241 protein-coding genes and 4 pseudogenes (2 of these 245 running past the window's edge) are annotated in these 217551 nt (G+C 66.2%); 117 read left to right on the forward strand and 128 right to left on the reverse strand.

The window, feature by feature from the left end:
• Positions 1–453, reverse strand: the start of a protein-coding gene (locus Hhyl2_RS11120) for a dihydroorotase (RefSeq protein WP_483550841.1). Its footprint begins 846 nt before the window's first position; 453 of the gene's 1299 nt are visible here — the first part of the coding sequence; the start codon lies at positions 451–453; its stop codon lies off the left edge, out of view.
• Between the two features lie 91 nt (positions 454–544).
• On the opposite strand from Hhyl2_RS11120, the gene Hhyl2_RS11125 reads away from it, so the two are divergent.
• Complete coding sequence (locus Hhyl2_RS11125; RefSeq protein ID WP_483550842.1) at positions 545–1726, forward strand: MFS transporter; 1182 nt, start codon at positions 545–547, stop codon at positions 1724–1726.
• 1 nt (position 1727) lies between these two features.
• Here Hhyl2_RS11125 and Hhyl2_RS11130 read toward each other — a convergent pair whose 3' ends face one another.
• The gene (locus tag Hhyl2_RS11130; protein WP_483550843.1) at positions 1728–2300 is read right to left on the reverse strand and encodes a cysteine hydrolase family protein; all 573 of its coding nucleotides are present in this window, start codon (positions 2298–2300) and stop codon (positions 1728–1730) included.
• Positions 2301–2385: 85 nt separating this feature from the next.
• Here Hhyl2_RS11130 and Hhyl2_RS11135 point away from each other — a divergent pair, with 85 nt between their 5' ends.
• The 6 genes from Hhyl2_RS11135 (at position 2386) to Hhyl2_RS11160 (ending at position 8910) form a co-directional block, all read left to right on the forward strand.
• A complete protein-coding gene (locus Hhyl2_RS11135) occupies positions 2386–3876 on the forward strand; it encodes an Hvo_1808 family surface protein (protein ID WP_483550844.1) in 1491 nt (496 codons plus the stop codon).
• On the forward strand, positions 3869–5218 hold the full coding sequence (locus tag Hhyl2_RS11140; RefSeq protein ID WP_483550845.1) for an Hvo_1808 family surface protein: 1350 nt from the start codon (positions 3869–3871) through the stop codon (positions 5216–5218). Before Hhyl2_RS11135 ends, Hhyl2_RS11140 begins: the two co-directional genes overlap by 8 nt.
• A gap of 118 nt (positions 5219–5336) precedes the next feature.
• Positions 5337–6839, forward strand: a complete 1503-nt coding sequence (locus Hhyl2_RS11145; protein WP_483550846.1) for a sensor histidine kinase — start codon at positions 5337–5339, stop codon at positions 6837–6839.
• A gap of 184 nt (positions 6840–7023) precedes the next feature.
• Positions 7024–8178, forward strand: coding sequence for a nicotinate phosphoribosyltransferase (locus tag Hhyl2_RS11150; protein ID WP_483550847.1), 1155 nt, complete (start codon positions 7024–7026; stop codon positions 8176–8178).
• Positions 8179–8248: 70 nt separating this feature from the next.
• Complete coding sequence (locus Hhyl2_RS11155; RefSeq protein WP_483550848.1) at positions 8249–8533, forward strand: DUF6360 family protein; 285 nt, start codon at positions 8249–8251, stop codon at positions 8531–8533.
• Between the two features lie 77 nt (positions 8534–8610).
• On the forward strand, positions 8611–8910 hold the full coding sequence (locus Hhyl2_RS11160) for a CPCC family cysteine-rich protein (protein WP_483550849.1): 300 nt from the start codon (positions 8611–8613) through the stop codon (positions 8908–8910).
• Between the two features lie 16 nt (positions 8911–8926).
• On the opposite strand, the gene Hhyl2_RS11165 is transcribed toward Hhyl2_RS11160, so the two are convergent.
• Complete coding sequence (locus tag Hhyl2_RS11165) at positions 8927–9781, reverse strand: ZIP family metal transporter (RefSeq protein ID WP_483550850.1); 855 nt, start codon at positions 9779–9781, stop codon at positions 8927–8929.
• A gap of 88 nt (positions 9782–9869) precedes the next feature.
• Between Hhyl2_RS11165 and Hhyl2_RS11170 the strand changes: the two genes are divergently transcribed.
• The 3 genes from Hhyl2_RS11170 to Hhyl2_RS11180 are packed head-to-tail and all read left to right on the forward strand — an operon-like array spanning position 9870 to position 13554.
• The gene (locus Hhyl2_RS11170; protein WP_483550851.1) at positions 9870–11189 is read left to right on the forward strand and encodes an aryl-sulfate sulfotransferase; all 1320 of its coding nucleotides are present in this window, start codon (positions 9870–9872) and stop codon (positions 11187–11189) included.
• A 57-nt stretch (positions 11190–11246) separates the two neighbouring features.
• Positions 11247–12638 carry an aryl-sulfate sulfotransferase gene (locus Hhyl2_RS11175; RefSeq protein WP_483550852.1) on the forward strand — a complete coding sequence of 464 codons (1392 nt, stop codon included), beginning with the start codon at positions 11247–11249 and terminating at the stop codon, positions 12636–12638.
• A 43-nt stretch (positions 12639–12681) separates the two neighbouring features.
• Complete coding sequence (locus Hhyl2_RS11180; RefSeq protein WP_483550853.1) at positions 12682–13554, forward strand: mechanosensitive ion channel family protein; 873 nt, start codon at positions 12682–12684, stop codon at positions 13552–13554.
• A gap of 5 nt (positions 13555–13559) precedes the next feature.
• Here Hhyl2_RS11180 and Hhyl2_RS11185 read toward each other — a convergent pair whose 3' ends face one another.
• Positions 13560–14696, reverse strand: a complete 1137-nt coding sequence (locus tag Hhyl2_RS11185) for a site-2 protease family protein (RefSeq protein WP_483550854.1) — start codon at positions 14694–14696, stop codon at positions 13560–13562.
• A gap of 75 nt (positions 14697–14771) precedes the next feature.
• Between Hhyl2_RS11185 and Hhyl2_RS11190 the strand changes: the two genes are divergently transcribed.
• Positions 14772–16190, forward strand: a complete 1419-nt coding sequence (locus Hhyl2_RS11190) for an APC family permease (RefSeq protein WP_483550855.1) — start codon at positions 14772–14774, stop codon at positions 16188–16190.
• A gap of 1 nt (position 16191) precedes the next feature.
• Positions 16192–16893, forward strand: a complete 702-nt coding sequence (locus tag Hhyl2_RS11195) for a universal stress protein (RefSeq protein WP_483550856.1) — start codon at positions 16192–16194, stop codon at positions 16891–16893.
• Between the two features lie 2 nt (positions 16894–16895).
• Here Hhyl2_RS11195 and Hhyl2_RS11200 read toward each other — a convergent pair whose 3' ends face one another.
• Positions 16896–17249: a hypothetical protein gene (locus tag Hhyl2_RS11200; protein ID WP_483550857.1), complete on the reverse strand. Its 354-nt coding sequence runs from the start codon at positions 17247–17249 to the stop codon at positions 16896–16898.
• A gap of 82 nt (positions 17250–17331) precedes the next feature.
• Here Hhyl2_RS11200 and thiE point away from each other — a divergent pair, with 82 nt between their 5' ends.
• Positions 17332–17976, forward strand: a complete 645-nt coding sequence (thiE, locus tag Hhyl2_RS11205; RefSeq protein WP_483550858.1) for a thiamine phosphate synthase — start codon at positions 17332–17334, stop codon at positions 17974–17976.
• A gap of 61 nt (positions 17977–18037) precedes the next feature.
• On the opposite strand, the gene Hhyl2_RS11210 is transcribed toward thiE, so the two are convergent.
• Positions 18038–18301 (reverse strand): hypothetical protein, encoded by a 264-nt coding sequence (locus Hhyl2_RS11210; RefSeq protein ID WP_483550859.1) that lies wholly within the window; start codon positions 18299–18301, stop codon positions 18038–18040.
• 255 nt (positions 18302–18556) lie between these two features.
• On the opposite strand from Hhyl2_RS11210, the gene Hhyl2_RS11215 reads away from it, so the two are divergent.
• On the forward strand, positions 18557–19048 hold the full coding sequence (locus Hhyl2_RS11215; protein ID WP_483550860.1) for a hypothetical protein: 492 nt from the start codon (positions 18557–18559) through the stop codon (positions 19046–19048).
• Positions 19049–19054: 6 nt separating this feature from the next.
• Here the strand turns inward: Hhyl2_RS11215 and Hhyl2_RS11220 are convergent, their stop codons facing one another.
• Positions 19055–19300, reverse strand: a complete 246-nt coding sequence (locus Hhyl2_RS11220) for a glutaredoxin family protein (protein ID WP_483550861.1) — start codon at positions 19298–19300, stop codon at positions 19055–19057.
• 74 nt (positions 19301–19374) lie between these two features.
• On the opposite strand from Hhyl2_RS11220, the gene Hhyl2_RS11225 reads away from it, so the two are divergent.
• Complete coding sequence (locus tag Hhyl2_RS11225) at positions 19375–20313, forward strand: oxidoreductase (RefSeq protein WP_483550862.1); 939 nt, start codon at positions 19375–19377, stop codon at positions 20311–20313.
• A gap of 69 nt (positions 20314–20382) precedes the next feature.
• Positions 20383–21465 (forward strand): hemolysin family protein, encoded by a 1083-nt coding sequence (locus Hhyl2_RS11230; RefSeq protein WP_483552023.1) that lies wholly within the window; start codon positions 20383–20385, stop codon positions 21463–21465.
• 31 nt (positions 21466–21496) lie between these two features.
• Here Hhyl2_RS11230 and Hhyl2_RS11235 read toward each other — a convergent pair whose 3' ends face one another.
• Positions 21497–22732 (reverse strand): DUF2238 domain-containing protein, encoded by a 1236-nt coding sequence (locus tag Hhyl2_RS11235; protein WP_483550863.1) that lies wholly within the window; start codon positions 22730–22732, stop codon positions 21497–21499.
• 64 nt (positions 22733–22796) lie between these two features.
• Positions 22797–23099: a cupin domain-containing protein gene (locus Hhyl2_RS11240; protein WP_483550864.1), complete on the reverse strand. Its 303-nt coding sequence runs from the start codon at positions 23097–23099 to the stop codon at positions 22797–22799.
• Positions 23100–23181: 82 nt separating this feature from the next.
• Between Hhyl2_RS11240 and Hhyl2_RS11245 the strand changes: the two genes are divergently transcribed.
• Positions 23182–23712, forward strand: coding sequence for a hypothetical protein (locus Hhyl2_RS11245; protein ID WP_483550865.1), 531 nt, complete (start codon positions 23182–23184; stop codon positions 23710–23712).
• Between the two features lie 70 nt (positions 23713–23782).
• Positions 23783–23941, forward strand: coding sequence for a ribbon-helix-helix protein, CopG family (locus tag Hhyl2_RS11250; protein WP_483550866.1), 159 nt, complete (start codon positions 23783–23785; stop codon positions 23939–23941).
• On the opposite strand, the gene Hhyl2_RS11255 is transcribed toward Hhyl2_RS11250, so the two are convergent.
• Both Hhyl2_RS11255 and Hhyl2_RS11260 read right to left on the reverse strand, forming a co-directional pair.
• Entirely contained in the window at positions 23938–24084 is a 147-nt protein-coding gene (locus Hhyl2_RS11255; RefSeq protein ID WP_483552045.1) for a hypothetical protein, read from the reverse strand. The two genes, Hhyl2_RS11250 and Hhyl2_RS11255, sit on opposite strands and share 4 nt — an antisense overlap.
• Before the next feature lie 104 nt (positions 24085–24188).
• A complete protein-coding gene (locus Hhyl2_RS11260; protein ID WP_483550867.1) occupies positions 24189–25064 on the reverse strand; it encodes a lysostaphin resistance A-like protein in 876 nt (291 codons plus the stop codon).
• Between the two features lie 396 nt (positions 25065–25460).
• On the opposite strand from Hhyl2_RS11260, the gene Hhyl2_RS11265 reads away from it, so the two are divergent.
• Positions 25461–25682: a hypothetical protein gene (locus Hhyl2_RS11265; RefSeq protein WP_483550868.1), complete on the forward strand. Its 222-nt coding sequence runs from the start codon at positions 25461–25463 to the stop codon at positions 25680–25682.
• A 40-nt stretch (positions 25683–25722) separates the two neighbouring features.
• On the opposite strand, the gene Hhyl2_RS11270 is transcribed toward Hhyl2_RS11265, so the two are convergent.
• The 6 genes from Hhyl2_RS11270 to Hhyl2_RS11295 form a co-directional block, all read right to left on the reverse strand.
• A complete protein-coding gene (locus Hhyl2_RS11270; protein WP_483550869.1) occupies positions 25723–25887 on the reverse strand; it encodes a hypothetical protein in 165 nt (54 codons plus the stop codon).
• A 271-nt stretch (positions 25888–26158) separates the two neighbouring features.
• A complete protein-coding gene (locus Hhyl2_RS11275; protein WP_483550870.1) occupies positions 26159–27391 on the reverse strand; it encodes an MBL fold metallo-hydrolase in 1233 nt (410 codons plus the stop codon).
• A gap of 43 nt (positions 27392–27434) precedes the next feature.
• The gene (locus Hhyl2_RS11280; protein ID WP_483550871.1) at positions 27435–29384 is read right to left on the reverse strand and encodes a PAS domain S-box protein; all 1950 of its coding nucleotides are present in this window, start codon (positions 29382–29384) and stop codon (positions 27435–27437) included.
• Positions 29385–29482: 98 nt separating this feature from the next.
• Positions 29483–30145, reverse strand: coding sequence for an SOUL family heme-binding protein (locus Hhyl2_RS11285; protein WP_483550872.1), 663 nt, complete (start codon positions 30143–30145; stop codon positions 29483–29485).
• A 477-nt stretch (positions 30146–30622) separates the two neighbouring features.
• Positions 30623–30907: a WNWW family protein gene (locus Hhyl2_RS11290; RefSeq protein WP_483550873.1), complete on the reverse strand. Its 285-nt coding sequence runs from the start codon at positions 30905–30907 to the stop codon at positions 30623–30625.
• A gap of 105 nt (positions 30908–31012) precedes the next feature.
• On the reverse strand, positions 31013–31870 hold the full coding sequence (locus Hhyl2_RS11295; protein WP_483550874.1) for a sulfurtransferase: 858 nt from the start codon (positions 31868–31870) through the stop codon (positions 31013–31015).
• 273 nt (positions 31871–32143) lie between these two features.
• On the opposite strand from Hhyl2_RS11295, the gene Hhyl2_RS11300 reads away from it, so the two are divergent.
• Positions 32144–32932: a sulfurtransferase gene (locus Hhyl2_RS11300; protein ID WP_483550875.1), complete on the forward strand. Its 789-nt coding sequence runs from the start codon at positions 32144–32146 to the stop codon at positions 32930–32932.
• Here the strand turns inward: Hhyl2_RS11300 and Hhyl2_RS11305 are convergent, their stop codons facing one another.
• Positions 32933–33937: an AI-2E family transporter gene (locus tag Hhyl2_RS11305; protein ID WP_483550876.1), complete on the reverse strand. Its 1005-nt coding sequence runs from the start codon at positions 33935–33937 to the stop codon at positions 32933–32935. It abuts the gene before it with no gap.
• A gap of 40 nt (positions 33938–33977) precedes the next feature.
• Positions 33978–34655: a class I SAM-dependent methyltransferase gene (locus Hhyl2_RS11310; protein WP_483550877.1), complete on the reverse strand. Its 678-nt coding sequence runs from the start codon at positions 34653–34655 to the stop codon at positions 33978–33980.
• A gap of 115 nt (positions 34656–34770) precedes the next feature.
• Here Hhyl2_RS11310 and Hhyl2_RS11315 point away from each other — a divergent pair, with 115 nt between their 5' ends.
• The 3 genes from Hhyl2_RS11315 (at position 34771) to Hhyl2_RS11325 (ending at position 36068) form a co-directional block, all read left to right on the forward strand.
• Positions 34771–35211 (forward strand): DUF2391 family protein, encoded by a 441-nt coding sequence (locus tag Hhyl2_RS11315; RefSeq protein ID WP_483550878.1) that lies wholly within the window; start codon positions 34771–34773, stop codon positions 35209–35211.
• Positions 35212–35262: 51 nt separating this feature from the next.
• Entirely contained in the window at positions 35263–35841 is a 579-nt protein-coding gene (locus Hhyl2_RS11320; protein WP_483550879.1) for a DUF7090 family protein, read from the forward strand.
• Positions 35842–35909: 68 nt separating this feature from the next.
• Positions 35910–36068 carry a DUF7563 family protein gene (locus Hhyl2_RS11325; RefSeq protein WP_419181080.1) on the forward strand — a complete coding sequence of 53 codons (159 nt, stop codon included), beginning with the start codon at positions 35910–35912 and terminating at the stop codon, positions 36066–36068.
• A 59-nt stretch (positions 36069–36127) separates the two neighbouring features.
• Here Hhyl2_RS11325 and Hhyl2_RS11330 read toward each other — a convergent pair whose 3' ends face one another.
• Positions 36128–36310: a hypothetical protein gene (locus Hhyl2_RS11330; RefSeq protein ID WP_483550880.1), complete on the reverse strand. Its 183-nt coding sequence runs from the start codon at positions 36308–36310 to the stop codon at positions 36128–36130.
• A 58-nt stretch (positions 36311–36368) separates the two neighbouring features.
• Between Hhyl2_RS11330 and rpiA the strand changes: the two genes are divergently transcribed.
• Positions 36369–37049: a ribose-5-phosphate isomerase RpiA gene (rpiA, locus tag Hhyl2_RS11335; RefSeq protein WP_483550881.1), complete on the forward strand. Its 681-nt coding sequence runs from the start codon at positions 36369–36371 to the stop codon at positions 37047–37049.
• 44 nt (positions 37050–37093) lie between these two features.
• On the opposite strand, the gene Hhyl2_RS11340 is transcribed toward rpiA, so the two are convergent.
• Positions 37094–37261 (reverse strand): DUF1931 family protein, encoded by a 168-nt coding sequence (locus Hhyl2_RS11340; RefSeq protein WP_276179058.1) that lies wholly within the window; start codon positions 37259–37261, stop codon positions 37094–37096.
• A gap of 280 nt (positions 37262–37541) precedes the next feature.
• Between Hhyl2_RS11340 and larB the strand changes: the two genes are divergently transcribed.
• The 3 genes from larB to Hhyl2_RS11355 all read left to right on the forward strand — a co-directional run bounded on the left by larB (position 37542) and on the right by Hhyl2_RS11355 (position 38840).
• Positions 37542–38303 (forward strand): nickel pincer cofactor biosynthesis protein LarB, encoded by a 762-nt coding sequence (larB, locus tag Hhyl2_RS11345; RefSeq protein ID WP_483550882.1) that lies wholly within the window; start codon positions 37542–37544, stop codon positions 38301–38303.
• Between the two features lie 102 nt (positions 38304–38405).
• Positions 38406–38555, forward strand: coding sequence for a DUF7563 family protein (locus tag Hhyl2_RS11350; protein ID WP_324760068.1), 150 nt, complete (start codon positions 38406–38408; stop codon positions 38553–38555).
• A gap of 27 nt (positions 38556–38582) precedes the next feature.
• A complete protein-coding gene (locus tag Hhyl2_RS11355) occupies positions 38583–38840 on the forward strand; it encodes a GIY-YIG nuclease family protein (RefSeq protein WP_483550883.1) in 258 nt (85 codons plus the stop codon).
• Here Hhyl2_RS11355 and Hhyl2_RS11360 read toward each other — a convergent pair.
• Both Hhyl2_RS11360 and treF read right to left on the reverse strand, forming a co-directional pair.
• Positions 38837–39583: a TrmB family transcriptional regulator sugar-binding domain-containing protein gene (locus Hhyl2_RS11360; protein ID WP_483550884.1), complete on the reverse strand. Its 747-nt coding sequence runs from the start codon at positions 39581–39583 to the stop codon at positions 38837–38839. The genes Hhyl2_RS11355 and Hhyl2_RS11360 overlap by 4 nt on opposite strands.
• A 90-nt stretch (positions 39584–39673) precedes the next feature.
• Positions 39674–41206, reverse strand: coding sequence for an alpha,alpha-trehalase TreF (gene treF / locus Hhyl2_RS11365; protein ID WP_483550885.1), 1533 nt, complete (start codon positions 41204–41206; stop codon positions 39674–39676).
• 195 nt (positions 41207–41401) lie between these two features.
• Between treF and Hhyl2_RS11370 the strand changes: the two genes are divergently transcribed.
• The 3 genes from Hhyl2_RS11370 to Hhyl2_RS11380 are packed head-to-tail and all read left to right on the forward strand — an operon-like array spanning position 41402 to position 44798.
• Positions 41402–42859, forward strand: a complete 1458-nt coding sequence (locus tag Hhyl2_RS11370; protein ID WP_483550886.1) for a methyl-accepting chemotaxis protein — start codon at positions 41402–41404, stop codon at positions 42857–42859.
• Between the two features lie 40 nt (positions 42860–42899).
• Complete coding sequence (locus Hhyl2_RS11375) at positions 42900–44300, forward strand: phosphohexomutase domain-containing protein (protein ID WP_483550887.1); 1401 nt, start codon at positions 42900–42902, stop codon at positions 44298–44300.
• 45 nt (positions 44301–44345) lie between these two features.
• Positions 44346–44798, forward strand: coding sequence for a pyridoxamine 5'-phosphate oxidase family protein (locus Hhyl2_RS11380; protein ID WP_483550888.1), 453 nt, complete (start codon positions 44346–44348; stop codon positions 44796–44798).
• A 20-nt stretch (positions 44799–44818) separates the two neighbouring features.
• Here the strand turns inward: Hhyl2_RS11380 and Hhyl2_RS11385 are convergent, their stop codons facing one another.
• Positions 44819–45190 carry a GNAT family N-acetyltransferase gene (locus Hhyl2_RS11385; RefSeq protein WP_483550889.1) on the reverse strand — a complete coding sequence of 124 codons (372 nt, stop codon included), beginning with the start codon at positions 45188–45190 and terminating at the stop codon, positions 44819–44821.
• Positions 45191–45193: 3 nt separating this feature from the next.
• A complete protein-coding gene (locus Hhyl2_RS11390) occupies positions 45194–45697 on the reverse strand; it encodes a peroxiredoxin family protein (RefSeq protein WP_483550890.1) in 504 nt (167 codons plus the stop codon).
• A gap of 149 nt (positions 45698–45846) precedes the next feature.
• Here Hhyl2_RS11390 and Hhyl2_RS11395 point away from each other — a divergent pair, with 149 nt between their 5' ends.
• On the forward strand, positions 45847–46065 hold the full coding sequence (locus Hhyl2_RS11395) for a hypothetical protein (RefSeq protein ID WP_483550891.1): 219 nt from the start codon (positions 45847–45849) through the stop codon (positions 46063–46065).
• A 125-nt stretch (positions 46066–46190) separates the two neighbouring features.
• Here Hhyl2_RS11395 and Hhyl2_RS11400 read toward each other — a convergent pair whose 3' ends face one another.
• The 4 genes from Hhyl2_RS11400 to Hhyl2_RS11415 all read right to left on the reverse strand — a co-directional run bounded on the left by Hhyl2_RS11400 (position 46191) and on the right by Hhyl2_RS11415 (position 47756).
• The gene (locus Hhyl2_RS11400; protein ID WP_483550892.1) at positions 46191–46553 is read right to left on the reverse strand and encodes a HalOD1 output domain-containing protein; all 363 of its coding nucleotides are present in this window, start codon (positions 46551–46553) and stop codon (positions 46191–46193) included.
• On the reverse strand, positions 46543–46989 hold the full coding sequence (locus tag Hhyl2_RS11405; protein ID WP_483550893.1) for a DUF7344 domain-containing protein: 447 nt from the start codon (positions 46987–46989) through the stop codon (positions 46543–46545). The genes Hhyl2_RS11400 and Hhyl2_RS11405 overlap by 11 nt, the downstream gene beginning before the upstream one ends.
• Positions 46990–47252: 263 nt before the next feature.
• A complete protein-coding gene (samp2, locus tag Hhyl2_RS11410) occupies positions 47253–47453 on the reverse strand; it encodes a ubiquitin-like small modifier protein SAMP2 (RefSeq protein ID WP_483550894.1) in 201 nt (66 codons plus the stop codon).
• A gap of 45 nt (positions 47454–47498) precedes the next feature.
• Positions 47499–47756, reverse strand: a complete 258-nt coding sequence (locus tag Hhyl2_RS11415) for a hypothetical protein (RefSeq protein WP_483550895.1) — start codon at positions 47754–47756, stop codon at positions 47499–47501.
• A 95-nt stretch (positions 47757–47851) separates the two neighbouring features.
• On the opposite strand from Hhyl2_RS11415, the gene Hhyl2_RS11420 reads away from it, so the two are divergent.
• From Hhyl2_RS11420 to Hhyl2_RS11455, 8 genes are all read left to right on the forward strand, one after another.
• Complete coding sequence (locus tag Hhyl2_RS11420; protein ID WP_483550896.1) at positions 47852–48829, forward strand: replication factor C small subunit; 978 nt, start codon at positions 47852–47854, stop codon at positions 48827–48829.
• A 210-nt stretch (positions 48830–49039) separates the two neighbouring features.
• Positions 49040–49660 carry an archaellin/type IV pilin N-terminal domain-containing protein gene (locus tag Hhyl2_RS11425; protein WP_483550897.1) on the forward strand — a complete coding sequence of 207 codons (621 nt, stop codon included), beginning with the start codon at positions 49040–49042 and terminating at the stop codon, positions 49658–49660.
• Between the two features lie 46 nt (positions 49661–49706).
• Positions 49707–52490 carry an alanine--tRNA ligase gene (gene alaS / locus Hhyl2_RS11430; RefSeq protein WP_483550898.1) on the forward strand — a complete coding sequence of 928 codons (2784 nt, stop codon included), beginning with the start codon at positions 49707–49709 and terminating at the stop codon, positions 52488–52490.
• Positions 52491–52565: 75 nt separating this feature from the next.
• Positions 52566–53435, forward strand: a complete 870-nt coding sequence (locus tag Hhyl2_RS11435; protein ID WP_483550899.1) for a DUF4013 domain-containing protein — start codon at positions 52566–52568, stop codon at positions 53433–53435.
• Between the two features lie 43 nt (positions 53436–53478).
• Entirely contained in the window at positions 53479–54255 is a 777-nt protein-coding gene (locus tag Hhyl2_RS11440; protein ID WP_483550900.1) for an alpha/beta fold hydrolase, read from the forward strand.
• Between the two features lie 26 nt (positions 54256–54281).
• Positions 54282–54935 (forward strand): zinc-ribbon domain and TM2 domain-containing protein, encoded by a 654-nt coding sequence (locus Hhyl2_RS11445; protein WP_483550901.1) that lies wholly within the window; start codon positions 54282–54284, stop codon positions 54933–54935.
• Positions 54919–55365: a DUF2085 domain-containing protein gene (locus Hhyl2_RS11450; protein ID WP_483550902.1), complete on the forward strand. Its 447-nt coding sequence runs from the start codon at positions 54919–54921 to the stop codon at positions 55363–55365. Before Hhyl2_RS11445 ends, Hhyl2_RS11450 begins: the two co-directional genes overlap by 17 nt.
• Positions 55366–55425: 60 nt before the next feature.
• Complete coding sequence (locus Hhyl2_RS11455) at positions 55426–56151, forward strand: type 1 glutamine amidotransferase (protein ID WP_483550903.1); 726 nt, start codon at positions 55426–55428, stop codon at positions 56149–56151.
• Here Hhyl2_RS11455 and Hhyl2_RS11460 read toward each other — a convergent pair.
• A complete protein-coding gene (locus tag Hhyl2_RS11460) occupies positions 56121–56648 on the reverse strand; it encodes an HPP family protein (RefSeq protein ID WP_483550904.1) in 528 nt (175 codons plus the stop codon). The genes Hhyl2_RS11455 and Hhyl2_RS11460 overlap by 31 nt on opposite strands.
• 81 nt (positions 56649–56729) lie before the next feature.
• Here Hhyl2_RS11460 and Hhyl2_RS11465 point away from each other — a divergent pair, with 81 nt between their 5' ends.
• Positions 56730–57239, forward strand: a complete 510-nt coding sequence (locus Hhyl2_RS11465; protein WP_483550905.1) for a hypothetical protein — start codon at positions 56730–56732, stop codon at positions 57237–57239.
• A 57-nt stretch (positions 57240–57296) separates the two neighbouring features.
• Here the strand turns inward: Hhyl2_RS11465 and Hhyl2_RS11470 are convergent, their stop codons facing one another.
• Genes Hhyl2_RS11470 through Hhyl2_RS11480 form a run of 3 tightly spaced genes read right to left on the reverse strand, consistent with a single transcriptional unit; the run spans position 57297 to position 58806 of the window.
• On the reverse strand, positions 57297–57764 hold the full coding sequence (locus tag Hhyl2_RS11470; protein WP_483550906.1) for a cupin domain-containing protein: 468 nt from the start codon (positions 57762–57764) through the stop codon (positions 57297–57299).
• Between the two features lie 46 nt (positions 57765–57810).
• A complete protein-coding gene (locus Hhyl2_RS11475) occupies positions 57811–57975 on the reverse strand; it encodes a DUF6757 family protein (protein WP_276179021.1) in 165 nt (54 codons plus the stop codon).
• Between the two features lie 54 nt (positions 57976–58029).
• The gene (locus Hhyl2_RS11480) at positions 58030–58806 is read right to left on the reverse strand and encodes a PHP domain-containing protein (RefSeq protein ID WP_483550907.1); all 777 of its coding nucleotides are present in this window, start codon (positions 58804–58806) and stop codon (positions 58030–58032) included.
• A gap of 145 nt (positions 58807–58951) precedes the next feature.
• Here Hhyl2_RS11480 and Hhyl2_RS11485 point away from each other — a divergent pair, with 145 nt between their 5' ends.
• Positions 58952–59239 (forward strand): DUF5789 family protein, encoded by a 288-nt coding sequence (locus Hhyl2_RS11485; RefSeq protein WP_483550908.1) that lies wholly within the window; start codon positions 58952–58954, stop codon positions 59237–59239.
• Positions 59240–59307: 68 nt separating this feature from the next.
• Here the strand turns inward: Hhyl2_RS11485 and Hhyl2_RS11490 are convergent, their stop codons facing one another.
• Positions 59308–59544, reverse strand: coding sequence for a DUF7120 family protein (locus tag Hhyl2_RS11490; RefSeq protein ID WP_483550909.1), 237 nt, complete (start codon positions 59542–59544; stop codon positions 59308–59310).
• A gap of 113 nt (positions 59545–59657) precedes the next feature.
• On the opposite strand from Hhyl2_RS11490, the gene Hhyl2_RS11495 reads away from it, so the two are divergent.
• On the forward strand, positions 59658–60185 hold the full coding sequence (locus Hhyl2_RS11495; protein ID WP_483550910.1) for a TrmB family transcriptional regulator: 528 nt from the start codon (positions 59658–59660) through the stop codon (positions 60183–60185).
• A 3-nt stretch (positions 60186–60188) separates the two neighbouring features.
• Here the strand turns inward: Hhyl2_RS11495 and Hhyl2_RS11500 are convergent, their stop codons facing one another.
• From Hhyl2_RS11500 to Hhyl2_RS11520, 5 genes are all read right to left on the reverse strand, one after another.
• Complete coding sequence (locus tag Hhyl2_RS11500; RefSeq protein WP_483550911.1) at positions 60189–60599, reverse strand: DUF8057 family protein; 411 nt, start codon at positions 60597–60599, stop codon at positions 60189–60191.
• Positions 60596–61282 (reverse strand): RAD55 family ATPase, encoded by a 687-nt coding sequence (locus tag Hhyl2_RS11505; protein ID WP_483550912.1) that lies wholly within the window; start codon positions 61280–61282, stop codon positions 60596–60598. The genes Hhyl2_RS11500 and Hhyl2_RS11505 overlap by 4 nt, the downstream gene beginning before the upstream one ends.
• Before the next feature lie 60 nt (positions 61283–61342).
• Positions 61343–62062 (reverse strand): Nmad3 family putative nucleotide modification protein, encoded by a 720-nt coding sequence (locus tag Hhyl2_RS11510; protein ID WP_483550913.1) that lies wholly within the window; start codon positions 62060–62062, stop codon positions 61343–61345.
• A gap of 30 nt (positions 62063–62092) precedes the next feature.
• Positions 62093–62350, reverse strand: coding sequence for a DUF7577 domain-containing protein (locus tag Hhyl2_RS11515; RefSeq protein ID WP_483550914.1), 258 nt, complete (start codon positions 62348–62350; stop codon positions 62093–62095).
• 81 nt (positions 62351–62431) lie between these two features.
• A complete protein-coding gene (locus Hhyl2_RS11520) occupies positions 62432–63331 on the reverse strand; it encodes an acyltransferase (protein ID WP_483550915.1) in 900 nt (299 codons plus the stop codon).
• A 148-nt stretch (positions 63332–63479) separates the two neighbouring features.
• Here Hhyl2_RS11520 and Hhyl2_RS11525 point away from each other — a divergent pair, with 148 nt between their 5' ends.
• Both Hhyl2_RS11525 and Hhyl2_RS11530 read left to right on the forward strand, forming a co-directional pair.
• Positions 63480–64496: a lysostaphin resistance A-like protein gene (locus tag Hhyl2_RS11525; RefSeq protein WP_483550916.1), complete on the forward strand. Its 1017-nt coding sequence runs from the start codon at positions 63480–63482 to the stop codon at positions 64494–64496.
• A gap of 25 nt (positions 64497–64521) precedes the next feature.
• Positions 64522–65574 carry an aldo/keto reductase gene (locus Hhyl2_RS11530; protein WP_483550917.1) on the forward strand — a complete coding sequence of 351 codons (1053 nt, stop codon included), beginning with the start codon at positions 64522–64524 and terminating at the stop codon, positions 65572–65574.
• A gap of 109 nt (positions 65575–65683) precedes the next feature.
• Here Hhyl2_RS11530 and Hhyl2_RS11535 read toward each other — a convergent pair whose 3' ends face one another.
• The 7 genes from Hhyl2_RS11535 to htpX form a co-directional block, all read right to left on the reverse strand.
• Positions 65684–66205 (reverse strand): hypothetical protein, encoded by a 522-nt coding sequence (locus tag Hhyl2_RS11535; protein ID WP_483550918.1) that lies wholly within the window; start codon positions 66203–66205, stop codon positions 65684–65686.
• A gap of 308 nt (positions 66206–66513) precedes the next feature.
• Positions 66514–67548: a sensor histidine kinase gene (locus Hhyl2_RS11540; RefSeq protein ID WP_483550919.1), complete on the reverse strand. Its 1035-nt coding sequence runs from the start codon at positions 67546–67548 to the stop codon at positions 66514–66516.
• A gap of 44 nt (positions 67549–67592) precedes the next feature.
• A complete protein-coding gene (gene radA, locus Hhyl2_RS11545) occupies positions 67593–68639 on the reverse strand; it encodes a DNA repair and recombination protein RadA (protein WP_483550920.1) in 1047 nt (348 codons plus the stop codon).
• Positions 68640–68758: 119 nt separating this feature from the next.
• Positions 68759–69196 carry a hypothetical protein gene (locus Hhyl2_RS11550; RefSeq protein WP_483550921.1) on the reverse strand — a complete coding sequence of 146 codons (438 nt, stop codon included), beginning with the start codon at positions 69194–69196 and terminating at the stop codon, positions 68759–68761.
• A 7-nt stretch (positions 69197–69203) separates the two neighbouring features.
• Positions 69204–69821, reverse strand: a complete 618-nt coding sequence (pspAB, locus tag Hhyl2_RS11555) for a PspA-associated protein PspAB (protein ID WP_483550922.1) — start codon at positions 69819–69821, stop codon at positions 69204–69206.
• A gap of 252 nt (positions 69822–70073) precedes the next feature.
• The gene (locus Hhyl2_RS11560; RefSeq protein WP_483550923.1) at positions 70074–71093 is read right to left on the reverse strand and encodes an alpha/beta fold hydrolase; all 1020 of its coding nucleotides are present in this window, start codon (positions 71091–71093) and stop codon (positions 70074–70076) included.
• 203 nt (positions 71094–71296) lie between these two features.
• Positions 71297–72178, reverse strand: a complete 882-nt coding sequence (gene htpX / locus Hhyl2_RS11565) for a zinc metalloprotease HtpX (protein ID WP_483550924.1) — start codon at positions 72176–72178, stop codon at positions 71297–71299.
• Positions 72179–72280: 102 nt separating this feature from the next.
• Between htpX and Hhyl2_RS11570 the strand changes: the two genes are divergently transcribed.
• Complete coding sequence (locus Hhyl2_RS11570; protein ID WP_483550925.1) at positions 72281–73168, forward strand: NAD-dependent epimerase/dehydratase family protein; 888 nt, start codon at positions 72281–72283, stop codon at positions 73166–73168.
• Positions 73169–73202: 34 nt separating this feature from the next.
• Here the strand turns inward: Hhyl2_RS11570 and Hhyl2_RS11575 are convergent, their stop codons facing one another.
• Together Hhyl2_RS11575 and Hhyl2_RS11580 are read right to left on the reverse strand one after the other, a co-directional pair.
• The gene (locus Hhyl2_RS11575) at positions 73203–75359 is read right to left on the reverse strand and encodes a thiol-activated cytolysin family protein (protein WP_483550926.1); all 2157 of its coding nucleotides are present in this window, start codon (positions 75357–75359) and stop codon (positions 73203–73205) included.
• 117 nt (positions 75360–75476) lie between these two features.
• Complete coding sequence (locus tag Hhyl2_RS11580) at positions 75477–77699, reverse strand: histidine kinase N-terminal 7TM domain-containing protein (RefSeq protein WP_483550927.1); 2223 nt, start codon at positions 77697–77699, stop codon at positions 75477–75479.
• A 204-nt stretch (positions 77700–77903) separates the two neighbouring features.
• On the opposite strand from Hhyl2_RS11580, the gene Hhyl2_RS11585 reads away from it, so the two are divergent.
• From Hhyl2_RS11585 to Hhyl2_RS11595, 3 genes are read left to right on the forward strand one after another with little or no spacing between them, the layout of a single operon-like run.
• Positions 77904–79022: a 60S ribosomal export protein NMD3 gene (locus Hhyl2_RS11585; RefSeq protein WP_483550928.1), complete on the forward strand. Its 1119-nt coding sequence runs from the start codon at positions 77904–77906 to the stop codon at positions 79020–79022.
• Positions 79023–79080: 58 nt separating this feature from the next.
• Positions 79081–79509, forward strand: a complete 429-nt coding sequence (locus Hhyl2_RS11590; RefSeq protein WP_483550929.1) for an SHOCT domain-containing protein — start codon at positions 79081–79083, stop codon at positions 79507–79509.
• Positions 79510–79550: 41 nt separating this feature from the next.
• Positions 79551–80660, forward strand: a complete 1110-nt coding sequence (locus Hhyl2_RS11595) for a class I SAM-dependent methyltransferase (RefSeq protein WP_483550930.1) — start codon at positions 79551–79553, stop codon at positions 80658–80660.
• 146 nt (positions 80661–80806) lie between these two features.
• Here the strand turns inward: Hhyl2_RS11595 and Hhyl2_RS11600 are convergent, their stop codons facing one another.
• On the reverse strand, positions 80807–82534 hold the full coding sequence (locus Hhyl2_RS11600) for a helicase C-terminal domain-containing protein (protein ID WP_483550931.1): 1728 nt from the start codon (positions 82532–82534) through the stop codon (positions 80807–80809).
• A gap of 278 nt (positions 82535–82812) precedes the next feature.
• Here Hhyl2_RS11600 and Hhyl2_RS11605 point away from each other — a divergent pair, with 278 nt between their 5' ends.
• The gene (locus Hhyl2_RS11605) at positions 82813–83007 is read left to right on the forward strand and encodes a cold-shock protein (protein WP_483550932.1); all 195 of its coding nucleotides are present in this window, start codon (positions 82813–82815) and stop codon (positions 83005–83007) included.
• A gap of 115 nt (positions 83008–83122) precedes the next feature.
• On the opposite strand, the gene Hhyl2_RS11610 is transcribed toward Hhyl2_RS11605, so the two are convergent.
• Positions 83123–83332, reverse strand: coding sequence for a DUF7561 family protein (locus tag Hhyl2_RS11610; RefSeq protein ID WP_483550933.1), 210 nt, complete (start codon positions 83330–83332; stop codon positions 83123–83125).
• 86 nt (positions 83333–83418) lie between these two features.
• On the opposite strand from Hhyl2_RS11610, the gene Hhyl2_RS11615 reads away from it, so the two are divergent.
• The 3 genes from Hhyl2_RS11615 (at position 83419) to Hhyl2_RS11625 (ending at position 85762) form a co-directional block, all read left to right on the forward strand.
• Entirely contained in the window at positions 83419–84024 is a 606-nt protein-coding gene (locus Hhyl2_RS11615) for a class I SAM-dependent methyltransferase (RefSeq protein ID WP_483550934.1), read from the forward strand.
• 71 nt (positions 84025–84095) lie between these two features.
• Positions 84096–85031, forward strand: coding sequence for an NAD(P)H-binding protein (locus Hhyl2_RS11620; protein WP_483550935.1), 936 nt, complete (start codon positions 84096–84098; stop codon positions 85029–85031).
• Positions 85028–85762, forward strand: coding sequence for a DUF7530 family protein (locus tag Hhyl2_RS11625; protein ID WP_483550936.1), 735 nt, complete (start codon positions 85028–85030; stop codon positions 85760–85762). Before Hhyl2_RS11620 ends, Hhyl2_RS11625 begins: the two co-directional genes overlap by 4 nt.
• Here the strand turns inward: Hhyl2_RS11625 and Hhyl2_RS11630 are convergent.
• Entirely contained in the window at positions 85749–85922 is a 174-nt protein-coding gene (locus tag Hhyl2_RS11630) for a DUF5786 family protein (protein ID WP_284010962.1), read from the reverse strand. The genes Hhyl2_RS11625 and Hhyl2_RS11630 overlap by 14 nt on opposite strands.
• 153 nt (positions 85923–86075) lie before the next feature.
• Between Hhyl2_RS11630 and Hhyl2_RS11635 the strand changes: the two genes are divergently transcribed.
• Together Hhyl2_RS11635 and Hhyl2_RS11640 are read left to right on the forward strand one after the other, a co-directional pair.
• A complete protein-coding gene (locus Hhyl2_RS11635) occupies positions 86076–87050 on the forward strand; it encodes a DUF5784 family protein (RefSeq protein WP_483550937.1) in 975 nt (324 codons plus the stop codon).
• Between the two features lie 37 nt (positions 87051–87087).
• Complete coding sequence (locus tag Hhyl2_RS11640) at positions 87088–88143, forward strand: enolase-like domain-containing protein (RefSeq protein ID WP_483550938.1); 1056 nt, start codon at positions 87088–87090, stop codon at positions 88141–88143.
• Positions 88144–88167: 24 nt separating this feature from the next.
• Here the strand turns inward: Hhyl2_RS11640 and Hhyl2_RS11645 are convergent, their stop codons facing one another.
• Positions 88168–88683, reverse strand: coding sequence for a DUF367 family protein (locus Hhyl2_RS11645; RefSeq protein WP_483550939.1), 516 nt, complete (start codon positions 88681–88683; stop codon positions 88168–88170).
• A 128-nt stretch (positions 88684–88811) separates the two neighbouring features.
• Between Hhyl2_RS11645 and Hhyl2_RS11650 the strand changes: the two genes are divergently transcribed.
• On the forward strand, positions 88812–90629 hold the full coding sequence (locus Hhyl2_RS11650) for a redoxin domain-containing protein (protein WP_483550940.1): 1818 nt from the start codon (positions 88812–88814) through the stop codon (positions 90627–90629).
• A gap of 3 nt (positions 90630–90632) precedes the next feature.
• Positions 90633–90965 carry a nuclear transport factor 2 family protein gene (locus tag Hhyl2_RS11655; protein WP_483550941.1) on the forward strand — a complete coding sequence of 111 codons (333 nt, stop codon included), beginning with the start codon at positions 90633–90635 and terminating at the stop codon, positions 90963–90965.
• Here the strand turns inward: Hhyl2_RS11655 and Hhyl2_RS11660 are convergent.
• A complete protein-coding gene (locus tag Hhyl2_RS11660; RefSeq protein ID WP_483550942.1) occupies positions 90953–91708 on the reverse strand; it encodes a class I SAM-dependent methyltransferase in 756 nt (251 codons plus the stop codon). The genes Hhyl2_RS11655 and Hhyl2_RS11660 overlap by 13 nt on opposite strands.
• A gap of 161 nt (positions 91709–91869) precedes the next feature.
• On the opposite strand from Hhyl2_RS11660, the gene Hhyl2_RS11665 reads away from it, so the two are divergent.
• Complete coding sequence (locus Hhyl2_RS11665) at positions 91870–92325, forward strand: NUDIX hydrolase (RefSeq protein ID WP_483550943.1); 456 nt, start codon at positions 91870–91872, stop codon at positions 92323–92325.
• Positions 92326–92331: 6 nt separating this feature from the next.
• On the opposite strand, the gene serS is transcribed toward Hhyl2_RS11665, so the two are convergent.
• The gene (gene serS, locus Hhyl2_RS11670; protein ID WP_483550944.1) at positions 92332–93714 is read right to left on the reverse strand and encodes a serine--tRNA ligase; all 1383 of its coding nucleotides are present in this window, start codon (positions 93712–93714) and stop codon (positions 92332–92334) included.
• Positions 93715–93840: 126 nt separating this feature from the next.
• Here serS and Hhyl2_RS11675 point away from each other — a divergent pair, with 126 nt between their 5' ends.
• Entirely contained in the window at positions 93841–94047 is a 207-nt protein-coding gene (locus Hhyl2_RS11675; protein ID WP_483550945.1) for a heavy-metal-associated domain-containing protein, read from the forward strand.
• Here Hhyl2_RS11675 and Hhyl2_RS11680 read toward each other — a convergent pair.
• A complete protein-coding gene (locus Hhyl2_RS11680) occupies positions 94044–94484 on the reverse strand; it encodes a GIY-YIG nuclease family protein (protein WP_483550946.1) in 441 nt (146 codons plus the stop codon). The genes Hhyl2_RS11675 and Hhyl2_RS11680 overlap by 4 nt on opposite strands.
• 203 nt (positions 94485–94687) lie before the next feature.
• Here Hhyl2_RS11680 and Hhyl2_RS11685 point away from each other — a divergent pair, with 203 nt between their 5' ends.
• Entirely contained in the window at positions 94688–95317 is a 630-nt protein-coding gene (locus tag Hhyl2_RS11685) for a rhomboid family intramembrane serine protease (RefSeq protein ID WP_483550947.1), read from the forward strand.
• Here Hhyl2_RS11685 and Hhyl2_RS11690 read toward each other — a convergent pair.
• A complete protein-coding gene (locus Hhyl2_RS11690; protein ID WP_483550948.1) occupies positions 95314–96051 on the reverse strand; it encodes a ribonuclease H-like domain-containing protein in 738 nt (245 codons plus the stop codon). The two genes, Hhyl2_RS11685 and Hhyl2_RS11690, sit on opposite strands and share 4 nt — an antisense overlap.
• A gap of 82 nt (positions 96052–96133) precedes the next feature.
• On the opposite strand from Hhyl2_RS11690, the gene Hhyl2_RS11695 reads away from it, so the two are divergent.
• Entirely contained in the window at positions 96134–96511 is a 378-nt protein-coding gene (locus Hhyl2_RS11695; RefSeq protein ID WP_483550949.1) for a universal stress protein, read from the forward strand.
• Here the strand turns inward: Hhyl2_RS11695 and Hhyl2_RS11700 are convergent.
• The 3 genes and pseudogenes from Hhyl2_RS11700 to Hhyl2_RS11710 form a co-directional block, all read right to left on the reverse strand.
• The gene (locus tag Hhyl2_RS11700) at positions 96508–97230 is read right to left on the reverse strand and encodes a ParA family protein (protein ID WP_483550951.1); all 723 of its coding nucleotides are present in this window, start codon (positions 97228–97230) and stop codon (positions 96508–96510) included. The genes Hhyl2_RS11695 and Hhyl2_RS11700 overlap by 4 nt on opposite strands.
• Positions 97231–97312: 82 nt before the next feature.
• Complete coding sequence (locus Hhyl2_RS11705; RefSeq protein ID WP_483550952.1) at positions 97313–97735, reverse strand: HIT family protein; 423 nt, start codon at positions 97733–97735, stop codon at positions 97313–97315.
• Between the two features lie 45 nt (positions 97736–97780).
• A pseudogene (locus tag Hhyl2_RS11710) lies at positions 97781–98125 on the reverse strand (uracil-DNA glycosylase family protein); the annotation flags it as partial.
• Positions 98126–98185: 60 nt separating this feature from the next.
• Between Hhyl2_RS11710 and Hhyl2_RS11715 the strand changes: the two are divergent.
• The 3 genes and pseudogenes from Hhyl2_RS11715 to Hhyl2_RS11725 all read left to right on the forward strand — a co-directional run bounded on the left by Hhyl2_RS11715 (position 98186) and on the right by Hhyl2_RS11725 (position 99679).
• Positions 98186–98722 carry a hypothetical protein gene (locus tag Hhyl2_RS11715; protein WP_483550953.1) on the forward strand — a complete coding sequence of 179 codons (537 nt, stop codon included), beginning with the start codon at positions 98186–98188 and terminating at the stop codon, positions 98720–98722.
• A pseudogene (locus tag Hhyl2_RS11720) lies at positions 98723–98956 on the forward strand (site-specific integrase); the annotation flags it as partial.
• Positions 98957–98983: 27 nt separating this feature from the next.
• Positions 98984–99679, forward strand: a complete 696-nt coding sequence (locus tag Hhyl2_RS11725; protein WP_483552024.1) for a tyrosine-type recombinase/integrase — start codon at positions 98984–98986, stop codon at positions 99677–99679.
• A 166-nt stretch (positions 99680–99845) separates the two neighbouring features.
• Here the strand turns inward: Hhyl2_RS11725 and Hhyl2_RS11730 are convergent, their stop codons facing one another.
• The 3 genes from Hhyl2_RS11730 to Hhyl2_RS11740 all read right to left on the reverse strand — a co-directional run bounded on the left by Hhyl2_RS11730 (position 99846) and on the right by Hhyl2_RS11740 (position 105738).
• Positions 99846–102875, reverse strand: coding sequence for an Eco57I restriction-modification methylase domain-containing protein (locus tag Hhyl2_RS11730; protein ID WP_483550954.1), 3030 nt, complete (start codon positions 102873–102875; stop codon positions 99846–99848).
• A gap of 178 nt (positions 102876–103053) precedes the next feature.
• The gene (locus Hhyl2_RS11735; RefSeq protein ID WP_483550955.1) at positions 103054–104064 is read right to left on the reverse strand and encodes a Kiwa anti-phage protein KwaB-like domain-containing protein; all 1011 of its coding nucleotides are present in this window, start codon (positions 104062–104064) and stop codon (positions 103054–103056) included.
• 1296 nt (positions 104065–105360) lie between these two features.
• Complete coding sequence (locus Hhyl2_RS11740; RefSeq protein ID WP_483550956.1) at positions 105361–105738, reverse strand: hypothetical protein; 378 nt, start codon at positions 105736–105738, stop codon at positions 105361–105363.
• A gap of 2329 nt (positions 105739–108067) precedes the next feature.
• Here Hhyl2_RS11740 and Hhyl2_RS11745 point away from each other — a divergent pair.
• A complete protein-coding gene (locus Hhyl2_RS11745; RefSeq protein ID WP_483550957.1) occupies positions 108068–108871 on the forward strand; it encodes a hypothetical protein in 804 nt (267 codons plus the stop codon).
• A 48-nt stretch (positions 108872–108919) separates the two neighbouring features.
• Here the strand turns inward: Hhyl2_RS11745 and Hhyl2_RS11750 are convergent.
• The 4 genes and pseudogenes from Hhyl2_RS11750 to proC all read right to left on the reverse strand — a co-directional run.
• A pseudogene (locus Hhyl2_RS11750) lies at positions 108920–109210 on the reverse strand (uracil-DNA glycosylase family protein); the annotation flags it as partial.
• Between the two features lie 9 nt (positions 109211–109219).
• The gene (locus Hhyl2_RS11755; RefSeq protein WP_483550958.1) at positions 109220–110548 is read right to left on the reverse strand and encodes a glutamate-5-semialdehyde dehydrogenase; all 1329 of its coding nucleotides are present in this window, start codon (positions 110546–110548) and stop codon (positions 109220–109222) included.
• The gene (proB, locus tag Hhyl2_RS11760) at positions 110541–111374 is read right to left on the reverse strand and encodes a glutamate 5-kinase (protein WP_483550959.1); all 834 of its coding nucleotides are present in this window, start codon (positions 111372–111374) and stop codon (positions 110541–110543) included. Before proB ends, Hhyl2_RS11755 begins: the two co-directional genes overlap by 8 nt.
• On the reverse strand, positions 111367–112140 hold the full coding sequence (gene proC / locus Hhyl2_RS11765) for a pyrroline-5-carboxylate reductase (RefSeq protein ID WP_483550960.1): 774 nt from the start codon (positions 112138–112140) through the stop codon (positions 111367–111369). Before proC ends, proB begins: the two co-directional genes overlap by 8 nt.
• 241 nt (positions 112141–112381) lie before the next feature.
• On the opposite strand from proC, the gene Hhyl2_RS11770 reads away from it, so the two are divergent.
• Entirely contained in the window at positions 112382–112552 is a 171-nt protein-coding gene (locus Hhyl2_RS11770; RefSeq protein WP_483550961.1) for a DUF4177 domain-containing protein, read from the forward strand.
• Positions 112553–112598: 46 nt separating this feature from the next.
• On the opposite strand, the gene Hhyl2_RS11775 is transcribed toward Hhyl2_RS11770, so the two are convergent.
• Both Hhyl2_RS11775 and Hhyl2_RS11780 read right to left on the reverse strand, forming a co-directional pair.
• Positions 112599–112961 carry a DUF7344 domain-containing protein gene (locus Hhyl2_RS11775; protein ID WP_483550962.1) on the reverse strand — a complete coding sequence of 121 codons (363 nt, stop codon included), beginning with the start codon at positions 112959–112961 and terminating at the stop codon, positions 112599–112601.
• 92 nt (positions 112962–113053) lie between these two features.
• Positions 113054–115696 (reverse strand): PAS domain S-box protein, encoded by a 2643-nt coding sequence (locus Hhyl2_RS11780; protein WP_483550963.1) that lies wholly within the window; start codon positions 115694–115696, stop codon positions 113054–113056.
• 118 nt (positions 115697–115814) lie between these two features.
• Between Hhyl2_RS11780 and ileS the strand changes: the two genes are divergently transcribed.
• From ileS to Hhyl2_RS11795, 3 genes are all read left to right on the forward strand, one after another.
• Positions 115815–119018 carry an isoleucine--tRNA ligase gene (gene ileS, locus Hhyl2_RS11785; protein ID WP_483550964.1) on the forward strand — a complete coding sequence of 1068 codons (3204 nt, stop codon included), beginning with the start codon at positions 115815–115817 and terminating at the stop codon, positions 119016–119018.
• 329 nt (positions 119019–119347) lie between these two features.
• The gene (locus Hhyl2_RS11790) at positions 119348–119782 is read left to right on the forward strand and encodes an ester cyclase (RefSeq protein ID WP_483550965.1); all 435 of its coding nucleotides are present in this window, start codon (positions 119348–119350) and stop codon (positions 119780–119782) included.
• Positions 119783–119878: 96 nt separating this feature from the next.
• Positions 119879–121132, forward strand: a complete 1254-nt coding sequence (locus Hhyl2_RS11795; RefSeq protein ID WP_483550966.1) for an MFS transporter — start codon at positions 119879–119881, stop codon at positions 121130–121132.
• Position 121133: 1 nt separating this feature from the next.
• On the opposite strand, the gene Hhyl2_RS11800 is transcribed toward Hhyl2_RS11795, so the two are convergent.
• Both Hhyl2_RS11800 and Hhyl2_RS11805 read right to left on the reverse strand, forming a co-directional pair.
• Positions 121134–123149, reverse strand: coding sequence for a helix-hairpin-helix domain-containing protein (locus Hhyl2_RS11800; protein WP_483550967.1), 2016 nt, complete (start codon positions 123147–123149; stop codon positions 121134–121136).
• Between the two features lie 43 nt (positions 123150–123192).
• Entirely contained in the window at positions 123193–123945 is a 753-nt protein-coding gene (locus Hhyl2_RS11805; protein WP_483550968.1) for a MinD/ParA family ATP-binding protein, read from the reverse strand.
• A 115-nt stretch (positions 123946–124060) separates the two neighbouring features.
• Here Hhyl2_RS11805 and larE point away from each other — a divergent pair, with 115 nt between their 5' ends.
• Entirely contained in the window at positions 124061–124933 is an 873-nt protein-coding gene (larE, locus tag Hhyl2_RS11810; protein ID WP_483550969.1) for an ATP-dependent sacrificial sulfur transferase LarE, read from the forward strand.
• Here the strand turns inward: larE and Hhyl2_RS11815 are convergent, their stop codons facing one another.
• From Hhyl2_RS11815 to tatC, 3 genes are read right to left on the reverse strand one after another with little or no spacing between them, the layout of a single operon-like run.
• Entirely contained in the window at positions 124934–125110 is a 177-nt protein-coding gene (locus Hhyl2_RS11815; RefSeq protein ID WP_483550970.1) for a hypothetical protein, read from the reverse strand.
• 37 nt (positions 125111–125147) lie between these two features.
• Positions 125148–125777, reverse strand: coding sequence for a histidine phosphatase family protein (locus tag Hhyl2_RS11820; protein WP_483550971.1), 630 nt, complete (start codon positions 125775–125777; stop codon positions 125148–125150).
• Positions 125770–127452 carry a twin-arginine translocase subunit TatC gene (gene tatC / locus Hhyl2_RS11825; RefSeq protein ID WP_483550972.1) on the reverse strand — a complete coding sequence of 561 codons (1683 nt, stop codon included), beginning with the start codon at positions 127450–127452 and terminating at the stop codon, positions 125770–125772. The genes Hhyl2_RS11820 and tatC overlap by 8 nt, the downstream gene beginning before the upstream one ends.
• Before the next feature lie 140 nt (positions 127453–127592).
• On the opposite strand from tatC, the gene Hhyl2_RS11830 reads away from it, so the two are divergent.
• Positions 127593–129785: a twin-arginine translocase subunit TatC gene (locus Hhyl2_RS11830; protein WP_483550973.1), complete on the forward strand. Its 2193-nt coding sequence runs from the start codon at positions 127593–127595 to the stop codon at positions 129783–129785.
• A gap of 2 nt (positions 129786–129787) precedes the next feature.
• Here the strand turns inward: Hhyl2_RS11830 and Hhyl2_RS11835 are convergent, their stop codons facing one another.
• Both Hhyl2_RS11835 and Hhyl2_RS11840 read right to left on the reverse strand, forming a co-directional pair.
• The gene (locus tag Hhyl2_RS11835; RefSeq protein ID WP_483550974.1) at positions 129788–130435 is read right to left on the reverse strand and encodes a helix-turn-helix domain-containing protein; all 648 of its coding nucleotides are present in this window, start codon (positions 130433–130435) and stop codon (positions 129788–129790) included.
• 38 nt (positions 130436–130473) lie between these two features.
• Entirely contained in the window at positions 130474–131382 is a 909-nt protein-coding gene (locus tag Hhyl2_RS11840; RefSeq protein WP_483550975.1) for a hypothetical protein, read from the reverse strand.
• Positions 131383–131572: 190 nt separating this feature from the next.
• Here Hhyl2_RS11840 and Hhyl2_RS11845 point away from each other — a divergent pair, with 190 nt between their 5' ends.
• The 4 genes from Hhyl2_RS11845 (at position 131573) to Hhyl2_RS11860 (ending at position 133340) form a co-directional block, all read left to right on the forward strand.
• Positions 131573–131938, forward strand: a complete 366-nt coding sequence (locus Hhyl2_RS11845; protein ID WP_483550976.1) for a hypothetical protein — start codon at positions 131573–131575, stop codon at positions 131936–131938.
• A gap of 6 nt (positions 131939–131944) precedes the next feature.
• Positions 131945–132406, forward strand: coding sequence for a hypothetical protein (locus Hhyl2_RS11850; RefSeq protein WP_483550977.1), 462 nt, complete (start codon positions 131945–131947; stop codon positions 132404–132406).
• Between the two features lie 69 nt (positions 132407–132475).
• A complete protein-coding gene (locus Hhyl2_RS11855) occupies positions 132476–132655 on the forward strand; it encodes a ribbon-helix-helix domain-containing protein (RefSeq protein ID WP_483550978.1) in 180 nt (59 codons plus the stop codon).
• On the forward strand, positions 132645–133340 hold the full coding sequence (locus tag Hhyl2_RS11860; RefSeq protein WP_483550979.1) for a queuosine precursor transporter: 696 nt from the start codon (positions 132645–132647) through the stop codon (positions 133338–133340). The genes Hhyl2_RS11855 and Hhyl2_RS11860 overlap by 11 nt, the downstream gene beginning before the upstream one ends.
• Here the strand turns inward: Hhyl2_RS11860 and Hhyl2_RS11865 are convergent, their stop codons facing one another.
• The 6 genes from Hhyl2_RS11865 to Hhyl2_RS11890 all read right to left on the reverse strand — a co-directional run bounded on the left by Hhyl2_RS11865 (position 133341) and on the right by Hhyl2_RS11890 (position 139251).
• Positions 133341–134132 carry a 23S rRNA (uridine(2552)-2'-O)-methyltransferase gene (locus Hhyl2_RS11865; RefSeq protein ID WP_483550980.1) on the reverse strand — a complete coding sequence of 264 codons (792 nt, stop codon included), beginning with the start codon at positions 134130–134132 and terminating at the stop codon, positions 133341–133343.
• A gap of 142 nt (positions 134133–134274) precedes the next feature.
• Positions 134275–134985, reverse strand: coding sequence for an ABC transporter ATP-binding protein (locus Hhyl2_RS11870; RefSeq protein WP_483550981.1), 711 nt, complete (start codon positions 134983–134985; stop codon positions 134275–134277).
• Complete coding sequence (locus Hhyl2_RS11875; protein ID WP_483550982.1) at positions 134982–135788, reverse strand: ABC transporter ATP-binding protein; 807 nt, start codon at positions 135786–135788, stop codon at positions 134982–134984. The genes Hhyl2_RS11870 and Hhyl2_RS11875 overlap by 4 nt, the downstream gene beginning before the upstream one ends.
• The gene (locus Hhyl2_RS11880) at positions 135781–136959 is read right to left on the reverse strand and encodes a branched-chain amino acid ABC transporter permease (protein ID WP_483550983.1); all 1179 of its coding nucleotides are present in this window, start codon (positions 136957–136959) and stop codon (positions 135781–135783) included. The genes Hhyl2_RS11875 and Hhyl2_RS11880 overlap by 8 nt, the downstream gene beginning before the upstream one ends.
• Positions 136959–137903 (reverse strand): branched-chain amino acid ABC transporter permease, encoded by a 945-nt coding sequence (locus Hhyl2_RS11885; RefSeq protein ID WP_483550984.1) that lies wholly within the window; start codon positions 137901–137903, stop codon positions 136959–136961. Before Hhyl2_RS11885 ends, Hhyl2_RS11880 begins: the two co-directional genes overlap by 1 nt.
• A gap of 7 nt (positions 137904–137910) precedes the next feature.
• Positions 137911–139251: an ABC transporter substrate-binding protein gene (locus tag Hhyl2_RS11890; protein WP_483550985.1), complete on the reverse strand. Its 1341-nt coding sequence runs from the start codon at positions 139249–139251 to the stop codon at positions 137911–137913.
• 173 nt (positions 139252–139424) lie between these two features.
• On the opposite strand from Hhyl2_RS11890, the gene Hhyl2_RS11895 reads away from it, so the two are divergent.
• On the forward strand, positions 139425–140252 hold the full coding sequence (locus tag Hhyl2_RS11895; RefSeq protein WP_483550986.1) for a proline dehydrogenase family protein: 828 nt from the start codon (positions 139425–139427) through the stop codon (positions 140250–140252).
• 6 nt (positions 140253–140258) lie between these two features.
• Here the strand turns inward: Hhyl2_RS11895 and Hhyl2_RS11900 are convergent, their stop codons facing one another.
• The gene (locus tag Hhyl2_RS11900; RefSeq protein WP_483550987.1) at positions 140259–140987 is read right to left on the reverse strand and encodes a helix-turn-helix domain-containing protein; all 729 of its coding nucleotides are present in this window, start codon (positions 140985–140987) and stop codon (positions 140259–140261) included.
• Positions 140988–141131: 144 nt separating this feature from the next.
• Here Hhyl2_RS11900 and Hhyl2_RS11905 point away from each other — a divergent pair, with 144 nt between their 5' ends.
• Complete coding sequence (locus Hhyl2_RS11905) at positions 141132–142655, forward strand: aldehyde dehydrogenase family protein (protein ID WP_483550988.1); 1524 nt, start codon at positions 141132–141134, stop codon at positions 142653–142655.
• A 147-nt stretch (positions 142656–142802) separates the two neighbouring features.
• Here the strand turns inward: Hhyl2_RS11905 and Hhyl2_RS11910 are convergent, their stop codons facing one another.
• Positions 142803–143087, reverse strand: coding sequence for a DUF7967 family protein (locus tag Hhyl2_RS11910; protein WP_483550989.1), 285 nt, complete (start codon positions 143085–143087; stop codon positions 142803–142805).
• 182 nt (positions 143088–143269) lie between these two features.
• Here Hhyl2_RS11910 and nirK point away from each other — a divergent pair, with 182 nt between their 5' ends.
• From nirK to hjc, 5 genes are all read left to right on the forward strand, one after another.
• A complete protein-coding gene (gene nirK / locus Hhyl2_RS11915) occupies positions 143270–144355 on the forward strand; it encodes a copper-containing nitrite reductase (RefSeq protein WP_483550990.1) in 1086 nt (361 codons plus the stop codon).
• 99 nt (positions 144356–144454) lie between these two features.
• Positions 144455–145198, forward strand: coding sequence for a DNA polymerase sliding clamp (locus Hhyl2_RS11920; protein ID WP_483550991.1), 744 nt, complete (start codon positions 144455–144457; stop codon positions 145196–145198).
• 61 nt (positions 145199–145259) lie between these two features.
• Entirely contained in the window at positions 145260–145892 is a 633-nt protein-coding gene (locus tag Hhyl2_RS11925) for a cell division protein CdpA domain-containing protein (protein ID WP_483550992.1), read from the forward strand.
• A gap of 57 nt (positions 145893–145949) precedes the next feature.
• The gene (locus Hhyl2_RS11930; RefSeq protein ID WP_483550993.1) at positions 145950–146873 is read left to right on the forward strand and encodes an aminoglycoside phosphotransferase family protein; all 924 of its coding nucleotides are present in this window, start codon (positions 145950–145952) and stop codon (positions 146871–146873) included.
• Positions 146874–146913: 40 nt separating this feature from the next.
• The gene (gene hjc, locus Hhyl2_RS11935; RefSeq protein ID WP_483550994.1) at positions 146914–147432 is read left to right on the forward strand and encodes a Holliday junction resolvase Hjc; all 519 of its coding nucleotides are present in this window, start codon (positions 146914–146916) and stop codon (positions 147430–147432) included.
• 219 nt (positions 147433–147651) lie between these two features.
• Here hjc and Hhyl2_RS11940 read toward each other — a convergent pair whose 3' ends face one another.
• A complete protein-coding gene (locus Hhyl2_RS11940) occupies positions 147652–147816 on the reverse strand; it encodes a DUF7987 family protein (protein ID WP_483550995.1) in 165 nt (54 codons plus the stop codon).
• A gap of 145 nt (positions 147817–147961) precedes the next feature.
• Between Hhyl2_RS11940 and Hhyl2_RS11945 the strand changes: the two genes are divergently transcribed.
• Positions 147962–148414: a DUF5518 domain-containing protein gene (locus Hhyl2_RS11945; protein WP_483550996.1), complete on the forward strand. Its 453-nt coding sequence runs from the start codon at positions 147962–147964 to the stop codon at positions 148412–148414.
• Between the two features lie 296 nt (positions 148415–148710).
• On the opposite strand, the gene Hhyl2_RS11950 is transcribed toward Hhyl2_RS11945, so the two are convergent.
• The gene (locus tag Hhyl2_RS11950; protein WP_483550997.1) at positions 148711–148800 is read right to left on the reverse strand and encodes a twin-arginine translocation signal domain-containing protein; all 90 of its coding nucleotides are present in this window, start codon (positions 148798–148800) and stop codon (positions 148711–148713) included.
• A gap of 22 nt (positions 148801–148822) precedes the next feature.
• Positions 148823–149764: a lysostaphin resistance A-like protein gene (locus tag Hhyl2_RS11955; RefSeq protein WP_483550998.1), complete on the reverse strand. Its 942-nt coding sequence runs from the start codon at positions 149762–149764 to the stop codon at positions 148823–148825.
• 100 nt (positions 149765–149864) lie between these two features.
• Between Hhyl2_RS11955 and Hhyl2_RS11960 the strand changes: the two genes are divergently transcribed.
• The 3 genes and pseudogenes from Hhyl2_RS11960 to Hhyl2_RS11970 form a co-directional block, all read left to right on the forward strand.
• Complete coding sequence (locus tag Hhyl2_RS11960) at positions 149865–150206, forward strand: ArsR/SmtB family transcription factor (RefSeq protein ID WP_483550999.1); 342 nt, start codon at positions 149865–149867, stop codon at positions 150204–150206.
• 329 nt (positions 150207–150535) lie between these two features.
• Complete coding sequence (locus Hhyl2_RS11965; protein WP_483551000.1) at positions 150536–150832, forward strand: DUF7521 family protein; 297 nt, start codon at positions 150536–150538, stop codon at positions 150830–150832.
• Positions 150833–151123: 291 nt separating this feature from the next.
• A pseudogene (locus tag Hhyl2_RS11970) lies at positions 151124–151252 on the forward strand (hypothetical protein); the annotation flags it as partial.
• A 51-nt stretch (positions 151253–151303) separates the two neighbouring features.
• Here the strand turns inward: Hhyl2_RS11970 and Hhyl2_RS11975 are convergent.
• Positions 151304–151954: an SWIM zinc finger family protein gene (locus tag Hhyl2_RS11975; protein WP_483551001.1), complete on the reverse strand. Its 651-nt coding sequence runs from the start codon at positions 151952–151954 to the stop codon at positions 151304–151306.
• Between the two features lie 125 nt (positions 151955–152079).
• On the opposite strand from Hhyl2_RS11975, the gene Hhyl2_RS11980 reads away from it, so the two are divergent.
• Entirely contained in the window at positions 152080–152289 is a 210-nt protein-coding gene (locus Hhyl2_RS11980; protein ID WP_483551002.1) for a DUF7472 family protein, read from the forward strand.
• On the opposite strand, the gene priL is transcribed toward Hhyl2_RS11980, so the two are convergent.
• Positions 152286–153365 carry a DNA primase regulatory subunit PriL gene (gene priL / locus Hhyl2_RS11985; RefSeq protein ID WP_483551003.1) on the reverse strand — a complete coding sequence of 360 codons (1080 nt, stop codon included), beginning with the start codon at positions 153363–153365 and terminating at the stop codon, positions 152286–152288. The genes Hhyl2_RS11980 and priL overlap by 4 nt on opposite strands.
• A gap of 102 nt (positions 153366–153467) precedes the next feature.
• Between priL and Hhyl2_RS11990 the strand changes: the two genes are divergently transcribed.
• Positions 153468–154958 carry an MATE family efflux transporter gene (locus tag Hhyl2_RS11990; protein WP_483551004.1) on the forward strand — a complete coding sequence of 497 codons (1491 nt, stop codon included), beginning with the start codon at positions 153468–153470 and terminating at the stop codon, positions 154956–154958.
• Positions 154959–155060: 102 nt separating this feature from the next.
• Positions 155061–156557 carry an MATE family efflux transporter gene (locus tag Hhyl2_RS11995; RefSeq protein ID WP_483551005.1) on the forward strand — a complete coding sequence of 499 codons (1497 nt, stop codon included), beginning with the start codon at positions 155061–155063 and terminating at the stop codon, positions 156555–156557.
• Between the two features lie 250 nt (positions 156558–156807).
• Here Hhyl2_RS11995 and Hhyl2_RS12000 read toward each other — a convergent pair whose 3' ends face one another.
• The 3 genes from Hhyl2_RS12000 to Hhyl2_RS12010 form a co-directional block, all read right to left on the reverse strand.
• Positions 156808–158085: an adenosylhomocysteinase gene (locus Hhyl2_RS12000; RefSeq protein ID WP_483551006.1), complete on the reverse strand. Its 1278-nt coding sequence runs from the start codon at positions 158083–158085 to the stop codon at positions 156808–156810.
• A gap of 137 nt (positions 158086–158222) precedes the next feature.
• Positions 158223–159380 carry a hypothetical protein gene (locus tag Hhyl2_RS12005; protein WP_483551007.1) on the reverse strand — a complete coding sequence of 386 codons (1158 nt, stop codon included), beginning with the start codon at positions 159378–159380 and terminating at the stop codon, positions 158223–158225.
• A gap of 126 nt (positions 159381–159506) precedes the next feature.
• Positions 159507–160814 (reverse strand): amidohydrolase, encoded by a 1308-nt coding sequence (locus Hhyl2_RS12010; RefSeq protein ID WP_483551008.1) that lies wholly within the window; start codon positions 160812–160814, stop codon positions 159507–159509.
• 88 nt (positions 160815–160902) lie between these two features.
• On the opposite strand from Hhyl2_RS12010, the gene hisG reads away from it, so the two are divergent.
• Positions 160903–161751, forward strand: coding sequence for an ATP phosphoribosyltransferase (gene hisG, locus Hhyl2_RS12015; protein WP_483551009.1), 849 nt, complete (start codon positions 160903–160905; stop codon positions 161749–161751).
• A gap of 229 nt (positions 161752–161980) precedes the next feature.
• Here the strand turns inward: hisG and Hhyl2_RS12020 are convergent, their stop codons facing one another.
• The 5 genes from Hhyl2_RS12020 to Hhyl2_RS12040 all read right to left on the reverse strand — a co-directional run bounded on the left by Hhyl2_RS12020 (position 161981) and on the right by Hhyl2_RS12040 (position 166576).
• Positions 161981–163603: a gamma-glutamyltransferase family protein gene (locus Hhyl2_RS12020; RefSeq protein ID WP_483551010.1), complete on the reverse strand. Its 1623-nt coding sequence runs from the start codon at positions 163601–163603 to the stop codon at positions 161981–161983.
• Between the two features lie 37 nt (positions 163604–163640).
• Positions 163641–164066, reverse strand: a complete 426-nt coding sequence (locus Hhyl2_RS12025) for a DUF7979 domain-containing protein (RefSeq protein ID WP_483551011.1) — start codon at positions 164064–164066, stop codon at positions 163641–163643.
• Positions 164067–164129: 63 nt separating this feature from the next.
• The gene (locus Hhyl2_RS12030; RefSeq protein WP_483551012.1) at positions 164130–165446 is read right to left on the reverse strand and encodes an MFS transporter; all 1317 of its coding nucleotides are present in this window, start codon (positions 165444–165446) and stop codon (positions 164130–164132) included.
• Between the two features lie 50 nt (positions 165447–165496).
• Positions 165497–165886: a DUF7473 family protein gene (locus Hhyl2_RS12035; RefSeq protein ID WP_483552025.1), complete on the reverse strand. Its 390-nt coding sequence runs from the start codon at positions 165884–165886 to the stop codon at positions 165497–165499.
• 126 nt (positions 165887–166012) lie between these two features.
• On the reverse strand, positions 166013–166576 hold the full coding sequence (locus Hhyl2_RS12040; RefSeq protein ID WP_483551013.1) for a TATA-box-binding protein: 564 nt from the start codon (positions 166574–166576) through the stop codon (positions 166013–166015).
• Between the two features lie 140 nt (positions 166577–166716).
• On the opposite strand from Hhyl2_RS12040, the gene Hhyl2_RS12045 reads away from it, so the two are divergent.
• Together Hhyl2_RS12045 and Hhyl2_RS12050 are read left to right on the forward strand one after the other, a co-directional pair.
• Positions 166717–167766 (forward strand): methyltransferase domain-containing protein, encoded by a 1050-nt coding sequence (locus Hhyl2_RS12045; RefSeq protein WP_483551014.1) that lies wholly within the window; start codon positions 166717–166719, stop codon positions 167764–167766.
• Positions 167767–167819: 53 nt separating this feature from the next.
• Positions 167820–167975, forward strand: a complete 156-nt coding sequence (locus tag Hhyl2_RS12050; RefSeq protein WP_483551015.1) for a rubrerythrin-like domain-containing protein — start codon at positions 167820–167822, stop codon at positions 167973–167975.
• Positions 167976–167978: 3 nt separating this feature from the next.
• Here Hhyl2_RS12050 and Hhyl2_RS12055 read toward each other — a convergent pair whose 3' ends face one another.
• The 7 genes from Hhyl2_RS12055 to Hhyl2_RS12085 form a co-directional block, all read right to left on the reverse strand.
• A complete protein-coding gene (locus tag Hhyl2_RS12055; RefSeq protein ID WP_483551016.1) occupies positions 167979–168521 on the reverse strand; it encodes a GTP-dependent dephospho-CoA kinase family protein in 543 nt (180 codons plus the stop codon).
• A 1-nt stretch (position 168522) separates the two neighbouring features.
• Positions 168523–168720 (reverse strand): transcription elongation factor subunit Spt4, encoded by a 198-nt coding sequence (spt4, locus tag Hhyl2_RS12060; protein ID WP_483551017.1) that lies wholly within the window; start codon positions 168718–168720, stop codon positions 168523–168525.
• Positions 168720–169298, reverse strand: a complete 579-nt coding sequence (locus tag Hhyl2_RS12065) for a DNA-directed RNA polymerase (protein ID WP_483551018.1) — start codon at positions 169296–169298, stop codon at positions 168720–168722. Before Hhyl2_RS12065 ends, spt4 begins: the two co-directional genes overlap by 1 nt.
• Before the next feature lie 3 nt (positions 169299–169301).
• Positions 169302–169676: a twitching motility protein PilT gene (locus tag Hhyl2_RS12070; RefSeq protein WP_483551019.1), complete on the reverse strand. Its 375-nt coding sequence runs from the start codon at positions 169674–169676 to the stop codon at positions 169302–169304.
• The gene (locus Hhyl2_RS12075) at positions 169673–170905 is read right to left on the reverse strand and encodes a translation initiation factor IF-2 subunit gamma (RefSeq protein ID WP_483551020.1); all 1233 of its coding nucleotides are present in this window, start codon (positions 170903–170905) and stop codon (positions 169673–169675) included. The genes Hhyl2_RS12070 and Hhyl2_RS12075 overlap by 4 nt, the downstream gene beginning before the upstream one ends.
• A gap of 97 nt (positions 170906–171002) precedes the next feature.
• Positions 171003–171332: a hypothetical protein gene (locus Hhyl2_RS12080; protein ID WP_483551021.1), complete on the reverse strand. Its 330-nt coding sequence runs from the start codon at positions 171330–171332 to the stop codon at positions 171003–171005.
• A 56-nt stretch (positions 171333–171388) separates the two neighbouring features.
• Complete coding sequence (locus Hhyl2_RS12085; protein WP_483551022.1) at positions 171389–171790, reverse strand: response regulator; 402 nt, start codon at positions 171788–171790, stop codon at positions 171389–171391.
• 151 nt (positions 171791–171941) lie between these two features.
• Between Hhyl2_RS12085 and Hhyl2_RS12090 the strand changes: the two genes are divergently transcribed.
• The gene (locus tag Hhyl2_RS12090) at positions 171942–172832 is read left to right on the forward strand and encodes a DUF7351 domain-containing protein (protein ID WP_483551023.1); all 891 of its coding nucleotides are present in this window, start codon (positions 171942–171944) and stop codon (positions 172830–172832) included.
• A gap of 126 nt (positions 172833–172958) precedes the next feature.
• Positions 172959–173909, forward strand: coding sequence for a DUF5787 family protein (locus Hhyl2_RS12095; RefSeq protein WP_483551024.1), 951 nt, complete (start codon positions 172959–172961; stop codon positions 173907–173909).
• Here the strand turns inward: Hhyl2_RS12095 and Hhyl2_RS12100 are convergent.
• Complete coding sequence (locus Hhyl2_RS12100; RefSeq protein ID WP_483551025.1) at positions 173906–174211, reverse strand: hypothetical protein; 306 nt, start codon at positions 174209–174211, stop codon at positions 173906–173908. The two genes, Hhyl2_RS12095 and Hhyl2_RS12100, sit on opposite strands and share 4 nt — an antisense overlap.
• 49 nt (positions 174212–174260) lie before the next feature.
• Positions 174261–175133 (reverse strand): MBL fold metallo-hydrolase, encoded by an 873-nt coding sequence (locus Hhyl2_RS12105; protein WP_483551026.1) that lies wholly within the window; start codon positions 175131–175133, stop codon positions 174261–174263.
• Between the two features lie 90 nt (positions 175134–175223).
• Between Hhyl2_RS12105 and Hhyl2_RS12110 the strand changes: the two genes are divergently transcribed.
• Positions 175224–175664: a universal stress protein gene (locus Hhyl2_RS12110; protein WP_483551027.1), complete on the forward strand. Its 441-nt coding sequence runs from the start codon at positions 175224–175226 to the stop codon at positions 175662–175664.
• Positions 175665–175667: 3 nt separating this feature from the next.
• Here the strand turns inward: Hhyl2_RS12110 and Hhyl2_RS12115 are convergent, their stop codons facing one another.
• Together Hhyl2_RS12115 and Hhyl2_RS12120 are read right to left on the reverse strand one after the other, a co-directional pair.
• Entirely contained in the window at positions 175668–175943 is a 276-nt protein-coding gene (locus Hhyl2_RS12115) for a hypothetical protein (RefSeq protein ID WP_483551028.1), read from the reverse strand.
• A 42-nt stretch (positions 175944–175985) separates the two neighbouring features.
• The gene (locus Hhyl2_RS12120; RefSeq protein WP_483551029.1) at positions 175986–177329 is read right to left on the reverse strand and encodes an ATP-binding protein; all 1344 of its coding nucleotides are present in this window, start codon (positions 177327–177329) and stop codon (positions 175986–175988) included.
• Positions 177330–177680: 351 nt separating this feature from the next.
• On the opposite strand from Hhyl2_RS12120, the gene Hhyl2_RS12125 reads away from it, so the two are divergent.
• The 3 genes from Hhyl2_RS12125 (at position 177681) to Hhyl2_RS12135 (ending at position 181077) form a co-directional block, all read left to right on the forward strand.
• On the forward strand, positions 177681–179324 hold the full coding sequence (locus Hhyl2_RS12125; RefSeq protein WP_483551030.1) for a DUF1508 domain-containing protein: 1644 nt from the start codon (positions 177681–177683) through the stop codon (positions 179322–179324).
• Positions 179325–179406: 82 nt separating this feature from the next.
• Positions 179407–179871, forward strand: coding sequence for a pyridoxamine 5'-phosphate oxidase family protein (locus Hhyl2_RS12130; protein WP_483551031.1), 465 nt, complete (start codon positions 179407–179409; stop codon positions 179869–179871).
• Between the two features lie 72 nt (positions 179872–179943).
• Positions 179944–181077: a thiolase family protein gene (locus Hhyl2_RS12135; RefSeq protein WP_483551032.1), complete on the forward strand. Its 1134-nt coding sequence runs from the start codon at positions 179944–179946 to the stop codon at positions 181075–181077.
• A 193-nt stretch (positions 181078–181270) separates the two neighbouring features.
• On the opposite strand, the gene Hhyl2_RS12140 is transcribed toward Hhyl2_RS12135, so the two are convergent.
• Positions 181271–182317 (reverse strand): TrmB family transcriptional regulator, encoded by a 1047-nt coding sequence (locus Hhyl2_RS12140; RefSeq protein WP_483551033.1) that lies wholly within the window; start codon positions 182315–182317, stop codon positions 181271–181273.
• Between the two features lie 136 nt (positions 182318–182453).
• Between Hhyl2_RS12140 and Hhyl2_RS12145 the strand changes: the two genes are divergently transcribed.
• Entirely contained in the window at positions 182454–182879 is a 426-nt protein-coding gene (locus Hhyl2_RS12145) for a PaaI family thioesterase (RefSeq protein ID WP_483551034.1), read from the forward strand.
• Here Hhyl2_RS12145 and Hhyl2_RS12150 read toward each other — a convergent pair.
• Both Hhyl2_RS12150 and Hhyl2_RS12155 read right to left on the reverse strand, forming a co-directional pair.
• Entirely contained in the window at positions 182876–184780 is a 1905-nt protein-coding gene (locus tag Hhyl2_RS12150; RefSeq protein ID WP_483551035.1) for a cation:proton antiporter domain-containing protein, read from the reverse strand. The two genes, Hhyl2_RS12145 and Hhyl2_RS12150, sit on opposite strands and share 4 nt — an antisense overlap.
• A gap of 81 nt (positions 184781–184861) precedes the next feature.
• On the reverse strand, positions 184862–185767 hold the full coding sequence (locus Hhyl2_RS12155) for an MBL fold metallo-hydrolase (RefSeq protein WP_483551036.1): 906 nt from the start codon (positions 185765–185767) through the stop codon (positions 184862–184864).
• Positions 185768–185846: 79 nt separating this feature from the next.
• Here Hhyl2_RS12155 and Hhyl2_RS12160 point away from each other — a divergent pair, with 79 nt between their 5' ends.
• Entirely contained in the window at positions 185847–186497 is a 651-nt protein-coding gene (locus Hhyl2_RS12160; protein WP_483551037.1) for a DUF502 domain-containing protein, read from the forward strand.
• Positions 186498–186620: 123 nt separating this feature from the next.
• Here Hhyl2_RS12160 and Hhyl2_RS12165 read toward each other — a convergent pair whose 3' ends face one another.
• The 3 genes from Hhyl2_RS12165 to Hhyl2_RS12175 all read right to left on the reverse strand — a co-directional run bounded on the left by Hhyl2_RS12165 (position 186621) and on the right by Hhyl2_RS12175 (position 189383).
• Positions 186621–187973, reverse strand: a complete 1353-nt coding sequence (locus Hhyl2_RS12165; protein WP_483551038.1) for an RNA-guided endonuclease InsQ/TnpB family protein — start codon at positions 187971–187973, stop codon at positions 186621–186623.
• A gap of 356 nt (positions 187974–188329) precedes the next feature.
• Positions 188330–188656 (reverse strand): transposase, encoded by a 327-nt coding sequence (locus tag Hhyl2_RS12170; protein ID WP_483552026.1) that lies wholly within the window; start codon positions 188654–188656, stop codon positions 188330–188332.
• On the reverse strand, positions 188619–189383 hold the full coding sequence (locus Hhyl2_RS12175; RefSeq protein WP_483551039.1) for an IS630 family transposase: 765 nt from the start codon (positions 189381–189383) through the stop codon (positions 188619–188621). The genes Hhyl2_RS12170 and Hhyl2_RS12175 overlap by 38 nt, the downstream gene beginning before the upstream one ends.
• Positions 189384–189485: 102 nt before the next feature.
• Between Hhyl2_RS12175 and hisA the strand changes: the two genes are divergently transcribed.
• Together hisA and Hhyl2_RS12185 are read left to right on the forward strand one after the other, a co-directional pair.
• The gene (hisA, locus tag Hhyl2_RS12180) at positions 189486–190220 is read left to right on the forward strand and encodes a 1-(5-phosphoribosyl)-5-[(5-phosphoribosylamino)methylideneamino]imidazole-4-carboxamide isomerase (protein WP_483551040.1); all 735 of its coding nucleotides are present in this window, start codon (positions 189486–189488) and stop codon (positions 190218–190220) included.
• A 57-nt stretch (positions 190221–190277) separates the two neighbouring features.
• Positions 190278–190940 carry a HalOD1 output domain-containing protein gene (locus Hhyl2_RS12185; protein WP_483551041.1) on the forward strand — a complete coding sequence of 221 codons (663 nt, stop codon included), beginning with the start codon at positions 190278–190280 and terminating at the stop codon, positions 190938–190940.
• An 11-nt stretch (positions 190941–190951) separates the two neighbouring features.
• Here the strand turns inward: Hhyl2_RS12185 and Hhyl2_RS12190 are convergent, their stop codons facing one another.
• Positions 190952–192016 carry a TrmB family transcriptional regulator sugar-binding domain-containing protein gene (locus Hhyl2_RS12190; RefSeq protein WP_483551042.1) on the reverse strand — a complete coding sequence of 355 codons (1065 nt, stop codon included), beginning with the start codon at positions 192014–192016 and terminating at the stop codon, positions 190952–190954.
• Between the two features lie 60 nt (positions 192017–192076).
• On the opposite strand from Hhyl2_RS12190, the gene Hhyl2_RS12195 reads away from it, so the two are divergent.
• The 3 genes from Hhyl2_RS12195 to trpY all read left to right on the forward strand — a co-directional run bounded on the left by Hhyl2_RS12195 (position 192077) and on the right by trpY (position 194820).
• The gene (locus Hhyl2_RS12195) at positions 192077–193270 is read left to right on the forward strand and encodes an MFS transporter (RefSeq protein WP_483551043.1); all 1194 of its coding nucleotides are present in this window, start codon (positions 192077–192079) and stop codon (positions 193268–193270) included.
• Positions 193271–193663: 393 nt separating this feature from the next.
• Positions 193664–194251 (forward strand): imidazoleglycerol-phosphate dehydratase HisB, encoded by a 588-nt coding sequence (gene hisB / locus Hhyl2_RS12200; RefSeq protein ID WP_483551044.1) that lies wholly within the window; start codon positions 193664–193666, stop codon positions 194249–194251.
• 65 nt (positions 194252–194316) lie between these two features.
• Positions 194317–194820 (forward strand): TrpY family transcription regulator, encoded by a 504-nt coding sequence (gene trpY, locus Hhyl2_RS12205; RefSeq protein ID WP_483551045.1) that lies wholly within the window; start codon positions 194317–194319, stop codon positions 194818–194820.
• Here trpY and Hhyl2_RS12210 read toward each other — a convergent pair.
• Complete coding sequence (locus tag Hhyl2_RS12210) at positions 194817–195269, reverse strand: hypothetical protein (protein ID WP_483551046.1); 453 nt, start codon at positions 195267–195269, stop codon at positions 194817–194819. The genes trpY and Hhyl2_RS12210 overlap by 4 nt on opposite strands.
• Before the next feature lie 76 nt (positions 195270–195345).
• Here Hhyl2_RS12210 and Hhyl2_RS12215 point away from each other — a divergent pair, with 76 nt between their 5' ends.
• Together Hhyl2_RS12215 and Hhyl2_RS12220 are read left to right on the forward strand one after the other, a co-directional pair.
• Positions 195346–195702 (forward strand): 2Fe-2S iron-sulfur cluster-binding protein, encoded by a 357-nt coding sequence (locus Hhyl2_RS12215; protein ID WP_483551047.1) that lies wholly within the window; start codon positions 195346–195348, stop codon positions 195700–195702.
• Positions 195703–195734: 32 nt separating this feature from the next.
• Positions 195735–196337 carry an IMPACT family protein gene (locus Hhyl2_RS12220; protein ID WP_483551048.1) on the forward strand — a complete coding sequence of 201 codons (603 nt, stop codon included), beginning with the start codon at positions 195735–195737 and terminating at the stop codon, positions 196335–196337.
• Between the two features lie 309 nt (positions 196338–196646).
• Here Hhyl2_RS12220 and upp read toward each other — a convergent pair whose 3' ends face one another.
• The 5 genes from upp to Hhyl2_RS12245 form a co-directional block, all read right to left on the reverse strand.
• Positions 196647–197324, reverse strand: a complete 678-nt coding sequence (upp, locus tag Hhyl2_RS12225; protein WP_483551049.1) for a uracil phosphoribosyltransferase — start codon at positions 197322–197324, stop codon at positions 196647–196649.
• Positions 197325–197364: 40 nt separating this feature from the next.
• On the reverse strand, positions 197365–200064 hold the full coding sequence (locus Hhyl2_RS12230) for a TRAP transporter permease (RefSeq protein WP_483551050.1): 2700 nt from the start codon (positions 200062–200064) through the stop codon (positions 197365–197367).
• Positions 200057–200548, reverse strand: coding sequence for a DUF1850 domain-containing protein (locus Hhyl2_RS12235; protein WP_483551051.1), 492 nt, complete (start codon positions 200546–200548; stop codon positions 200057–200059). The genes Hhyl2_RS12230 and Hhyl2_RS12235 overlap by 8 nt, the downstream gene beginning before the upstream one ends.
• A 48-nt stretch (positions 200549–200596) precedes the next feature.
• Entirely contained in the window at positions 200597–201610 is a 1014-nt protein-coding gene (locus Hhyl2_RS12240) for a TAXI family TRAP transporter solute-binding subunit (RefSeq protein ID WP_483551052.1), read from the reverse strand.
• Between the two features lie 138 nt (positions 201611–201748).
• Positions 201749–202441 carry a type 1 glutamine amidotransferase domain-containing protein gene (locus tag Hhyl2_RS12245; protein WP_483551053.1) on the reverse strand — a complete coding sequence of 231 codons (693 nt, stop codon included), beginning with the start codon at positions 202439–202441 and terminating at the stop codon, positions 201749–201751.
• Positions 202442–202586: 145 nt separating this feature from the next.
• Here Hhyl2_RS12245 and Hhyl2_RS12250 point away from each other — a divergent pair, with 145 nt between their 5' ends.
• Entirely contained in the window at positions 202587–203297 is a 711-nt protein-coding gene (locus Hhyl2_RS12250) for a DUF5828 family protein (protein WP_483551054.1), read from the forward strand.
• A 142-nt stretch (positions 203298–203439) separates the two neighbouring features.
• On the opposite strand, the gene Hhyl2_RS12255 is transcribed toward Hhyl2_RS12250, so the two are convergent.
• Both Hhyl2_RS12255 and Hhyl2_RS12260 read right to left on the reverse strand, forming a co-directional pair.
• Positions 203440–204363, reverse strand: a complete 924-nt coding sequence (locus Hhyl2_RS12255) for a GNAT family N-acetyltransferase (protein ID WP_483551055.1) — start codon at positions 204361–204363, stop codon at positions 203440–203442.
• A 52-nt stretch (positions 204364–204415) separates the two neighbouring features.
• A complete protein-coding gene (locus Hhyl2_RS12260) occupies positions 204416–206314 on the reverse strand; it encodes a BGTF surface domain-containing protein (protein WP_483551056.1) in 1899 nt (632 codons plus the stop codon).
• Positions 206315–206414: 100 nt separating this feature from the next.
• On the opposite strand from Hhyl2_RS12260, the gene Hhyl2_RS12265 reads away from it, so the two are divergent.
• Both Hhyl2_RS12265 and Hhyl2_RS12270 read left to right on the forward strand, forming a co-directional pair.
• The gene (locus Hhyl2_RS12265; protein WP_483552046.1) at positions 206415–206555 is read left to right on the forward strand and encodes an NAD(P)-binding protein; all 141 of its coding nucleotides are present in this window, start codon (positions 206415–206417) and stop codon (positions 206553–206555) included.
• Positions 206556–206652: 97 nt separating this feature from the next.
• Positions 206653–207849, forward strand: a complete 1197-nt coding sequence (locus Hhyl2_RS12270; RefSeq protein ID WP_483551057.1) for an anion permease — start codon at positions 206653–206655, stop codon at positions 207847–207849.
• On the opposite strand, the gene Hhyl2_RS12275 is transcribed toward Hhyl2_RS12270, so the two are convergent.
• Together Hhyl2_RS12275 and Hhyl2_RS12280 are read right to left on the reverse strand one after the other, a co-directional pair.
• The gene (locus Hhyl2_RS12275) at positions 207850–208713 is read right to left on the reverse strand and encodes an SDR family oxidoreductase (protein WP_483551058.1); all 864 of its coding nucleotides are present in this window, start codon (positions 208711–208713) and stop codon (positions 207850–207852) included.
• Between the two features lie 77 nt (positions 208714–208790).
• Positions 208791–210179 (reverse strand): hemolysin family protein, encoded by a 1389-nt coding sequence (locus tag Hhyl2_RS12280; protein WP_483551059.1) that lies wholly within the window; start codon positions 210177–210179, stop codon positions 208791–208793.
• A gap of 93 nt (positions 210180–210272) precedes the next feature.
• Here Hhyl2_RS12280 and Hhyl2_RS12285 point away from each other — a divergent pair, with 93 nt between their 5' ends.
• The 3 genes from Hhyl2_RS12285 to Hhyl2_RS12295 are packed head-to-tail and all read left to right on the forward strand — an operon-like array spanning position 210273 to position 211649.
• Entirely contained in the window at positions 210273–210557 is a 285-nt protein-coding gene (locus tag Hhyl2_RS12285; RefSeq protein ID WP_483551060.1) for a glutathione S-transferase N-terminal domain-containing protein, read from the forward strand.
• The gene (locus Hhyl2_RS12290; protein ID WP_483551061.1) at positions 210557–211069 is read left to right on the forward strand and encodes a redoxin domain-containing protein; all 513 of its coding nucleotides are present in this window, start codon (positions 210557–210559) and stop codon (positions 211067–211069) included. Before Hhyl2_RS12285 ends, Hhyl2_RS12290 begins: the two co-directional genes overlap by 1 nt.
• Before the next feature lies 1 nt (position 211070).
• Positions 211071–211649, forward strand: coding sequence for an L-threonylcarbamoyladenylate synthase (locus tag Hhyl2_RS12295; RefSeq protein ID WP_483551062.1), 579 nt, complete (start codon positions 211071–211073; stop codon positions 211647–211649).
• Here Hhyl2_RS12295 and Hhyl2_RS12300 read toward each other — a convergent pair.
• Both Hhyl2_RS12300 and Hhyl2_RS12305 read right to left on the reverse strand, forming a co-directional pair.
• A complete protein-coding gene (locus Hhyl2_RS12300) occupies positions 211646–212305 on the reverse strand; it encodes a CRISPR-associated protein Cas4 (RefSeq protein WP_483551063.1) in 660 nt (219 codons plus the stop codon). The two genes, Hhyl2_RS12295 and Hhyl2_RS12300, sit on opposite strands and share 4 nt — an antisense overlap.
• Positions 212306–212342: 37 nt before the next feature.
• Entirely contained in the window at positions 212343–212963 is a 621-nt protein-coding gene (locus tag Hhyl2_RS12305; RefSeq protein ID WP_483551064.1) for a conditioned medium-induced protein 4, read from the reverse strand.
• A 93-nt stretch (positions 212964–213056) separates the two neighbouring features.
• On the opposite strand from Hhyl2_RS12305, the gene Hhyl2_RS12310 reads away from it, so the two are divergent.
• Positions 213057–213791, forward strand: a complete 735-nt coding sequence (locus tag Hhyl2_RS12310) for a competence/damage-inducible protein A (protein WP_483551065.1) — start codon at positions 213057–213059, stop codon at positions 213789–213791.
• Between the two features lie 3 nt (positions 213792–213794).
• On the opposite strand, the gene Hhyl2_RS12315 is transcribed toward Hhyl2_RS12310, so the two are convergent.
• Both Hhyl2_RS12315 and Hhyl2_RS12320 read right to left on the reverse strand, forming a co-directional pair.
• Complete coding sequence (locus tag Hhyl2_RS12315) at positions 213795–214049, reverse strand: hypothetical protein (RefSeq protein WP_483551066.1); 255 nt, start codon at positions 214047–214049, stop codon at positions 213795–213797.
• Between the two features lie 46 nt (positions 214050–214095).
• Positions 214096–214722 (reverse strand): DedA family protein, encoded by a 627-nt coding sequence (locus Hhyl2_RS12320; RefSeq protein WP_483551067.1) that lies wholly within the window; start codon positions 214720–214722, stop codon positions 214096–214098.
• Positions 214723–214836: 114 nt separating this feature from the next.
• On the opposite strand from Hhyl2_RS12320, the gene hemB reads away from it, so the two are divergent.
• The 4 genes in view from hemB to Hhyl2_RS12340 are tightly spaced (at most 51 nt apart) and all read left to right on the forward strand, a layout consistent with a single transcriptional unit that may run on beyond the window.
• On the forward strand, positions 214837–215817 hold the full coding sequence (hemB, locus tag Hhyl2_RS12325) for a porphobilinogen synthase (RefSeq protein ID WP_483551068.1): 981 nt from the start codon (positions 214837–214839) through the stop codon (positions 215815–215817).
• A gap of 51 nt (positions 215818–215868) precedes the next feature.
• Entirely contained in the window at positions 215869–216516 is a 648-nt protein-coding gene (locus Hhyl2_RS12330; protein ID WP_483551069.1) for a DUF4129 domain-containing protein, read from the forward strand.
• The gene (locus Hhyl2_RS12335; RefSeq protein ID WP_483551070.1) at positions 216513–217049 is read left to right on the forward strand and encodes a DUF7269 family protein; all 537 of its coding nucleotides are present in this window, start codon (positions 216513–216515) and stop codon (positions 217047–217049) included. The genes Hhyl2_RS12330 and Hhyl2_RS12335 overlap by 4 nt, the downstream gene beginning before the upstream one ends.
• On the forward strand, positions 217046–217551 hold the 5' portion of the coding sequence (locus Hhyl2_RS12340; protein ID WP_483551071.1) for a DUF58 domain-containing protein. Its footprint extends 754 nt past the window's final position; the window shows 506 of its 1260 coding nt (coding positions 1–506); the start codon lies at positions 217046–217048; the stop codon falls past the right edge of the window. Before Hhyl2_RS12335 ends, Hhyl2_RS12340 begins: the two co-directional genes overlap by 4 nt.

Raw genomic sequence — 217551 nt, forward strand, 5'->3', positions numbered from 1 at the left:
CGTGTCGATACCCATATCGCCCGTCGAGTCCGCGAGGAAGACCTCGCCCAGAGCGAACAGGCGCCGCGAGAGGAGACTATCGGGGTCCCAGTCGGCGGTGACCCCGCCGTTGATCCCCCAGTCGATCAGCGAGTCGGCAGCGAACTCGGTCTTCTGATCGAAGGCGGCGCCGTCGACCGTCGGCGGGTCGGTGTTGGGCTGGTCGACGACGGTGGTGACGCCGCCGGCCGCGGCCGCTCGGGAGCCGCTGGCCCAGGTCTCTTTGTGGGGGTAACCCGGCTGACGGAAGTGGACGTGGACGTCGATAGCGCCGGGAAAGAGGCGCTTGCCCGACACGTCGACGACGCGTTCGTCGTCGGGTTCGAGGTCCCGGCCCACCTCGGCGATCGACTCGCCGCGGACTCGGACGTCGCGCTGACTGCCCTCGGGGAGCGTGGCGTTGCGGATGAGCATACGCCACAGTCGGCCGGGTGTCCCCGTAAGTCTCCCGTTCCGTCCGACGGCGAGACGTGGGAGCTATACCCGCACAGTCGAAGAGGCCGCTGTGGCCACACGACCCGGTCGGATCCCGTGGGACGCAGCGGTGTTGCGGCTGGCGCTGGCGAGTACGCTGACGGCCGTCCTCGGGGTGACGCTAGTGAGCCCGCTCCTGCCGGCCATCGGCCAGGAGTTCGGCGTCCCCGACAGCCAGGCGAGTCTGGTCATCACGGTCTACACGCTGCCTGGCATCGTCCTGGCGCCGGTCGCCGGGGCGCTGGCAGACCGCTACGGCCGGCGACCGATCCTGGCCGGCAGTCTCGTCCTCACCGCCGTCTGTGGCGTGGCCGTCGTCCGTGCAGAGAGTCTGCTCGCGGTACTGCTGGTCCGGGCCGTCCAGGGCGTCGCTGCCAGTGGTATCCTCAGCGTCGCCGTCACGCTGCTGGGCGACGCCTTCGAGGGCGCACAGCGCAACGCCGCGCTGGGCATCAACGCCGCCGCTATCTCGGTGGGTGCGGCTGTCTATCCTCTCGTCGGCGGCGTCCTGGGCAGCAGCGCCTGGCGCCGCCCGTTCTGGCTGTACGCGGTGGGCGTGCCCGTCGCGCTCTGGGCCTGGATCACACTCGGCGATCCGCCGTCGCCGGACAACCGCGAGGGGGGCCTGACGTACCTCCGGCACGCGCTCGGGACGTTGCCGGGCGAGGCTGTGGTGCTGTTTGCCGCCTCCTTCGCCGGCTACGCGCTGCTGTTCGGCGGGCTGTTGACGGCGGTCCCGTTCCTGCTGACAGCGTCGTTCGGCCTCGCGTCGGCGCGTATCGGGGCAATCCTCAGCGCCGGTGCGCTCTCGACAGCGGCCGTCGCCGCGGCGAACGGCCGGCTGGTGCAGGCGGCCTCACCCCAGCGGCTCGTCGTCGTCGGGTTTGCCTGCTACGGCGTCGGGCTGGTCGGGACGTACCTGGCGCCGACACCGGTACTCGTCGCACTCGCCGCCCTGGTCGTCGGCGCCGGCCAGGGGTTGACCCTTCCATCCATCGACGGCCTCGTGGGGACACTGGCTCCCGCGCGCTACCGTGCCGGCGTCTTCGGCGTCAGGACGAGCGTCATCTCGCTGGGCGCGACGGTCGGGCCGGTCGCGTTCGCGGTCGCCGGGGGTCGCGTGGGCTATCGACCGACGCTGCTCGTCGGGGGCCTGCTCGCACTCGTCTGTGCGACCGTCGGCGTGGCCCTCGGCGTCAGGAACCGCAGATGATTCACTCGAAGGTAACGTCAGCGCGATCGGTCACCTCGCCGAACAGCCAGTCGGCGTGGTCCAGCGCGTACTCACGGTGGTCGGGTTCGATGAAGCCGACGGCGTCCTCGACGAGCACCGGTCGATAGTCCCGCAGGCCAGCGCTGGAGGCCGTGTGCAGCACACAGACGTTCGCGAGCGTGCCACAGATGACCAGATCGTCGATGCCGCGTGCGTCGAGCCACCCCTCCAGCTGGGTCTGGTAGAAGGCGTCGTAGGTGTGTTTCTCGACGACCAGATCTGCATGGGCCGGGTCGAGCTCCTCGATCAGGTCGGCCTCCCAGGAGCCCTCGACGACGTGTTCCCCCCAGCGCTCGAACTCGTCGTAGTAGTGGGCGTCCTCGAACTGTTCTGGTGGGTGGACGTCGCGGGTGAACACGACCGACGCGCCCGCCTCACGAGCGCGTCCGACCAGATCCGTGACGGGGTCGATGGCCGCCTCGCTGTCGGGTGCGTAGAGGCTACCCTCGGGATGACAGAACCCGTTCTGCATGTCGACCACGACCAGTGCGGTGTCGGCTGGGTCGAAGTACATATCTGGGGCTAGGGGCGGGTCGACTACCAAGGTTTGTGCTCGGCTAGCGTGTCACTTTTCACTGCCCTCCCCCTTGGACGGGTAGATGCGACCCCTCGCCGTCCTCGCCCTCTGTGCGGTTCTCGTGCTGTCGGGCTGTCAGGCGCCCGGTGCGACCGGAGGCCACGAGTCGCTCGGTGCGAGCGACAGCGATGGCGACACGGCAACGGCGGCCGAGGAGAGTGCGGATGCGGCGGACTCGTCGACGACCACCAGTGACACGGCGAGCGTGCCCGACGACCCGGCCACCGACCGGCTTGGCTGGGAGAACGGCTACTGGCACAACGAATCGGTACCCGTGACCGGCGAGGACGGCCTCAACGAGAGCGAGCGCGAGGCCGTCGTGGCCCGGACGATGGCCCGCGTCGAGTACGTCCGCGGCCTGGAGTTCGAGCGGACGGTCCCGGTCGGCCTGGTTTCACGGGCCGAATACCGCAACCGCTCGGGTGGGGCGACCGGCGACAGCCTGCGGCGGTTCGACAACGCGAAGTTCGAGGCGCTGTTGCTCATCGGCGAGTCGCCGGACTCCATCGCCGTCCAGGACAGCACGCTGGGCGAGAGCGTCCTGGGGTTCTACAGCGGCGGTCGCGAGGAGATCGTTCTGGTCACCGACTCCGAGACGCCGACGATCGACGAGTCGACGCTGGCCCACGAACTCGTCCACGCGCTTCAGGACCAGCACTTCGGCCTGGGCCACGATGCCCGGACGCGTGACGGTGTCCAGGGCCGGAACGGCCTCGTCGAGGGTGACGCCACCGCCACCCAGCAGGCCTACGACGACCGCTGTGGCGAGCAGTGGGAGTGCCTGGCCGGTGCTGCCGGCGGTGGTGGCGGTGGTGGCGACCGCCACTTCGGTCTCAACTTCCTGCTGTACTTCCCGTACAGCGACGGTGCCGGCCTCGTGGACCACCTCCGCGAGCAGGGTGGCTGGGCCGCCGTCGACGACGCCTACGACGAGTACCCCGACGGCGCCCGCGAGGTCATCTACCCTGACCAGTACCCCGACTGGGAGCGCCAGCAGGTTTCGCTGGCCGACCGGACGAGCGACGACTGGGAACGGGTCAGACCCTCGACCGACCGCAACCGGCCGGACTACGCGGTGGTCGGCCCCTCCGCCATCGCCGCCTCGCTCGCGTACACGCTGACCGACGACTACAACGAGTCCAGCGTCGTCGCCGGGACGGACGTCGTCAACTTCGACGACGGCGGGAACCTCGATTCGTCTGACCCCTACAACTACGACCTCCCGGCCACTGAGGGATGGACCGGCGGGCGGATGCACGTCTACACCGACGGCACGGAGACAGCCTACGTCTGGAAGACCGCCTGGGACAGCGAGCAGGACGCCCGCGAGTTCGCCCGGACCTGGGAGGCCGCGCTGGTCCACTGGGGCGGGACCGAAGGGACCGACGGCGTCTGGGTCGTCGCCGAGGACAGTCCCTTCACGGACGCTATCTCGGTCCGCGTCGACGGCCGGACGGTGACCGTCGTCAATGCGCCGACGACCGCGGAACTCGACGAGGTCCACGATGCGTAGGGAACTCCTCGTCGCCGTCGTCGTCGTGCTGGCGGGCTGTAGCGCACCGGCGCTCCCGGCACCCATCGGCGGGCCCTCCCACCCCGAGACACCGAGCGGCCAGGACGCCATCGGCTGGGAGAACGGCTACTGGTACGACGACCCGGTCTCGGTGACGACCGAGGACGGCCTCAACGAGAGCGAACTGGAGGCCGTCACCGCCCGGACGATGGCCCGCGTCGAGCAGATCCGCGGCCTGGAGTTCGAGACGACGGTCCCCGTCGAGGTCATCTCGCGGGCCGAGTACCGCAACCGCTCGGGCGGCTCCGGCGGTGGTGGCGGGCCGCCCGCGGACCCCTGGAACGACCAGGTCTGGGAAGCCCTGTTGCTCATCGGCGAGGACAGCGGGAGCAGCGAGGAGATCGACAACACGCTCTCGACGGCCGTCCAGGGCTTCTACTCCCCAAGCCGCGACCAGATCGTCATCGTCAGCCCGACCGAGACGCCCGCGGTCGACCGCCGGACGCTCTCGCACGAACTCGTCCACGCGCTCCAGGACCAGCAGTTCGGCCTGAACGGCTCGGCCGAGACGCAGGACACCCAGCTCGCCCGGGACGGCATCGTCGAGGGCGACGCCAACTACGTCGAAGCGCTGTACGAACGCCGCTGTGGCAACGGCTGGCGCTGTATCGACCGCCCCGAGCGCGGCGGGTCCAGTGGCGGCGGTGACGACGGCCCCAGCATCAACGAGGGGCTGTTCACCGTCATCATCCAGCCCTACGCCACCGGGCCGCGGTTCGTCGACACGCTCCGCGAGGACGGCGGCTGGGAGGCCGTCGACGCGGTCTATTCGGACTACCCCGACAGCTCCGAGCAGGTCCTCCATCCCGAGAAGTACCCGGAGGAGAAGCCCGTCAACGTCACCGTGCGCGACCGCTCGAACGACGAGTGGCAGCGCTTCGATCACGACCCGGTCGGTGATACGGTCGGCGAGGCGTCCATCTTCGCGATGATGTACCACAACAACCAGACCGACGCCGGCCGCTACAGCTACGAGAGTTCGATCTCGGCTGGCTGGGGCGGTGACACCGTCGTCCCCTACCACGACGGCGACGGCGGTGGCGGCTACGTCTGGCGGCTCACCTGGGACACCGAAGGGGACGCCACGGAGTTCGCACAGGCGTACCGCCGTGCACTGGTCGAGGAACACGACGCGACCCAACCACGGACGAACGTCTACGTCGTCCCCGAGTCGAGTCCGTTCGGCGACGCCTTCCACGTCGTCCGCCGGGGCGACACGGTGCGTATCGTCAACGCGCCGACGGTCGCGGAACTGGGCGAGATCCACGCGCCGGCGGGCTGAGTGGCTCCCAATCTGTGTGGCTGTACAGTTTTATGCCGCCGAACCAAACCGGCTGTATGCACACGCGAGACGCACCACCCACCGGAGCGAGGGGTTCGAAGGGCCTGGGTGGCTCCACGTGAACACGGGGCGATACCGACTCGGTGTCAGCGGACTGGTCGGCACCAGCGGGCTGGGCGTCACGTCTGTCGGTATCAGTGATATCTACGTCGACGCCATACGGCAGGGCGACCCTCTCTGGACGACGTTACTCGAGAACTCGCTGTCGCTGTCGCTCGGCCTCGTGCTGTGCTGGAGTGGGATCTGGCTGTGGCGAAACGCGACGGCGTTGCAGGTCCGGCGGATGGGTCGGTGGTTCGGAATCGCGGTCGCCGCGACCCTCGTCGTGTTGGCGGTCGTCGTCGGGAGTCAGTCGCTGCAGTCGCGGTTCAAGCCGTTTCTGGTCGTGGTCGCTGCGGGCGGGCTGACACTGCTTGCGGGGCTGGGGATCGGCCGGTACGACGCCGACCGGATCGCCCAGCGTCGCGCGGTCGAGCGCCAGCGCGACAAGTTCGCGGCACTGTTCGAGAACGTCCCGAACCCGGTCATCGCCGTCCATTTCGAGGGCGACGAGCCACGGCTGGAGATGGCCAACCCGGCCTTCGAGGAAGTGTTCGGGCTCACCGAGGCAGACCTGGCCGGCCGTGACCTCCGGTCGGCGCTGCGACCGCCGGACGAGGAACCCGAACGGGTCGACGGCACCGAACAGTCGGTCGCGCCACAGGCCAGCGACAGCGACCTGGAGTGGACCGAACTGGAGGTCACATTGGACACCGACTACGGGCAGCGGGAGTTCGTCCGGGTGACCGCGCCCGCCGACGACGACAGCCCCGAGGCGGAGTACGCCTACTACGTCGACGTGACCGACCGGAACCAGCGTCGCGAACGGCTCCAGGTCCTCTCCCGGACGCTCCGACACGACATCCGTAACCGGATGGACGTCGCCTACGGGACCGCCGAAGTGCTCGAAGAGGACCTCGACGGCGACCCGGAGTCGCTCGCCCGGCAGATACAGACCGCTATCAGCGACCTCCAGCAGATCAGCGAGCAGACCCGAGAAGTCGAACGCGTCGTCTCGGGGGAGTACGAAACCTACACCGAGAGGCTGTCGGCAGTGGTGGCCGGCGCTATCGAGGAACTCCGCGAGGAGTATCCCGACGTATCGGTGAGCGTCGACCTCGCCGACGTCCCGCCGGTCAAGGTCAACGACGCGGTCCCGGTCGCCGTCGGGAACGTCCTGGAGAACGCCGTCGTCCACCACGACGGCCCCGAACCAGTCGTCGAGGTCTCCGCCGGGACCACGAACGACGGTGAGTACGTCACGGTACGGATCGCCGACGATGGCCCAGGGATCCCGGAGCGCGAGTACGAACTCCTCCAGGACGAACGCGACCGGTCACAGCTCGAACACACGAGCGGGCTGGGCCTGTGGGAGGTCAGTTGGATCCTCCGGAACCTCGGTGGCTCGCTCGATTTCGCCGAGAACGAGCCCCGTGGGACCGTGGTGACGCTGACGCTCCCGAAGGCCGACGGGCCACCGGCGAGCGACGAGACCGATCGGGACGTCTCAATAGACGCATAGACGCCAGGAGACGTATCAGTAGGTCCCATATACGCGTTCTTTCATATTGGCTGACACGGTTGGGATAGATGTCCTCACTGTCCGACCCCACCGCCGCCGACCGGCCCGACACGACGGGAACCGAGTAGCCCTGTCAGCAGGGGCGACCGCGGTTCTTTTTCCCACCCCCGCCCGAAGGCGGCGTATGACCGACGAGTTCGACATCGTCCCGCCCGAAGCGATCCGGTCGGGACGCGCGACGGACGCGTACTTCGACCGGACGATGGAGGCACTGGAACACGCCGGCCGGAACCCGGAGGTGGTCGCGGAGGTGACCGCGGACCAGTTCGCCACCGGATCCTGGAACGTTCTGGCTGGCCTGCCCGACGCCGCACGATTGTTGGCCGACCGCGCCGTCGACGTGGATGCGCTCCCGGAGGGACAACTGTTCGACGGTGGCCCGGTCATGCGTATCGAGGGGTCCTACCGGGAGTTCTGCCGGTTGGAGACCGCGCTGCTTGGCTTTCTCTCGCATCCGACCGGCGTCGCCACCCGCGCGCTGGAGGCCAGACGCGCCGCCCCCGAATCGACGGTGCTGTCTTTTGGCTCCCGGCACGTCCACCCCTCGCTGGGAGCGATGATCGAGCGGTCGGCGCTGCTGGGTGGCCTGGACGGCTTCTCGAACGTGGCAGCGGGCGACGTCCTCGGCCGGACGGCCGGCGGGACGATGCCCCACGCGCTGCTCATCTGTTTCGGCCGCGGGAACCAGGAGGCCGCCTGGCAGGCCTTCGACGAGGCGGTCCCGCCGGAGACGCCGCGCATCGCGCTGACCGACACCTACAGCGACGAGGTCGACGAGGCCCTGCGCGCCGCCGAGGCCGTGGAGGACCTCGACGGCGTCCGCCTTGACACGACCGGCTCCCGGCGGGGGAACTTCCGGCATATCGTCCGTGAGGTGCGCTGGTCGCTGGACGCCCACGGCCACGAGGACGTCGACATCTTCGTCTCGGGCGGGCTGGGCCCGACGCAACTGCGCGAACTCAGGGACGTCGCCGACGGCTTCGGCGTCGGCAGCTACGTCTCGAACGCCGACCCGCTGGACTTCGCGCTGGACATCGTCGAGGTGGACGGCGAACCCGCTGCCAAACGCGGGAAACTGACCGGGAAGAAGGCGGTCTACCGCACGCCCGACGGCGGCCACCACGTGGGGCTGGCCGACAGGCCGGGTCCCGACGGGGCCGAATCGCTCATGGAACCGCTGGTACGTGACGGCGAGCTAGTCAGGGCGTTCGACCTCGACGCCGCCGCCGAGCGTGCCCGCGAGGACGCCGCTGCGGTCGGGTTCGACGCCGAGGAGTAGCGCCCGGAAGCCGGCCCATCCGCGGGCGCTCAACGCAGCAGTTTTGCGTGTCTCGCCCGAACGGCCGGGCATGGTAGACCGCATCCTGAAGGTCAACGCCTACACGACGTTCGACCTGCTCGACGGGACCGTCGAGGGCCACGGCTTCGACGAGGAGGCCCTGGCCGTCCTGAACGTCACCGCGCCGCGCAAGAACCCGGACCACGTCGAACTGCAACTGGAGATGGACAACACCGACCTGGATAGCGTCGAACCCCACGCCGACACGGTGACACTCTCGGCGGCCCAGGCCCGCGAACTCGCCGGGGAACTCGAAAAGTACGCCGGCAAGGTCGAGGACGCACAGACCGAGTAGTTCGCCCGGCGCGACCGCGCCCAGCACTGCTGTGAACTGTCGACAGTTCTATGATGTGACCATACATACCACGGCGCATGTCGACCGATACACCCGGCAACCCCGCCGCGCGGGAACTGGGCTACTGCCCGTGCTGTGGGTACAAGACGCTCCCGGAGGGACAGCCGGGCTCCTACGAGGTCTGTCCCATCTGTCACTGGCTCGACGACCCGTTGCAGTTCAGCGACGTGGACTACGTCAGCGACACGAACCACGTCTCGCTGGCGACGGCGCGCGAGAACTTCCGCGAACACGGCGCGTGTACACCCGAGGCCGTCGACGACTGCGAGGCCCCGGACGGTCAGGCCCGGGACCCGAACTGGCCTTACGATAGCTGAGACCGCCGACGAGCGGTCACCCAGCCAGCGAGATGTCCAGATACAGCATGACGATAGCGCCGGCCATCAGCCCCAGCGTCGCCACGCGTTCGTGGCCGCTGTCGTGGGTCTCCGGGACGATCTCGTCGGAGATGACGAACAGCATCGCACCAGCGGCAAACCCCATCGCGTAGGGCAAGAGAGGTTCGACGACGGTGACGGCGACCGCACCCAGCACCGCGAGCGGAATCTCGACGACACCGGCCCGCAGCCCCGCGAAGACGGCGTAGGCTCGTCGGTCCAGCCCGGCGTTGATCGCCGCCACCGACACTGCCAGCCCTTCGGGGATGTTCTGGATGCCGATGGCGAGCATCAGCGAGAGCGCACCGCCGAGTCTGGCGGGGTCACCGCCGGCGGCGCCGAACCCGACGCCGACGGCCAGCCCCTCGGGCATGTTGTGCAACGTGATCGCCAGGATGAACAGGATGACGCCGGCCAGGCGCTCGTCGGCGACCGGGAGCGACTCGCCCGGGGCGGCGGCGTCGGTGCGGCGCTTGCCGGTCAGGAGGTAGTGGGCGTGCGGGACCAGACGGTCGCCCTGGTCGAGGAACAGCGCCCCCAGCGCGACCCCGATCAGCGTCGGGACGGGATTTCCGCCGGAATACTCCTCGATGCCAGGCAGGATGAGGCTCGTGAACGCCGCGGCCAGCATCACACCGGCCGCAAAGCCCAGCGCGGTGTCCATCGAGCGCTGTGACGGGTCCCGCCAGACGAGCACCAGCGAGGCGCCCACGAGGTTCAACAGCGCGATGACGACGCCGCCGACGAGGCCCGCGACGAGCGGGTCCGTCCCGACGACGTCGGCGAACAGGTCCACGAGACCGGATTGCATTCGTCCCGTGGTGTGGGTCCACGGGGCTTGTAGCTACCGGCGGTCAGTCTCGGAAGGCTTTTTTCCGCCGTCGGCGGAGAGTGGCGTGATGGACCGTGTCACGCGCAGCACCGCCCTGATCGTCGCCGGACTCCTCCTCGTCGCCGGCACGGTCGCCGTCGGCGCCGCGACGGCGCCCGACACGACCGTCGACGACGGGACACAGCAACAGACACTGGTCGGCTCTCAAGGTGGCGACACCGGTTGGCACGCCGACGGTAGCGTCTACATGCTCACCGGCAGCGAGATCGAGTGGCGTATCGACGACGCGGACAGCTACTTCGACGTGACACAGCTCCCGAACGGCAACGTCATGGCCGGGTTCATGCACTCGGGCTATCAGGAAGGGTGTGCTCCCTACGACCCGCCCTGTACCAAGACCGGCTACCGGATCATCGATCCCGACGCCGAGGGCGGGCCCGAGACCGTCGAGGAGTACGCCTTCCCGGTGCGGCACGCGACCAACAGCGAGACCCACGACGTCGAACGGCTCGACTCGGGCGAGTACCTCCTCTCGGACATGGAGCACGAGCGGATCTTCACCGTCAGAGACGGGCAGATCACCTGGCAGTGGAACGCCTCCTCGTTCTACGACGCGCCCCCGGACGTCACCCGGCGTGACTGGCTGCACATCAACGACGTCGACGCCATCAACGGGACCCACTACCTGGTCTCGGTCCGTAACGCCAACCAGCTCGTCGTCGTCGAGCGCGGCCAGGGCGTCGTCGAGGTGATCAACGAGGACACCGACGACAGCAACGACGACTCCTGCCAGGTCCGCGACCAGCAGCTCAAGGACTTCGACGGCGACGGCGACATCCGCTGTGGGAACCCGGAGATCCTGGACCACCAGCACAACCCACAGTGGCTCGGCCCCGACGCCGTCCTCGTGGCGGATTCCGACAACGACCGGGTCGTCGAACTCCACAAGGTCGACGGCGAGTGGCAGCCGGCCTGGACGCTGCGACGCGCCGGCGGGGCGGCGCTGCACTGGCCACGGGACGCCGACCGACTGGAGAACGGCAACACGCTCGTGACCGACTCGCTGAACAAGCGGATCTTCGAGGTGACCCCAAACGGCAGCGTCGTCTGGAGCCGCCAGACGCCCAGTGACACCCCCATCGCCTACGAGGCCGAACGGCTCCCCGAGGGCGAGCGGGTCGGCGCCCAGCGCTACACGGCCGACGGCGACGTCGACGAGCGGACCGGCGGCGACGTCCCCGGCCTCTCGCTGCTGCTCGTGAGCCTCCAGTCGGTCGCCCCGTGGACGCCGTTCTGGTTCACCGAGGCGCATCTGGGATTGACGCTCGTCGGCGTCGTCGCCGTCGTCGCCGGCGGGGTCGGCCGCGTCCGCGAGTCACGTCGGTAGACCGAGAGAAGATCGCTTCTCCGAACCTTTTTTCCGCCGACTATCCTGTCGAGTGTTATGGAGCGCATCAGGCGGGGTGGACTCGTCGTCGTGGCCGCGGTCGTGCTCGTCGCCATCGTGCTGGGGTCGAGTGCCGTCGCGGCACCCGAGCGCACCGTCGCGACCGATAGCGACGACACCCGACGGACGCTGATCGGCGTCCAGGGCGGGGGCGAGCGGTGGCACGACTACGGCCGCGTCCGCATGGTCGAGGGGGCCGAGTTCACGTGGACGGAGGACAGCGCCGACAGCTACTTCGACGTGACACGGCGGCCCGACGGGACGGTCCTGGCCGGGTTCATGCACTCGGGCTACGAGCAGGGGTGTGGCCCCTACGACCCGCCCTGTACGAAGACCGGCTTCAGGATCATCGACCCCGAGGCCGATGGGGGCCCGACGGTCGTCGAGGAGTACAGCTATCCGGTCGCGACCCCCAGCAACAGCGAGACCCACGACGTCGAACGGCTCGAATCGGGCGAGTACCTCCTCTCGGGGATGGAGTACGAGCGGATCTTCACCGTCAGAGACAGGCAGATCACCTGGCAGTGGAACGCCTCCTCGTTCTACGACGCCCCCGAGGATACGACCGACCGGGACTGGCTGCACATCAACGACGTCGACGCCATCAACGGGACCCACTACCTCGTCTCGGTCCGCAACGCCAACCAGCTCGTCGTCGTCGAACGCGGCCAGGGCGTCGTCGAGGTCGTCAACGAGGACACCGACGACAGCAACGACGACGACTGCACCGACCCCGAGGGGCCGCCGTCGGTCCAGCTCGTCGACGAGGACGGCGACGGCGAGGTCCGCTGTGGCGACCCGACGGTCATCGACCACCAGCACAACCCCCAGTGGCTCGGGCCCGGCGCGATCCTGGTCGCCGACTCCGAGAACAACCGCATCGTCGAGTTACACAAGCGCGACGGCTCCTGGGAGCCGGTCTGGTCGATCGACTCGCCGGGCGGCATCGAACTCGTCTTCCCCCGGGACGCCGACCGCCTGCCGAACAACAACACGCTGCTCACCGACACGATCAACCGCCGCGTGGTCGAGATCGCGCCCAACGGGACGGTCGTCTGGAGTGTCCGGACCGAACACCTCCCCTACGAGGCCGAACGGGTGCCGGTCGGCGAGACCGTCGGCGGCCCGCGGTACACCGGAAACGGCACGGTCGAGCGGGCGCCGACCGAGGACGAAGGGGTGGCGCTGCTCTCGCCGGCGACCCGGTTCGCCCACTCGATGCTCCCGTGGCTCCCGTTCTGGGTGACCGAGCCACAGGTCGCGGTGATCCTGGTCGGCTTTCTGGTCGGCCTCGTCGGCGTCGGCGACCTCCTGCTGGGCGTCTACGGGAAAGTGATGGCCGAGATCGGCCGGCGGACCCCGGGGACGAGCGGTCACGAACGGCGGTAGTGCCCGCAGCCGGATTTTTGTCGACCGGCAGTGACGTTCGGACGTGCGCTGGCAACTCACTCCCTCGGACTGGGCCGTCCTCGAATCGTACAGCGAACTTGTCGCGGACGTGGTCGCGTTCGTCGTCGTCGCCGTGGCCGTCGTCCTGCTGGGTCGCCTGCTCGTGGTCCCGCTCGTCCTGCGGGTGATCCGGACGCGCAACCGGAACAACCCGACGCTGGTCTCCGCCAGCGAGACGTACCTCCAGGTGACACTGGTCGGGGTCGCCGTCCTGCTGGGACTCATCGCCGCCGGACAGGCACAGTTCCTGTTGAACACCGACTCGGCCATCCTGGTCGCGGCGCTGACCTTCGCGCTCGGGGTCGCCGGCCAGGAGGTGTTTGGTTCGCTCATCAGCGGCATCTTCCTCGTCGCGGACCCCGACTTCAACGTCGGTGACTGGATCGCCTGGCCCGGCGGCGAGGGCCACGTCGAGGCGGTCGACTTCCGCGTGACGCGCATCCGGACGCCGAACAACGAGACGGTTACGGTGCCGAACACGGAACTGACGACCAACGCGTTGACGCGGCCGTTCGGCCGCGACAGCTATCGGGTCACCGAAGAGGTGTTCGTCGCCTACGGCGAGGACACCGAACGCGCGCTGCTGGAACTCTCGCAGGTGGCGACCAACCACGACCGGGTCGCCGCCGACCCGTCGCCGAACACCCGGATCGTCGAGATGGGGCCGGACAACGTCCGGATCCGTGCGGAGTTCTGGATCGACGACCCGGGCAGCGGAGACGTCGCCGACGTGGAGTCGGACTTCCGGCGGCAGGTCAAACGCCGCTTCGACGAGGAACAGATCACGCTGGGGCCGCCAGCGGGCCGGGAGCTGTCGGGATCGGTGGAGGTCACACGGGAGTCCGAGACGGCCTGACAGGGTCAGAACGGACCCGATTCGCCCATCAGCCGGCGCATCTCCATGGCCGAACTGAAGTCACTGCGCGAGACGACACGGGTCCCGCTGGGGCCGTCGACGAGCGCGGCACCGGACCTGCCGGTGTCGAGTGCGACCAGCGCGTCGAAGGCTGGCATCGTCTCCTCGAACCGTGGGAGATCCGTCTCCATCAGGTCGGCGACGGTGTCGGCCTCGCGCTCGGCCTTCGTGAGCGCACGGAAGTCCTCGACGGTAACGACGCCGACCACCTCGCCACCGTCGGTGACGGTGAACTCGGTGGTGCGGTCGGCGAACATCCGGTCGACCAGTTCCTCGACGTGAGCGTCGGCCTCGATGGTCGATGCAGCGGGCCGGGCCACGTCGCCGACGGTGAGTCCCTCCAGGAGGTCCGCCAGCGCGACGGTCCGTGACTCGCCGGTCGCGGCGCCGTAGATGAACAGCGCCAGCAGGAGCAGAAGCGGCGAAAACGAGAGCACACCCACGAGGGCAAAGAGGACGGCGAAGCCGGTCCCGATGCGGGCGGCGATCCGCGTCGCCGAGGCGTACGGGCGATTGCGAGCCAGTAGCGCCCGGAGGACGCGGCCGCCGTCCATCGGGAACGCCGGGAGCATGTTGAACACCGCGAGGATGACGTTCGTGACCGCCAGCCAGCCGACGACGAACAGCGTGACGCTGGCGCTGGCCGGCAGGACCAGCAACGCGCCGTAGCAGGCCAGCCCGACGAGGATGCTCGTGATGGGGCCGGCCACGGCGATCCAGAACTCGCGGTTCCACTCGCGGGGCATGGTCTTGAAACTGGCCAGCCCGCCGAGAATCCACAGCGTGATCGATTCGGTCTCCAGCCCGTAGCGCATCGCAGCGTAGGAGTGACCCAGTTCGTGGAGCGCGACGCTCGCGAACAGTCCCAGCGCGGCCGCACTGCCGATGAGCCACGGTGTCGAGCCGGCCTGCAACCGGGCCAGATCCAGTTGCGTCCCGGCCAGCGCCGAGACGATGCCGGCGTAGACTTCGATCTGCTGGGTGCTGGAGATGAGCCAGGCCAGCACGGGGAGGAAGATGACCAGCGAGATGTTGACCTTGATCGGGATACCCCAGATCGTCGTAATATGGAAGTTCCGCATAGCGGCCAAGAGGGGGCGAGCAGTGTAATGGTTTGGCCCTACAGGTTTTTCACGACGACAGTCGAATTTACTGACATGAACTCGGCGGCCACCGATCCGGACGTCCGCCCGTCCCAGACCCCGCCGGCCGACCCCGGCGAGACGACGGCCGAGGCGACTGTCCACGAGGAGGGCGTCGAACTCGAACGGACGATCGGGCTCGTCGGCGGCCTGGCCATCGGCGTCGGGACGATGATCGGGGCGGGCATCTTCGTGTTCCCCGGCATCGCCGCGGGCGAGGCCGGCCCCGCAGCGGCCGGGTCGTTCGCCATCGGCGCCGTCGTCGCGCTACTGGTCGCGCTGCCGGCCTCCGAACTCGCGACGGCGATGCCCCGATCGGGCGGTGGCTACTACTTCATCTCCCGCGGGCTGGGTACCCTGTTCGGAACGGTCGTCGGTGTGAGTCTCTGGCTCGGCCTCGTCTTCGCCTCGGCGTTCTACCTCGTCGGCTTCGGCGCCTACGCGAGCGCGGTGCTCGCGGAGGTCGGGCTCGCCGTCGGCGTCGATCCGGTGACACCGCTCGCGCTCCTGTTCGGGATCCTCCTGACCGTACTCTCGCTGACCGGGACCGAGAACGTCGCGACCCTCCAGAACGTCGTCGTCGCCGTCTTGTTGCTCATCCTCACGGTGTTCCTGGGCTACGGCGGCCTCGACGCCGTCGGCGTGTTCGGCCGGTCGAGCACGCCCGGGACGTTCGCACCCTTCGGCTACGGACCGATGTTCAGCACTGCAGCGCTCGTGTTCACGTCGTATCTGGGGTTCGCACAGGTCGCCACCGTCGCCGGCGAGATCAAGCGACCGGGACGGACGCTCCCGCTGGCGATGGTCGGATCGGTCGTCGTGGTCGGCGTCTTCTACGTCGCGACCGTCTTCGTCGCGACGAGCGCGTTCGGCGCCGGACCGCTCTCGACGTTCGGCGAGACGGCCATCGTCGAGGTCGCCCGGCAGTTCGCCGGCCTGGCCGGCGCGGTCGCGATCCTGCTCGCTGGACTGTTGGCGACGGTCTCTTCGGCCAACGCGTCGATCCTCTCCTCGTCGCGGGCGCTGTACGCGCTGTCGCGGGATGCCCTGGTCCCGCGGCGTGCGAGCGAGATCAACCTCCGCTACGGCACTCCGCACGTCGCGCTCCTGCTGGCCGGCGTGCCGGTGCTGGGACTCGTCGCGTACGGCCGCGTCGAGGTGCTCGCCGAGGTCGCCTCGTTCCTCCATCTCGTCATGTACGGCCTCATCTGTATCGCACTGATCATGCTGCGCCGGAACCGTCCGGAGTGGTACGACCCGGAGTTCGAGACGCCCGGCTATCCGGTGGTGCCGCTGCTGGGGGCCGTGGCCTCGTTCGGCCTCATCGCGTTCATGCGGCCGCTCTCACAGCTCGTCGGCCTCGGCGTCATGGTGCTGGCCGCCGGGTGGTACAGCTACTATGCCCGGGACGTCCGGCTGAAGGGGGTGTTCTGAGATGGGCCACCGCATACTGGTTCCGGTCGCCGTCCTCGACGGCGAGACCGTTCCCGAAGCGCTCTTTACCGTGCTCTCGCCGCTGCCGGTCGTCGTCCTTGGCTACCACGTCGTCCCCGAGCAGACGGTTCCCGGACAGGCCCGCCTCCAGTTCGAGGCGCGCGCACAGGCCAGTCTGGCCGAGATCGCCGAGGTCGCACGGGCGAGCGGCTGTCCGACCGAGACGCGACTGGTGTTCACCCACGAGGAGGAACAGACCATCCGACGCGTGGCCAGCGAGACCGACTGTGACAGCATCCTCGTCCCGAACCCGACGGCAGCCGTCGACCGAGTACTCGTCTCGCTCCGCGGTGGCGACGACCCCGACCACGTCGCGGCCGTCGTCGCGGCCTTCCTCGCCGACGACGACGTCCCGGTGACGCTACTCCACGTCGTGACCGAGACTGGCGAGAGCGACCGGGTCCGACGGGCCCGAACGACGCTCGTCGAGCACGGCGTCGACGCCGGGCGGATCGGTACACGGTCGATAACGGCAGACTCGCCGGTCTCGGCCATCGCCGATGTCGCGGCCGACTACGACCTCGTGGTGATGGGCGAGACCGCGCCGTCGGTCCGCGAGTACGTCTTCGGCGACGACCACCAGCGCGTCGCGGACCGGTCGCTCGGCCCCGTGTTGGTCGTCGGCTCCCCCGGCGAACAGTAGCGTCAGACGCCCGGGACGCCGACGATCCGAACCCCCAGCGAGAGCATCCGCAGCAGCGCCAGCACGAGCAGCGAGGCAAGCCAGGCGACGAACGCGACGGCGCCCGCCTGCAGCCAGCCACTCTCGTACTGGATCTTGATGACGCCGACGTACACGAGCAGGGCCACGAGCGGGCCCAGCAGTGGGATCCAGCCGACGAACAGGGAGACGAGCGCCCAGGCGAACGAGGCGACCGCGGCGGTGATCAGGGCCTTGCCGTAGGTGCTCTTCCCGACGACGAGCGAGGCACCGACGTGGATGGCGAGGCCGCCGACGAGCAGGCCGACGACGAACGAGAGCAATGCTCCGAGGACCATACCCGACGTAGACGCCGACGACTTAGGAGTCTTCGGGGCGTCGAACACAAGACTCAGCAGGCAGGGGGACCGACCGCCGGACATGGTAGACTGGGGCGTGTATCTGGTGACACAGGCATCGCTGTCGGCCGGCCGGGACACCGTCGCCATCGTCGAGCAGGCCATCGCCGGTGGCGTGGGGGTCGTCCAGTTGCGCGAGAAGGACCGCTCGGCACGCGAGCGCTACGAACTGGGCCGGCGACTCCGGGCGCTGACCCGCGAGGCGGGCGTGACCTTCGTCGTCAACGACCGTGTCGACCTCGCGCAGGCGGTCGACGCCGACGGGGTCCATCTGGGCGACAGCGACCTCCCGGTGCCGGTCGCACGGGAGTTGCTGGGCGAGGACGCCCTCGTCGGCCGGTCGGTCTCGTCCGTCGAGGACGCTCGCGAGGCCCAGCGGGCCGGTGCGGATTACCTCGGCGTGGGCGCGGTCTACGCCACCGGATCGAAAGACGACATCGAGGACGACGAGTACGCCATCGGGACCGAGCGGGTCGCCGACATCGCCGCCGCGGTCGACATCCCGGTGGTCGGCATCGGTGGCATCACCGCCGAGAACGCGGCGGACGTGGTCGCAGCGGGCGCCGACGGCGTGGCGGTCATCACGGCGATCACGGCGGCCGACGATCCCGAAGCGGCGACGCGGGCGCTGGGCGAGGCGGTCGAACGAGGGCGAACAGGTCGGTAGGACTCGATCCTCGCGAGTCATCCCGACGTCCGCCGCGGCGCGGGACACCGGCGGGGTCTCGTTACTCGGGGCCGCCGCCACCGCCGGACGATCCGCTGCCGCCGCCGGACACGATCATGAGGTCGAGCAGGAGGATGCCGAGGGCGTAGGTCGTCGGCACGCCCAGGATCGTCGCCGGGATCCCCATCGAAGCGAACTCTAGTCCGAGCGGCGCGACCGGAATCTGGCCGGACTGGATCAGGTTGGGGATGGCCATGAACGCGACCACGGAGATGACGAGTGCGATTATTACGTTCACGATGAACCTGACAACCAGAATTCCCATGAGTAGGGCCTGAAGTGACCTCATAGCTGAATGTCAGGGACGAGTCTCTTGAAGATTCCCGCTCCTAGAGAGGTCGAGGAAATTGGGGATTTCGGCAGCTCTCTGGCTTGCAGAACTCGTAGCCGCTGGGGGAACCACTACCGAAGCGACGCCACAGCGCTCCGTCTCGGCTCGACGTCACTCCACGGGCAGCGAACCCGCGCCCAGGCGCTGAAGGGACCAACTATTAAACATGGGCCGTGGCGATACCAGACTATGTCGCCCTCCAGACGGTCGCTCCTCCGCCTGACCGGTGCAACGGTCGCTACAACCGTCGCTGGCTGTAGCGCTATCGGTTCGGACCGACAGACACCGAGCGCTGCGTCCACCGCGACACCCGCCCCATCGGCCGCCGGGCGCTTCGCGGTCCGCCTGCGCGGCCCCGACACCGACCGAGTGCTGTTCACCGGTGGTGACATCGGACGGGTCGGCGCGGTCGAGACGCGAACAGGCGTCCCGGGGTTCACGATCAGACTCACCGACAGCGCACGCCAGGCGGTCGCCGAGACGTTCCGGACCGCCGGTGTCGCCGGGTCGCCCGACGAGTTCGAGATCGTCCAGACCAGCGTCGACAGGAGCTACGAGGTCGCACCCGGACTCGCGACGAAAATCGCCGATGGCGAGTGGGACGGCCGCCTCAGACTGACCTACGCGACCGAGAGTCGGGCCGAGCAGGCCCGGAAGCGACTCGTCGGCGACGATAGCTGATCCCCGTCAGGCCAGCTGCTCGCGCAGTTCCGTCTCCCGGACGACGTAGGTGAACGCCGGCGACCCGTCGACGAGGACGTGGGGGACCGTCTCGCCGTACTCTTCCTGCAGTTCGGGGTCCTCGTCGACGTCGACCAGGTCAAGTTCGACCGTCGCGTCGGTGTCTTCGGTCACCCGTTCGATGGTGTCGATGGCCTCCTCACAGAGGTCGCAGTTCTCGCGCGTGTAGACAGTGATGGAGGTAACGCTCATGACCGGTCGTATGCCCTCGACGGATAAAGGTACTGCCGATGCGTTTCTGTAGGTCGAGTCGCTAGAGGGGGGTGATGGGAGACTGGTCAGTCGCGGACATGCCGTCACTCGACGGGGAGACCGTCGTGGTGACGGGTGCCAACAGTGGACTCGGCTTCGAGGGAACGGAGGCCTTCGCACGCAAGGGAGCGACCGTCGTGATGGCCTGTAGAAACGTCGAGCGCGGGGAACGGGCCGCCAGGGAGATCGAGCAGGCGGTGCCCGACGCCGACCTCGACGTCCGGCAGTGCGATCTGGCGTCGCTGTCCAGTGTCGGGACGTTCGCCGAGGGAGTCCGTGCCGACTACGACGGCGTCGACGTCCTCTGTAACAACGCGGGCGTGATGGCCATCCCGCGCCAGGAGACCGAAGACGGCTTCGAGAAGCAACTGGGCGTGAACCACTTCGGTCACTTCGCCCTGACGGCACGGCTCTGGCCGGCGCTGCGAGCGAGCGACGGCGAGGCCCGTGTCGTCACTCAGTCCAGCGGCGCCCACGAGATGGGCGAGATGGACTTCTCGGATCTGCTGTCCGAGCAGTCCTACGGGAAGTGGTCGGCCTACGGTCGGAGCAAGCTGGCGAACCTGCTGTTCGCCTACGAACTCCAGCGCCGCATCGACGACGCCGGTATCGAGGACGTCGTCAGCGTCGCCTGCCACCCCGGCTACGCGGACACGGAGTTGCAGTTCCGTGGCCCCCGCGAGATGGAGTCGCCGGTCAGGGAGACGATGATGCAGGTCGCCAACGCCGTCTTCGCTCAGTCGGCCGAGCGGGGCGTGCTCCCGATGCTCTATGCCGCCACAGCACCGGGCATCACCGGCGGCGAGTACATCGGCCCCGACGGACTGTTGGGGATGCGGGGCGCGCCGGAACGCCAGCAGTCCAACGGCGCCTCGAAGGACGAGGGCGCCGCACAGAAGCTCTGGCAGGTCTCGGAGGAGCTGACGGACGTCCAGTTCGCGGTCGGCGCGTAGCACCACTTTTTCCAGCCACCGTCGAGTACGGCCGGCCAGTCCATGCAAACAGCCACGGCCGCCCACTCAATGGAAACGATCGAGATCCTCGGCAGACTGCTGGCCGGGGTCGGGCTCATCCTCGCGAACGGCTTCTTCGTCGCTATCGAGTTCGCGCTGACCCGCGCTCGGCAGTTCTCCGAGGACGAGTTCGTCGACGGGAGCGCCGCCCTGGAGCGCGCCTGGGAGATGACCAGCGACCTGGAGATCTACCTGACGAGCTGTCAGGTCGGGATCACCGCCTCCTCGATCGCCGTCGGTATCGTGGCCGAACCGGCGCTGGCAGCCATCTTCGCGCCGCTGTTCGAGGGCTCCCAGTTGGCCGGCATCGGGATGGGCGCGGCAATCGCGTTCGTCATCATCAACCTCGTCCACCTGACCCACGGCGAGCAGACGCCGACCTATCTGGGTGTCGAGCGCTCGCAGTTCGTCTGTCGGTACGGTGCGGCGCCGCTGTACTGGTTCGCCAAACTCATCTCGCCGCTGATCTCCATCGGCGACACCGTCGCCAAGTGGACGCTGGGGCTGTTCGGCGTCGAGATGTCCGGCGCCTGGCTCGAAGCCGAGGTCGAGAGCTTCGAGTCCCGTGCCGAACTGCGCAACGAACTCAGTTCCATCCTCGAACGGGGCGACCTCGCGGAAGAACGGAAGGAGGAGATCCTGGCGGCCTTCCAGGTCGGCGACCGGGAGGTCCGCGAGGTGATGGTCCCCCGCGAGGACATCGTCGCGCTGTCGACGGCCGACGACGACGAGACCAACGCCCGCCGACTGGCCGAGACGCCACACACCCGCTTCCCGCTGATCGGCGCGGACTTCGAGGAGTTCCTGGGCATCGTCTACGTGCCCGCACTGGTCCGCGAACGAGAGGAGCTGGCCGAGGACACCGGCCTGCTCGACGGCGTCGACCTCGAAGCGGTCGCCTCCCCGCCGATGACGATATCGGCCGACACCAGTGTCAGTGACGCCATCGACCGCTTCCAGGCCGAGCGCCAGGAACTCGCGCTGGTCATGGAGGACGGCGAGGTCGTCGGGATGGTCACCGTCACCGACACCCTGGAGGAACTCGTCGGCGACATCCAGGACCCCGAGGACGAGCGCGCCGGCGTGGCGTGAGCGGGTGGGCCTCGTCGCCGTACCTGCGTTTCTACTCGCCGCCCCTGACCAGCACGTCCACACTGCCGACCAGCCGATCCGCCACGCCCTCGAAGTGGGCGCTGGCCCAGAGGGCCACGAGGACGGCCCCGAGCGTGTTGAACACGAGGTCGTTGACGATATCCGTGGTCCCGTACTGGGCGAGGACCGCCTCGCCACCGAGCAGCGACGCGGCGCCGCCGCTCGTGAACTCCAGGATCTCCCAGCCGACCCCGACCGCCAGGACGAACAGGACGACGAAGACGGCCCGGAACTCCGCGGTGAAGGTGACGGCACGGGTATGACCCTCGACGCTGCGGGCCAGCGCGTAGCCGACGCCGGCGACGATACTGGCCGACAGCGCGTGGGCCAGACTGTCGTACCAGCCCACCGCCTCGTAGAGGCCGAACGCGCCGACGGCATGTAACGTCGCCGCCAGCGTGATCCACAGCACCAGGCCGGTGTCCATCGCGTAGTCGTACTCCCGGCGGAAGACGGCCGGGAGGAACGTGATCGCCAGCGGACCCGCGCTGTTGACGACGAGCGTCGTCTCGCCGCGGAGCACGGCGACCGCGGCGATGCCAGCCAGCAACAGTTGCAGCGCCCTGACGACGGTCGTGTGGTGGCTCGACTCGCCGGGGAGATCCCGACCGCTGTCGGCGGCGTCGATGCTCTCTCCGGCAGCGTCCCTGAGGCGGTCGATGCGATCCGAGACGTGGAAGTAGAGGTCCAGCACGAGTCCCGCACCGATCCCGACGGCGGTGGCCACGACCAGATCCCACATCAGTTCGGTCTTGCCGGCGACGAAGGCCGTCCCGACGAGCGTGTCGGCGGCCCAGGCGCCGACCGCCCACGCGCCCGCGGCGGCCATCGTCGTCAGGACGACGAAGACGGCCGCGAACCGCGGCGTCATCGACAGCGAGGTGAAGGCGTCCAGCACGACGGCGACCAGCAGCGCGAGGCCGGCCGCCGCGACGAACGGCGTCGCCTGCGGGAGCGCACCGGCCGCCCGTACAGCAACCGGCAGCGTGACGAGGGCCAGCAGTTCGGCCGGCACTGTGACGGCCGGATCGCGGGTGGCGACCGGGACGACGAGCGCGACGGCGACCAGGAGGGCAGTAAAGACCGCCCAGTCCGGTTCGCCGCGTCCGAGGAACTGTCCGCCCGCGCCGACGAGGACGAGGGTGAGCGCCCACGCGGCGACCGCGTCGTACCGATGGGGCGCCAGCAGCGACCGGAGTGCTACCATCGCCGGGAGCCTTCCTGCTGGAGGCCCAAAACGGTGTCGTCGAGGGGGTGTCTACCGTGGATACTCACCGCGGCGGCGTGTAGACGTTCACCGTCTCCAGGGGCACCTCGCCGTCGTTCTCGATGCCGTGGCGCTCGCCGGCCTCGATCCGCAGCAGGTCGCCCGCGTCGATCCGCTGGTCGGTGCCGTCGACGGTGACGACGCCGCTGCCCGAGACGACGAACAGCCACTGGTCGCTCTCGGCGTGGTAGTTGTCCGGGCCGCCGACGGTCCGGCCGGGGTCGACCGTCATCTCGGCGGCCTGTGCCTCCTCGGTCTCCATGACGACCTCGAAGTACCGGTCGAAGTCGAGGTGTGTTCGTTCCATACCCGCGCTTGGCCGGGGCGCGAGGAAGGGGTTTCGGCGGCGAGCAGCAACGTTCAACGGGCAGCAGTCCCGACCGACAGCCATGGACCTGACCGAGTACGTCCGGTCGGCGCTGGCCGACTACGCCGACACGCAGGGGCTCGATCCGACGTGGCTCGACGAGGTGGGCGAGCGCTACCGCGAGCAGGGATATCTCACGCGCGAGCAGCTGTACGACGTCGCCTACGCGAGTTCGACCCGCAGCGCCTACCACGTCGAGGACAATCCCGAGGACCGGTGTCGCGAGGTGACCGCAAACGTCGTCGCGGTCGACGGTGACTTCTCGAAGATCCAGCTCGTCTCGGGCCTGCGTGGGTTCAAGGCCCCGACCGCCTCGGCGGTGCTGACCGCGCTCGATCCCGAGCGCCACGCGGTCGTCGACACGCGCGTGTGGGCCTCGCTTGACCGCCTGGGCTACCTCGACGGGCGCAAGGAGAGCTTCGACGCCGCTGACTACGTGACGATGATCGAGCCGATCCGTGAGATCGCCGCCGAGACCGGCTACCGGGTCGACGAGGTCGGCTACGCCCTGTTCGCCGCCGACGTCGAGGCCCGCGAGGGGACCCTGCATTGAGGTGTCACACCGGCGGCCGACGCCCGTCTGACGAGAGTATAAACCCGTCCGGCCCCTCCCATCGAACCCGATGAGCGAGGCGCACCTCGACCTGGAAGCGGTCGAACTCGAACTCGACGAGGAGTTGCTGGACGCGGTCGACGAGAAGGCCTTCAAGGACCACCGCGACAACCGCGACGCGGCGGTCAGGGACCTGCTCGACGAGTGGCTCAAAGAGCAGGACGGTTAGAGCGACACTGTCTCGCCCAGCGCCGGCGCGCTGGCGTCGTAGCCGTCCGCCCGGAGTTCCTCGGCGACGGCCCCACAGCGGTCGCCGTGGTTGACGAGTACCGGGGCGTCCCGATATAGTAGCCATTGAAAGTCAATGCACACCCGATCGCACGATGGCAGTGCGATCGGTGTGTAAATCGTTTCAATTGTTACTATAGGCGTCGAGAAAGGACAGGGGCTCGTCGCAAACTCGGGATGGGGACGGACTACCCCCCGGAGCGGGGCGCCGTCCCGAAGAACTGTCGCTGGCGGATGAGGAGCGCGACCACGGCGAGCGTCGGGATGCCGAGAGCCAGTCCGAGTAGCCCTTCGCCGCTGATCAGAATCACCTGCCCGGCGATGAACCCCTCGACGTTCGTATAGACGTTCCCGAGCACGAACGGGTTGAGAAGGTTCCACGTCAGGTGGAGTACCACTGGCGGGAGGACACTCCCGTCCGAGAGGTAATAGGCGTACGAGAACGGGAACGCGGCGACGGCCAGCACCGCCCCCATCTGGATGACCGCGGTCGTCACCGGGTCGCCGAGACCGGTCGCCTGTGCGCCGAAGTACAGCGCCGGGAAGTGATACAGCGCCCAGACGATACCCACGACGACGGTGGCCGCGATCGGGCCGACTCGCTCGGTGAGCGCTGGCAGGAGATACCCCCGCCAGCCCAGTTCCTCCCCGTAGGTGAGGACCCCCGCGAACAGCAAGAACACCGGGAAGAGGAACACTGGCCCGACGTAGCTGAATTCGCCGCCACCCGGGTTGTACGTCCCGAGTCCCGTCGAGAGCGCAACGACGGCAGCGAGCGCGATGAAGGCGACTGGAAAGCCGACCGCGAACGCCACCGACCTGGCCGTCGCCCCGCGGAGCGACCCGACGACCGTTCGCCGGACAGAATAGCCCTGGATCCGACGGAGAACGATGGCCATCAGCGCGGGCGCGAGCATGATCGGGACCGTCGTCACGCTCGAAACTGTCTCGACAATCGTCGCGGCAGCGACCCCGCCACTCACGGCGAGAGTGACGAGGGCGAACGCGACGAGATGCGCGACCGGCACGTCGCCGTCGACGCCAGACGCCCCCTCACTGGCCATTGTCCCGTCCGGGAATTGTCTTCCGTTCAGTGCCACCGGGGGCGCGGCGAGTCCGGGTGTCGTGGATCATCGACATCACCGTTCGTGTCAATTGAGTATCCGTACTGGATAAAACCATATGCTCGGTTGACACGGTCTCGACACTGCACGCGGCGGGCCAGGGTCGGAGCACTGGCTCTGGCGCTCCCGTTGTGAGCTCTGGCGGGCCGTCTTCAACCGCTGGCGACATCGACGCGCTGCTCGCAGCCGTTCCCCGACAGGGGAGGTTCGTCAGTGAACCGGTTTGGACTGCGCGTCGGCCGGCCACGCGAACGGCTCCGGGACCGGGTTCGGTGGCCGAGTCGCCGCCGAGTGCGTGCGACACAGAGTTATATTGGTCGACGACGAGAGAGTGCCATGGATTCCGATTCGCACGGCACCATCGCCCTCGGACTCGGGCTCGGGAACGCTCTCGGCGCCGGGACCGGGGTCGCTATCGGCGCCATCACTGGCGATCTTCCCTTCTGGCTCGGGCTCGGCATCGGCCTGGGGGCGAGTATGGGAACCGCAGTCGGTGTCGTCCGCGCCCGGGGCGGAACCACCGGTGAGACGACGGACCGCGGATCGCCCACGAAATGATAGTATCCGATTGGCACCCGACCCGGATCCGGATCCCGAGTCAGTCGTCCCCCTCGAACCGGAGATACGCCACGCCGATCGCGGCGTAGATCACGCCGAGCACCGCAAAGACGAGGTCGTCGTCGAGGCCGCCGAGAGCCGCCTGGAGGAGCCCGACGGCCACCATTGCGACCCCGATGAGTCGCCGTTGACGAACTGTGGCCATACTGACCGGCGCACACCCGGGCGTATTGAGGGTGGTGGTCCGTCGCGGCCGGGCTGGGCAGCGTCTCGACAGGAGACCGTCTGTGACTGCTCCCGACGACCTCGTCGAACCGTTCCGCAGGTGTGAACGCTCACTTCTCGACCGGTTCTGCGGGTCCCTCGCTCTACGGCAAGCGCCCCTGGCTCGAACGCTGCTCCGGACAGCCGCGGGTGTCACGCCGTCTTCGCTCCGACTGCTCGTCGATCGACTCGCCCGTGTCGCGTTCCCTGTTTCAACAGGGAATCACGTCGCCGAGGTCGGGAGCCTTCGCGTCGTAGCCGTCCGCCCGGAGTTCCTCGGCGAAGGCCCCACAGCGGTCGCCGTGGTTGACGAGTACCGGGGCGTCCCGGTAGGCGTCGAGAAAGGACAGGAGCCCCTCGCGGTCGGCGTGTGCCGAGAAGTCGTACTGCTCGACCTGGGCGCTGACGGGCATCACGCGCCCGTCAAGTTCGGCGCTGCCGGTCTCTAAGAGGTCCCGGCCAGGCGTCCCCTCGACCTGATAGCCCGTCATGGCGACCTTGTTGGTCGGGTGGTGCCGGATAGCCGGGACGTACGTCATCGCGGGGCCACCGGAGAGCATCCCCGACGTGGTGATGATGACCGTGTTCTGCTCGGCGATCCGTTCCCGCTGGCCGTCCCGCCCCGTGACGAAGCGGGCGCTCGACGTCGCGCCCCGGAGCGCGTCGGCGTCTCTGAGGAACTCGGGATGGCGTTTGAGTTGCTTGGTCACCCGCTGGCCCATCCCGTCGACGTAGCAGTCGATGTCGTGGGCGTTACAGACCAACATCGCCTCCTGCGTGCGCCCGATGGCGAACGCCGGGACGACGACGGTCCCGCCCTGCCAGACCGTCTGCTGGACGCTCTCGGCGAACCGCCGTTCGACGGTCTCACGGGAGTCGTGGGTCACGTCCGAGTACGTCGACTCGCAGACGACCACGTCCGCCTCCGGGCGAGCGGTCGACGGGGCGACGAGCCGTTGCTCGCCGGTGTGGAAGTCGCCCGAATAGAGCAGGCGGGTGTCTCCATCGTCGACCAGGACGTGTGCGCTCCCGGGGATGTGGCCCGCGTTGTAGAAGGTGATCTCGTAGCCGGCCGCCTCGAAGGGCTCGTCGTAGCCGTGGGTCACGGAGGCCTGGGTGAGTCGTCGGACGTCGGTGTCGGTGAACGGACAGCGCGGCGTCGAGCCGTGTAGCTTGAGCGTGTCCTCGGCCAGCGTCGTCGCCAGCTCGCGTGTCGGTGGCGTCCAGTGGACCGGCGGGAGGTCGCCACTCGACATCAGCGCGGGGACGGCGCCCGCGTGGTCCAGGTGGCCGTGGCTCACGACGACGGCGTCCGGATCGACGTCGCCGACGGGGTACTGCGGCGGAGACTCGCTGGCCATCCCGTAGTCGAGCAGCAAGCTGTCGTCCACGAGGACGGCACTCCGCCCGATCTCGTCGGCACCGCCGAGAAACTGGACCTCCATGGTCCCGGTGTAGCGGCCCCGCGGGTTTCCCTCCGTCGGTTCGTCACCGGAAGAGGACGGTCGGTCGCCGGGCCACCCCGTCGACGGTCTCGCCGTCCTCGATGGCCGGCAAGCGGAGCGTGGCGGTGGTCCCATCCCCACCCTGGATCTGGAAAGAGCCGCCGTAGCGGGTGACGGTCCAGTTGACGAGCCACAGCCCCAGTCCCTTGCCGTGCTGGAGGTCGGTCTCCTCGCCCGTCTCGACGACGCGTGCCTCCATCGCGGGGATCCCGGGACCGTCGTCGACGACCACGATCTCGATCCACTCGCCGTCGTCGCGGGCGGTGACCTCGACTGTCGTGTCGGCGGCCGGATCGTGTTCGAGGGCGTTGGTCACGAGTTCCTCGACCGCGCGTTCGAGTTCCTCGCCGGCACAGATGTCGCGGTCGGTGTCGATCGTGACGGTGACGGTCGCTTCGGGGTGGGCTTCACGGAGCGGCGTTGTGACCCGGTCCAGTATCTCGCCGAGGGAGAGACGAGCAGGATACCGATCCTGGCGCGCGTAGGTCTCCAGTTCGCGGGCCTTCTCGCTCAGGTCGATGAGGCGCTCGAGCGGGTTGCGGATCCCCGCCGCGACGTCGGTTCCCGGCGGTGGGTCGTCGATGAACTCCGCATAGCCCTGAATGACCGTCAGTTCGTTCCGGAGGTTGTGCCGGAGCACGCGGTTCAACAGCCCGACCAGCCGTTCGCTCCGTTTCCGGTCGGTGATATCCTGCTGGAACCCGAGGTAGTGGGTTATCTCCCCGTTTTCGTCCTCGATGGGCGTCACCGAGACCCGGTTCCAGAAGGGGGACCCGTCCTTGCGGTAGTTCAGTACCTCCTGGGTCACTGGCCGACCAGTAGCGACCCCCTCCCCGAGCCGTGCCGTGGCGTCCGCGTCGGTCTCGGGTCCCTGGAGGATGCGACAGTTCCGGCCGGTGATCTCTGCCTCGCTGTAGCCAGTCACCACCTCGAAGGCGTCGTTGGCGTAGATGATCGGGTTGTTCGGGTCGGCAGCGTCGGCGATGGTGATCGGGACCTCCGCTTCGTCCATCGCGCGGGTCCGGATACGGAGTTCGCGTTCACGCTCCCGGCGGGCGGTGATGTCACGGCCGACCCCCTGGACGGCCGTGATCTCGCCCTCGTCGGTGAGCGGCGTCGCGTTGACCTCGACGTAGACCTCGCTACCGTCCCGGTGTTCGAAGGCCAGTTCCAGTCCCTGGACCGACTCGCCGGCGAGCAGGTCGTCGAAGGCATCCAGCGCGTCGACGGCGGCCGCAGGGGTCAGATGCTCCGAGAACGCGTCACCGACGAGGTCGTCGGGGTCGTACCCGAGGACCCGCTGGGCCGCCTCGGAGACGTAGGTGAACCGACTCTCCCGGTCGACACGGAAGATGACGTCGAAGCTGTTCTCGGCGATCCCCTCGAACCGGCGTTTCTCGGCGGTGAGTTCGGCCGTCTGTTCGGCGATCTCGCGTTCGTGGGCGCGGCGCTCGATGGCCCGGCCGACCAGCCTGGCGACGAGTTCGACGAACAGTTCGTCGGCCTCCGTGAACGGCTGCTCGCGCGGATCTTCGTCGGCGAAACAGATGGTCCCGTAGACCTCATCGTCGGCGACGACCTTGCTCCCGATGTACGAGCCGAGCCCGAACCGGTCGTACGCTGCGTCGGCGATCTCCGACGAGGCCGCGGCGTCCTGGATGCTCAGTTGCCCCTCCAGGTCGATAGTCCGCCGACAGTAGGCCTCCGCCAGCGGACACTCCGCACCCGGCTGGATCTGCTCGTGGCCACCGACGACGTGCTCGATATACTGTCTCTCGTCGACGATCTTCGTCATGAAGCCGACAGAGACGGCCATCCGGTCAGTTCCGGCCGCTAACGCGTCCGTAACAGCATCGCTAAATGGGCGGCGCCGATCCGCGAACGCCTCGTAGACCCGGTCACGGTACGCTTCGGTGGAGGTGGCGTCGGTCATGCTGGATGACAGCGGGTAGTATCGGCTTTCAGTCAGGGCTCCAGTAGTATGACTCTGTGGGAGAACGGTACTGTCGGTGGAACGGGGAGACAGCCTGCTCAGTCGGGCACGGTCGCCGGGTCGACAGTGACGGCGACTTCGTTGGTCCGCATGAACGGCGGCGTCCAGGGGTCGTTGTACTGTAGCAGGACTGGATCACCGCGCATCGTGACGCCCGCGTCGGAGAGCGTCCGCCGGAGCGTCGACCGGGCACGTTCGACGCGACTGTCGGTCGCGTACCAGGAGAAAGACGCGACAGCGACAGTCCGTGCCGGCTCGACGATCAGTCGGACGGCGTCGTCGGTCGGAACGGGCGCCGTCCCCGGCGTGTACTCCGCCGGGAGGTAGAACGCCATCGTCACACCCACACCGTTCCGGTCGGTCCGGACCGGCGTAGTCATCGAGACCGTCTCGCCGCTGCTGGGTCGTGGGGCGGGGGCCGTCTCCGCGCTGGTGACGACGGGCGCCGTCATCGCCACGTCCTCGTTCCGGGTGTTCGCACCGCTGATGTACTGGAACAGACGCCGGAACGCCGTTCCCGAGTCCGGTGCCGTGGTCTCGACCAGAACCGTCTCCGGGTACCGGCGAATCTCGACGCCGTCGACCGATGTGAGTCGCTCGTAGGGGACCGCGGCGGCCGTCCGGGCGGCGTAGAGCCCCCACCCGATCCAGAGGAGGAGCGCGACCAGGGTAGCGCCGAACGTCGAGCGGAGGCGCCCCATCAATCGGACACCACCGAGCGGACGCGGTAGTCGACGGGTCGGCGTCGCCGGAGGCGGGCAGTGGCAAGCAGTGGTCCGAGCATGGCTGCAGGCGGGACCGCCTCGATGTAAGTAACGATGCCCCTACTACGCGGCAGAACTGGCGACGGCTGCAGCCCATCGAGTAGTTTCACCGTACGGTATCGTGTGTCTAGCCAACACGACGGTTGTGCATCGGTACCATATTACCATAAACAATTATTATACTCCCCCGTCAACACTAGACTGTCATGGCGACACGCCAGCAGACACCGACGACCACGTATCACACGTGCAGCTGCGGTGAAGCGTTCGAGAGCACGGACGAGCTTCTCGAACACGCACGAGAGTCACACGGGCTCAGCGTATTCTGAGCCGGCTGGCGTCTGGCGCCGAATTTTTCCAGAACACACCCGGTGAGCGACCGCGTCGCTCGACGGCGGTACTCGGCCTCCCGAGTCACGACTCGGTTTCGATGTCAGGGCGGACGCTGAAGCGCGCGTACCCACCGTGAGAGAGATCGAGCGCACCGAGCCACCAGTTCCATCGCTCGACCAGTGAGTAGCCCGCCGGGGCGTCGTCGAGGTTCCGGACGACGGTCTGGACGGTCAACTCCGCGTCGAAGTCGGAGTCGAACTGCTCCGCGTCGGCCATGTCTCTGGCCTGCCTGGAGACGACCGGGACGACCCGCTCGTCGGCGTCGAAGGCCTCCCGAAGCGCCCGTTCGAGTTCGGTGCGGTCCACGGACGGTAGTTGGGCTCAGCGGTCTTGAATCCACGGTCGGTTTCAGCCCGTCCGAGTCAGTCGTCGATCACACGACAAAAACAAAAGTCGCGGCGTTCGGTCCGCTCAGTTACTGCCTTTTTCTATAGGCGCACCGACCAGGTTGCCCCACTCGGTCCAGGAGCCATCGTAGTTGATGGCGTCGTCGTAGCCCAGCAGTTCGTGGAGCGCGAACCAGGCGACCGAGGAGCGCTCGCCGATGCGGCAGTAGGCGACGACGGTAGAGTCACCGTCGATACCCTCGGCGGCGTAGAGTTCCTCCAGCTCGTCGCGGCTCTTGAAGGTGCCGTCGTCGTTGGTCACGGCAGCCCACGAGATGTTGCGGGCACCGGGGACGTGGCCGCCACGCTGGGCGGTCTCCTGGAGTCCTGGCGGTGCGAGGATCTCGCCGGAGAACTCCTCGGGCGAGCGAACGTCGACGAGCGGCAGTTCGCGTTCGATGGCGTTCTCGACGTCCTCGCGGTAGGCACGGATGGACTCACGCGGGCCGGCGGCCTCGTAGTCGACGGCGTCGAACTCGGGCACCTCGTCGGTTACCTCGTAGTCGTTCTCGACCCAGTACTCGCGGCCGCCGTCGAGCAGCTTCACGTCGTCGTGGCCGTAGTACTTGAACTGCCAGTAGGTGTAGGCAGCGAACCAGTTGGAGTTGTCACCGTAGAGGACGACCGTCGAGTCCTCGGTGATGCCGGCCGAGCCCAGCAGGTCCTCGAAGTCCTCCTTCGAGAGGATGTCCCGCGTGGTCTGGTCCTGGAGGTCTGTCTCCCAGTTCCAGCCGATGGCACCGGGGATGTGGCTCTCGTCGTACAGTTCCGTGTCGACGTCGACCTCGACCAGTCGGTGGGCCGGATCGTCGCTCTGGAACTCGTCGAGGTGCTCGCTGACCCAGTCGGCCGAGACGAGCACGTCGTTGGCGTATTCAGTCATAATGCGTTGTATCGTTCGTCTACCACCCATATATTACCACGAGTGTCGGCATGTTCGACCACTCATCCCTCCCGTCGGCAGATGTTGCCGGTATCGTGGCGATCGATTGACACACCGGGACCGGGCTACCGCCGCGAACCGCGAGCAGGCGGCCGGATCGTGGTCGGCGTCGTGGCAGCCAGTAACACTGCCCGGGATGCGGCAACAGTTGCCTCGGCCTTCGACCGTCTTCGATGGGAGTTTTCAAGCCGTCGGAGGCGATAGCGCCAGATAATGACAGATATCGTCTCCGCGGAGTGGGTCAGCGACACCCTCGACACACTCCGGGTCGTGGACGTGCGGGATGCCTGGGAGTACGACGGCCTCGGCCACCTGCCGGGCGCGGTGAACATCCCGTTCGACGAGTTCCGGACGGACCAGGCCGACGACGGGGACGGGATGCTCCCCACGGAAGCGGCGTGGGAACGCCTCCTCTCGGAGGCCGGTATCGCGCCGGACGACGACGTCGTCGCGTACGACGACCACCACGGCGTCTTCGCCGCCCGCTTCCTCGTGACGGCGGAGTTGCTGGGCCACGCCCCCGAGCGACTCCACCTGCTCGACGGCGACTTCTCGGCCTGGCAACGCTCCTTCGAGACGTCCAGCGAGGCCCCGGCGGTCGAGCCGACCGACTACGCCGTCGACCCGCCGAGCGAGACGCCGCTGGTGGGGCCCGATGCGGTGGCGGCCGCCACCGACGACCCAGACGCCGTGGTCGTGGACACCCGCGACGAGAGCGAGTACACCGAGGGCCACATCCCGGGCGCCGTCCTGCTGGACTGGCGTGACCTCGTCGACGACGAGACGCGGGGCCTCCTCCCACACGACGAGGCACTCGACGTGCTCGCGGCTGCTGGTATCGTCCCCGAGAAACGGGTGGTGCTCTACTGCAACACCGCGCGGCGTATCAGCCACACCTACGTCGTCCTCCGGGAACTCGGATTCGACGAGATCGGCTTCTACGAGGGCAGCCTCACGGAGTGGGAGGCACAGGACCGCCCGCTGGCGACCGGCACCGAGTGATCACGAGAGCTGCTGTTGCTCGGTCGACCGGTCGTCGGTGACCAGGTGGATCACCTCGACGAGCAGCGCGACGATGACCGGCCCGGCGATAAAGCCCACGAGTCCCAGCGACAGCACGCCGCCAGTGAACCCGACGAAGTAGAGGCTCGCGGGCATCCCCGTCGTGTACTGGGCCAGTCGGGGCCGGATGACCGCGTCGGGCAGGAACCCCACGAGGACGAGCCCGAAGACGGTCACCAGTACGGCCCCGATAACATCCCCCGCGACGACGTCGGCAGCCGCAATCGCGATGACGACGACGCTCGGGCCGACGACGGGAACGAACTGCAGGATACCGGCGACGACGGCCAGCGCGAATGCGCTCTCGTACCCCAGCGCCGCAAACACCGCCCACGCCATCAGGAACGTGCCGAACGCGGTCGCCGCCTGCAGGACGTAGATGGCGTACAGGGTCGCCTGGAGCCGTCTGTGCAGGCGGTCGACGATGTCGTGATACTGGACGGGGATCAGCTCGTAGAGCTCGTGTTTCGGCGCCGCCGGCCGCCAGAGGAGCGCGTAGACGAGTATCGTAAACAGGACCGCTTTCAGCGCCAGGATCGGCATCAGCGTCGCGAGCGTGACTGTCAGTGCCTGAAGGGTCCCCCTGAGTGCCACCAGGAGTTCTGCGATCTCGATCGGCACCGCGAACTCGCCGAACCGGATCACGACCGTCTGGGGGAGCTGCCGGAGGAAGGCAAACAGGTCCCGACGGCGGACGTACAGGACAGCGACCAGCGGTACCGTGATCGCCGTCCCGGCCAGGAATGCCACGACCGTCGAGGCCGCCGCAGCGAGGCGCTTGGAGAGCCCGCGGTCGACGAGCCAGGCCGAGAACGGGTAGAGGACGTACGCGACCGTGATGGCGAAGAAGACCGTCGCCAGCACGCTCGACAGTAACCACGTCGCCAGCAGGATCGTCACAGCCAGCAGGCCGGCGAGCACGTAGGTTCGCTGTCGAGTGACCACGGCGAGCGTTCGGCGGCCGAGGGCAAAAGCGTTCCCGGCGCTAGCGCACGCCGACAGTGACTAAGGTCCCGTACTCGCGGTAGCGTTCGACCATCGCCTCGCGGGTCTCCCAGTCCTCCGTGGGGAACTCGCTGGCCGGCGGAATCTCGACTTCCCGGTCGGGGATGTTGTCCTGCACCGCGACGTCGAAGCCGGCCTCGCGGAACGCCTGGCGGTACTCACTGCGGTCCCAGCGGGTCATCGGAACGTCGATGAACGCCTGCCACTCGTGGGAGTGGACGTTCTCCTCGTAGTAGTTGACGGCGATGTGGATGGTCCCGCCGGGGCGGACGACGCGGGCGAGTTCCGACAGCGCCGCGTGGGGGTCGCTCGCGTAGTAGAACGCCTCCATCGAGAAGCAGTGGTCGATACTGTCGGTCTCGAAGGGCAGGTGCTCGAAGTCGCCGATCAGGTAGCCGACGCCCGGATCGTCGGTGTACTCGCTGGCGTTGTGGGCCATCGCCGGCGACGCGTCGATGCCGTAGGCCCGGCCGGCGTCTTTGGTCTCCCTGAGTGCGCGGCCGGCGTAGCCGCTGCCACAGCCCAGATCCAGGACCGTCTCGCCGGCCTCGACCGGCATCCGTGCCAGGACGTGTTTGGCCGTGTGCCAGTGGCGGTCCTCCATCCCTCGGTCCTTGCCGGCGGCCGCCCACTCGTCGAACTCGTCGCTGACGCTCATATCTCGACCACCGCCCCCGAGCCAAAAACCGGTTCCGCTTCGGGGAGCGCCGGCGGGACCGCGTCGACAGTCCGACCCAGTAGCGTTATCCGGCCCGACGGTCCAACAGGTGGGTATGGCACGGCGACGGCGCTATCGTATCGCAGACACCGCCCAGCAGGTCGTCGGGGGGTTCCTGCTGGCCGGGCCGTTCGTCGTCACCGAGGAGGTGTGGGTCCTGGCCGCGAACATGACCGTCTATCACGCCGCGGCCGTCGCCGCCGTGGTCTTCGCCATCGGCTACGGCGCGCTCTACAAGGCCGACGCCGGGCGCGACATCGAGAAGGAGGCCGAGGTGGCCGGCATCCCGATCCGGTTCGTCTCGTTGATGGTCGTCTCCTTTGGCTCGGTCGTCTGTCTCGCGCTCATGTTCACCGCCCCGGAGACGTTCCTCGTGAAAAACGAGATCCTCCCGAATCCGACGCCGATGCGGGTCGCGGTGACGACGCTGAAGGCGACGACCGTCGGCGCCATCTTCAGCGTCGTCGGCGCGGCGACCGCCGACAGCGTCTTCTGATCGGCCACAGACCCGCAGACTTAATGCGGGCCCGGCCGCTTTCACCGCCATATGGAGTACTCGTTGGCAATCGAGAACGCGCCGGACACCGTCCCGGGCGGCACCGGCATTCTCCTCTTGCACCCCAGCACCGGTGAGACGGACCGGCTCGACACCGAGTTCCTGTCGACGGACACCGACGCGATGTTGGTCATCTCGACGCGGACGACCGCACGCGAAGTCAAACAGAAACTGGAGTACTACGAGGTCGACGAGGAGGCGGCGACCATCCTCGATACACTGTCTGTCGAGCGGGGCTACACCCGCCGGCAGTCGGACAACGTCCGGTACGTCTCCGCACCGGACGACCTGGAAGGGATCGTCGAGGAGACCGAGCAGTTCCTCCAGAACCACGACGGGAAACTGCGGGTGAGCTTCGACTCGATCACCGAACTCATCTACTACGCCGACGAGGAGCGGGCCGTAGAAGCCGTCGGCGACCTGCTCGAACTGCTCGAGGAGTACGACGCCGTCGGGATGTTCCACCTCGCACAGGGCGTCCACGACGAGGAGACCGTCACGGCGTTCCGCGAGCAGTTCGACGGCGTCGTCGAACTCGCCGAGGACGGGACCGTCACGAGCGAGTTCTGAGCGCGCCGTATGTGAATTCTTACCAAAGCAACAACAATTAAGGGGGAATAGACCGTCCATCCGGCTGTATGCCGGAATGCCAGAACTGCGGTAATTTTGTTACAGCCGCCTACGCGCGGGTGTTTACACCGAATGGGGTCGAGAAGCCGCGAGTATGCCCGCAGTGTGAGGACAAGATCCGGGACGGCGCCGACGTTCGCGAGGCGCGGTCGACGCGGCGCGGATAGGGTCTGAAACTGGGGTCAACACTGTTTCTGTGGCCACGTGGCCACAACGCCGCCACTCGTCAGCGACAGCGCCCCGACGGTGACCACGTACAACTGGTCCCGGCCACCAGGTCCTCGGCGTCGATGTGGGCACGAAGACAGCCGTAGTTGCAGAACTGCGCCGTCGGATCGCCGCCCGGTGTCGCCGAGAGGTACACCGGGTCGTGGTCCGCGACGGGGCAGCCACAGAACGTACAGTCCATACGGGTCGTTCGGCCGCGGAGAACAAACGTTTTGGCCGCGACCCGCGACGCCGTAGACATGAAACAGGGCGGTTCCGACGCGGCGAAGCGTGCGGCCGGCGAGTCGGCAGCCGAGGCCGTCGAGGATGGCATGGTCGTGGGGCTGGGGACGGGGAGTACGGCGGCACACGCCATCCGGGCCATCGGCCGCTCGGTCGAAGCAGGGATGGACGTGACCGGCGTCCCGACGTCGTTCCAGTCACGCGAGCTGGCCCGCGAGTGTGGGGTCCCGCTGGCGGATCTGGACGAGGTCGACGTCGACCTGGCCATCGACGGCGCCGACGAGGTTGCCGGCGGCGACCTGATAAAGGGTGGCGGCGCGGCACACGCCAGAGAGAAGGTCGTCGACGCCAGTGCCGACCGCTTTCTCGTGGTGGCGGACCCGACAAAGGAAGCCGACATGCTCTCGGTCCCGGTGCCGGTCGAGGTGTTACCGGCCGCCCGGACGACCGTCGCCGAGACCGTCCGGGACGCCGACGGCGAGCCGACACTCCGGGCAGCCGAGCGCAAGGACGGTCCCGTGGTGACCGACAACGGGAACCTCGTGCTGGACTGTGCGTTCGGCACCATCGAAGATCCGGCCGCGCTGGCCCGTCGACTCGCAGATACGCCGGGCGTCGTCGAACACGGGTTGTTCGTCGGCATGGCCGACGCGGTCCACGTCGGCACCGAGGAGGGCGTCACCGTCCACGATCGATAGCAGTCGCTGGCCGATGGCGTCGAAAGAAAGAACGGGAGTCGACCTTACAGGTCGCGCGGCTGGACCGTCTTCCGGTCGTTGGCCTCGGCACGTCGGGCGGCGTCGGCGAGCAGTTCCTCGACCTCCTCGTCGAGTGCGTCGTAGAAGTCGGAGGCAACGTTCATATCGTCGAGCGATTCCTTCACGGCGGCTTTGACAATCAGGTCTGCCATACAGTCGGTCCTTCCGAAGGGGTCGCTTAAATACTTTCCCCAATTATCCCGCTCTGTCCGCTATTCGCAGGGGTCTGAGGCGATTTCGCGAGTCGCGCTACTTATAAATGATGGCCCCTGTGACCGAAGTATCAGAAAGAATTGCCCATAAATCCCGCATCGTCCGGGCTCGCGCGACAGACAACCGCTCCGGCCCGCTCGCGCGAGACAGGCACCAGTTCACTCGCGGGTCGGTCGACCGAACCGACGGATAGGAGTAGCCGCCACACCGACAGCCAGTATGCGCGAACTACTCGACGCGGTCGCGGCGGGCGAGCTGACACCCGCCGAGGCCGAGGCGGAACTCGCGGGCTACGCGACGAGCGGTGCCGGCCGGTTCGACGCCGCACGGACCTCCCGATCGGGCGTCCCCGAAGCGATTCTCGGCGACGGCAAGGAACGGGACGAGATCGCGGCGCTGGCCGAGACCGCCGTCGAGACGACCGGTCGTGCCATCGTCACCCGGATCGAGCCCGCCGACGCCGCGGCCGTGAGAACGGCGCTGACCGAGCCATACCCGGACGCGACGGTCCGCTGGGACGAGCGGTCGCGGTGGCTGGTCGCGACGAGGCCCGACTTCGAGCGGCCGTCGCTCGACGCGACTATCGGCGTCGTCACTGCCGGGACGTCCGATGCCGTACCAGCGGGCGAGGCAGCGATGATCGCCACGGAGATGGGCGCCGCTGTCACGCGGATCGACGACGTCGGAGTCGCCAGTATGGCCCGCACGATCGACGCCGTCGACCGCCTCCGAGAACAGGACGTTCTGATCGTCGCCGCCGGCCGTGAGGGTGCGCTCCCGACCGTCGTCGCGGGGCTGGTCGACGTGCCCGTCATCGGCCTGCCGGTCTCGACCGGCTACGGTCACGGCGGTGCCGGCGAGGCCGCGCTGCTGGGGATGCTCCAGTCCTGTACGGCGCTATCGGTCGTCAACGTCGACGCCGGTTTCACCGCCGGCGCGCAGGCGGGTCTCGTCGCCCGCCAACTCGACCGCGTCCAGTGATTCGGGGTGGCTGTGAGTGGCTACCAAACTAGTTGGGCACACCAGATTCATTGGGGGGAGACATACGGAGTACTGTCGGTGGTCGAACTGCCGACGAACACGATGACTGAATGTGACCACTGTGGCGCGCACGTCTCGGAACAGTTCGCCCGTGTGTTCGCTGACGAGCACGGACACATCAGGGCCTGCCCGAACTGCTCGGCGAACGCCGGCATCGCCGAGGTGTCGAGAGAGCGCGCCCGCCAAGTGTAAGGCCCGTCCGACCCCCTGTATCGACCGATGACTACCTCGCAGCGTGCCCACCACTACGCCTACGTTCTTCGCTGCAGTGACGGAACCTTCTACACCGGCTACACGACCGACGTCGAGCGTCGGGTCGCCGAACACGACGCCGGCGAGGGCGCGAAGTACACCCGCGGGCGGACGCCGGTCGAACTGGTCCACGTCGAATCGTTCGAGAGCCGGTCGGCCGCGATGAGCCGCGAGTACGAGATCAAGCAGCTCTCCCGGTCGGAGAAGGAACGGCTGGTCGACTAGTCGATGGGTTTCAGCGTGATGTTCTGTGCCTCGTAGTCCTCGGCGTAGGCGCCGACGCCGCCCATCGTCACCCGACCCTCGTCCTCGACGTGGCCGATGAGCCCCATCTCGCCGAAGAACGTGTTCGTGCTGGGGTGGATGAAGTTCTGGCGCGTCGAGACGATCTGGCCCTCCAGGGTCCCCCACGGGTCCTCGGGACTGGCCGGCGCCGGCCTGACCTCGCACTCGAAGCCGACCGTCTTGTCCTGCCGGAGGTACAGCGTCGACTGGACGGTCGCGTCCCGGAGGTTCCCACACTCCAGGGGAAGCGAGCGCGGATCCGAGACGTAATACTCCTCGCCCATCGCCCACTGCTGTGAGAGGAACTGCGGGAACCCGAGGTGATAGAGCATCTCGGTCTCGTACCGGAGGCCCACGTCCTCGGTGTCCTCGCCGTGGACGACCGGTGGCCGTGCGATAACACCCCGGTCCTGGTCGATGTGAGCGACCATGTTGATCGGGACGTCCCAGGTCCTGACCAGTGTCGCGAAACTGTCGTAATCGAACCGTGCTGCCTCCTCCTCGTCGGTGTAGAGACAGATGACGACGAACACCCCGTTCTGGTAGGCCGCTTCGAGCATCGGCTCGATGTCCTCCAGGAGTTCCGGGGGCAGTCCGATCATCACCTCGCCCGTCGCCGTCGGGATGATCTCGTCCAGGATCGCGACGAGTTCCTCGCGTGTGTTGAATTGCTCGAGTTTCATCGGTACTCCGGATAGTGTGAGGTACTCTCGTGTCGACAGATAAACGTGGTAGTTACTACCGTGACACTTCTTGGCGTGGTGTGTTCGTGTTCAGGCGTCATGCAGATACTCCTGGAGACCGAGCGTCACGCCGTTGGTCCAGCCGAACCCGGCCTGGGGCGTGTACTCCCCGACGTTGGCGGTCACCGTCGCGTCGACGACGTTGTACTTCTCCATCATGTACCCCTCCTCCTGGAAGACAGCGCGGTTGAGACGGAGCCACCGCTCTGTGATCGTCTCCGCCAGGTCGACGTGGCCGTAGCGGTCCAGCCCCTCGACGGCGAGCCAGATCAGCGGCGCCCACCCGGCCGGGTAGTCCCACTGCTGGCCGCTGTCGGTCAGCGTGGTCGCCAGGCCCCCCTCGAAGAGGAACTTCTCGCGGAGCGTCTCGGCGACGGCCGCTGCCTGCTCCTCGGAGGCCAGCCCCACGAACAGCGGGAGGACGCCGGCCAGCGTCCACTCCTCGCTGTGCTCGCCGTCGGTCCAGGCGTAGTCGAAGTAGTAGCCGGCGTCGTCGTCCCAGCAGTAGGTCTGGATGGCGACCTTCCGCTGGAGTGCGGCCTGTTCGTAGTGCTCGGCGTCGTCCGTCCGGTGTTCGGCCCGGCACCACTCGGCGAGGTTGGTCTCCATGTCGTAGAGCAGCGAGTTGAGGTCGACGGGAAGCAGTTCGGTCGTGCGGACCGAGGCCAGCGAGTCCCCGCCGTCGAACCAGCGGCTGCTGAAGTCCCACCCGGACTCGGCGGCCGCCCGGATGTCCCTGAACAGCCGCTTTCGCTCGCCAGGTGGGAGCTCCTCGGCAACCTCGATGTCCTCGCGGTACATCTCCGCACGCGGTCGGGGGAAGTCGTCCCAGTAGCGGTTCAACACCGCACCGTCGGGCAGGCTCACCACCCGGCGGTGGGTCGGTGCCATCGGCGTGACGTCCCGCTTGCCGTCCATCCAGAACTCGTACTCGGCCTCCAGCTGGGGCAGATACTCCAGGGCCGCGTTCGCACCGCGTTCCCGTTCGAGCAACTGGAGGAGCTGACAGAAGTACGGGGGCTGGGACCGGCTGAGGTAGTACACCCGGTTGCCGTTGGGAACGAATCCGAACTCGTCGATGAGGTAGGCGAAGTTGTCGATCATGTCCTCGACCATCGGGAGCATGTCCGAGCGCGCCAGCCCCTCCGCGGTGAAGTAGCTGTCCCAGTAGTAGATCTCGCGGAACCGCCCGCCGGGCTTGATGTACCGGTTGGGAAGCGTCACCAGCGTCGACAGCGTGTGCTGTTCCTCGAAGGGATCACTGGTGAGATGCTCCCAGAGCAACTGGATGTGCTCCTCCATCGAATCTGCGAGCGGTTGTTCCACCCCAGCAGTGACGTCTTCGGCGATGTCGAAGTGGGCCTCGATGAACGACTGGAGGTCGAAGGACTCGTTGCCCCGGATCTCCCGAAAGAGGTCGTTCAGCGCCTTCCGGTCGGCGTTCGGGATGCTGTCGACGAACGTCTTCGAGTCGTCGAAGATGCCCTGATGCTGGACCGCCCGGAACAGCTCACCCTGGAGCTGTGGGTACCGGTCGTAGTTCTCGATCGGTTTCAACGTCATAGCAGAGAGTATGCAACAGTGGAATAAAATCACCCACTACCATTATCACGATTGAGTATGATATTTTCTGCCGTCGGGGTGACGGGAGTAGTTTCGATACGCGATACTGTCGGTTGCCGGTACTGTCTCGCTCGCTAGTGGTTAAATCTGATAATCGTGCGTAGTATTATATGCGGTAACACGCAACATCGGATGATGGCTGGTAGCACTGGACAAGTACTGGTGGTGTGTCGACCCGACAACCGGGCAGACACGATCGAAACGATAGCGCCAGCGACGGAAGACGTCGGGGTGGAGACGGCGACAGACATCCCCGAGGCGAAGTCCGCCCTCGAACGTGAGGAGATCATCTGTACCGTGAGCTTCGTTGAGGTGCCCGACGAGAAGGGCAACGAGTGGGTCAGTGGGATCGAACTGTTCGAGTGGGTGAGCCGACGCGACGAGAACGTCCCCTACATCCTCATCTCCGAGACAGGGAACGAGGATATCGTCAAGGAAGCACTCGACGTTGGCGTCTCGAACCTGATCCGGCCCTGGCCCGGCGAGCGACCGAAGGAGAACCTCCGAGAGAACGTCGATCAGATCGTCAGTCGACGGCGCCTGTACGCGACCGTCGAGGCGGCGACGCAGGGCGATCTGGACGCACGGATCGACGCCGAGGACCTGCGGGGGGACTACCGCGAGATCGCGCTGCGGGTCAACCACATGATCGAGTCGATCCAGGCGGACGTCCAGCGGCGGGAGACCGTCGCTCAGGACGTCCAGACATCTGTCTCGGAACTGCGCACCCAGTCCGAAGAGGTCGCCGACGGCTCCGAACAGATCACCGAGACGACCCACTCGATGACCAACTCCATCGACCAGGTCGACAGCGAGGTCTCGAACCTCTCGGCGACCGTCGAGGAGATCGCCTCGACGGCCGATCACGTCTCCTCGACGAGCGACCGGGCGCTGGAAGCAGCCGAGACGGGCCACGACTCCGCGGAGGGTGCCATCGGCGCCATGGAGAATATCGACGACGCCGCAACGGAGGTCTCCAGCGACGTCGAGAACCTCCGCGAGCGGGTCGACGAGATCGACGAGGTCGTCGAACTGATCAACGAGATCGCCGACCAGACGAACATGCTGGCGCTGAACGCCAACATCGAGGCCGCCCGCGCCGGCGAGGCCGGCAGCGGCTTCGCCGTCGTCGCCAACGAGGTCAAGAACCTCGCCGAGGAGGCCCAATCACACGCCGAGACCATCGAAAAGAAGATCCAGGGCATCCAGCGCGACACGGCGACGACCGTCGAGAGCCTCGATCAGGTCAACGAGGAGATCGACACCGGCATCGACCGGGTCGGCGACACGATGGACGCCTTAGACGAGATGATCGAGACCGTCGAGGAAGCGACGCGTGGCATCGCCGAGGTCGCCGACGCCACCGACTCACAGGCCGCGAGCGCCGAGGAGGTCGCGGCGATGATGGACGAGGTCTCCGAACTGGCCAACGACGTCGCCCGCGAGATCGCCTCGGTGGCCGACGCCAACACCCAGCAGGTCGAGCAGATGCGCGAGATCGAGGAGTCGGTCAGCCGTCTCGTCGAGGACAGCGAGCAGGTCGAGCAGACGGCAGGGGCCGGACAGGCAGCAGGGACCGTCCTCGAAGACTAGCGACGGGAGCTTTTTGCCCACTGGGGGCGCAGACGGCTGTATGGTATCCGACGACGCTCCGGAGAAGGCTGCAGCCATCGAGTTCGGCACCGACGGCTGGCGGGCAACGCTCGATACGTTCACGACACCCCGCGTCCGGATGGTCGGACAGGCCGCGGCGACGACGCTGAAAGAGCGGGGCGAGACAGGCACGGTGCTGGTCGGCTACGACGCCAGGGAGACCTCGCGCGGGTTCGCGGAGGAACTCGCGCGGGTCATCTGCTCGAACGGGTTCGACGTCGTCATCCCCGACCGCGACACGCCGACGCCGATCGTCGCCTGGACCGTCCGTGAGCGGGAACTGGCCGGGGGGCTCCAGATCACGGCCAGCCACAATCCCCCGGAGTACAACGGCGTGAAGTTCCTCTCGGACGAGGGCGCGCCGGCGCTGCCCGATCTGACCGAGGAGATCGAGGCCGCGCTGGCCGAACCGGACCCGCTGCCCGAGGACGAGTGGGGGACCATCTCCGAGGAATCGCTCATCGAGCCCTATCTGGAGCACGCGCTGGCGTACGCCGACGTCGACCTCGACGGGCACGAGGTCGTCTACGACGCGATGTACGGCAGCGGCCGGGACGTCACGAACACACTGCTTTCCCAGGCCGGCGCGGACGTGACCGCGCTCCGTGACGAACTCGACCCCGAGTTCGGCGGCAGTTCCCCGGAACCGACCGCCGAGAAGGTCGGCGAACTCATCGATCGGGTGGCCGACGGCGAGGGGAGTATCGGTATCGTCAACGACGGCGACGCCGACCGCATCGGCATCGTCACGCCCGAACGCGGGTTCCTCGGGCCGAACCTCTTTTTCGCCGCCATCTACGACTACCTGCTGGAATCCCGTTCGGGCCCGGTCGTCCGGACCGTCTCCTCGTCGAGCATCATCGACCGCGTGGCCGAGGCCCACGACGAATCCGTCTACGAGACGGCGGTCGGTTTCAAGTGGGTCGCCGAGGCGATGGCCGAGCACGACGCCCTCTTCGGCGGCGAGGAGTCCGGCGGGTTCGGACTGACCGACCACGTCCGCAACAAGGACGGCGTGCTGATGGCGCTGCTGGCGGTGGCGGCCGACATGGAAGAGCCACTCGACGAGCGCGTCGACCGCCTGCTGGACGCCCACGGCGAGATCCACCAGAACCGTGTCAGCGTCGACTGCCCCGACGACCGGAAGGAGCCAGTGCTGTCGGACCTGGAGGACGCCCTGCCAGAGTCGGTCGCCGGCGTCGCCATCGACGGCATCAACACCGTCGACGGGTTCAAGATCCGACTCGAAGACGGGACCTGGCTGCTGGTGCGTCCCTCCGGGACCGAGCCGAAACTGCGGATCTACGCCGAGGCCGGGAGCAAGGACCGCGTCCAGGAACTGCTGTCTGCGGGCCGCGAGATCGTCACGCCGCTGGTCTGAGCTCCCTCCCCAAACCGTTAGGCCCACAGCCCCCGTTGGTGTGGCATGGACCTCGACGTCTCCTTCGCCTACACCCACGGAATGGACCAAGAGACGGTCCTCGACCGCCTTCGCGAGACGCCCGACGGCGTGCTCGCGCTGGCCGACGACGGCGAGTCCTACGCTATCCCTGTGTTCCACCACTACACGGACGGGTCGCTGTATTTCAGACTCGGTGAGACACCAGACAGCCGGAAAGCGGCGTTCGTCGCGGCGACCGAGACGGCGACCTACGTCGTCTACGAGACCGAAGCGACCGCCGAGGCCGCGGGCCAGACTGCCTGGAGTGTCATCGCTCGCGGACCGATCCGGGCCGTCCCCGAGGACGACCCCGCCTACGACGCCGTCGAGATCAACGAGCGCTTCGACCCCATCCGCGTCTTCGACGAGTCGCTGGACGAGCTGGACCTGACCCTCTACGAACTCGAAATCGAGGAGCTCGCTGGGCGGTCGAGTTGAGTCCTCGGGCCGACGCTCTGCTACTCTAGGACGCCCCGGCAGCGACCGGGCTCGTCCAGCGATTCGACAGCGAAGCCCAGCGACTCGTAGAAGGGGCGCGCGTCGACGTCGAACTCGGCGGTGAGTCGGTCCCGTCGGTCGGCGGCGGCCGCGACCAGCGCGGTCCCGATACCCTGGCCGCGCCGACGCCGCCGGACGGCGACGGCCTCGACGTGCGCGCCGTCGAGGACGAGCGCACCGAGGACGCGGTCGCCGTCGGCCGTGACCGCGACCAGCGTCCCGCCGCGAGCGATGCTCGCCCGGACCGACTCGACGTCGACGGCCAGCACCGCGCCGTCGAGGACGTTCATCACCGCCGGGAGGTCCTCGACGGTGGCATCGCGGACCTGCATGGCTCACCCCGCCGCCTGCTCGGCACGTGCCTCGTCGACCGCGGCGAGCAGGTCGTCGACGCTCGGGCGGTCGAACGTCGATTTGCTCCGGTAGGACCAGACGACGGTCGGCTCCCCTCGCAGGTCGACGAGGACGGCCTCGGGCATCCGGCCGAGGAAGTCGCTCCAGTCGCCCAGGAAGCCGAATCGCACGGGCTGGTCGTAGTCGTCGCCCGTCGAGGCGTCCGGATCGGCCACGAGCGGGAAGGGCAGATCGTAGCTGTCCTGCCACTCCCGGACCTTCTCGACGGGTTCGGGGACGATAGAGACGACCTCGGTGTCGCGCTCGGCGAACTCGTCGTACCGGCCGGCGACGGTCTGGACCTGCTGGCGGCAGTTCGTGCAGTAGTGATCCCGCTGGAACAGGAGGAGGGCGAAGTCGTTGTCGGCGGCCAACGCCGCCAGCGAGACCGTCTCGGGGCCGGGACCGACGTTCGGCAGCGAGAACTCCGATGCGGGGGCTGACATAGGCACGAGTAGGGACTCGACGGGCAAAAACGGGCGGTTGCGTACCGATTCAGTACACCGGTTTCGAATCGGATTTACAGAGGAGCCGAGTCCGGGCGTTCATGATCGGATTCGTAGCCCTTTTTCTACAGCCTCGTTCAAGTAGAAATATGAATCGAGAGACCGAGGTCCGTCTGTGGGTCGGCTTCATCGTCGTCGGTGTCCTCCTCTCGCTGGGTGCAAACTTCGCACCACCGGCAGTTGTCGACACGTTCGGGCTCGATAGTGCTGCCGTGTACCTCGCCATCGGAACGCTCACCTGTGGGAGTGTGGTCGGACTCGTTCGTGCGTGGCGAAACCCGGACGCGTCCGCGGCCACGAGCGGGTAGGGGAGGTCGTAGCTCTCCTGTCACTCCCGGACGTTCGCGACAGGCAAAAACGGGGGGTTGCGCCGGGGGCAGCCGGCTGGCAACCGCTCGGCGGGACCGAGTCGGGGCTGCCGGAGCAGCCCCGTCTACGAGAGTTCTGTCTCGGCCGGCTCGTACACCTGTAGCCAGCCGTCGCTGCGGACTTTCACGAGGTACCCGATATACTGAAACTCGACCGTGCCGACGCCCTGCCGAGTCTCCCCGTCCACGTCCGGTCCGAAGAACGCGTCCTCGATCGCCGGGACGTCCACGGTTTCGTACAGCGGTGGCGATTTCACCTCACTCGGGGAGACGCCCTCGGCGTCCGCGATTGCGTAGATGATCGCGGCCGTGAGTTCACCCCATCCGTCGGGGTCGTAGTGACGCTGTGCGACCTGTGACCAGTGGGTGTCGGCACCACTGACAGGGTCGTCGTCGCTCCTGGTTCCGCCGCTGGCCTCATCGTTCATCCGTCTCACCCCGTGCGTGCGTTTCCTGGGTCGAGTCGAGGCTGGTACCCATCCCTTCGAGAGCGGCCAGGACCTGTTCGGCGTGTTCAGCGGTCGTAATCGTCTCCGTCGCGTCGTCGAACGTAACGACGCCCTCGTCGACCAGCTTCGGGACGTGCGCGTGGTACAGCGAGACGTACACGTACACCGCTTCGTGCTGGGCTGGTGTGACCTCGTGTTCGAGCACGTCGTGCTCCCAGGCAGCGATCTTCGTCGCCAGATCGGTCAGCGACCACTCGGTATCTTCGAGAAGGGTGTAACAGAGGTACCGCCGGCGAGGGTGTCCCAACGCCTCGTACACCGGTTCGATCTCCAGGATATCCGGTGGCAGTTGTGTGTCGGGTGACGTGGACGCGTCGGATGTTGCTTCCTCATCCGGACCGGGTTCGCCAGCCATGTCCCGAGAAAAAGCGGGGGGACGTATTAACGATTTCCCAGATCGAGATATATGAGGGACGTTACGTGCCGGATTCGGGCGACTTACGATCTGATTCACTGCATCTACGTACCAATTTTGGACACCGATCTCGAAGCATCGATATACAAGGATGGATCCACAGTTCTGCCGTCCACCTCGCGACCGGAACGCTCCGCTGTGGCAGTGGCGTCGGACTCGTGCGTGGTGGACCCGAGACGCATCCACAGGCGTGAGGTGGCTGCCTACCCGCCCTTGATGAGCCGGACGACCCTGACGTGGTCCGTCTCGACTGGCTGGTCGGTGGGGACCGTCCGGTCGTCGACCAGCACGGAGACGGTGTGGGGCGAGAGGTCCAGTGGCGCCAGCAGATCGGCGTAGGTCGCGTCGGCGTCGACCTCGACCTCGTGAGTGTCCTCGCCGGCCACCTCGACGGTGACGTGCATGGACGTCTCTACCGGGATGGCGGGCTTGAGTGTGTCGACTGTACGTCAGTCCTCGACGTCGGCGCCGGTCTCACCGGACTCCGTCGCCGGGTCGATAGGGACGGTATCTGTCACCAGGAGGATCGCCGACGCGAGGACCGCCAGACCGCCAACGATCTGGGCGATGGTCGGGAGCGCGGTATCGTATCCTCTGACCGCGACGGCGACCTCGGCGAGGGTCGCCACGCCGAGGCCGACCAGGAGGACCACCACGAGCAACTGTCGACGGATCGACCGGAGCAGGGCGCCTGTCTCGGAGGGCATCGGCGGCGCTTGCTCGCCGACGGACAAAGGATCGGCGATGGTCAGCCATCACGGCTAACGGTTCGTTTAAGGGCGGGCCACGCCTCCCGTTCGGTATGAGCGAGGCCGACTCCGAGTCGCGGGCGGGACGCGAGGAAGTGTGGATCGAGAAGTACCGCCCGGAGACGCTCGACGACGTGATGGGCCACGAGAACATCGTCGGCCGCCTCCAGAGCTACGTCGACCGGAACGACTTGAGCCACATGTTATTTTCAGGTCCAGCTGGCACGGGTAAAACCACCTGCGCGACCGCCATCGCCCGGGAACTGTACGGCGAGGACTGGCGCGAACACTTCCTAGAGCTGAACGCCTCCGACGAGCGGGGCATCGACGTGGTCCGGGACCGCATCAAGAACTTCGCGCGGACCAGTTTCGGCGGCCACGAGTACCGCATCATCTTCCTCGACGAGGCAGACGCCCTCACGTCCGACGCACAAGGAGCACTCCGCCGGACGATGGAGCAGTTCTCGAACAACGTCCGCTTTATCCTCTCGTGTAACTACTCCAGCCAGATCATCGACCCGATCCAGTCACGGTGTGCGGTCTTCCGGTTCTCGCCGCTGTCGGACGAGGCCGTCGCCGCCGAGATTCGCCACATCGCCGCCGAGGAGGACATCGAACTGACCGAGGACGGGCTAGACGCGCTGGTGTACGCCGCCGCCGGCGACATGCGAAAGGCGATCAACGGCCTCCAGGCGGCCTCGGTCAGCGGCGACGTCGTCGACGAGTCCGCGGTGTACGCCATCACCTCCACCGCCCGGCCGGAGGAGATCCACGAGATGGTCCAGTCGGCGCTGGACGGCGATTTCACGGCTGCGCGGGCGACACTCGACCGCCTGCTCACCGAGGAAGGGATCGCGGGCGGGGACGTCATCGACCAGCTCCACCGCTCGATCTGGGAGTTCGACATCGACGACCGGGCTGCAGTCCGGGTCCTCGAACGGGTCGGCGAGACCGACTACCGCATCACCCAGGGCGCGAACGAGCGCGTCCAGCTGGAGGCGATGCTGGCGTCGCTGGCACAGGACCAGTAGGACCTCCCACCGTCTCGACAGCCGACTGGCCCAGGTCGTGACACGTTTCGAGTGCCGAATACTGGATTTATTCGACCCCGAGTACGGTCGGCGTCAGGTGATATCGACCGTACAGAACCCGCCAGATAGCTCCCGACGAGCCAGTTCTCACCGATAATAATCGCGCACTGACTCTTATGATGGTGGAGTGGTCAACTATCAGTAACTGAAATGTACAGCTCGACCAACCGAACGGGGGAGGACAGAGGACAGGTCGGCATCGGGACCCTCATCGTGTTCATCGCGATGGTGCTGGTGGCAGCCATCGCGGCGGGCGTGTTGATGGACACCTCGGGCTACCTCCAGAACTCCGCCGAATCGACCGGCCAGCAGTCCAGTGACTCGACGACGAACCGTGTGGGGATCGTGAGCGCGACCGGGAGCCACTTCTCGAATAAGGAAGTCGGTGTCGTGAGCCTGGTCGTCAGACGAACACCGGGTTCGGGTCCGGTCGACCTCGGCGATGCGACGATCCAGTGGATCGGACCGAGTGGCTCATACTACCAGCTCGCCGAGAACGGTGCGTCCGGGAACCCCGACGGTCGGTTCCTCGTCAGCGAAGTGCAGGACGACGATAACTCCATGCCAGTCCTGGACGATTCAGAGGACCGGTTCAAGATCCAACTCGATCTTGGCGACCCGAACGTGACCAGTTCGCAGAACACTTTCGGGAAGGAACTCGAAGAGGGCGAGACGGCGACCCTGCGGATCACCACCACCTCGGGCGCGAGTACCACCGAGCGCATCGTCGTCCCGAAGACCCTCTCCGGTGGGTCCGCAGTCCAGGTCTAGGCCCCTTCGGAACAGTTTTAGGCGAACGTGGGCCAACTGTACCCCAATGAGCGACCTCGACGAGGCCTACGAACTGGAGTACTTCGAGGAGGCGGGCTTCACCCGCCAGGAGTGCTCTTCGTGTGGGGCCACGTTCTGGGCACGGACCCAGCGCGAGACCTGCGGCGAGCCACCCTGCGAGGAGTACGGGTTCATCGACGACCCCGGATTCGACGAGTCCTACACGCTCTCGGAGATGCGCGAGGTCTTCCTCTCGTTCTTCGAGGAGCGGGGCCACGAACGCATCGAGCCGTATCCGGTCGCGGCCAACCGCTGGCGCGACGACGTCCTGCTGACCCAGGCTTCTATCTACGACTTCCAGCCGCTGGTGACCAGTGGGACGACGCCGCCGCCGGCGAACCCGCTGTGTATCAGCCAGCCCTGCATCCGGATGCAGGACATCGACAACGTCGGCAAGACCGGCCGGCACACGATGGCCTTCGAGATGATGGCCCACCACGCGTTCAACGCCCGCGAGGACGTCGAGGACCCCGAACAGTACGCCTACGAGGGCGAGGTCTACTGGAAGGACGAGACCGTCGAGTACTGTGTCGAACTGTTCGAGGAGCTGGGCGCCGACCCCGCGGAACTGACACTCATCGAGGACCCGTGGGTCGGCGGTGGCAACGCCGGGCCCGCCTTCGAGGTCATCTACAAGGGCGCGGAACTGGCGACGCTCGTGTTCATGTCCCTGGAACAGGACCCCGACGGCGAGTACGAGATGAAAGACGGGAACACGTACTCGGAGATGGACACCTACATCGTCGACACCGGCTACGGGTTAGAGCGGTGGACCTGGATGAGCCAGGGGACCCCGACCGTCTACGAGGCCATCTACCCCGAGATGATCGCCTTCCTCAAGGACAACGCCGGCATCGAACTCACGGACGAGGAGGCTGCCATCGTCCACGACGCCGCCAAACTGGCGGGCCACATGGACATCGACGAGGCCGAGGACATCGAGGCCGCCCGCGACGACATCGCCGCCTCCGTCGGCGTCACCGTCGAGGAACTCCGGGAGCTGATGGCACCGCTGGAGGACATCTACGCCATCGCGGACCACTGCCGGACGCTGGCGTACATGCTCGGTGACGGCATCGTCCCCTCGAACGTCGGGACGGGCTATCTCGCCCGGATGGTGCTGCGCCGGACCAAGCGCCTGGTCGACAACGTCGGCGTCGACGCGCCGCTGGACGAACTCGTCGACATGCAGGCCGAACGGCTGGGCTACGAGAACCGCGACACCGTCCGCGACATCGTCCGGACGGAGGTCGAGAAGTACCGCGAGACGCTGGACCGCGGTGGCCGGCGGGTCCGCCAGATCGCCGACGAGTACGCCGAGGCCGGCGAACCCATCCCGACCGAGGAACTGGTCGAACTGTACGACTCCCACGGCATCCAGCCGGACATGGTCGAGGAGATCGCCGCCGAGCGCGGGGTCAGCGTCGACGTTCCCGACGACTTCTACTCCGTCGTCGCCAGCCGTCACGGCGGTGGCGAGGACGTCGAGGCCGACGACGAGATCCCGTACGCGAACCGGCTCGCGGAGCTGCCCGACACCGACCAGCTCTACTACGAGGACCAGCAGCGCACGGAGTTCGAGGCGGTCGTCCTGGAGGTCTTCGACCGCGAGGATGGCGGCTTCGACGTCGTGCTCGACCAGACGATGTTCTACCCCGAGGGCGGTGGTCAGCCCCCGGACCACGGGACGCTGTCGACCGACGACGTCACCGTCGAGGTGACCGACGTCCAGCGCTACGGCGACGTCATCGTCCACACCTGCGACGACGACCCCGGCAAAGGCGAGTTCGTCCGCGGGCAACTGGACGCGGCCCGTCGCAAGCGGCTGATGCAACACCACACGGCGACCCACATCGTCATCCACAGCGCCCGGCAGGTCCTGGGCGAGCACGTCCGGCAGGCCGGTGCTCAGAAGGGGACCGACTCGGCCCGCATCGACATCCGCCACTACGCCTCGATCGACCGCGAGCAGGTCAAACAGATCGAACTGCTCGCGAACGAGATCGTCCAGGACAACATCTCGGTCACTCAGGAGTGGCCCGACCGCCACGAGGCCGAGGAGGAACACGGCTTCGATCTCTACCAGGGCGGTATCCCGGCCGGCGAGCAGATCCGCCTCATCCAGGTCGCCGAGGACGTCCAGGCCTGCGGTGGGACCCACGTCGCCCGGACCGGCGACATCGGGACGATCAAACTGCGCAACACCGAGCGCATCCAGGACGGCGTCATCCGCCTGACCTTCGCGGCCGGCAACGCGGCCATCGAGGCCACGCAGGCGACCGAGGACGCGCTCTCCGAGGCCGCTGACGTTCTGGACGTCGCCCACGAAGCGGTCCCCGAGACCGCCGAACGGTTCTTCGACGAGTGGAAGGCCCGCGGCAAGGAGATCGAGGAACTCAAAGAGCAACTGGCCGAGGCACGAGCCTCCGGCGGCGCGGACGCCGAGGAGATCGAGATCGGTGACACCGTCGCCGTCGTCCAGCGCATCGACGCCGACATGGACGAACTGCGGGCCCAGGCCAACGCGCTGGTCGAACAGGGCAAGATCGCCGTCCTGGGCTCCGGGCGGGACGGCGCTCAGTTCGTCGTCGCCGTCCCCGAGGGCGTCGGCGTCGACGCCGGCGAGGTCGTCGGCGAACTCGCCAGCCGCGTCGGTGGCGGCGGTGGCGGCCCGCCGGACTTCGCCCAGGGTGGCGGCCCCGACGGCGACAACCTCGACGACGCGCTCGAGGACGCGCCGGACATCCTCCAGTCGGTCGCCGACGTCTGAGACGGCGTCCCGTCTGCGGTCGCTTTCAGCGACGAGGGAAAGAACGAAACCCCCGCGCGTCGAACTGTCAGGTATATGCCGTACTGCACGGCCTGTGGGGCCACCGTCGACGCGACCGACAACTTCTGTGAGCAGTGTGGCCACGAGGTCGGTACCGACGGGTCGCCGACGGCCGCCGACTCCTCGGCGGTAGCAGCCGTCGACGAGCCGCCGACGGCCGAGCCCAGCACCGACGAGGACGACCCCTTCGAACACGACGGCGCGCGGTTCGCACTGGGCTACCCGATCACCGGCGAGTACGACCCCTTCCTGCTGGGGAGTATCGTGAGCCTCATCGGCTACGTTCTCCCACCGCTGAGCCTGTTCACGGCCGGTTACACGGTCCGGCTGACCAGCGGGGCGGCACACGGCGAGCGGACCCAGCCGTCGTTCGACGACTTCCGCCGGCTGTTCGTCGACGGCCTGTGGGCGACGGTCGCGGTCGTCGTCCTGTGGGGTGTCGTCGCCGCCGTCGGGGCGTCCGTCGCGGCGCTGGCCGAGGAGGCCGGTGTCGGTGGAACGGCCAGTGCACTCGCCCTCTGGGGGGTCGTCCTGGGTGGGGTGTACGTCACGCCAGCGGTGCTGACGACGTACGCGGTAACGGGGCGCCTCGGCGCGGCCTTCTCCCAGCGGTTCGCGGGCGCGTTCGCCGTCCGGGCCGACTACCTGGTGGCGTTCGCCGTCTGGCTGGCCATCGCCGTCGTCGGGTGGGCGTTCTGGCTCGTCGCCTGGTTCACGCTGGTCGGCCCTGCGTTCGTCGCCACCTACACGCTGTACGCCTCGGGCGCTCTCTGGGGGTACTACTACCGCGAGGCTGCCCAGGAGGGTGTCGTCCCCGCGCTGGATCCCGAGGACGACCCGGTAGCGACGAGCGACCTCCGGGCCGAACTCGCGGAGTCGCGCTGAGGGACCGAAAGAGCCAGGCCGGTCGGCCGGGAACCGCCGGGTGATGCCGACAGCGACCAACCGCGGTGTCGACCTCTACTACGAGACGGACGGCGATGGGCCGACCGTCGCCTTCGTGGGCGACGTGGGGTATGGCGCGTGGCTGTGGGGCTGGCACCACGACGCCGTCGCCGGCCCCTACGAGACGGTCGTCTTCGACCACCGGGGGACCGGCCGCTCGGACGCGCCGTCGGGCCCCTACGACGTGGGGACGCTGGCTGCCGACCTGGAGGCTGTACTGGCAGACCACGGCGTCCGGTCGGTCCATCTCGTCGGTGCCGGCCTGGGCGGGATGGTCGCGCTGCGGTACGCCCACGAGTACGCCCGCGCGTCGACGCTGACGCTGTACTGCACGGCTGGCGACGGGAGCGACGTGGACGACGAGGCACTCGCGACCCTGTCGCTGGACGCCGGCGCCGAATCATCGCTCGACGGGGCGTTCTCGGAGGGGTTCCGGAGTGAAGCGGCGGATCTGGTCGAGCGGATCACCGGGTGGCGACGCGAGGAGGACGCCACCGGCGACGCCTGGCAGGCACAGGCGGCGGCGATGACCGACTTCTCGGCCCCGCCGCTGTACGAGGTGACGCTGCCGACGCAGGTCTACTACGGACTCGACGACCCCGTCGTCGATCCGGCCGCCGCCGAGGCACTGGCCACCGACCTCCCGCGGGGCGAGAGCGAAGCGGTCGAGGGCCGGCACCTCTGTTTCGTCGAACACGCACCCGCGGTCACCGACCAGTTGCTGGCGACGCTGGACACCCACACCGACCACGAGGTTTAACAACCGAGGTGGCGAGTCAGTCTGGTATGTCCCCGGACGACGCCGACGACAGCCCCGATAGTGACACCGAGGAGGGAGCCGACGATGCACCCCTCGACCAGGACGACTGGGTCGAGTTCGACGACGACACAGGTTCGGACGTGGGAAGCGCAGCCACCGAGTCGGACGACGAGGGCGAGGCCACAGCGGAGGGCCCCGACACTGGCGGCGGGCGAGCGACAGCGGAGCCAGCACAGGAAGCGGCCGTCGAGACGGCACCGGCCGGCAAGAAGTACTGTCACAACTGTGGGGCGACCCTCGACGTGGCGGCGAACTTCTGTTCGGAGTGTGGCACCCAACAGACGGACGCCAGTGTGGCCGCCGGGAGCACGGCCGACTCACCGAAAGACCGCGTGACAGCGGGCGTCCTGGCCATCCTGCTGGGCGGTCTCGGCGCCCACCACTTCTATCTGGGGAACGTCGGTCTCGGCGTGGTGTACCTCTGTTTCTTCTGGACCGGTATCCCCGCCGTCGTCGGGCTCGTGGAAGGGATCCTCTACCTGACCAAGACCGACGCGGAGTTCCAGGAGCAGTACGTCGACCTCGACGACGAGGAGAGCGCCGACAGCGGGGCAGACACCGGAGCGGACGCCGGCGGTGGGGACTCCCTCGGCGAGACCGGTGATGGCGGTGGCGAATGACCGGCGTGCGGAGTTCCGGCGGGCGCTCGCTGCGATAGCGCCGTACCTCCTCTCACACCACCGGGCTGGTGACCGACACCGGTGTCACCGACTCAGGGTTGGTGACCGGCAGGTAGCACTCTGTGCCCGCTGTGCGGGCGTCTATCCGGGCATCGCCGTGGGTCTGTCTCTCTTCGTGCTGGACGTCGGGAGCGGAGTGTGGACACCGGTCGTCGCGTTCGGCCCGCTCCCGGCACTTCTCGACTGGACGGTGACGACGTTCACCGACCGGCGCGGGCACAACGCCCTCAGGACGGCGACCGGCGCCGTCCTCGGAGTCGCCTACGGCCTCGCAGCCCCGTGGTTCCTGACGACGGCGACGACGTGGCTCGCCGCGGTGGCACTCTGCTACGGAGCGGCTGCGGCGGTCGGGCTGTGGCTGTCGCGGTGAGCGGCAGGTGCTGCCGCGGATATGCAGGTTTTTACCCCTCGGGCGTCTGTCTTCCGACGAATGAGTCTGCGTATCGCCCTGCTGAACGCGGCCCACGACGGCGCGGCCAACCGCCGGAACTTCCGGCGGGAACTGGACGCCGACCTCGTGGAGTACGACGTCACCGAGCGCGAACTGCCCGACGACTTCGCGTTCGACGGCTGTCTGGTGACGGGCTCGCGGGCCTCCGTCTACTGGGACGAGCCCTGGATCGCCGACCTGGAGTCGTGGGTCGACAGCGCTATCGACCGTGGGCTCCCGTTCCTGGGCGTCTGTTTCGGTCACCAGCTGCTGGCCCATACGCTCGGTGGCCGTGTCGAGCCGATGGGCGACTACGAGATCGGCTATCGGACCGTCGAGCACGACGGCGAGAACGAGCTACTCGACGGCGTCGACGAGTCGTTCACCGTCTTCACGACCCACTCGGACCACGTCGCCGAACTGCCGCCGGGGGCCGAGCAGTTCGCCACGAACGACTACGGCGTCCACGGCTTCCGGAAGGACCACGTCTTCTCCGTGCAGTTCCATCCCGAGTACGACACAGCGACCGCCGAGATGGTCACTACCGACAAGGACGAACTGCCCGACGCGCGGGTCCAGCGGGTCATCGACGGCATCACCGAAGAGAACTACCGCGCCGCCTGCGAGGCCAAGCGGCTGTTCGAAAACTTCACAGAGTATGTCCGGACCGTCCAGTCCGACGCCACCGCCATCGATCACGACGAGGTCGCCGCCGACGACGACTGATCACGCGCCAGCAACCGGTCGAGGAGCGCGTCTTCTGCGGCCAGTACCGCGACTGCGGCGAGGATGATCCCACCCTCGCGCAGCGACGGGAGGATGCCGAGCCCGACGATGAGCGTCGTCGCACACGCCGGCGCGTGCCGCGTGTCGGTCGCGAGCATCCCGACCGTCGTCAGCATCACCGCGACGACGCCGCTCGCCGCCAGGCGCAGCGTCCCCGGCGCGCCGGCGGTCATCGAGGCGGTGATGACGACGCCGCCGGCGACGGTGTGATAGGCCAGGAGTCCGGCAGCGACGCCGACCGCGTGGCCGCCGAGAACCCGCCTGGCCGTACACGCCGGCGCCGCTGGACGGGTCGCATAGAGGTACGCCGTCGGGCCGAGGCTGGGGAACAGGAAGGGGAGCCCGCTGGCCCAGACGACGATACCGAGCGCCGACAGGAGCGCGCCGACGTGGCCCGTCTGGCGGACCCACGGTCGGTCGCTGTTCGAGTGTGCCACCGTGGCCGACGGTCAGGATGGCTGCACTAAACGGTGACGGTCCGTCCACAGCGTTTTGCGGGCGGCGCTCCCAGCGGTCGTATGGACCGACGGACCATCGTGGTCGCCGCGTGTCTGCTCACGGCTGGCTGTCTGGGCTTCGATGGCCAACCCACGCCAGACCCCGGACAGTCGATCTCACTGTCGGTCGAGAACCGCGCCGCCGAGCCATACGACGTACGCGTCTCTATCGTCCCGACGGATCCGGTCGGCGTCGACGTCACCTACGCCAACGGGACTGTCGTGCGCCGCCCGGAGAGCGCCCTGACCGGGTCGCCGCCGTCGCTGGGGCGCGTGACCGATATCAGACTGGTCGGCGAGAACGTCACCAGCGAGGAATTCCGGGTCCCGGCACGCAGCGGCATCGGGACGGAACTCCGAGACAACGAGGGTGGCTCGTGGATCTGGCTCGTCGTCCGGCGAACGAGCGGGGACGACCGTCTCCGGACCTGGACGCGGTTCCGGTGCCAGCCCGACGCAGTGACGGTCGAGGCGCGGCTGACCATCGACACCAACGAGTCGACGGCGCTCGCGACGACCTGTCAGGGGTAGCGTACCGATCACACGACGACAGTGCGGTCGGGTGTACACTGATTTTCGATAGCTACGCTAGGTGAACCGACCGGTCTCGGTACCACACGCCTCACAGCGCGTGACAAGCGCCTCCCGTCCGTCGGCGAACTCGATCCGGTTGCGCGTCCGCTGGCCGCAGTCGGGACACTCCCGGCGCATCTCGGTCTCGCCACTCTCGCGGGGGGCGCCCAGGGCCAGCGCGACGACCCGCTCGTCGCCCTCGTTGCGGCCCAGTTGCCACTCACCGGGCCCGAACCGGATCACGTCGCCGGCCGCGACGGTGACGTCGCCGTCCTCGGTCTCGAAGGTCACCGTCCCGGCCTGGACGTAGAACACCTCTTCCTGGTCGGCGTGGCGGTGGTAGCCGAAGCCGAAGGCGTCGCCGGGCGCGAGTTCGTAGTAGTTCAGAGCCGCGTCTTCGAGGCCGAGCGGGTCGGTCAGGTGTCGTTTGACCGCCGCCGGCCCCATCCGTGACTCCACGTCGTCGAGCGAACACTTCCGCATACGTGGTCGTGTCGCCGCGGCGAGAAAAACGTTGCCGGCGTCGAGGTCACTCCCGTCGGTCGATGTCGAGTTGCTCGTCGAGTTCGTCCATCCAGTCGGCATCCTCCAGTTCCGCCATCTGTTCGCGGAAGTGGGTCTTGCAGACACCGACTTTCAGGCCGTCCTTCTCGACGGCGATATCGGCCTCGTCGTCACAGTAGTGACACTGCATATTCAGGGGTTGTATCCGCGCCACATTGAACCCTCGGATTCCGTGCGCCGCTCGTCAGACGCCGAGCGCACGCCGGACCCGTTCCCAGGCCGTGCTGTCGAGACCGGCCCCCCCGATCGTCTCGCCGTGGGCGTCGCTGCCGCCGGTCGGCACCAGATCGTACCGCTCGACGGCACGTTCGATCCGGTCGGTCTCGACCGCGCGGTCGTAGGGGTACCACCGCTCGACGGCGTCCAGCGAGTCACAGCGGTCGAGCGCGGCGTCGGTGTCCGGATACCGGAACGGATGGGCGAGGCCGACGAGTTCGCAGGCGTCGGCCAGCAAGTCACGACCGCGCTCGAAGGTGGGGATCTCGCGGGCGACGAAACACGGGCAGTCGTCGCCGATGAGTTCCTCGAACGCTTCACCGTAGCCGTAGTCGCTGGCCTCGGCGATAGCGCGGGCGATGTGTGGCCGGCCCAGGCCGTCCCGGGGTTCGACCGGGAGCGTGACGTCGAGTCGATCCTCGACGCAGTCGATGATGCGCTGGCCGCGCTCGCGGCGGTTCCGCTGGATCGCCGCACATTCCGCCTGGAGGTCGTCGGTCGGGTCGACCCCGTAGCCCAGCAGGTCCAGGCGCTGGTCACCGGCGTCGACCCGGAGTTCGATGCCGTGGACGACCGTGAGTCCGTCACGGACCGTCACCGGGTCGTCGAGCGCGGGGTTGAGGCGATCGTGGTCGGTGACTGCGACGGCCTCGACGCCGGCCGCTCGTGCGGCGTCGGGAAGTGTCTCCAGCGTGAGCGTGCCGTCGGAGCGCGTCGTGTGGACGTGGAGGTCCGCGACAACCATACCGACGAAAGACCGGCGCCACGGGAAGGTCCTTCGGCACGCCACGTGTGCTGTTCACACACGCCGCATGTGCATTAAACGCATTAAGGAGTATTATGATTATAAATAGTGAAGGTTTATTATCGACCGTTAACTTTGCCCGTATATGCGAATGCTGACCGAGGCGACAGAGACGTTCGACGCACAGACCTACCCGCTGACCACCGAGGAACTCATCGACGCAGTCGGCGACACCACACTGGAACTCCCCAACGGCACGGAGACACTGGGCGAGGCGCTGAGCAGGCTCACTTCCGAGACCTACGAGACGCCCGAGGACGCGCGACTGGCGACGTACTCGGCGGTCTCCAGCAAGGCGATCGGTCGCAAGGGCTACTCGGATCGTGACCCCATCGCGATGGGCGAGGACGGTCCCGACCAGGTCTCCTTCTAGACCGAACTGCGGCCCCAGCACTCACCGTTACTTTTGCGGCGACTCGACGGCGAGCAGTCGCGCCGGCGTCAGAACCCGTAGTCGTCGTCCTGCATGGCCGGGTCCTGCTGTTCCGAGGCCGTCTGGCCGAACATCTGGTCGTCCAGCGCGGACTCGGTCGACTCCTCGGTCGTATCGTACGCCGAGACCCCCCGCTTGAGGAGGTCCTCGATGGCCTGATCCTGGTTGATGAACTCTCCCTGTTCGACGAGTCGTTCGATCTCGGACACGGTCTGGTCCGACAGCGACACCTTGGTTTTGCTCACAACCGCCGGCTTATCGACTCTGGTATATAACTCCTGCTGCCGTCGAGTGGGGACCTGTCGCACGCCGTTCGCCGTGGCCAACAGTATAAGTGGCTACTCGTGGAACAGCCGGTATGGTCCAGATCGAGTTGACCAGCAGTCAACAGCGAACGCTCACTGCGCTGGTCAACAGGCACCAGTCGGCCGACGCCCCGGTCAAGGGGCGCGTCATCGCCGACGAGATCGACCGCAACCTCGGTACCGTCCAGAACCAGATGCAGAGCCTGGCCGCACTCGGCCTCGTCGAGAGTGTCTCCGGCCCGAGCGGCGGCTACGAGCCGACGGAGCTGGCCTACGAGGCGATCGGTCGCGACCCGATGGACGACGCCGAGTCCGTGACGCTGGCCCGCGAGTACGAGCGCGTCGACGTCACCGTCGAGGAGATCAACCTGACCGGTGTCCACCACCCCGAACAGTGCCAGGCACGGCTCCACCTCCAGGACTCCGTGGCGCAGTTCGAGGTCGGGCAGGCGGTCGCTATCGGGCCGACACCCGTCGCGGGACTGGTCGTCGCCGGGACGGTCAAAGCCGTCGACACGACGAACAACCAGCTCGTCGTCGACGTCGCACAGCTGGAAGCGCCCGTCGAACCGCCCGAGTGAACCTCAGCGGTCCAGAAAGTCCGGCTTGTCGACGCGCTCGGTGCTGTCGACCTCCTGCTTGTCGAGCATCTCGGAGGAGTCCAGCACATCGGGCAACCCCTCCCGACCGCCGGTCGGGATGTCGTCCTCGTCGATGTAGGTCTTCTCGCCGGTGACAAGGTCGTCCCAGACCGCGCTCTCGTCGGCGTCGGTCGTCCGTGCGACCTCCTCGGCCTCGTTGCGGCCCTCGTCGTAGGCCAGTTCGACCATGCTCTTCTGGTAGGCCGAGTTCATCTCGGCGTAGATGCGCTCGAGTTCCTCGCGATTGTACTCGCCCAGGCGCTCGGCGACCCCGATGGCGTAGGCGCGATCGGTCGCCTCGTCCTTGTCGAGCGTGTCCCAATCGGTGTCGAACTCGCGCGCGTAGCGGCTCATGACTCGACCTTCTGGTCGGCCAGGACCCGCAGGCCCTTGTCCGAGAACTGGATCTGCCGGATGTCACAGTCGATGGCCGTCCCGCGCATCTTGATGACCTGGATCCCCCGTGTCATGCTCCCGCCCTCCAGGAAGTTGTGGAAGAAGATGACGCCGTGGGCGAGGTAATGCTCGTCGCTGTAGGAGGAGGGGTCGGTCATCTCGGAGATGAGCAGCGTCGTCGCCTCGGTCTGTTTCAGCGCCGAGAGGAAGCCGGTGATCTCGTCGCCAACGTCGTTCATGAAGTGCTGGAGGAGCATCGTCGAGTCGATGACGACCCGCTCGATGTCGTTCTGTCTGATGTACGCGACGAGTCGGTTGGTCAGGCCACCCTCGGAGCCGAACTGGGTGATGGTCCGTTTGCCGTTCTCGGTGACGAGATTGAGGAACTGGACGGCGTCGGACTGGATCGCCCGGTCGAAGCCGAACTCGTAGCCGGACATGTCCTGCATCAGTTCCGTCTTCGTCTCGTGCATCGTCACGTAGAGGCAGGACTCTCCCTCTTTGGCCCCCTGGGTGATGAACTGCGAGCAGAACGTCGTCTTGCCGCTCCCCGGCGGCCCGCTGACGACGTACAGACGGTCAGCCAAGAGCCCCCCCTCGACGAGTTCGTCGAAGCCGGGGACACCGCTGGAGATTCGCATACCTCCAGCCTGAGCACGTTTCGACATATGCTTTCACGTTCTGTTCTCAGTGGTGATAACTTATTCGCCTGTTTCAGCCCTGACAGTCCCCGGCGGTTCCGTCGCGAGCGCGAGCAGGCGCTCGGTTCCGGCCTCGTCGAACCGCATCGGCCGACGCCACCAGGGCCCCTTCCCGGAGTCCGAGGAGAGCGCCGTGACCAGGTGGTTGGCGTCGGTCCCACCGCTGGGTTCCGAGAGGGGGACGACCGTGTCGTACAGTCCCGACTCCTCGGGGGCGCCAAGGACGAGGACACGCGCGTCGAACGACTCCCGCTTGACGTGGGCGTTCGAGTCGAAGACGGCCCGTTCGTCGGCCGGGAGGCCCTCGTACTCCGTTCCAGTTACGGGGTCGCGGGCCAACCGGAAGTGTCCGATGAGATAGGCACCCCACTCGGGCGCCGCCCAGGCGGGCCCCCCGCCGGTCGTCGAGAGCGTCGCGTAGAAGAAAAGGTAGTCGCCGGCCGCGAGTTCCGAGATGGGGCCGGCCTTCACGCCGTGCTCGTCGCCGTAGGTGTAGCGTTCGCCGCCGGCTTCGGGGAACTCCGGATCGAAGTGGACCGGGCGGTCCGCCACACCAGAGACGTCCGTCGCCAGGTCGAGATCGGCGTAGGTCGGGACGGATTCGGCCGTCGGTTCGGACTCGGGAATGGGAATGTACTCGAAGGAACCGTCGGGGAACAGCGGGCCGCGAAACCCCGGTTCGTTGGTGTTGGCTGCGACGTTGATGGCGACGCTGCGCATGCAGTCCGTTCGGCCCGGGCAAGCAAGTGCCTACTGGAGCGCGGCGGCACAGACCCGGCAGTACCGGATCATCTGGTGGCCCTCGTTTCGCGTCCCGCACTCGGGACAGCAGACGGCGTCGCTCTCGGGGGACAGCCCACCGGCCTCGACCGCGGTACCACCGGGGCCCGCTCCGACCGGTGTCGAATCGGGCGACGGCTCACGCCGGTGCTGGAAGTAGTGGTACAACAGGAGTTGCACGAGGCCGAACGTGACGACGTACGCGATGAGCCAGCCCCACAGTTGCATACCAACCTAGACTGGGCGATTGGTACTTTGGTGTTCTGGCCGGAATTTCAGAAATGATATCTGGGCACCAGATCGCAGCGATCACTCCGGGGGAGACAGGTCCCGCTGGAACTCGTCGAACACCTCGATGTTCTCGGGGAGGTCGTAGTCGAGTCGGCGTTCGTCGCGACGGTCGGTATTGGCGTCGTCGAGGGCGGATGCGACCGATTCCCAGCCCTCCTTGATCGCGATGGATTTGGCCGGCATGCCGGCAGCGATGTGGTGTGCGGGGATGTCCTTGCTCGCGATGGACTTCGCAGCCAGAATCGAATTCTCACCGACACGAACGCCAGCACGGACCATCGAGTCGTAGGTGAGCCGGACGTCGTCTTCGATGATCGTGTGGAAGTTCTCGACGTGGGTCTGGTCGACCCCGTCGTGGTCGTGACTGTAGATATGTGTGTCGTCAGAGATAGAGACCCGGTCGCCGATGGTCAGTTTCCCGCGGTCGTCGAGGTGGACGTCGTCGTGGACCACGACGTTGTCGCCGATCTCGATGTTGTGGCCGTAGGTAAAGGAGATGTTCTTGAAGAAGCGGCAGTTGTCACCACAGGACTCGAAGAGGTGGTCGGCGAGCATCCGGCGGAAGCGCAGGGCGAACTCGACGTTGTCCGCCATCGGTGTGGCGTCGAACTGGCGCCAGAGCCACTGGAGGTGTTTCGAGCGCTTGAACTTCTCCTCGTCTTTCTCGGCGTAGTACTCGCTCTCCAGCGTGGTGTTACAGGGATCGTATCCCTGGAGACGGACACGCTCGGCCGGCGAGACGTCGCCGCCGGATTGCCAGCGCTCGTAGGCCTCCCGGTCCCCGTGGAGATCGATCAGGACGTCGGTGACCACGTCGCAAGTGTCCTCCTCGCCCGACAGTCGCTCGTCGACCTCGTCGATGAAGCTCCGCAGTCCCTCCTCGGCGACCGGCGGCAGCGAGACGTGGCGTTTCGTCATAGCAACAGCATCGGTTCGGTCGCAGATATGGGTTTCCGTTACCTGTTCGGCACCCGGTGACATCGGTGTTACGACACCTGGTAGCACGGCTCTGTCGGACCCACCCGAGGTCGCCGGTAGTTAAGGGACGGGAGACCGACGGCCCGGTATGGTCAGGTCGGATTTCATCATGGAGATCCGCGGCTACATGGTCAACCCCCGCGAGAAGCGCCTGCGGGCGCTCTGGCGGGTTATCGTCTGGTTCTTCGTGGCCGCGTTCGGGTTCATCGTCGTCACCGGCCTGCTGGACGTCCTCGTCGATCCCGAGCCGTTCGCCCCAAGATTGCGTGCGACGTACCTCTCGCTCCGACAGGTCGCCGTCTATGCCGCCGGGACAGCCCTGGCCGTCGGCATCGGGTATCTGCTCGACCGGCGACAACTGTCCGACTACGGACTCGGGTTCGACCGGCAGTGGTGGCGCGACGCCGCCTTCGGTCTCGCGCTCGGCATCGGGCTGCCGACGCTGTTTCTCGTCGGCCAGGTCGTGGCCGGGCTGGTCACCGTCACGGGAGTTCTGGTGACCGGACCCTCGGATACCTTCGTCTTCGGCCCGCTCGGCGCTGTCGAACGGCTCGCGCTACTGGGGCTGTTCTTCGTGATCCAGGCCTCCGCCGAAGAGATCATCGTCCGCGGCTATCTGCTGACCAACGCCGCCGAGGGACTTGCAGGCACCCTCGGGAAGTGGCGCGCGGTCGTCGTCACCACAGTCGCGACCGGCGTGCTCTTTGGCTTCCTGCACGCGGCCAACCCCAGTTCCTCGCTGCTCAGCATCGCGAACATCACCCTGTACGGCATCCTCCTGGGCGGGTGTTACGTCCTGACCGGCCGCCTGGGGATCGCCTGTGGGTTCCACGTCGCCTGGAACTTCGCGCTCGGACTGTACGGGTTCCCCGTCAGCGGGCTCCGGACCGGCGCGGCACTCGTCGGGACGCGGTCGACCGGTCCAGCGGTCCTGACCGGCGGGTCGTTCGGGCCGGAGGGTGGCCTCGTCGCGCTCGTTGGCCTCGTCCTCGGTAGCGCGGCGCTCGCCTGGTGGGTCGGCCGCGAGTACGGCGACGTTGCCATCCGTGAGGCCGTTGCCACGCCCGCGCTGCGCTACGGCATCCGGGAGAACCACGAGCGATAAGTGTGCTGCGGCCCAACCCCCGGGCATGAAATACGACACGCTCGGGACCACGGACGTCGAGGTCTCCCAGGTCGGCTTCGGCGCCTGGGTCGTCGGAACGGACTGGTGGGGCGACCGGACACGCGAGGACGCCGTCGAGATGATCGACCACGCCGTCGAACAGGGCGTGACCTTCTTCGACACCGGCGACGTCTACGGCCACGGAAACAGCGAGGAGATCATCGGCGAGGCGCTGGCCGACCGCCGTGACGAGGTGACCGTCAGCACGAAGATCGGCTACGACTTCTACAACAACCCTCAGGCCGGCCACGGGGAACTCCCGAAGAAAGTCACGCCGGAGTGGATCCACACCGCGACCGAGCGCTCGCTGGACCGCCTGGACATGGACCACGTCGATCTGCTGATGCTCCACAACGCCAACGTCGACGAGGTCGACGAGGACGTCCTCGAAGCGCTCGACGAACTCCGCGAGGAGGGCAAGGTCGAGGCCATCGGCTGGGCACTGGGCCCCTCCATCGGCTGGCTCGCCGAAGGCGACGCCGCCGTCGCCAACGAGTTCGACGCCCTCCAGACCGTCTTCAACCTCTTCGAGCAGACACCGGGTCGGCACTTCGTCGAGACCATCCGCGAACACGAGGCCGACACCTCCATCATCGCCCGCGTCCCCCACTCCTCGGGCCTGCTGAACGAGCAGGTCACCCCCGAGACGGAACTGGGCGAGGGCGACCACCGCGCCCACCGCCCCGACGAGTGGTACGAGACCGGCTGGGAGAAGGTCGAGTCAATCCGGTTCCTCGAACGGGAAGGTGACCGCACGATGGGCCAGGCCGCCATCCAGTGGCTGCTGGCACACGACGAGGTGGCCTCGGTGACGCCGACGTTCCGGACGACCGCCGACATCGACGAGTGGGCCGGTGCGCCGGACACGCCACCGCTCAGCGACGCGGAGTTCGACCGCGTCCAGGACCTCTACGCCGACAACTTCGGTATCGACCGCGACGACGGGATGGACGCCCTGCGGTCCTCGGTCGGCGGTGAGGATCTGGACGGGACAGGGATGAAGTCTGCTGGGGATTGAACGGGAAGGCGTTTCATCGCCGACCTGCGATCAGCCGCCGAGCGCTGGGGAGTGAACCGGGAGGCGTGTAGCCGCCGCTCGACGGCACGCGATACCCGCCCCCGCCCGATTACTCTGTCGCGGACTGCAACTCTGCCGGCGCTGTCAGCGTGTCGTATCCGCTGGCCGTCGTCAGCCGCCGCTTCGCGTCGTGGCGGAACGTCGCCGCCCGTGTCTGGTCACCCTGCTCGCTCGCGAAGGTGAACCCGCTGAGCCACTCGGCGGCCTGCCAGAAACAGGTCGCCTTCTGCCGGGCCGCGGTCGCCGTGACGTCGATCTGATCGCTCTCGGCCTCCCGCTGGGCCGTCCAGAAGTGATCGACGCTCTGTTCGAACTCGCTGGCGGCGTCGTTGAACCCACCGCGCGCGAGCGTCGTCGACCCACTCTCCAGTGTCGCCATGGCCTCGCTCAGGCGTCGTCGTGCCTCACGGTACGTCGTGTATCCCAGTCTGTACGCCCGTATCGCAGCGGCGTCCCCGTAAAGCGTCGCGACCTGGTCGCACGCCTGGCAGATAACTGTCGGCCGCGTCGCTGCCGTGACTCTGTACTCCGTCTCGCATCCGCTGCACCGGAATGTATCGCTCGTACTCATTGGTCCCACCCAGTAATTAATCATTATCTTTGATTTGGTAAATAGATTGTCATACCAGTCCACCGTCAGACATGATGTTACACTGTGACGATCTGGAGGCGAGACGCTACCCTTTTGGTTACCACGTGACTCCAGTCTCGTACTGCGGTTTTCGTCGATAACCCCTCTGTTTCACTAGGAGATGTACCGTCGTCGTGCGATTCTGTCGCACGCTGACCACTTTCACTCCGGTCCGTCAGACGGACGAAAGACGCCAGACGGCGATCGGTTCGAGATGAAACGAAGGGGTTCGAGGACGGGTGACACAGTCACGCACTGGAGTCGGTCGCACGCTCGACGCTAGAGAAGACGAACATCGCACCGCCCGCAGAACTATCAGAAATCTGTACATCCCACTCGTGGACTGTCGCGATCCGCTGGACGATGGTGAGTCCCAGCCCCGTCCCACCGCCCTCCCTGTTCGTCGTGAAGCCGGCTTCGAGAACCTGCTCGTGCCGGTCGTCGGGGATACCTGGACCGTCGTCGGCGACGGCGAACCCGTCGTCCCGATCCGAGAGCGTGACGGTCACGCCGGGACCGCCGTGCTCGACCGCATTGCGAAAGAGGTTCTCCAGCAGCTGTGTCAGCAACGACTCGTCGGCCATGATCGTCGCGCCGGATTCGATCTGGAGTGTGGCGTCGTCGGTCTCGACGTGGGCCCAGGCGGCCTCGCCACAGCGGTCGAGTGCGACGGGGTCGACGGCGTCGAGTTCTGTCCGCCGGGCGATCAGTAGCGCGTCGTCGATGATGTCCTGCATCCGTTCGAGCGAGCGTTCGATTGCCTGTGCGTGCTCCCCGTCGACCAGTTCCGAGCGGCCGAGCGCGACCGTCAGCGGACTCTGGAGGTCGTGGCTGAGGATTCCAGCGACCAGTTCCAGCGTGTCGTTACGGTCGGCGACGCGCTGTTCGGCCAGATGTCGCTCGGTGATGTCCGTGTGGCTGACGATCACCAGTCGCTCGTCGTCGAACGTACAGTCCGTCGCTCGCACCCGGAACCAGCGCTGTTCGGTCGGCGAGTGACACGGGTACTCAAGCGAGAACGACGACCGTGAACCGTCGACGACCGCCTCGATCCCCTCCGCGACGGCGGTCGCGGTCGCGTCCGCCGAACTCCGGCAGACCCGGAGATAGTTCTCACCGACCATGTCGCCACCGACTTCCAGTCCGTTGTCCAGCCCGAACTGCTGCCAGGACCGGTTCGTCGCACGGATCGTCCCGTCGGGTTCGAGGATCGCAATCTGGTCCGGCAGTTCGTCGAACACTGCAGCAGCGAGGCTGTCTCGCTCCGTGTGTTCGTCATTCACAGATACACCTACACGGCAAAAACAAAAAACTAGACGTTTGCTCGCTACTCGTTCATCAGGCCGCCTTCCTCGACGCGCATGACCGCTTCGCCGTCGGGGAGGTTCGGCGCGTCGACGAGTTTGACGATCCGCTTGTCGCCCTTGGACTTGCGGAGGTAGATCCGGAACGTCGAGGTGTGGCCGAGGATATTCCCGCCGATGGGCTGGGTCGGGTCACCGAAGAACGAGTCGGGGTTGGAGGCGACCTGGTTGGTGACGACGACGGCGGTGTTGTTGAGGTCGCCGACCCGCATCAGGTCGTGGAGGTGCTTGTTGAGCTTCTGCTGGCGCTCTGCCAGTTCCCCGCGGCCGACGTACTCGGCGCGGAAGTGGGCCGTCAGCGAGTCGACCGCGAGCAGGCGGACCGGGAACTCCTCGTCCTGGGTCTCGCTGGCGATCTCCTGGGCCTTCTCGGCCAGCAGGATCTGATGGTTGGAGTTGAACGCCTTCGCGACGTGGATCTTGTCCAGCACAGAGGCAACGAGGTCGTCCAGCAGATCCTCGTCGGTGGCGTCGGCCTCCCCCTCCTCTGCGATGCCGTGGAAGACCATCGTGTCCTCGATGACCTCGTCGTCCTGGCCCTCGACCATCTGCTCGATCCGCTCGGGCCGGAACGTGTCCTCGGAGTCGATGAAGATGGCGCTGCCCTCCAGGCCGCCGTGTTCGGCCGGGAGCTGGACGTTGACGGCGAGCTGGTGGGTCACCTGGGACTTGCCAGCCCCGAACTCGCCGTACACCTCGGTGATCGACTGGGTCTCGACGCCCCCACCGAGGAGGTCGTCGACCTCGCCGACGCCCCAGGAGAGCTTGCCGATCTGTTCGCGGCGTTCGAGTACCGTCGAGCCGGTCTCGAAGCCGCCGATGTCGGCAGCCTCGCGGGCAGCGTTGATGATGTCGGCGGCCGACGACTCCCCGATGTCGGCCGTGTTCGACAGTTCGCCGGGCGAGGCGACCGCGATGCCCTGATAGGAGTCGAATCCGTTGTCTTTCAGCTTCTCTGCTGTCGCCGGGCCGACGCCGGGCAGGTCTTCCAGGTCCTCACTTGCGGACATGGACGTGGCTTGCGCCCGATGACACATAAACCCACGTTAACAGGGGAGTGAAAGTGAAACTGCGGGACAGCAGTGGGACAGGTCGGGTCGGTATCGGGAGCTTTACACGGGAAGGGGAGTCAGAGCCGACCGCTTCCCACGAAGACCAGGCCGAACGCGCCGGCGAAGAGCAGTCCGTCGAACAGCGGCCCGGTCGTCGAGAACAGTTGCGGGCCGAGCGCGCCTGTCAGAAGGAGTGTCCCGAACGCAGCGGTGGCGAGCGGATTCGCGGCGAGCGACTGGCCGAACACACGGACGGACCAGTACGTCGACCGTCCCACGCCGGCGAGTTTCGCGCCGAGGGGACGGTTCCCGTCCGGGTTCTCCGCGGGGTCGAAGCCAGCGAGCGAGTCGGCCGTGACGACCACACCGGAGTGGACGCGCCGGCCGTCCGCGTCGCCGACACGCAGCAGTGTCACCGAGTCCTCGGGTCTCCCGACGACGCGATAGATACCGCCTGGGACCGCGTCGTCGGTCGGCCGGTAGTGGTCACCCATCACGGGACCGGCGGGCGACATCGACGCCTCACTCCCAGGGATGGTACCCCGCCCGGTCGGGCCACAGCGGGTACCAGTACTCCTTGTCCTGCTCGACAGTGAGTTCGCCGTCGAGGTTGCTCTCCAGTTTGAACTCCGCGGTGGTGTCGCGCTCGTGGTCCCGGTCGGGGTCGGGCGCGAACGGGTAGTAGGCGCCCCGACGGAACGAGTAGACCCAGTAGACCGGGTCGAAGTTCCGGTCGCTCTCGAAGGCAAAGAGCGCCGCGAGCAGCCGTGAGCCGTAGCGGCGCTCGATGAGCGTATCGGCGGCGAAGTGGATCGACGTGACCAAATCCTCGAAGTCGCTGTCGTGGAGGACGACCCACTGGTAGCCGTGGTCGTCCTCGGTGAACTCCACCTCGGTACCGGTCTCCCTGGCGCCGGCGTCGAGGATGTCCCGGACCTCCTGTTTGGCGTCCTGGAAGTCCGTGCTGTCGACGTCGCCGAAACAGAGCGCGGCGTCCCCCGTAGCCTCGTAGCCCAGATCGGCCTCCATCGTGATGTACGCCGTCGACATCCCGAACAGATCGTCGGGGTCGGCCTCGCGGGTAGCGTCGGCCTCGGCTTTCACTCCGAGGACGCTCTTGAGTCCGTCGAGTAGTCCCATACACGTACGTCGGTGGCCGGGAATAAGGCGGTTTTCGTCCTGTCGTGGTCATTGGAGAGCAATGCACGCCGGATCGTACTGCTGTCGTGCGATCTGAATGTGAATCGTGCCAGGTGGTAGTATCTCGTGACGGGGGAGACGAAATTGCCGACAGTACCGGTGTGGGAGAGACACGAGGTGTGTGCAGCAGTCGAATATCGAGACGCTGATTGGCCGAGAACGGTCACCCTCACGTCGGAAGCGTAGTTGGGCCTACTGTCGAGTCGTCGAATTCACGCTCTCGATTGTCGACTCAACGAACGATTGGAGCGCGCTTCGGACGCGTTCGGCATCGGGGCCAACACCAGCGAGGTGATCGGCATCGACGCGGACGAACTCGACGTCTGGCAGTGCTTCGACCACAAACTCGGCGTGGGAAATCGGAACGGCCGCATCGAACTCCCCGTGAAAGACCAGGACCGGACATTCGATCGTCTCGTAGTCGACGACGGGGAGCTCGCGGCACCAGCGTTCGTCGTTGCGCGTCCCGTCGATGCGGGCGCTGGCGGGGAGGATGGTCGGGGCGAATGCGAGATCCCGCCTGTGTTGTGCAGGGTGTGTCCGGATGTATTCGACGTAGGTTTCGAGGGCGTCACCCTCCAGCGTCGAGAGCCCGGCGTGCATGTTCTCGATGAACCGATCGGGCGTGAACCGGTGGAAGAAGGCGAGTAGACCGGAGCGAATGTCGAGTACCGGCGTCGAGGTGAGCAACGGGTCGAGGATCGGGTTGCCCGTGTCGTACATTCGCTCGTCGATCTCGGTCGTGATCGCCGAGGCCAGGACGAGCCCCGCGACTCGCTCTGGATACTCGGCGGCGAGCTGGAGGGCGACCGGGCCCCCACAGGAGATACCGACGACGATCGGGCGGTCCACGTCGAGAGCGTCGAGGAGTGCCACGAGGAGGGTAGCCTGGTCCTCGAAGGACCGGTGGTCGTCGAGCGGTGTCCGGAGAAAGCCCGGTCGGGAGGGAGCGATAATTTCGATCCCATCGCCAAGCACCCCGTCCAGGAGGAGTCCCTGGTCGTAGCCGCCCGGTGCTCCGTGCAGTACCAGCACGGGGTACCCCGTGCCCCGTCGGGCGACTTCGACGACACCGCGCTCTGTTTCGACGAGTTCACTCCCGGCCGATAGCTCCGCGAGTCGCCGCCGTTTCCAGCGCCAGACTGCGCCGCCCGCCGCGCCGAGGAGCAAGCCCGCACCGATTCCGATCGACTGTCTCAGGTTTCGGCGCATATCGGGAACTACGACTGCTAGAGACATAGGTTCTGAGGGAGTTTCGATCACGGGTGACCGCTGAGTACGGAGACCGACGGATGCACTGTTGTGGCGGCGGACAGAGAAATCCGGTGAGAACCCGGATACTGCCCGGAAATACGCGCCCTCTCGGCAGCACAGCTGCTGAAACCGATCACTGCTGGAGAACTCCAACGGGTCGTCTAGCGGCCTTCCAGTTCCCGTTCGAGGTCGCGCAGACGGTCGATTCGTTTCTCGGTCGCGGGGTGGGTGCTGAACAGGCGCCCGATCCAATCGGCCCGGATGGGGATGATGAAGAACGCGTTCATCTCGGACTGGCTCCGGAGGTCGTCCTTCGGGACTTTCTCCATGCCGCTGTCGATCTTCATCAAGGCGGTCGCCAGCGCGGAGGGCTTGCCCGTGATGACCGCGGCGCCGCGATCGGCGGCGAACTCGCGGTACCGAGAGAGCGCCCGGATCAGCAGGAACGAGACGATCCAGACGACCAGCGACGCCAGGATCGCGACGATGACCGGCGCGGCCTGCTGGCCACCGCGGTCACGCCCGCCCGCGAACAGCCAGCCCCACCGGACGATGAGGAAGGCGATGGTCGAGAGGAACGAGGCGATTGTCATCACCATCACGTCGCGGTTCTTGACGTGGGCGAGTTCGTGGGCGATGACCCCCTCCAGTTCCTCCTGGTCGAGTGTGTTCATGATCCCGGTCGTCACGCAGACGGCGGCGCTCTTCTGTGAACGACCCGTCGCGAAGGCGTTGGGGACCCGCGTGTCGGCGACGGCGACCTTCGGTTTCGGGAGGTCGGCCTGCTGGGAGAGCCGTTCGACCGCGCGGTGGAGTTCTGGATACTCGTCGGGGCCGACCTCGCGGGCCCCCATCGAGTACAGTGCGAGCTTGTCGCTGAAGAAGAACTGCGCACCCATGAACAGGGCCATCACCAGCACCATCGACGAGAGCCGCGTGAAGTACAGACTGAGGAGGCCGATGAAGACGATGTACAGCGCGAACAGCAGGAACATCGTCAGGACCATCCGACCGCGGAGTCCCCAGTCGGTTTTCCACTGCATGGCCGACCGTAGGCGACCGAGACTCTAAAACCCCGCTATCGTGCGGTGACCTCTCACGGCAGTCCCCGCAGGCATTTGTGCGCGTGCCCCGAACGCCCGGCCATGACCGAGACCGTTCTCGTCACCGGTGGCCGCGGCCGTTCGGGACGCTGGATCTGTGACCGCCTCGCCGGCGCGTACGACGTCGTCTGTGTCGACCTGGACCACCCCGGCTGGGAGGTCAGCGAGCGCGAGCACGTCACCTTCCGGGCGGCGGACGTGACCGACAGCGGCGAGATCCGTGACCTCCTCGCCGAGTTCGACCCCGCGACGGTCGTCCACTGGGCGGCACTCCCGGCCCCGACCCGCCACGCAGGGACCAGGGTGTTCGAGACGAACGTCTCGGCGACCTACAACGTGCTGGACGCCGCCGGCCGAGCCGGCGCCGACGTCGTCTGGGCGTCCTCCGAGAGTGCCTACGGGCTGGCCTTCGCCGCGGAGACGCCGCTGCCGGCGTATCTCCCCATCGACGAGGACCATCCGATGGCTCCCGAGGACCCCTACGGCACCTCGAAAGTCGCCGGCGAAGAGGTCGCGAAGATGGTCGCCCGCCGGGACGGCGTCGACGTCGCCTCGATCCGGCCCTCGTGGATCCAGTACCCCGGCGAGTACAACTGCCTCGACGTCGAGGAGCTGGCCGACGGCGCCGGCAACTGCTGGTCGTACGTCGACGTCCGGGACGTCGCCAGCCTCGTCGAGGCCGCCCTGGAAGCCGACCTCGACGGCCACGAGGCGTTCCACGCCGCCGCTGCGGAGAACTATCTGGGACGGCCCACCGCCAATGTTGTCGCCGAATACTTCGGCGAGGTGCCGGCCGAATGCGAACTGGACGGTGAGCAGTCGGCGCTCTCGACGGCCAAGGCGCGCAGCCTGCTGGACTGGGACCCCGAACACGACTGGCGGACCGCCGGCGACGCCGCCATCAGCGAACCGTCCCTGCTCGCGGAGTAGCCACCGGAGCAGCGCCGGGGCGACCCGGCCCCGGTCACGGCGGGATCGGCGAGATGTCGAACGAGAGTTCCAGTTCCGACCCGTGGTCGTTCCAGCGCTGGGTGAACTTCCCGCCGCCCTGGCCGGCGCGGTCGGGGTCGCTGGGCGCCTGGTCGAGGAACCACTTGACGTTCTTCTTGTTGCCGAAGTCGTTGTTGGAGGTCGGGTCCTTCTCGTAGGGACGGGCGGTGACCTGGATGTACGACCGGGTCCTGTCGAGTTCGTGCACGTCGTCGAACATGAGTTCCGCGTCGACACCCAGATCCTTGCGCCGGCCCTGCTTGATGTTGACGTGGGAGCTCTTGGATCGGTGCCAGACGCGCCCGTCGCTGCGGCCACCGCGTGGCTCGATGCGGGCACTCGTGCCCGTGACCTGTGCCCCCTGTTGGATCGGCCAGCCGACGACGTAGACGTCACCGTAGATCTCCTCCTCGTTGCCGGGGTCGGACTCCGTGATGACCTTCCAGGACATGTTGTGGACACGGTACGACCGAGTTTTGGGCTGGCAGTTACGCTCGGTGTAGGACGTCGTCATGTAGGTGTTTGCCGTGTCGAGGTTGCTCAGGTACTTCGTCTGGTAGGCGATGGGAACGCCGGGCGACGTGGTCGGGTCGTAGGTCGCGCCCTGCTGGATGAAGTTCCGGATCGCCTGGAGCGCGCCCTCGCCGGGTTTGCTGATGAGTTGCGCACCCTGCGAGGCAGCCCCGCCTAACACCTGAACGTTGATCTTCGTGTCCCTGAGGACCTGCTTGTGCTTGATATCGAGCGACGCGGACCCGTTTCCGGAGCCGATCTTCATCGCGACGTCTAGGGCGTTGGCGATGTCGGTTCGCTCGTACTTCGATTCGGCCGAGAACAGTAAGATACGGCCGTACGAGACGTTGTTGACGATGACGTCGTTCCGTTTGAGGTAGGTCCCCGGGTTGGAGACGACTCCGTTCGCGACCGGGTTCGGCAGGGAGATGTCGGCGCTGTAGTACTGCTGGTAGAACTGTGCCATCAGCTTGTTCGTCTCGGACTGGCTGGAGAAGTCGAACTTGTTGTCGACCTGGACGGTCGGACTGTCGTAGTGGACCCCGAGGGTGACGTCCAGTTGCTTCGCCGAGTGGATCTGGTGGATGGTGTAGTTCATCCGGGCCGGCGTGTTCGCGTTCTGGTTGTACTGTCCCAGAATGTTGTCGAGTTCGGTCCGGTACCGCCCGACAGACGGGTTCTGCAGTTGCCGTGTGTTCTTCCCGCTGATGTTCCGCAGCGAGACGGAGAGCTCCAGTGGGTTGCGGATCTGACTCGCCGGAGTCCCGCCGCGTCGCTGTGAGGAGAGCGCCGGTGAGAACTGTCCCTTGGCGATGCTCTCGGCCTCCAGGATCGCACCGGGCCAGATGACCCCGATCTGAGGGTTCAACAGGAAGTTCGTCCCACTGCCGGAGGTGATACGGCGCTGCTGGGTCGTACAGATCATGTCGCCGCGGGTTTCGGTGCCCTCGCTACCGACCTTCGAACTCCCGGCCTTGCCGGTCTGGGGTGTGACCGTCACCTCGATGGTCCCGCTCTTGGAGACATCCGTCGGGTCACCGACAGCGGATTTGCCAGTGTTGTTGAAGACGCTGGGGTCGATCGCGATCGGGTCTTCCGGAAGCAGCGGGTCCTCCGGGATGAAGATCGGGTCGTCCGGGATCGTCGTGCTGTTCTCGATGACGCTGTCCGGGACACAGCTGCCGTCGACGACACAGGGAATCGGGGTCTGGGGTTCGATCGGGGTGACGACCGGATTGGTTCCCGGCGTGGGCGTCGGGGTCGGGGTTCCTGTCGGGGTCGGCGTGGGTGTCGGTGTCGAGGTAGGCGTCGATGTCGGGGTCGGGGTCGCCGTCGGCGTTGGCGTCGCCGTCGGCGTGGGCGTCGGTGTCGCGGTACTGGGCTGTCGGGTCGTCGTGACCGATGTCGGCGTCGCGCTGCCGTCGCCGCCACTGCCACCGCCTCCGCCGCCGTCTCCACCACTCCCGCCGCTGCCACCGTCTCCACTCCCACCGCTGCCACCGAAGTCACCGAACGGCGTCGATATCGAACACCCGGCGAGCCCGGCCGCCGACATGGCGGCGGCGGTCCGCAGGAGCGTTCGGCGGTTCACCATCTCGCTGTCGTCATCTGAACCCATTGTCTCTGCTCGCAGATGACCAGTTACCGACGAGTACGTTGCCACTAACTGTGTAGTGCCGGTCGGTACGATCGGCCAAAACCGCACGACAACGGTCGGTTTATCGTCGTACCAGTGTCAGTCGTCGGTGTCACGCTCCCGGTCGAAGAGGTCGGTGAACAGCGTCCCCTCGGCCTTCCGGAGGTGGGCGTGGAGCGTCGGCGCGGCGATGTCGAGTGCGTCCGCGACCTCCTCGGCGGTCGACCCTCGCGGCCAGTCGAAGTAGCCGGCACGGTAGGCCGTCTCCAGGACCTCGCGCTGACGATCGGTGAGGTCGGCGGTGGTCTCACTGGAGAGGTGGTCGTCTCGAAGTGCCGGGCGGTCACGAGTCCGCTTGGCGTCCAGACGGGTGTGGTCGAACGCCGAGGTGATGCGGTCGACGAGGCCGCGCACGTCCGCGTCAGCCGGTACCTCGACGACGACAGTGGTGTGCTCGCCATCGGCGGTCAGGTCCAGGACGTGTGCCCCCTCGTCGACGAGCGTCCCGACCAGCGTCTCCGGAGGGAGCGACCACTCCAGCAGCGCCCCGTCGTCGGTCTCTCTGACGGTTCTGGTACGTGTCGGGTCGACGTCGGACAGCGCCGCCGTGACGGTGTCCGGGTCGCCGTCGGTGTGCAGGTACGCCAGGTGGCCGTCGGTGACGTTCGGGACCAGTCCGTGGAGTTCGAGTCGGGCGTCCGCGGCCGCGGCCACACCCAGCAGCGTCCCATCGGTGGCACGGCTGTGGAACTCCAGTTCGACGACCGAGTCGGCGTTGAGCAAGCGCCGGTTCTCGGCCGCGTTGAGCGCGTGGCCGATGAGTTCACCCAGTTCGACGAGGACCTCGCGTTCGCGGTCGGTGATCTCCGACCAGTCGCCGTCGCCGTCGCGGGCCGAGTGGAGCGTGAGCGCCCCGTAGACGGTCGGCCCGTAGACCAGCGGGACGACGGTCCAGGCACCGGCGTCCGCCCCGCTGTCCTCGACCATGATCGTCGGGCCACCGTCGGTCTCTAGCGGGAGGTCGCCCGGGAGGTCGCCCGGAACCGCCGGCGCCGACCCGTCGGCGCCCGTCGTCGCGACCGTCCAGCACTCTGCCTCCCCGTTCCAGGTCGGGACATCGGCCGCACATGCCGTGCGGTAGAGCCCGGTGTCGACGAGCCGGTCACACACCGCCTGCATGATGTCGTCGCCGTCCGTCGCGCTGACGAGCGCCCGGTGGACGCTACGAACCGCCGTGTTGAGATCGTCGAGTCGCTCCAGGCGCTCGTGTTGCTGTTCGAGCCGGTGCTCGCGGCGTTTCCGCGCGGTGATGTCGTGGACGACGAGCGTGTGGCCGGTCAGCCGGTCGTGCCGGTCGTGAATCGGCGAGGTTCGGACCTCGTAGACGCCGTCGGCGAGTTCGATCTCGGCGAGCGCGTCCTCCGCGTCGAAGTCGATAGCGTCCTCGTCGACGAGCGAGCGGACCGGTCGTCCGAGCGCGTCGGCCGGCGGACAGTCGAACAACTCCGCGGCGGTCGGGTTGAGATACAGCACCTGTCGGTCGGTGTCGACGATGACGACGCCGTCTTCGAGATGCTGGAGGACCGCGCTCTGCCCGAGTTGCCGGGTCGCCGGCACCAGATCGAACAGCCGGTGGCGAAAGAGTGCGTAGCCGAACGCGATCCCGGTCACGAAAAACGAGTAGGGCGTCAGATCCAGTGGCGGGTTCCTGATCGGCGTCACCGAGAGCACCGACATCGCGCTGGCGACGATGGGCGCTGCCACACCGAGGACGACGAGGACCGCCTGGTCGGCGTAGAGATGGTCCGAGAACCAGACGAGTCGCAGGAGGAGGATGCTCCCGACGCCAACCACTGCGTACATGAACGCCGTGTACACCCAGAACCACGGGCCAAAGGGCTGCTCGTAGATGGCCAGTCCATCGACCACGACGAGCGTGTTCTCGGCCCACATGAGTCCGTGCCAGGCGTTCGTCCAGGAGAGGACGATGGTCACCGCGGGGACGACACAGAGCACGGCGACAGTCCGCCGGTCGATGATCTCGTCGAGGCCGGTGTAGGCCAGCGCGAACAGGAGCCAGAAGACCGGGATGACGGCAGTTCCGGTCCACTGGAGATACTCCCAGAACAGCCGCCACTCCGGGTGCAGCGTCAACAGCCCGATCAGGTGGGTCCCGGAGTATACAGAGAACCCGACCATCAGTCCGAGGAAAGCGGTCGCGCCGTGTTCGCTCCGGTGGCGCCAGGCGTAGCCTGCCAGAACCGTCGTCACCAGCACCGAGAGTCCGAGCAGGACGACGTGGATGATCGGCACGAGGATCATCGCTGACTCCTCGGCTGGCGTGGGGCCGCGTGTCGGCGATGACGACACAGAGGAGGTGCCAGCCGCGCTACCATGACACACAAATTTCGCTTGGATGACTTAATCTAACCGGCCGAAGCGAACCTCGCGTCGACGGAGCCGGGACGGGGCCGGCAGCGGGGACAAACACACTCCTTAAACAGCCGAGTCGTCTACCACGAGCCAATGAGCCGCTCGGGAGAGTTCTGTCCACGCTGTGGCGACGAGAGAGGGGAGCGTGCGGACAGGCCGAGCATCGCCGGCCAGCGCGACCCGGACAGCGTGCTGTGTGACGCCTGTTACTTCGAGGAGTTCGACCTCGTGGACGCGCCCGACCGTATCGAGGTGCGTGTCTGCTCGCGGTGTGGCGCGGTCCACAAGGGGAACCGCTGGGTCGACGTCGGCGCCGAGGACTACACCGACGTCGCCGTCGACCAGGTCAGCGAGGCCCTGGGCGTCCACGTCGACGCCCAGTCGGTCGCCTGGCAGGTCGCCCCCGAGCAGGTCGACAAGAACACCATCCGGATGCACGCGGAGTTCTCGGGGGTCATCCGCGAGACGCCAGTCACCGAGCAGGTCGTCGTCCCCGTGAAGATATCGCGCCAGACCTGCGAGCGCTGCGGGAAGATCGCCGGCGGGTCCTTCGCCAGCGTCGTCCAGGTGCGCGCCGACGGCCGGGACCCGACCGACGAGGAGATCGAACGCGCCGAGGAGATAGCCGAGGCGTACATCGCCGACCGCGAGGAGACCGGCGACCGCAACGCCTTCATCACCGAGACCAGCGCGGTCGACGAGGGGCTAAACATGAAGATCTCGACGACCCAGATGGGCCACGGCATCGCCAAGCGCATCACGGCGCAACTGGGTGGGTCGTACTCGGACTCGAAACGCCTCATCAGCGAGGACGAGGACGGCCAGCGCCTCTACCGGGTCACCTACGCCGTCCGCCTGCCACGGTACCGCCAGGGCGAGGTGATCGACCCCGAGGACGGCGACGGTCCCGTCCTGGTACGGTCGGTCCAGGGGAACCTCAAGGGGGTCCGCCTGGCGACCGGCGACCACTACGAGGCCAGTTTCGAGGAGGGCGAGGCGCCCGATGCACGGCGCCTGGGCTTCCGCGAGGACGGCGAGGAGACCACACTGGTCGCCGTCGAGGACGCCCACGCCGTCCAGGTGCTCGATCCCGAGACCTTCGAGAGCGTGACGGTCCCGCGCCCGGACTATCTCGACGCCGATGCGGAGACAGTCACGGTGCTCAAGAGCCACGCGGGACTGCACGTCCTGCCAGAGACGGACGGAGACTGAGACGGAGTCCGATCCGTTCTCGCGGGTTTTTTCACCGCTCTGTGCGTAGCGGTTTGCGATGTCCGATACCTGGTCCCGCCAGCGTGCCCTCCCCGCGCTCCGGAACGGCATCTCGTCGTTACTCAGACTGACGCCGCTGCTGGTCGCACTCGGAACGTTCGTCCTCGTGGTTCTCCAGCTAGTCAACGGACTGCCGTCCGAGGCCATCGTGGAGACGGCTATCGGCGGTTTCCTGCTCGCGACGCCGGTCGCCGCGCTGTTGTTCTGGCCGACACCGTCGTTCGTCCCCGAACTGGATCTCGGTATCGGTGCGGACGGCGCGACCGCCGAGACGCCCGACGGGCCGGTGTCGACGCTCCGCGACCGCTACGCTCGCGGCGAGATCTCCCGCGAGACGTTCGAGCGGCGACTCGACGGACTCGTCGAGACCGAAGACGTGACCGCCGTACCGGGCGACGAGCAGGAACTGCACCGCGAGACGGAGTAACTCGAAACCGTTTCGTCCCTGCTGGGCGTCCGGTCCGATAGATGGACGAGACCGCACAGCACCTCGCCGTCGTCGTCGCCAAACCCCGGAGCCAGACGGTCATCGAACGACTCCGGGCCGAAGATGTCTACGACGACAGCCGTAGCGTCACCGAGTGGAGCGACGAGACGGTGGCCATCCCGGTGACAGCGCCGCCCCAGTCGGTGAGCTACCGCGAAATCGTCCGCCAGGTCGGCGAACCGCGCCTGCGAACGCTCGACGACCACCTCCGCGAGCGGGGTTGGACCGACGCCGAGTGCGAACAGGCACCCGCCTCGTGGGCTGTCGTCGGCAGCGTCGTCCTCGTCGAGATCGGCGACAGCCCCCGGCCCGAGGAAGTCGGCGAGGCCCTGCTACAGCTACACGGCGAGGCCGATACCGTGCTGGCCCGCCACGGCATCGACGGCGCCCACCGCGAACCCGACGTCGAGGTGCTGGCAGGCACGGGCGACACCGAGACGGTCCACGTCGAGCACGGGACCCGCTACGCGCTGGACCTCGCCGAAGTGATGTTCTCGCCGGGCAACAAGGCCGAACGGGCCCTGATGGGCGAGGTGGTTCGCGAGGGACGGAGAACCCGGCCCTCGGAACCGGCGAGCGGTGAAACCGCGAGCGGGACCGACGAACGCGTCCTGGACATGTTCGCCGGCGTGGGCTACTTCACGCTCCCGATGGCTCGCGCGGGCGCGCATGTCACTGCCGTCGAGCGCAACCCAACCGCCTTCCGCTTTCTCGTCGAGAACACGATGCTCAACGACGTGAGCGAGCGGGTCGAGCCGTATCGCGCCGATTGTCGAGACGTGGTCAGCGCGGGCTTGAGCGACGCGAAGGGCCGCGCTGACTTCGCCGCCGGGCAACGCGCCGACCGCGTGGTGATGGGCTACTACGAGGCCTGGAAGTACCTCGACAGCGCGCTGGCCGCGCTCGCGCCCGGCGGCGTCCTCCACATGCACGAAGCCACCCCCGAGGCGCTGGTCTTCGAGCGTCCCATCGAGCGCCTGGAAGCCGCGGCCGCCGACGCCGGCCGCTCCGTCGAGGTGCTCGACACCCGGCGCGTCAAGAGCTACAGCGAAGGCGTCGCCCACGTCGTCGTGGACGCTCGCGTGGAGTGAGCGTCGACACGGACACGCTCTCGCCGTCGAAACGCCTAATTGTCCCAGCAATCAAGGAGAGCTATGGACAGACAGCAGGTCATGGCCATCATCCTGACGCTGTTGATGGTCGGTTCGGGGATCGTCTACGGCATCTCCTTCGCCTTCTAGTCCCAGACGTCCGACAGCGGGTGGCTCCCCGAATCCGACCGCGAGCGCGAGCGGTCGCGCCGTCGTTTCGTCCCGGCACTGACTCCCGACAGCGCCGCGTCCGGCGCGAATCGCGGCAGGTCTGGCGTCGATAGCCGGCTGACCTGCGCAGCGAACCAGTCGGGGGTGTCGTGGCTGGCCCGGTCGAAGAGGTCCAGCAACGACGAGTCAGCCAGGTAGGTCGCACCGTAGTCGTCGGGCGCGCGGATCACGCGCCCGCAGGCCTGGATGACCGTCCGGAGCGCGGTGCGGTAGTACCAGCCCCACTGGTCGTCCTGTAGGCGGCGCGCGACCCGCGAGTCCCGCGTGTTGGGGTAGGGCGCCTTGCAGATGACCTGCCAGCGACAGAGGTCGCCCTCCAGATCCAGTGCCTCCTCCATCTTCACCGAGAGGAAACAGTCGGGGTTGTCGCTGCGCTTCCAGGCCGCCAGCGCCCCGTCCCGGCCATCCTTGTCGTGGCCGCGGACGCGCGCCCCGACACCGAAGTCGTCCAGCAGTTCCCGCAGGCGCTCCTTGATCGCGTAGGAGTGACAGTGGACCAGCCCTTTCTCGTCGGGGTGGGCGGCCATGATGCGGACGATGGTCCGGGCGATGTCGGGCAGCGTCTCCTCGCGGTGCTCGTAGGTCATCTTCCCCTGGGTCACGTCGTACAGCGGCCGGTTCTCGACGGGGAAGGTGTGACCGACCTCGACGAGCGCGACGTTGTCCGGGTCCAGACCGACGTTGGCACAAAAGGCCGCCTTGTTCAGGATCGTCGCCGACAGCAGCGCGAATCGGTTCCCGCGGTCCCAGACTGTGTGTTTGAGGTACCGCTCGGGGTTCATCGGCTTGATGGTGACCGCGCCGCCCTCGCCGTCGGGCTGGTCGACCACCCAGGTGGTCGCGCTGTCGGCGTCGCGGTAGTCCTCGCGGAACCACTGGAGGTCCTGGCGCAGCGTGTTCAGCGAGTCCCGCTCGGCCACCTCGTCGGGCGAGAGTTCGGCGTTGCCCCGCAGTTCCTTCACGCGGCGCTCGGCGAGGTGTTCGACGCGTTCGGCCAGGGCGAGCGCCTCGTCCAGTCCGTCCAGGTCGGGGACGTCGATGTCGTTCCACAGGGGGATGGTCTCGGGCGAGAGGTCGATCGTCGCGTACATCTCCGCCCAGTCGCCCAGCCCGTGGGCCTCGTCGATGACGACGACATCACGCTTGCCGAAGACGTCGCTGCCGGCGGTCTGCATGAAGTACGCGAGCGTCATCGCGGCGATCCGGCGGTTCGAGGCGATGGCGCGGTCCGAAAAGTACGGACAGCGGTGTTTCACCTGGCAGTCGAACTCTCGTTCGCGCACGCAGGGTGCCTGGTTCACCGGGGTGTCGGTTTCCCCAGGGAGGATGCAGTCGTAGTTGTTCTTCCCGCGGATGACCGACAGATCCTCCAGAAGCGCGTCCTCGGCGACGTCGTCGAGTTGCGAGACCTGTGGCGTCGTGTAGTAGGCATCACAGACCTGTTCGGCGGCGGCCTCCCCGGCAGTCCGGGCACAGCCAGCGATGGCCCGTGCCAGGAGGGACTTGCCACTGCCGGTCGGCGCACGGACGAGGACGACGTCGTTGCCGGCCTCGAACGCCGCGCGGATGTCCGTCAGGGCCTGCTGCTGGTTCCCCCGATAGCTCGGGGCGGGGAACTCGTCGTGGATCCGCGCCGGGTACACGACAGGAGGCAGGGGCAGGGCCGGCGTAAACCTTTCCTGTCGGTGGCTGCCTCACAGGTCGACGATGCAGGCTGCTCCCGCGCGCGGCCACCGAGGTCCACGCCGACGGCGCCCAGAACCGCCCGACGTGTCCGTGGCGGTGTCGCCTACCACGACCGACCGAGTGCGACCTGAAGGGCGTTTTCCCCGTCGTTCGTGGGCCGTGGTGACACACACACGGTCGTGTGAGCGGTACTCTCAGAACTCTTATCCGTCCACCGGCTGTACGGTTGATTGCAATGGCGAAAGGAACTGTTGATTTCTTCAACGACACTGGCGGTTACGGTTTCATCGATACTGAGGACGCGGACGAGGACGTTTTCTTCCACATGGAAGACGTTGGCGGCCCGGACCTCGAGGAAGGACAGGAGATCGAATTCGACATCGAACAGGCCGAGAAGGGCCCCCGCGCGACGAACGTCGTCCGCAACTAAGCTGATTTCCGACCGCCAACCGGCGGTCGCGTCTGAGGCGTTTTCTTCGACAGTCGACCGGTGAGCGGCCGTGCTGTGGTCCGTGAGCGAAGACTCGACACGGTCAGTAGCGTCGCTACTCGCCCAGCGCGGCGACGTCGGCGGCCGTCACCTCGCGGTCGTCGGGCAGCCGGTCGATGCAGTCGTAACAGAGGAAGTGCTCGGTGTCGTCGCCCAGTTCCAGGATGATCCCCTCGGTCGGACGGCTCTTCTGTGTCCAGATGTTGGCGATACCGCCGCCGATAGGGACGTCTTTGCCACAGCCGTCGCAGGGCTGGGATGCCATACCCGCTCTAGGCGCGAGCGCCGGGAATGTCTTTCCCCACGACGGCCACCGGGACGTACTTCAGCGCCCCAGCCCAACCCGCGCCCATGAAGAAGTCCATCGACGAGCACGCCGAGCGGTTCTCGGATCACGCCGCCGACTACGACGAGAGCCAGGACTCCCCGGAGTACCGGGCCTGTGCCGATCTGGTCGTCGAGCACGCCGCCCCGGAGGCCGACGACGTGGTGCTGGACCTGGGGACCGGGACCGGCGCCATCGCGTTCGGCCTCGCGGCCGACGCCGAGCGTGTCATCGGCCGGGACATCAGCGAGGGGATGCTCGACCAGGCCCGCGAGAAGGCCACGGAGCGGGGCATCGAGAACGTCACCTTCGGCGAGGGACGGTTCCGCGAGCCCAACGTCGAGGAGTCGGTCGACGTCGTCACCTCGAACTTCGCGATGCACCACCTGAGCGACGACCAGAAGCGCGCGGCCATCGACGTCATCGCCGGGCTGGAACCGCGCCGCATCGTGCTGGGCGACGTGATGTTCTTCGGCGAGCCCAACCCCGAGGACCCCTTCTACAGCCCCGAGGTCGACGACCCCGCGACGGTCGGTGTGCTGGCCGACGCGTTCACCGACGCCGGCTACGCGCTGACCGCCGTCGAGATGGTCAGCGACCAGGTGGGCGTGCTCGTGGCCGAACAGGTCTGAGACTCGTGGAGTTCTGTGTCCCCGGCGCACCGGAGCCGACCTTTTAACCCGCTGCCGGCCCGTGTGGCTGTATGCACGTCCTGGTCACCGGGGCGACGGGCTTCGTCGGGAGTCATCTGGTCGGCGCACTCGGACGGGCCAGCCACGACGTCCGCGTGCTGGTCCGTGACCCCGCTGGGTACGATCCACCCGCCGGCGTCGACGTCGCCGTCGGCGACCTGCTGGACCCGGCGAGCTTCGCCCACGCGTTGGCGGACGTCGACGCGGCCTACTACCTCGTCCACTCGATGCGTGCCGGCGCGGACTACGCCGACCGGGACCGGCGGGCGGCCAGGAACTTCCGGACCGCGGCCGAGGCCGCCGGCGTCGACCGCGTGATCTATCTCGGCGGACTGGGCGGCGACAACGGCCTCTCGGAGCATCTGGCCTCCCGCCGTGAGGTCGAACTGCTGCTGGCCGAGGGTGACTACGACCTGACGGCGTTGCGGGCGGCGATCGTCATCGGCGACGGGAGCGCGAGCTTTCGCATCATCCGGACGCTCGCCACGCGGTTCCCGGTCCTGTTCGCACCGAAGTGGGTCCGTACCGACTGCCACCCTATCGCTATCGACGACGTGGTCGCGTACCTCGTCGGTGTCCTCGACGCGCCCGAGACCGCCGGCGAGACCTACGAGATCGGCGGCCCCGAGGTCATGAGCTACGCCGAGATACTCCGTCGGACCGGCGCCCTGCTGGGGTCAGGTCCGCCGCGGGTCGTCCCCGTGCCGATGTTCACGCCCGGCATCGCCGCCTACTGGGTCGGCCTGCTCACCGAGGTGCCAGCGAGTGTCGTCCGTCCGCTCGTCGACGGCCTGAAGACGCCCGTCGTCGCCAGCGACGACCGTCTCGGCGAACTGGTCCCGGTCGACCCGACGCCGTTCGACGAGGCGGTCAGGCGGGCGACGACCGAGCGGGAACCAGCCCCGGTCCCACAGGCCGCGGCGGCCGACGGGGGGGACCGGCGGTGAGCCGCGGTGATCCACACCCGGTCTACGGTGAGACGTGGGTCTACGAGAGTATCGTCGGCGCACTTCCCGGCATCGAGTTGCCCACGTGGGCAGCAGTCGCGATCCAGCTGTTCGTCTTCGAGGTTGGCATCGTCGCGCTGTCGTGGTACTACGACGTCTGGCCGGCCGCCATCGCCGGGACGGCGGTCGTCATCGTCGCCTCCATCGGTAGCGTCGAGATGCTGCGTATCAGTACGCTCGTTCGCCGGATCGACGTGCCCGAGACCTACCAGGCGCTGCTGTTCTCCTCGAACGTGGAGGTGGTGCTGTCGGTGCTGGCGTACATCGCCATGCTGACCCACCTGTTCGTCTTCGACCCGCAGATGAGCCAGAATCCCATCGTGACCGACCTCTTCGGCGAGGAACCGCCGGTCCTGGTCGTCTACCTGATGTTGCTCATCCTCTGGGACGTCAGCTACCGCATCGGCACCGGCTGGTGGGCCAGCGTCACCGGCCTCTGGCGGTCGGCGCGCTACCAGTTCGACCCAGAGACGGCGCGTGTCTTCCAGCGGGCGGACATGGAGACGCTGGGCTTTGGCATCCTCCAGCTCGTGCTCGTCCCGTTCGTGTTGAACTACCCGGTGTTACTGTCGGCACTGCTGGCACACGTGACGGCAGTGACGATAGTGACGGGCCTGTCCGTCCTCTTGCTACGAGTCAGGTCCAGAACTGCGGACGTTATTCCGAGTTGATCTGTTTGAACTGGTCGAGGAGTTCCTCGGTGGATTCGCCGGAATCGTACTCGACAGACCCGTGATACGCTGTCCGGTCGTCGTCCTCCGACAGGTCGACCTCGTTGTTCTTGCGCTCACGGCGTTCGTGTTCGTCGTCGTCATACGCTCCCATCGACATAGGTTACCACACCCAATCTTGTGAACTAATGCCTATCAATGTAACGGTCACCACAGTACCGCCGTTTCGGCGGCTCTCCAGCCCAGATTCGCCGGTAGATGGGGACGAGCCACAGACGGAACCCACAAGACGACAGACAGCGTAGTGTCGCGTGTGGCTGGCCCGATCAGATTTCGGCACTCGAAAGAACGCTGGAGCGAGGACCGCGTCCGGCGGGACCTGCTGGCACCGCTCGCGGACTCGTTCGGCGCTGACCTGACGGGCCCGTGGTTCGCACCGCCCGAGGGGTGGGCGGCCAGACGGCTGGAGATGCACAACGGCGACCTGGCGCTGTTCTGCTGGAACGGCCAGGAGGCCTACTGGCTCGGCAACACCGAGACGCCCAGCGCGCTCTGGCAGACGACGAAGTACACGTTCGACGAGGGGCCAGACGAGATATCCGAGTGGGCACAGCGAGAGCTGTTCGCCCAACTGGAGGTCGAGGACCCGTGGCTCACCGAGTACGAGCACCTGGCGCAGTTCTTCCTGCCGGTGTTGCTCTCGAAGGACGGCCGGGAGTCGACCCGGACGTTCTTCCGTGAGTACGCCGCCGGCTTCCCCGACGCCGACCGCGAGACGGCGCTGTCGTTCTACGACGAGTTCCTGGGCAGCGGGGCGCTGGACGAGTATCGCTACACGATGGCGAGCAAACTGGGGACCAGCGAGGGGTTCGACCGGACACGGATGGCGGCGACGATGGGCGAGTTCAACGTCGCCAAACTCCTCGTGGACGCGGGCAACGACTTCGAGCCGGAGGTCGAACTGGGCTCGGGCCACGCCATCGACTTCCGCGTCGAGGACACGCTCGTCGAGGTGACCCGCCCCCGCCCGCCGACCCGTCGGCAGGTCGACACCGCCGTCGGCGCGCTCACCGCGTCGGCGGACGCGAAGACCCGCGACCAGCTGGCGGCCCACCCCGGGGCGGTGCTGGTCGTCGACTGCTCGTCGTTCCGGGACGACGAGTGGCGCCGTGTCTACGGCGAACAGCCCGACCCCGGCTACCAGCCGACTGTCGTCTTCCGGTGTCGCCCCGACGGGCGCGTCGAGGGGTACACCGTCGGCTCGGTGCCGTTCCCGCTCCCGTTCTGAGCGGGGCCTTTACCCCTGTCGCGGTCGAGACCCAGGTATGTACGACCAAGTGGCCGACCTCTCGCTGACCGTCGACGACTGCGCCTTCGAGCTGCGCGAGCGGGCCACGTCGAGTGGCTTCGACCGCGCGACGACGACCGTCGGTCTCTCGGGCGCCGGCGAGACGGGCAGGGGCGAGGACGTCACGTACACCAACGAAGCCCACGAGGCGCTCGTCGACCACAGCGTCGACCTGGCAGGCGAGTACACGCTGGACTCCTTCTCCGAGCGGCTGGACGACGCCGACCTCTGGCCGGAATCACCCGACGAGGAGCGGTTCCGCCACTACCGGCAGTGGGCCTTCGAGAGCGCCGCGCTGGACCTGGCGCTGCGGCAGGCCGACACGAGCCTCGGGGCCGCATTGGGCCGCGAGTACGACCCCGTCACCTTCGTCGTCTCGACGCGGCTCTCCGATCCGGAGGAGGACCAGCCTCCCTCGACCGATCGCCTGGACGACCTGCTGGCGGTCCACGACGACCTGGCGTTCAAACTCGACCCGACCCCCGACTGGGACGAGGCGTTCCTGGCGTCGCTGGCCGACTACGACGTCCGGGTGCTAGATCTGAAAGGGCTGTACGAGAGCGCCGAAGTCGCCAACGAGGCCGACGCCGACTTCTACCGCCGCGTGGTCGACGGACTCCCCGAGGCTCTGATCGAGGACCCGAACCTGACTGACGAGACCCGACCGGTGTTCGCGGGGCGGGAAGAGCGGGTGACCTGGGACGTCCCGATCACCGGCGTCGAGAGCATCCGTGAACTCCCGTTCGAGCCCGACTGGCTCAACATGAAACCGTCCCGGTGTGGCACCGTCGAGTCGGTCCTGGAGACGATCGCCTACTGCGAAGCGAACGGTATCGACCTGTACGGTGGCGGCCAGTTCGAACTCGGCGTCGGCCGGGACCACATCCAGGCGCTGGCCTCGCTGTGCTATCCCGACGCGCCGAACGACGTCGCGCCGGGTGGGTACAACGACCCCGACGCCGGTGGCGACCTGCCGGCGAGTCCGCTCGCCCCGCCGGCCGATCCCAGTGGTATCGGGACCGGGTTCGACTGACGCGGCGCTGCGGGGGAGCGTCGCTCACTCGTCGGCGAGATAGTCGTCCTGGACCGCGACCACGTCGCTCGAATCCTCGCAGTCGGCGTAGCGAGCCAGTGGCTCCTCGTTCAGTTCCAGAAAGGTGTGTCCCCAGGAGAACTTCGAGAGGATACGCTCGGCGTGGTCGCGCTCCCCGAGGATACAGAGTGCGCCGGCGAAGGCCTCGACGGTGTTGAGCTGGAAGGCCGTCCCGTAGTTGACGGGGTTGCCGGCCACGAGGAAGGGCAGGGAGCGGTGGACACCTTCCAGGTCGAACGCCTCCCGCTCGGCGGTCTCCCACGAGCAATCGAGCGCGATCAGGCGGGCGTGGCGAGCGCCGTCGCCCGCCGTCGGCCGGTCGGCCGGCGAGAGCGCGCGGTCGGCGAAGGGGTTGAGGACGATCCCCGGCGGTGTCGAGCGGGTCGCCCGGTGTAACTCCGCCAGATCGAACCGGGCGAGTTTGCGGGCGCTGCACTTCTCGGGGTCGTCGTCGCCCTCGTACCGGACGTGTAGTTCCACGGTCCAGCTACCACGTCGGCCCTCAAAAACCGCTCGTTCGGACCCGAAGCCCTGTTCTGGGGGTCACTCGCGGTCCGTACCCGTTCGGAGAGAAACACTGTTAAGTGACAGGACAGCAAGTACAGAGTGTGATTTCAGAGGGGACGGTGGCACCGTCGTTCGAGTTGCCAGCCCTCGTCGACGGCGAGCGCCGTCGCGTGGCACTCGACGACTACGTCGGCGAGGACGTCATCATCCTCGCGTTCTACCCGGCGGACTTCAACCCCGCCTGTGACGGGGAGTCGTGTGACCTGGACGAACTCGACCTCTTTACGATGCAGAAGGACGTCACCATCCTCGGTGTCAGTCCGGACTCCGTCTACAGCCACCGTGCCTTCGCCGAACAGTACAGTCTGAACGTCCCGCTGCTCTCGGATACGGACCACGACGTGGCCCGCGAGTACGGCATCGACTTCGTCGACGACATCGGCCAGCAGCTCATCGAGCGTGGCGTCGTCGTCATCGACCACGACGGCGTCGTCCAGTACAGCTGGAGCACCGACGACCTCACCCAGCTCCCGCAGGTCGAACCGATCAAGGACGCCATCGCCGACACGGGTGGGGACAACACCGCTTTCGCCCGCTACCGTGTCGGCCACGCCCACTACACGGAAGGGCGGCGTGCGTTCACCTCGGCGATGAGCGCCTTCCGGGATTCGGAGTGGATGATGGCACAGGGGGACTTCCAGCGGGCTCGCGACGAGTTCGCCGAGGCCGAAGATCGGTTCGACACGGCGCTGCGGTTCGTCGACGACGAGGGACTCGGCGACATCTACGAGGGCGCCAAGACGAAGGCCAACGCGCTCTGGCAGGCCGCCGACTGGCTGGCCGAGTCCGCCAGCGACTACTCCAGCGGGAGCGGTGCGTCGGGTCAGGAGTGGCGCGACGACGCCGAACGACCACTGGAGACCGCCCGCAGCTACGAGGAACCGCCCGATCCCGACGAGTGGCCGCCGGAGATAGACGACCTGGAGAAAGACGAGAGCGAACAGGAGAGTATCCTCCCGTCGACCGAGGAGCCCGACGACGCCACGCTCGACGTCGACATCGACGCCGAGGTCGACGAGGCGGCGGCCGACGAGACGGACGAATCGAGCGCGGAGACGGACGCCACCACCGAGGCGACTGAACCGGCGACGAACGGTGACGAGACCGCCACAGCCGACGGAGCCGACGCGGACGCCGAAAGCGACGACAGCGCCGGCGACGACGCCATCGACGACGCCGAGATCGAGGAGATACAGGCCGAACTGGAGGCCAACCAGCCCGACTCCGAGCCCTCGCCCGAGGAGATCACCGAGGAGCCGACGGCGATGGTCGAGGCGCCCCCCGAGAGCGTCACCGAGCAGGCCGACGACGAGGACGAGGAACTGGCCGAGTTGCAGGCCGAACTCGCCGCCAGCCAGGCCGACGCCGCCGACGAGCCGATCCCGGAGGAGTCGACGGCGATGGTCGACGCACCGCCGGAGAGTGTCAGTGGTGGGAGCGACGACGACACCGACGGGACCACAGACGAGAGCGCCGGCGACGGCGTGGACGGGTCAGCACCGACGGACACCCCGGAGACGGCATCGGCCGGCACTGGGAAGATAGAGGGTAGCGAGCCCGACGACGAGACGGCCGACGACACCCCGGACGAACCCACTGCTGACGAACGGACCGGAGCGTCGGAAGACACGGCGGCGGCCGACGCGTCCACTACCGGAGACGCGGCGACACCGACGGCCGACGACGGGAGCGACGAGACCGCGGGGGCGAGCGAGACGGACGACAGCACCGACGGCGAGAGCGACACCGTCAGCGCCAGCGACGAACCCGACGAGTTCGGTGGCTACGTCACCCCCGATACCGGGCCGGTGACCGGCAGTGACCCGGACGAGGACGACGAGGACGACCGGGAGGACTGACCGATGGAGCCAGTCGAGCGGGTCGAGACCTACTACCGAGCCATCGACGACGCCGACTACGACGCGCTGGCCGGGTTGCTCGCTCCGGAGTTCGTCCACGAGCGACCCGACCGGACCATCGACGGGCGCGACCGCTTCGTCCGGTTCATGCGCGAGGAACGACCGCGGACCGACACCAGCCACGTCCTCGAACGGGTGTACGAACCCAGCGACGACGCAGGCGAGGTGGCCGTCCGCGGACGCCTGGAGGGCGCCGACGGCGACCGGCTGTTCGGGTTCGTCGACGTGTTTACCGTCGACGGCGCCATCGAGAGACTCCGTACCTACACCGACTGACCGGGACGGTCGACCGACGCTGCACGAGCGGTGCGTTCGAGGACGACGGCGTAGTCCGAGCACTCCGTATCGGCTCCGACCACCCGTTCGAGCGTCCACGATGTCGGCGCGACCACCTCGCGGAACTGCTCGGGTGTGACGAGCACGAGCGGTGTCCACGGTCCGACGGTGCCGTCGTACTCGACCCGGAACCGACGGACAGCGACGGTACCGGCTACGGCCGTTCCGTCGCCAGGGGCGCCACGACTGGGGTCGTCCAGATCCGCCAGCAACCGACCGCCGGGTTCGACGACGCCGCCGAGCGCGGTCAGCGTGTGTTCGATAGCCGCGAGCGACGTCCCCACACTCAGTTGCTTGCCGAACGCGACCACGGTGTCGAACGGCCCCGCCGGCGGCGACCGCAGATCGCCGACGACCGCGTGGGTGACGCCCCTGTCGCGAGCGACGGCGACCGCGCCGGGACTCCGGTCGAACGCGAGCACGTCGTGCCCGCGGTCCTGGCAAACCAGCGCGTGTCTGCCGGCGCCACACCCGACGTCGAGGACGCGTCCCGTCACCACGTCCAGAAGGTCCCGCTCGAAGGCGTGCCACTCCGAGGGTGGCTCGAAGTACCCAGCCAGATGCGCGTCTGTAGTCGTCCCGTCGAGCCGTCGATACTGCGGCTGCTCGACGACGGCGTCCCGGTGGCAGTCCTGGACCATCCGACCGAAGGCGTCACGACTGGTGTCGGCACTCGGACACATCGTCGGAGGCGACGGCTGGCGTGGACTTGAACGCCAGTGAGAGGAGGTACCGAGTGGCGTCGAGGTAGCCGGCGGTTACCGACGCCCGGAACGGACCAACAGGGACAGCAGTTGCGGTAGGGGGTAGTTGTTTAACCGTCGCCCTCGACAGGGACTCGTGTATGGCCGGACAGTCGAGCACCAGACGGGCAGAGCGGGTGCACCGACAGCCCAGTCGGTTCACCGTCAGACAGGGGTCGAAGGCGCTGCTGACGACATCTACGTCTGTACTGCTCGTCAAGGAACGTCACAGCGACGGGACGCCGTTCTGGACGCTGCCCGGCGGTGGCGTCCGTCCGGACGAGTCGCTCACCGCTGGCCTCCGGCGCGAACTGGCCGAGGAACTCGGCTGTCGGGTCCGGATCGAGGACCCGAGTGCATGGTTCCCCTACCGCCATCAGGGACGCGCCAGCGTCGTCTCGGTGTACACCGTCTTCGACTGTCTGCTCGCCTCGTCGGTCACGCCGAATCCGGCCGAGGGCGTGCTGGACTGTCGCTGGGTGGACCCGTCCGACGTCCCGGCGACGACGCTCCCGCAGGTCCGGTACCTCTGTCGACGACTCGCCGACGAGGACTGAGAGTCGCTACTCCTTCTCGCCGGCGCCGACGGCGCTCTCGCCGACGGGTTCGTGGCCCTCGACGACCTCCTGGCCGCCCATGTACGGGCGCAACGCCTCGGGGACGGTGACGGTGCCGTCCTCGTTCTGGTAGTACTCCAGAATGGCCACGAGCACGCGGGGGACCGCCAGTCCGGAGCCGTTCAACGTGTGGAGGTAGTCGGCGGACTCGTGGCGCTCCGGTCGGTAGCGCAGGCCGGCCCGGCGGGCCTGGAACTCCTCGAAGTTCGAGACCGAGGAGACCTCCAGCCAGCGGCCGCCGACCTCGGGGCCGTCCGCCATGTCGTCGCCGGGCGCCCACACCTCGATGTCGTACTTCTTGGCCTGGGTAAAGCCCATGTCGCCGGTGCACATGTCCAGCACGCGGTAGGGCAGATCCAGGCGGTCGAGTACTGCTTCGGCCTCGCCCAGCAGCGCTTCGAGACGGTCGTAGCTGTCCTCCGGGCGGGCGAAGTTGACGAGTTCGACCTTGTGGAACTGGTGGACGCGGACGTAACCACGGGTCTCCGTGCCGTGTTCGCCGGCCTCGCGCCGGAAGTTCGGCGAGAACGCCTGGTGTTTCACCGGCAGGTCGTCGTCCAGCAGGATCTCGTCGCGGTACATGTTGGTGACGGGCACCTCCGCGGTCGGGAGCAGCCACAGGTCGTCGTCGTCGTAGTCGTCGTCCTGGCGGGCGCCCACGCGATAGGCGTCCTCGTCGAACTTCGGGAGCTGACCGGTCCCTTCCATGGACGCGGAGTTGACCGGAATCGGCGGCAACACGTCGGTGTAGCCCTGCTCGCGGTGGACGTCGAGCATGAACTGGATCAGCGCGTGTTCCAGCCGGGCGCCCTCGCCCTTGACGAACTGGTAGCCACCGCCCGAGACCTTCGCGCCGCGCTCGAAGTCGAGGATGTCCAGTTCCTCGCCCAGATCGTAGTGTGGGACGACCTCGTCGGGCAGGTCCCGCAGGTCGTCGAAGCCCCGTCGGTAGCGTTCGACGTTGTCGGCCTCGCCCTCGCCCGTCGGGACCGACTCGTGGGGGACGTTCGGGAGTTCCAGCAGCGCCGCCTCCAGTTCGGCCTCCAGTTCGTCGGCGCGGTCCTCGACAGCGGCCAGTTCGTCTTTCAGCTCCTGGGAGCGCTCGATGGCCTCCTGGGCGGCCTCCTCGTCGCCCTCCTGTTTGTACTGGCCGATCTTGCTGGAGATCTGGTTGCGCTCCTGGCGGAGCCCATCACCCTTCGCCTTCAGTTCGCGCCACTCTTCGTCGATCTCGAGTATCTCGTCGAGGTCCACGCCCGTGACGCCCTTCCGTTCGATGGCGTCACGGACCGTCTCGGGATGCTCCCGGACGAACTGTCTCGATAACATGGGCGACGGTTCTCGACGGCGGAAATTAGGCGTGTCGGTCCCGCGCCGCGGAGGCCACCGGACCCGGGAACGGGCCGGACTGCCGGGACGGAAGGGGTTTTGTCCCGGCGGTAGCTAGCCTCGGCTATGAACACGCGAACCCTCTCGGTGACCGGCATGTCGTGTACCGGCTGTGAAGACGCCGTCGAGCAGGCGCTCGGGGATATCGCGGGCGTGATCTCGGTATCGGCCGACCACGACGCCGACACCGTTACCATCGAGACCGACGGCGACGTCGACGAGGACGCCCTGGCCGCAGCCGTCGAAGACGCCGGCTACGAACTGGCCGCCTAGGTCGAGTCGGCCGTCCGGGCGGCCTCGTGGGCCTGCTGGACCGCCGCCAACAGGAGGTCCCGACGCTCGTGGTAGGTGAGGTGGGTCGGGCAGTCACAGTCCGAACAGCCGAAACCGGTGACGTGACCGAATCCGTCCGAGGCAGGGCCGTCGATCCGACGAGCGACGGTACACTCGACGTCCGCTGCGGTCCTGACGACACTGTCGATGGCCGTCGTCGGGTCGCCCAGCAGATAGTCGACGTGCCAGTGGCGGGTGTCGTTCTCGCCGGCCGCGACCGCGCGGTGGCGGTCGATACGGCTGAACCCGCCCGCACCGAGCGCGCTGCCGGTGTAGGCGTACCAGCCCGCCGGGAGGGTGCGCTCACCCAGCGCACCCACCTCGGTCACGCCGCCCTCGGTCCGTTCGAGGACGAGCGTGTACGTTCCGCCGTCCATCCCGTTCAGGCGCCCTGTGTCGGGTCGGCGAGCGTCTCCTCGTCGGCCGGGTCGGCGAGCGTCTCCTCGTCGGCCGGGTCGGCGAACGCGTCCGCGAGGTCGTCGCTGAGCGTGTCACACATACGCAGGGGGACGGGTCGGGTGTACCTATGTGTTCTGGCTCCGGGCCTCCCTTTCTTGTAGGAGCGCGTGCAACTAACGGTATGCCCCGCCTCTCGGAGAGCCCCACGGTCGTCACACTGGGGGTCATCGGCGTCGTCTTCGTCCTCCAGCAGGTCGTCGGCCTGATCGTCCCGTCGGCGTTCGTCTTCGGGATGTCACACCCGTTCCTGCAGCCCTGGACACTCGTCACGAGCGTCTACGCCCACGCCAGTCCCGCCCACCTGCTGTCGAACGCCATCGCGCTGGCCGTCCTCGGGTTCCTCGTCGAGCAGGACACGACCGACCTCCGGTACCACACGTTCTTCGTCGTCACGGGGATGCTGGCCGGCCTCGCGGAGGTCTACGCCGCCCGGTTCCTCGGCCCCGTGATCCCGTGGATGGTCAGCCAGGTCAACGTCCTGGGCGCCAGCGGCGCCATCTTCGCCTTCCTGGGGTACCTGCTGGCCTCGAACCGGCTGACCGAGACGGCCGTCGCCGGCATCGCGCTGTCGGCCCGGGCACAGCTGGCCATCGGTGCCATCCTGGCGGCGGCCATCACCGTCGCCACCGCCAACCCGGGCGTGGCGCTCATCGCACACTTCACCGGCCTCCTGCTCGGCTTCGTCGCCGGACGGGCACACCTCCTGCAGCCGGGGAACATCCTGGGCTCGCCAGAGCCCGCAGAACCCTAACCCAGGAACAGTTCGTCGTCCAGATCGCTCGTCACGCGGTCGGCCAGCGTCCGGAGGTTGACCGTGTCCTCACGGTTGTACGAGATCAGCGTCTCCAGCGAGCCGTCGACGCCGCGTTCGTGCTCCCGCCAGAGTCGGACCGCGTCCCGGCCGGAGATGTCCGGGCGGTCGCGCTCGATGCCGATGTCCTGTTCGACCTGTTTGAGCCCGCCCGAGAGGCCGAGTTTCTTGCAGGTGTACATGAGGTCCAGATGGGGATAGTCCAGGTCGACGTCGAAGTTCGCCTCCAGGAACGGGACGTCGAAGCGCTTGCCGTTGAACGTCACGAGCAGGCCCGCGTCGGCGAAGGCCGCTCGCAGGTTCTCGGCGGTGAGGTCGTCGCCAGCAACGAGCGTCCGAGTGTCGCCGTCCTGGTGGAGGCTGACCGTCGTCACCTGGTTCCGGTGTTCGTCCAGCCCCGTCGTCTCGATGTCGAAGAAACAGGCCCGGTCCCGGAACGTCTCGTAGAGGCGCCACTGCTCGCCGCTGGGGAACGCGCGGTCGAAGTATGCGATGTCGGTCGCCGCGACGCGGTCACGCCCCTCGTGGATGAACTCGCGGATACGCTCGCCGCGTTTGCCACCGATGACGGCCGGTTCGAACTCGTCCCAGTGTGTGACACCCTGCTCCCAGATGCTTCGCTCGGTCTTCTCGCCAACGCCGTCGGCCCCGATGAAACTGTTCTCGACGCGCACGCTCTCTCGTGGGGCGGCGGTCGACGTAAGTTCGTCGGAGCGCGCCGAAACGACGAAGCGGCCGGCGGCCCCACCAGAAGGTATGACAGACTACCTCGTGGCCACGTCGTCGGTCCACGTGACGGCGGCGGCAGCGGACTACCTCACGACGCGGCTCGACCCCAGCGAGGACACCGTTACGGTCGTCGCCGTCCGAGAGCCGAACGCCCCCGCACGGGACGCCGGCGACGCCGCTAACGTCGCCCGGTCACGGCTCGCCGCGGCGATGCCGACGACGGAGACCCGCGACGGCGACTCCACCGAGGCGGTTCTGGCAGCCATCGCGGACCACGACCCCGACACGATCATCATCGGGGCCAACCGGGGAACGGACGGGGCGACCGGCGTCGGATCGACCGCGCGGGCGGTGCTGTCGGCGGCCGACCGGCCCGTGGTCGTCGTCCCGCTGCCTGACCTCTAGAGGAAGCCGTCGTCCTCGAACGACCGGGCCAGATCGACCTCCAGCAACGCCTCGGTCGTCTCGGCGACGGCCGGTGCGAGGGGGCTCTCGGGGTCGAGACAGGACGGCCGGCCGGGGGTGGGGTCACCGGCCGGGACCTCGTGGTCGGCGTCGCCGATAGCGACGGCGTCGTCGGTGTCCGTTCGCGTGGCGACGATGGCGTCCGCGGGGGCCTGGACGTCCTGCAGTCGGCCGCGCTGCTGGGGGAGCAGGTCACGCCCCCGTGCCGTCGCCGGGACCACGAGCGCACGGCGGCGAGCGGCGTCGACCGCCGCCAGTGCCTGATTGGCCGCGACGGGCGGGACGTCCAGCAGGACGTGCTCGTACCGGTCGGCGGCCGTCGTGATAGCGTCCGCGACAGCCTGTGCGTTCTCCGGCGTCTTCGCCCGTGCGAGGCGCTCGAATGGCGCGTGGGCTGGACACCAGGCGATTCGCCCGGGGACGTCGAAATCGGCGTCGTAGGTCGCCTCGGTCAGTGACGCCTCGCCCGTCGCGACCGCCGTCAGGTCGGCCCTGATCGGTCCCTCGACGCGCGTGGCCAACCCCTGCGTGGCGAAGGCGGCGTCGAGGACGGCCACCGACCGACCGTCGCCGGCCAGCGTCGCCGCCGTCTCGACGGCCAACCGCGTCGTTCCCGCACCACCCGTCGCACCCACGAACGCGAGCGTCGACACTCCCATAGGATTCCTTCCAGCCGTTCCCGGATATAAATCTATGGCTCCAGGACGGTCAGACGGATCGGTGTCGCTCCACCGGTCCGTCTCAGGCGCCGCCCTCGATAGCCGCCGCGATGTCGTCGAGTTCGTCGTCGCTCAGGTCCGGTCGGTCGCTGACGAGTGCGTGGATGGGGCGACCGCCGTCGTCCTCGAACCGCGGGACGATGTGGGCGTGAACGTGGGGGACCTCCTGGCCTGCGGCCTCGCCGTTGTTGAACGCCACCGTCGTCGCGGGGGCGTCGACGGCCGCCTCGACGGCCGGCGTGAGCGCGTGGACCGTCGCCATGACCTCGCTCGCGACGTCGGCGGGCAGGTCGTTCAGCCGCTCGTGGTGGGCCTTCGGGATGACGAGCGTATGGCCCGGGGAGAGCGGGTTGGCGTCCAGGAAGGCCAGCACGGTTTCGTCCTCGTAGACGGTCCGGCTCGGGATGTCACCGTCGGCGATCTGACAGAAGATGCAGTCGCTCATGGTGAGGGCGTCGGCCGGCGATTACATGAAGCTTCGGCCGGGGAGTCACGACCGACAGCCGGCGACCGTCTGGCGGACCGCGTCGACGTAGCCCGCGCGGTCGTAGCCCAGGCGCGCCAGCCACACTTCCTGGTAGCTGGGGTGCAAGAGCGGGACGACCGGGACGGCGAGCGCGTCGCTGTGTCGCGGGTCCAGAACGCTATCGACGAAGCCGTCCAGGGACTCGTCGTCGAGTGCCAGCACCGTCTGTGTCGCGTGTTTCCCGGTCGTCAGCACCGCGTCCGGAGCGACGGTCTCGACTTCGGTGACGAGATACGGCCGGCAGTTCGCCAGTTCCGTCTCGGTCGGGTCACGATTCTCCGGCGGGTGGCACTTCACCGCGTTCGTGAATATGAATCAATGAATCAGACTTATGTATAAGAGAGACGTATCAATACGCGAGAAGGACCAATGACTGAGAAATCTCGATTCAATATGGTCATTCCCGAGAAGCAAAAAGAGCGATGGGAAGAGTACGTCGAAGAGAGCCCGGACGTTACATCTCTCTCCCAACTCGTCCGCCAAGCGGTCGAAGCCGAAATCGCACAGGAGGCTACTCCGGACTCGTCTGTCGGTAGTAACGAAATGGCCCAAAGGCGACTATCGGAACTACTGGAAAACACGAAGAAAATCCAAACCGGTATTGAGAACGTCGAAGACCGGCTGTATCACATCGAACAAGAGGTTCGAGATAACCCCGAAATTTCGGAACTGGCAGCAGACCTATTCGAGATTCTACCAAGCCGGGCCGAGATAGAGAACTATCACAAGGGGCGAAAACCGGGACAAAACGAAATCGGTGCTGGATCGGTGAGTGAGTTTGCCGACCGACTCGACAGTGACGAGTCTCGCATTGAAAGAGCGCTTGAGAAACTTCAGAACGAAATCGCACTCGTCTATACGACCGACAAATTCGGAGACGAGACGCGATATTACAAGCAGGAATAAATGTACCAGCATATTCAACAGTACCTTGACGACGTGAAAGCCTCGAAAGCTGAAAGTACGTTCCAAACGCGTCAATCCGACCTTCGAGTCTTCAACGAATTCCTTTCCGAGAAAGACATGGAACCGACCGAAGTAGACTCATGGACTATTCACCAATTCCTACGCCGCGAAGAGAACGACGGGTACGCTGATTGGACGGTTCAGAGTCGCTACCAGTCCGTCAAAAATCTCTATGCGTTCCTCGCTGGTACGCGTGGATTGATGGACGAATCGCCTTTCGAGGGAGATGGACTCAAACGGAGCGACTTCGGTGGGCGTGAGTCGGTGAAATCGGAGACTGCGGATATTGTCTATATCCAACCCGAAGAAATGGAACAACTCGTAGAGAACGTCCCACAGCCCAAATTACGGAACGAATTGATGATTCGGCTCCTATGGCAGACCGGGCTACGCCGAAGTGAAATCGCCATCATTGAACTCGACAACATCAACCACGAAGAGCGGAGTATCGAAGTCTGGTCACCCAAAACCGAAAGCAGGCGAATGGTCTACTATCAGCCTTCGCTTGATACCCTACTGACGGCGTGGGTAGACCGAGGTGGTAGGCTGTCATTTGCAGAAGCCCAAGAATCCGACTACCTCTTTCCCACTGAAAGAGCGGAACATATAGTCCCTATGCAAATAAACGAGATTGTAAAGAAAGCGGCGGAGAACGCGGGGATTCAGGAAGTGATGAACCGAGACGCGATGGGCCGTCCTTGGCACCGTGTTACCGCCCACGCTCTCCGTCACGGCCACGCCGTCGAATCCCTGAAATCAGGTATAGACGTGCGAACGGTACAGAAGCACCTCGGTCACACGGACATAGAGACGACGATGGAATACTTACAATTGATCGACGACGACGTGAAAGAAGCGTATCAACGCTTCGGGACGAGTGAGGAAAGTACAGTTTGAAGTCACTGTTCCCCTCGCATGAGGCGTAAACGCGATCTGCTTAGACTGTGGTGGCAACACGGCGGGTAGATGTTCAGTAGGCCGAATCGACCATTAGCAACTTCGTTGGCACGATCATCGTCTACCGTTATGATAAATTAGTATTCTCGGCTCAGATTCACTTATTTCAGTCTTCACCCGCGTCAGGGAACAACTCACGAACAATCCGGAGCCGCTGTAGTTTCTTCAATTCGCTCCAGATTCGGGGTCGCTTTTCGTTTTCAATCCCGTAAAGGTCCAGTGCCGCTCGTTCAATCTCCCAATCTAAGTCCTCTTCTATCTGCTCATCATTCTCTGTCGCCTGCTTCACTAACTCAACAAACTCGTCATACGCTTTCCTCTCATCAGGGTCCTCAAAATCAATCTCCGGTATAGGGAGCGACATAATGAAGCTCTGTGGGTGACGGGGGAACGACTGCCATTCTACAATTCCCTTAGTTTTTGAATAGTAGTAGAGCATCGCACGAGAATTGAGTAAGCCCAAGAAATACTCAATATCATAATTATCAAACGGTTCTTCCCGTTCCTCAGCCGGTCGGAATGACATTACTGATTTCAAACATCGAGCATCGGTATTGTCCACGGTGGCATAGAAGCCCACGCCTGCTTCTCGGATGAGGAGTTTTGGTGACTCAAATCGCCATGAGTCTTTCAATCCGACACCCTCAACATCTGCGTCAATGTATGCATTATCGCTAATGCGGTATCTATTGACGTGTTCCCCAAAATAGATTGGTGTACTGCATTCTTCGGTCGGTTCGTCCTTCACGATTCGCCGAGTAGAGATTGCTTCTTCAAATTCAAATTCCTCTCCACAGTGGTCACATGTTTTGGAATAATACCCCCCACCTTTAGACTCGGCCCGCTTTCGGGGAAACGGACTCCATTCGGTGCAATAGGGACATTGTAGTATCTCCCCTTCTCGCCCTGTTTCATCTCCACGTCCGTTGTCAATTACCTGTGACCAATCTACTGTGTTGGTTTCCATTACGTCAAGGATTGCATGGTCTTCTTTACCTGCCCAAATATCAAACACATAGTCTTCGTCGGAGGTAAACCGGCCCTGTTCAGTGATGTGCATCTTATCTCCAATAATACTCGATAGCGCTTCACCACCTGCTCCAAGCATCCGTTTCCGGTCTGCTTTCTGAAGTAGACTTACCTCTACTTCGTGCTCCTCCTGGGGCTTGACATTCGTATACTGGACGATAGCAGTAGCCGCGAAGACACTATCAAAGATTCCTTCACCCAACTTGTGGACCTGATCTAATTGATGACGATCAGCCAACCAACGTCGTAGAGGTACTGAATCCTCGTTGAACATACTATCAGGGATAATGAATCCCAGTGTCCCCCCTTCTGTTAGAAGATCCTCGCCCAACTCTAAAAACAACTCATACGAGTCGTATTGACCGGCCGCCAACTCATATCCCTGGTCACTCTCCAACCAAGATTCGTATCCGCTCATATCTGCTCCCCACGGTGGATTTCCTACGATTACGTCGAAACCACCCCGTTCCTCAAAGATGTGGCCGAACTTTTCCTCCCACTCAAACGCCCCCAAGTCTTCGGCCTCCTCAACAGAAATATCGAGAACATCTGCTACCTCTTCAGCGGACCCATTCAACAGGCTGTTCCCTGCCCTGATATTGTCCTCAAGAATCGCAGGAAGCTTCTCATCTTTCTTCAATGCCTTCAGTAGCAGGTTGACCGTGGCGATTTCAGTAGCTTGGTAGTCTAAATCCACCCCAAAGATGTTGTTCCGCAGAATGTGACGTTTGTAGTCGTTTGGGATGGTGAGAGCCGCGGAATATTCTTGGACGTTCATGTCCCCATTGATCGAGCGAACCAAGTCCTGATACTCTTCGTAGGCGTCTACCAGCAGATCGAATGCTTTGATAAGGAAGCTCCCGCTTCCACACGTCACGTCTAAGACTGAAATTTGTTCTATCGCATCAAACTCTTCGCGGGCAGCTTCAAAGTCGGGATTCTCTTGATTCAACTCTTCCCGTACGTTACCCATGATACCGTCTATCCGGTCGCCCAACGTGCTTTCGACAATGTATTCAACAACAGGGACAGGGGTGTAGTATATTCCCTCTTCACGGCGCTCATCCGGCTGCTGAACCAATTCCAGATCCTCGGACTTATCATCTATCGCGTGACCAAGATAGTCCTCATAGATGCTTCCAAGCACGTCTGCGTCGATGTAGGAGAAGTTGTAATCATACAGGGAGTCAATTATCTCCAAGAGCACATCATTTGAGATTTCATAGTCTTCACAGGGATGTTCAGCGAATAGCTCCGAGTTATAGACCGAATCAAAATCCCGAAACGCGTTCTTCAGGTCGCGTACCAAAGTTCGAACGTCCGGGTTGATGGTGGTCTTCTCCCAAGACTGGGACATATTCAGTAGTGTATCTGCTGGGATTACGCCGCGGTCTTCCGCGACCCGCATTACTACTACCCGGTCTAAGATTCTCTGAACACCGTCCCGAAGCTCATCAAGCGAAAGTTCCGGGTGAGAGTCATGCACATCCTGTGTAAGTCGCATCCGAGCTTCGGACAGAACATTCAGGATTTCTTCTGTAACAGTATCGCGTTCTCGAACCCGCTCTAATCGATCAAGCGACCCGTCGGATACCGCTGGCTTAGACAGCTTCGCTAATTGCTCTAACCCGTCATCAGTCGTATACTCGTCTGCTGTAAGGGTGAAGACACGTCCCTTCTCAAGATTGTCCTTGTTGACGTGAGTAAAGTAGAGACGAAGTTCAGCGAAATTGGTGAGGACAGCCCAATCACACCCTTGGTGCCATGCGTAGTCAATCGCCTGTTCAACGTATGACTGTGCTTCACTGCTGTTTACCCGGCGACTTCCATCAAGATCTTTCGAGAAGGCTTTCGCCTCAATGAAGAATTGTTCTCGGCCGTTCAGACTGAGGGCGTAATCTGCATCACCCACCAAAGTCCGCTGTTCAGGCTTCACTTGGTCTGTCGTAGTATCCCAGCCAAGTGCCCGCAGAAGCGGGTTGATAAACTGTTGTCGGACCGCAGCTTCCTTCAACTGCTTCCGGTCGTGGGTTGTTTGAGACTGATAGTTCTCTACCAAGTCCTGAATGGCATCTACATCAATCTCTTCAGTTATCTGGACGCTCATGTACGCGAGTTACGGGGAATGCTCAGTCCCTTCTTATCAAAGCATCGTATGGGGGGAGTATCCAGCATAGAACCCGATTGCGGTCCACAGTAGAGCAGTCTACAAGAATGATTCTAACATGGTCTGGCTTTCAGCTATCCCACCGCAGCCTCATCAGTAGCAATTGAAGTGAAATCAGTCACACCTGACGTTTTCCACCTGTAGTTTGATAGCGTGTTTCAGTAGACTCAGAAAACAGGTTGTCGTCGTTTAGGATTTTAATCAAATCTTTCTTATCACCCTTACTCGGGAGAACTATACCCCACACATCATCGATTTTCTTAGTTTCAACATTTAACCCATACTGATCAATTTCGTCTTCTACTATATCTGGGGTTAGTTCTTTGTACAGACCCCGCTCCTCAACAACGGCCATCTTTCGGAGAGCGGATCTGTCATTGCTGATTGAGTCCATGAAGAAATCTGTATTGTGAATAGTAATTTCGCTCTCTTCCAACCCTTCGAGAACCTTCTCAGTCCGGTTTTCATATTCACTGAAATAATTGAAGATGTCTTCGAACTTACCCTGATTTATCACGAACAGATGTCCATTGAACAAGAATGCATCAAATGTCTCTGGGAGTGCGAATAGATTCTCTTCAAACTTATCGTATTCATTATCTTTCAGCGCCAATTTGACTTTCCATGAGCTGCCTACGATTTGGTTCCGTGTGAATTTCCGGAATGCTAAAAACATATTTCCCCACTTATCTCGGACTCTTAAAACCTGAAAGTCGGCAGATCCAAGCCCATCATATGAATCTTCACGAAATGAATTAGAGTCGGAAAGTGGGCGGAATAATTCGTAATCCGGGATCTCACTAAACGGAATATGTTGGACAGGGACTTTTTCTTCATGAATGTTCCCGGCACTATACTTAGATATGGGTCTGTCTCCTTTCTTGACCACACTGGAGACAATTTTGTACATCTCCTCCACAAAGATACTATTCAACTCGGTATGTATCTCCTCGTGAAGTGGGACTTTGATTATCTCTAATGCCTTCTCTGCGGGAGTATCATCATCTTCGTCTGACTCCTCGGTGATCTCTTTTGCCAGCAAAAATTCCTGTACCCTGTCTTCTGGGGTACCATTAAGAAAATCATAGGCATCGGAAAGAGTTTCTTTGGCTTCCTCCGGACTTGGCATTATACAGTCATGTGAACATCGTTACTTAATTCCACCGTCCTCACCGATTCTACTGAGTCTGCTAACCCCTCTTTCGTCACCAATGTCACTGTCCGATTGCCGGTGTCAACCTCATAGATTCGATAGCCCGACAATGCTAATATCGGATTCACATACAGGTGGGTTGACCGTACCTGAATGAGTCCAATTACTAAGAAGAAAATCAGAAATGCAATCCAATTCTCTACTGCTGAGTAGTCAAGTACCACAAATGGGAAAATATACACCAGTATATAACTGGTAATTAGTTCGTCTCGGCTACGGTATGATTCTACTTTCTTGAAGTCTTCTCCGCCTTTTGATCTACGTACATCAATAACAAGGAACAGCATTGCTAACGAGAACACCGCCAGAACTGCCCATCCAATGGAGAGAATTGGAATCTTCAACCCAGACAAAAATTGGAGACTGCCAATATCTGTGTTCGGGATAATGAACTTGAAATCCCAGTGCTTGATGATCAATATGGCAAATAATGGAATGTATGAGCTAAGGAAGAGCCACCATTTTACACTGGGTTTCAATTTAGACATTGAATTATAAAACTCGGTACGATGGTTCTGGTTCGAGTATTATGTCCGAGTTGAATATTCTTTTTTATTCTATCTACATGTTTCGGTTGGTACGGCATATATCAAGGGGAAATTAATACGGAGCGAGTAAGCTCAAATTTATTATTCCGATTGTATTTCCATAGATGTAAATTAAATCCTGGCTACATTATTATGCCAGATTGGCACGCTATTTCACCTTGAATATTCATTAGAACTATTAAGCCGCCAATTTCGGGCGAAGATGAGGAAAACTTCTTAATATCAGCTATCATCCGACGTATTTTATAGAAACTCATACATTTAAAAAGTATAAAAGAGTTAATCCATCTCTTGATCTTTTGAGAGGGTAATATCTACCATCAGCGAAAAGATGGGTCGTTCGTATAACCGTTATAGGACACTCTCGTTTAGAGAGGGAGGGCGAAAGTTGAAATTCTACTACTTCAGTGGTTGCCGACCATATAGACCTATAAGATTATAGAACCGCAATACAGCGGGCGTATAGAGCCATCTAAGAGGCGCTTGAAGCGAGTTGAAAATGACGCGATGAATACCACTCGCCCACCAGAGAAATTGGCACTCGACTCTAAGAGTGGGTTATATGCTGAAGACACCAACACACCACCCCAGCGAAGTTTTGATTGATCAATTTGGTAGCTTCATTAGCCTGTTCAACACGAGGTCTCTGTCAAAGTCCTCTCAGTCACGCTGAACCAAGTTCATCTGGGAAGAAGATGGTGTACGGGTTGCCTTCAGAATCATAGTCCATCCCACCAATAACGCCTTGATCACGCCACTGCTGCAACTGCTGTTGGAGAATCTTCGCTGTATCTGACCCCACACCATCCGTGGACTCTACAATCGCCTGTCGCTGGTGGCTCTCAGTAGGGATATTAGCGACTATTCCATACACCCGCAACAACCCTCTCGCTTTCCCGTCGCCCACCATCGTGGTATGTTTCAACAGCCACGCCTCGGCCCCCATATCAGAGGGATACTCGATGTTGCTACTGTCAATGCTACGGTTGAAATATTCGTTTGGCGTTTGGGAGTCCCACAGCTGTTCATCAGATCCAGGCATGGACATTAGTTAGAACGCCATCAAATCAAGCTTCGGCATATCATGTGGCCTGATGATTGGAGGACAGCGACGGAATAGCACTGTCAGGGGAGGCGTGAAGCGGCTTGAGGTGTCCGTGTTGGATTCCCCTCACTCCCCGGACGCTGGCCCTGTCAACGTTGTGAGGAGGGTATACGGCGGTGCCACAGGCTCACTCGCCATGGGATCTATCGATTAGCCCGATTCGGTGCGCGTCTAACAGTATCAGTGCGGCGTGTTCCTCGGCGTATCCCCTACCCCCTCATCTCCTCGACCGTATCTGTCACGGCCTGCTCTTCGGGAGTCCGATCAGAGTTGCCCATCTCGTTTACTCTCGCGCTTCTGCAATCGCTTTGTGAGCTTCAGGAGGGTCATCTGAAGTCGCACTGTGGAGAGTGCCGCAAAACTCGCAGTACGGGCTCCCGCTCTCTTCCCATGAATCGTACCATCCGCAATCAGGACATAGCATTTGTTTCTACAGGTAATGTCGTAGGTGCATACGCTTCGTTTTATGCAGATTACTTACGGACACATGGCGAATAATCATCAGAACCGGAATTCGTTCCTATTTTTTCCACTACTGACACCCAAGAGATGGTGAAGTGACGGTAACTTCCTGTCCGAAACCTCTACGCCCAATGCGGACACAGTAAAAGCCGAATCGATGGTAACTGATGCTCCGTTCCAACCCGGTGATCGCTACGAAGGCACCAGCAGTGGCCGGGTTCTTACCTACAGGCAGATCGGGTACATAGGATGGAAGTCTTCCACTGCCGTCGAACGGATAGAGCGCGGGTTCATCGTAAACGGCGAGCTTTTCGTCGCTGTTGAGGGTAAGTAAGAAGCTCTAACGAAGATGCGGGATATGATTATCCGATTTTAACCCCGAGAGGGGGGTTTTCTCCTCATATAGACAGCTGTTGAGAAAGAGGGAATCGGTCCAGGGACCACCACCTATTTTTCGAATCGTATTCCCCACCAGACATAGTAAGTAACATGGAGGGTGTCTCTCTGTGAATCCGTTCTAACATCTTTACGCCATCAAATTAGACTATCAAAGATCCCAATGTAGATTATAAAACTATAGACTGCTAAATGAAATCTGAGTAATCGGTCTGCTCATCAGGAATACAGATGTATGAATGACGATACAGCGGATTTGGATGGGGATTTTGCGTCCGACGACGGAGAAGTGCTTACCCGCGAGAATATCGGCTACTTAGTTCGGTACGAGAATGCCGAGGTTGAGAGAGTCGAGAGTGGTTACGTAGTAAATGGAGTGTTCTACCGCCGTGTAGGGGTCTCCTCTGAGGAGTGCCGGTAGGAAAAATATAGCTTCGCCTTCTTAGCCAATCCCGCTGGATCAAATCCTCCAAAATCCTTGATCTAATCCCGTGCTCTTTCAGTAGGGGTATTATTTTGTCCATAGTAGGGATATTACCGACAGTATTATTTCACTCCGGCCATCATTTCCAAATGGATCTTATCGCTGGTCTTTCTCACTACTTTGGTTATTGGGGAATGTAGATAGAGAGCCTTAGCGACGGTTTTATGCGTCTTGAGCGAATATCAATTATCAAGTAAGCCCTGTGGGAAAGGCCAGCGATAAGATCCAGTCTTCTCACAGACCCCCATCGAAAGATGAACAAAATGCCTATCGAAGGAGAGGTAGGTTGGGGGAGTTGAGGAAGAGCAATTCGTGCTTCTGCCGATAACCCGTGAAAGCGGGAATTGGCGGCCGTCTATACGGTTATGGGGGCGGCTAAAAAGGAAGCTCTCTCAGCATGTATGGCACTGGGCGATAGCCCATTACGGTGGTTAATATACTAACTGAGAGGCCCCTACATCCGGATGGTACTCACTCCATCCTGAATCCATACTGCCTGAGGCGAAAGGACACGCAATTCCGATATGGCTCCGTAGGATTCCGTCAACAAGGGGGCGGAGAACATGAGATAATGTTCTCTTGAAACGTATCTCTATTATTAACCCTTGTTTGGGGGAGAGTACGTCCAGCGCCTCATCAGTCCACACTATACCCTCGGCGCTTGAGCCCTATTCCCTCGCCGTGTTTTTATATCATTAACATCATAATCCCAGCACCCACAAACATGTCTACGAGAATACTATCTAAAGGGACTGAATTACCTTTCGTCCATGAGTCAAGAGGGTGGGATGAATCTGTCAATTTCAAGGACTACGATATTGTGTTTGTTAACCTGAAGACTTTGGAAGAAAACGCTCAAGAATATGATCAATTAGAACGAGTGAGATACTTGGCTTTTTTAATTTATCCGCAGGACAGACAGCTATGGCCACTCCGACAGCCACGCCCACCGCAACAGGGGATTCACTCATTGGTTTATTAGTAATAGTTTTAGAAGGATTACTCCCAATAATTGGAGGTTCATTAACAACTCTACTCGGAATTGGGTTTAAACAAAGTGTATCTGATAGAAAGGCATTCGTTCAGAATGTCTACTCTCCGCTATTTGATACGGTAACGTCCTACTCGGAGGGAAACCTCTCTTTTGAGGAACAAAGTTCGCAAATAAAGTTACTCTCCAGCCAGCTTACCCCCAGTGAACTTAGCGAGCTCGATGAACAGGTTCGGGAACGAGTCAACAAGATAGACGAAGATATTAAATCACTGAATCGGTTTCTGCGCGATTTAGAAAATGAGATCCAAGAGAAAGGAACGTACAATAGTAGTGGGAGTAGTGGTATATTGATGTCATCTCAAGATGTCAAACCAAGCATTGTATTCAGATGTAGTAATAGTGGTGCACATGTCCAGGGGTATTCAATTTGGAGATGGTTGAACGAGTATACAGTCCCGATCTGTAACGCTAATACATCCGCAGAATTACGCTCGGAACTCAGTCAGAAAGCGGAGGAGCTGGGACCGGAGTACGCAAATGCCATCGATAGGTTTGGAAATGACGAATTCAACCAGATTGGGCAGGCAATCGAAGCCGCAGCTGAGTCAACAGAATTCAGTCAAGGCGCGGAAAATCACATTGAGCAATACTCTCAAATCACGTCGACAGCTGACGATGCCGGAAAGAAGATAAAAGAGGAAATGAACAAACCTTGGTATCGAATTATACTGTAGAGGTCCTGTCTGTAGATAGTACGTAAAAATTATTCACTGAAGAGTGTATACCGCGTTCGTGAAGTAACAGTCCTCGTGGCCGAAGTCGGCGTCGGCGAGCAGGTCGCGGATCTTCCGGCCCGACGCCCGCGAGGTGTAGGCCATCCCGGTCAGGTTGCCGCCCTGCCAGTGGTCGGCGTCGGGGTCGCCCGCCGCCGGTGCCTCGCCGACCACGACGACGCTGGCGTCGAGCGGGCCGTTCCCCCAGGAGATACACGCGCGGCTCTCGGGGAGGTTCTGACAGCGCCGACAGTCGGTGGCCAGCGCGTGCTGGCTGTCGGGAGCGGGAAACGTCGGCATCAGACGGCGTTACTCGTCGGCGAGGTGGCCTGGGCGCCACTCGCCGTCGAACTCCCGGTGAGTGAACGGCAGGGCGTCGTCCCCGGCGTAGGTGGCGACGAGCTGGCCGTCGCCCTCCAGGTAGTACTTGTAGGTCGTCAGCCCCTCCAGGCCGACCGGGCCGCGGGCGTGGATCTTGCCCGTCGAGATGCCGACCTCGGCGCCCAGGCCGTAGCGGTAGCCGTCGGCGAAGCGGGTCGAGGCGTTGTGGAAGACGCTGGCAGCGTCGATGCCGGTCATGAACGTCTCGGCCGCGTCGGCGTCCTCAGTGACGATGGACTCGGTGTGTTTCGAGCCGAAGGTGTTGGCGTGGTCGACGGCCGCGTAGACGTCGTCGACGACCGTGATCGACAGTTCGAGGTCGCCGTATTCTGTCTCCCAGTCGTCGTCGGTCGCGGGGTCGACGTCGACGACCTCGCGGGTGGCGGCGTCGCCACGGAGCGTGACGCCGGCCTCGCGGTAGCGCTCGACCATCCCGGGCAGGAACTCCTCGGCCACGTCGTCGTTCACGAGCAGCGTCTCGACGGCGTTACAGACGGCGGGGTACTGGACCTTCGCGTCGAAGGCGATCTCTTCGGCCATCTCCAGATCGGCGGCCTCGTCGACGTAGACGTGACAGACGCCCTCGGTGTGGCCCAGGACGGGGATCTGGGTGTTGTCCTGGATGTAGGAGACGAACTCCGAGGACCCCCGGGGCATCACCAGGTCGACCTTGTCGTCGAGTTCGAGCAGGCGGTCGACCTCCTCGTGGGCCTCGATGAGCGTCGCCCAGCCGTCGGGCAGGTCGGCGGTGGCCTCGACGATGGTCTCGTAGAGGACGCGGTTGGACTCGCTGGCCTCGCTGCCGCCCTTGAGGATGACGGCGTTGCCGGACTTCAGCGCGAGCGCGGCGATCTGGACCAGCGCGTCGGGCCGGGACTCGAAGATGGTCCCGACGACGCCGATGGGGACCGCGACCTTGTACAGTTCCAGATCGTCGTCGAGTTCGCGGGCCGCCAGGGTCTTGCCCAGCGGATCGTCCTGGTCGGCGACGGACTCGACCATCTCGGCGATACTGTCGAGTTTGCCCGCGTCGAGTTTCAGCCGGTCGACCAGGGCCTGCGTGTACTCGCCCTGTGCGAGCATCTCCTCGGCGGCCTCGACGTCCTCGGCGTTGGCGTCGAGGATGGCCTCGCTGTTCTTCCGGATGGCGTCGGCGATCGCTTCGAGTGCGGCGTCGCGCTCGGCAGCGTCGACGTTGGCCAGGCGCAGGGCCGCGGACTGTGCCTCCTCGACCTGCTGTTCGGTCGCGTCAGTCATCTACACCACCGTTGATCGGGACGAATATTGTGCCCACCGATTCGGCAGTGGCGACCTTCTGCAGGACGTCGGGTTCGGTCGACGCCGCGATGATCGCCGGGATACCGTGCTCGCTGACGTCACGGGCCCCGTTGACCTTCGTCTGGATGCCGCCGAACCCACCGGTCGCGCTCTCCGAGACGATATCCTCGACCTCGTCGTAGTTCTCGCCGACGACCGGGATGCGCTCGGCGTCGGGATCCTCCTTCGGATTCCCGGTGTAGACGCCGCCGACGTCGGTCAGCGTCACCAACAGGTCGACCTCGACGCCGATGGCGATGGAGGCCGAGATCATGTCGTTGTCACCGATCTGGAGTTCCTCGGTGGCGACCGCGTCGTTCTCGTTGATGATGGGGACGATCCCCCAGTCCAGCAACGTCTCGACGGTGTTGCGGAAGTTCGTGAACCGCTCGGGGTTCTCCAGGTCGTGTTCGGTGATGAGGATCTGGGCGACCTTGCGGTCGTAGCGTTCGAAGCTCTCGGTGTAGCGGCGCATCAGATGGCTCTGGCCGACCGTCGAGAGCGCCTGGGACTCCTCGACGGTCTCCGTGGCGTGGTCGACCCGGCCGATGCCGGCCCCGACGGCACCGGAGGAGACCAGCAGGACCTCCTTGCCCCGCGAGAGCAGGGCCTCGACATCGTCGACGAGTTTGTCGAGTTTCTCGTCGTCCAGGTTCGAGCTCTCGTCGGTCAGGGAGTTGGTGCCGGCCTTGACGATGACCCGCTGTGCGTCGGCCGCCAGTTGCCGGGTCGCCGAGACGGTCTCGGCGTCGACAGCCTCACTCATCGTCGAACGCGGCCGCCAGTTCCTTCGACCGCTGTTCGGCCGCCGCGACCGCATCGGTGAGCGCGGCGTCGGCGTCGCTGTCCCAGAGGACCTCCATACCCTCGATGGTGGTTCCGTTCGGCGAGCAGACGGCGTCGATGAGTTCGTCGGCGGTGCGGTCGTCCTGCAGCACCGTCTCGGCGGCGCCTTTGAACGTCTGGGCCGCAAGCACCTCGGCTTCCTCCTCGTCGAGCCCGCCCGCGATGCCGGCCTGGGTCATAGCCTTGATGAAATAGAAGACGAAGGCCGGTCCCGACCCGTTGACTGCGGTCGCGATGTCCATCTGGCGCTCCTGGATCTCGGCGAACTCGCCGACGTCGTTCAGCAGTTCCCGGACCGCCGGCGAGAGGTCGCCCGTGGCGGCGGCGGCCATGTCGCGTGTCTCGGCGGCCAGGTTCGGCATGATCCGGACCACGTCGGCGTCGGTCCGGGCCTCGACGAACTCCGTGGGGACGCCGGCCGCGATCGAGACCAGCGTCTGGTCGGCCGAGAGTTCCAGTTCGGAAAGCACCGCCTCGACGATGTCGGGCTTGACCGCGACGAACACGACATCTGCCTCCGCTGCCCGCGAGATGTCCGCTGTCGTCTCCGTGCTGTAGTCGGCGACGGACGCCAGGGCGTCCGGGTCCAGGTCACACGCGACGATCGTGTGGTTCCCGGACTTCCAGAGGCCCATGACGAGGGCACTGCCCATATTTCCGCAACCGATGACGCTCGTGTGTACCATTGTCTCTACCTCATCTCACGAGATTCAGGGACTAACTGTGTTTTCATCCCGCGCTCGACGCAAGCAGCAGTGTTTCGGTACGCAACTTCGACCACAAACAGCCAGAAAGCCCCGCCCGTAGCCGGTTGGTCAACCGAGCTGGGTGGGGCTTTCTGGCTCTGGGAACTCTCGACTGCTACAGTAAACACCACTAGCGGGCGACCACAAGACTGGTACCGGTGGCACCGGTCGCTCCGGGTGTATGCCCTCCTACGAGTACAAGGTGTTCGAGGTCGACACCGGCATGTTCGGTTCGAGCAGCGTTCCCGAAGACGAATTGAACGAACTCGGCGCTGACGGCTGGGAGGTCGTCGCACCGATCACGGAGAAGAGCGGCCAGACCGCCGCGCTCGTCCTCCAGCGCGAGCGCTGACCGCGCCGACGTGTCACATCAGACACCAGAATGTTCCGAATCCCGGTCACCGGTTCCATGCCGCGAGGGCCTCGGCGACTGGCATCTCGAGCCAGTCGTCACCTTCGAGCGGGAGGTCTCTACTCGCGGCCTCTGCCCGTGGTACGTCGAACCTGACGAGGTCGGCCGCAGCGAGCATCGGTAGGTCGGCGTGATGGAGACGAATCTCCGCCCGTCGGCGCTCGTCGTCGGTCACTGCCGTCGGTGGTTTGTCCTGTTGGCGGGCGACGAGTCGCGTCGCGAGTCGTGAGATGTGGATCGGCTCCGACCGACTGCTGAGGATCGCGAGGAGCAGTCGACGCCGGTGGCTCCCCAGGATATCGACCGTGTCGCCCAGCGATTGGAATGGCCGTTCGTTCTGTGACCTCATAGCTCAGCGTAGCATACTCGGCAGTATGAACAGTGTACCGGAACAGTCCGGTATCCTGTCTGGTCGTCGAGAGTGGCAGTCCCGGAATCCGCTCAGTCCGGTTCCCAGGGGTCCGCGGAAAAATACTGTTCGAGTATCTTGGCCGTGGCGACCCGGAGATGCTGATGCAGAGTCGAGGAGGCGATGTCGAGGGCGTCGGCCAGTTCCTCGCCGGTCGTCCGGCGACGCGGCCAGTCGAAGTAGCCAGAGCGGAAGGCGGCTTCGAGGACACTGCGTTGGCGTGCGGTGAGTTTGTCGGCGGCCTCGCTGTCCGACCAGGCAGAGGGCGTTCGTTCGACCTCGCGTTTGGTCCGCATGGTCGCGTCGATACCGCCCTGCTCGAGCCGTGCGATGTACGCTCGGACCTCGGTATCGAGCGTGACATCGACGACGAAACGGCCCGTGCCGTCCTCGATGGTCGCACCGCGAATCCAACCGCCGGCATCGAGAAGTGTCCCGAACAGCGAATCACCGCCGAGACGGAGTTCGAGCCGCGTCTCGGTTTTTGTCTCGATAGTCCGGAGCACTTCGATACCCTCGATCCCGTCACTCGCGGTGTGTATCCCGTCGACGGACGTCTCATCGGCGTTGACGTAGACCAGATAGCGGCCCACCCCGACCGGGACGACACCGTCGAGGTGCCACACGCCGCCGACTCGGTCGTTGAGCACGAGCAAGGGGGCGGTCTCGGCCGTCAGTTCGAGTTCCAGTTCCTGGAAGGCGCTGGCATAGAGGAGCTTCTTCGTCTGGATGGCGTCGATGGCCGTCCCGATGATCCGGCCCAGTTCGCCGAAGACCGCCTGCTCGCGCTCGCCGAACGCGTCGGCGTCGGTCGCTGCGAGCGACAGGACACCGTAGACGACGCCATCGGACTCGATCGGCACGTTTCCGAGCACTCGAACGTCGACCCGTGCGGCCGTAGCACGGACCGACGCCGACAGTTCGGGGTCTGTCTGCAGGTCCGTGACGACAGTCGGTGCGTTCGTCTCGACCGCTGTCCTGATCGACTGTTCGATAGCGTCGTCGCCGGCCGTCTCGACACTATCGAACACCCCGCCAGACAGTCCGGCGAGGTGGCGAACCTGGAGCGTCTGGTCGGCCGCCAGGCCGAGCGTCATCGCGACCGGATACCGGTCGGAGTCGGCGAAACTGGCACAGACGGCCGACTCGATCGCGTCCCGGTCCGTCGCGGCGACGATGGCCCGGTTCACGTCACGGATGAGTTCGTTGACGCGGTTGAGTCGCTGGAGTTCGTCACGCTGTTCGGCGAGGCGTCGCTCGTCGGCCCGCCGTTCAGTGACGTCGCGCAGCGCCGAGAGGTGAACGCCCGGACGGACGTTCGCCGTCGCGGCGAAGTCAGCGATCCGTTCCGTGCCGTCGGAGCGGACGATGGGGAACTCCCCGCGCATCGCCCCCTCGTCGACGAACGTCGACCACGCGTCTGCCACGTCGTACCCGGCGGGGGCGAACTCCGCAACGTTGTGACCGACGAGTTCGTCTTCAGACCGGCCGAACAGTGCACACGCGGCGTCGTTGACTGCGAGATAGTTGCCCTCGTCGTCGGCCAGTACCAGCGCGTCGAGCGTCCCCTCGAAGACGGCTTCGAACTGCTGTTGAGTCTCCTTGCGCTCGGTGATATCCTCGAACGTGACGACGACACGGTGGATCGACCCCTCGGCATGGATCGGTGCGGCGCTGACCGCGACCCAGATGCGGGTTCCGTCGGCCCGTCTGAGTGTCTGTTCGTGCCCGAACGTCGGTTCGCCGGTACGGAGCGCGATGGTGAACGGGAACTCCTCGTCGGCCAACTCCTCGCCGTCGGGGCCGCGGACCTCCCAGGTCGGTTCCCGGAACGACTCGTCGAGTAGCACGTCGCGAGAGACGCCGAGGATGTCCTCGGCGCGTTCGTTGACCCGGACGAACTGCCCCGTCGGCGTCAGTACGCAGATGCCGACTGGGCTCGCGTCCAGAAGCTGCTCGGTGAAGTCCCGTTCCTGCTGGAGCGCCGCCTCGCGCTCCTTTCGCTCGGTGATGTCCCGGAAGTAGATCGACATGCCCGAGGGCGACGGATAGGCACGGATCTCGAACCAGGTCGAGACGCTCTCGCCGTACCACTCTAGCGTGACCGGCTCCTGTGTCTCCATCGCCCGCTCGAACTGCCGCTGCATCGCCGATTCCGCCGCGTTCGGGAACACGTTCCAGATGGACTCCCCGAGGAGGTCATCCCGTGCGTGGCCGAGTAGTGCCTCGGCGAACTCGTTGACGTAGGTGTAGCGCCACTCCGTATCCAGTGCGACGATGCTGTCCGAGACACGAGAGAGGACGGTCTGGAGCGTGAGCGGTTCCGTCGCTGCCGGCCGGCACAGATACAGCGTGGCGGTGTCCGCGGCCAGCGGCAGGACAGTGACCGACAGGTCTCGGGTCGTCCCGTCGGCGGCCGTCACGGTGACGTCTCGTGTCGTCAGTTCGAGCGCGCCAGCAGATCGGTCGGTGACTGGTGTATCCAGCACCGACGTGACCGGTTCGCCGACGACGTCGGCGGCGTCCCGACCGAAGACGACCTCGAACTCGGGCGACACCCAGTCGATCAGCCCATGGTTGTCGCTCAGCAGGACACATTCCGAGACAGATGCGGGGTCGGCGTGTGGCTCCATCGCGTGTGGGCGACCGTCGGCTGCGAGCGACGTGTCGCACACATATTCGTTCCCCAACAGGATAACCGTATTGAAAACCGACCCGGACTGAACGACGGTGACGTGGGCGACTGCGCAGGTAACCGATTGTCATTTAATGCCGGCGGCGAATGTGACCGGTATGGACCGATTCGCCGCGATCGACGACCAGTACGACCCGGAGGCCGTCGAGGAGACGGTCTTCGAGTACTGGGACGACGTCGACGCCTACGAACAGACAACGGCACATCGTGCCGACGAGGAGACGTACTTCTTCGTCGACGGGCCGCCCTACACCTCCGGCGCGGCCCACATGGGGACGACCTGGAACAAGACCCTGAAGGACCTCTACATCCGCTATCTCCGGATGCAGGGGTACGACGTCACCGACCGGCCGGGCTACGACATGCACGGCCTCCCCATCGAGACGAAAGTCGAGGAGCGCCTGGACTTCGAGAACAAGAAGGACATCGAGCAGTTCGGCGAGGAGAACTTCATCGAGGAGTGCAAGGCCTTCGCAGAGGAGCAGTTAGAGGGCCTCCAGACGGACTTCCAGGACTTCGGCGTCTGGATGGACTGGGACGACCCCTACAAGACGGTGAATCCGGAGTACATGGAGGCCGCCTGGTGGGGGTTCCGGCAGGCCCACGAGCGGGACCTCGTCGAGCAGGGCAAGCGCTCCATCAACCAGTGTCCCCGGTGTGAGACCGCCATCGCCAACAACGAGGTCGAGTATCACGACGTTGGCAAACCGTCTATCTACGTGAAGTTTCCATTGGCGGACCGCGAGGGCAGCGTCGTCATCTGGACGACGACCCCCTGGACCATCGTCGCCAACACCTTCGTCGCCGTCGACGGGGACCTGGCGTACGTCGGCGTCGACGCCACCAAAGACGGCGAGACCGAGCGACTCTACGTCGCCGAGCCCTGCGTCGAGGACGTCCTGAAGGCGGGCCGCTACGAGGACTACGAGATCGTCGAGGAACTGTCCGGCGAGGATCTCGTCGGCTGGGCGTACGACCATCCGCTGGCCGAGGAAGTGCCCGACCACGCCCAGGCCGAGGGGTCGGGACAGGTCTACACCGCCGACTACGTCGAGGCCGACCGCACGGGCCTGGTCCACTCCGCACCGGGCCACGGTGAGGAGGACTTCGAGCGCGGCCAGGAACTGGATCTGGAGATCTTCTGTCCGGTCGGCAGCGACGGCGTCTACACCGACGCCGCCGGCAAATACGCGGGGACGTTCGTCCGGGACGCCAACGACGACGTCATCGCCGACCTCGATTCGAAGGGGCTGTTGCTGGCCCACGAGGACGGCCACTCCGTACGGGAGGGGCAGTGCTGGCGCTGTGACACCGACATCGTCCGCATCGTCACCGACCAGTGGTTCATCACGGTGACCGACATCAAGGACGAACTGCTGGCCAACATCGAGGACAGCGAGTGGTACCCCGCCTGGGCGCGGGACAACCGCTTCCGTGACTTCGTCGAGGAGGCGCCCGACTGGAACGTCTCCCGGCAGCGCTACTGGGGTATCCCGATCCCCATCTGGACACCTGAAGACTGGGACGGCTCGATGGACGACGTCGTCGTCGTCGGCGACCGCGAGGAACTGGCCGACCTGGTCGACCAGGACATCGACCCCGACTCCGTCGACCTCCACAAGGGGACCGTCGACGACCTGACGATCACGCAGGACGGGACGACCTACACGCGCGTCGGCGACGTCTTCGACGTCTGGCTGGACTCCTCCGTGGCGACGTGGGGAACCCTCGATTACCCCGAGCAGACCGAGGCCTTCGAGGAACTGTGGCCCGCCGACCTCATCATGGAGGCCCACGACCAGACCCGTGGGTGGTTCTGGTCGCAACTGGGCATGTCGACGGCCGCGACCGGCGAGATCCCCTACAAGCAAGTGCTGATGCACGGCTACGCCAACATGCCCGACGGCCGTGGGATGTCCAAGTCCAAGGGCGTGCTCGTCGACCCCCACGAGGTCATCGACGAGTACGGCCGTGACCCGATGCGGCTCTTCCTGCTGTCGGTGACGGCCCAGGGCGAGGACATGAACTTCTCGTGGGACGAGACCGCCGAGATGCAACGGCGGCTCAACATCCTCTGGAACGTCGCCCGGTTCCCGCTGCCGTACATGCGGGCCGACGACTTCGATCCCGAGGCGACGACCGTCGCGGACGTCCGCGACGACCTCGAACTCGTCGACGAGTGGGTCCTCTCGCGACTCCAGACCGTCGAGCAGGCCATGACCGAGCACATGGAGGCCTTCGAGAACGACAAGGCCGCCGACGAACTGCTCGATTTCGTCGTCGAGGACGTCTCCCGGTTCTACATCCAGGTCGTCCGCGAGCGGATGTGGGACGAGGCCGATTCGGCCTCCAAACAGGCTGCCTACGCCACGCTGTACCGGGTGCTGGAGGAGGTCGCAGCCCTCTTTGCTCCGTTCACGCCGTTCGTCGCAGAGGAGGTCTACGGCGCGCTGACCGGCGACGCCGGCCACCCGACGGTCCACATGTGTGACTGGCCCGAACCCGACGAGTCGCTGCAGGACCCCGCACTGGAAGACGAGATCGAGGTCGTCCGCGAGGTCGAGGAGGCCGGTTCGAACGCCCGCCAGCAGGCCGAGCGGAAACTCCGCTGGCCGGTCACGCGCGTGATCGTCGACGTCGACAGCGAGGCCGTCGCCGACGCCGTCGACGCCCAGACAGCGATCATCGCCGACCGGCTGAACGCCCGTGCGGTCGAGGTCGTCGGCGCCGACGAAGAGTGGGACGAACTGCGCTACTCCGCCGAGGCGGACATGAGCAAACTCGGCCCGGCCTTCGGCGACGACGCCGGCCGCGTGATGAACGCGCTCAACGACGCGCGAGTCACCGAGCGCTCGGTCGACGCACTCGAAGCAGCCGTCGCCGACGAACTGGGCGAACCGGTCGACCTGACCGAGGAGATGGTCGAGTTCCGGCGCGAGACGCCTGCCGGCGTCACCGGCACCGAGTTCGCGGCACTGGACGGCGGCGGCGTCGTCTACGTCGACACGAAACTCACCGAGGACATCGAGAGCGAGGGGTACGCCCGCGAGGTCATCCGCCGCGTCCAGGAGATGCGCAAGGACCTCGAACTGGACATCGAAGAGCGCATCGTCGTCGACCTCGGTGTCGCCGACGAGCGCGTGGCCGCGCTGGTCGACGAGCACCGTGATCTCATCGCCGAGGAGGTCCGGGCCGACGAATTCAGTGAAGTCGCCGACGGCCACCGCAAGACATGGGACGTCGAGGACGTGGAGATGGAGATCGCCATCGCACCCGTCGCGGCCGCGGAAGCCTCGGACTGATACACCGGAGCCGAGCAGCGCGAGGCTCCGCTTTTTCGCCCACGTTTTTCGAGGAGGGTGCGCGAGCACTGCGAGCGCACCCGACGATGAAAAAGGTGGATGGACATCGCCATCGCACCCGTCGCGGCCGCGGAAGCCTCGGACTGAGCGGCCAAACCGTGCTGTCGGGGACGACGCACCGCCGATGGAGCCGTGACCAACCGGTGACTGTCCGTGAGCAAGGTGTAACAAGAGCTACCGTGTGACACAGGGTAGGTTTCTGTGGCGCTCGATTCTCGATACAGCGGCCGAACGAGACGTGTCGACACCGGGCGCAGGGAGCGGACAACATGACAGCACTTGACACACTGGTAGAACACAAGCGACTGGCACGGCAGTTCCCGGAGGCGGTCGCGACACGGGGCGAACTGGACCTGATCGACGAGATCTGCACCGCGGACGTCGCCGACCACAGCCCACTGGGCGAGATCTCGGGGCGGGACGCCCTGAAAGCACAGATCGAGTCGGTCCGGAACGCCTTCGAGGACTTCTCGGCGACCGTCGAAGACAGCGTCGCCGAGGACGACACGGTCGCGATGCGGGTCACGCTACGCGGACGGCACGTCGGCGAGTTCATGGGCATCGAGGCCACCGGAGAGGACGTCGAGATCGACAACATGGTCTTCACCCGGTTCGAGGACGACCGTATCGCCGAGCGCTGGGTCCAGCCGGACATGCTGGCGCTCATGCAACAGGTCGGGGCAATCGACCTGCCCGAGGCCTGATCGGCGAGCGCAACTGTCTTTCTTTTCTCCCGACCGCGCGACGATATCTTCGACGGACCGTAACCGATTACTCGGGGAGTCCGCTGTCCAAACGCAGTGACCGCACGCAGACAGCTCCAGGCACTGTTTTGCACCCGCTTTGCGACCTCGTTCGGCATCGTCACGCTACTGACGCTGTTGCCGACGTACATCGACCTGCTGGAGCCCGAGGGGTTCGTCCTGGGGATGTTCGCGACCGGGCTGACGCTGGCCCAGGCCGGGACGGTGATCCCGGTGTCGTATCTGGGCGACCGATTCGACAAGCGGACGGTGCTGCTGGCAGGCCTCGGCCTTGCAGCGGTGGTCTACGGGCTGTTCCCGCTCGTGGGGTCGAGCTGGGGGTTCGTCTTCGTCCGCGGGCTCCAGGGCATCGCCGCGACGACAGCGGGCCTGCTAGCGCTGGCGCTGGTCGGGCAACTGGCCCGCGACAGTGCTCGGGGGACCACCATCGGGACCTCGAACGCCTGGCGGTTCGCGGCGGCCATCGGCGGGTCGCTGTCGGCCGGGCTACTGTACGACCGCTTCGGCTTCGACGCCGTCTTCGGCCTGCTCGTGGCGATCACCGCCGTGGCCTTCCTGGCCGTCTGGCTGTTCGTCGAGCCCGACGAGACGACCACCGAGGGGTTCGCGCTGGCGGATCTGGCGCTCAACCGGCGGATCCTCACGATCACGAGTTTTCGAGCCCAGTACGCCGTCGCCGTGACGCTGGTCCGGACGTGGGTGCCGATCTTCGCCGGCGTCGCAGCCGCACGCGGTGGGCTGGGGTACAACGCCGCCGTCAACGGCGCGACTGCAGTCGCCGTCGTGCTGGCGGCTGAGAAGTTCACCAACATGTGCTGTCAGCCCTACACCGGCGGGCTCTCGGACCGCCAGGGCCGGGCGCGGTTCGTCTTCGTCGGCGGGCTGGCCTACGGGCTGGTCGCCGTCGTCGTCCCGTTCACGCCGGCTGTCGGTGCGGCGCTGGGCCTCCCGTCGGTGTTCCCGTACTTCGGCGACCTCTCGCCGGCGTTCCTCCCGCTGATCGCGCTGAACGGCCTGCTGGGTGTGGCCGACTCCATCCGCGAGCCGGCGAGCATGGCGCTGTTCGCCGACGAGGGCTCCGGCGAGGGTGTCGCGTCCAGTTTCGGTGTCAGGGATCTGGTCTGGCGGCCCGGCTCGGTGCTGGCACCGCTTTCCGGCGGCTGGCTGATGAGCAACGTCGGCATCGAGTGGGTGTTCTACCTCGGCGCGGGCGCGGCGTTCACCGGCGTCGCCGCCTTCGCCGGCATCCTCACGTACCGGCACGGACTGTCGGGGCTGGCCGCCTGGTAGGTTACTCCTCGAACTTCGAGAGCAGGTCCCCATAGAAGGTCCCCGAATCGTCCGCGGCGAGTTTCTCGACGATGAGTTCCGGCGTCGACCGGGCGAGTTTCCCCTTGACCGGCGAACGTTCGACGACGAGTTCGCCGTTCTCCAGGCCGACCGCCTCGATGCCGTCGATGCTGACGTCGATGCTGGCCGCGTCGCGGATGTCACGCGCCAGGTGCGAGACGAAGACTGCCGTCGCCCGGCGTTCGTCGAGCGCTTCGAGGATGCCGGCCATGATCTTCGCGCTGGCACCGGGTTCGGTGATGGATTCGAGTTCGTCCACGAGCACGAGTACGCGCGGGCCCTCGGTGTCGCCGTCGTCGCCGGCGGCGCCGTCACCGACGCTCCCCACCAGATCGCCGAACTCCCGGATGGTCGCCTCGAACGCGCCGGCGTCCAGGGTTCCCTGGGTCTTGGCGTGGTAGTGGAGTTCGGTCACGCGACCGACCCGGGCCGACTCGGCCGGCACCGGCAGCCCCATGTGGGCCAGCGTCGTCACGAGCGCGACCAGATCCAGCGTCGAGGTCTTCCCGCCGCTGTTGACCCCCGAGAGGACAGTGACGCCCTCGACACCGTAGTCGACCGGTTCGACCTCGGCGAAGGGGACGTCCAACAGGGGCGAGCGGCCGCCCTCGATGGCGAAGCCACTCTCCTCGGTGATCTCGGGCAGCGTACAGTCGAAGTCGGCAGCGAAGCGGGAAATAGCGAGTTCGACGTCCAGGCCCAGCGCCGCCGAGACGAGTTCCTGGGCGTCCGCACGGAGGTCAGCCAGGTCGTCGGCCAACTCGCGCTTGCGCCGTGTGGCCCGGCGGTCCCGCGCGGCGGTCAGTTCCTCGCGCAGGCGACTGACGACGTCCTCCTGGCGTTCGACCGGATAGGTCGGTTCATCCGGGAACGCCCGGCGGGCCATCGCCTCGGTGTCCCGCAGCGAGAGCGTCTCGACGAGGTGGTCGCGGGCCTTCTCGACGGCGGCGGCGTACTCGTCGGCCAGTTCACGCGAGAGCAGCGAGTCGACGCCGGCGCCGCGTTCGACCAGCGACAGCAGGTCCGTCCCCTCGATAGTGACGTCCCGCTCCTCGATGGCCTCCCGGAGGTGGTCGTTGGCGACGTTCTCGGCCATCCCGACGGCGGCGTCCAGATCGTCGACGGCCGTCGACAGCCGGTCGAGTTCCTCGTCGCCCCGAACGGTGCCGTCCTCGGCCAGCTGGTCCAGAGCCATCTCCAGTGCGTCCAGATCACAGGGCGAGTCCAGATCGGCGACTCGGTGGACCTCGGCGGCTGCCAGCACCCGGTCGCGGTTCCGCGAGAAGAACGCGAGGACCCGCTCGGGGACGACCGACGCCGGGTTCGCCAGCGCGTCGGGTTCGACCCGGACGTCACCCTCGACGTCGACGCCGGCGAAGGCCTCGTCCAACGCGACCACCGTCGAGTACGACCGGGCGAGTTCGGCCAGCTGGCGGGCGTCGTCGACGACCTCGACGCTGACTTCGGGGATGGCCTCCTGGGCCTGTGCGTATCGCTCGGCGTCGCTGGTCGCCAGACAGCGGTCCCGAACCCGGACGTCGCCCGCCTCGGCGAGCGGTTCGACCGCCGAGAGCGGTTCCCGCACGTCGAGGTTGGGGTCGCGGGCCATCGCCGACGTGACGAACTCCCGGACCTCCTCGATGCGGCTCCGGGTACCGCTGGGATAGAGCGTCTCCAGGCGCTTCTCGGCGTAGTCGGTGACGGTCCGCGCCTGGAGGAGTGCGAGCGCTTCCCGAGAGAGTTCACGGGCGCGCGAGGTCGCCGCGAACCCACCGGGGTCGTCGTGTTCCGCCCGGATCGCACCGCGGGCGACACGGGCCGCTCGCCCCTCGCTGATGCCCGGCGCCTGCGAGAGCGTGGCGACGTCACCGTCCCGGAGCGCGCGCTCTGGGTCGTCGAGTTCCCGGAGCGCCGCGGCGGTCTTGGCCCCGACGCCCGGCACCGATTCCAGGTCCATCTATCGCTCCGTTCGGCGCCGGTCAGAAAAAACCCGTCGCCGCTTACTCCGCGGAACCCCCCGTAGTACGGTCGGCTGTCGTCTCGCCGCTGTCGGGATCGGACTCCGTGGCTGCGGCGGCGACAGAGACCGCGCCAGCCAGGCCGCTGTAGGCCGCCGTCACCGACGACGCCGGCGCCGTCCTGACGACCGGTTCGTCGCCGACCACCGCCGGATCGTCGGGGATCCACGCCAGCAGGTCCGTCCCGAGTTCTGCAGCGACCGCCTCGGCAGCGCTCTCGTCGGTCCGTGTGACGACCACGCCCAGGACCGAGCCGTCGACCGTGTCGACGAGCGACGCCGTCCGCGTGGTGTCCGTGACGGCAGTGTCGTCGGGCGTCGTCACCAGGATGGTCCCGTCGGCGACGCCACAGGGGACGACCACCTCGTGGCTGACACCGGCGCCCGTATCCACGAGGACGATGTCGAACCGGGTCCGGAGCCGACGGATGACCCGCCCGAGCCGCGACGGATCGGCCTCGCCGTAGGTCTCCAGGGACGCATCCCCCGGGACGACGGCGACCTCGCCGCTGGTATCGACCGCCTGCGCCAGGCGTGCGGTCCCCGCGAGCACGTCGTGTACTGTCGGTTCGTGTGCGACCCCGAGCATCCGCCCGAGGTTGGTCATCGACAGGTCGGCGTCCACGATGGCCACCTCGTGACCCAGTGTGACCAGTTCGTGTGCCATGTTGACGACGGTCGTCGTCTTTCCGACCCCTCCTTTTCCACCCGCGACCGCATAACACTGACCCCGCATCGAATGCAATTTTCGATATAATAAGTGAAAAAATTATCCATATGTCAGAGATTGTCAGACAACTGTCGGTCAGGAACGCGACGTGCTTTTCAGCGTCCACACGAAACGATGGGCAATGGCTACAGTCGCGACCAAGGCCGCAGCCGCTCGGGACGACCTGGCCGAGCGAGACGGCGTGGTGGTGGCGTTCTCCGGCGGCGTCGACTCCAGTGTCGTCGCCGCGCTGGCACACGACGCGCTCGGGGACGACGCCGTCGCCTGCACGGCGAAATCGGAGACGCTGCCCGCCGCCGAACTCGACGACGCGGTCCGCGTCGCCGAGGAGATCGGTATCCGTCACGAGATCGTCGAATTCTCGGAACTGGACAGCGAGCAGTTCCGGACCAACGACGAGATGCGCTGTTACCACTGCCGGTCGATGCGACTGGGGGCGATGTACGACCGCGCCCGGGAACTCGACATCGGCGTGGTCTGTGACGGTACCAACGCCTCCGACGTCGGCGAGGGCCACCGCCCCGGCCTGCGCGCCGTCGAGGAACTGGACGCCTACTCGCCGCTGCTGGAACACGACATCGAGAAGTCCGGTGTGCGTGAGATCGCCCGCGAGTACGACCTCTCGGTCGCGGACAAACCGTCGATGGCGTGTCTCTCCTCGCGCATCCCGACCGGCCTGGAGGTCACGGAGGACCGCCTCTCGCGCGTCGAGAAGGCCGAACAGTTGCTCCGGACCTGGGGGTTCGAGCAGTTCCGCGTCCGCGACCACGACGGCCTGGCCCGCATCGAGGTCGGCGAGGAAGAACTGGAGACGGCGCTCGACCCCGACTTCGTCCGTGCGGCCCGCGACCATATCGAGGACTGTGGGTTCGACCACGTGACGCTGGACCTGCACGGATATCAGACCGGGAGCGTCAGCCCCGAAGAGGACGACGCGAGCGAAGAGGACGTCGTCGCCGACGTCTTCGACACGGAGTATCCCAGCGTCGAGTAGTCACTCGTCAGTCACAGCGGCGACCTCGGCCGCGCCACACTCCGGACACTCCTCGTGGTCGGTGTGGAACCGCGATCCGCAGGCCGTACACTCGTAGTCGGCCTGTTCGTCGGCGGCGTCCGCTGCGGTCTGTTTGAACTTCTCGACGTTCCGTCCGATCTTGTTGAAAATACCCATCGTGTCAGATAACGAACGCCAGCCCGATAAGCGTTCGTCAGCGCCAGTCGGTCAGTTCCTCGGCGACGAGGTCCGCCCGGCCGTCCGCGACGTGAACCTCATTGATCGCGCAGTTGTCCTGGGAGTGGGCCGCAAGCGCCGCGTCAAGCGACCGGTCGTCGACGGTCGCCAGCAGGACCTTGATGACGCCGCCGTGGGTGACGAGCAGCGTCGTCTCGCCGGGCTCGACCGCCCGGGTGAATCGCGCCCACGCATCGCGAACGCGGTCACAGAACTCTCCCACGGTCTCGCCGTTCTCGGGCGCGGCCGGCAGCACCGAGACGCTGTCGCCGCCGTCGTGGTCGGGGTAGCGCGCGAAGAGGTCCTCGGCCAGCAACCCCTGGAGGACGCCGAACCCGCGTTCGCGCCAGGCGGCGTCGAAGGTCGGCTCGGGCAGTCCCGGAGCAGCCTCGCGGATACCGGCGGTCGTCTCGCGCGTCCGCTGGAGGTCCGAGGAGACAACCCGGTCGACGGTGTAGCGCCCCGTGAGCGCACCCCCTAGCGCGACAGCCTGGTCGTGCCCGCGGTCGGTCAGCCCCGTCGGCGCCCACCCCTGGATCCGGCTGTCGCGGTTCCACTGTGTCTCGCCGTGCCGTGCGACGAGCACGGTGGCGGCGTCCTCACTCACTGGCCGACGCCCTCCGGCGTTTGCCGGCCAGGATGGCGGCCTCGAAGACGATCACGAGCCCCCCGGCGACGGCGACGGCCGCCGTCGGCGTCAGACTCACCTGATCGACCAGGCGGAACAGCGCCGGGTCGGAACTGGAGAGGTAGCCGGCCACGATGGCGGCCCCCCAGACCGGGAGCCGAGCGCGCCGCAATGCCCGCCAGAGCCGGATGTTGACGACGTAGTTCTTGTTGACGTACGCCAGCAGTTCGAAGGCCACGATAGCGCTACCACCCACGAGCAGGGGTGGCGCGAGGCCGACGCTGTTGAGCGCGTCGGTGACCGCCGTCGGGAGCTGCTGGTAGTAGCCCGTCGGCACCGGCGCCGGGCTGAGCACGTAGCCGACCAGCCCGGCAGCGAGCCAGGCGACCGGGCGGCGGGCCGCCGCTTCCTCGGCGGTCGGGATGGGCGAACTCTCCTGGGTCCACCGCAGGAGCAGGAGCGTCCCCTCGAAGAGGCCGATCATCGTGACTGCGACCATCAGTGGCGCCATCCCGGTCGGGTCCGGGCTGAAGACGAACGCGATGGCCGCGAACGCCCCCCAGAAGTAGAGCCGCCGGTCTTCGAGCCACTGGCGGGTCGTGACGCCCATCATGATCGCCAGCATCACGAACAGCGGGATCTGGAAGACGATGGCGAAAAAGCCCAGCATCAGGATGATGAGGTTGAACGTCTCCCCCAGGCCGAACGCGAGGTCGGCGGCCCGGTCGGAGTAGGTGATGAAGTAGTCGAACATCGCCCGCAGCACCAGGAAGTAGGCGAAGGCGACGCCGATGGCCGCGAGCACGAGGCTGGTCGGTACTGCCGCCAGATAGTAGCGCCGCTCCTTGGGGTACAGCCCCGGCCGCATGAACAGGTACGTCTCGTAGACGAACACCGGCAGTGCGGCGATCAGGCCCACCAGCGACGAGACCTTCAGCCGCGCCAGGATCAGCGCCAGCGGGCTGTAGACGTGCGGACAGTCCGCGCCGGCGACCGTACTCTCCCCGCCGGGCTGGGCGCCCGTGGCGAACTGGCCACAGGCCTCTGCCGGCCCGTCGAGGAACGAGTACCACAGGAAGTTGATGAGTTGATCCGAAGAGGGGAGCGCGAGGACGGCCACGACGGCCATCACGCCGACGACGACGAACAGCCGCATCGCCATCTCCTCGACGTGGTCGGCCAGGGGCATCTCCTGGTCGTCGGGCGCGCCCTCCTCCCCGTAGTCGAAGTCGGCGTCGGGGTCGGGGACCGGCGTCCCGTCGCCCGGCGTCGGGACGTTCTCCCCGCCGTAGGAGGTGTGTGCGGTCGGCGTCGCCGGGATCCCCCAGTCCGAGGGAACGTCGGCGGGCGTCGCCGCGACGACGTCGTCGGGGTCCCGGTCGAACAGCGGCGTGGCCGGTTCGGCCGGTCTGCCGTGGGCACCGACAGTGCCCTCGTCGCCGCCGACCGGCGTGTCACCCAGATCACCCAGACCCTCGTCGTCGCTGTCCCGAGCGTCTGCTGGCTCGTCGCCCCCGGCCGGCGTATCCAGGTCCTCGTCGGACGGCAACGTGCCCTCTCTGTCGGGCTCTGGCAGCGCGTCTGCCTCGTTGTCGTCGGACAGCATCGGCTCTGTGGGCCCACGCTGTTCCTCGTCGTCGTCGCCGTCCGGCATCTGGAGGGGCTTAGCGGGAGGCCATTGTAAACTTTCTTTTCGAGACGCCGGTCTGGGGCGTCTCGCAGCGGTCTCACGACGGCGATTGTGCCAGTGGGATGAATAAATTGATAACGCACAATTGGCTACACCCAGGGGAGATGGCGAGCGCGATCGACGAGGATACCGTCAAAACGGTCCAGAGCGGCCGTGCCACACTGGGTGCGATGCTCAGCAGCGCCCAGACGCACCTTCAGAAGGTGTTCATCGTCTTCGTCGTCGGGATGATCGGGACGATCATGGCGCTGCAGTACGGCGTCTGGGACCGCCTGCGCCAGGACCTCCTCTACTCCCAGATGGACCTGACCACCCAGGAGGCGACCAGTATCGTCGCGGTCACCCCCTTCGACGTCATCCTGTTGCAGGTCAAGATCGGTGCTGTCGTCGGTATCCTCATGTCCCTCCCGCTGCTCGTCTACTTCGGCCGTGACGGCCTCCGTCGCCGGGGCTGGTGGCCGGCCGAGCACATCCCCGCCTGGAAACTCGCCACGTTCGTCACGATCAGCCTGGCGCTGTTCGCCGGCGGCGTCGCCTACGCCTACGAACTGTTCTTCCCGATCATGTTCAACTTCCTGGCGGGCGACGCCTTCGACGCCGGGTTCACGCCGCAGTACTCCATCGTCAAGTGGTTCCAGTTCGTCTTCATGCTGGCCGTCTCGTTCGGGTTGGCGGCCCAGTTGCCGCTCATGATGACGGTCCTCTCGTATACCGACATCGTCCCCTACGAGACCTTCCGCGACAAGTGGCGCTACGCGGTGCTTGGCATCTTCGGCTTCGGGGCGCTGTTCTCGCCGCCGGACCCGTTCACCCAGATCATGTGGGCAGCGCCGCTCTGTGGCCTCTACGGGATCAGCCTCGCGCTGGCGAAGGTCGCGGTGCTGTTCAAACGCTCCAGCGAACTCGTCAGCACGCAGGAGATAGCCCTGTCGAACTGGAACACGATCCTCGGCGGGGCGCTCCTGTCGGGGGCGGCGGTGTACTACCTGCTCTCCTCGCCCGCCTTCCAGTACGTCCAGGCCGCGGAGGGCTGGGCCGCACAGTACTCCGCGCGGCTGACCGGGAACATCCAGCCGCCGGCGCTCTTTGGCCTCTCCGTCGAGGGGACCGCGACGCTGCTGGGCGTCCTGTTCGGCCTCGTCGGGGCCGTGGCCGTCCTCTACATCCACGTGCTGCGGGCGCTCTCGGAACGCCAGGATCCCGCCAAATACGGTGACCCGACGGCAATCGACATCGACGAACTCAACGCAGAGGCCATCAAGGTCACGCCGCCCGAGGTCTTCGAGGAGATGACCGAGCAGGAAGCGCTCGCCCACGCCGATACGGCGCTCTCTGCCGGCAACGAGGAGAAGGCCCAGCTCGTCCTCGACCGCTGGGACATGGCCAACGAGGACGACGAGGGAGAGGGTGACGGAGAGCCCGACGACGCCCAGGCCGCCGAGGAGGAGGGCGACGTCGTCACCTCGACCACCGCAGGGATGCTCAACGCCTTCACCGAGGACGAGACCACCGAGGACGACGTCGGTGGCTACTACTACGACCTGCGGTTCATCTTCGACTCCATCGCCTCGAAGTCGTTCTGGATCCTGGGCATCTTCGGGCTCGTGATGGGCGGTGCGTTCCTGTTCCTCTACCAGGGCGGGATCGGCCGTATCCAGCGGACCTTCGTCAGCCGGCTCCCGCCGGAGATGGCCAAGGACGTCAGCATCGTCACGCTCCACCCCGTCGAGCACCTGGTGTTCATCGTCAAGTTCTCGACCATCGTCGGCGCTGTCTCCGTGATCCCCGTGTTGCTGTACTTCGCGTGGCCGGCGCTACGCGAGCGGGGCTTCGTCGGCGGGAACCGCAATATCCTGGGCATCTGGGGCGGAACGCTGTTCGCGGCGCTCATCGGCGGGAGCCTGCTCGGGTTCCTCTACTTCGCGCCGCTGACCATCTCCGCGATCGCCTACGACCAACTGGAGTCGAACATGGTCATCGCCTACCGGGTCAGCAAGTTCGGCTGGCTCGTGTTCTTCCTCACCGTCGGCATCGGGCTGCTGGCCGAGATCCCGGTGACGATGTTCCTGTTCCACAAGGGCGGGATCGTCCCCTTCGAGACGATGTACACCCGGTGGCGGGAGGTCGTCATCGCCATCGTCGCCGTCTCGGCCATCTTCTCGCCCAACGGCATCTTCACGATGTTCATCGTCGGCATCCCGACCGCGCTGGCGTACCTGCTGGGCCTTGGCATCCTCTGGGTGTACACGCTGGGCGGTCGCCGGACGTCCAAGCGGCGGAGCGAGCCGGCCGACTGAGATCAGTGTCGTTCGCCGAGTGCACCAGCGACGAGCCGCCGCTGTGCGCGCCGCAGCAGGTCCGAGGCCGTCGAGGTCCCACAGCCCAGCCGCGCCGCGACCGCTTCGAGGTCGCCCGAACGCGGGACCTCGAAGTAGCCCACGTCCCAGGCCGCCTGGACGGCCTCGCGCTGGCGGGCGCTGAGTGGGTCGTGTGCGTCGCGCCGATAGCTCCCGGTCCGCAGTACTTCGATGTCGACGCCCTCGGGTAGCCCCTCGATTGCCCGTGTCAGGTCGTCGCTCTCGCCGACGAGCGTCTGGTGGATCGTCCGGTCCGCGCGGAGTTCGACCGGCGGCACCACGAGGACGCTGTCCTGGTCCAGCGCCGCCCGGTAGCGCTGCTCGGTCTGTCTGAGTTGGGTCCGGACGTAGACGTAACACCCTTCGGGTGTCCGTTCGAGCGTCCACTCCTCGACGTGGTCGACGCCGTCGAGCACCCGCCGGTAGGTGTCCGCGTCGCCCTCGACGAACAGCAGCATCGTCGTCGCCTCGCCGCGTGCGTCCCGTTCGAGGATGACCTCCCGGTCGACGTCGGGGGACTCACAGACGAACGCGTGCATCGGGTGCAGCGACGCCTCGGGAACCCGAAGTGCGACGCGGGCAGTGTGCATACTCGTCGGTCGGTCCGGGTCAGTATCAGTGTGGGGGCCTACGGTCGCTCGGGGTCGACCGCGTGGACGAGCACCACGGCGTCGCTCTCCATGGGGCGCTCGACGACCCGTTCGGGCTCCGCGAACACCCGGCGCATCACCCAGTCGGAGACGCGAACCTCCAGATTATTCGAGGAGTCGTAGGCGTCGTAGAGCCGGTCCATCGACTCGGTCTCCATGTAGTAGTGCATGACGAGTCGGTCGTCGACGGGCTCGAACAGCAGCGACTCGGTGTACATCGCCTCGGCCTCCAGTGTCTGAGTCTGCTCGCTGAGCCACGCTCGCAGGCGGGCCGAGCGCCCCTTGAGCCAGTTGCCGGCGCGGGTCACCCGGCCGATGAGCCAGCTGGCTGGCCCAGGCTTGAGCGGGACCCGGACCAGACAGAGTTCGATCGGCAGGTCGTCGCCGGCGACGGGGGCCACGAGCGGGCCGTCGCACTGGCGCTCGTAGCGCTCCTGGCGACGGGGGTGTGTCGCGTGGGTCAGCAGCTGGTGTCCCGCCAGCCCGTCCCGATGGACGGTCGCGTCGGCGGCGAGCAAGTCGGCCAGCCCGGCCGGGAACAGCGGCGACCGATCACGGATGGTCGCGTCCGGTTGTGCCCACTCCGCGGCGCCGTCGTCGATCACCTCGACGTACCAGACCAGCCGGTCGCGCTTCCCCGCTCGTCGGTCCAGAAACAGCGTCGCGAGCGAGACCCCCGTGACCGGGAGCAACGTCCGGGCGTCGGCGTCGGGATGGTCCCCGACCCAGTCGGCGAGCAGTTCCTCGACCGCCGTGGTCCGGCCCTGCTCGATCGGCAGAGCGACCAGCAGCGAGTCGAAGACGTCGATCCCCCCGCCCGGATACCGGGTGTCGCCACCAGTCCGTCGGTCCGAGCGCCCCGCGTCGACTGCGGCCTGCTGTGCCATACACTCGCTTGGCGGTCGACGGACCAGAGGGTTGTCACGGCACACGCCGCGTCTTTAAATACCAACCAGTGTCGGTCGTGCGTGGCACGGCGTACCTGAGCGGCCTCGTACGACGTGAGCCTCCGTGCATCGGACGACCAATGGATAAAAGTCAGTCGGCGACCCTTTCGGTTGTGAGTGATATGGTAGCATGAAACAGACAATGGCGAACATCGGGCACGTGAACGACAACTGGAAACGCTGGGTGCTGGGCTGGCTCCTGGCCGTCATCGGACTCTGGATTCTCACCCCCTTCGGATTCTGGGGGACGCTGACGGGGACCGCCGGCCTCGTCTGCATCTTCTGGGGCATCCGAGCGCTCCACAGAGCGGTCGCCGCGCGGTCGGTCGAGGAGGCGACGATCGGTACCCTCGGTGGGCAGTCCACCCCAGTGCAGCTCGTCGGGGACGCCCGATCGGTCCGCGAACCCCTCACCGCGCCGCTTACCGACACCGAGTGTGTCGCCTATCAGATCCAGATCAAGGAGTACCGGCCGTCCAAGGAGGGGGGTGAATGACCTGCCATGGGCCGCATCACCAAATACTCCGAGACGGAGTTCGAACCGTTCGTCCTCGACGACGGCACCGGCACCGCCTACGTGGACCCGTCGAGCGCGGACGTCGTTCTCTCGAGCGGCGACGAGTTCGAGATCGAAGGGGGAGAACAGCCACCGGCGTTCATCGAAACCTTCCTCGAACGGGAGACGTCGGTCGAGCCAGTCGGACGCCACAAACGCTGGTACAGGGAGTACCGGATCGACGTCGACGGCGACGTGCGCGTCGCCGGGCAAGCGGACGCCGACACCGCCGCCACGCTCAATGCCCCCGTGACTACCGCCGTCGTCGATGCCGGCGACGCCCCGAAGTTCGTCGTGACCGACGACCCCGACCTCGGACTCGGCAAGCGGATGCTTCAGGAGGCGTTCGTCTACTTCCTGGCCGGTGGCATCCTGCTCGTGCTCGCATATTTTATCTTGTTCCTGTAGCGACACACCCGGCTCTCTCCCGGCAGCGATCCGAGAAACAGTAAAGGGCTCCGGCGATATGCCTCCAGTATGCCCAAGATAAGCGTCGAGATGCCCGCCGAGTTGCTGGAGGACCTGGACGAACACGTCGGCGACGACGGGAAGTTCGTCAACCGGAGCGATGCCATCCGCGCGTCCGTCCGGAAGACACTCGACGTCCTGGACGACATCGACGCCCGCCACGGCCGCCTGGACGACGATGACGAGTAGGGACGGCTCCCCCGGCCAGGTCGCGCTGGTCGCGCTGTTCGTGACGGCCCTGGTGGTCGCCCAGGTCACCGCCTCGAAGCTGCTGGCGTTCGGGCTGCCGTTCTCGCTGCCCCTGACCGGGAACACGCTCGTGTTGCCCGGCGCAGCGCTGGCGTACGCGCTGACGTTCTTCGCGTCGGACTGCTACGCCGAACTGTACGGCCGGCGCGCGGCGACGATACTGGTCAACGTCGGCTTCGTGATGAACTTCGTGCTACTGGGGCTGGTCTGGAGTACCATCTTCGCGCCGGGCCTGCCGGCGGCCGCCCAGCCGGTCGACCCCGCGGCGTTCCGGAACGTCCTGGGCGCCAGCACGGGTATCGTCGTCGCGAGCCTCGCGGCATACATCGTCAGCCAGAACTGGGACGTGTTCGTCTTCCACGCCATCCGCCGGCGGACCGGCCCGACGCGGCTCTGGCTGCGCAACATCGGGTCGACGGCCACGAGCCAGTTGCTCGACACTGTCATCTTCATCTCTATCGGCTTCGTCGTCTTCCAGGGCGTCCCGCCCAGCGAGGCGCTGGCGTTGATCGTCGGGCAGTACCTCCTGAAACTCGCGATCGCCGTGGTCGACACGCCGTTCGTCTACGCCGTCGTCGGCATCGTCCGCCGTCGGCAGGCCGGTTCTGCGTCGGTCGTCCAGTAGCTACTCGGCAGGCTGGGCGAACGCGTAGCGCGGTTTCACGTCGTCGACCCGGACGTCGAGCGTCTCGCCTTCCTCGACGCCGCTGACAAAGACGGTGAAGTTCTCGACCTTCGCGATGCCGTCGCCCTCCTCGCCGATATCCTCGATGGTCACCTCGACGACGTCGCCCTCGCGGACCGGCGCCGTCAGGCGGTGTTTCGCCACCAGATACAGCTCCGAGGAGGAGTCCCGGGAAGCGTCGGGGCGGACCTCGCGGACGTACTCGAACTCCGGTTCGATGTCGGCTTTCAGGTCGTCCAGGTCCTGTCCGTCGAAGACCTTCGCGGCGAAGTCCCCACCGGCGTCGAGTAGTTCGGTCGCCACCTCGAAGGCCTGCCGGACGAGGTGGACCGAGCGGGCGTGATCCAGGTCGTACTGGCCAGTCATGTTCGGCGCCATGTCCGAGAGGACCACGTCGACTGGACCACCCTGGTCGCCGTCACTGCCGACGACCTCGCGGATCTCGGCCTTGGTGCTGTCGTCGGTCATGTCCCCGCGGACGTAGTGGACAGTCGGCTCGGGATCGGAGAGCGGGTCGATTCGCTGGCGGTCGACGCCGACGACGGTCCCCCGTTCGCCGACGCGTTCGGCGGCGACCTGCAGCCAGCCACCGGGTGCTGCACCCAGGTCGACGACGGTCCGGCCCTCGCCCAGCAACCCGGCGGTCTCGTCGAGTTGCTGGAGCTTGTAGGCCGAGCGGGCGCGGTAGCCCTCCTGTTTGGCCCGGTTGTAGTACTCGTCTTTACCCGCCATCGTCGCCTCCTGTCGCGTGTCGGCTGCTGAAACCGCACGAAATATCGGTCATACCGGCTAGCACGCCGCCGACGCTGAAAGGGGTGCCGAATCGGGGTCGTCCCCGATCAGCGGGCGCTACGGTCGAACGCGTCACCCGCCGTTAGCCGCCCAGATAGAGCTTCGACACTTCCTCGTTGTCGAGCAGCTCCGCGGCCGTGTCCTCGAAGCGGACGGTCCCCTGGTCGAGGACGTACCCCCTGTCGGAGATACCGAGCCCCTTCGTGGCGTTCTGTTCGACCATGAGGATCGCCGTGTCCATCTCGTTGACCGACTCGATGTGGCCGAACACCTCGTCGGCCGTGTTCGGTGCGAGGCCGGCCGATGGTTCGTCGATGAGGAGGATGTCCGGTTCCATCACCAGCGCCCTGGCGAACGCGAGCACCTGCCGTTGCCCGCCCGACAGCGTCCGGGCGTTGACCGACTGTTTCTCCTGCAACAGCGGGAACCGGTCGTAGAGGTCGTCGATGACCGCCTCCAGTCCGCTCTCGCGGGCGACCCCGCCCATCCGCAGGTTCTCCTCGATGGTGAGCGAGCCGAACACGTTGTCGGTCTGGGGGACGTAGCCGATCCCGATCCGGACGATATCCTCGGGGGCCATCCCGCCGATCTCGTCGCCGTGGTACCGCACCGACCCCTCCCAGGGCGTCAGCATGCCGAACGCGGTGTTCAGCACCGTCGACTTCCCGGCCCCGTTGGGCCCGATGAGACAGACGATCTCGCCCGCCCGGAGCGACAGCGAGAGATCGTCCAGGACCTGGACCTCGCCGTAGCCGCTGACGACGTCCGACAGTTCGAGGATGGTGTCGCTCACGTGCCACCTCCCAGATACGCGTCGATGACACGTTGGTCGGACTGGACCTCACGGGGGCCGCCCTCCATGAGGACGCTCCCCTGGTCGAGGACGATGACCGGATCGGCGAGTTTCATCACGAACTCCATGTCGTGTTCGATGAGCAGGAAGGTCGTCCCCTGCTCGTTGAGCCGACGTATCTGTTCGGCGAGTTTGTTCCGTAGCGTCGGGTTGACACCCGCCGCGGGCTCGTCGAGCAGCAGTATCTCGGGTTCGGCCAGCATCGCGCGGGCGAGTTCGACCAGTTTCATCTGGCCGCCCGAGATCTTCGTCGCCGGCTGGGTCGAGAGGTGGTCGATCTCGAACTCCGAGAGGATCCGTTCGACGTCTTCGAGGTTGTGCCGCTCGTTCTCGGCGACCGCCCCCGGCGAGGTGAACAGCTTCAGGAACGACTCGCCAGGCTGGCGCCGGGGCCCCAGCAGCATCGCCTCGCGGACGGTCATCCCCTCCAGTTTGCGCGGCGTCTGGAAGGTCCGTATCAGCCCGTGTTCGGACACCTCCGGCGGGCTGAATCCGGTCACGTCGGCCCCGTTGACCGTGACGGTCCCACCGTCCGGCTCGTAGAAGCCCGAGATGAGCTTGAAGATGGTCGACTTGCCGGCGCCGTTGGGGCCGATGAGTCCCGTGATGGTGCCCCGCTGGACCTCGAAGGTCGCGTGGTCGGTCGCGGTGAGGGCACCGAAGGACTTCTGGAGGTCCTCGACCCTGAGGACGATGTCGTCTTTGCCGAGGTCGGCGCGGGTCTGCTGGGCGACGTCACTCATCGGTATCACCTACCTTGGCCTCCCTGACGCCGGAGTCGGGCTGTTTGGGCGCCTCACGGACCACGCTGGGCCAGATGAGTTCCCGCTGTGGTGGGAGGATACCCTGTGGCCGAAAGCGCATGAGCAGGACGATCAACACGCCGATGACGAGCAGACGGAGGGGCGCGACGTCGAACGGGATCGCCTCGACACTGTTGAGAAAGCGCGTTCCCTCACGGATCGCGACGATGGCCATCCCGCCGAGCAACGCCCCGCGGTTGGACCCGCTACCGCCCAACATCACCGCGACCCAGACGTAGAAGGTCGTCACGGGGTCGAGCAGGTCCGGGCTGACGAAGAGGTTCAGGTGTGCGTAGAAGACGCCGGCCAGCGCCATGACGACGCTTCCGAGGACGAACGACTGCATCTTGAACGAGTAGGTGTTCTTCCCCAGCGCCTGGGCGAGGTCCTCGTCGGACCGGATGGTCCGCAGGACTCGCCCCCAGGGCGAGCGGTGAACGCGTCTGAGGACGGCGTAACTGACGCCGACGAAGGCGGTCACGACGACGAGACTCAGGAGCATCTGCCAGAACGACGTTTCGAGCGACAGCGTCGTGACGCCGGGCACCCAGACGTTGACGGTGGGCATCGTCTGTGGGAACGTCCCCAGAACGGGGATCCCGTCGAAGAAGCCCGGGATACTCCGGATGCCGGCCGTCCCGTTGGTCAGCCAGCCCTCGTTCTTGATGAGGAGTCTGAGTACCTCCGCCAGGCCCAGCGACGCGATGGCGAGGTAGTCGGCCCGGAGCCGGAGCGTCGGGATGCCGATGAGCACCGCCAGGACGACCGCGAGCACGATCGCGACGAACAGCCCGACGAACGGGCTGAACCCGCCGCCGAGGGGCGAGGAGTTCGAGGTCATGATCGCGGCGCCGTAGGCACCGATCCCGAAGAACGCGGCGACGCTGAAGTTGATCAGCCCGGTGAACCCCCACTGGGCGTTCAGTCCGAACGACAGCAGGGCGTACATCCCGCCGAGCCCGAGCAGGAACAGGAAGTACGACGGCGTCAGACCGCCGGTGAGGACGCTGGCGAACAGGAGCAACACGAACCCGCCGATCGCCAGGCTGACGTACTGCTCGGGCCGCGTGAGCGACGCCCAGTACGCACGGGGTGCGGTGATGGCGCCCATCACGTCGTCTCACCCGCGATTCCGGTCGGTCGGAGCAGGAGCACAGCCACCATGATGACGAAGACGACGGCGTCGGCGTACTGGGTCCCGATGGGGATGGAGACGGCGTCGGGGACCAGCGGCAGGACCTCGCCCAGTCGCTCCAGCGCGGGCACGAGCTGATTGATCGTCCCGATGAGGAACCCGCCGAGCATCGCGCCGTATACCGAGCCGATACCACCGAGGATGACCGCGGCGAAGACGAGCAACAGGAGGCTGAACCCCATCCGTGGGACCAGCTGGTTGAACAGGCCAAGGAAGGCCCCACCCGCGCCGGCCAGGCCGGCCCCGATGATCCAGGTCCAGAGCTTGACGCGTTTGGTCCGGATCCCGCTGACGCGTGCGAGGTCTGGGTTGTCGGCCATCGCCCGCATCTTCCGGCCGAGGTCGGTGTACTGGAGCAGGACGTGCAGTCCGCCGACGAGGACGACCGCGGAGATGACGATCGCCACGTCGTGTTCGGTGACGCGGACGCCGTACGGGAGCAGCCACTCGATCGGACGCAGCGTCGGGATATCGAACCGGAGCGCGTCGCTCCCGAACGACATCTGGATGACCGAGCGGTAGATGAACGCGATCCCGATCGAGGTGATGAGCAACCCGATGGAACCGACGTCCATCGACTCGTAGACGACCTTCTCCGTGACGACGGCGGCGAGTGCAGCGATCGCCATCCCCGCCAGTATCGCGACGAAGAAGCCGTAGGGGAGCCCCAGGACAGCCCCACCGAGCCCGCCGATCACGCCGAACGTGACGAACGAGGAGTAGGCCCCGATGGTCATCGTATCGCCGTGTGCGAAGTTCGCGAAGTCGGCGATGCTGTAGACGAGCGACAGCCCGATGCTCCCCAGCACGATGATACTGCTGTATATCAGCCCGTTCGCGATGAGATCGAGGAGTACCATCGACGGATCAGGACTCGATGAACCCGGTGCCCTCGTAGGCGTGGTCCTGGACGGTCAGGATCTGGAGGAACCCGACCGGATCACCGTTCTCGTCGAGGTCGATGGGGCCGGAGACGCCCTGGTAGTCGATGTCGCTGGCGGACCCGCCGTCGGCGAGGATCTGGCTCGCGGCCTCGAAGGACGTGACCTCCTCGCCTTCGGGGCGCGTGACGTCACGGACGACCTCGCCGAGTGCGGCCCCGGTGAACTCGTCGGCCGCCTGGATCGAGAGCGCCGCGGTGACGACACAGTCGTAGGCGTAGGCCGACCAGGAAGTCGGCGTCTCGCCGTACTCGGCCTCGAACTCCGCCGCGAACTCCTGGAAGTTCTCCTCCTCTACGGGGGCAGAGGGGACGACGATCTTCATGCCGTCCATGCTCCCCTCGGGCGTGTTCTCCAGGACCGAGGTCCCGGAGACGGAGTCGGCGCCGTACAGCTGTGGCTCGTAGCCGCTGGAGTAGATCTCGTTGACGATCGTCGAGAACTCCGCCTGGTAGGTGATGAAGAGCCAGGCGTCGGCGTCGGCGCTGTTCAGGTCCGAGACGACGCCCGCGTAGGACTGCTGTTCCTGATCGTGGGAGTTGTTGTAGGCGACGTCGCCGTCCCAGGCCTCGACGAACGCGTCCGCGAGGCTCTGTCCGTAGTCGTTGTTGACGTAGGCGACGGCGACGCTGTCGTGGCCGTCCTCCGCGATGATGTTGGCGAGCGCGGTCGCCTGCGTCCGACCCGTCGGGGACATCCGGAGCAGTCCGGGGAAGTTCGTCAGCGAGAGACCGGTGGAGTTCTGGCTCAACTGGACGACGTCAGTGTTGCTGACGACGCTCTCGTAGATCGCCAGCGAGACACCCGAGCCGACCGCGCCGATGAGGAACGGGACGGAGTCCTGGTTGACGAGTTTCTGTGCCGCCGAGACGCCGCCCTGTGGCTGGCTCTCGGAGTCCTCGACGATGATCTCCAGTTCCCGGCCGTCGATACCGACCTCGTTGATCCGCGACAGTGCGAGTTCCTTCCCACGTTTGTTCCGCTCGCCGAAGGCGTCCAGCGATCCGGTCAGCGAGTTTACCATCCCGATCGTGTAGGGGCCGGTATCGCTACCGCCGCCGTCGCCGCCACTGCCACCGTCACCACTACCGCCGTCGCCGCCACTGCCGCCGTCACCACTACCGCCGTCGCCGCCACTGCCACCGTCACCACTACCGCCGTCACCGTCGCCCGTGCTGACACAGCCAGCGAGGCCGACGATACCGGCCGCCCCGGCCGATTTCAGCAGCGTCCGCCGATCGAGTTCTGTCAGGTTCTTTCGTGCCATAGTGTGTACGTCTACCGAGATAGACTTCGTGCGGTTAACGGTAGCCCGACCATGGACGGGTTCGGCGGGAGAGGGCCCGACGCACCAGCACACGGGCAATTCCTTCCGAAAGACCGCGACTGTATCTTTTGGTCGGGTCGTGGTTTAGATGGGTCTGTGCCGTCGAGTTCTGCATGATACCACCGATCGCGAGCAATTTCGTCGCCGGTGAGACCCCCGAGGCGGCGCTCGACCACGTCGAGGCGCTGAACGAGCGGGGGGTCGCGGGGATCCTGAACCTTCTCGGTGAGCACTACGAGGGCCGAGCGGACGCCGACGCGGACGCTGACGCGTACGTCCATCTCGCGGCGTTGATCGAGGAGCGGGCCGTCGACGCCTGCATCTCGGTGAAACCGAGCCAGATCGGCCTCGGCGTGAGTGCGACGGCGTTCGAGGAGAACCTCGCCCGGATCGTCGACGCTGCCGACTGTTTCGTCTGGGTGGACATGGAGGACCACGAGACGACCGACGTTACCCTCGACGCCGTCGAGCGCCACACCCGCGAGACCGACGGGCGCGTCGGGGTCTGCGTCCAGGCGAACCTGAAGCGCACGCGGGCGGACCTCGAACGACTCGCCGAGTTGCCGGGGAAGGTCCGACTCGTCAAGGGAGCGTACGACGAGCCGAGCGACATCGCCTACCGCGAGAAAGCGCGTGTCGACCAGGCCTACCGGGAGTACCTGACGTTCATGTTCGAGACGTTCGAGGACGGCATCGCCGTCGGCAGCCACGACCCCGCGATGATCGAGTTGGCGCGGGAGCTCCACGCCGAGCACGGGACACCCTACGAGGTCCAGATGCTGACCGGCGTCCGCGAGTCCGCACAGTTCGACCTCGCCGGCGACGTCGAGGTGTACCAGTACATCCCCTACGGCAGCAAGTGGTTCTCGTACTTCTATCGGCGGGTCCGGGAGCGCAAGGAGAACGCGCTGTTCGCGCTCCGGGCAGTCGTGGGCCGCTAGCGACCGCTACGAGTTCGGATTGAGCAGTTTCGCTTCCGCTTTCCGCAAGTGTTCCAGCAGGGTCGTCTTCGAGATGTCGAGGTCGTCGGCCAGTTCCCGCGTCGAGGTCTTGCGCGGCCACTCGTAGTAGCCCGTCTGGCAGGCGTGTTCGAAGACGGTCCGCTGTGAGTTGGTCAGCGAATCGAGTCGCTGTTCGCGTTCGGAGCGGCTGCCGGCGTCGGAACTGGTGATGGCGGTGACGTCCACCTCGGCGTTGGCCTCCTCGCGGACGCCATCGAGTGCCGACTCGATGTTGGATCGCTCGTCGGCGAAACAGACCTGCCACTCCTCACTCCCGTTCTCGATGCGCACGGGCGCACTGTGAATGAACCCGTGTTTCAGCAGCACCGGACAGACCATGTCGTTCGGGTCGTACTCCAGGAAGAACTCCCGTGTGACCTTACCCGGAGCGTCCCGCTGACGGCCGAACCGCTCGCGGAGTTCCTGGAGGTCGCCGGCACTGTCCGAGGCGCTGATCGTCTCGAGGAGCGACTCGACCTCGCTCTCGGTCGCTCCGTACGCGGTGAACAGTCCGTTGACCGATGTCGGACTCTCGCCGTCGACCTGCGGTGAGTTGTAGATGGCGTGGGCCAGGACGCCACCGCTCGTCTGGTCGGTCGCTTCGATCGCCCAACAGTTCGGATGGATCAGATTGAGTGTAAGCCTTGTCCCTCCGATCTGGTCTGCAAGACTCATTGGGTCTGTAAGCACCTGTACAGCTATCTATGTGTTGGTGGGACAAACCACGGGCCGACCATGGTCGGGTAGCGGTGACAGCGCCGGGCCGACCCGCCCATGGTCGGACAGCAGTATTGACGTTCAGGGTGGCAAGACCGGGCAATGGCAGAGACCTACCAGCAGTACATCGACGGCGAATGGGTCGCCGGCGTGGGAACAGAGACGTTCACGAGCGAGAACCCGGCGACCGGCGACACGATCGGCGAGTTCCACCGCGGGACACCGGAAGACGTCGAGCGGGCGGTCGACGCCGCTGCCGCGGCCTACGACGAGTGGCGAGCGCTGTCACGCATCGACCGCGCGGAGTACCTCTGGGACGTCTACCACGACCTGAAGGAAGGAGTCGACGAGTTCGGCGAGATCGTCACTCGTGAATGTGGCAAGGAGATCAGCGAGGGCCGTGCCGACGTGGTCGAGGCCGCCCACATGGTCGAGTGGGCCGCCGGCGACGCCCGCCACCCGGCCGGCGACATCGTCCCCTCCGAGGTAGCCGCGAAAGATGCCTACATGCGCCGCAAGCCCCGCGGCGTGACCGGCTGTATCACGCCGTGGAACTTCCCCATCGCGATCCCCTACTGGCACATGGCCGTCGCGCTGGTCGAGGGGAACACGGTCGTCTTCAAGCCGGCCGAACAGACGCCCAGGTGCGCGACCGTCGTCGCCGAACTGTTCGCCGACGCGGGCCTCCCCGACGGCGTGTTCAACATGGTCCAGGGCTTCGGCGACGCCGGCAACGCCATCGTCGAGTCCGACGACGTCGAGACGGTCCTGTTCACCGGGTCAGCCGAAGTCGGGCACATGATCGCCGATTCGGTCGGCGGGACCAGCGGCAAGCGCGCGGCCTGTGAGATGGGCGGCAAGAACGCCGTCGTCGTCACCGAACACGCCGACCTGGACATCGCGGTCCACTCGGCCGTGATGTCCAGTTTCAAGACCACCGGCCAGCGCTGTGTCTCCAGCGAACGCCTCATCGTCCACACGGACGTCTACGAGGAGTTCAGAGACCGGTTCGTCGACGCGGCGTCGTCGGTGGCCGTCGGCGACCCCCTGCAGGAGGACACCTTCATGGGCCCGCTCATCGAGGCCGAACACCGCCAGAAGGTCACCGAGTACGCCGAGCTGGCCGCCGAGGAGGGCGTCGAGGTCCTCGTCGACCGGACCGAACTCGCCGCCGACGAGATCCCCGACGGCCACAGCGAGGGCCACTGGGTCGGCCCGTTCGTCTACGAGGCGGACCCGGACGCCGACCTCCGCTGTACCAGCGAGGAGGTCTTCGGCCCCCACGTGGCGCTGCTGGAGTACGACGGCGACATCGAACGGGCCGTCGAGATACAGAACGACACGGAGTACGGCCTTGCAGGTGCGATCATCTCGGAGGACTACCGACAGATCAACTACTACCGTGACCACGCCGAACTCGGCCTGGCGTACGGGAACCTCCCGTGTATCGGCGCCGAAGTGCAACTGCCGTTCGGCGGCGTCAAGAAGTCCGGCAACGGCTATCCCTCCGCGCGCGAGATCATCGAGGCCGTCACCGACCGGACGGCCTGGACGCTCAACAACTCGAAGGAGATCCAGATGGCACAGGGCCTGTCGGCGGATATCACCACGAGAAGCGATGACTGAGCCCACAGCCCCCTGTCCGACGTGTGGCGGCACCGTGGGGCATCGAAACAGCGTCGAGACCTGCCGCCAGTGTGGCTGGGTCCGCCCCGAGGGCGCTGACTGAGCGAGCGCAACGGTACGGTGACGGCACGGCACCGCGCCCGGTGCTCAGATGACGTCGTCGGAGTCGTGGACCTCCTGCATCCGCTGGGCTTCTGCGGCGTACTGCTCGCGCAGGTCGGCGTCCTCGACGGCGCCAAGGTTCTCCGGTTCTGTCTCGACGGCCGCCGTCGTGTCCCGCACGTCGGTGAACGACGTGAGTGCGCGTTCCTTCCGGTAGTACCGCTCGCCGTCGGGGGTCGCGTAGGTGAGGATGATGAGGTTCTGCTCGTCGTCGGAGTAAGTGCGCTCGACGAGCCACACCTGAACAGCGTCGTCAGTCTCGTCGTCCATACGGTCGTCTTGCTCCACCGGCCACAAGTCGATACCGGGCGAAAACTGCCCGGGTATTAAAAAGCGCCCGAACACGTTCTCCCCTCCTCCCGCCGGCCGAGAACGACTCTCACGGCCTGAGAGCAGGGTTCTCGGTATATGTGTCAGTACGACACAGACCTACCTGTACGGAGGTCCCACAGATGTCATCCATCCCGACGGCGACGCGACGCCGGGTGCTCCAGGCGCTCGGTGTCAGTACGGCAGCGGTCGCCGGCTGTGCGCAGACGCCCGGCGCCGAGGAGGAACCGACCGCCGAACGCACTACGCCACAGGAGCCAGCCATGAACCCCGCCAAATCGACGGACGTCGACCGCATCGCAGCCGACCCGACCGACATACCCGACCCCATCGACCGGTCCGAGCCCAGGACCGTCTCGGTGGAAATGACGACCAAAGAACAGGTCGCCGAGGTCGAACCGGGTGTCACGTACACGTACATGACCTTCGACGGCCAGGTGCCCGGGCCCATGGTTCGGGTGCGCCGCGGTGACACCGTCGAGTTGACCATCACCAACGAGGAGAGCAACTCGATGCCCCACAACATCGACCTCCACGCCGTCCGCGGGACGGGTGGCGGCGCGGAGGCCTCGATGGTCACGCCCGGCCAGACCGAGACCTTCCGGTTCAAGGCGACCTACCCCGGCGCGTTCATCTACCACTGTGCGGTCCCGAACCTGGACATGCACATCTCCTCGGGGATGTTCGGCATGATCCTCGTCGAGCCAAAGGACGGGCTGCCCGAGGTGGACCACGAGTTCTACTTCGGCCAGCACGAACTCTACACCACGGGCGAGGCCGGCGAGAAGGGCCACCACGACTTCGACGTCGAGTCGATGAAGGCCGAGGACCCGACCTACGTCCTCATGAACGGCGAGAAGTACGCCATCACGCCCGACCGCTACGGCTCCCCGACGATGCAGACCGGCGAGACCGCACGGGTGTACTTCGTCACCGGCGGGCCGAACCTCGATTCGAGCTTCCACCCCATCGGCTCCGTCTGGGACGAGGTCTGGCAACAGGGGGCTATCGCCGGTCCGGCGAACAAGTTCGTCCAGACGACGCCGGTCAAACCCGGTTCCTGTGCCATCGCGACGCTGCATGCGGAGGTGCCCGGCCCGATCAAACTGGTCGACCACGCGCTCTCGCGGGTCGCCCGCAAGGGCATGCTGGCGGTCATCAACCGCGACGGGCCAAAGAACCCGGACGTCTTCGAACCCGACGCCTGACTACGGGTCTCCCACGCCCGATATCGACCCGGAGACCGCACGCGCACGCGGGGACGCATAGCCGGCTTTTTAATGGATGGGGGCGTAGCTCGGCCCAAGATGTTCAACGCCATCGTGAGCGCAGACACGCTCCAGGCGGCTCTCGACTCGGTGAGCGTGCTGGTGGACGAGTGCAAGATCCACCTGGAGGACGACGGACTCGAAATCCGGGCGGTCGACCCCGCGAACGTCGGGATGGTCGACCTCCGGCTCGACGCGGCAGCCTTCGAGTCCTACGAGACGGACGGGGGTATCATCGGCGTGAACCTCTCGCGGCTCGAAGACATCGCGGGGATGGCCGACAGCGGCCAGCTCGTCCACCTGGAACTCGACGAGGAGACCCGCAAGCTCCACATCGCCATCGACGGGCTGGAGTACACGCTGGCACTCATCGATCCCGACTCCATCCGCCAGGAACCGGACCTGCCCGACCTGGACCTCTCGGCCCACATCGTCATCGAGGGGCGGGACATCGACCGGGCCGTCACGGCGGCGGACATGGTCAGCGACCACATCGCGCTGGGCGTCGACACCGCCAGCGAGCTGTTCTACGTCGACGCCGAGGGTGACACCGACGACGTCCACCTGGAACTCGACAAGGACGACCTCATCGACCTCACGGTCGGGGACGCCCACTCGCTGTTCTCGCTGGACTACCTCAAGAACATGAACAAGGCCATCCCCAAGGACGCCGAGGTGGAGATGGAACTGGGCGACGAGTTCCCCGTCAAGATGCACTTCAACTTCGCCGAGGGCAACGGCCGGGTCACCTACATGCTCGCGCCGCGGATCCAGAGCGAATAGGACGAGTCGTCTTGCGAGCGTCTGACGTACCGTTTTGTGGCGGGAGTGTCAAAGGGTGTCCATGGAGAATCTCGGGGATGCGTACGGAGGGCGCCGCTGGAACGGTCGGGACCCGCGGCGGATAGCCGCCGGCATCGTCCTCGGGGTCGCCGGTGCGCTGGCGGTCGTGACGGCGCTGCTGGTCGTGACGACGTCGCTGTCGGCGGTACTGGGCATCACCGACGTGCGAACCGCGGAGAAACTCGGCGGCGTGCTCGGCGGGCTGGGCATCCCGGCGATGTTCCTGAGCGTCGTCGCCGTCCTCCCGTCCTCGCGGCGCCAGCAGGTCGGCGTTCTACTGGGGAACGCCGTCTGTCTGGTCGGTATCGGCCTGTTCGTCCGGGCCTACCCGGCCCGCTGGACGAACGGCGCCGAGACACTGGCCTTCGAGACGACGATGGCGTACTTCCTGGGGAGCTGTATCGCGCTGTGGTTCGTCCTCACGACGATGGCCAGTTTCCGATACCGGAACAACCCCCGCGGGACGGTCCGCCTGGAACTGACACACGAGGGCGGCACCGAGACGGTGCAGGTCTCTCCGGAGGAGTACAAACGCTACGCCCGGGCGGTCCGCGGCGACGGTGGCGAGACCGAGGCGGTCATCCAGGAACTGCAGTCCCGGACCGACAGCGGCGACCAGCACCGCCGCGAATGAGCGAGCGTCCTTCGGAGTACAATCCGACGGGAGCGGCAGCGCCGTCTCCCGAATACGATGACTGAGCCAGAGATACGACTCGCGACACACACGACGGAGTACAGCGTCGTCGACCGACTCCACGCGGTACCGCCGTACCACGTCTACGAGGTCCGCCTCGACGGCCAGCGGGCGGTCCTGAAACTGGACGCACACCCGCGGGGTCACGCGGCGGTCGAAGGCAGGGTTCAACGGTTCGTCGCCGAGCAGACGAGTGTGCCCGTAGCGGCCGTCCTGGCGGTGGGCGAGGATCACTTCATCGCGACGTGGGACCCGGATGTCCCGCCACAGTCGGCGACACCCGACGAGGCGTGGGCCCGCGGTGCCGGTGCCTGCCTCGCACAACTGCACGCGGACTCCTCTGGTACCTTCGAAGGATACGGTCAGCTCCGCGTCGAGGACGGCGATCTCGCGGTCGACGCCCACGATAGCTGGGTCACGGCCGCTCGGACCCTGCTGGACTCGCTGCGGTCCCCGCTAGCTGCCGTCGGCCACGCGGACGCCGTCGACACGGCGACTGCACTTCTGGACGAGCGGCCGGCGGTCTTCGCCGACGCTGGCGACCCGGTGCTGTGTCACGGCAACGTGTTGCCGGCCCACGTCGCCGTCCGGGACGGCGAGGCGGTGTCGGTGCTCGACTTCGAGCACGCGCTCGTCGCCCCGGCGGCCTACGACTACTGGCGGACGGCCACGCCGCTGTTCTACGGCCCGGATTCGGCCCCCGACGCCGTCGAACAGGCGTTCAGAGCGGGCTACGAGTCCGTCCGGCCGCTACCGGCCGAACTCGACCGCCACCGCGAGGCCTACTGGCTCGTCTGCGCCGTCTCGTATCTCGACGCCCTGTTCCTCCAGAAGAACGTCGACGCCGACGAGCGCCCCGACGTGGCACACGGGTTCCGCGAGCTGCTCAAGCGCCAGGTGCAGTCGCTACAGGCGGAGTGAGCGCGAGCCCTTTTTACTGTCGACGGCCGACCACCCGACAATGGCAAACTCGAACGCGAAGGGCGACCGCCGGGAGCGGGAACTCGTCAACAGACTCGACGAGGCCGGCTTCGCCGTGATGCGCGCTCCCGCGAGCGGCAGCGCCACCGAGCGGGAACTGCCCGACGTGCTGACCGGCGACGGCGAGACGTTCTACGCCATCGAGGCGAAATCCAGCGCCGGCGACCCGATCTATCTGACCGGCGAGGAGGTCGAGGCGCTGCTGTTCTTCGCGCGGAACTTCGGCGCCAAACCCCGCATCGGCGTCCGCTTCGACCGCGAGGACTGGTACTTCTTCCACCCCGGCGACCTCCACACGACCGACGGCGGCAACTACCGTGTCAAGAAGGAGAAAGCGCTCTCGGAGGGCACCGACTTCGAGGAGTTCGTCGGCCACTCCGAGAAGGTGACGCTGGACGAGGTCGGCGAGGACGGCCCCGACCAGGCGACCCTGGACATCCTCTCGGCGTTCGAGCGTGGCGACCTCTCGAAGGAGGAGGTCGCGGAGATGCTTGAGTGAGCGAGGGGCGCGAACGTAGTGGGCGGCCCTCGAAAGCGAACCGTGAGCGGAGCGAACCGTGAGCAGGGAGCGGCCCTCGAATGTGACCCGTGAACGCAGCGACCAGGCCATGTTGAAACCCTCTTGGAGTGATAGGTCTCAGTAGTCTTGCTAAATACAGCGCGCGTTTCGGTCACCTGTTCGGCACACGACCTCACCGACTCGAATCGGTCAGGACAGCTACGATCTACTTCTTTCAGTGAGCATCATCGGAGTCACGACTCCGACACCGACGAGTATCGCCCACTGAATCCACTCGTTATCGATGAACTGTCTCGCGCTGAGCCAGAGGGTGGTCCCTAGAACAACGAACAGGAGGGTAATTCGGGTATCTTTGGAGACCATGATTTCTCGATTTACTGCCACTTTCAATAATATTTCCCATATGAGCTCGCACGGGCTACCTAACGGCTGTTTCAGCGGCAGAAGTATCGGAACAGTAGGATCTCAACGGAGCTACTTTTTTCTTTCCCGAACTGAATAGACCGTCATGGTTCGAATTGGTCCCCTCCCCCTCCAAGTGACTATGACGTGGAAGTACGCCCTCATCGGTGGAGTTGCTACCCTCCCGTTCACGATCGGCTTCTACTGGCAGTCGGGAATGGGCGGTGAATTCTCACTCAACATGGTGTTCTGGGGTGGGCTCTTCGCTGGCTATCTCGCTAGCGCGGCAGCGACGGAAACTGAAGCTTCGAGTGCCGGGTTCCGTGCCGGCGTCCTTGGCGGGCTGCCGGGACTGTGGCTCCTGGTCGACTTGCTCGAGGCTGCAATCACGTGGGGCAGTCCGCTTTGGTTCCGCGTGGTCACGGTTTCGATGTTAGCCGTTGGCTTCACGATAGTGCTACTCGGGTTCGCCGGTTTCGTTGGGCTCCTCGGCTCGAAGGTCGGTGGCTGGCTCGCCACGAAAACCGGCGCGCGTCGAACACCTTCAGTCAGAACATAACGAGCGGGTCAAGTTTCTTTCTGGGTTTCTCCGTCCGATTGGGTGTAGTAGTCCGGAAACCTTCTCTAGGAATCACAAACAGAGACTATATTGGCTCTGTTGAGGGCTCTGACTTCTAACGGAAAATTCGTCTTGTATGCTGTCCCATCGAAGACCCAGGTTGCCAGCGTGTGAGCACCGTCGAAATCCATGTCAAGTTCTCCTGTGACGGCACGGAGGCGTTCGTCGCGGACGTATTCGTCTCGTTGGCTCAGTACTGTGTCCACGCTCCGGTGGAACCGTCGGTGGGGCCGTATTCAAATCCGACGCCGGCGCATCGACAGGCAACTCGAAAGTGAACTCGCTCCCGCAACCGCCGTTGTCGACAAGAAGTTCCTTCTGTTCAATTCTGATAATTCCGGATCATATTCAGGTTGGATTCCATCGGGTCACGTGTTCGCTTATTTGTAACTGCCCATTCTGCCAGCGGATATACGCGAGAAGCAAGAGACCGCCAAGGATCGCGAAGAAGACATGGACGAGTCCCTCCTCGCCGACCCATTTATCAGGGCCGGCGAGCTCAAGAACAACGAGTTCGGGCGTGACTTGAGAGACTCCAAGTCCGAGGAAACCCTGTGAGAAATTGTAGAACACATGAAATCCCATGGGAAGTGCGAGCTCGCCGGTGAGCGCGTACACGGTTCCGAGCACCAAGCCAGCGATCACGTAGTAGCCATACTGACTGACATGGGTTACCTTCCCGCCGTGTAGTGTCGCGAAGACGAGTGTGCTGATGAGGACGGCTAGAAGGATAGCTGGTTTCTCCCCGACGTATCCTGCACCGCCTTCTGCGAGATTCTTCAACATAGTCGCTCGGAAGATAAACTCTTCCCACATTGCCGCGACAGCAATCAACCCGAACGTGACGACCACCGCCGGAACGAACGGGAGGGCACCAGGGGTTTCAGCGAACCCTGTCACGGATACCCAGTCGGCGTAAAGCGACACGACGAGAGCCCCAGCGTTGACCAAGATCCCTATCACGCTCCCAACAGCGGCGGTCTTGCACCAGTCACGATCGACCGAGAGCCCGTAGTCGGTGGCGGGACGTCGGTCGATGAGCCTCGTGGCGACGAGAAGTCCCACAGTGAGAACGACTGCTAAGCCGAGTAGCTCAAGCAGCTCGCGAATTGGATGCTCGAACCGGGCTCGAACCGCTGTCTGGATTACCGCAAGAGCCAGAAACGTCAGGACGAGCGGTAGCAGTGCCCGGAGCGGGGCCCGAAGCCGTTGATCGTCGTGGTTCCAAACCGGCCAGGTAAGCCAGTACCGGACACGCCACGTAGTCCGGCCCGTCTCTGTGGAGGGCATACTCGACCGGAGAATCCCGACCACAGTAGGACCCCAGCATCGGCTTCCAGTCCAGAAGTCGGGAAGGGTCTTTATTTGCAACCGCTCGCAGGGAGACGGTATGGACGAGGACGGCGATGAACTCCTTGCGTTGCTCGACGACGAGTACGCGCGCGCCATCCTCGCCGAACTCACCACTGAACCGATGTCCGTCTCCGAGCTCTGCACGGCCTGTGACATGTCCGATCCGACAGCGTACCGTCGCCTCGACCGGTTAGAGGAGGCGGGCCTCGTGGCCGAACAACAAACGATCGATCCCGATGGTCACCACTACAAACGATACGTAGCCACCGTCGACGAAGTGGCGGTCACGTTCGAGGATGGTACGTACGAGGTGACCGTGACGAGATCCGCAACGAATCCGGCCGACCGATTCACCAACCTGTTCGAGGGGTTGTCCTGAATGCTAGACGTACTGTTACAACTCCGTTCGCCGTCCGCTGACCCGGTGATTGCGCTCGCCGTCATCGGCCTGACTCTCCTGTCGATTAGCCTCTCTGTCGTCATCGCGATCGTTCTCCTTCACGGCTATCGTCGGGGACCAGGACAGCCTGGGATGCTATATCTTGCGCTCGGCCTGATTCTGCTCACGACCGTTCCGGAACTCCTTCGAGTCGGATTACCCACACTCACGAGTATTGGTACCGTTGGTCGTACCACAATCGTGAGTGGGTGCGAACTCGCCGGGTTAGGAGTTATCCTCTGGACCGTCTACGGAGGCGGGTCGAAATGATGGGCCTTCCGGGTACAGAGGTGCTTTCTCCTGACAGTATCGTCTGGCTTTCACGGGGGTTGACTGCGCTCGTTGGGCTCTTCGTTTCGATTCTGGCGTATCGTGGCTTTAGACGAAACGAGGCTCCAAAGATGCGCTCGCTCGCCCTCGGGATCGGACTCCTAACGACGGGAGTGTTCCTGACAGTTACAGTCGCGAATCTCGCAGGTGCTAGTACAGGACCTATTCTGCTAGCACGGGGACTCGTGACCACAACTGGTCTCTGTGTCGTGCTATTGGCCCTTCTGTATCAATAGTTCAGGCTGGGGCGACCAATGCCGAGAACGACTCAGGCGACAGGTTAACACTGCATTCTCTGAAACGGCCGATATGGCTTTTCATCGGCGAACAGCCCTCCAGCACCTCGTCCTCGGTGTGCATCTCTTCGCTGGAATCGCCACCGTTATCGAGCGGCCAGTATTCTCACTTGCTCCTGGGTTCGGTATCTCCGACGGCTGAGAGGTGACCCTGCAATGCCCGACCACGGACGTTTCGAGCGCCGACAGATCGCACAGGACCGCGACCGACAATGACTGGATACCATCGAGATCGACGCGCAACGAGCCCGCGACATCGTCCGGCGACCAGCCGACGAAGGGGCAGTTTCGTTCATTCCGGAGGCCGAGGTCATCTGTCACAACCCGTCGGGAATACTGTTCGAGTCCAATACGGCGCTGGCGTACTTCGATAAGATAACTGTGGAAGACTTTTCTCGGGGTTTGGGAAATTCAGTCCCCGTCGTCCAGGAAATCGAGCAGTTGCGTGTCCGTGCGTTCCAGCCGCGAGTGGGGGAACGCGTACTCCTTGGATGCGCCACCGCCGACGGCACCGGACAGATAGACGGCATCGACCACGAGGTCGTCGGTCGGGTAGCCGTCGTTGGTCTCGTGGGCCGCCACGGAGTCGCCGGTCGACTCGATCACTCGTTCGTCGGCACGGTCGTCGGTTACCCGGACGACGACCAGCCGCTTGTCCGTCTCGCGGTCGCGGACGACATCGCCGGGGTCGAGCCGGCAGGTCCCACAGAGGTGTGGCGCCGGCGCCCCCTCGGGGACGAACGTCTCGGTGCCACAGGCGTCACAGCGGGCGCGCTGCTTGCCCGGTGGAGCGATCCGCCGGGCAGTGATCTCGATGGCGACCCGGCGCAGGTGCTTGCAGTGCTCGCCGCGGATGCGGTGGTCGGGGCAGCTACACGTCCTGGCGGTGAGGTCGACGACGTAGGTGTGGCCGCTCTCGGTGGCGACGGCGTAGTCGCTCCCGCCCAGTTCGCGGACGGCCATGCGTTCGGCCCAGGCGCGTGCGGCCCGGTCGTCGAGCGCGCGAAGGTCCGGTGCGAGTGCAGTCCGGTCGGTGTCGTCAGCTGGCGTGATCAGAGTCATAGGGTCCGGACACGGCTGTGTTCTACGGTGTGTCCACTCGAAACGTAGGTGCTCCAGCGACCTAAGTCTCTCGGCGACTCGCCCGCTTCGACACCCTTTTGCCCGGCGCTGCAAAACCGCTGGATATGGATATCGAGCGGGAGACCGTCGTGCAGATCGTGATTTCGGCCGTCGCCCTCGCCCTCTTCGTCGCCGCGTCCGTCTACGTCTCCAGTACGTACGGGACCAACGGCGGCCTCGATCCCCAGGGTGGCATCGGCATCGTGGCCGCTATCGGCGTCTTCGTCGTCTTCATGCTCGCGGCCGGCCTCTGGCTGGAACGGCAGAACTTCTAAGCGTCGGCTTCGTCGGCCCCGTCGTCGCTCTCGCGCCAGTCCTCCAGTTCGTCCTCGTCGGAGTCGTCGATCTTCTTCTCGTAGTAGGCCATCGGGTGGGCGATGGTCTCACAGAGGTCGTCCTTGTTCACGCAGTCGCCGTAGGACTGCATCGTCGAGCAGGCCGGCGTCGAGTACTCCGTCGGACTGGTCTCCCCGCGGATGTGGTTGACCTGATAGCGCGTCGCCTCCTCGCCGAAACCGGGGTTGACCTGGAAGAGGTCGACGATTTCGTCGGTCGTCATCCCGATGCCCACGAGGAACGTCGCGATGGCGAACCGGGAGTGGTGTTCGAGATGCTCACCCTTCTGGACCTGATCGAGCAGCGCCTTCATACAGGGCGGGAACAGTTCCGGGACCACGGTGTCGATCTCGCGGGTGAGGTCCAGTTCCGAGAGCACCTCGCTGATCTGTTCAGCCTCGGCGTCCAGTTCCTGGCCGATGGCGTCGGGGACGTCGAAGGGGAGGCCGTCCTCGACGCGGTGGCGGATGGCCTGTTTGAGCAGGACGTGGAGTTCGGCCTGCGTGATGGCGACCCGGCCGTCCGCGAGCGTGCGGTTGACGAGGCGCCACTCGTCGCCCCGCTGGTCGGCGGCCATATCGAGATAGGGCCCGACCTCGATCCAGTAGCCGTCGGGGCGTTCGTGGACGACGCCGTTCAGGTCGAACTCGGCCAGCAGGTCCCGCAGTTCGACCTGTGAGCCCTGTGTCGACTTGAACTGGGTCGTGCTCTCGAACTCCTCGACGAAGCGGTCGTAGGCCGTCTCGGCCTCGGCCTCGGCGTACGTGCGGGTACAGACGTGCTCGTCGACCAGCGAGACGAGCACCCGCGCCACCGGATACGAGAGCAGTTCGACGCGGGTCTGGCGGTGTGGCTCGCCGACGGTCCGGTTCGTGATGGCCGACTGGACCCGCTCCAGCGCCCGCTCGACGACCGCCTCGTCGGTCGCGACGACCTCGCCGAGGTTTACCGCGGCAGCCTCGACGGCCTCGCGTGACGCGGCCATGAACGGATAGCGTGCGTGGAGCGGTTGCATCTGTCCCCCCTTGCGGACGGGACCGAATAAAATTGCCGTCACCGCCCGTGATACAATGGGGATGAATTATCACGTCACGAGTGCACGTTGGAGACACCCCCCGTGAGCGAACTGGACCGCTCGGTGGATCTGACAGAGGGGCCGCTACTGAAGCCGCTGCTGAAGCTCTCGCTGCCCCTCGTCGGGACACAACTGTTGCAGGTCGCGTACAACCTCGTGGACACGTTCGTCGTCGGCCGCCTGGGCGACGAGGCGGTCGCCGCGCTGACCTACTCGCTACCGTTTATCTTCCTGACTATCTCGCTGGGCAGCGGGCTGACCATCGCCGGCACCGTCCTCGTCTCACAGCACCGCGGCGCGGGCAACGACGAGCGGGTCCGAGCGGTGGCGGGCCAGACTATCGCCGTCACCGCTCTCGTCTCGGGGGCGCTCTCGGCAGTCGGCTATCTGGCGGCGCCCACGCTGTTACCGTACATCGGGACGACGGCGGGCTCTGCCATCCACGTGATGGCCGTCGAGTACACCCGCATCGTCTTCGCCGGGACGGCGTTCATGTTCGGCGCGTTCGCCTTCCAGGCCATCCTCCGTGGCTGGGGCGACACGACGACGCCGATGTACCTGATGCTGGGCAGCGTCGCCGCCAACGCCGTCCTCGACCCGTTTCTCGTGCTGGGCTTCCGGGACAACGTCGTCTTCTCGCTGCTGGGTCTGGGCGGGCTCGAGACCACGCTCTACGCTGCGACCGGCTTCGCCGGGATGGGCGTCTCCGGGGCCGCTATCGCGACGGTCGTCGCACGCGGCGGCGCGGCACTGGCGGGCTTCTGGCTCCTGTTCTCGGGTCGGCTCGGATTCGCCATCTCCGTCTCGGATCTCTGGCTGGACCGGGATACCGTCGCGAAGATACTCGACGTCGGTGGCCCCGCCGGGCTCGAACGATCGGCTGACTCGCTTGCCTACACCGGGATGACGGTGCTGGTCGCGATGGTCGGCACCGACGCCGTCGCGGCCTACGGCGTCGGCAACCGCATCAACACCCTGGTGTACCTCCCCGCGGTCGGCCTGGCACAGGGCGTCGAGACGGCCGTCGGCCAGAACCTCGGGGCGGGCCAGTCCGGCCGCGCGCGCCGGTCGGTGCTGCTGGCGGCCGGCCTCGGCGGCGCGGTCTTCCTGGCTGCCAGTCTGGCCGCCTACGCCCTCGCAGCGACCATCGTCGTCTCGTTCCTGGACCCGGCGAAGACCGCTCCCGAAGTCCTCGCGATGGGCACCGACTACTTCCGGATCATCGGCCCGACGTACGTGTTCATGGGCCTATTTCACGTCCTCAACGCCGCCTTCCGGGGCGCCGGCAGCACCCGGACGGCACTGGGTTTCTCCATCGCTTCCCAGTGGCTCTTTCGCATCCCGCCGACGTACGTTTTCATCACCATCTTCGGGATGGCTGCGGCCGGCGTCTGGTGGGGCATCGCGCTCTCGCATCTCGTGGCCGCGGCCCTCGTCGGCGCCTGGTTCCTCGTCGGCAACTGGGACGACTCAGTCGTCGGCGAGGAACCGGCTGAACAGCCCGATGCGGAGTCCGGCGCGACGACAGATTGAGCGGCCCCCGCGTCCTCGCGAGTGTCTCACAATGTCGGGCCAGCTTTTATACCGCCCACCGCGACCGTCGCGGTATGGTCCCTGCCCCGACGCGGTGGTTCGATGAGTGAGACTGCCGCCCAGTCCGAGCGCTTCACGCAGGGGTCGCTGCTGGGGCCGCTGCTGGCGCTGGCCGCGCCGCTCGTCGCGACGCAACTGCTCCAGACGCTGTACAACCTCACGGACACGTTCTGGGTCGGCCGCCTCGGGCAGGACGCCGTCAGCGCCCTCTCGTACGCCTGGCCCATCGTCTTCCTGCTCATCAGCGTCGGCGGCGGCATGACCGCGGCGGGGACGATTCTGGTCTCCCAGCACACCGGCGCCGAGAACGACGAGCGCGTGAGCCACGTCGCCGGCCAGACCCTCGCGTTCGTCACGCTGCTGTCGCTCGCCCTCTCGGTAGTGGGCTACCTCCTGACGCCACACCTGCTTTCGCTCATCGGCACCGAACCCGGGACGGCGCTGCACGCGATGGCCGTCAGCTACACCCGCATCGTCTTCGTCGGCCTGTGGTTCATGTTCGGCTTCTTCGTCTTCCAGGCGCTGTTGCGCGGCTGGGGCGACACGAAGACGCCGATGTACCTCACCGTCGGCAGCGTCGGCCTGAACATGCTCGTCGACCCCGTCTTCATCCTCGGCTTCCAGGGCAACCCCCTGTTCGGCTGGCTCGGTCTCCGTGGCCTGGAGGCGTCGCTGTACGCCGCGACGGGCTTTTCGGGACTCGGTGTGACCGGCGCCGCCGTCGCCACCGTCGGCTCGCGCGGCCTGGCGACGGTCGCCGGGTTCTGGCTCCTGTTCTCGGACCGCGTCGGCATCTCGCTGTCGCTCGCAGACCTCCGTCCGCGGCTGTCGACGGTCCGTGAACTCGTCCGCCTGGGCGCCCCGGTCAGCGTCGAACAGAGCACGCAGGCGCTTGCGGTGACCATCATGACCGCCCTGGTCGCACTCGTCGGCGACGACGTCGTCGCGGCCTACGGCGTCGGCGCCCGCGTCACCACCATCGTCTGGCTCCCGATGATAGGTATGGGGATGGCCGTCGAGACGGTCGTGGGCCAGAATATCGGGGCCGGAAAGCGCCGGCGCGCCCGTCGGACGGTGCTGCTGGCGAGCGCCATCCTCGTGACGGCGTTCCTCGCGGCCGGCGCGGTCACGCTCCGGTTCGCTCCGGCCATCGTCGGCGTCTTCATCACCGGCGAGGGCGCGGCCGCAGTCGTCGACCACGGCGCCGCGTTCCTCCGAATCGTCGCGCCGACGTGGGCCGTGATGGCCGTCTTCCACATGATAAACGGCGCGTTCCACGGCGCCGGGTCGACCCGCCTCTCGATGGCGCTGGGCCTGGTGACGCTGTGGGGGTTCCGGGCCGGCACGGCCGCGGTCCTCATCACCGTCGTCGGCCTCGGCGCGACCGGCGCGTGGTACGGCATCGCCGCCTCCAACGTCGTCGCCGCGGTCGCCGCCGCGGCGTTCTTCCTCCGGGGCCGCTGGCTCGACGACGTGGTCTCCGACGACACCGCGCCGACCGACGACGGACTCGTCGAAGACGAGGCCACGAGCGCCTGAACGCGGTCGGGTCTCTCCCTGCTCACGGGTCACTTCGTTCCCCGTTCCCTTCGAGGGCCCTCCCTTCGGTCGGCCCCTCGCTACGTCCCCTGCTCACGGGTCACTTCGTTCCCCGTTCCCTTCGAGGCGCTCCGCGTTCCCCGTTCCGGATGTCGGTTCTTCGCTTCGCTCAGGACCACTCTACTGCTCGCGGGTCGCTCCGCTCCCCGCTGCGCGTCTGGCGGGCCACTCGCTTCGCTCGTGCCCCACCCTACGTCCCGTGCTGCCAGGAATCCATATACTCGGCCTGCTCGTTGCTCAGCGAGTCGAAGGCGACCCCTTCGGCGTCGAGTTTGATCTCCGCGACCTCCTTGTCCAGTCGGTCGGGGACATCGTGGACGCCGGCGTCGTAGGCGTCGCCGTTCTCGACGAGTTCCCGCACCACGACGGCCTGGATACCGAAGCTCTGGTCCATCACCTCGACGGGGTGGCCCAGCGCGATGGGCGTCGCGAGGTTCACCAGACGGCCCTCGGCCAGAACGTTCAGGCGGCGACCGTCGGCCGTCTCGTAGGCCTGCACGCCGTCGCGGGCCTCGTAGGTGTCGACCGCCAGATCCGAGAGGGCGTCCAGGTCGATCTCGACGTCGAAGTGGCCGGCGTTGGCCAGCAGGACGCCGTCCTGCATCCGTTCGAAGTGGTCCTCGACGATGACGTCGCGGTTGCCCGTCGTCGTGATGAACACGTCGCCGATCTCGGCGGCCTCGGCCATCGGCATGACGTCGTAGCCCTCCATGTGGGCCTCCAGCGCGCGGCGGGGTTCGACTTCGGTGACGACCACGTCGGCGTTCTGGCCGCTGGCCTTCTTGGCGACGCCCTTCCCGCAGTGGCCGTAGCCGGCGACGACCACGGTCTTGCCGGCCCACGAGAGGTTCGTCGTCATGGCGATGGAGGCCAGCGAGGACTCGCCGGTGCCGTGGACGTTGTCGAACAGCCGCTTCATCGGCGTGTCGTTGACCGCGAAAACCGGATAGTCGAGTTCACCGTCCTCGTCCATCGCGCGCAGACGGTGGACGCCCGTCGTCGTCTCCTCGGCCCCGCCGACGATGGTGTCGATCAGGTCGGGGTAGTCCTCGTGGACCATCGCCACGAGGTCCATCCCGTCGTCGACGGTGATCGTCGGTTCGTGGGCCAGTACGGCCTCCATCGCGTCGTAGTAGGCCTCGTCGTCGACGCCGCGTTCGGCGTAGCAGGTGACTCCGTCGACGGCGTCCAGCGCTGCCGAGACGTCGTCGTGGGTCGAGAGCGGGTTACAGCCGGTCATCGCGACCTCGGCACCGCCGGCGGCCAGGACCTCCGCCAGCACGGCGGTCTTGGCTTCGACGTGCATCGCCATCCCGATGGTCTCGCCAGCGAATGGCTGGTCGGCCTCGAACTGCTCGCGTAGTGCCGACATGATCGGCATGTGCTGGGCCGCCCAGTCCATCTTCCGGCGACCGGACTCCCGTGCCGCGTCGACGTCGTCGAGTCGCGCTGAGATCGGCTCTGTCATGCTAGACGGATCGGCGACGGGACCCTAAACCCTACCGAAGGAAGTCGGTACACAGGTCTCGACAGCGCCGCCGCTACCCGTCGGGAACGGAGAAGAACCGCAGTGGTGAATCGTCACCCGGTCAGTGGTCGAGAGCGTTACTTGGGACCGGCGTGGCCGGGCGGCCCTGCATGGCCGGGCGGCCCTGCGTGGTCCGGCGGGCCCTTCTCGCCATCGTCTTCGTCGTCCTCCGAATCGCTGTCATCGGAGTCGCTGTCTTCCGAATCGCTGTCATCGGAGTCGCTGTCTTCCGAATCGCTGTCATCGGAGTCACTGTCTTCCGAATCGCTGTCATCGGAGTCACTGTCTTCCGAGTCACTATCATCGGAGTCACTGTCTTCCGAGTCACTATCATCGGAGTCACTGTCATCCGAATCGCTATCATCGGAGTCGCTGTCCTCGGAATCGCTATCTTCCTGTTCCTCCTCTTCCTCGTCTTCGCTCTCGTTCTCGTCGTCGAACTTGTCCTCAGGCGGGCCAGCGTGGTCCGGCGGGCCGGCGTTGTCCGGCGGACCGCGCTCACCTTCACTGTCGTCGTCTTCGGTCTCGCTGTCGTCGTCGCTGTCCTCAGTCTCGTCTTCCTCTTCTTCCTCGTCTTCGCTCTCGTTCTCGTCGTCGAACTTATCCTCGGGCGGGCCAGCGTGGTCCGGCGGGCCGGCGTTGTCCGGCGGACCGCGCTCGCCTTCGCTGTCGTCGTCCTCGGTCTCGTTCTCGTCGTCCTCGGTCTCGTTGTCCTCGGCGTTGCTCGGGTTGGACACCGTCGTGAACTCGGAGACCTCCTCACCGATACCGGGCGTGTCGGCGTTCGGACCGGTGTAATAGCCGGTGGAGATCAGATACTGGATGAACGAGGAGAACGCCTGTCGGAAGTCCTCGCTGTCCTCGACCACCACACGCTCGTTCAACGTGTCTATCGTCGTGGCCGTCCGGTTGTCGGCCGTCGCGATCACGTCGATGGTGAGCGTCTGGTTGGGTGTGGGCAACGCGACCGTCCCGTTGGCGTCGGTCGTGTAGTTGCCGGCACCCGCGTACGTGACGTTGTCGTCACGGACCGTGACGTTGACCGAGGCGTTCTCGACGGTCGAATCGTTCTCGGTGACGGTTACCGTGACGCCCTGGTTCCCGGCCTGCGAGACCGAGACACCCAGCGACGAGTCGTCTGTGTCGGTCGGTGCAGCGGTCGCGACTGCGCCCGGCCCGACTGCGAACAGGACCAGACCCAGTGCAGCGATCAGTGCTGATAGTTTCGTGTCCATCTCGTCTCTCCGGTACATCTGAGGGAGGTGTAAACCCCCCCAGCTGTTCAGTTCGTTCACCGCTGTTCGGCCCTATATCATACTGCCTCAGAACCTTTCAAAGCGTTCAAAAACGGATCTAGTCGTTTATTCGCCACCGCTGGTAGCGCGGTCGACCAGGGCCCGGGCGTGCTCGCTGGCACGCTCGCGGACCGCCCCCTCGTCGAAGACGGTTACCTCGCTATCACGCATGAGAACCACGCCGTCGCAGACGGTGTGGCGGACGTCGCTCCCGCCAGCGGCGTATGCCAGATGCGAGACGAGGTCATGGGCCGGCGTCAGATGCGGACGCTCCAGATCCAGCACCGCCAGGTCGGCGTTCGCGCCGGCTTCGATGCGGCCGCTGTCGAACCCGAGTAGATCGGCGCCGTTGCGGGTGGCCATCTCGACGACGGTTGCGGCGTCGACCGCGCTGGCGTCGTCGGCCGCCAGTTTCCCGATCATAGCCGCGTCGCGCATCTCGTCGAACATGTCCAGGTCGTTGTTCGAGGCCGCGCCGTCGGTACCCAGGCCGACGGTGACGCCGGCGTCGAGCATCTCCTGAACCGGTGCCATCCCGCTGGCGAGTTTCATGTTCGAGGCCGGGCAGTGGACGGCGCCGGTCCCCCGCTCGGCGAGCAGGTCGATCTCGGTCTCGTCGACGTGGACACAGTGTGCGAGGAACGTATCGTCGCCAAGCAGGCCGATGTCGTCGGCGTATTCGAGCGGGCGGACACCGTGCTCGTCGACGATGGGGTCGACCTCGTCGGTGGTCTCGTTGGCGTGGAGATGGATCGACATGTCGGCCTCGACGGCCCGGGGGACGTACTCGCGGAGATACGACTCGCCGACGGTCGTCAGCGAGTGGGGCTGGAACGTCGTCCGGATGCGCCCGTCGGCCGCGCCGTCGAGGTCCCGCGCCACCGCCAGGCTCTCTTCGAGGTCGGCGTGGGCACCCTCGTCGTCCTTGCCGACGGTCACTGCAGTGTAGCCCAGTACCGCCCGGAGACCGGCCTGCTCGACGGCGTCGGCGATCTCCTCGACGTGGAAGTACATGTCCGATAACGCCGTCGTCCCGGATTTGAGCATCTCGACCAGGCCGAGTTCGGCGCCCACACGGATGTCCTGGGCCGTGAGTTCGGCCTCGACGGGCCAGATGTCCTCCTGCAGCCAGGCGTCGAGTGGCTTGTCGTCGGCGTACCCTCGCAGGAGCGTCATCGCGACGTGCGTGTGGGCGTTGACGAGGCCCGGAATGACGAGGCCGCCGCTGGCATCGAGTTCGTCGTCGCCGCCCAGTTCGCCGGGATCCTCGACGGCCAGAATCTCGCCGCTGTCCTGATCGAGGAGGACATCGGCGCGTTCGACTGTCGTATCCGGGCGGAGCACCTGTCCACCGCTGACGAGGAGGTCGGTCATGGCTCCGCGTTCGACGTGGGAACCCTTAGTTCGGCCGGGTCCGTCCACGAGGGGAAAGACAGTTGCCCCGGCCCCACCCAGAGAGCGTATGCGCATCGCCGTCCCCAACAAGGGCCGCTTGCACGACCCCGCCGAGGACCTGCTGGAACGGGCCGGGCTGCATATCGTCGACGGGGCCGACCGTCAACTGTACGCCGATACGGTCGACCCGGAGGTGACCGTCCTCTACGCGCGGGCGGCGGACATCCCCGAGTACGTCGCCGACGGCGCCGCCGACGTGGGTATCACCGGACTGGACCAGGTCCGCGAAGCCGGCCCGGACAACCTCGACGAACTGCTGGACCTCGAGTTCGGGAGCTGTCGGCTCGTCCTGGCCGCCCCCGAGGAGAGCGACATCCAGACCGTCTACGACTTAGACGGCGGCCGGGTCGCCACCGAGTTCCCCAACGTCACCCGGAACTACTTCGCCGAACTGGACGTCGAGGTCGACATCACCGAGGTCTCCGGTGCGACGGAGCTCACCCCCCACGTCGACATCGCCGACGGCATCGTCGACATCACCTCGACGGGGACCACGCTGCGGATGAACCGTCTGGCGGTCGTCGACGAGGTACTCCAGTCGTCGGTCCGGCTGTTCGCCCGCGAGGACGTCGCCGACGACGAGAAGGTCCAGCAGGTCCGGACAGCACTGCAGTCGGTCCTCTCGGCTGAGGGGAAACGCTACCTGATGATGAACGTCCCCCAGGACGCGCTGGAGGCGGTGAAGGAGGTCCTGCCAGGGATGGGCGGGCCGACCGTGATGGATATCGCCGGCCGCGAGGACGTGGCCGTCCACGCCGTCGTCGACGACAGCGACGTCTTCGAGACTATCAACGACCTGAAGCAGGTCGGCGCCAGCGACGTACTGGTGACCGAGATCGAACGGCTGGTCGAATAGTACCGTTTTACCTCACCGGGTATCCTCGGGGCGCAGCGCGCCCCTGCGGGTACCCGGTTCGCAAAAATCTACGCTAAAAACGTCCGTCACGCTCCCTCGCTTCGCTCGGTCGCGTGACGTGAAACTGCGCCTCGCTCCGCTCGGCGCAGTATGCGCTCTGCGACGGCGACCGCTACGGCGACTGCGACCGCGACCGTCCTGCTGCGACCGCTTCCGCCACGGCGACCGCTCAGAACACGTCGGCTGTCCCGTCCTTGCGCGGTTCCGTCGCACCCGAGAGCGTCCCGTCGTCCCACCGGGCGATCTGTGCGCCGCCGAACCGCGGTGGGATGTCGACGGCGACCTCGTGGCCCCGGCGGACGAGTTTCGCGGTCACGTCGGCGTCGAAACGGGCCTCCGTCGCGAGCGTGCCGTCCTCGCGGTAGCGCCAGCGCGGTTCGTCCAGTGCCGCCTGCAGCGGTAGCTCGCGGTCCAGCAGGTTCGAGAGTATCTGGACGTGGCCCTGCGGTTGCATGTACCCACCCATGACGCCGAAAGCCGCCCAGTCGCGCTCGTCGAACTGCACGAGGCCGGGGATGAGCGTGTGGAACGGGCGCTTGCCCGGCGCGACGCGGTTGGGATGGTCGGCGGAAAGCGAGAACGACGCCCCGCGGTTCTGGAGCGTGAGGCCGGTGTCGCCAGCGACCAGACCGCTCCCGAAGCCCATGAACAGCGAGTTGATGAACGAGACCACGTTCCCCTCGCCGTCGGCGACGGTCAGCAGGACGGTGTCGGCGTCCTCTGCCGGCGAGTCGAGCATGCCGACCGCGGGCGAGTCGATGGCCTCGTCACCGATCTCGCTCGCCCGCTCGCTGGCCCACTCGGCGCTGTTCAACGGTGGGATCGACTCGTAGTCGGGGTCGGTGATGTAGTGGTGGCCGTCGGTGAACGCCAGTTTCATCGACTCGGCGAGCAGGTGGACCCGTTCGACCGGGTCCGTGGTCTCGGGGACGCCGACCTCATGGGCGATGTTCAGCGCCTCCAGCGCGACGAGCCCCTGGTTGTTCGGCGGGAGTTCGAACACCTCGGCACCGCCGTAGGTCGTCGAGACCGGATCGGGGTACTCGACCTCGAAATCGGCGAGGTCGTCGTGGTCGAGCAGGCCGCCGGCGTCCTGGACCGTCTCGACGATCTGCTCGGCGATGGCCCCCTCGTAGAACGGGTCCGCGCCCTCCGCGGCGAGCGTCGCCAGCGTCTCGCCCAGTTCGGGGAGTCGGACCATCTGGCCGACCTCCGGCGCGGCACCGTCGAGGAGATACTGCTCGCGGGCGACGTCGTTCCGCAGTGCCGGTTCACAGAGCTCCCAGGCCGACGCGATGACCTCGCTGACCGGGAACCCCTCGGTGGCGTAGTGGATGGCATCGTCGAGGACGTCCGCCAGTTCGAACCGACCGAACCGCTCGACGGTGGCCTCCCAGCCCCGGGGCGCGCCGGGGACGGTCACCGCGAGGGGACCGCGTTCTGGCATCTCGGCGTCGGCGGGGTCGGTCTCCTGTGACTCGGCGGCGGCCTCGCGAACTCGCTCCAGCGTCGCAGCCTCGGGTGCGCCACCGCAGGCCCGCATCGCGCCGACAGCTCCCTCGGCGGTCCGGTAGAGCGCGAAGGCGTCCCCGCCGAGGCCGGTGCTCATCGGTTCGACGACGTTGAGTGTCGCCGCCGTCGCGACGGCCGCGTCGAAGGCATTGCCCCCATCCCGGAGGGTATCGATGCCCGCCTGAGCGGCGAGTGGCTGGCTCGTCGCGACGACGCCGCGTGTCCCGTAGGCCGTCGACCGTCGTGAACTGAACCGGTCGAGGTTCGGCTCGCTGTCCATGGCGGGACTCCGGGTGCCGGCCCGGAAAACGGTTTGGTCAGCAGCAGGGCGAGGCGTCGCCCTCGGGCGAGTCGCCGGTGCCGGCGAATATCTGGTCGGTGATCCGGACCCAGAGGCCGTAGCGGTCGGTACCGTCGGCGAGGGAGGTCTCGACACCGACGCGGCCCGCGAAATCGCGGAACGTCGCGGTCCGGTCGGTTTCCTCGCGCATACACGCTCTGACGACGCCCTCCTCGATGGCAGTCCGGAGCAGGTCCCGTTCGCTGTCGGGGAGGTCGGCCACGGCGACAGTCTCCGCGTCGTCCGGGACCGAATCCACCGGTGTGACGGCGATAGCCGCGTCCTGGGGCATATCGCTGCCAAAGAGGGGGACACACTGCGTGAGTTGGCCCGAACAGCCGGCAGTCAGGGCGGACGCAGCCCCGGCGCCGGCCGCCAGGAACCGTCGGCGGTCGAGTGACATACCGGGACGTTCCACCGGCCACGATAAGTGTCTCGTGGACGGTCAAACTGTCGTTGAGCGTCCTCAGGCGGTCTGTGCGTCCGACTCTGGACCCAGACTGCGGCCGAGTACCACGGCGAGTGCGACACCGACCAGCGGGAAGAGTGCCAGGCCGAGGAAGGTCCCGCTCTCGCCGACGACCGACAGCAAGACCCCGGAAACGGCAGCGCCAGCGGCCCCGACCCCGAAGTTCGCCAGGTAGGTGTAGCCATAGGAGAGGCCCCGGTCGTCGGGCGGGCTGACCTCGGCGATAGTCGCCTGGTACAGCGGCTGGATGGCAAAGAGCAGGAATCCCAGCACCGCACTGCCGGCCAGCAGCGGGAGGATACCGGCCTGGACCGCGGGGACGAACAGGAGCGCGACGCCAGAGAGGCCGGCGAAGACGGCTGCGAGGCCGGTCGTGACGGGGATCCGGTCGGTGAGTTTGCCGCCGACGAACTGGCCGGCGATACCGACCACGAGCAGGCCCGTGTAGATGTAGTACGCCAGGTCGAACTGCTCGGCCATCGGGCTGCCGGGCTCGAACAGCCGGACGTACTCGGTGACGCTGGGGAGATAGCCCGAGAGGACGTCCGGGAGGAAGGTGAGCGTCCCGCGGTAGAATAGGCCGTTCATGGCGACCACGCCCAGCGCCAGCGCGAAGCCGACGGTGAACAGCGCGCGACTGTCGGCGAGGAACGCCGAGAGCGAGGTCGGTGCACCGTCGTCGGACGCGTCGGTCACTCCCTCCTCGCTCTGGTCCGTCGTTCCGTCACCGTCCGCAGCCCCACCATCCGCGCTGACGGCCGCCGTCGCGTCGAACTCGGCGGTGACCGCGACGCCGACGGCCAGCACCGCCGGGACGGCCAGGAGCGCCGTCACCACCCGCCAGTCGAACGCGAGCAGGAGCAGCGCGGTCGCGAGCGGCCCCAGCGCGATGCCGGCGTTGCCGGCCATCCCGTGGTAGGCGAAGCCGGTCCCCCGGTCGTGGACCCCCGTCGAGATGAGCGACAACCCTGCCGGGTGGTAGACGCTGGCCGCCAGCCCCCACAGTCCCACCGCGACCGCGATAGTCGGGACGTTCGGGGCGAGGCTCAACAGCAGGAACGACCCAGCCATCCCGAGCAGGCAGCCCACGACGAGCCACTGAGGGCCGTAGCGGTCCGCGAGCACGCCTCCAGGGAGCGCACCGGCACCGAACAGCCCGTAGCCGACGGCCAGGGCCGGCCCCAGGAACGCCGTCGTCACCGGGAACTCGGTGAGCCAGACGAGCACGAGGATCGGGATTGACAGCTCGTAGGTGTGGACGACGGCGTGGGCCAACCCGGTGAACCCGACGATGGCTCGGTCGTTCTCTCGCATCGGATACCGGGAGGAAACGGACGGAAGCGGTTAACGGTTTTCAGACCGGCTCAGACGAAGCCGAAGATGTTGTTGAGTGCGAACCCCAGCACCGCCGCGAACGCGAAGTGGAGCACGACCAGCGGGGCCGTCGAGCGCCCCGAGAGACGGTAGACCGCGCTGATGGCGATCCCGTCGGCGAGCATCGTGATCACGATGACGACCAGCACGCCCAGACTCGGGGAGACGATACCGGCCTGGATACCGTACTGCTGGAGCAACAGCGAGACGACCGCCGGCACGATGGCGGCCTTGGCGGCGAGCTGGCTGGGGACCTCACCGATGAAGAACGTCGCCGCCAGATGGAGTGTGACGGCGTAGAACAGCCAGGTGACAAGCAGCGTGACCACGACCGCCAGCAGTCCGCCGCCGGTCAGTCCCGACGGGCCGGCCTGAAGCAACATACACGGAGGTGGGGTCGCGCGGCGCTTGTGCGTTGTGCTCTTCGACGGATTGCTGCACGTCGATACCGGCCCGACCGCACGGCAGCCAGCGGTCGGCTTGGAAGCGAGTTACAGCAAGCCGTCTCAGTCCGTCAGCAGGCCCAGTTCGTCCAGCCGCGAGACGATCTGGTCGACGGCCTTCTCCGCGTCCTCGGGCTCCTTGCCGCCGGTGATGACGAGCTTGCCCGACCCGAACAGCAGCGCGACGACGTCGGGCTCGTCCAGCCGGTAGACGAGGCCGGGGAACTGCTCGGGCTCGTACTCGATGTTCTCCAGTCCGAGACCGACCGCGATGGCGTTGAGGTTGAGGTTCTCGCCCAGATCCGCGCTCGTGACGATGTTCTGGACGACGATCTCGGGTTCCTCGTCGACCTGGATGTTCAGCTCGCGGAGCTTGTCGAAGACGATACGCAGACTCTGGTGGACGTCCTCGGTGGACTTCGCGCCCGTACAGACGATCTTGCCGGAACGGAAGATCAGCGCTGCGGATTTGGGGTCCTGGGTGCGGTAGACGAGGCCGGGGAACTGCTCGGGGTCGTAATCCGCCCCTTCGAGGTCCATCGCCACACTCTGGAGGTCGAGCTCCTGACCGATTCCAGTCGAGGCGACGACGTTTTCGATGTTGATGGTCTCCTTGGGGTCAGCCATATCTCGACTTAAACCTCGTATTTAAGGCTTATAAAGGTTCATGCCATCGGTGACAGGTCGGCCAGTGGAAACGTCACTGTATTGATGGCTGTGAGCGGGCGACCGGCACGCTCATGCCCGCCCGGAGACAGCACTCGGGCGTGTACGTCCTCGAACTCGGCGGGCAGGACGACGCCTTCGCGAGGCGGGAAGCGGCGAGTGCGGCCAGCGACGTCGCTCGTCTCGGGCCGGGGTTAGCGACCGCCCGCGGCGTCACCGACCGTGTGCGCCACCTGGCGTTGACCCACCGGGCCTGTGCCCTGCTGGGGACCGGCGACCCCGACATCCACAGCGCGCGAGCCGTCCTCGACGCGGCCGCGCTCGACCGCGAGGGGACCGTCGCCGTGCGCGCCGTCGACGTCCGTGGCAGCACCGGCGTCGACACCCAGCACGCGGAACGGGAACTGGGCGGCGTGCTCACCGACCGGGGCTTCGCCGTCGACCTCGATGCTCCCGACAACGTCCTGTACGCGTACTTCACCGACCCTAACGGCGACGAGGAGTCTGGCGGAGGCGAGGCCTGCTGTGCGGTCGGCTGGCTGGCCGTCGAGAGCCACCGTGACTTCGGGACGCGACAGCCGACCGATCGGCCGTTCTTCCAGCCCGGGAGCATGGCCCCCCTGGAGGCCCGCGCGCTCGTCAATATCGCCGGTGCCCGCCCCGGCGCGACCGTCCTGGACCCGATGTGTGGCACCGGCGGCATCCTGCTGGAGGCCGGCCTCCTGGGCGCCCGCGTGCTCGGTGGCGACGCACAGGAAAAGATGGTCACCGGCAGTCGGCAGAACCTCCGGGACGTCCTCGACGGGGACGGCCATCCCGGTCGCGACAGCTATCCCGAACCGGGCCGCTGGGACCTCTGGCGGTCGGACGCGGCGTCGTTACCGCTGCCCGACGGCGCCGTCGACGCCGTCGTCTTCGACGCGCCCTACGGGAGACAGTCACGCATCGAGGGAGAACTGGACCCCCTCGTTTCCGGTGCGCTCGCCGAAGCACACCGTGTCGCCCCCCGGTGCGTGCTGGTCGCTGACCGTGACTGGGGCGACGCGGCAGCGGGCGCCGACTGGACGGTCACCGACCGGTTCGAACGGCGCGTCCACCGCTCGCTCGTCCGGCACGTCCACGTGCTCGCGCGGTCGACGAACGTCCAGTGAGTGTCATGTGGTAACAAGGATTAACCGGCTGGACCGAGCAGTATCAGGTAGCGATGCCACTCTGGTCCGATCCGGCACCGTGTGACGACGACGAACAACGCTTCGAGTGTCCGGACTGTGGGACCCGTCTCTGTAGCGACGTCTCGCTGGTGACCTGTGAGCGGTGTGGCACGGAGATGCGCAATATCAGCGTTCCGCGCCCGGAATAACCGTTACTCGCCACGAAGGAGGGCCAGCGCCCGCGCGCTGTCGCCGTCCATCCGTTCGAGGAGCGACCGCGCTCGCTCCCGTGCCTCGCCCTCGGGCGTGACGAGCACCATCCCCTCGTCCGGTTGCCCGTAGACGACACTGCCAGTAGCGGGGAGCGCCAGCACCGCCGGCAGCGCCGCCAGATCCTCCTCACCGTCGACGACGACGAGCGTCGTCTCGTCGGCGGCGAGTCCCGCCCGCAGTGCGCCCAGCAACGCCTCGGTGAGCGTCGCGGCGGGGTTCTCGACGGTGACGCGCCGGTCGAACCCGCCGACGGCCGCCCCGATCTCCTCGTCGACGGCACTGCGGTGGGTCCGGCCGTCGACCAGCGCGAGGTCGGGCGTCCGTCCCGCTTCCAGCAGGTGGTAGGTAACGATGTCCCCGACCGCGACCAGCGGGTCGCCGGCGTCGGCCAGTAACGCTGCTGTCTCGGTGTAGATCGGGCCCAGCGGCTCCTTGAGCGCCGCTCGGAGCGCGTCCGGGAGTTCGAGAACGACGGTTGCCACGTTAGCGGACCTTCAGCGCGTACTGGCCCGGTTCTGTCACTTCCATCTCCTTCGCGATATCCGACTTCTCGGGATGGGCGATGACGACGTAGCCGGCCCAGTCCTCGGTCAGGGAGGTGCCGCCACAGGCCTCACACTGGCTCTCGATGTCGGCGCCCTGGACGCGGTGACAGTCCCGGCAGACGAGTCGGTCAGCCATCAGCTCTCACCGGCTTCCGCCGTCGCTTCGCGCTTCTCTCGCTCCTCCTGGAGCCAGCCGTGCTTGCCCAGGCCGACCTGTTTGGCCGTCAGGCCGATCTTGGAGTCGCGGGGGTTGCGCTCGTCGATGCTCTTGGTGACGATGCGGGCCCGGACGGCGTCTCCCTCGGCCAGGATGCGGTTGGACTCGCGGGAGGCGAGCTGGTTGTTCTCCTCGTCGTAGGCGAGATACTCGTCGGAGATCTGGGAGACGTGCAGCAGACCGTCGACGGGACCGATGCCGACGAAGGCGCCGAAGTTGACGACTTCGACGACCTCGCCGTCGACGACCTCCTGCATCTGGGGATCGAACGTCAGCGCGTCGAACTCGGCCTCGTAGTAGACGCCGGGCTTGTTCGGCAGGACGGCCCCGTCACCGATGTCGTGGACCTCGATGACCGAGACGACGCTACCGACGTCCTCGTCCATCCGCCCTTCGAGTTTGTCCTGCAGGAGCTTCTTGACGAGATCCGGACTGACGTCTGCCAGATGCCGTGGTGGAACTTCGACCGTATCGCGGAGGCGTACCCGTTTGTACATAGGTTATGGTTGAGTGATACTCAGTTTGTTCTTGCCCCGTAAACTAATTACCGGAACGCCTGCGTCGAGCAGGCGGCGTTTCAGGGGCTTGTCGTTCGTGACTGCGTGTGTCGTTTCGTCGTCTGTCGCCAGTTCGAGGACGGCGTCGTCGGCGTAGTCGGCGTCGGTCGGACGGACCGAACATCGGTCGAGCAGGTCGCGCCCGACCGCCGCTGCCGTCGCTTCGGCGCCGGCGCCGTCGGCCAGTTTCTCCAGTTCGTCCCGGACCGCTTCGGGGACGACGTAGGCGGCGTCGGGCGCCATCCGGTCGAGTTCCTCGAACAGGCGGACGTCACACTCGACCGGCATCATCAGTGCGTTGGTGTCCAGCACGATCATTCACGCAGCGTGCCGACACCGATGAGCCGCCAGCGCGCGCCGACACGACGGTTGATAGCGATCTTCGCGCCGGCTTCGGCACAGACCGGACGTTTGAGCGCGACCTCGCACTCGCCGTCCCTGGCGCTGGTGACCGAGCCGACAGTCGTCGCCGTCCCGATGGTGAGCATGAGCGGTTCGCCCGTCGAGATCTGCTCGACCTCGCCGCCCTCGTCGCCGACGATGCGTTCCAGCAGGTCGACGTCCATCGTGAACTGCTCGTGGGTCGGCGGGAGCGAGCCCTCGGGGCCGGCGACCTGGCCGGCAAGCGCGTCGCCCTTGGTGATCGCGGGGTCCAGCCCGGTCCCGACGCCGAGCAGGCCGCCGGGCGTCACCGTGTCGACGAAGTCCCCGCCCGATTGCAGCGAGCGGACGTCGGTGGTCACCGGCCGCCACTCGGTCTTGCCGCCCTCCTCGACCTCGCGGCCGGGACGCAGTTCGATCTCGTCGTCGACCTCCAGTTCGCCCTGAACGAGCGAGCCGCCCAGCACGCCGCCCATCAGGTCCTCCCAGGTGGTACCCGGGCGGTTGATGTCGAACGAGCGAGCGACCATCATGCGGGCGTCCGCGGATGGGTCGCGCTCGGGCGTCGGGATCTCGCGCTCGATGGCGTCGATGAGCAGGTCGATGTTGGCCTCCTGCTGGGCGCTGATGGGGACGATGGGGGCGTCCTCGGCGACGGTCCCCTCGACGAACTCCTGGATCTGCTCGTAGTTGCGCATCGCCTGTTCCTGGTCGACGAGGTCGACCTTGTTCTGGGCGATGACGATGTTGTCGATACCGATGATGTCGAGCGCCATCAGGTGTTCCTCGGTCTGTGCCTGGGGGACGGGTTCGGTCGCGGAGACGACCAGGACCGCACCGTCCATGATCGCGGCGCCCGACAGCATCGTGGCCATCAGCGTCTCGTGGCCAGGGGCGTCGACGAACGACACCGTCCGGAGGTGGTCGGTGTCGACGTCGTGGTCCTCGCAGTGTTCCTCGACGGTGAACGCCTCGGGCTCCTCGGCCTCGGGACAGCGACGGAACGTCGCGTCCGCGTAGCCGAGTCGAATAGAGATACCGCGCTTCATCTCCTCGGAGTGCTGGTCGGTCCACTCGCCTGACAGAGCCTGGACGAGCGTGGTCTTGCCGTGGTCGACGTGGCCGACGAGTCCGATGTTCACCTCCGGTTGTTTGTTCGATGTCATGTCGGGAGTAATCGTGATGGGAAGTTCGCCGCCTGCGGGTGATAAACCTACTGTTCTGGGCGCGTGACGGCTCTCGTGCCGAGTCGGGCGCTCGGCCTCAGTACGAGCCGTTCGCAGCGAGCGAGTAGGCATCGAACGCGGCGGCGACCGGGACGAAAAAGCTCAGTAGCGCGAGTTCGGGGATCGCCACTCCCAGCACCAGTGCGAGGGCAATACCACCGACGAACCAGCCCGCACCGCGGGCGATCCTGCCAAGATAGAGGTGGCCGACACCCGTGATCAGCACTGAGAGCAGGGCTGCCAGCCCGGCGCTCTTCGAGTTGCCGCTCGTGTTCGGCCGCGGATCCGTCCGACAGTTCGGACAGCGCACCGTCGCGCCGTCGAGTTGCTCACCGCAGTTGGGGCAGAAATCGGGGGACCGACTCATCGTACGGCCGGTCGATGTCCGGAATGAAGTGTTTTCTGTCCGGTTGGCTCGCGGGTTCAGGCCACCTGTTCGCACACCAGCGTCGCGAGTTCGTCGTACTGGCCGGTGCCGACCCCCTTCGGGACGAAGACGGCGCCGCGTTCGCGGACGCGCCGCGCGACGGACTCGTCGTCGACGCCGGAGAAGACGACGAAGTCGGCGTCGGTCTCGGCCCGTTCGATGAGCGTGAGTCCGTCGAACTGTGGCATCTCGTAGTCGGTCACCACGCAGTCGAACGAGCCGTCGAGCCGTTCGAGCGCCGTCGTCGGCGCCGTCGTGTGGACTACGTCCAGTGCGTCACCGACCGCTTCGAGGTACTCGGCGACAGCAGTCGCCACCATCGGCTCGTCGTCGACGACGAGCACACGCCGTGTGCGCTCTCTGGTGGTGCCATCCGCGTCCCCTGTAACCATCCCCATGTAACTCCCACATCTACCCCCACTGTAATAAACTTCCAACAGTGGATTCAGGACCTGAAAGAACCCCCAGACTGGTGAAATAATCCGACAGATAGCCAACAGGAACTCGTTTCTGCAAGACCTTTTGCCGGATCGATGTGTTCGTCCGTCCATGTCCCACGCTGACGACCAGCCAGGCGGCGGTGCCGACGTCGACGCCGAAGCGGCCTTCTCCGTGATCGCGAACGAGACGCGACTCGACATCCTCGAAGCGCTCTGGCGGGCCGAGGAGACGCCGGTCCGGTTCTCGACGCTGTTCGACGCTGTCGATCTGGCCGACAGCGGCCAGTTCAACTACCACCTCCAGCAACTCACCGGCCAGTTCGTCGCCGACACCGAGGAGGGGTACGTCCTGCGGCAAGCGGGTGGACAGGTCATCCGTGCACTCCGTGCCGGCATCTTCACCCAGCGGCCGTCGGTCGAGCCGTTCACCGTCGCCGGCGCCTGCACCCGGTGTGGTGGCGGACTGGTAGCCCGCTACGCCGACGAGCAGTTCGCCATCGACTGTCGGGACTGCGGGAAGGCCCACGGGAAGTACCCCTTCCCGCCGGGCGGGCTCGTCGACCGGACCGACAGCGAGATCGCGACCGCGTTCGCCGAGCGGGTCCGACACCTCCACTGTCTGGCCGCCGACGGCGTCTGCCCGGAGTGTGCCGGACGGATGCACACCGAGATCACGCGGGAGGGGGACTGTTGTCTGGACGTGGCCGTCCGGGCGGAGTTCGTCTGCGAGCGGTGTCGCTACGAACTCTGCTCGCCGGTCGGGCTGTCGTTGCTGGACGACTCGACGGTCGCGGCCTTCTACGACGAACACGGCATCTCACTGGCCGATCGGCCGTACTGGACGCTGCCGTGGTGTGTCGACGACGAGTACACGACTGTCGAGGGCACGGACCCGTGGCGCATCGAGGTCACCATCCCTGCCGCCGAGACCGCGCTGCACGTCACCCTGGACGGCGATCTCCAGCCCGTCACCCACGAGCAGCGCGACTGCGGGGACTGATAGTGGTTAGTGGAACGATGTACCGGTACGCGCCGACCCTGGGATCGGCGCTATCCGGAAATAACCTGCAATAATCACTATGAGACGGACGCGCCGCTTTTGTCGCTACAGTCCCTCTCTCACCGTGTGCGGGAGTTCGGCTTCGAACTGGCGCTGTGTGCCCACCTCGAACGGGACGGCCGGCTGGTCAGCCGACAGCTCGGCGGGCACGTCCACGGTCGTCGGGTCCTCGACACCGTCGTCGTGTCCCCGGGCCCGGCGTTCGACGAGCGGACGGCGCTCACCGCCGACCGTATCCCGACGGCGGCTATCGAGTCCGACGTGGGTCCCGGGCAGGCTCGCTACTGGAAGGACGCCTTCGACTGCCACCCCGACCGGGCCGAGCGAGCGGTCGAACTGGCCATCGAGCGGGGGTTCTTCGAGCGCGAGCGTCGCGGGGGGCGTAGCTACGTCCGCCAGACTGCCCGCTACCCGGACTGGATCGGGTCGATCACCGCCATCGAGAACAAGCCCGACCTCGGCCGACCCGGCGACCTGGAGGCCCAGCTCCGGACCGACGTCTCGCTGGCGCTGGCCGACGAGGTGGTGCTGGCGACGGCCTCCTACGTCACGCGGGCCCACCTCAACCGCATCCCCGAGGCAGTCGGCGTCTGGCGGTTCGACCCCGAGACGGGCCAGCGAGAGGTGGTCCGCGAGGCGACCGAGCTCGCGACCGACGAGCCCGGCGTGGAGCTGCTGGAGAGCCAGCCCGCCCGGACGGATATCCGTATCGTCAGTGCTACCGAGAAAGTCAGGGCGCGTCGCCGACTGGCGGAACGCGCCTACGGGAAAGGGTGGCGTAGTTTCGACTACCCCGGCTGTCGACAGTGCACGCCGGACGACGACGGGCTGCCGTACTGTGCGTGGAAGGGCCGTCCTGTTCGGGCCAGCGACGAGTGTGGTTCCGACTGCAACGGGTACGATCCCGCGGAGCCCGCGACGGTCGACAGCGACGCGCTCCGGGCCGAGCGCACGCCCTGGGACCCCGACCCGGAGGGTCGCGCCCACCGGCAATCCGGACTTGACCGGTTCGGCTAGGACTCCTCGTCCTGGGCACCGTCGTCGATGGTCGGTTCGAGCGGTTCCCCGCCGTCGCCGGCCGCTGGCTGGGTGTGGGCCTCGAAGTTGTCGGCAGTGACCCCCGGCGCCTCGCTTTTGACCTGTTCTGCGTGTCCGGTCCTGGCCTGGTAGTTGGCCGCCGCGGCGATGCTCACGCTGGCAACCAGGCCGACGACGAGCACCCAGTCGATGCGCCCGGCGAACAACTGGAGGCCGGCGACGGCGATGCCGCCACTGACCAGCGCCGCGCCAACAGTCTCGGCGATGCCGCGCCTGTCCATGGGCGTCACTGTGTCAGCATCGCACAAAGGTGTAGCGTCCGTCGGGTCGTCACAGCGAGAACTGCTCGCCGTCGAGTGCGATGTCGTCGGCGAACGCGCGGTCGGCCGGGACGTAGTGGGCCGTGTGGACGATGCGGTAGTCGGCGGCGTCGATGTCGGCCGCGAAGTCCCGTGCGCCGGGCAGTGTCATGTGCTTGGTGCCGAACGTCCGCGGGACGCCCGCCTCGTCGAAGTCGGCCCCGCCCTTGGGGTGGTACTCGCAGGCCTCGGGGTGGACCAGCCCCTCGACCAGGGCCAGGTCGGCCCCCGAGAGCAGGTCGCGGGAGCGCTCGGGCACGTCGTAGCAGGTATCACCGGAGAGCGCGAGGGTGGCGCCGGTCGAGGGCTCCGCGATGCGCAGACCGTAACAGAGCAGCGGCGGATGCGTGACGGGGACCAGCGTCACCTCCAGGCCGGCCACCGAGAACGGTTCGTGGGGGGTCTGGGGGCGAACGGAGACGGTATCGAGGTAGTCGTAGCGGCTCCGGATGCTCTGGGCGACGCTCGCGTCGGTCATCGGATCGATCTCGTCGGCAGCGTACACCGGCAGGTCGTCGAACAGGCGGTAGGCGTTGCCCAGGCCGTCGAGGTGGTCGAAGTGGATGTGGGTGACCAGGGCGGCGTCGGGCAGGCCCACGTCGGCGTCGAGGAACTGCTGGCGGAAGTCCGGGCTGCAATCGACCAGCAGCGACTCGCCCGACTCGCTCCGGACGAACACCGAGAACCGGGAGCGCTCGACGCCGTCCGTGGGGTCGATGCCCCGCTCGCGAGCGCGTTCACGCAGTTCCGCGTCGGGGTCGCGGGCGCGCTCGCAGGTGTCACAGTCACAGCCGACGGTCGGCGTCCCTGTCGTATCACCGGTCCCCAGCAGCGTGACCTCCATCACCACACTCTGTGAGGGCGACGGCCCTAAGCCCCTCGTTTCTCGGCGTCGAGCGGTGTGCCTAAGGGAGCCGTTCTCCTACGGCAGCGTATGACCTTCCTCGTCGCTTTCGACGGGTCCAAGCGGTCCCACGCCGCACTCGAACGCGCCCATACGCTCGGCACAGCAGTGGAGGAAGACGTACTCGCAGCGACGGTCATCCCGACCAACCGCTCGTACGCCCGCGACGTTGGGTGGATCGACGACGACGCGCCGTTCAGCGTCGATGCTGTCGCCGACTCGCTCCGCGAACAGGTCGCCGAGATCGCTCCCGAAGCGAGCTACCACTACCAGAAGACGACTCGCCCGCCCTCGGCGAACGCCATCGCCAAACCAATCCGCAAGCTCGCCAAGCGGAACGGCGCCTCGATGGTGTTCGTCGGCTCCGGGAGCGGCGGGCGGCTGACGACGACGCTTAGCAGTATCTCCGGCCGTATCGGGACCGACGACGCCTACGACATCGTCTTCGTCCGGCGACACCCCGACGGATGACCGCTACTCCTCGGGGACCGTTAGATCGTCCGGGTCGAGGTTTAGTCGGTCGGCCGTCCGGGCGAGGATGCGCGCGGCGCGCTCTTCGGCGACGTCCTCGACCAGACACTCGATGAACCCCGACAACAGCGCCGGGTCGATACGGAGGTCGACGAACTCGACCTGTCCCTCTGCGACCACCACGTCGATGTCCCACTCGCCCGCGTCGGGGTCGGTCATGCGGACGTCGACCCAGTCCTCGACGGTCTCGTCTGTCTCTGTGAACACGTCGTCTGCCATACCTGTCGGACGAGGCGAACGAAGATAAGTGTCGCTGTGCGATCAGTGGTCGTGATCGTGGTCGTGGCCGCCGTCGGTCTCGGAGAAGTCGCCGCCAGCGACCAGGGCGTCGTGGTCACCCTCGATCATGTCCATGTTCTTGAGGTTGTCACGCTCCTCGAAGTCCGCGACGGCGTCCTCCAGATCCTGCTGGGTCAGCGTCGTCCGCTCCTCGGTCAGCGCCTCCAGGACGGCCTCCCGGAGCACGAGTCGGAGGTCGCTACCGGTCAGCCCCTCGGTGAGGTCCGCCAGCGTCGCCGGATCGAAGTCGAGGATGTCCATCTCGCGGGTGATGATCCGCAGGATGTCCGCCCGCATCCCGTGATCGGGCTTGGGGAAGTTGACGATCTCGTCGAAGCGCCGCCAGGCCGCGGCGTCGAGCTGGTCGGGATGGTTGGTCGCCCCGATGAGCAGCACCTCGTCCTGGATGAGCGAGATCTCGTCGATGCTCTTGAGCAGGGTGTTGACCGCCCGCTTGATCGCGGCGTGCTCGTCCGACGAGCGGGTCTTGGCGACGAAGTCGAACTCGTCCATGAAGAGGATACACGGGGAGAGCCGTTTGGCCACCTCGAAGACCTTCTCGACGTTCTTTGCGGTCTCACCGAGGTACTGGCTCGTGATCATCGACAGCTTCACTTCGACGAACGGGAGGTCCAGGTCGTGAGCCAGCGCCCGTGCGACGCTGGTCTTGCCGGTCCCCGGCGGCCCGACGAACAGGAGCTTCCCGATCTCCCGGAGGCCGATCTGTGCCAGATAGTCCCGGTGTTCGATGGCCTTGACGATCTTCTGGATCTCGCCCTCCTGGTCGGGGGTCAACACCAGATCGTCGAGCGTCATCTCGACTTCCTCGGGAGCGCGGACGTCGACGAGATCGAGCATCTCCTCGTCGTCCTCGTCCTCGGTGTCGAAGGCCTCCTCCAGCATGGCATCGATGAACGCCCGGTCGGCCCGTGACGGCCGGTTCCGGGCGCGGGCCAGTTCGTAGTCGAGGTCGTCGACCTCGTGTTCGAACTCGGCCGCGAGGACCGGGTTCCTGGTCAGGCGGTCGGCGTCGACCCGGTCGAGGAACCACTCCTCGGCCATCTCCCGGTTCGTGAACGACATCGTCCCGGAGAAGTCGTCCCGGTCGGTGAACATCAGCCCGGAGACGGTGTTCCAGGGCTGTTCGACGCCCGTCGCCTCGCTAGCGGTCGATTCGGTCGCAGACAGCGGTCGTTCGATCGTCCCGTCGCTCCAGAACACCGATCGGTAGGCCGCCGGCAGATCGTCCGGGTCGAGGTCCCGACGGTCGGTGTAGACGACCGTCGTCAGCAGGAACTCGACGACGTCCAGTTCCGCGTTGCTCATTCCCACTGTGATTGAGTCGCGACGGGCATAAGTGACTCGAAGCGTGCCGGAGAGTGAATCGAGTGCCGTCACAGCCCAGCCGGTCGCCCTCCCTCCGCGCCTGACGACGGGGGAATTCCACTCCGGGATTTCAGGCCAAGTGCACCGGCCCTGTGGTTTCGAGACGCATACGTTCCAAGCGTCAACTGCTGGGTTTCAGCATCAGTCCAGCATCGCAAGAATACCCGCCTCTCGTCTGAGTCGGGCGATCACGGCTCCGTTTCCCTCGAACGAAATGAACTATCGGACGCGATCTACTATTTATAATTGTTGCACAAAGAGATTTATAGAATACACTAGAATATTACGTGTATGTCATCTCGCAACTCCCTGGTTCGGATGTACAGCGGTCGTATCGGTGAACCAACCACCGACGACGAAGCATACGGTTACTGGCTGTTCGTGGCCGGTATCGTCCTCGGTATCGCTGGCTTACTGTTGTTCTACTTCTCCCCTGACAATTCACTGCCACGGCAACTGGGGTACATCTCCGGCGCGATCGGGCTCGTCTCGCTCATCGTCGGACCGACACTCCGATTACCGCTCTCGCGACGGGCGCTGATCCTCTCGTATCTCGGCGCTGTCGTCTGCCTGGGCGCAGTCGTCTGGTTCACGACGGTCTACCCGGCGAACTGGACGGGGCCGACCGGTCACGCGGGCGTCATCTCGCTGTACCTGTTCGGGTTGTTCCTGACGGCAGTCGGCGCCATCGTCGCGCCACTGTTGACCGGCCGACAGGAGGAGTTCGAGCGGATGAAGACGACCGCGGAGAGCGCCACCCGGACCGCGAAGGAGGCTTCCGAAACCGCGGACCGGGCGACCGAGACGGCGACCAGGGCGAGCCAGGAAGCCGAGCAGGCCACCGAAACCGCCGAACAGGCGACGCGTGAACGCGACTCGCTCGCGGAGAAACTGGCGACCAGCGAGGCGACCCGGGAGGAGATGGCGACGGTCCTCGACGCGACCGAGGCCGAACTGACCGCGGCACAGGAGACCATCGCGGCTGCGATGGACTCGAAAGCGACCTTCGAACTGTACACCGACAAGGGCGGCAAGCACCGCTGGCGGCTCCGCCACCGGAACTCGAACGTCATCGCCGACAGCGCACAGGGGTACGCCTCCCGGCAGAAGGCGATGCAGGGCCTGCGCAGCGTCCAGGCCAACGCGGCCGGTGGAGGTGTGGTACTCCTGCCCGATGCGACCGAGGACGACACGCCCGAGGACGTGCCCGAGATCCCGGCTCCCGAGAGCCAGGCGAGCTACGAGGTCTACGAGGACAAGGGCGGAGAGTTCCGCTGGCGCCTGCGCCACCGCAACGGCAACATCATCGCCGACGGCAGCGAGGGCTACGCTTCGAAGTCCAACGCCCGCCGTTCACTCGACGGCATCAAGGCGTACGTGACCGGCGCTCCCTACCTCACGCTCGACCCTGTCGGGTTCGAGGTCTACCCCGACGCGGCCGGTGAGTTCCGCTGGCGGTTGCTCCACCGCAACGGCAACATCCTCGCCGACAGCGGCGAGGGCTACACCACCAGGGCTGGCGCCCGCAGCGCGGCCGAACGAGTCCAGAACCGGGCGCCCGACGCCACCGTCGACGACGGCTTCGAGGTCTACGAGGACAACGCCGGGAAATGGCGCTGGCGCCTCCGCGCGAAGAACGACGAGATCATCGCCGACAGCGGCCAGGGCTACAGCAACCGCAGCAAGGCCATGGACGGCGTCGAGCGGATCCAGAACTACGCCGCCGACGCGGCACTGCTGCCGGTCGGAAGCACGGTCTTCGAACTGTTCCGGGACAAGGCCGACGAGTGGCGCTGGCGGCTGCGCCACCGCAACGGCAACGTCCTCGCCGACGGCGGCCAGGGCTACACCGAGCGTAACAAGGCCATCGACGCCATCGAGGGCGTGAAACGTCACGCACCGGGCGCCGAAGAAGCCGAGGAAGCGGCCGACTGAGGCCGCCGGATACCCACCCGGCCGTTCCCCGCTGTGGGGAATCGCCGAACTACTTAAGCTGATTTCCTCCGAAGTTCCAGACATGACAGTCGAATCACTAGAAGAGGCAGGTCTCACGGCGATGGACGGGAGCGAGATCGGAGCGTTCCTCGAGAGTCAGCGGGTCGGCGTGCTCGGCCTGCCGACGGACGGCGCGCCGTACATGGTCCCGATCTCCTTCGGCTACGACGGGGCGTCACTGTACTTCACGTTCGTAGGCGGCCCCGACAGCCGGAAGCGACAACTCGTCGAATCGACCACCGAGGCGGGCTTTCTCGTCTACGACGTCCGGTCGATGTTCAACTGGGAGAGCGTCGTCCTGACGGGGCGACCGGAAGCGGTCCCCGAGTCCGAACTGGAGGGGCTCTCGGACATCCTCGGCGGTGCCTGGCGCCCCGAGGTGTTCGAGACCGCCATCGAGTCCGAGGACATCGTCGTCTACCGGTTCGAGATCGCCGAGCGCAGCGGCATCAAACACACGGGGCTGCCGCCGGGCTTTGGCGAATAAGAAACTTACAACTCTCGTCATCTCGTTGCGAGTTTGTGAGAGTTTAACACGGGTGGGGCCGTTGACGTTCCCATGCCGACACCAGTTATCGTCGATGCAGTGCGAACACCACAGGGGAAAGAAGACGGCGCGTACGCGGACGTCCGCAGCGAGGACCTCTCGGTCCCGCTCGTCAACCAGTTGCTCGCGACGACCGGCGTCGAGTCCGACGAGGTCGACGACCTGCTGTGGGGGTGTGCCCAGCAACGTGGCGAGCAGGGTAACAACCTCGCTCGCGTTATCTCGCTGCTCTCGGACCTAGGTGAGGACGTCCCCGGCGCGACGATCAACCGCTGGTGTGCCTCCTCCGCCGAGGCACTGATGCGTGCCGCCGACGCCGTCGCTGCGGGCCAGCGCGAGGTACTCATCGCTGGCGGCGTCGAATCGATGTCCCGTGTGAAGATGGGCGAGAACACCCACAACGTCCACCCGCGGCTGGCCGAACTGTACAATATCGGCGAACTCCAGATGGGGATGACCGCCGAGAAGGTCGCCGAGGAGAAGGAGGTCGCCCGCCAGGAACAGGACGAGTACGCCCTGCGGAGCCACGAGCGGGCCGCCGCGGCGACCGACGAGGGCCGCTTCACCGACGAGATCGTCCCCATCGAGACCGACGAGGGTCGCGTCGAGGAGGACGAGGGGATCCGCCGTGACACCTCGATGGAGACCCTGTCGGGTCTGCCGACGGTGTTCAAGTCCGACGGCACGGTCACACCGGGCAACGCCTCGCAGGTCTCCGACGGCGCGGCCGGCCTGATGGTCACCACCCGCGAGTTCGCCGAGGAGCGCGGCCTGGACGTCCTCGCCGAGATCGGCGCCCACGAGGTTGCCGGCGTCGACCCGACGGTCATGGGTATCGGACCGGTCCCCGCGGTGCGAAAACTCGGTGAGCGAATCGGCCGCGACACCGACGAGTACGACCTGGTCGAACTGAACGAGGCCTTCGCCTCCCAGACACTGTACTGCCAGCGCGAACTGGGCTTTGCCGACGACATGTTCAACGTCAACGGCGGCGCTATCGCCATCGGCCACCCGCTGGGTGCCAGCGGCGCTCGCCTCCCGGTGACGCTCGTCCACGAGATGAACCGCCGGGACGCGGACCTGGGGCTGGCGACCGAATGTGTCGGCTTCGGCCAGGGCGCGGCGATCGAGTTCCACCGGCCGTAGCTGCGCTGGCGGGCGCAGAGAGGGCAGGTTCACGGGACCGAGCGAAGCGAGGTCCCGCCTTTTTCGCCCACGTTTTTGCGCGAGTGGTGGCCGAGCGCAGCGAGGCCACCCGAAGCGGAAAAAGGTGGTCGGCCAGGGTGCAGCCATCGAGTTCCACCGGCCCTGATGGTGCGGTCGCGGGGCAGTCAGCCCCTCACGCCTGCTCGCGCACCGACAGCAGTTCCGCGGCGAACTCCTCGGTGTAGGCACCGCTGCCGCCGACGCTGTGGTACTCGCCGTCGACATCCAGTACCAGGCCGTCCTGGCCGGTGAACTCGGCCGTCGTCGGTTCGACCAGCCCCTGTTTCGTCTCGACGACCGTCCCCGTCAGGGAGTCGTACTCCTGGTCCGGGAACAGGTGTGCGGTCACTTCCAGCGAGCGGGGGTCCTCGTGGGTCGCGATGGCGAACAGGCCATGCCGGAACGAGACGTTCTCCAGTGGAAGCGAGGGGCAGTCGGCACGGTAGACCTGGTCGCCGGCAGCCCAGAAGTTCGACCACTGCGAGAGGATGGCGACCGCGTTCTTCGGACTCTGTTCGATGGCGAGGCCGTACTCGCCCTGGCGATGCTTGCCGTGTAACAGCGAGGAGTCGCTGGTGATCGAGACGCGGCCGTCCGCCGCGGCGAGACTGGCGACCCGGGCCTCCCAGGTCCGGACCGCGTGGGCGCCGCGGGCGACCGACTCGACGTCGACGCGACCCTCGACGCCGGCGGTCCCCAGCAGCACCGCGACGAACACGCCGCGTCGGTACGCGGCTTCGAGCGGCGCTGCGAGCCGTTCGATGGCCGGCGCCGGGACCGAGAGAAACACCTCGTGGCTCGCGTTCTCGATGAGCCGTTCGAGTCGGTCGTACAGCGTCTGCCGGGTCCGAACGAGTTCGACGGCCGGATAGTCGGGTTCGGCCTCCGTGTGTCGCGCTTCCAGGTCGGTCGCCAGATCCGAGAGCTCCGCTGTCATTGATTCGATGGCCGACTCCGGATCGACGGCCCGGACCTGCGTCGGCGTCCGGTGGTCGTCGACGACGACCAGTCCCCGGTCGTCGAGGCTCTCGACGAGGTCGTAGACGTATCCCGTCGAGATGTCGGTCTCCGTCCCGATCTCGGCGATGGTCGCGCTGCCCCGTTCCAGCACGGCGAGGTAGGTCCGGGCCTCGGTCTCCGAGAGCCCGAACCGGGTCAACTGTGCTACCGTCTCCGCCATGCCACCAATGTCTCGGCCGGTGCCTTCAGTCCATCGCCCGTCACAGAATAAATTTCCGTGTGAGCCGCGCGTACCACCCGTCGCGAGTTGTCGCACGTTCGCCGGGGCTTATACCGCTCGGTATCGTGGTCGGCGTATGGACGTTCAGGGGATCTTCAACGACCTGCCTTTCGTCGAGGAACTGGGGATGGAGGTTACGGTCGTCGAGGACGGGCACGCAGAGGGACAGCTCCCGTTGCAAGACGAGCACTCCTCGAATCCCACCCAGCAGATCGCCCACGGCGGCGTCACCTACTCACTGGTCGACACCGTCGGCGGCGCTGCAGTCGTCTCGCTGTCGGGGACCATCTCGCCGACGGTCGACATGCGCATCGACTACCTCGCCCCGGCGACGGCGGATATGCGCGCCGAAGCCGACGTCGTCCGGATGGGCGGGAGCGTGGCCGTCGTCAACGTCGAGGTGTACGACGCCGACGACCACCACGTCGCCACGGCACGCGGAACCTACAAGACGAGTGGCGAGACCGACGGCTCACCCTGGCAGCACGAGGACGAGCCCTAGTCGCCGGCGACGAGTTTCATACCGTCGCGGACGGAGTCCTTGCGACCGAGCAGGGTGATCATGTCACCGTCCTGAATAACGTAGTCTGCTGTCGGGACCTGTGCCTCCTCGTAGTCGTCGCCGCTGACCAGCGCGATCAGGCAGGCTTCGGGGAGCATCGGCCCGACCTCCCGGACGGACTTGCCGATCAGGTCCCCGTTCTCGACCTCGACCTCCTGGACGTCGCCGGTCCGACCCACGTCGGTCATCCAGTGGGCGATGGCCGGCCGCTCGATCTGATTGTCGATGGCCCAGGCCGTCGCCATCGCAGAGGAGATGGTCCGCACGCCCAGATCCTCGAAGGCCTCGACGTTGTCCGGGTTGTTCGCGCGGGCGATGACCCGGTCGACGTCGAACTTCGAACTCGCCAGCTGTGAGACCAGCAGGTTCGCGTCGTCGTCGCCGGTGGCCGCAACGACGGTCTTGGCGTTCTCGGCCCCGGCAGAGCGTAACACGTCCGTGTCGGTGCCGTCACCGATCTCGACCGCGTAGCCCTCGTTCCGGGCGCGTTCGACGATCGCTTCGTCCTCCTCGATGATGACGATGTTCTCGCCCCGATCCTCCAGCCGTTCGGCGAGCGCTCGGCCCACCTGTCCGCCGCCGACGATGATGACTCGCATTGGTATCACGTCCAGTTGTTCCGCGATGTAGCGCGCGAGACCGCCCTCGAAGAGCGCGGTCACGAAGATGACCAGAAAGACGGTCCCCAGCAGGATCTCGGCCTGCGTTGTCAGCAGTGCCGCCTGTGCGCCGCCGACCTCCTCGGCGACGGTGTTCAACTCGACCGCAAAGAGCGTCGCGACCGACGCCGGGATGATCCCGCGCGGGCCGACGAAACTGATAAAGAGCTTCTCGGGTCTGGTGAACCGGTCGCCGACCGTCGAGATGAACACGAGCAGCGGCCGGATGAGCAACGCCACGGCCACGACGACGGCCAGCCCGGCCAGACCGACGTCGATGAGCGCACCCAGGCTCAGCTGGGCCGCCAGCGCGATGAACACGAACGACAGCACCAGCAGCGTGATGTCGCCTTTGAACTCCTCGATGTCCTCCTCGTAGGGATGGTCGATGTTCCCCAGCGCCATCCCGGCGGTGGCGGCCGCCGCGACGCCGGCCTCCGACGCGATGGTGTTGGCAGCGGCGAAGGCCACGAGCGCGCCCGCGAGTGTCAGCAGGCGCGCGTTCCGCGGCGCGTCGCTGGGGGAGAGATCGATGTACTGCAGCAGGTAGTACAGCAGGCCGGCGACGACGAGGCCGATCAACAGCCCAGTCCCCAGCCGGAGCGCGAACGCCTGGACCAGACCCTGACTGGTCGCCGCGGGGTTGACCGTTTCGAAGACGACGACGGCGATGATCGCCGCCGTGACGTCGTTGACGATGCCCTCTGTCTCCAGCGCGGTCGCGACCCGGTCCCGGACCGGCACGACGTTCAGAATCGGCGTGATGACCGTCGGCCCCGTCGCGACCAGCAAGGCGCCGATGAGAAAGGCGAGGTTCCAGGAGACGGCGGCCTCGTCGAACGCGAACTTGACGGCGACGGCGGTCCCGACCAGCGCGATGACGGCGCCGACGGTCACCAGGCGGAACGTCGCCGCTGGGGCCTCCCTGATCCGTTCGAACCGGAGGTGATAGGCCCCCTCGAAGACGATGATCGCGACCGCGAGGCCGACGATGGCCGACAGCGCGCCGCCGAAGGTGTCACTACCGATGATGCCCAGTCCCGGCTGGCCGATGAGGACTCCGACCAGCAGGTAGAAGATGATACTAGGTATCTGTAACCGGGCGGCGGCCACCTGTGCGAGCACACCCAGTCCGATGATACCGGCGACGAGCGGGATCAACAGCGTCGAGCTACCAGCCACTGGTGTCCTCCATCTGTGCGGGCCAATGACCGCGCCGTTGATAAACGCGTCTACTTCTCGGAGGGCAGGACCGCAGTCCTGTCAGTCCTCGTGACGGTCCAGCGCGACCAGCACGCCCCGGACGTTCATCGCGACCTCGGCGCGAGCCTTGTGGTCGCTCCAGACCTCGGGGGTCGTGACCCTCTCGACGAAGTGGTCGATCACCGCCTCGTCGTCGCCCAGTTCGTCGCGTTTGGCCTCGACGTCGGCCACCCAGTCGGCGAGCTTGTCGGCGTACACGTCGAGCCTGTCGCCGGTCGGAGCCGGGCCGAAGTGCCCGTACAGCAGCGTCTCGGGGGCCAGTTCCTGTAGTCGTTCGACATCCGCAAGTGCCGTCTCCAGGTCGAAGTTCACCGGCGGACTCGTGACGTGGACCTCGTCGGTCGAGGGCGTGTAGATGCCCGCCGCGTCGGCCGTGAACACGCCGTCGATAGCCGGGTCGTAGAAGACGACCTGGTGGGGTGCGTGGCCCGGTGCGTGGATCACCTCGAAGGAGTGGTCGCCCAGGTCGATCTCGTCGCCGTCGGTCACCGTCTCGACGCGGTCCTCGGGGACCGATTGTGGTTCGACGTAGTACTGGATCTGGTCCCCGACGGCCTGTTTGGTCCCCTCCCAGAGCCGTCCAGGGTCGACGAGGTGGCGAGCCCCCGATTCGTGGACGGAGACGGTCGCGTTCGGACACGCCTCCGCGAGGTAGCCGGCACCCCCCGCGTGGTCCAGATGGACGTGCGTGACGGCGATCACTTCGAGATCCGCGGGTGCGAGTCCCACCTCGTCCATCGCGTCGAGGATGTTCTCGTAGCGGGTCCCGATACCGGTATCCACGAGCGCGGGCCGCTCGGCGTCGACGATGTACACCGAGCCGTACTCCGCGACGTCGTACATCCCGGTGTCGACGTAGTAGACGTCCTCGCAGTCCTCGGCCTCGAACACGTCACCGATTGCCATACCGGAGGTGCCGGGCGGCGGTGAGAAAACGGTTGCGCTCGGGCCCCAGTTACTTTTGAGTGAGTCGCATGGTACCGACATGGACCTCACGGGAGCGCTCAAGCGCAGTTTCGTCGCCGGGCTGATCCTGATCACGCCGCTGGTCATCACCCTCTACGTCCTGCGGATACTGGTCACGTGGTCGCTCCAGTTCGTCAACCCGGTCGTCCAGCGGACCCAGCTGATACAGTACACCGGCAACGACGAGGTGGCCGCACAGGTCGTCGCCGCGGTGCTCATCCTCGTGACGATCACGCTGCTTGGCTACCTCGCACAGAAGAACGTCGGCCGACAACTGTTCGGCAGTATCGGCCGCATCGTCAACGTTATTCCGCTGTTCAGCACCGTCTACCTGAACGTCCGCCAGGTCGCCAACTCGCTGGTCGACCGGAGCACGGCCTACGAGAGCGTCGTCCTCGTGGAGTACCCCCGCGAGGGCGTCTATTCGCTCGGGCTGGTCACCGGCGAGAGCCCCAGCGAGGTCGAACGCTTCGCCGGCCAGGCGGTCCACAACGTCTTCCTGCCCAACAGTCCGAACCCGACCGCCGGACGGCTCGTCCTGCTCCCCGACGATCAGGTCCACGAACTCGACATGAGCGTTCGCCGTGGCCTGCGGCTCATCGTCACGACCGGCATCGGCCCGGAGGACGACGCCGCGGCCCTCGTCGACGGCGGCCGGCGCGTCGAGTGAGCTGACGACGGGGACAACCGCTATTGCCACTGGCAGCGGATGTCTGGTATGAGTACGGCATCCCGCGAGGAGATGACATCCTCCGCGCCCTGAAGGGCGCGGTTTCCTCCGTGGGAGTCTCGGCTATGCCGATTCCCCGGAAGCAACATTCCCGTTGTGGTGGACGGTACTCGGGTCTGTGCGCTGTTCTTTGGGACTTTCCCTCGCGGGAGAGCGTGGTAACTCCGACCAGTTGTGGTCGTCCCACTCGAACCGCACGGGCCGTGCCATCGGCCTGACTTCTTTGTTCGTATGCCGTCTCAGGAACGTTTCTGACGCTGTGAGGTCGGCGTGGCCCTCGAACCCACACGGGCAGGTGAGCGTGTCTTGATGCCGTGTCGTCCAGTCTGTGCCGCCACATTGCGGGCACTCTTGACTGGTCCACGCCTCTGACCGTACTTCCACCGAGATACCGTATTCCTCGGCGGTACAGACCAGTCGCTCGGTGAATTGCTTGAACGCCCAGAAGTTGTGCGTTTTCGCGTTGGTTTCGACCGACCAGTGTGTTTCGAGTATGTCGGTCAAGCCACCGATATACACCGTATCGACACCTTCGGCGTACAGTCGGTCCAGCAGGTCACGACACAGTGCTTCTTGGGCGTGGTTGCGGCGGCGGATTCGCTTCCGATACAGTCGCCGGATACGGTTGCTACTGTATCGGCCTTCCCGTAGCTTGGACTGTAACCGGGCGATTTCTCGCGTCGTCTGCCGGAAACGGTCGAATAACTTGCGGCCTTCGTACAGGTATTGCTCGCCGGTCGTCGTGGTACAGGCAACGAGATTGTTTGCACCAATGTCCAGAGCGGCCATCTCGTCGGCCAGTGGAGTATCCCGTGCATCGTCAGAAACAGTCACGGGTTGCGAAGCTCGGAAGGTGCTGTCAGTCTCGTCGTACCACAATTCTAATCGGCTCTGGTCTTCGTAGTCAGGCCAATTCGGGTCGCCAACGATTTCCAGCCGGAGACGGCTTTTCGGGCTGTTGTGCCTGTCACGGAGTTCTTTGCCGACGACCATCTCAAGTCGAGAGCGGTCGCCCCATTCGACGGTGTATGCGTCCTTTCGGACGACGCCTTTGAGGACACGTCCGTCGTCCTCGTTGCCACGAAATCCCGGCGGTTCCGGGTGTTGCGTAACCGACGTGTTCGACTCGTCGTGATACGCTTTCTTGTTCTCGAAGAACCCGCGCCACGCTTCGCTGTTCGCTCGCCGGACAGTTTGAGCGGTGGACGCGCCGAGAACGTCTTTGTATTTGCCTTCGAGTCTTCCTGTGTCGGCGTCCCACACGTCGCCCTCGAAGCCGTCCTCGTCGTTGTAGCGCATGAGGCGCTGGTAATTTATCTCGTTCCAGAGCGCGGCAGAAGCGTCCAACAGGTCCCGTAGCACCTGCTCCCCTTCGTCGGAGAGTGGTCGCACGGCAAACGTATTGGTGCGCTTCATCAGCCAGTTTAGATCACGTTTGGTTCGGACTTGAAGGTCAGCCATCCACAGTGAAAGTAGAACTCAGCCAGTCTCGTTGGAGACTCAAGACCACCAGTAACACAGCGGTTTCTCATCGGAGTGTACGCGATTCACGCCCGGCCTGAAGGCCGGGATTCTCTCGCTGACTCAAGATAGTTCCGGTCCGTCACTCGCTTCGTGCTGTTCCACGGCTCGCTTTCGAGGGCCGCTCCCTGCTCACGGCTCGCTTCGCTCGCCGTTCCGCCTCGATGCCCTCGCTGGCGCTCGGGCATCGCTACCGCTCCGCGGCTCACTCCGTTCGCCGCTTCGCATCGATGTCCTCGCTATAGTGATAGTCATAATTTTTGGATAGATAAGAAGCGCTCAATCCAGGCTTCGGCGAAGCTAAGGCGGCCTGCATAGTCGTGGAACACGTCACAAATCATCGAGCGATACGCGTCAAGAGTAGGCGCGTCACGTGGTGAGAGGTCACGTTTCACGCTTTTCCAGATCTGTTCGATCGGGTTCAGATCTGGAGAGTATGGTGGGAGTGCAACTCTAGTTAGATTAAGCTCTTCAACCACAGTGTCGACATAGTCAGCAAAATGAGATGAGAAGTTGTCACAGACAATGATGATCGGTCGGTCAGGGTTCTTCTGGCGGATGCTGTGGGAAAAAATCAGCCACGGATTCCTTGCTCAGATCGTCTTTGCATTCCACGACGCTGTCGCCTAGTACTGCGTAAAACCCGAAGACAACATCGTCAAACGACGCTGTTGGCGTCTCTTTTTCTAGCGTCGGCTTGTCGAATGACCACAACCGCCGGCTGTTGTCTGTCGTGCGAGGCCAGGCTTCGTCCAGAAAGCCGACGACGACGCCGCCGTCGGTCACAGCGTCGTCCTCTAATTCGTCGAGGGCGGCCTCGAGTCGTTGTTGAAGCTGTTCTTCGGCGTCGTCTGGGCGGTCAGGCGATCCCGGTCGTGGAACAGCGTATCTCATCCCCAATTTTTTGAGAAGTCTCGGAACATGTCTTTGTGAATATGAGACGCCAAACCCTTCTTTGATGAGCTGATGAACATGTTCAGTGGTGAGTGGCTGGTGCTGCTTGAGAACCTCAGTAAGTCGCTGCTGTTCTCGCTCGGATAACTTGGGTGGCCTGCCACCGCCGAAATCAGGGCGCAAGCCGTCAATCCCCTGCTTATTCCACCGATCCGTCCACCGGCTGGCGGTTGGTTGAGTCACGCCGACACGGGATGCTGCCTCGGTGATCGAATCACCTGCGTAGAGGTTCTTAATCAGGCATAATCGCCGAACTACGCGTGTTTCTTCGTTTGATTGAGCTTCGTCGATCGCGGCGTCAAGCTCTGATTCATCCAGATGTTTTCTCACCTCTTTCGACGGGCCAGGCATTATTGATCCAACTCACTGTGACAATACAAAAGTTTCGGCAGTTACTAACGCTCGGACATCGCTACCGACACGCTTTCGGCTCACGCCCACCCACCGACGGGCATGTTCCCCGAGTTCGAGGTCGTCCCGGCGGTCGACATGCAGGACGGGCAGGTCGTCCAGCTGGTCGGTGGCGAGCGCGGTACCGAGAAGACGTACGGCGACCCCGTCGAGGCTGCACAGCGGTGGGTCGAGGCGGGCGCACGCACGCTCCATCTGGTCGACCTCGACGGCGCGTTCGAGGGCGAGCGCCAGAACGCCGACGCTATCGACGCCGTGCTGGCGGCCGTCGACGAGGACGTCGAGGTCCAACTGGGCGGCGGCATCCGGACTGCCGAGGGCGCCATCTCGCTGCTCGACCGGGGCGTCGACCGGGTCATCCTCGGCACCGCCGCGGTCGAGAATCCCGACATCGTCGCCGAGATCAGTGAGAGCTATCCCGACAGCGTCCTCGTGAGCCTCGACGCGAAGGACGGCGAGGTCGTCGTCTCGGGCTGGACCGAGGGGACCGGGCTGGACCCCGCCGAGGCTGCCCAGCGCTACGCCGACCTCGGCGCCGGGGGCATCCTCTTTACCGACGTCGACGTCGAGGGCCAACTGGACGGTGTCCGGACCGAGCCCGTCCGGCGCCTGGTCGAGGCGGTCGACATCCCCGTCGTCGCCAGCGGCGGCGTCGCGACCGTCGACGACGTCGTGGCCTTGCAAGCGGCCGGTGCAGCCGCCGTCGTCGTCGGCAGCGCGCTCTACGAGGGCGAGTTCACCCTGGCTGCGGCGATGGCGGCCGTCGAGAACGCCTGAGAGGGTCACAGACGACGGGAGAGCAACAGTTATCTCGAATCCACGCGTACCGTTCTCATGGAGCCGGGGTGCACGCTGACAGTCTTGTTCGTCGCCGAGAGCGACGCCGACCGGTCCCGGTTCATGGACTGCTTCGAGGCCGATGCCGTCGTGCTCCCCAGCATCACGCACTCGGCCGACGACGCACTGGACAGGCTCGAATCGGCGGCTATCGACTGTGTCGTGAGCGACGGCGCCCGGACGACTGCCGGCCCCTCGTTGCTCACGGCCGCACGAGCACTCAGCGAAACCGTCGTCACACTCCTGTACACGGGAGCACCCGCGAACACACTCATGGACGAGGTCGCCGATGTCGTCCTCCAGCGACAGTCTGACGACTCGGCGTTCTCCGCTCTCCGGTCGGCGATCTACGAGGAGACGGGGGTCGCCAGCGTGGACGACCGGACGGACGGCTGGCGGTTCCTCGGCCGGTTCTCGTGGACGGACGGGTCGAACGTCGGAACGACAGTCGTCGAACGGCTGACCGAGGCGACCGGCCAGGACGCCCTCGCCGCCGACCCGCTGTACGACAGTATCGATCCTGGTGCGCTCGATACCCTCGTCCGCACGGCCGCCGAGCGGGAGACGACGACACCGGTCACCGTCCAGTTCCCCTTCGGTGACCACGTCGTCGACGTCTCGGCAGCGGGGCCAGTGTGGTACCGACCGGCGACGTGCTGAGGGGGGGGGTCTCAGCCCGAATACAGCGTCACCGCGGTCGCGCCGTACCCCTCGTAGAACGGCCTGATCCCACCCTGTGTGTTCCCGGCCGAGACGCGGCCTTCTGGCGTCTCGAAGACGAGACTGTTCTCCATCGGGAAGTCGTTGGTCGGGTCGCCGACGAGTCCCTGGCGGACCTCGACCACCGGGACCCGTTCGTAGGTCCGTTCGCTGCCGTCCAGTCCCGACAGCGTGACGTCCGCGAGCAGGTCCCGTCCGGCGGCCGTGTGCAGCGCCGCGTTGGTCGCCGCGGTCCGGAGGTGCTCGTAGGTGGTCGGCAACGGGTCCGGGTCGGTGACGTACCGGTCCTCACCCATCGGCCAGAAGTTGGCGACGACGTTGCCGAAGAAACCGCTGCCGATCTCCCGCTGTGCGAACGCCAGTGCGTACTCCTTGCCGTGCCGACCCGAGAGCACGGCGTGTGGTCCCATCAGCCCCCGCTGCTCGTCGACGAGGACGTGGACCGGCGCCGTCGCGTCCCAGGTCCGGACGACGTCGGCGAGGGCCGGCCAGTCGGCGTCGAGGGCCTCCTCCGAGAGCGGCGCGACCACGAGCAGGTAGACGAACACGCCCCGGTCCTGGGCCGCGGCGAGCGCGTCCGCGAGGTGCTCGACCTCCGGTGCCGGGACGACGAGCAGCGCCTCGCGCTCGGCGTGGTCGAGCGCGCGCCGGGCCCGCTTGCGGACGGTCGCCCGCGAGTGGACCACCTCGACGGCCGCGCCGTCGTCGGCCGGTTGTTCGTAGAGGTCGTCGATGGTCTCGCCCAGTTCCTCGACCCGCGAGGAGAGCGCGCCGATGGCGTCCTCGGGCCTGCGGGCCCGCAACACCGCCGGGCTCACGGTCTCGTCGACGGTCACCAGCCCCCGGTCGGCGAGCGCCGCGGCGATGTCGTAGACGTACCCCTGCGAGACGTCCGCGGCCCGCGATACCTCCCCCGTGGTCGCCGACCCCGCCCGGAGGACGGCCAGATAGGCCGCGATCTCCTTCTCCGAGAGTCCGAAGGCGGCGAGGTGGTCCCGTAGCGCGTCGGCAGACATGGGAGAGTATTGTTCTACTATACACAAAATATTTTTCCACGAGGGCGTACACGATGATGTATGAACGAGACGGCTGGCGTACACGAGACCGAAAGCGGGTGGGATACCAAGCGCTGGTGGACGCTGGCCGTCTTCGCGTTCGTGGCCCTGGAAGGTGCGGGCCTGCAGATGCGCGGGGCCGTCATCCCCGAACTGCGGACGACCTTCGGCGCGCCCGACTGGCAGTTGGGACTGGTCGCACCCGCGGGGACGGTCGGGTTCCTCCTGGCCGTGATGCTCGTGGGGGCTGTCGCGAGCCGGTTCGACACGCGGCGCCTGCTCCTGCTCGGGTTCGTCGGGACCGGCGTCGGGATGCTGTTTATGGGAGTCGCCCCCTCGTTCCTGCTCTTTCTCGGGGCGCTGTTGGGTCGCGGCCTCTTTACCGGCGTCGGCCGCGGGACCGACCGACCGCTGTTGAGCCACCTCTACCCGGCACAGCGGGGCCGCCTGTTCAGCTACTACGACATGATGTGGGCCGTCGGCGCGACCATCGGCCCCGCGCTGGTCGCGGCGGCGGTCTGGCTGGGCGACTGGCGGTTGGCGTACTTCACGCTCGGCCTGGCGTTCGTCCCGCTCGTGGCACTGGTCTGGACGCTCCCGACGCCGGACGTCGGCGGCGGCGACGACAACCTCGATCTGGCGGAACTGCGCCGCATCGGCCGCCAGCCCGAGGTTCTGGCGACGGCCGTCACGCTGTTCCTCTCGGCCGGCATCGAGGGCGGGCTGTTCACCTGGTTGACGACGTTCTCCCAGGGCCGACTCCCCGGCGCGCTCGCGACGGCCTCGCTGAGTGTGATGCTCGCGGCGTACATCCCCGGCCGGTTCGTCTCCGGGCGCCTCTCCGAGCGGTTCGGCTACGCTCGCCTGGGTCTCGCGCAGGCCGGCTTGCTGGTCCCTGCGTTCCTCTACACGTTCTTCCTCGCGGAGGGACTGGCCCTGCTCGCCGGCTTCTTCGTCATCGGGCTGGTGCTGTCCGGGCTCTACCCGACGATGCTGGCCTACGGGACCGAGGCCGTCCCCGAACACAGCGCGCCGGTCAACGCCATCGCCGCGGTCACCTCCGCCGCTGGGATCGCGGCCGTCCCGGCGGCGATGGGCTTTCTCATCGGCGACGCCGGCATCCTCCGGGCGATGCGCCTGCTGTGGATGCCGATCGCGGTGTTGCTGGCCGTGACGTTCCTCACCTGGCTCGTGATCGGCCGCGTGTCGGAGTAAAATAACTGATTCGCTGTGTCAGGCTGGTGTGGAAGCAGAGGTGCGTACACGAAGTCGGATTCAAACAGCCAGAAAGCCCCCGGTGTTTCGGCTCCCGCGACTCGCTGCGCGCGCTCCGCGTGCTTGCTTCGTCGGGGGAGCCGAAACACCGGCCCCTTTCAGTCCCACCCGTAGCTGGTTGGTCAATCAGCATGGGGTGGGACTGAAAGGGGCGGCAGGCTGAACGATGGCGGGCGACGCAAGCACCGCAGGCCGGAGGCCGAGGAGCACAGCGAGCCCCCCGAGTTCAGCCTGCCGGGGCTTTCTGGCTCTCACGATACCGTGTCACGCCAGTAGAAAGTACAGCTACTCCTAGCCGTGAGGTCCAAATAGACGGGCCGACACGCTTCGTGTATGACCGACCGCACGGCGGCCGTCACACGCGAGACGGCCGAGACGGACATCGAGGTGACCCTGGACGTCGACGGCGACGGGGAGTCGACGGTCGAGACAGGGGTGGGCTTCTTCGATCACATGTTGACGGCGTTCGCCACGCACGGGCTGTTCGACCTGACGGTCCAGTGTGACGGCGATCTGGAGATCGACGACCACCACACGGTCGAGGACGTCGCCATCACGCTCGGGGAGGCGTTCACGGAGGCACTGGGCGAGAAACGCGGTATCCGGCGCTTCGCCGACCGACGGGTCCCGCTGGACGAGGCGGTCGCCAGCGTCGTCGTCGACGTCTCGGGGCGGCCCTACTACGAATTCGACGGCGAGTTCTCCCAGGCCGAGGTCGGCGGCATGACCAGCCACATGGCCCAACACTTCGGGCGCTCGCTGGCGATGAACGCCGGACTGACGCTGCACTGTGGCGTCGCAGGCGAGAACGCCCACCACGAGATCGAGGCGCTGTTCAAGGGGCTGGCACGGGCGCTGGACGATGCGACGCGGATCGACGAGCGCCGGAGCGACGTCGCGAGCACCAAAGGCGAGTTGTAGGTGTCGGGGGCGACCGCCCGCGGTCGAACCCAAGAGGGAAAGCGGTCGCCACCGATGAGTCGGGCATGTTCGACGAGATCATGGAGAAGTTCGAGGACTCGCCCGGCCAGCAGGCCGTCATCCGCCTGCTGCTCGAACGGGGGTTCTCGGTCAACGAGGAGGGGCGGGTCGTCTCGGGTGGGATCGAGATTCCCAACACGGGCATCGCACGCGAGGCCGACGTCGACCGCCGGGTAGTCAACGCGACGACCGACGCCATCCTGGCCGACGAGGAACTGCGGCGCATCTTCCGGAACATCTCGGCGGTCCCCAGCCTGCTGGATCTCGCGCCGGTGCTGGACCTGACCGCCGTCACCGTCCACGTCCGGGACGCCGACGAATCGGGCATCGTCGCCGCCGTCACGGGGGCCATCGCCGACCGCGGCATCCCGATCAGACAGGTACTGACCGAGGACCCCGAGTTCACCGACGAGGCCGTGCTCTACGTCATCACCGACGAGGAACTGCCCGGCGACCTCGTCAACGAGATCACCCGGATGGCGTTCGTCCGGACGATCGAACTGGCCTAGTCCGGCGAGAAGGCCTCGACCGGACTCGGCCGCTGGATACCCAGGGCCGCGCGGACCGCCAACGTGACTGCGACGACCACGGCGGCGCTCTGGACCGCGTTGGCGACCCCGCCGAACAGGAATACCGTGGTGGCGGTCGTCCCGATGGACCCGGAGACGGCCCACCGGACGAGACCGGGGAGGAGCGCGACCACGAAGACCCCCGGCGCGACGACGAGCAGCGGGTGGTCGAACCGATCGACCCGCAGCGCGGCGTACACGCCGAGGACGATGACAGCGGGCCCGACGATCCCGGCGGCGGTGACGGCGACGGCGGACACGGGCTGATCCAGCCAGGGCTGGTCGATAGCGTCGGGGACGGTCATGATCGCCTGCCGCAGCAGACTCGCGACCACGAGCACCCCGAGTGCGAACAGGAGGCGTCGATGGCGGGAGCTAGCAAGGGACACACGAGGAGGATCGCGGCGCCCCGGGCATAAATCTCGGCCACAGGCTTTTCCCCGTGCGGTCGAAGGCTCGGCCGAGATGGCGACCGTCATCGTCGAGACGGCAGACGGCGAGCGACAGGAACTGACTGCCGAGGAGGGGGCCGTCCTGCGGGACGTGTTGCTCGCGGCGGACCGCTCGCCACACGGCCGGTACGCCCGGCGCCTGAACTGTGGCGGACGCGGCATCTGTGCGACCTGTGGGGTACGCCTGGCCGACGCGCCCGTTCCCGACCACTGGCACGACGACCTGGCGGACCGCTTTGGCTACCCGCGCCTGTCCTGTCAGCTCCGCGTCCGGGACGGGATAGTCGTCGAACTGCTCGACAAACGGGTGTGGGGGAGCCGAGCACCGGAGAAAGGAGGGCGGACTGATGGCGGGAACGGCGAAGGATAAGCGCTATTCGCGTGCCGCCGGTACGGGCGACCGTGACAGAGAGGTTCCGGACGGTCGGCGAGCGGGCCGAGGCCCGTTTCGAGGTCCAGGGCTCGGAGTTCATCGGCCACGTCGCGCCCGTCGAGACCGTCGCGGCCGCCGAGGCGTTCGTCACGGAGATCGAGGCAACCTACGACGACGCGACCCACAACGTGCCGGCCTATCGCGTACGAGCGGACCCGTTCCGGGAGTACAGCAGCGACGACGGTGAACCGAGTGGCAGCGCCGGCAAGCCGGCGCTCAACGTCCTCCAACAACGCGAGATCGAGAACGTCGTCGCCGTCGTCACCCGCTACTACGGCGGGACGAACCTCGGCGTCGGCGGACTGGCACGGGCCTACTCGCGGGCGGTCAAGGACGGCGTCGACGCCGCCGGCGTCGTCGAGGCGGTCCCCCACGAGACGTTCACGGTCACCGTCGCGTACGACGACTCCGGGAGCGTCCGCGGCCTGCTGGAATCCGCCGGCGTCGAGTTCGAGGCCGCCTACGAAGCCGACGTCCGGTTCGAGGTACGGGTCCCGGCCGCCGAGGGAGCGAGTCTCCGTGACGACATCCGCAGCGCTACGAGCGGGCGAGCGGAGATCGAGGGGTACTGATAGGGATTATCGTCGCAGTCCAGAGATTGCTCCCGTGAAATCGAATTCCGGTACCGGAGGACTCGATCCCGCCGGTCGGCTACGATACTCCCGATGGGTGGGTCCCATCAGTGGGTGGGACCGACGTGTCAGGCGGTGACATCCCCCACGCGCCGCTGCCAGTTCTGTAAGAATTCATCTGGAGCGATTTTCGATCTCCGTGCGGGGATCTCCAGTCGAAACGAAGGGGTTAAACGGTCGGGCGGACGGCGAGAACTCGCAGTGATCCTCGTTCTCCCATCCGTTTAAAATACCTTTCGGTCCGGCCGGTCAGTCGGTGCGGAACGCGCGGTCGCCGGCGTCGCCCAGTCCGGGAACGATGAACCCGTCGTCGTCGAGTTCCTCGTCGATCGCGACCGTCAGGACGTCGACGTCTGGGAAGGCGCTGGAGACCCGGACGATCCCCGGTGGGGCCGCCACCGCAGAGAGCGTGATCAGCGTCTCCGGCTCGGCCTGGTCGGTGGTGATGTGATCGAGTACCGCACACATCGTCGACCCGGTCGCCAGCATCGGGTCGGCGACGATGACGGTGTCCTCGGGTCGGATATCGGGGAGTTTGACGTAGTCGACGGAGATGGGGAACTCGCCATCCTCGTCCATGCCGGCTTCCTCGTCACGACTGGCCGAGATGACCCCCTGGCGGGCGCGAGGGAACGCCTTCAGCAACCCCTCGACGAACGGCGTCGCCGCCCGGAGGACGTTGATGATGACGACGTCGTCCAGGCCCTTGACGCGCTCGCCCATCGTCGTCGTCAGCGGCGTCTCGATCTCCACGTACTCGGTCTCCATCCGGCCGTCGATGATCTCGTAGCCACAGATACGGCCCAGTCGGACGAGTCCCTTCCGGAACCCGACCTGTTCGGTCCCGACGTCACGGAGCTTCGAGAGTTCGTCTTTCGCGAGCGCGTGGGTGACGACCGAGGCGTCACCGCGCTGTTCGATCGGCATACCGATGGGCTACAGCCGGTGGGGGGTAAACAGTTTCCACTCAGGTGGGTTCGGCGCTGGCCGGCTTCTCGGCGGCCGTCCGCCCGCGCTGGCGATTCTTCAGCAGCAGGCCGGCGAACAGGACCACGCCGACGGCGCGCAGCCCCAGGTCCATCACGAGCGTCACCTCGCCGCCGCCGAGTCCGAGGAGGCCGGTGATGTCGAACAGCCCCGAGACGGCCAGTCCCGGCGCCATCAACAACAGCGAACTGACAGCAAAGGCGACCCGTTCGAGCCGCGACACCGGGCCGTAGACGAAGCCGATGACCGTCGCGGCCAGCGCGACGACACCGACGAAGACGCCGGCGACCGGGATCAGCACGTCGAAGAGAGCGAATCCGGGATCGGCGAAGTCGGCGAGCCGGACGACGCGGTACTGCTCGCGGATCGGGAGTTCGGCGGCGTTCTCCTTGCGCCGCAGGAGGACGATCCCCGGTGAGAGGATGAACGCGAACGGGACGATCGCCTTGTTCAGCGACAGCGAGAAGGCGTCGATCCCCGTCTGGAAGGCATCGGATTTAGCCACCCCCGAGGCCGCATACGCGGCGACGGCTACCGGTGGGGTGATGTCCGCGATCACCCCGAAGTAGAGGATGAACAGGTGGGCCGCCAGCAGCGGGACGCCGAAACTGGTCAGCGCCGGCGCCAGCAGCGAGACGAGGATGATGTAGGTGACCGTCGTGGGCATTCCCATCCCGAGGATGATCGACGCGACAGCCGTCACGAGCAACAGTAGGACGAGCGAGCCGCCGGCGACGGCCCGGATGAGCGCCACGAGGTTCGGGCCGAGTCCGGAGACGCTGATAACGCCGGGGATGATGCCGGCGGCCGCGACGGCGATGACGACGGGGACGGCCGTCCGAGCGCCGCCCTCCATCGACTTCCCGAGGAAGACACCGAGCCGGTAGAGCCCGTTGTGTGCCAGGTCCGAGCGGCCCAGCATGCCGGCGGTCGTCTCGGCGGCCTCGTCGACGGCGTCGTCGAACGAGAGGATCGGCGACTCCAGGCCGGGCCTGGTCGCGAGCGTCAGCACGCCGGCGATGATCGAGAGCCCGCCCAGTCCACCGACCGTGGCGGCGAAAGCTGCCTGTGGGGACTGTGGGCCGGGGCCCTGGCCGGCGATCGCACCGAGGATACCGGCACCGGCGAGCAGTTGGGCGAGGAAGGTAGCGACGAACAGCGCCGCGAAGATCACACCCAGCCGTGCTCGCGTCTCGTCGCTGTAGGCCGCGACGAGCGTGATGAGCGCCCCGATGGCGATGAGCGTGAACCACGCCGACCGGGCGACCGAGAGCCGTTCGACGATGAGATAGAACAGCAACAGACCGATGGGGACGAGGTAGAACCACCCCGTCCGGAGGTGGCTCCGCATGTCGACCAACTCCGATGGGTCGAGCCCGCCGATGTTCTGTTTGACCGCCTCGAAGTGGACCATCACCCAGACGCCGAAGAAGAAGACGATAGCCGGTATCGTCGCCGCGATGATGACCTCGCGGAACGGCGTCGCCGTGTACTGCACGATGAGGAACGCGGCGGCCCCCATCACCGGCGGGAGGATCTGCCCGCCCGAGGACGCCGATGCCTCGACGCCGCCGGCGAACTCGGGACGGTAGCCCGAGCGTTTCATCAGCGGGATGGTGAACGCGCCGGTCGTCACCGTGTTCGCGATCGAAGACCCCGAGATGGTCCCCATGAACCCGCTGGCGAGGATACTCGCCTTCGCCGGCCCGCCACGGCGGGTCCCCGTCGCGCTGTAGGCCAGGTCGATGAACCACTGGCCAGCCCCGGACATCTCCAGGAACGCGCCGAAGAGGATGAAGATGTAGATGAACTGTACGGAGACGGTCACCGGGATGCCGAAGACACCGTTCTCGGTGTTGTACCAGAGGTTCTGGACGATCGAGTCCCACGCCAGCGGCGGGATCGAGAGGACACCGACGTAGGCCGCGTCCTGGGGGATGAGAAAGCCGAAGCGAGCGTAGACGATGAACGCCGCGACGATGACCATCAGGTAGAGACTGATCGCCCGCCGGGTCGCCTCCAGGACCAGCAGGACCCCGATCACGCCCAGTACGAGGGCGTAGGAGGTCTCCGAGAGCGGCCCCAGGAGTCCCGCGACCGGTTCGAGGAACGTGAACACGCCCTGGATCGGCCGGCCGCTCTCCAGTCCGAGCGCGCGCATCCGCTGGATCTCGCTGAAGTCGGTGATGAAGTACGCCGCCGACAGTACGGAGACGGCCATCAACACGACGTCGAACGGCGTCACCCGCTCGAAGTCGGGGTCGACGAACAGCCAGCGCAGGCCCGCACCGACCCGGTGGACGGCCTGCGCGAGCGGATGGCCGGCCCCGAGGCGCGTGTCGAGCCAGTCAGCGAGCGCGAGCAGCTGTGTCGCGATGGGGCCGTCCCCCGTACTGGAGGGGTACAGCAGGAAGGTGAGCACCAGTCCGAACGCGACGTGGACGGCGTTGATCTGGAGCAACTGGAGCGACGCGAACTGGATCTCTCCGAGCAGCGGGATATCGATCGCGAGGACGAATCCCTCGGCGGCCAGCCACATCTGGAAGACGGAAAACGAGATGCCGATGATCGCCACGGCGACCGCGGCCGGCCCCCGTAGCGAGCGCTTGCGTTCGATCTCCTGGAGGACCTCGTCGACCTCCTCGTCGGTGATCTCCTCGGTCGATTGCTGGTCAGTCATGCGTTGTGAGTGTGTCCGCCGCGGCGGCGAGTGCGGACCGCTGAACGAGATGGATGTCGACGGACCGCTCGTCGGTGAGTGCGACCAGATCGACCGTCCGCGACCCGACGTGGAGTCGGTGGCCCGCGACCGCGCCGGGCGCGACGGTCACGCGCTCGTAGTTCCCCGGCGGGTCGTAGACGAGCGTGCCGTTCTGGCGGGTGACGTTCGCACGGCTCGGGAGCCCCCAGCCGTAGGACTCGAACTCCATCCGGGTCATCACCAGGCGATCCCCGCGGACGGTGTACTCGTCGTAGACGCGGGTCTGCTCGACGCTGTGGGTGTACTCCAGCGCGACGACGGTCCCGTTGTCGACCGGTTCCTGGAGGTATCGTTCGCCGGTCTCGGCGTCCTCGACGACGAGCGTGCGTCCGCCGGGAACCGCCGCGGCGCTGCCGACGGCGACGAGCACGACGAGCACGGCGACGACGGAGTCCCGGCGCATGCGTCCAGAGAGACGGCGGTCGACTGCGGAGACGGTGACGCGATCGGTTCACACGCCGAAGTACGCGGCCGCCCCGGGGTGGAGTTCGATCGACATCCCGTCCTGGGCCGAGTCCCTGCTGATGAAGTCCGTCTTGATGGTGAGTTCGTCGACGTGGTCGAAGATGGCCGCAGTGACCGTCTCGACGGTGGCGTCGGGCTGTTCGGCGTTGGTCGCGATCATCGCCTGGACGGCGACCGTCTCGACGGCCTCGTCGACGCCGGTGTAGGTCCCGGCGGGGATGGTGTCGTCTGCGAACCAGGAGGCGGCGTCTTTGACCGCCTGACGGTTGTCGCCCCGGATGGGGACGATGACGATGTCGTTCGTCGTCGCCAGGTCCTCGATAGCGCCGACCGGCCAGCCGCCGACGACGAACGCCGCGTCGATGTCGCCGTTCCGGAGCTGGTCGGCCGCCTGCGAGAAGGAGGCGTTCTGCTCCGTGAAATCGGAGATGCCGACCGCTTCGAGGATCTGGAGCGCGTTGACCTGGGTCCCGGAGCCGAGGTCGCCGGTGTTGATCGTCGCCCCCGAGAGGCCAGAGAGCTGTGTGATGCCGGTGTCGGCCAGCGTCACGATGGTGATGGTCTCGGGGTACAGCGTCGCGACTCCCATCAGGTTCTCGACGGCGTTGTCCTGGAACGCCTCGATACCGGTCCCGTTCTTCGCGAAGTAGGCCACGTCGTTCTGGATGAGCGCGAAGTCGGCGTCCCCGCTCCCGAGGTTGCCGACGTTCTCGACGCTGGCCCCCGTCGACTGTACGTTCAGCGTGAAATCGGTGTACTCCTCGACGATGGTCTTGAACTCGTTCGAGAGCGGGAAGTAGGTCCCCCCGGTCCCACCGGCGTGCCACGAGAGGCGAGTGTCGCCGCCGTTGCCGCCGTCGCCACCGTTGCCGTTCCCGCCGTCACCACCGTCGCCACCATCGCCACCTGTGCCACCGTCGCCGCCACAGCCCGCGAGACCGACGACACCTGCGACACCTGCGGCCCTGATGAACGTCCTTCGCGTGTGTCTTTTTGACATACAGTTGATACTGTTTCGGATTCTACCACTAAGCTATGCGCTGGTTATGCGCGGCTGGGACGGCCATCCCGCGACAAAGGTGACACTACCGGACGGTCGGGAAGCGGGTGTTCGGTGCCGGCTGGACGGCTGCTCGCGTTAGGACGGGGTTTCCACGCCGAGTTCCGCCAGCAGTGTCCGTGCGGCCCGTGCCGACGACGGCGGGCCGCGAGCGGTGACGAGGTCGCCGTCGACGGTGACGCTCGTGTCCGCGTCGAGTTCGGCGTCCCACTCGGCACCGGCGGCCTTGACCTCGTCTTCGACCCAGTACGGGAGCTTTCGCCCGTCGGGCATCAGGTCGTCGTCGTCGACGATACCCTCCTCCCAGGCGTTGGGGAAGCCGGTGACCGACCGCCCCTCGACGAGGAATCCGCCGTCGCTGTCGCGCGTGAACGCCAGGATACCGACGGCGTGACAGACGACCAGCGCCTTCCCCGCGTCGCCCTCGACGGCATCGCGAAGGAGTCGGCGCGCATCGCTGTCCTGCGTGACGTCCCACTCGGTGCCGTGGCCGCCGGGGAAGACGACGGCGTCGTAGTCGGCGGCGTCGACCCGCGCGATGGGTGTCGGGTCGTTGAGCCGCTCGTCGGACTCGTGGATCTCCATCACGTGGTCGGCCAGCTCCTCGCCGACCTCCTCGGGGTCGACCGAGCGCTCGTCGATCACCGGCGGGTCACCGGTCGGCGTGGCCACGGTGATGTCCAGGCCGGCGTCGGTGAGTGTGGTAAGCGGTTCGATACACTCCTCGCCCCAGTAGCCGTGCTCGCTGACGACAAACAGTGCTGCTGGCATCGTCTGCTGTAGGGACCCGACGCTGATAAGCCGCCGGGCGGGGTGCCGGCGGAAACGTTTAACCGGTCAGGGCGAATACAGGGACAGAACAAGATGGATATTGCAGCGGACGTAACTCCCCTGTCCATCAGTACCCGATTCTACAATGGCTGACATCGAAGAGAGCGTTTCAGGCTTCAAGATGCGCGGTGGCTGGGTCGACGTCGTCGAGCACGGCGAGCGGATCACCCGTGCGCTGAAAGACCTCGCCAGCGAGGAGGACGTCGAGGAACCGGTCGACGACGACGCCCTCGAAGAGTTCGACGACTGGCGACCCAAGAGTCACGAACGGCTCGACGAGGACGTCAACGAGAAGACCGCCGAACAGGCCAGCGTCGACGAAGGAAAGGGAGAGCAGGCCGGCAAGGACCCAGACGAGGACCTCCAGAAAGCCGGCGAGAAGTTGAGCGAGTCCTACGAGAACTTAGACGAACCCGACGAGGCCATCGACAAGTGGGGCGAGTCCGTCGACTACGTCGCTCGCGCGGCCGACTCGGCCGGTCGGAAGGCCCTCCGGAAGGTCGAGGACGCCGTCTACCGGAACGTGATGACACAGATCGCGCCCTACTACTTCGACAACGAACTCGTCAGCGCGAACCTCCGGCGGATCAACGGCGAGGACCACCCCGAATACGTCTTCGAGGTCAACGTCAACGACGACGACCTGAAACTGCGTGTCTCGAACCGTCTGGCGGACTACGACCAGTCGGTCGAGCGCTGGCACGTCGACACCGAGAAGGTGACCGACGCCGTCGAGGCTGCCGAGGGTGTGGATGCGGTCGAACCGGGGGAAGAGACGGACGCCAAAACGAACTAAGCGCGGGGTTGGCCGCGCGGCGTCGGCTTCCAGCATCGCAGACGCGAAAACCAACTGAGGCCGTCTCCGGACGGCCGGCTGTGGATTTCGTGTCCGAGAGGCGAAGACACACCGATCGACGCGGTGAACGCCGAAACGTACGCTACGCCCCTTCCTGTCGGAATTCGGGTCGATAGCTGACGATTCCGTCCACGTCGTCCAGTGCACCGTCCTGTAACGGTTTGACCATGAACGCGTCGTCAGCACCGTACTCGTTGCCGAGCCCGTACTCGCTCGCCCGTTCGAAGCCGAACCGGGAATAGTACCCGGGATCGCCGAGCACGACCACCGCGTCGACGCCGACCGTGCGACACTCCACCATCCCTCGTCGGATCAGCGACGAGCCGACTCCCTCGTTCTGGAAGTCCGGGCGGACACCGACCGGTGCGAGCCCGACCAGGTTGACGGTCGCTCCGTGATCGTCGACGGTCACTGGGGAGAACAGGACGTGGCCCACGACGTGGTCGTCGGCGACTGCCACGAGCGAGACCACGGCCTCACCGGCGTCGTGGATTCGCCGCACGATGCGTGCCTCGGTCCGGCCGTCGAAGGCCCGTCGATGTACCTCGAAGACGGCAGCAGCATCACTTTGGGTGAACGGTCGGATCGCCATGACGGTGTCTGTACGTTCTGGGAGGAGCGCTATGTTACAAGAGGTAGTCGGTCCTTCCGCCGACCAGCCCACGCAACAGGAGCGCAGCCGCGACGACGAGACATCCCGCGAGCCCGACGAACGCCAGCCGGTAGCTCGCGACGGCTGCCAGCCGATGTAGACCGGGCCCAGCGCGCCGACGCCGAGGAAGACCGCCCGCGCGGCGCCGAGGTCCGCACCGAGGTGCTCGTCGGGTGCAGCGTCCAGCAGCGTCGCGTCGGCGACCGGGAACACCGCCTTGTAGCCGACGGCGTAGGCCGCGATGGCGAGGCCGACGGCGACCATCGATTCGGCCGCGACGACGGCCGCCAGCGCAGCGACACCCAGCAGGAGACCGCCGTAGCCCGAGAACAGCCGCTCGGTGCGTGCGGTCACTGTCGGAGATCACCGACCGAGCGGTTTAGGCGGCGCGGTCGCGGCAGCATCCTCACCGCCGCCGTCGGGCGACCAGCGCCGCGAGGACGAGCGCGGCGGCGACGACGACAGCGACAGGTACCGCCAGCAGCCCGAGGGTCGGGCCGTCGGCCCTCGGCGGGCCGGTGGTCGTCGGGTACGCCGTTGGAGTGGCAGTGGCCGTGCCAGTCACCGTCGTGTGCACGTCGGTCGGCGTCGGCGAGGGCGTGGGGGTCGGCGTCGACAGGCTGAACCTCGCCTCGGGTGGCGATTCGGGAACTGGCTCATCGTCGACCCTGACCGCGAGCCACTGGTAGACCGGGTCGCCACCGATCCGATAGGGCGGGTCCGCTCCGCGGTCGAGAACGCCGTCACCGTCGGTGTCACGGTGGGCGACGACTGCGACGTACTGGCTCGTCTCGGGCGCCGGGAAGTGTAGTTCGTCGCTGGTCTCGGTCGCCGCGCCGGCCCGCCGGAATCGGCCGTCGTCGTAACGGTAGGCCACGAGCAGGCCGTCCTCGGGGAGCGACACCGCCTCGATATTGCTCTCGGCGTCCCCCTCGTAGATGTAGGGGGCATCGAGTAGCCAGCGGATCTGCGGAGGTTCACCGGTCGTGGCGTGGTACCGGAAGCCGGCAACGGTCAGTTCGAACACGTCGGGCGACGACGCGTTCGCCAGCGGGAGCGTCGCGGCGTAGGTCCCGTCGGGTCCGACCGTTGCGATCGTCCGTCGCTGGAACGCCGGGTCGGTCCGCGACTGGACGGTCACGGCGAGTCGCGAGCCAGGTAGGAGGTTCGTCTCGCCCGAAACTGTCGCGTCGTCCGTCGAGGGCAACGACACCGCCCCATCCGTCTCCTGATCGACCGTGACACGCCGGTCGTCGACGCCGAAGTCAGCTTCGAGGTAGCGGTCGGTCGGTGACAGCGGACTCGCCTCGTCGACGCGGAGGAGCGCCGTCTGTCCGCCCGAGCGGATACCGTCGACGCGGGCCGTGTCGACGAGGACGTAGATGGTTCCGTTCCGGGCGTCGGTGACCGCGCGGGCGCTGCCGTCGACGAAGCCCTGGCCGACGAGTAGCCCGCCACAGGGGCCGCTGACGGACAGTTCCTCGGCGAACTCGGGCTCGTGGTCGTCGTGGAGGGCAGCTACCCGCTCGGTCGTGGTGCCGTTCCGTGTCGCGAGGGCGCCGAAGAGACTGGGCGTGTCGAACCGCAGGACCAGCGTCTCGCCCTCGATGGCCGGGCTGCTCTCGGTGACGGGCTGGAGTCGCCCGGTGCGTTCCAGTCGCTGGAGCGTGCTGGCGTTCGGAGCGTCGAACGCCTGCGGGACGCCCCGGAGCGCGGTGATCGAGTCGAGTTCCGGTTCGGTGATCCGCAGTCGTCGCTCGGCGACCGTCTCGCCGTCGACGGTGGCCCGAACGGGGTAGGACCCCTCGTGGAACCGCTCGTCGGTCGCCGTCAGGACGTCGACGGTATCGTCACCGCGAGCGCGATAGGCGTCCGGGGCGCCGGCCGACTCGTGGGCGCCGACGTAGGTGTTGACCAGCAGGGTGACCCGGCCGTCACCGTCGTCGGTCACGCGGAGGGCGACGGGATAGCCGACGCCGGAACCGAGAGAGACGTTGGCCGTCGACCCCGGCGGCACCGTGAGGTGGACGGCGGCGACGCGGCCGAGCGGGACGGTCCCGTCGGCGGTCTGTGGAACGACACGCGACTCGGTCGTCGCGGGCGCCGGTGTCGCGCCGGCAGTATCCGGTGTGGACTCGGTCGCGGGGAGGGCGCAACTGGTGGTCGACGCGTGCGGGGCGAGCGCGGTCGAATCGGACGGGCCAGCCGCCGCGGCCGGCCCGGCGACCGCAGACGTGACGAGGACGGCCATCAGAACCACGATGGACAGACGGCTCAGGGCGTTCGCTGTCGTGGTGGAGGGCATCGACAGGAAAATTCGCGGAGCCGACACTTAATCCTGGGGTGACCCGATCCACAGAACGACGGGTCGTGACATACCCGGGTCCTGTCCCTGGCCGGCGGTGATGAGAGCCACGGACGCGACAACGACGGCACCGCTCGCGGGCCAGTCGGCGACGGTCGTCGGCGCCGGGTTCGGTGAGCTGGCGACGGCCTGTTATCTGGCCGACGCCGGCGCCGACGTGACGGTCGTCGAGGACCACTGACATATGTGCTAGTCGTTGTCACACCCCTTCGTTTCAGGTGGAGATCCGCCGTGCCGAGCGGTAGGCTCATTGCACGGTAGGGCAAACGCCGGGGTAGATGGTCGCGACGAGTGTGCTGGCGACGCTGGTGATCGCAGCAGCCGCAAGTCTGTTCATGGCCTGGACGATCGGGGCCGGCTCATCGGGGTCGACGCCGTTCGCGCCGGCCGTCGGGGCCAACGCGATCTCGGTGATGCGGGCGGGCTTCTTCGTCGGTATCCTCGGACTCGCCGGCGCGGTCCTCCAGGGCGCGAACGTGACGGAGACGGTCGGCGGCGGGCTGATCGTCTTCCCCGACGGCGGCGGGCTCTCGGCCGCGGCCGCCATCGTCGCGCTGCTGACCGCCGCGGCCCTGGTCGCAGTCGGTATCTTCACGGGCTACCCCATCGCGACGGCCTTCACCGTCACCGGCGCCGTCGTGGGTGTCGGTCTGGCGATGGGTGGCCAGCCCGCGACCGCGAAGTACGTCGAGATCGTCTCGCTGTGGGTCGCGGTCCCGTTCGTCGGCGGGGGCATCGCCTTCGCGACGGCGTGGCTCCTGCGCCACGAGGGCACCTCCGAGCAACTCCAGGTGCCGGCACTCGCCGCGCTCGTCGGTGCGATCATGGCGAACGTCCGGTTCGTCCTGCTGGCGCCCGGTTCACAGCAGGCCTCGGTCGCGCAGGCCGTCGCGGCGGCCGCGGGAACGGCCGATCTACCGACTGTCGTCGGGGTGACGCTCGTGGCCGCGCTGCTATCTGGCGGCCTGTTGTACCGTGACGTCCGGGCCGACCCCGACGCGGGACAGCGCCACTTCCTCCTGGTGCTGGGCGGCCTGGTCGCCTTCTCGGCCGGCGGGAGTCAAGTGGGGCTGGCGCTCGGACCGTTGCTCCCGCTACTCGGGGAGGGGCCGACAGCCGCGATCCCGATCACCGCCGTCCTGCTCTTTGGCGGTTTCGGCCTGCTCGTAGGTTCGTGGACCGGCGCGCCGCGGATGATCAAGGCCATCGCGCAGGACTACTCCTCGCTCGGCCCGCGCCGCTCGATCGCCGCGCTCATCCCGAGTTTCATCATCGCACAGACGGCCGTCTTCCTGGGCGTTCCCGTCTCGTTCAACGAGATCATCGTCTCGGCCATCGTCGGGTCGGGAGCGGCCGCCGGCGGCGGCGAGGTCAGTCGCTCGAAGATGGGCAAGACGGTGCTGGCCTGGCTCGGGTCGCTCGCACTCGCGTTCGGGGTGAGCTACGGTCTGTTCCTGCTCGTCGACAGCCTCTGATTACTCCGGGCGGCTGTAGTCGGGGTCGATCATCTGGGCCGAGGTCGGCGCCGGGTCGCCGGGCGTGAGGTTGTACGCCGAGAAGTCGGTGACGCCGGCCGCACGGAGGACATCCTCGTCGTAGAGCGACTCGCCCGTGAACTCCGCGGGGTCGTTGCGCAGGATCTGGAGCACAGCGTCCGAGACCACGTCCGGGGTGCGCCAGTCGTCCTCGGTCCCCAGCCCGAAGTGCCGTGTCGCCCGCGTGTCGACGGCAGTGACGGGCCAGAAGGTGTTACAGCCGATGTCGTGACCGCTCAACTCGCCCGCGAGCGAGAGCGTGACGAAGGACATCCCGAGCTTCGACCAGAGATACGGCCCCTGGCCCGGACTGCGGTCGACGGTCACCGGCGGCGCGTTGGTGAGGATCCACCCCTCGTCGAGCCCCTTGAGGTGGTCGATGAACGCCCGCGAGGTGAGGTAGGTGCCCCGAACGTTCACCTCGGTCAGGAGGTCGAACCGGTTCGGTGGCAGGTCCTCGACGGTGGCCAGCTGGATGGCGCTGGCGTTGTTGACGACGATGTCGACCGTCCCGAAGTGGTCGATGGCCTCGTCGGCGGCCGCCTGGACCGCGTCGGCGTCGCGGATGTCGAGCTGGATCGGGAGCGCCTCGGCCCCCAGGTCCCGGACCTCGCGGGCCGTCTGTTCGATCGACCCCTCCAGGTCGCGCTCCTGGCCGTAGTCGCCCTCCTCGCTGGTCTTGCCGGTCGAGACGACGTTACAGCCCTGTTCGGCCAGGGCGAGCGCGATCTGCTTGCCGATGCCACGGGTGGTACCGGTGATGAACGCGGTACTGCCCGAGAGGTCGGGCTGTTCCAGAGACATGCACGCCCCGTCGGCAGGGAGCTACATAGTACTGGCCCTCGAACCGGGCAGAAACCGAAGTAGCGACCGTGAGGAGTTTACTCAGTGGAGGCTTCCTCTGGATCTGTCTCCTCGTTGGGATCCTGGTCGAGGCGTGCGACGCGGGCTTTCATGATCCGGGTGTTCTCGACCTGTTCGACGCGGATCTCGACGCCGTCGTAGGTGATCGTCTCGCCCTCCTCGACGAGGCGTCCCGCACGATTGAAGATGAAGCCGGCGATGGTCTCGAACTCTTCGCCCTCCGGGAGTTCCAGTTCCAGGGCCTCGTTGACCTCCTCGATGTTGACCTCGCCCTTGACGACGACGGTGTCGTCGTCGACGTACTCGATGGGCTCTTCCTCCTCGCCTTCGAGGATCTCGCCGACGATCTCCTCGGTGAGGTCCTCCATCGTCACCAGCCCCTCGGTGGTCCCGAACTCGTCGATGACGATGACCATGTGCATGCGCTCTTTGCGCATCTCCGTCAGCAGGTCGTCGACGTTCTTGGACTCGGGGACGTGCAGCGTCGGTTCGATGAGGTCTTCGAGCCTGATGTCCTTCGCGATGGCCTCGCCGTAGTTCAGATCGCGGACCAGGTCGCGGATGTGGACGACGCCGATGACGTTGTCCAGACTCCCCTCGTAGACCGGCACCCGCGCGTGACCGCTCTGGATGCAGGTCTCCAGGGCCTCCTGGACGGAGTCGTCCTTGGCGACGGCGGTCATGTCCAGGCGCGGCGTCATGACCTCCTTTGCGATGGTGTTGTTGAACCGCAGGGTCCGCTGGAGCATCTCGCGTTCCTCCTCGTCGAGGACCCCCTCGCGTTCACCCGTCTCGATGATGTCCTGGATCTCCTCGCGGGTGACGTAGGAGGTCTCGATGGCGGACCGACCGCCGGTGATCTTGTTGACGATGCGGGTGAGGTAGTCGAACAGCAGGATCAGCGGGATGAGGACCTTCTCGGCGACCTTCAGCGGCCGGGAGATGGTCAGGGCCCAGGACTCGGTGTTCTCGACGGCATAGCTCTTGGGCGCGCTCTCGCCGAACAGCAGCACGACGGCGGTGATGCCGAACGTCGCAGCCAGGACGGCCTCGCCACGCGAGAGATAGAAGCCCAGCAGTCCCGTCGCGATGGAGGACATCGCGATGTTGACGAGGTTGTTTCCAACCAGGATCGTGACCAGCAGGCGGTGCGGGTCGGACTTGAGTTGCTGGAGCGTCTTGGCACCTTTGACGCCGTCCTCGACGAGCGCCTCGGTCCGGTGGGCCGGCAGCGAGAACATGGCGATCTCCGAGGAGGAGAAGAAGGCCGAGAGACCGATCAGCAGCAGGATGGTGACGATACCAGTAGCGACGATGACGTTCTGCGGAATCGGGATACCGAGCACGCCGACTGTCTGGAGCGGTGGCAGAGACAGCGCGAGCAGCGCAGGTGGATCCAGGGCCATCAACGATCCGAGTTGTAATGGACGGGGATTAAGGCTTGTCATGGCGGGCAGCGCCGAAGCCCTTACCCTCGACTCGGTCCTACGTCGGCCCGTATGAGCGACCCTGCCATCACCCTGTATCGACTGCAGGCGTGTCCGTTCTGCGAGCGCGTCGTGCGGGTACTCCGGGAGCACGACCTGGACTACCGCTCGCGGTTCGTCGAGCCGATGCACTCCGAACGCGACGTCGTCAAGCGATTGACGGGCAAGCGAACCGTCCCGGCCATCGTCGACGAGAACACGGGCATCACGATGAGCGAGTCCGCGAACATCGTCGAGTACATCGAGCGGACGTACGGGAACGAAGCGGCCACAGCAGAGAGCCGAGGTGAGGCCTGATGGACCTCGGCTTCGACATCGTCGACCTCGGCCCGGCGGACCCGCCCGAAGCGGGCGAGCAGGCGCCCGACTTCACACGCCCGCTCGTGAACGACGAGTACTGGGAGGACGTCGCCCTCTCCGAGGTGTGTGCCGAGAGCGACGATCCCGTGGTACTCGTCTTCCACCCGATGGACGGCGCGTTCCCGGCGACGTACGTCTGGAACGAGATCCGCGACCGGGAATGGCACGAGTCGGCGACCGTCGTCGGCCTCTCCATCTCGACGCCGTACGCCCACAAGGACCTGCTCGACGAGCGGGACATCGAGGGCGACTACCGCCTCTACTCGGACCCCGGCAACGGCGTCGCCGAGCAGTACGGCATCGCGATGGCGACCGACGGGATGGCCGGCATCGCCGAACCACGGCCGGCCGTGTTCGTCCTCGACGACGACCGGACCGTCGAGTACGCCTGGGTGGGTCAGGAGTGGCCCTCCTTCCCCGACTACGACGCGGTCGAAGCCCAGCTGTGAGATGACGGACATCGAGACAGCGGCCGCGGCCATCCGCGAGGGAAAGCTGGTCGTCTACCCGACGGAGACGGTGTACGGCCTCGCGGCGGACGCACTCGACGCCGACGCCGTCGAGCGGGTCTTCGAGGCGAAGGGGCGGGCCCGTGACAAGCCGATATCGCTCGCTGTCCCCGACGTCGACGCCGCCGGCGAGTACGCTCGGCTGACCGACCGCGAGGTGGCGTTCATGCGGGAGTTCCTGCCGGGGCCGGTCACCGTCGTCGTCGAGCGCCGCGACGTGGTCCCGGACGTGCTGGTCGACGGCGGCGACCGCGTCGGGATCCGGGTACCAGACCACCCCGTCGCGCTGGATCTCCTGAAAGCCGTCGCGCCGCTGACGGCCACGAGCGCCAACGTCTCGGGGAACCCCAGCGCGAGGGCTGTCGACGACCTCGACGCCATCCGCGAGCGAGCAGCGGTCGTCCTCGACGGCGGCGAGACCGGCGGCACGGGCTCGACTGTCGTCGACGTCGCTGCCGGGACGATCCACCGGCGGGGCGCGCAGGCCGACGCCGTCGAGGCCTGGCTCGCGGACCACTAGTCGAGGAGCGACCGCAGCGATCGGGTCCGGACCCCGCACTGCTGGCGGTAGTCGCAGGGGTCGCACTTGGCGTCGCTGTCGGCTCTGGCCGGCGGCCCGTCGATGCTCGCCGCGGTCCGGAGCGCCCCACGGTAGACGCCCGCTCGCCGTGCGGTGATCTCGACGCGGCGGACGACACCGTGTGCCGGGTACTCGGCGAAGGCGTGCTCGACCGGTCGTTCACGTTCCCAGGCCAGGGCCTTCGCGGCCGCGACGAGCCTGACTGTCTGAGGCTCCCAGACCCCCTGGTCCGGCGGCGTCCCGGCGAAGACGAGCGACGGGGCGGGGCCGTCCGGTCCGTCGACGAGTTTGTGTGCGACGCCGCGGGCGTCCTTCCCGTCGAGGTGGACGTCCCGGCCTGCGGGGTCAGCCAGGTCGTTCCAGGACGCCAGGCGCTCGCGTGCCCGTCGCAAGCGCTCGCGGACGGTCGCCGGGTCGGCCTCGACCGGTGCGGCCAGCAGCGCGGCGTCGTCGGCCAGCAGTCGCTCGTAGTCGAAGGCCAGCTCGCGGATCCGACCCACCTCGTCGGGGACGTCTGGCGGCCCGTCCCGCCGGCGGTAGTAGAGTTTTCGCGGGCAGTACGCGGCCGTCTCCAGATCACGGAAGGTGTGGGACACAGGGGGGCTGGTCCCGGCTTCGGGCAAAAGGGTTCGCCTACATCGAGACGTCGGCGTCCGAGTCCAGCGAGTCGATGTCCTCCGTCGCCTCGTCGAGGCCGGTCTCCCGGACCGCGGCGGTGTGCTGGGTCGAGAGGCCCGCCTCGGTCAGCACGTCCTCGAACTCGCTCTGGAAGCGGTGGCTCACCTGCCGGGCGGCGGCCTGTGCCTCGACGACCGCACGGTAGTGAGCCGCGGTCGCCTCGTCGACGTCGAACGCGTCGGCCAGATCGGCGTCGCTGCCGTCGCTGTTGACCACGCGCTTGCGGAACGCGGGGACGTCGAAGGGCGCGTCGTCATCGGTCTCCCGGAGGAGGTGCAGGTCCAGTCGCGCGTCGACGATGCTGTCCTCGTCGGTGTCGAGGCGCTCGGCCATGTCGGCGTCGTTCTCGCCCTCGTAGAACCCACGCACCACCGTCACCAACCCCTCGTCGTCGAAGCCGGTCCGGAACTCGTACCGCTCGCGCATCCGCGCGACGACCTCACGGAGCCGCTCGGCCACCGAGTCGTCGTCGGCATCGGCCAGTGAGCCCCGCTGATCGGCCTGTGACTCCGTCACACGCTCCTCGCCGGAGACGTCCATGAAGATGTCACGGAGTTCCTCGGTCTTTTCGTCCATCGAACCGGAACACTACCGGTCGACGGATAAATATCTGTTGGGGAAACGAGCGGTCGCCGCCACGCTTAGGCCCACTGACCCCGACCTCCTGGCATGGACGTGGCCCTGCTCACCGTCGGCGACGAGTTGCTCGCCGGCGACACGGAGAACACGAACGCGACGTGGCTGGCCCGGCGGCTCTCGGCGGTGGGCGCGCGAGTCACCCGTATCCTCACGGTGCCCGACGACGAGGCGGTCATCGCCGACGCCGTTGCCCGGTTCCACGCGGCGTTCGACGCCGTCGTCGTCACCGGCGGTATCGGGGGAACGCCCGACGACGTGACAAAGGCCGGCGTCGCCCGGGCCTTCGACCGGGACCTCGTGGTCCCCGACGACGTCCGCGGACACCTCGAAGCGAAGGCCGAGCGGTTCGCCACCGACAACCCCGAGGTGGTCGACCGCTACGAGATGGATCTCGACCTAGACGCCTGGGCAGCGATTCCTGCGGGTGGTGAACCACTGCTGACCGACGAGAGCTTCGCTGCGGGCTGTGTCGTCGAGGGTGTCTACGTCCTGCCGGGCATCCCCGAGGAACTGAAAGCCATGTTCGCTATCGTCGCCGACGACTTCGGCGGCGACCGGACCACCGAGACCATCCACACGCCCGCACCGGAGGGCGCGGTCGTCGCCCAGATCACCACGGCGCGCGAGCGGTTCGACGTCGCTGTCGGGAGCTACCCCCGGAAAGACGGGACGCCGGGGCGGGTGACCGTCACCGGCGAGGACCCCGCAGCCGTCGCGGACGCCGCGGCGTGGCTCCGGGAGCGTATCGAGACAATCGAGGAGTAGCGATCAGTCGAGCATCGAGTCGGATCGGTCGTCGTCCGCCGCCTCGACGGTGTCGGAAGGTAACGATGTCTCGGTCAACCCCTCCCACTCGTCCCTGTAGGAGTCGATGAGCGTGGTTCGTGCGTCGTAGCTCCGTTCGACGATGCGTTCGAGTAGGTCCTCCTGGGTGACTTTCTGGCCGGTTTCGAGCGTGATCTCCTCGCGAAGCCGCTGGAGACGGTCCTGGGTGGTCTGGCCGACGTGTACCGAGGGCGTCATGGAGACTAGAACGCCGGGAAAGGTAGTAAACGCTCCTATCAGACCGTTAGAACAGTTCGAGGATCCCCATGGCGGTCGCGGCCAGCAGGATCTCGAACGAGAGCGTCCCGAGCGCCGAGAGCGCGACGAACCGGCGCGTCTCCATGCCCGCGACGCCGGCCGGGACGGTCAGCATGCCGCGGGTGAACAGCAGCGTGTTGCTGAGCGGGACCGCGAGGATGCCGAAGCGGTCGAACATGTGCCCGAAGCGGTCGAGGCGGTCCTCGCTGACGCGGAACCACGGCCGGTCGAGCAGCCACTCGCGGCCGCCGCGTTTCGCCAGCAGGAACAGCGCCGTCTGGCCGACGGTGGCGCCTGCGACCGCGACGGCGAGGATCGCTGCGACGCTCGGCAGATCGTAGCCCCCGGTCGTCTGTGCGAGGATAGCTACGGCCGCCGGGACCAGCGCCTCGCTGGGCGCGAAATACAGCAGCATCGCCCCTTCGAGGATGAACACCAGAAAGAGCGCCGCCAGCCCGTACCGCTGGAGCAGGCGTTCCGCGAACGCCGTGTCGCCGAAGACGTACAGCGCGATGCCGGCGACGCCCAGGAGCGCGAAGAACGCCGCGACCAGGAGCAGGCCGTAGTCCTCGGCGAACGTCCGCACCGGCCCCCGCGTCGTATCGGTCGCCATCTACCGTCGTTGTGGCCCGGCCCGGCGTAAATCGTTTCTGTCCTGGGGTCGACGGTGGCGTGTGTCGCGTTCGCAAGCGGTGGGTTCATGGCTCCGAGCGTCCGACCGGGAGATATGGACATGCCACGTCGCCCGCGACGACTCCGGACCGACGGCGTCCGGCCGCTCGTGCGCGAGACAGACCTGGACGCGTCGGACCTCATCGCCCCCGTGTTCGTCGACGCGACGACCGACGAGCGGGTGCCCATCGAGACGATGCCCGGACACGAACGGGTCCCCGTCGACGAGGCTGTCGCCCGCGTCGCGGAGATCCGCGAGACCGGCGTCGAGGCGGTCATGCTCTTTGGCGTCCCCGAATCCAAGGACGAGCGGGGCTCGCGCGCCTGGGCCGAGGACGGCGTCGTCCAGGAGGCGACCCGCCGCATCACCGCCGAGACCGACGCCTACGTCGTCACGGACGTCTGTCTCTGTGAGTACACCGCTCACGGCCACTGCGGGGTGCTGGAGGAGACCGCCGCCGAGGACCCGACACTGACGGTCCGTAACGACGAGACGCTCGACCTGCTGGGGAAGATCGCCGTCAGTCACGCCCGCGCCGGCGCCGACATGGTCGCGCCCTCGGGCATGATGGACGGGATGGTCGGCGCCATCCGCGAGGCGCTGGACGGCGACGGCCACACGGAGGTCCCGATCATGAGCTACGCCGCCAAGTACGAGTCGGCGTTCTACGGCCCGTTCCGGGACGCCGCCGACGGCGCACCCGCGTTCGGCGACCGCCGGCACTACCAGATGGACCCCGCCAACGCCCGCGAGGCACGCCGCGAGGTCGATCTGGACGTCGAGCAGGGCGCGGACGTACTGATGGTCAAGCCCGCACTGCCCTACCTCGATATCGTCGCCCAGGTCCGAGCGGACCACGACCACCCCGTCGCCGCCTACAACGTCTCCGGCGAGTACGCGATGTTGCACGCGGCCGCCGAGAAGGGGTGGCTCGACCTGGAGGCGACCGCCTACGAGTCGCTGCTGTCGATCAAACGGGCCGGTGCGGACCTGATCCTCACCTACTTCGCCGAGGACGTCGCCGACCGTCTCTGAGCGAGAGAGACCCCGCAACCTATTCAACCGCCAGAACCCAGGCACACGCACATGCGACGACAGACCCTCCTCGTGGCCGCCGTGGCCACGGTCGCCCTGCTGTCGTTCAGCGTCGGTGCCGCCAGTCTCGACGCGAGCACCGGCCGTGACCGGGTCAACCCCGAGATGGACGACAGGGAGATCGACAACCCCGGCGCGGACTACGACGGGCCCGACAGCGACAGCGACGCAAACCCGCCTGCCGAGGACGGCGGCGCGCGCTCGCTGGTCCCCGACCTCTCGCCCCCGGCCGTCGGCGCGCTCGTCGCCGCGTTCCTCATCGTGGTGATCGCCGTCTGGCGGTTCGCCGGCGGCGGAAGCGTCGAGGGGAACGACCACGAACCCGCGTTCGTGAGCGGGAGCGACGGCGCCGACGAACCGACCTACTCGACCGACAGCATCGACGTACCGCTCTCGAACGACGTCTACCGGGCCTGGGCCGACCTGACCGAGCGCCTGGGACCGGCCGACGGCGCGACGACCCCCCAGGAGTACGCCCGGCGGGTCGCCGGCGCCAGCGAGGACCCGGAGGCGCTGGACCGACTCCGCGAGACGTTCGAGCAGGTGCGCTACGGCGGGGCCGAGCCGACTTCCGACCTCGAACAGCGCGCTCGCGAGGCACTCGACCGGGCGACCGGCCCGCGGGAGGACGGTGGATGACGGCGACGCTTCGCCCGCTCCCGCTCGCTATCGGACTGGGCGCGACGATCATCGGGGTCGGCCTCGCGGCCGTCGGCGCCGCCGTCGTCCCCAGCAACACCCGGAACCTCCTGCTGGTCGCCGTGGCCGTCGTCGCCGGCGGCGTGGCGCTACTGGGCCTGCTCGTCCACTCCCTGGAGGGCGACGAACGGCCCGGGCTCCCCGACACCGACAGCCGGGCAGCGACGGTCCCGGGCGACGCGGTCGACGACGCGCTGGCGGCGGGCCAGGACAGCACGGCCATCCGCGACCGGGTGGCGACCGTCGCCGTCTCGGTGCTGGAACGGCGGGGCCTGACCAGGTCGGCGGCCGAGCAGCAGTTGGCCGACGGGAGCTGGACGGACGACCCGCGCGCGGCGGCGCTGCTGTCTCCCGACGACGTCGGCCCCTCGCTGCGGGCCCGGATCGAGGGGTGGCTCTCCGGCGTCCGGCCGTTCCACCGCTGGGTGGGCGCGGCGACGACCGAACTGCTGGACCGCGAGGACGAGCGATGAGCGGGACGGTCCACCAGACCGGGCGCTGGCTGGGGCTGACCGGTGCCGCGCTGCTGGCTGCAGCCGTCGGCCTGGTCGCACAGACACCCTCGCTCGTCCTGCTGGGCGGTATCGGTGCGGCGCTTGGCGCCTACGACCGTGTGGCCGCGCCGCCGCCGACCAGCGTCGCGATCGAGCGGTCCATCGAGCCGCCGGACCCCGGTGTCGGCGAGTCGGTGACGGTCCACCTGACCGTCCGCAACGAGGGCGAGCGGACGCTGCCGGACGTCCGCGTGGCCGACGGCGTCCCCGAGACGGTCCGTGTCGTCGAGGGGTCGGCCTCGGTCGGAACGAGCCTCCGGCCGGGCGCGAGCACGACGGTGACTTACGAGATGACGGGCGGCACCGACCGCTGCGTGTTCGATCCGGTGACGGTCATCGTCCGGGACGTGGTCGGCGTGGTCGCCCGCCACGACCGTGTGGAGGTGTCGCCGGACGCGGTCACCTGGGCGCGCCCCAGCGG

Source organism: Haloarcula sp. H-hyl2, assembly GCF_056934385.1.

Bases quoted from the DNA above. Each gene is read 5' to 3' on its own strand.
- Hhyl2_RS11330 (WP_483550880.1), bottom strand. From the start codon at position 36,310: ATGGACTGTACGTTCTGTGGCTGCCCCGTCGCGGACCACGACCCGGTG.
- Hhyl2_RS11340 (WP_276179058.1), bottom strand. From the start codon at position 37,261: ATGGCAGACCTGATTGTCAAAGCCGCCGTGAAGGAATCGCTCGACGAT.
- Hhyl2_RS11930 (WP_483550993.1), top strand. From the start codon at position 145,950: ATGACTGAGCCAGAGATACGACTCGCGACACACACGACGGAGTACAGC.
- Hhyl2_RS12010 (WP_483551008.1), bottom strand. From the start codon at position 160,814: ATGACCGACCTCCTCGTCAGCGGTGGACAGGTGCTCCGCCCGGATACG.
- Hhyl2_RS12280 (WP_483551059.1), bottom strand. From the start codon at position 210,179: ATGGCCCTGGATCCACCTGCGCTGCTCGCGCTGTCTCTGCCACCGCTC.
- Hhyl2_RS12000 (WP_483551006.1), bottom strand. From the start codon at position 158,085: ATGACAGAGCCGATCTCAGCGCGACTCGACGACGTCGACGCGGCACGG.
- Hhyl2_RS11965 (WP_483551000.1), top strand. From the start codon at position 150,536: ATGGGCCTTCCGGGTACAGAGGTGCTTTCTCCTGACAGTATCGTCTGG.
- Hhyl2_RS11160 (WP_483550849.1), top strand. From the start codon at position 8,611: ATGTCGACCGATACACCCGGCAACCCCGCCGCGCGGGAACTGGGCTAC.
- Hhyl2_RS11605 (WP_483550932.1), top strand. From the start codon at position 82,813: ATGGCGAAAGGAACTGTTGATTTCTTCAACGACACTGGCGGTTACGGT.
- Hhyl2_RS11280 (WP_483550871.1), bottom strand. From the start codon at position 29,384: ATGACCGACGCCACCTCCACCGAAGCGTACCGTGACCGGGTCTACGAG.
- Hhyl2_RS11745 (WP_483550957.1), top strand. From the start codon at position 108,068: ATGGCCACTCCGACAGCCACGCCCACCGCAACAGGGGATTCACTCATT.
- Hhyl2_RS11170 (WP_483550851.1), top strand. From the start codon at position 9,870: ATGGACCGTGTCACGCGCAGCACCGCCCTGATCGTCGCCGGACTCCTC.
- Hhyl2_RS12040 (WP_483551013.1), bottom strand. From the start codon at position 166,576: ATGGCTGACCCCAAGGAGACCATCAACATCGAAAACGTCGTCGCCTCG.
- Hhyl2_RS11195 (WP_483550856.1), top strand. From the start codon at position 16,192: ATGGGCCACCGCATACTGGTTCCGGTCGCCGTCCTCGACGGCGAGACC.
- larB (WP_483550882.1), top strand. From the start codon at position 37,542: ATGCGCGAACTACTCGACGCGGTCGCGGCGGGCGAGCTGACACCCGCC.
- Hhyl2_RS11550 (WP_483550921.1), bottom strand. From the start codon at position 69,196: ATGTCGCCCGCCGGTCCCGTGATGGGTGACCACTACCGGCCGACCGAC.
- Hhyl2_RS11890 (WP_483550985.1), bottom strand. From the start codon at position 139,251: ATGGCACGAAAGAACCTGACAGAACTCGATCGGCGGACGCTGCTGAAA.
- hisG (WP_483551009.1), top strand. From the start codon at position 160,903: ATGCGCATCGCCGTCCCCAACAAGGGCCGCTTGCACGACCCCGCCGAG.
- proB (WP_483550959.1), bottom strand. From the start codon at position 111,374: ATGAGTGAGGCTGTCGACGCCGAGACCGTCTCGGCGACCCGGCAACTG.
- Hhyl2_RS11500 (WP_483550911.1), bottom strand. From the start codon at position 60,599: ATGAGCCGCTACGCGCGCGAGTTCGACACCGATTGGGACACGCTCGAC.
- Hhyl2_RS11215 (WP_483550860.1), top strand. From the start codon at position 18,557: ATGTCGCCCTCCAGACGGTCGCTCCTCCGCCTGACCGGTGCAACGGTC.
- Hhyl2_RS12185 (WP_483551041.1), top strand. From the start codon at position 190,278: ATGGAGCCGGGGTGCACGCTGACAGTCTTGTTCGTCGCCGAGAGCGAC.
- Hhyl2_RS11910 (WP_483550989.1), bottom strand. From the start codon at position 143,087: ATGGACGACGAGACTGACGACGCTGTTCAGGTGTGGCTCGTCGAGCGC.
- Hhyl2_RS11390 (WP_483550890.1), bottom strand. From the start codon at position 45,697: ATGTCAGCCCCCGCATCGGAGTTCTCGCTGCCGAACGTCGGTCCCGGC.
- Hhyl2_RS11925 (WP_483550992.1), top strand. From the start codon at position 145,260: ATGGAGAATCTCGGGGATGCGTACGGAGGGCGCCGCTGGAACGGTCGG.
- Hhyl2_RS11845 (WP_483550976.1), top strand. From the start codon at position 131,573: ATGAAACAGACAATGGCGAACATCGGGCACGTGAACGACAACTGGAAA.
- priL (WP_483551003.1), bottom strand. From the start codon at position 153,365: ATGCAACCGCTCCACGCACGCTATCCGTTCATGGCCGCGTCACGCGAG.
- Hhyl2_RS12240 (WP_483551052.1), bottom strand. From the start codon at position 201,610: ATGTCAAAAAGACACACGCGAAGGACGTTCATCAGGGCCGCAGGTGTC.
- Hhyl2_RS11570 (WP_483550925.1), top strand. From the start codon at position 72,281: ATGACCGAGACCGTTCTCGTCACCGGTGGCCGCGGCCGTTCGGGACGC.
- Hhyl2_RS11505 (WP_483550912.1), bottom strand. From the start codon at position 61,282: ATGCGAATCTCCAGCGGTGTCCCCGGCTTCGACGAACTCGTCGAGGGG.
- Hhyl2_RS11585 (WP_483550928.1), top strand. From the start codon at position 77,904: ATGAGCCGCTCGGGAGAGTTCTGTCCACGCTGTGGCGACGAGAGAGGG.
- Hhyl2_RS11350 (WP_324760068.1), top strand. From the start codon at position 38,406: ATGACTGAATGTGACCACTGTGGCGCGCACGTCTCGGAACAGTTCGCC.
- Hhyl2_RS11895 (WP_483550986.1), top strand. From the start codon at position 139,425: ATGATACCACCGATCGCGAGCAATTTCGTCGCCGGTGAGACCCCCGAG.
- Hhyl2_RS11955 (WP_483550998.1), bottom strand. From the start codon at position 149,764: ATGCCCTCCACAGAGACGGGCCGGACTACGTGGCGTGTCCGGTACTGG.
- Hhyl2_RS12175 (WP_483551039.1), bottom strand. From the start codon at position 189,383: ATGCCTGGCCCGTCGAAAGAGGTGAGAAAACATCTGGATGAATCAGAG.
- Hhyl2_RS11440 (WP_483550900.1), top strand. From the start codon at position 53,479: ATGCCGACAGCGACCAACCGCGGTGTCGACCTCTACTACGAGACGGAC.
- Hhyl2_RS12235 (WP_483551051.1), bottom strand. From the start codon at position 200,548: ATGCGCCGGGACTCCGTCGTCGCCGTGCTCGTCGTGCTCGTCGCCGTC.
- Hhyl2_RS12070 (WP_483551019.1), bottom strand. From the start codon at position 169,676: ATGATCGTGCTGGACACCAACGCACTGATGATGCCGGTCGAGTGTGAC.
- Hhyl2_RS11675 (WP_483550945.1), top strand. From the start codon at position 93,841: ATGAACACGCGAACCCTCTCGGTGACCGGCATGTCGTGTACCGGCTGT.
- Hhyl2_RS11655 (WP_483550941.1), top strand. From the start codon at position 90,633: ATGGAGCCAGTCGAGCGGGTCGAGACCTACTACCGAGCCATCGACGAC.
- Hhyl2_RS12315 (WP_483551066.1), bottom strand. From the start codon at position 214,049: ATGACGCCCTCGGTACACGTCGGCCAGACCACCCAGGACCGTCTCCAG.
- Hhyl2_RS11420 (WP_483550896.1), top strand. From the start codon at position 47,852: ATGAGCGAGGCCGACTCCGAGTCGCGGGCGGGACGCGAGGAAGTGTGG.
- Hhyl2_RS11855 (WP_483550978.1), top strand. From the start codon at position 132,476: ATGCCCAAGATAAGCGTCGAGATGCCCGCCGAGTTGCTGGAGGACCTG.
- Hhyl2_RS12090 (WP_483551023.1), top strand. From the start codon at position 171,942: ATGTCCCACGCTGACGACCAGCCAGGCGGCGGTGCCGACGTCGACGCC.
- Hhyl2_RS12195 (WP_483551043.1), top strand. From the start codon at position 192,077: ATGAACGAGACGGCTGGCGTACACGAGACCGAAAGCGGGTGGGATACC.
- Hhyl2_RS12215 (WP_483551047.1), top strand. From the start codon at position 195,346: ATGGCGACCGTCATCGTCGAGACGGCAGACGGCGAGCGACAGGAACTG.
- Hhyl2_RS11980 (WP_483551002.1), top strand. From the start codon at position 152,080: ATGGATATCGAGCGGGAGACCGTCGTGCAGATCGTGATTTCGGCCGTC.
- Hhyl2_RS12025 (WP_483551011.1), bottom strand. From the start codon at position 164,066: ATGTCACTCGACCGCCGACGGTTCCTGGCGGCCGGCGCCGGGGCTGCG.
- Hhyl2_RS11325 (WP_419181080.1), top strand. From the start codon at position 35,910: ATGCCGGAATGCCAGAACTGCGGTAATTTTGTTACAGCCGCCTACGCG.
- Hhyl2_RS12110 (WP_483551027.1), top strand. From the start codon at position 175,224: ATGACCTTCCTCGTCGCTTTCGACGGGTCCAAGCGGTCCCACGCCGCA.
- Hhyl2_RS11435 (WP_483550899.1), top strand. From the start codon at position 52,566: ATGCCGTACTGCACGGCCTGTGGGGCCACCGTCGACGCGACCGACAAC.
- Hhyl2_RS11275 (WP_483550870.1), bottom strand. From the start codon at position 27,391: ATGGAGGTCCAGTTTCTCGGCGGTGCCGACGAGATCGGGCGGAGTGCC.
- hjc (WP_483550994.1), top strand. From the start codon at position 146,914: ATGGCAAACTCGAACGCGAAGGGCGACCGCCGGGAGCGGGAACTCGTC.
- Hhyl2_RS11150 (WP_483550847.1), top strand. From the start codon at position 7,024: ATGACCGACGAGTTCGACATCGTCCCGCCCGAAGCGATCCGGTCGGGA.
- Hhyl2_RS12290 (WP_483551061.1), top strand. From the start codon at position 210,557: ATGGACCTCGGCTTCGACATCGTCGACCTCGGCCCGGCGGACCCGCCC.
- Hhyl2_RS11715 (WP_483550953.1), top strand. From the start codon at position 98,186: ATGACTGAGAAATCTCGATTCAATATGGTCATTCCCGAGAAGCAAAAA.
- Hhyl2_RS11360 (WP_483550884.1), bottom strand. From the start codon at position 39,583: ATGAAACTCGAGCAATTCAACACACGCGAGGAACTCGTCGCGATCCTG.
- Hhyl2_RS12020 (WP_483551010.1), bottom strand. From the start codon at position 163,603: ATGGACAGCGAGCCGAACCTCGACCGGTTCAGTTCACGACGGTCGACG.
- Hhyl2_RS11355 (WP_483550883.1), top strand. From the start codon at position 38,583: ATGACTACCTCGCAGCGTGCCCACCACTACGCCTACGTTCTTCGCTGC.
- Hhyl2_RS11850 (WP_483550977.1), top strand. From the start codon at position 131,945: ATGGGCCGCATCACCAAATACTCCGAGACGGAGTTCGAACCGTTCGTC.
- Hhyl2_RS12140 (WP_483551033.1), bottom strand. From the start codon at position 182,317: ATGGCGGAGACGGTAGCACAGTTGACCCGGTTCGGGCTCTCGGAGACC.
- Hhyl2_RS11885 (WP_483550984.1), bottom strand. From the start codon at position 137,903: ATGGTACTCCTCGATCTCATCGCGAACGGGCTGATATACAGCAGTATC.
- Hhyl2_RS11475 (WP_276179021.1), bottom strand. From the start codon at position 57,975: ATGCAGTGTCACTACTGTGACGACGAGGCCGATATCGCCGTCGAGAAG.
- Hhyl2_RS11960 (WP_483550999.1), top strand. From the start codon at position 149,865: ATGGACGAGGACGGCGATGAACTCCTTGCGTTGCTCGACGACGAGTAC.
- hemB (WP_483551068.1), top strand. From the start codon at position 214,837: ATGGACATGCCACGTCGCCCGCGACGACTCCGGACCGACGGCGTCCGG.
- Hhyl2_RS11945 (WP_483550996.1), top strand. From the start codon at position 147,962: ATGGTTCGAATTGGTCCCCTCCCCCTCCAAGTGACTATGACGTGGAAG.
- Hhyl2_RS11995 (WP_483551005.1), top strand. From the start codon at position 155,061: ATGAGTGAGACTGCCGCCCAGTCCGAGCGCTTCACGCAGGGGTCGCTG.
- Hhyl2_RS11940 (WP_483550995.1), bottom strand. From the start codon at position 147,816: ATGGTCTCCAAAGATACCCGAATTACCCTCCTGTTCGTTGTTCTAGGG.
- Hhyl2_RS11975 (WP_483551001.1), bottom strand. From the start codon at position 151,954: ATGACTCTGATCACGCCAGCTGACGACACCGACCGGACTGCACTCGCA.
- Hhyl2_RS12065 (WP_483551018.1), bottom strand. From the start codon at position 169,298: ATGTACAAACGGGTACGCCTCCGCGATACGGTCGAAGTTCCACCACGG.
- Hhyl2_RS11865 (WP_483550980.1), bottom strand. From the start codon at position 134,132: ATGGCGGGTAAAGACGAGTACTACAACCGGGCCAAACAGGAGGGCTAC.
- trpY (WP_483551045.1), top strand. From the start codon at position 194,317: ATGTTCGACGAGATCATGGAGAAGTTCGAGGACTCGCCCGGCCAGCAG.
- Hhyl2_RS11630 (WP_284010962.1), bottom strand. From the start codon at position 85,922: ATGTCGATGGGAGCGTATGACGACGACGAACACGAACGCCGTGAGCGC.
- Hhyl2_RS11370 (WP_483550886.1), top strand. From the start codon at position 41,402: ATGGCTGGTAGCACTGGACAAGTACTGGTGGTGTGTCGACCCGACAAC.
- Hhyl2_RS12080 (WP_483551021.1), bottom strand. From the start codon at position 171,332: ATGAGTCGGTCCCCCGATTTCTGCCCCAACTGCGGTGAGCAACTCGAC.
- Hhyl2_RS11375 (WP_483550887.1), top strand. From the start codon at position 42,900: ATGGTATCCGACGACGCTCCGGAGAAGGCTGCAGCCATCGAGTTCGGC.
- Hhyl2_RS12190 (WP_483551042.1), bottom strand. From the start codon at position 192,016: ATGTCTGCCGACGCGCTACGGGACCACCTCGCCGCCTTCGGACTCTCG.
- Hhyl2_RS11580 (WP_483550927.1), bottom strand. From the start codon at position 77,699: ATGATCCTCGTGCCGATCATCCACGTCGTCCTGCTCGGACTCTCGGTG.
- Hhyl2_RS11615 (WP_483550934.1), top strand. From the start codon at position 83,419: ATGAAGAAGTCCATCGACGAGCACGCCGAGCGGTTCTCGGATCACGCC.
- Hhyl2_RS11730 (WP_483550954.1), bottom strand. From the start codon at position 102,875: ATGAGCGTCCAGATAACTGAAGAGATTGATGTAGATGCCATTCAGGAC.
- Hhyl2_RS11525 (WP_483550916.1), top strand. From the start codon at position 63,480: ATGGTCAGGTCGGATTTCATCATGGAGATCCGCGGCTACATGGTCAAC.
- Hhyl2_RS11610 (WP_483550933.1), bottom strand. From the start codon at position 83,332: ATGGCATCCCAGCCCTGCGACGGCTGTGGCAAAGACGTCCCTATCGGC.
- Hhyl2_RS12105 (WP_483551026.1), bottom strand. From the start codon at position 175,133: ATGGAGGTCACGCTGCTGGGGACCGGTGATACGACAGGGACGCCGACC.
- nirK (WP_483550990.1), top strand. From the start codon at position 143,270: ATGTCATCCATCCCGACGGCGACGCGACGCCGGGTGCTCCAGGCGCTC.
- Hhyl2_RS11265 (WP_483550868.1), top strand. From the start codon at position 25,461: ATGGATTCCGATTCGCACGGCACCATCGCCCTCGGACTCGGGCTCGGG.
- Hhyl2_RS11705 (WP_483550952.1), bottom strand. From the start codon at position 97,735: ATGAGCGACTGCATCTTCTGTCAGATCGCCGACGGTGACATCCCGAGC.
- Hhyl2_RS12295 (WP_483551062.1), top strand. From the start codon at position 211,071: ATGACGGACATCGAGACAGCGGCCGCGGCCATCCGCGAGGGAAAGCTG.
- Hhyl2_RS12335 (WP_483551070.1), top strand. From the start codon at position 216,513: ATGACGGCGACGCTTCGCCCGCTCCCGCTCGCTATCGGACTGGGCGCG.
- Hhyl2_RS12165 (WP_483551038.1), bottom strand. From the start codon at position 187,973: ATGAAGCGCACCAATACGTTTGCCGTGCGACCACTCTCCGACGAAGGG.
- Hhyl2_RS11140 (WP_483550845.1), top strand. From the start codon at position 3,869: ATGCGTAGGGAACTCCTCGTCGCCGTCGTCGTCGTGCTGGCGGGCTGT.
- Hhyl2_RS11130 (WP_483550843.1), bottom strand. From the start codon at position 2,300: ATGTACTTCGACCCAGCCGACACCGCACTGGTCGTGGTCGACATGCAG.
- Hhyl2_RS11310 (WP_483550877.1), bottom strand. From the start codon at position 34,655: ATGAGCGTCAGCGACGAGTTCGACGAGTGGGCGGCCGCCGGCAAGGAC.
- Hhyl2_RS12135 (WP_483551032.1), top strand. From the start codon at position 179,944: ATGCCGACACCAGTTATCGTCGATGCAGTGCGAACACCACAGGGGAAA.
- Hhyl2_RS12100 (WP_483551025.1), bottom strand. From the start codon at position 174,211: ATGGACAGGCGCGGCATCGCCGAGACTGTTGGCGCGGCGCTGGTCAGT.
- Hhyl2_RS12250 (WP_483551054.1), top strand. From the start codon at position 202,587: ATGGCTGACATCGAAGAGAGCGTTTCAGGCTTCAAGATGCGCGGTGGC.
- Hhyl2_RS12285 (WP_483551060.1), top strand. From the start codon at position 210,273: ATGAGCGACCCTGCCATCACCCTGTATCGACTGCAGGCGTGTCCGTTC.
- Hhyl2_RS11425 (WP_483550897.1), top strand. From the start codon at position 49,040: ATGTACAGCTCGACCAACCGAACGGGGGAGGACAGAGGACAGGTCGGC.
- Hhyl2_RS11790 (WP_483550965.1), top strand. From the start codon at position 119,348: ATGACAGCACTTGACACACTGGTAGAACACAAGCGACTGGCACGGCAG.
- Hhyl2_RS11575 (WP_483550926.1), bottom strand. From the start codon at position 75,359: ATGGGTTCAGATGACGACAGCGAGATGGTGAACCGCCGAACGCTCCTG.
- Hhyl2_RS12310 (WP_483551065.1), top strand. From the start codon at position 213,057: ATGGACGTGGCCCTGCTCACCGTCGGCGACGAGTTGCTCGCCGGCGAC.
- Hhyl2_RS11485 (WP_483550908.1), top strand. From the start codon at position 58,952: ATGCGAATGCTGACCGAGGCGACAGAGACGTTCGACGCACAGACCTAC.
- Hhyl2_RS11250 (WP_483550866.1), top strand. From the start codon at position 23,783: ATGAGCGAGGCGCACCTCGACCTGGAAGCGGTCGAACTCGAACTCGAC.
- Hhyl2_RS11560 (WP_483550923.1), bottom strand. From the start codon at position 71,093: ATGCGCCGAAACCTGAGACAGTCGATCGGAATCGGTGCGGGCTTGCTC.
- samp2 (WP_483550894.1), bottom strand. From the start codon at position 47,453: ATGCACGTCACCGTCGAGGTGGCCGGCGAGGACACTCACGAGGTCGAG.
- Hhyl2_RS11240 (WP_483550864.1), bottom strand. From the start codon at position 23,099: ATGGAACGAACACACCTCGACTTCGACCGGTACTTCGAGGTCGTCATG.
- Hhyl2_RS11815 (WP_483550970.1), bottom strand. From the start codon at position 125,110: ATGGGTATTTTCAACAAGATCGGACGGAACGTCGAGAAGTTCAAACAG.
- Hhyl2_RS11270 (WP_483550869.1), bottom strand. From the start codon at position 25,887: ATGGCCACAGTTCGTCAACGGCGACTCATCGGGGTCGCAATGGTGGCC.
- Hhyl2_RS11380 (WP_483550888.1), top strand. From the start codon at position 44,346: ATGGACCTCGACGTCTCCTTCGCCTACACCCACGGAATGGACCAAGAG.
- Hhyl2_RS11530 (WP_483550917.1), top strand. From the start codon at position 64,522: ATGAAATACGACACGCTCGGGACCACGGACGTCGAGGTCTCCCAGGTC.
- Hhyl2_RS12260 (WP_483551056.1), bottom strand. From the start codon at position 206,314: ATGCCCTCCACCACGACAGCGAACGCCCTGAGCCGTCTGTCCATCGTG.
- Hhyl2_RS11405 (WP_483550893.1), bottom strand. From the start codon at position 46,989: ATGGCTGGCGAACCCGGTCCGGATGAGGAAGCAACATCCGACGCGTCC.
- Hhyl2_RS11510 (WP_483550913.1), bottom strand. From the start codon at position 62,062: ATGCGCAGCGTCGCCATCAACGTCGCAGCCAACACCAACGAACCGGGG.
- Hhyl2_RS11595 (WP_483550930.1), top strand. From the start codon at position 79,551: ATGGACGAGACCGCACAGCACCTCGCCGTCGTCGTCGCCAAACCCCGG.
- Hhyl2_RS11800 (WP_483550967.1), bottom strand. From the start codon at position 123,149: ATGGACCTGGAATCGGTGCCGGGCGTCGGGGCCAAGACCGCCGCGGCG.
- Hhyl2_RS12270 (WP_483551057.1), top strand. From the start codon at position 206,653: ATGGTCGCGACGAGTGTGCTGGCGACGCTGGTGATCGCAGCAGCCGCA.
- Hhyl2_RS11210 (WP_483550859.1), bottom strand. From the start codon at position 18,301: ATGGGAATTCTGGTTGTCAGGTTCATCGTGAACGTAATAATCGCACTC.
- Hhyl2_RS12320 (WP_483551067.1), bottom strand. From the start codon at position 214,722: ATGGCGACCGATACGACGCGGGGGCCGGTGCGGACGTTCGCCGAGGAC.
- upp (WP_483551049.1), bottom strand. From the start codon at position 197,324: ATGCCGATCGAACAGCGCGGTGACGCCTCGGTCGTCACCCACGCGCTC.
- Hhyl2_RS11740 (WP_483550956.1), bottom strand. From the start codon at position 105,738: ATGCCTGGATCTGATGAACAGCTGTGGGACTCCCAAACGCCAAACGAA.
- spt4 (WP_483551017.1), bottom strand. From the start codon at position 168,720: ATGGCTGACCGACTCGTCTGCCGGGACTGTCACCGCGTCCAGGGCGCC.
- Hhyl2_RS11400 (WP_483550892.1), bottom strand. From the start codon at position 46,553: ATGAACGATGAGGCCAGCGGCGGAACCAGGAGCGACGACGACCCTGTC.
- Hhyl2_RS12230 (WP_483551050.1), bottom strand. From the start codon at position 200,064: ATGACTGACCAGCAATCGACCGAGGAGATCACCGACGAGGAGGTCGAC.
- Hhyl2_RS11620 (WP_483550935.1), top strand. From the start codon at position 84,096: ATGCACGTCCTGGTCACCGGGGCGACGGGCTTCGTCGGGAGTCATCTG.
- Hhyl2_RS11875 (WP_483550982.1), bottom strand. From the start codon at position 135,788: ATGAGTGACGTCGCCCAGCAGACCCGCGCCGACCTCGGCAAAGACGAC.
- Hhyl2_RS11840 (WP_483550975.1), bottom strand. From the start codon at position 131,382: ATGGCACAGCAGGCCGCAGTCGACGCGGGGCGCTCGGACCGACGGACT.
- Hhyl2_RS11665 (WP_483550943.1), top strand. From the start codon at position 91,870: ATGGCCGGACAGTCGAGCACCAGACGGGCAGAGCGGGTGCACCGACAG.
- Hhyl2_RS11835 (WP_483550974.1), bottom strand. From the start codon at position 130,435: ATGCACACTGCCCGCGTCGCACTTCGGGTTCCCGAGGCGTCGCTGCAC.
- Hhyl2_RS11220 (WP_483550861.1), bottom strand. From the start codon at position 19,300: ATGAGCGTTACCTCCATCACTGTCTACACGCGCGAGAACTGCGACCTC.
- Hhyl2_RS12075 (WP_483551020.1), bottom strand. From the start codon at position 170,905: ATGACATCGAACAAACAACCGGAGGTGAACATCGGACTCGTCGGCCAC.
- Hhyl2_RS11235 (WP_483550863.1), bottom strand. From the start codon at position 22,732: ATGGTAGCACTCCGGTCGCTGCTGGCGCCCCATCGGTACGACGCGGTC.
- pspAB (WP_483550922.1), bottom strand. From the start codon at position 69,821: ATGGGACTACTCGACGGACTCAAGAGCGTCCTCGGAGTGAAAGCCGAG.
- Hhyl2_RS12155 (WP_483551036.1), bottom strand. From the start codon at position 185,767: ATGGCAATCGGTGACGTGTTCGAGGCCGAGGACTGCGAGGACGTCTAC.
- Hhyl2_RS11775 (WP_483550962.1), bottom strand. From the start codon at position 112,961: ATGAGGTCACAGAACGAACGGCCATTCCAATCGCTGGGCGACACGGTC.
- Hhyl2_RS11200 (WP_483550857.1), bottom strand. From the start codon at position 17,249: ATGGTCCTCGGAGCATTGCTCTCGTTCGTCGTCGGCCTGCTCGTCGGC.
- Hhyl2_RS11295 (WP_483550874.1), bottom strand. From the start codon at position 31,870: ATGACTGAATACGCCAACGACGTGCTCGTCTCGGCCGACTGGGTCAGC.
- Hhyl2_RS12085 (WP_483551022.1), bottom strand. From the start codon at position 171,790: ATGGGGATGGTTACAGGGGACGCGGATGGCACCACCAGAGAGCGCACA.
- Hhyl2_RS12030 (WP_483551012.1), bottom strand. From the start codon at position 165,446: ATGCGAGAGAACGACCGAGCCATCGTCGGGTTCACCGGGTTGGCCCAC.
- Hhyl2_RS11770 (WP_483550961.1), top strand. From the start codon at position 112,382: ATGCCCTCCTACGAGTACAAGGTGTTCGAGGTCGACACCGGCATGTTC.
- proC (WP_483550960.1), bottom strand. From the start codon at position 112,140: ATGGTACACACGAGCGTCATCGGTTGCGGAAATATGGGCAGTGCCCTC.
- hisA (WP_483551040.1), top strand. From the start codon at position 189,486: ATGTTCCCCGAGTTCGAGGTCGTCCCGGCGGTCGACATGCAGGACGGG.
- Hhyl2_RS11755 (WP_483550958.1), bottom strand. From the start codon at position 110,548: ATGACTGACGCGACCGAACAGCAGGTCGAGGAGGCACAGTCCGCGGCC.
- Hhyl2_RS11465 (WP_483550905.1), top strand. From the start codon at position 56,730: ATGGACCGACGGACCATCGTGGTCGCCGCGTGTCTGCTCACGGCTGGC.
- Hhyl2_RS11320 (WP_483550879.1), top strand. From the start codon at position 35,263: ATGGAGTACTCGTTGGCAATCGAGAACGCGCCGGACACCGTCCCGGGC.
- Hhyl2_RS11245 (WP_483550865.1), top strand. From the start codon at position 23,182: ATGGACCTGACCGAGTACGTCCGGTCGGCGCTGGCCGACTACGCCGAC.
- Hhyl2_RS11725 (WP_483552024.1), top strand. From the start codon at position 98,984: ATGGACGAATCGCCTTTCGAGGGAGATGGACTCAAACGGAGCGACTTC.
- Hhyl2_RS12120 (WP_483551029.1), bottom strand. From the start codon at position 177,329: ATGAGCAACGCGGAACTGGACGTCGTCGAGTTCCTGCTGACGACGGTC.
- Hhyl2_RS11230 (WP_483552023.1), top strand. From the start codon at position 20,383: ATGGAAACGATCGAGATCCTCGGCAGACTGCTGGCCGGGGTCGGGCTC.
- treF (WP_483550885.1), bottom strand. From the start codon at position 41,206: ATGACGTTGAAACCGATCGAGAACTACGACCGGTACCCACAGCTCCAG.
- Hhyl2_RS12275 (WP_483551058.1), bottom strand. From the start codon at position 208,713: ATGTCTCTGGAACAGCCCGACCTCTCGGGCAGTACCGCGTTCATCACC.
- Hhyl2_RS11480 (WP_483550907.1), bottom strand. From the start codon at position 58,806: ATGGTTGTCGCGGACCTCCACGTCCACACGACGCGCTCCGACGGCACG.
- Hhyl2_RS11660 (WP_483550942.1), bottom strand. From the start codon at position 91,708: ATGTGTCCGAGTGCCGACACCAGTCGTGACGCCTTCGGTCGGATGGTC.
- Hhyl2_RS11920 (WP_483550991.1), top strand. From the start codon at position 144,455: ATGTTCAACGCCATCGTGAGCGCAGACACGCTCCAGGCGGCTCTCGAC.
- tatC (WP_483550972.1), bottom strand. From the start codon at position 127,452: ATGCCGGACGGCGACGACGACGAGGAACAGCGTGGGCCCACAGAGCCG.
- Hhyl2_RS12245 (WP_483551053.1), bottom strand. From the start codon at position 202,441: ATGCCAGCAGCACTGTTTGTCGTCAGCGAGCACGGCTACTGGGGCGAG.
- Hhyl2_RS11695 (WP_483550949.1), top strand. From the start codon at position 96,134: ATGACAGACTACCTCGTGGCCACGTCGTCGGTCCACGTGACGGCGGCG.
- Hhyl2_RS12265 (WP_483552046.1), top strand. From the start codon at position 206,415: ATGAGAGCCACGGACGCGACAACGACGGCACCGCTCGCGGGCCAGTCG.
- larE (WP_483550969.1), top strand. From the start codon at position 124,061: ATGGCTACAGTCGCGACCAAGGCCGCAGCCGCTCGGGACGACCTGGCC.
- Hhyl2_RS11900 (WP_483550987.1), bottom strand. From the start codon at position 140,987: ATGAGTCTTGCAGACCAGATCGGAGGGACAAGGCTTACACTCAATCTG.
- Hhyl2_RS12050 (WP_483551015.1), top strand. From the start codon at position 167,820: ATGCCACTCTGGTCCGATCCGGCACCGTGTGACGACGACGAACAACGC.
- Hhyl2_RS11300 (WP_483550875.1), top strand. From the start codon at position 32,144: ATGACAGATATCGTCTCCGCGGAGTGGGTCAGCGACACCCTCGACACA.
- Hhyl2_RS11535 (WP_483550918.1), bottom strand. From the start codon at position 66,205: ATGAGTACGAGCGATACATTCCGGTGCAGCGGATGCGAGACGGAGTAC.
- rpiA (WP_483550881.1), top strand. From the start codon at position 36,369: ATGAAACAGGGCGGTTCCGACGCGGCGAAGCGTGCGGCCGGCGAGTCG.
- Hhyl2_RS11450 (WP_483550902.1), top strand. From the start codon at position 54,919: ATGGCGGTGGCGAATGACCGGCGTGCGGAGTTCCGGCGGGCGCTCGCT.
- Hhyl2_RS12005 (WP_483551007.1), bottom strand. From the start codon at position 159,380: ATGGACACGAAACTATCAGCACTGATCGCTGCACTGGGTCTGGTCCTG.
- Hhyl2_RS11495 (WP_483550910.1), top strand. From the start codon at position 59,658: ATGGTCCAGATCGAGTTGACCAGCAGTCAACAGCGAACGCTCACTGCG.
- Hhyl2_RS12125 (WP_483551030.1), top strand. From the start codon at position 177,681: ATGTCATCTCGCAACTCCCTGGTTCGGATGTACAGCGGTCGTATCGGT.
- Hhyl2_RS11830 (WP_483550973.1), top strand. From the start codon at position 127,593: ATGGCGAGCGCGATCGACGAGGATACCGTCAAAACGGTCCAGAGCGGC.
- Hhyl2_RS11680 (WP_483550946.1), bottom strand. From the start codon at position 94,484: ATGGACGGCGGAACGTACACGCTCGTCCTCGAACGGACCGAGGGCGGC.
- Hhyl2_RS11190 (WP_483550855.1), top strand. From the start codon at position 14,772: ATGAACTCGGCGGCCACCGATCCGGACGTCCGCCCGTCCCAGACCCCG.
- Hhyl2_RS12115 (WP_483551028.1), bottom strand. From the start codon at position 175,943: ATGGCAGACGACGTGTTCACAGAGACAGACGAGACCGTCGAGGACTGG.
- Hhyl2_RS11880 (WP_483550983.1), bottom strand. From the start codon at position 136,959: ATGGGCGCCATCACCGCACCCCGTGCGTACTGGGCGTCGCTCACGCGG.
- Hhyl2_RS11515 (WP_483550914.1), bottom strand. From the start codon at position 62,350: ATGCAACTGTGGGGCTGGCTCATCGCGTACGTCGTCACGTTCGGCCTC.
- ileS (WP_483550964.1), top strand. From the start codon at position 115,815: ATGGACCGATTCGCCGCGATCGACGACCAGTACGACCCGGAGGCCGTC.
- Hhyl2_RS11445 (WP_483550901.1), top strand. From the start codon at position 54,282: ATGTCCCCGGACGACGCCGACGACAGCCCCGATAGTGACACCGAGGAG.
- Hhyl2_RS11735 (WP_483550955.1), bottom strand. From the start codon at position 104,064: ATGCCAAGTCCGGAGGAAGCCAAAGAAACTCTTTCCGATGCCTATGAT.
- Hhyl2_RS11135 (WP_483550844.1), top strand. From the start codon at position 2,386: ATGCGACCCCTCGCCGTCCTCGCCCTCTGTGCGGTTCTCGTGCTGTCG.
- Hhyl2_RS11385 (WP_483550889.1), bottom strand. From the start codon at position 45,190: ATGCAGGTCCGCGATGCCACCGTCGAGGACCTCCCGGCGGTGATGAAC.
- Hhyl2_RS12130 (WP_483551031.1), top strand. From the start codon at position 179,407: ATGACAGTCGAATCACTAGAAGAGGCAGGTCTCACGGCGATGGACGGG.
- Hhyl2_RS11285 (WP_483550872.1), bottom strand. From the start codon at position 30,145: ATGGGGCGCCTCCGCTCGACGTTCGGCGCTACCCTGGTCGCGCTCCTC.
- Hhyl2_RS12305 (WP_483551064.1), bottom strand. From the start codon at position 212,963: ATGGACGAAAAGACCGAGGAACTCCGTGACATCTTCATGGACGTCTCC.
- radA (WP_483550920.1), bottom strand. From the start codon at position 68,639: ATGTCCGCAAGTGAGGACCTGGAAGACCTGCCCGGCGTCGGCCCGGCG.
- serS (WP_483550944.1), bottom strand. From the start codon at position 93,714: ATGTTATCGAGACAGTTCGTCCGGGAGCATCCCGAGACGGTCCGTGAC.
- Hhyl2_RS11155 (WP_483550848.1), top strand. From the start codon at position 8,249: ATGGTAGACCGCATCCTGAAGGTCAACGCCTACACGACGTTCGACCTG.
- Hhyl2_RS11185 (WP_483550854.1), bottom strand. From the start codon at position 14,696: ATGCGGAACTTCCATATTACGACGATCTGGGGTATCCCGATCAAGGTC.
- hisB (WP_483551044.1), top strand. From the start codon at position 193,664: ATGACCGACCGCACGGCGGCCGTCACACGCGAGACGGCCGAGACGGAC.
- Hhyl2_RS11590 (WP_483550929.1), top strand. From the start codon at position 79,081: ATGTCCGATACCTGGTCCCGCCAGCGTGCCCTCCCCGCGCTCCGGAAC.
- Hhyl2_RS11165 (WP_483550850.1), bottom strand. From the start codon at position 9,781: ATGCAATCCGGTCTCGTGGACCTGTTCGCCGACGTCGTCGGGACGGAC.
- Hhyl2_RS11470 (WP_483550906.1), bottom strand. From the start codon at position 57,764: ATGCGGAAGTGTTCGCTCGACGACGTGGAGTCACGGATGGGGCCGGCG.
- Hhyl2_RS11315 (WP_483550878.1), top strand. From the start codon at position 34,771: ATGGCACGGCGACGGCGCTATCGTATCGCAGACACCGCCCAGCAGGTC.
- thiE (WP_483550858.1), top strand. From the start codon at position 17,332: ATGGTAGACTGGGGCGTGTATCTGGTGACACAGGCATCGCTGTCGGCC.
- Hhyl2_RS11225 (WP_483550862.1), top strand. From the start codon at position 19,375: ATGGGAGACTGGTCAGTCGCGGACATGCCGTCACTCGACGGGGAGACC.
- Hhyl2_RS11905 (WP_483550988.1), top strand. From the start codon at position 141,132: ATGGCAGAGACCTACCAGCAGTACATCGACGGCGAATGGGTCGCCGGC.
- Hhyl2_RS11860 (WP_483550979.1), top strand. From the start codon at position 132,645: ATGACGAGTAGGGACGGCTCCCCCGGCCAGGTCGCGCTGGTCGCGCTG.
- Hhyl2_RS11640 (WP_483550938.1), top strand. From the start codon at position 87,088: ATGTACGACCAAGTGGCCGACCTCTCGCTGACCGTCGACGACTGCGCC.
- Hhyl2_RS11685 (WP_483550947.1), top strand. From the start codon at position 94,688: ATGCCCCGCCTCTCGGAGAGCCCCACGGTCGTCACACTGGGGGTCATC.
- htpX (WP_483550924.1), bottom strand. From the start codon at position 72,178: ATGCAGTGGAAAACCGACTGGGGACTCCGCGGTCGGATGGTCCTGACG.
- Hhyl2_RS12160 (WP_483551037.1), top strand. From the start codon at position 185,847: ATGGACCTCACGGGAGCGCTCAAGCGCAGTTTCGTCGCCGGGCTGATC.
- Hhyl2_RS12145 (WP_483551034.1), top strand. From the start codon at position 182,454: ATGGACGTTCAGGGGATCTTCAACGACCTGCCTTTCGTCGAGGAACTG.
- Hhyl2_RS11700 (WP_483550951.1), bottom strand. From the start codon at position 97,230: ATGGGAGTGTCGACGCTCGCGTTCGTGGGTGCGACGGGTGGTGCGGGA.
- Hhyl2_RS11175 (WP_483550852.1), top strand. From the start codon at position 11,247: ATGGAGCGCATCAGGCGGGGTGGACTCGTCGTCGTGGCCGCGGTCGTG.
- Hhyl2_RS11395 (WP_483550891.1), top strand. From the start codon at position 45,847: ATGAATCGAGAGACCGAGGTCCGTCTGTGGGTCGGCTTCATCGTCGTC.
- alaS (WP_483550898.1), top strand. From the start codon at position 49,707: ATGAGCGACCTCGACGAGGCCTACGAACTGGAGTACTTCGAGGAGGCG.
- Hhyl2_RS11805 (WP_483550968.1), bottom strand. From the start codon at position 123,945: ATGCGGGGTCAGTGTTATGCGGTCGCGGGTGGAAAAGGAGGGGTCGGA.
- Hhyl2_RS12330 (WP_483551069.1), top strand. From the start codon at position 215,869: ATGCGACGACAGACCCTCCTCGTGGCCGCCGTGGCCACGGTCGCCCTG.
- Hhyl2_RS11260 (WP_483550867.1), bottom strand. From the start codon at position 25,064: ATGGCCAGTGAGGGGGCGTCTGGCGTCGACGGCGACGTGCCGGTCGCG.
- Hhyl2_RS11455 (WP_483550903.1), top strand. From the start codon at position 55,426: ATGAGTCTGCGTATCGCCCTGCTGAACGCGGCCCACGACGGCGCGGCC.
- Hhyl2_RS11520 (WP_483550915.1), bottom strand. From the start codon at position 63,331: ATGACGAAACGCCACGTCTCGCTGCCGCCGGTCGCCGAGGAGGGACTG.
- Hhyl2_RS11415 (WP_483550895.1), bottom strand. From the start codon at position 47,756: ATGCCCTCCGAGACAGGCGCCCTGCTCCGGTCGATCCGTCGACAGTTG.